Origin of the sequence: Shewanella algidipiscicola, assembly GCF_900380485.1 — a bacterium.
Lineage (GTDB): Bacteria > Pseudomonadota > Gammaproteobacteria > Enterobacterales > Shewanellaceae > Shewanella > Shewanella algidipiscicola.
The window spans coordinates 1,038,086-1,268,771 of sequence record NZ_OXJV01000001.1; the positions used below are offsets into that span (position 1 = coordinate 1,038,086).

The following is a 230,686-nucleotide window of genomic DNA, read 5'->3' on the forward strand; positions in this document are numbered from 1 at the left end:
AGCAAAATAAAATGCACGCAAACTAATTGCGCACAACTATTGTGCCAAAATAGAGATTATTCTTATCGAAAAAAGCGGTTAACAGGCACGCCTAGTCAACACCAACCGAGTCGCCACACCGCTTTGTCTTTTAATTCACGCCAATTTATGGAGTATTGCTTGTGACTTATCACCGCCTCGATAATACACAGGGTAATATTGCGCTGTTCATCTAACTCGACTTCCACAATGGTAAAGTGCTTTTCACGGTTAATGGGGACCACTTTGGTCCATTTACTATGCAGTAATTTTTTAGGATTAACGTTATTCATGCTGAGTATACGCATGGGTGCGACGTTTAGTTCAATAGGTATGCTGATCATTAGGATCTTTTGCTGTTTAATGGTTACAGCAAAGAGTTTAGGGCCGACAATATCGCCTATCACCACTATGGTGCTTACCGCGAATTTAGACGTTATGAAGTAGACCTTAACAAGCGTTTTAGTTGCAACTTATACCACTGCGTAACCTACTACTTACCAATACGCACCTTACTATTGAACAACAAAAACTCAAAAACTTTGATCTCACGCATTAACATTTACTAGACAGTCTATTTCATTAGTCCTATTGTAAAAAATAGAGCATATACTCTAATCATTTCACGATATAGCTGGAGTCACAATGGTTGAAATAATTGATGTAAACGGAACCCAAGTGCATGTCCAAGGCCAGGGCGAACAGACCATCGTCATGCTTCACGGTTGGCCTGACACCTATAGGCTCTGGGATCCCCAAGTAAAAGTGCTGCAATCGAACTATCGCTGTGTCAGATTCAGTCTACCTGGCTATGAAAACAGCCAATCACGCACCTTATATACGTTAGAGCAGATTGTTAACCTTATTGATGCGGTTATCACAGCCGTCAGTCCCAATCAAAAAGTGGTGCTCATGCTCCATGATTGGGGATGCTTTTTTGGTTACCAGTTTTATATGCGCCATCAAGAAAAAGTAGAAAAGATCATTGGCGTAGACATTGGCGATGCTGGCTCTGCGGAGCACCAATTAAGCACTAAGGTGAAAGCCTTTATGTTTGCTTACCAGATGTGGTTAGCGACCGCTTGGAAAATCGGTGGTGGCTTGGGTGATACCATGACGCGCAAAATGGCCACATGGCTGCATGCTCCTGGCGATCAACAACTGATCAGCGCTTCGATGACCTACTCCTATTACTGGAAGTGGAGCCGCACCTTAACAGGTAAACCTTTAGGCCATTTACCCTTAGAGATTAAATGCCCACTGCTGTTTTTATACGGCAAAAACAAGCCAGGCATGTTCCATTCTGAACCTTGGGCGAAAAAAATGGCTGCCAGAGAAGGTAACCAAGTTATCGACTTCGATACGCGCCATTGGATCATGACTGAAGCCCCTGAAAAATTTAACCAAGCTATTATTGAGTGGTTAGCCAAATAACACTCTCGTGCTCAGTGCAAGCCCAAGCATTGAGCACATTTATCCTTACTTATTAGCCACTTAGAACCAGGTCACTACAACTTAATATACCCACTCTCTAGCTATAGGGCTTTAAAAAGACGTTTTCTCCCCCGTTATATTAGCTAATTGACCCATTTTATTCAGTCTCTCCAACATATGCTTTTGACTCTATTTCAAGCTAAAATAAATGTGCCCAGCGATAGATATTGGCTCAACGATATCATCAAACCTGAGAATATTTTATTTGATAAGTCTCTGTGCCTAAGCCATTACCAAACTGGTGCAATAGAGTTTGCCGTGAACCACTAACATAGACCACGATCTTAGCGTTTTGACGATGTGATAGCTAAATTGTGACGTGATGGGAATCGATGTTGTGCAGAAAACATAGTGGTTTGGCTTTGTTCTCTAGCATGGAGAAAGCTGATCGGTTAATGAATCTAGCTAATATTATTTAGCGTGGCCTAGCAACAAAAAACCACCGATTAAGGTGGTTTTTGTTATCAATAAAGCTTATACCAGTTTCATCTCTTGGATGATTTCATGGGCAATTTCTGGCGTGGTGCTGACAGGCTTTTCATGCAGATCGGCCTTGAGTTGCCCTTTTCTATGCTTGAGCGCTGCATCAAGTTTCTTGGCCGCAGTCGCTATAGCCGGATACATCACTTCACCACTACCTGAAGCTGAGATTCGGCTACCTTCATAATTTGTTCTAAGTTCGGCTTGATACTCGCCATGTTCTTTGGAAATAATGACATCGAGTGAAATTAACGTCGGAAAATGTGTCGCGATTTTGGAAAACTTTTGATTCACATGTTCTTTGATCGAATCGGTAATATCAACGTGGTGACCTGAAAGATTTATTTTCATAGGTTTTCCTTTTAAAAATGACTTCAATAATGAACTTGGGGCAGCTAGCTGAAAAACAAGTCGCTGATGCGTTTTTTTTCAATTTGACCTCAATTAATCATGGGTCAACAACCAGTAGATCTCCATTCATTGCCCTGCTTCATATGTAACGCCGTTACCGTTTAAAAGCAAGCCTGTTTGCTTAGATATTGATAATAAAGCAGCTATATCACTCATAAACGGATAAAACTAAACAAAAATTAATCTGCCCCTTTGCGCTCAACTATATTCACGTTATACACATCAGGCTCCAAACCTAGTTGCCTTCATTGAATTTTGAACCTGTTAGGCTAAAGTTTCAGCATCAAGCTATCACTATCGCAACTTTATGCAGCCCATAAAAATGGGGGCTATCCACCTGGGAACAGCTTGGCGAATCCCCCCCTAAAACATCATCACGCTGATCTGATTTATCAACGCGCTAACGCGAGCTCAGCTATTGCAGCAAACTCACATCATCAGCAAAACCACTAGTCGGCATTGGCTGTGCTTTTAAAGGAGAAACGACTTGCTCCACTAATTGCGCTTTTAAATAGCTAATGGCTTTTTCAAGCTGGGCATCATGGCCATTGAATGTCGCGAGCGGTAAATTATCGACCTCAATATCTGGACTAATACCTCGGCCTTCCACAATCCAGCGACCATCCATGGCATACTGTGGATACTCAGCAACACGCGCCATACCTTTATCGGTAAGCGCGTTGCGACCCGACAACCATACACCTGCGCCGGCGGTTTGTTTACCAATCAATGGTGCAATGCCTAACGCCTTAACTCCCGCAGAGAAGGTCTCCCCATCTGAATAGGTCAGTTGATCAGTCAATACCACAATGTGGCCACGGAAAGCTTGTTGCATATTGCTATTGGGAGTGCCTTGGGTGGGCTGCCAGAACATCCAAGCACGGCGCAGCAGTTTTTCGATGATCCAGCTGTCGATGTTACCGCCACGATTACGACGCACATCGATAATTAATCCCTGTTTGTCGATGTTGGCGTAAAATTCACGTGCAAAACTGGCGATATCACCGGCGCCCATGGCGTAGAGATGCAAGTAGCCGATATCACCTTGGCTGTTATCACTCACCTTCTGGCTATTATGATTCACCCAATCTAAATAGCGTAATTTGGCATTGGTCCGATTATCAATGGGCTCAACCACGGTTTTAATGCTGTTTTTATTACGCTTTAACGTCAGTAAAACCTGCTTATTGACCTGATTACGTAAAGCCTTGGCGACATCGGCTACCGTGTTAACGGATTTACCATTAATGGCGCTGATGATATCACCAACTGCGGCGTCAACCTCTATACGGCCTAAAGGCGAAGCATGGCTAGGTAACTCGGCATCATTTTGATAAATATGGCTAATACGAACCCCATGCTTAGTTTGCTCCAAACGTGCCCCCAAATTAGCCGCCTTGGGCTGCTTAGCGTCAGCGGGGAGATCGCCACCATAAACTTGCGAATGTAACGAGTCTAATTCGCCCATCATCTGCTTAAAGAGATCGTTAAGTTCATGGCGGTCAGTGAGTCTTGCCAACAATGGTTGATATTTAACTTTCGTTGCTTGCCAATCGAGACCGCGCATGTTTTTGTCAAAAAAGGAATCTCGGTGCATGAGCCACGCATCTTCAAACATCTGCTGCCATTCTAGCGGCGGCGAAATCGCCAGTTGCCACTGATCGGTACGTACTTTAGCGCGGCTAATATCTGTTGGCAGCTTCTCGGCGGTATCGAGGATCAGCATCTCTTGCCCAGCGTTACTGTGCCGACGGATAAACAGCTTACTGTCATCGGCTGATAAACTATAGCTGGCGACATCATCGCCAAAGGTCTCAACTTTAGGCTTAATAGGATCAAATTTAATCCACTTTAGCGAAGGAGCCGAGTCAGGTGTAACCGAGTGAGACAGCACATATAACCCCTTATCGGTCACCTGCAGCTGACTATAATTGCCAGATTCAACCGGAACTTGCCATAAACGTTGAGCCAATCCTTGCCAATCGACACGCGTTTTTATGTCATCGTCTTGCTCTTCATCAGGCTGAGGTGTCAGCTCAGTGGGTTTACTAAAGGGGAACTGCGCATCAGCGCTTAGCGCCACGGCAAACAGTTGGCTGCGATTATCGAACATAGGGCCCATGTTACGGTCGCCCCACGGCGAGGTAGGAGTCGCTTTAAATGCACGATTAGATATGAAGTATAACCACTGACCGTCGTCACTAAAGGCGGGGGAGAAGGATTCATATTTATCGCTAGTCAGAGCCTGTGCTTTCTCTTTTTTTAATGAATACAGCACGATTTGCGGCCGTAATTGACCTTGTTCATCTTTGGTGATGGCCATAAAGCGACTGTCATTTGACCATACCACATCACGATATGGCCCCAATCCTTGGCCTTGAGTGATGATCTTATTGTTACTGCCCTTTTCTATGTCGAGTAGCCACAGATTGCCATCGTAGTCATCGTGGGCGATATAGCGCCCATCGGGTGATAAATGCAGCCCCATGCGTAAAGTATGGCCGTTGGTAGTCAATTGCTTCGCTTGTCGGCTGCCATCGGCAGCAAAGCGCCAAATCTCCTGCTCTCCAGAGGCATCGCTAATACCGTACACCCATCGGCCATCAGGGCTCATGACCCCGTGTCGCACGCGATGATCACCCGGTAACGCCAACTCGACTAAGCGCGAACCATCCGTGCCCGCTATCGCCACATGGCTTCGCGCAGTGACCACCACTTTGTCGCCTGCAGGCGATAACTGGGTATCGGTGGCAAACTTCATCGGCTGCGTAACCCAATGTTCACGTCGCTGTGGAAAATCAGATGTCAGCCGTATATCGAGGGTTTGCGTCTGGTTAGTGGCAATATCATACAATTGAATGTCCGCCCCTTGTTGGAACACAATACGGCCATTATCCATACGGGCACCGCGCACTTGCCAGTCACTAAACTGTGTGTGCTGACGTTCGTCATCGCCGTTTAGGGCCATCGACCAGATATTATCGTTACCACTGGCATCACTAACAAAATACAGCCGATCTTGCCACAACATGGGTTGACGCACCGAGCCTTTATGAGTCCCTGTTAGCTTTACTGCTTCATCTTGGCTACCTAAGGTATAGCGCCACAGCTCACCTTTGGCGCCGCCACGATACACCTTGGCATTATCGCCTGTGGTTTGCAGACCAAAACGGGTGAAATACAGCGTAGCTCCAGTATCATCGATAACCCCTTCAATCGCATCGGCTAACGGCAAATCTTTAGTGGTTAAGCTGACAGGATCGACACTTTTAAGGACCCAGTAATTAGCCGGACCAAACGCATTGTCGGTGGCGTAAAGCACCTGGCCATCGGCGGTCCAGCCCTGCACTCGCACTCGGCTATTCTCAAAACTAACCCGCTTGGCTACACCGCCCTGAATAGGAATAATGTACACCTCACTGGCGCCATCATAATTGGCAACATAAGCAACCCATTGGCCATCTTTAGAGATAGCGGCGCCCAGTTCTTCTGCTGGCAAGCTGGTAAGCCGGCGAGCTTGAGGATCGTTTAAGTGCTGAGTCCACAAATCGCCTTCGGCGGTAAATACCAAGGTATTATCTTTTAAGGCTGGGGCGCGATAGTAGCCCTGATTAACCAAGTTCGAGGCTGCATCGGAGGCAGCGATAAGCGGGGTCGTGTGTAAGGTGCCTAATGCAAGCACGCAAGAGGCAAAGAGATGACTTAATTTCATATTCGGCTCATTTATTTGTTTTATCTCGTTTTTATTAGGGTAACAAGGTAACAAACTTTACCGAGCCAGGCAGTAATTTATCAGCAAATAATTATTAGCAAATGTGTCCAATTAAGTTAACCACAGCCCCTGCGGGCTGTGGACATTATGCCTGTCGATAACCCACCAGCATTCAGCCTAAGGTTGGCTATGAGCGTCGATTTGTTGGCTTAAGTGGCGCCACTTTTGATGTAACGGGTGCGTCTTATCGGCTAATTGTGGGCGTTGCTGGTTAATGCGCTGCAACAATACCATCGCTTCAGACCATTGCTCGGTGCTCACAAGCTGTTGTAAGTGATTAAGCGTTTGTTTATCGGATATCACGGCTTTGGCTTGCACCTTTAATGTGGCAGGCGGTTGGGCCTCTCGTGTCTCCGCAGCACTGGCTGCTACGGCGCTAGGCTCGCTATCCTTTACGTTGCTAGCGTCAGCCTTGCTATCGAGAATCGTAGGGGAAGAACTAACACTCTTGCCTTGCAATATCGGCGCACCTTCAGTGCTCACCAGAGCTTTATGGCGTTGGGTAGTTTCGTTTGAGTCATTCACAGTAGAAGCAGGCTCAGTGCTAACCTGACTCGTGGCAGTCATTTTACTGGCCTCTACCAAGTTGGCACTAGCATCACTCGCTGTTGACTCGCCAACATTTGAATCAGCAGCTGTAGATCCTACAATTTCAGGCTCACCATTTTCAGGGGCAGCCATTGGCGCGCTCATCACCCGAGGCGCGCGCGCGGCTTGGCTCTCTAGCGCTTGTGGCGCAATAAACGATGGCTCCATCAACAAGGGGTCTTGGCTGTTCGGGTTAAGCAGCAATATACTCACGACTAAAAGCACAGACGCCGCCGAGGAGAGCGGCCAGCGATATTGGCGCCAGAAACTCACCTGCTTAGGCGCATGAATTTTGGATGCTTGCGCCATGGCTAAAATGTGGCTGTCTAACGCCTCGCTAGGTTGCTCGGTTGCCTGTGAGCGGTACAGCAGTTGCAACGCCTTATCTACGCTGTCATCTTGGCTATTTTGTGTCATTGTGTTGTTCCTGCCATTTACCTTCGACGCACTGTTTTAGCGACTGAGTCGCATAGCGCAGCCGACTTTTTATCGCCTCTAGTCCTGCGCCCGCGACCTCGGCAATCACCACAGCGGTGAACCCCATCTCCATATTGAGCAAAAACGCCTCTTTTTGAACGTGAGGCAGCAATGCAATACACTCTTTTAAGATAGTGGCTTTTTGCCCCTGCGCTGTCAGTTGCTCGGGAGCGTACTGCATACAAGGCTGCCCATCGTTTATCGCTTCCTCCTCAATAGCCGCATCACTAAAAAGCTCAACAGGTTTGAGCGCCCGCACATGATCAATTAACAAATTATGGGCAATACGATACAGCCAAGTGGTAAATTTGGCGCGGCGCTCATAACCCGCAGCGGCTTTAATCACCCGTGCCCATGTTTCTTGATACAGATCTTCAGCCAGCTGTTTGTCACCGATTTGCCTTATAAAATACCGATATAACCCGCCTTTATATTTTTGATAGAGTAGTTCAAAGGCACGCGGATCCCCATTAGCAAACTCTTGCATCAACCTGTGGTCCACTTCTGCGGCCATGACAGCTTCAGACACCTTGTCCAATATCTGCTCCCTAATCGTTTATCTGGCTAAATATTGTTTTAAAGTCTGCACTGCGTGCAGCTTTTTGTCTAGATTCAGAGACTCAGATACAAGCGCCTATTGATATTCACGTCGCTGGACACCAAAAGGGTTAACGAATCATAAAAGTGTTGCAATAAATCATACAAAACTAATGGATAAACAGTATAAAAAATACCGCCAAGGTTAACCTTGGCGGCATTAATCGATAAGTTAGTCACTCATATTTGCCATCAGGGTAATAGGCACACGGCACCTTGATAGCGACAAACGTAATTATAGAGCCGCTAATTTTTCCTGTAGCTTGGCATCTTTGGCTTGCACAGCTTCTGCCGACTTAGCACGTTCTTGTTTTACTGCCTGCGCTAACTCGTCATCACCCACGGCCAACATTTGCGCCGCTAAATAACCGGCGTTTTTCGCGCCTGCGCTGCCAATCGCAACAGTTGCAACAGGCACGCCACCAGGCATCATCACGGTTGATAATAGGGCGTCATGGCCTTGAAGCGGGCCGCAGTCGACGGGGACGCCAATCACAGGGCGAGTGGTGATACCAGCGACAGCGCCGGCAAGATGGGCAGCAAGGCCGGCGGCACAGATAAAGACTTTACAACCACGGGCTTCGGCGTCGGTCACATAAGCGTGAGTCGCTGCTGGCGTGCGATGCGCAGAGGTTACTTTAGCTTCAAAGCGAATACCGAAAGTCTTGAGGACATCTAAGGTGGCTTGCATGGTGGGCAAATCTGAATCAGACCCCATTAATACGGCAACAAATGGCTTAGTCATGTTTTATCCTTTTTTGTAGGGTAGAGCTATTATTTTGGGCGCATTATAGTCATTTTTACCCTCTGATAACAGGGGCAGCATAACGATAAATTAGCCAAATATTGTTTAACTCGATGCATGATTAACAAAGGGATGAATTGCACCACTTTCAACATGACTTTTGATTGCAAACCAATGATATGTGGCTCCTATATTAAAACATCCCACTGTACTCGCGGTTTGATAGATAAGAAAAAGCCCCGATATTCTCGAGGCTAATAGCTGATTTCATATTATTAGGCTAACCAAAGAACAGGCGCCACAACCAGGAGGAGTCAAGATCTTCTTGGCAGCTACGATATTGGGCTGCATAACGTTTAGCCCGGCCATCAACCTTATCGGCCACCTTGACTAACCAGGCTTTGTGCCGATAGGTTTTACGCTTATAGCCGCCCCACCCCTCATGGTAATTGAGGTATTGATTACGCGCATCCCATTTAGACACGCCATTAATTTTATGGGTTTTGTAGATAAACCACCCCATAAAATCCATCGCATCATCAAAATCACTACGACTAGACCAACTATTGCCTGTTTCTCTGACATAGTCGTCCCAAGTCATGGTTTTAGCCTGGGCGTAGCCGTAAGCATCACTGGCTCGGCCGATAGGAATAAAGCCTAAAAAGTACTCCATTGGCGGCGCAGCATTGTGTTTAAACGAACTTTCTTGGTACATCATTGCCAATGGTACATGCACGGGTACGCCCCACTTTTCACGGGTGTTAACTGCCGCTTTATACCAATCTCGATGCTCTTGATAAATCGCACACAAATTTTCGGGATCTCTTGGGGGAGAGGTGACGCATCCACTAAGCAATAACACCAGCAGGCCGCTGAGCAAAGGGGCAAGAAACTTCATCATGGGGAATACCAAAACTATCATTTAATCAGCGCTATAGTTTCACATTGTTGTTAAATTGAATCAATGTAAATAAGCTGAAGTTGGGATAAGAACAAGTGAATATGCCGACCTTAACCCGCGGGTAAAAATGCACATTGGTGGGCATCTTCTGACCATACTATCGGCTGCCAATAGTCGCTGTCTAAGCCACGATAGACTTTATCTTGATTAAAACGCGCCCCTAAATGATAACGACGATTCGGTTTAACATCTATGGTCAATGTCTTAGTTCCTCTTGCAGCCAACTTCACTTTTAACTGCGGCGAATCGATAAGCTCCGCCACAGTGAACTCATTAACGCCCGGTGCTAGCTGATAATTGGGTTTTGAAATAACAGCCTGGCCATTAAGGTGAGTCACCACAACCCGGTAGAGCTCATCTTCTCTATCTGGCACTAGGTAACCGGAAACCGTGCCACACTGCGCACTATTATCTGGCCCAGAGGCACAGGCAGATAATAGCAGTACTAGGGGAAATAATAGTGCGCTTTTTCTCATCAGACAGCCTCTAACTTAGGCTCGGCAAAATAGTCGCTTACATACTGATCGAAACTCACAGTAGATTGCGCCTCTAATTGCGCTTGAGCCTGCAGCGAGTCGCTCGCCGCTTGTCGATAAGCTTGCTCAACATCTGCAGCCAATGGGTAGTCCATCAACTCTTGATAATAGGTTTGCGCCAAATCTTTCACCCAATAACTGTGATCTCGCTGCGTCGATAACAACTCAGTTAAAATTTGGCCAGACAAGGTTTTTGATGGATCATCAACAGCCGCAAGCCAATGGGCTAATGTGGTGTGATAATCGCCTTGCTCACCCCCATCAAGTAATTTGGCTACACTGCTTAACTCATCAAACAATTGGTGTAACCAGCTTTGCATCGCAATCGGCTGGCCATGACGGCTTAACATTAAGCCTGGTTTACGCCCTTCAAGGATCACTGCATTTAGATTTTGGCTGATCTCCGCCTCTTCTGCTGGCGTCGATTTTGGCGAAGGGCTGAGTAAACAATGCAATAAGAACAGATCTAAGAAACGGATCTGCTGTGCATCAATCCCCACAGATGAGAACGGATTAACATCAAGAGCTCTGACTTCGATATACTCAACGCCAGCGCGCGCTAAGGCTTCTGACGGTTTTTCACCCTCTTGAGTCACTCGTTTAGCCCGTATGGGTGAGTAAAACTCGTTTTCAATTTGCAGCACATTGGCATTAAGCTGGCGATATTCACCATCAACCTTAACCCCTATTTCTTCAAATTTCGCCGAGGGCATCTTAATCGCTGCTTGAATACCGGTTAAATATTCAGCCAGTGAGTTATAGCTTATATTTAACCGCTCTTGTTCTTTATTGGTATAGCCCAAATCGCTCATGCGCAGTGATGTCGCATACGGTAAATACAAGGTGCCTTTACCCAACTGTTTAAACGGATGAGCCGTGGGTTGATCTTTAATAAAAGAGCTACATAAGGCCGGGGATGCACCAAACAGATAAGGCAACACCCACACTTGACGGCGGTAATTACGGATCAGGCCAAAATAGGACTCTGAAATAAACTCATCGCGGCTAAGCTGTTTATCTGACGCCTCATAGAGACGGTCCCACAAGGCTTGCGACACCGAAAAGTTAAAGTGTACCCCAGAAATAATTTGCATCAGAGCGCCATATCGATAGGTTAACCCTTTACGATATAAACGCTTGAGTTGCCCCACGTTTGAACTGCCATAATCGGCAATGGGAATATCGGCAACATCACCCACATAACAAGGCATACTCACGGGCCACAACTGTTGTTGGCCTATATTGCGTACAGTAAAGGCATGTGTCTGCGTTAAGTCGGTCAGTAGGTCGTCGATATTTTGATGCACTGGAGTAATAAATTCTAACAATGACTCACTGTAATCTGTGGTGATACGAGAGTTAGTTAGCGCGGCACCTAAGCTCTCTGGATGTTTGTCCGTTGCTAGATCTCCCGAAGGCTCAATGCGCAGTGCTTCTCGCTCAATACCACGTACCATACCTGTTAGCGCATCTCGTCCCTGCTCATCGTTAAGCAGGCCAATAACTTCAGTGAAAGAGTTCAATATCTGTGTCTCTTATTGCTTCAACATGATCATTTGCAGGCTAGACCTACAAAACGCGTGATAAATTTCACTCGCCAAAAAACAGTACCCGAACGAGCTTAGTGGCAAGTCAAAAAAATAAAGCGGTGAGCTAAATCAAGCATCACCGCATCGTTAATATTGGGGTAAAAATATCAAATTACAATGCTAAAGCACGCACTGGATAACCCAAGGCTTTAATGTCGGCTTCAATATTGGCTTTATCACCCACAATCAATACTATCATTTCAGCTAGCTGAAGTTTAGCGCTCGCCAAGTTATTTAGCTCCTCTTTAGGAATATTTCTAATAATATCAGCCTGAGTCTGAGTAAAATTAGGGTCGAGGTTAAAGCGCTGGATCCGGCGCATAAAGCCCGCTTTCTGGTAAGGCGTCTCATAATCGAGCGCTTGACTTTGCGAGACAGAGTTACGCATAAAGGCCAGCTCTTGATCTGTCATGCCACTGGCTTGATAGCGGTTAATCTCCTTGGCAAACTCAACTAGAGCCTGAGCGGTAACATCGCTACGAACGCTGGCCGTGGCTTGGAATAGCCCCTGCTCACTGCCGCCAGAGAAGTAACTTCTCGCACCATAGGTGTAGCCTTTATCTTCGCGTAAGTTAAGGTTAATACGACTGTTAAAGGCACCGCCTAAGGGATAGTTCATCAAGTAAGATTTAAAATACTCGCCTGTGGCATCAAACGGCATTGCTCGCTGCCCAATCTTAATCACCGACTGCGCCGCTCCCGGCTTGTCGACAATATAGACAGTCCCCGCCTCAAGTGCCGGCATTGCCGCTAAGGCAGGTAATGCACTCGACTCACCTTGCCAGCTCGATAATCCTTGTAACTTGCTGAGCAGTTGTGGCTGCATTAAATTGCTCACCGCCACGATTTGCGCGTTACCGGCGCGGTACTGCTGCTGGTAAAATCCTTTTACATCATCAAGGGTGAGCGCTGATACACTGGCAATGGTGCCTTCGCTGCTGATCCCAAGAGGGGTGTTATCGCCAAAGAGCAAGGCATCAAAACCACTGTTAGCGATATAGTTAGGATCTGACTGCATATGTTGCAGACTTTGCAAATGTTGCTGCTTAACACGCTCGAAATCGGCACTATTAAAACCCGGTTTAAAGAGCTTTTCTTGTACTATGGCCAAGGTTTCGTCAATATGTGACGTCAGCGCCGACACCTTAACGTAGCTTTGATAGGTGCTAGCCCCAAAGCTGACCGTACTGCCTAGCATCTCTAACGCCTGCGCCAGCTCTTCAGTGCTACGTAATTGGCTCGACTCATTAAGCACTGATGCGGTTAAGTTGGCTAATCCGGCTTGCTTAACATCCACCAAACGGTGTCCGCCATTTAAGTAGATCATCAACTCAATGGTGGGGGTTTCGGTGCTGGTGGTGGCCATCACGTCAATGCCATTACTGAGTGTGTCGGTCCATAGCACTGGCACGGTGATCATCGGCGCAGCTTGAGGTGTTGGCATAATGCTGCGATCAAACGACGGCGCAACGGCTTCAACAATCTCAAGACCGGTTACCGCCTGCTCTGCAACCTGCGGCGCTGGCGCAACATAGTTATCTTCATGGGCAATTAGCTGGGTTTGCCCTTCAGGCACGACACTCATCACTACCATAGGCTTGTTTTTAATGTAGGTGTTAAACACCCGCATCACATCCTCTTTAGTGACGTTGGCGTAGCGGGTTAAATCGTACGCTATCATATCGGGATTGCCGAAAAAGGTTTGATTTAACGCCAGAGTTGACACTTTGCCTTTAACACTCTGTAAACCAAAAATAGTATTGGCTTCAAATTGCACTTTGGCTTTTTGTAGATCGTCATCGGTCACGCCACGTTGCTCAAATTCGGCAATCGACTCAAGTACCCGCGCTTCAATGTCGCTCAGTTCGCCACCACGTGCAGGGTTAGCTAAGGCGTAAATAGAAAACTGACATGCCAGCTCCTGACAAGGATGACTGACACCAGCTTGTACCGCATAGCCGTCTTTAACGAGGTTTTTATAGACTAACGAGGTTGGGCCACCACCAATAATATTAGACAGCAGATCGAGCGCTGCCTCGTCTTGATGACTGGCGTAAACCGTAGGAAACGCCATTCTTAATAGGGGTAAGTGCACCCTATCTTCCATCGAGATATAACGCGTCTTATCTAGTGTCACCAGCGGCTTAGGTGCAGCGGTCACTTCTGGACCACGCGGGATCTCGCCAAAATATTTATTCACCCACGCCAATGTTTGCGCTTCGTCGAAATCACCACCTATGGTCAAGGTGGCATTATTGGGGCCGTACCAGCGCTGGAAGAAATGTTTAACATCGGTCACATCTGCGCGGTTTAAATCTTCAGGCCAACCGATAACGGGCCATGAATAGGGGTGCCCTGCAGGATACAGCGCTTGGTTAAAACGCTCGCCCATACGTCCATAGGGTTGGTTATCGATACGCTGGGCGCGCTCGTTTTTGACCGTCTCGCGTTGTACTTCAAATTTCTCTTCGGTTAAGGCGGGCAAAAAGTATCCCATGCGATCGGACTCAAGCCACAACATTTTTTCTAATTGGTTGCTAGGCACTGTCTCAAAATAGTTAGTACGATCGGTATTAGTCGTGCCATTTAACGTACCACCCGCTTCGGTAACCGCTTTAAAATGTTGCTCGTCGGCAACGTTCTCTGAGCCTTGAAACATCATATGTTCAAATAGGTGAGCAAAACCTGAGCGCCCAGGCAGTTCGCGAGATGAGCCAACGTGATACGTCACATCGACATGCACCAAAGGATCTGATTTATCTTGATGTAATATGACGGTCAAGCCATTGGCCAGCTGATATTTTTTGTAGGGAATACCCACACCTGACTCTGTGGTGGTGACCGTTTCAACTAACGAAACCCCTTGCGGCAAACTGGTCGATACATTCGACGCAGAGCAAGCGGTCAACGCTGCCGAAATCGCGGCAGCTAATATCCATTTCTTCATTAATTTTTTACTCCTGTGTTAACTCGTAGGCCTGCGCCTTACAACCAATGTAGCGTTAACGCTGCAACCAGCAGATAACGTATCCCTTTTCCAATAAAAATCATGATACTCGACTTCACTACTGGCAGCTTCAACCAGCCTGCCAATAGGCATAGTAGATCGCCAATGAGTGGCATCCAAGCCAGTAATAGACTCCAATAGCCATAACGCTTCAGTAAACCAATACTGTGCCGGTATCGTCCTTGCGCCATCGCTTCGGGCGTCGTAGCAAAGCGCCCCAATGTGCCCAAATAATAACTGGTAATGGAGCCTAATCCATTACCTAACGTCGCCACGATTACCAAAGGTAACCACTTCTCAGGCGTGTTATCGATTAACGCCACCAATAAAACTTCCGAACCGCCAGGTAACAAGGTGGCAGCAATAAATGCCGCACTAAACATCAACCATAACTCGGTCATATTGGCTTACCTAATGAAAAAAAGTAATTTTTTATGTACAACATCCTGTGTCTGGTCATGTTACGCCAAAGTTAAAACTTAAAAGTATTAAAACATTCTTTTTAATGACAATAAGTTATAACAAAATCAATTTTGTAAGCAAGCCCAAGGGGCTATAGAATGACGCCTAATAAAATAATATGTTGAGCAGCCTCGATGACTTGCGCAAAACAAGCGCTCTTCCCGACTCAACGGTTCCATCCTCAACACAACATTAAATTGGAAATTATCCCATGTGGCAAACGATTAAACAGATCCCCTTTTGGCAAAAGGTGCTGGCTGGTTTTATTTTAGGGATCACCTTTGGCTTAGTATTAGGTGAGCAAGCGACACAATTAAAGCCTTTAGGTGACCTGTTCATTGCAGCCATTAAGATGTTGGTCGCGCCTCTGGTGTTCTGCGCCATTGTGGTCAGTATCACGTCGTTAGGGAGCGGTGTCAGCCTTAAACGTCTGAGCTTTAAAACCCTATTGATGTTTATGTTTACCGGCACTATCGCCTCATTGATCGGTTTAACCATTGGCAGTTTAATTGATATGGGTGGCACGCTCGAGCTGGCGACAACAGAGGTGCGTGAGCGTAATGTGCCTGGTTTTGCTCAGGTGCTGCTTGATATGGTGCCCGTCAATCCGTTCGCTTCCCTTGCCGAAGGTAAGGTGCTTCAAATTATCGTGTTTGCAGCCCTTATTGGTATCGCCATCAATAAGGTTGGGGAAAAAGCAGAGCCATTAAAGCGCACTATAGAAGCAGGCGCCGAGGTAATGTTTCAACTCACCCGTATGGTACTGCAGCTGACTCCTATTGGCGTATTTGGCCTAATGGCTTGGGTTGTGGGCGAATATGGGCTATCAATGCTACTGCCGTTAGGTAAGTTTATTGCTGCTATCTACCTTGCTGCCGTCATTCACATTCTATTTATTTACGGCGGATTAATAAAATTTGCCGCTAAGTTAAGCCCAATACAATTTTTCCGTAAAGCGATGCCTGCCCAACTAGTAGCCTTTACTACCGCATCAAGCTTTGGCACATTACCCGCCAGTACCCGCGCGACAGAGTCCATGGGCGTATCAAAAAAATATGGCGCCTTTGTGCTACCGCTTGGCGCGACCATGAATATGGATGGCTGTGGTGGTATCTATCCTGCTATTGCTGCCATATTTATCGCGCAGATCTACGGTATTCCGCTGGATATGACCGATTACATGTTGATTGCCGTTACGGCCACTGTTGCCTCTGTTGGCACCGCTGGCGTACCGGGTAGCGCCATGGTGATGCTGTCGGTCACTCTTGGGGTTGTGGGGCTGCCACTTGAAGGTATCGCCTTTATTGCCGCCATTGACCGCGTTATCGATATGATCCGCACCGCAACCAATGTCACAGGTGACATGATGACGGCTGTCGTGGTGGGTAAATCGGAAGGTCAGCTCGACGAAGCGCAGTTTTATAGCAACGAAGAGCCCACTGTTAGCACGGCGAGTTAAGGGCAATCGCCCGTTAACCTCAAGCTACCCCATAAAAAACCGCAGATGCGGTTTTTTTTATGCCTTGGCATTAGCTATACCTAAACTGATTTTAGCCTTAATGAGGTAAATACTCTTTCACAGGCTAACTTAAACGAATATATCAAGGGAGCGCCCGTTGGCGTAGGCTTATTCTGCGTAATTATTACACATGAGCACATCCTCTACTCCTCGCTATGTTAACGCTTAACAATGGCTATTTTGCCGCGCTACTGATATTTATCAAACCTGAGTCTCTTGAATGCACTAATGGAAAATATTCACATAATGATGTGGATAGCGCGCAAAGCGTATTATACTTGAGCAATATTTACGCTTACTTTTAGGATATTTATGGCTCGTCTGTTTTTACTTCCTATTGTGTTATGCCTATTTTGGACCCTGTTTTTACATTTAACTGGCGTGCCGTTAAAACAGGGCAAAAAAGGCTTTATCTATATCATCGCGATCAGTATGACGGTGATCTTATCTTTGGGCTTTATACTCTGGCTCACCGCCGATCAGAATCTGAGATATTAATTTGCCTAAGGCGCTAGTGCTCATCGCAAGTTCTGGTAAGATAGCGGCCCTTTTGACGCCGTGAAGGCAATACTCTGGAAATGCTATGTCTGATAAGTTTTTCTTTAAAGGCCGTAAAACGCCTAAGCCAAAACATGAAAGTTATGGTTATAACACTAAGCGAGTCGCTAAACCTGGCAGTGAAGCGTTTCCGCTAGCACTTATCGTCAATAGTGAAGCTAGGTATGCAGAAGTGAAGGCATTAGTCGATGAACATCAACTAGTCGCCAACATCGACATCAAGTCTGAAGTCGCTGAAGATATTAGCGCCTTGATGGGGATTTTAAATAAACCCAAAACCGCCACTGTGGAGAAAAAACCACAGCGCAACGATCCCTGCATCTGCGGCAGCGGGCAAAAATACAAAAAATGTTGTGGTAAGCAATAAGTGGTTTAGCTGTGATAGCCTGTTAGTATCATTGCTACATCAGCAAAATTGATCCGAGATAATGCTAAGGTAAGCCTCAAGTTCTGCTTCGGTTGTCGGTAACGAATCAAGCTCGAACGTTAAGGGGCTACCACCGTTTAACATGAAAACTGAACCCTCGCCGTGATCATAGTGAAACCATTTGCCATTCACACACAGATCCGTATAGCCGTTAGCTTGTAATTCCATCATAGTCATCCTCATTCAGTTCAAACAATCACAATACTTGTGACGCACATCACCATCATCAGACTACGGATCAGATAGAGAGTTGTTGATCTGCATCAACTGATTAAGCATTAGCTTGACTAAGCAATCACTAACATTGGCGATATCAATGACAAAACAATCATTTGGCAGATATAAAAAAACGGCCTACTGAACTCAGTAGGCCGCATTATCTTTATCACTGCCTGCGCTTACCCTATCAGCCAAGCACGGCCAGTAACACACCAGCCGCGACCGCCGAGCCAAGCACTCCCGCCACATTTGGTCCCATCGCATGCATCAATAAGAAGTTTTGTTGGTTCGCTTCAAGACCCACTTTATTGACCACTCGCGCTGCCATAGGTACCGCCGAGACACCAGCCGCGCCAATCAGAGGGTTAATTTTCCCGCCGGATAATTTATTCATTAACTTTGCCATCAATACCCCTGTCGCGGTACCGATGGCAAATGCGACGGCGCCGAGTACCAATATGCCCAAGGTTTCTAGCTGCAAAAATTTATCGGCAGAGAGCTTAGAGCCAACGGCTAACCCTAAAAAGATGGTGACAATATTGATAAGTTCATTTTGAGCGGTATTAGATAGCCTATCGACCACACCAGACTCGCGCATCAAGTTACCTAAGCAAAACATGCCCACAAGTGGCGTTGCCGCAGGTAAAAACAAGATAGTTAACCCCAGCACCATCAGCGGAAAAAAGATCTTCTCTTTCTTGCTGACCTCACGTAGTTGCTCCATCTTGATTTGACGTTCAGACTCGGTTGTGAGTAACTTCATGATCGGCGGCTGAATAATGGGCACCAACGCCATATAAGAGTATGCCGCAACCGCAATAGCCCCAAGCAGATCTGGCGCTAACTTAGATGCTAAGAAGATTGCAGTTGGGCCATCGGCTCCGCCAATAATGGCAATCGCCGCTGCATCTTGCATGCTAAATTCAAAACCAGGCACTAAATTAAGGCCAATGGCGCCAATTAAGGTGGCAAAAATCCCAAACTGCGCCGCGGCGCCAAGCAGTAGCATCCTAGGATTAGCAATCAAGGCTCCAAAATCGGTTAGCGCCCCTACCCCCATAAAGATAAGTAAGGGAAATACCCCTGTTTCAATACCTACATGGTAGGCAAAATAAAGTAAGCCCCCCTCGTCGGTAAAACCACCATTAGGAATATTAGCCAACACGGCGCCAAAACCGATAGGTAACAACAACAAGGGCTCAAACCTACGAGCGATAGCCAAATACAGCAATAGCCCACCCACGGCCATCATCAGTAATTGCCCAGCACTAAAGTTGGCAATGCCTGATTCGGCCCAAAAAGCCAGAAATCCTTCCATGTGAACTCCTATGCTATGGCAAGCAATTGATTGCCAACGGCAACAGAGTCACCTTCTTTTACCCAAACCTGACAGATCACGCCGTCGAATTCGGCGCGGATCTCAGTCTCCATCTTCATGGCTTCGAGAATGATCACCACATCGCCCGCCTTGACGGCATCCCCCAAGGCTACATTCACCTTAAAGATATTCCCCGACAATGGTGCACTCATTGCAGCCTTCGCTGCATCGGCATCGACGCTTGGGCTGATTGTTGGTGCCGTAAAGGGCACCACATTCTCATTAGGCACTATCTGGCTAATATCACCACCAGGGGCCACTTCAACTACAAAACTTTGACCCTGAACATTTACCGTATAGGTCTCTGCTCCACGCTTATCACTCACCTCTGGCGATGTAATAGCCGCTTCACTTGCCACTTGCCCGTTAGGCGCTTGAGGCGTTGGCTCAAATGCGTCAGGGTTATTACGATTATTAAGGAACTTAAGGCCAATTTGTGGGAACAAGGCGTAAGTGAGTACGTCATCATCTAGCTCTGTTGCCAATGCCATCCCTTCGGCCTCAGCCTTAGTCGATAACTCGCTGCGCAGCTTATCTAGCTCTGGCGCCAGTAAGTCGGCTGGGCGACATGTGATGGCCTCTGCGCCAGCAAGTACACGTTGTTGCAGCGCTTGGTTAACGGGCGCGGGAGTTGCCCCGTATTCGCCCTTAAGCACCCCTTCGGTTTCTTTGGTCAACGATTTATAGCGCTGCCCAGTCAATACATTGATCACCGCTTGGCTACCCACAATTTGTGATGTGGGCGTGACCAAGGGCAAATAGCCGAGATCTTGGCGAACTTTCGGGATCTCCTCGAGCACTAAGTCTAATTTGTCGGCGGCGCCTTGTTCGCGCAATTGGTTTTCCATATTGGTTAACATACCACCTGGCACCTGAGCACGTAGAATGCGTGAGTCAATCCCCTTGAGCTCACCTTCAAATGCGGCGTATTTTTTTCTTACCTCGCGGAAATAGGCGGCAATCTCTTCGAGCAACGCCATATCATATCCCGTTGCCCTATCGGTGCCCTCAACCATAGCGACCAAGGTTTCTGTCGCACTGTGACCATACGTTTGGCTCATCGATGAGATAGCGGTATCGAGCACATCGATGCCTGCTTCAATCGCCTTTTGGTAGGTGGCAGTACTAAGACCTGTTGTGGCGTGACAATGCAGTGACACAATTAAGTTGGTTTGAGCTTTTAGCTGACTGATGAGATCATAAGCCTCATATGGTTTAAGCAGACCCGCCATATCTTTAATGCACAGCGAGTGACACCCCATATCCTCAAGGCGTTTAGCCATATCGACCCAGGTCGACAAAGTATGGACAGGGCTTGTGGTGTAAGAGATGGTGCCTTGGGCATGACCACCCACCTCGACCACAGACTTAATTGCCGTTTCAAGATTGCGCACATCGTTCATGGCATCAAACACCCGAAACACATCGACACCATTGTCATGGGCACGTTCGACAAAACGCTGCACCAGATCGTCGGCATAATGCCGATAGCCCAACAAGTTTTGTCCGCGCAGTAACATCTGCTGCGGCGTATTTGGCATCGCTTTTTTTAATGCTCTAATGCGCTCCCAAGGATCTTCCCCTAAGTAGCGAATACAGGCATCAAATGTGGCACCGCCCCAAGATTCCAGCGACCAAAAGCCAATTTTATCTAGCAGTGGCGCAATAGGCAGCATATCTTCGAGTCGAAGACGAGTGGCAAGGATAGATTGATGTGCATCCCGTAAGGCAACATCGGTTAATGCAAGTGGCTTGCTCATAAAAACTCCCTACTATTTATTATGCGTTGGCGCGATATTGATGAATCGCCGCGGTGATTGCAGCAACCAATTTAGGCTCGATAGCCTGCGAAGATTCTGGGATATCGCAATCAGTACTGGCAGTAGTTGATTGCTCTGGTCCAAATTTCCATGCCACTAGGCTTATCGCTAAAATAAGCATCGACAGGAACACAAACACCAGTCCCATTCCCAACACCATAATCATCAATGCATCATTCATTTGTTGAGCAATAGAATTCATATTGTCCTCTTCGAATAACCTTAAATCTCTGTGGATGCAGAAAAAACACTAGCGACTTACTACTTATTCAATTTTTAAGCAAAAAAAATCACCTCAAAGCGCGAGGTGGTTATTTAGCATCAGCCAATCAAAATGTTTCAAACACAGAAGAACCATAACCAATCTATAACAAAAATACGAACGACATGTAAATTGGTCATACCAAAATTATTAAAACTATCTGACTCAAGCCGATAATTCCATAAATAAAAGGCGATAAATATGAAGATATGACAAAAAAGCGAACTAAAATAGCAATCAATTAAAAAAGTCGTGTCATTCAGATAAAAATAGACATCATCAACATAAGCCGATTAACCGATTATGCAAAGTTATTCAATCAATAGTGGCAAGACATAGAGGCTCATATCTGCACGGCATGTTAAAGAGCGTCAGTTCGAGGTGACAAGCAACATCGGCAAATGGCATTAACTAACGCCGTTTAACTATCACTACGACTAAGCTATCGATACGGCTATCGAGTTAAACCGACTATGCAGACTCACTGAGATAAAACGATTGAGTGGTGACGATTGTGCAGTCCTCATGCAGCGTAAGGAAGTGTAATGCTATAGAGGCGGCACTATCGAGCCTGAGGACAACCTGAGTAAATAACTTAGGTAAGTCACTTGAGCAAATAACTTAAGTAAATCACTTGAGCAAATAACTTAGGTAAATCACTTGAGCAAATAACTTAGGTAAATCACTTGAGCAAATAACTTAGGTAAATCACTTGAGCAAATAACTTACCCAAATAACTTAGGTAAGTAACTTGGGTAAGTAAAGTATACGGTGAAAAACAGGCATAAAAAAACCCGTAACAAGTACGGGTTTTAATAATGGCGGAGAAGGAGGGATTCGAACCCTCGATGGGATTTAAAGCCCATACTCCCTTAGCAGGGGAGCGCCTTCGGCCACTCGGCCACCTCTCCGCATAAAATGGTGCGCGTGGGAGGATTCGAACCTCCGACCGCCTGGTTCGTAGCCAGGTACTCTATCCAGCTGAGCTACACGCGCAAAACTTTACGTAAAACATAAAAAAGACGGAATTGACCGTCAAATTTATTTGAATATGGTGCGCGTGGGAGGATTCGAACCTCCGACCGCCTGGTTCGTAGCCAGGTACTCTATCCAGCTGAGCTACACGCGCAAAAATAACACATAATCCCAATAAACTATAGATGGTGCGCGTGGGAGGATTCGAACCTCCGACCGCCTGGTTCGTAGCCAGGTACTCTATCCAGCTGAGCTACACGCGCATCTTATCTCTATAACTTATTTTACTGTAATGGTGCGCGTGGGAGGATTCGAACCTCCGACCGCCTGGTTCGTAGCCAGGTACTCTATCCAGCTGAGCTACACGCGCATCGTTTTTTTTACAGTTAAGAAATGGCGGAGAAGGAGGGATTCGAACCCTCGATGGGATTTAAAGCCCATACTCCCTTAGCAGGGGAGCGCCTTCGGCCACTCGGCCACCTCTCCGTTTTCTTGGCGCACATATTACTGTTTGCCGAAAATAAGTCAAACCATTTCTATGAAACTAAATTTGTTTGGACTGTTTTTAAGCAGTTCATAGCCTTAATAGGTAATAGCTGTCCGCAATATCGCCATTACGCTTAAAAAGCTAGCGGCTTAAAACAAAAAAGTCAGCAATATGCTGACTCTTATCGTTGTCGACTTTATTAAGCGTTTTGCTTAAAAGTTACCGCCGTCAGAAGAGTTACCTGATTTTTCAGACTGAATACGCTGATAGATCTCTTCACGGTGAACAGATACTTCTTTCGGTGCATTAACACCGATACGAACTTGATTACCCTTTACGCCCAAAACGGTGACAGTAACTTCATCACCAATCATCAGTGTTTCACCAACACGACGAGTCAATATCAGCATGTTTTTGCTCCTTTGGTTCTAATTCTGCTTATACGGCACTAATCCGTTATAACCTTTATTATACGGTCAGCTTAGTACAAATTAATAGTGTTCTGTCAAAAAACCCCTGCTAATTGCACCTTTATTGATTTAAATTTTCCTGACTAGGTTATTTGTATGCTTTCCCTAGCGTAGGATTGCTTTTTTTACTACCGTTTTGTAGAAAAATATCGGCATAGACAACGCCGCATATCTAAAAGCTCAAAGACAAGATCAACTCGCAGTGCAACCCTCTTTCCACTTACCCCGTCATCACGGCCTAATACCCTTGCTATCTTGCCATGGTGCAATAGGCAGCCCTCTGTCGTTTTTCTCCTACAATTGCTGGCCGATGCTCATCAACGCCAAACACTTGCCCAAGCACTTGTCAGAGTCCAACAATCATTAATATCAGGTCAAGTGTTCAATTTTTCAACCCTAAACATAATCAACAATGACAAAACCAACTTAAGCACACCTCATTACTATCTCATTAGCCACGCATTGGAGGTAAGCCACCTCCATGCTGGCGCCGAAGAGATAAAAAAAGCGCTCAATGAGCGCTTTTTAATTTAAGAGGGTTGTTCACCACTGGAGTTTAGCTTAGACGTTCGGTTAACCAAGGCAATACCGACGCCAAGGCGCTGTCGAGCTTAGCAGGTTCACTACCACCGGCTTGAGCCATATCAGGGCGACCACCGCCTTTACCGCCAACCTGAGAGGCGATCATACCGACCAGTTCGCCAGCCTTCACTTTTGCCGTTAAGTCTTTGGTGACACCCACGATCAGATTAACTTTCTCGTCACCAGCAATACCAAGCACCACGATGCCCGATTGTAACTTCTGCTTAAGTTCATCTTGCAAACCACGTAGCGCACCCGCATCGACACCATCAAGCTTTTTAACCAGCACCTTGATGCCGCCGATCTCGATGGCTTCTCCAGCGAGATCGGCACTGGTTGCGGCCGCTAACTTGTCTTTAAGTTGTGACAACTCTTTTTCAAGCTGCTTGGTTTTATCAAGTTGCGCCTTAAGCTTGGCCACCACGGAAGCACTGTCGCTCTTAAGCAAGCTAGCAGCCAGCTCAAGCTGAGACTGTTGCTCACGCACATATGCCATTGCCGCCGCCCCCGTTACCGCTTCAATACGGCGAATACCTGCTGCGATACCAGCTTCAGAGGTGATCTTAAACAGACCAATATCGCCCGTGCGGCCAACGTGGGTACCACCACAAAGTTCGATAGAAAAATCGCCCATGGTCACAACACGTACCTGTGAGTCATATTTTTCACCAAACAAGGCCATCGCACCTTGTGCTTTAGCTTGCTCAATATCCATCACCTCAGCTTTCAGCTCGTGGTTACGACGGATTTGGGTATTCACTAAGTCTTCTACCGCTTGCAATTCTGCCGGCTTTACCGCTTCGAAATGAGAAAAATCAAAACGTAGGCGCTCAGGATCAACCAGCGATCCCTTTTGGCTCACATGACTGCCTAGTACTTGGCGCAGCGCAGCATGTAACAGATGCGTGACAGAGTGGTTTAGCTCGGTGCGATGTCTTAATTTTTTATCGACCTCTGCCAATAACACTTGGCCAACACGGATAGTACCAGCTCGCAGTTTACCGACATGACCAACCGCTTGGCCATACTTTTGCGTGTCGCTCACACTAAACTCAGCGCCATCGCCACTCAGTAAGCCTTTGTCACCACATTGTCCGCCAGACTCCCCATAAAACGGAGTACTTTCCAGCACAATCACCGCATCCTCACCTGCTGACAGTTCAGTTACAGCTTGACCATCACGATACAGGGCAACCACTTTGGCTTCGCCATTAAGCTCGCTATAACCACAGAAGTGGGTATGTTGATCAATTTTAAGCCCTTCATTGTAATTGGCATCGAACTGCCCTGCCGCTTGGGCGCGACGACGCTGCTCTGCCATCGCCGCCTCGAAACCAGCCTCATCTACGGTAATATCACGTTCGCGGCACACATCGGCAGTCAAATCGACAGGGAAGCCATAAGTATCATAGAGTTTAAATGCCGTTTCGCCGTCAAGTACCTTGCCGTCGAGCCCATTAAGCGCATTATCTAAAATGCCTAAACCACGCTCAAGGGTACGGGCAAACTGCTCTTCTTCCGCTTGAAGCGACTTTTCTACAATGGCTTGTGTCTCTTTAAGGCCTTTCGCTGCATCGCCCATCACATCAATCAGTGCCGGAACTAACTTGTAGAAAAATGATTCGGTAGCACCTAGCTTATTGCCGTGGCGCACGGCACGGCGAATAATGCGGCGCAATACATAACCACGACCTTCGTTCGATGGCATCACACCATCGGCAATCAGGAAAGCACAAGAGCGAATATGATCGGCAATAACCTTTAGCGAGTTATTGTTAAGGTCGCTAACATTCAGAATTTCAGCGGCCTTTTTAATCAGAGTTTGAAAAATATCGATTTCATAGTTGGAATGTACGCCTTGCATAATGGCGGCAATACGCTCAATGCCCATACCGGTATCTACCGAAGGCTTAGGCAGTGGTTCCATGGTACCGTCAGCTTGACGGTTGTACTGCATAAATACGATGTTCCAAATTTCAATGAAGCGGTCACCGTCTTCTTCTGGCGTACCAGGACGGCCACCCCAGATATGCTCGCCATGATCATAGAAAATTTCAGAACAAGGGCCACAAGGGCCGGTATCGCCCATTTGCCAGAAGTTATCTGAAGCGTAAGCAGCGCCTTTGTTATCACCGATACGAATAATGTTTTCAGCCGCAACACCAATCTTTTTGTTCCAGATCTCGAAGGCTTCATCATCGGTTTCATAAATCGTGACGCATAGACGCTCTTTGGGCAGCTTTAACTCTTCAGTGAGAAAGGTCCAAGCGAAAGTGATTGCTTCTTGCTTAAAGTAATCGCCGAAGCTGAAGTTACCCAGCATTTCAAAGAAAGTATGGTGACGCGCGGTATAACCTACGTTATCCAAATCATTGTGCTTGCCACCAGCGCGTACGCAGCGTTGCGAGGTTGTCGCTCTGGTGTAATCGCGCTTGTCTTCACCAAGAAAGACATCTTTAAACTGGTTCATACCTGCGTTGGTGAACAACAAGGTCGGATCATTGCCAGGTACCAGTGAACTGCTGTCCACTACCTGGTGACTATTTCTGCGGAAGAACTCCAAGAAAGCACTTCTCAGCGCTGCAGTGGTTTGATACATGAAATCATCCTGAATTAGGTTACATTCGCGGTGAAAATTGAAACTTCACCGACACTCATAGTTAGCCCGACATTATAAGCAGTCTATTGTTGAACAACCAGAGGTTTAACCTAGGATTGTAAAAGAAACCGAAAAATAGCACCAAAAGTAAATGAGGCTCTAATCAGCTGAGTAAGCCCATCACTCTCTCATCTGACGGAAGCTAAATCCCCCATGGGTAGGCATTGAAATCGATAGACAATAGGCGCCATAATCTAGCTACGCCTATGGCATGTTAGATGCTTAGATTTGCAGGTACTTTCCTACGAGTTTGAATAAGAGTATAGCCACCGCTTACCACAATAAGTAAGCTCCCAAGTAAAGTGACCAAATCTGGAGACTCGCCAAATATCAAGATACCAAGGACTAAAGCAAATAATAAACGCGAATAGCGAAACGGAGAAACCACAGACACATCACCAGTACGCATAGCGATAGTTAACGCATTATAGGCCACCACACCAAAGACGATTGCCCCTGTGATCTGAGCGGCTAACATCAAATTAAGTTGAACGGATTCACCTTGATACGCCATCATCACCAAGCCTGTTGGAATTAGCACAAAAAAACCATATACCCCTAGTTGAGTGTTAGAAAGCACAGGTGGCGCGGCGCGTGTCGCCAAATCACGGCCAGCAAAGCCTAAGGTAGCCACAACCGCAAATATCGAGTTAACCTCAAAGCCGGCGAAACCAGGACGAATAATCATCAAGACGCCGGCAAAACCGACCACCACGGCCAGCCACCTCTTAACACCAATATTTTCACCGAATAATAAAGCGGCACCAACCATGGCTATCAATGGTGTGGCCTGCAGAATGGCCGATGCACTCGACAACGGTGTTAACGTGATCGCTAAAGCGAAACAGAATCGACCAATAACTTCACAAACGGCGCGTAGTAATAATGGTGCAGAGAGTATGGCAGGATGAAAAACTTGCCCGCCCTTACGCCAAGTTAAAAATATAAACACAAGCATTCCACCTAGACCAAATAATGCTAAAATTTGGCCAATTGATGCCGTCTCTGCCGCCGCTTTAATAAGCATATCTTCAACAGAAAACGCCGCCATCGAAGCAACCATAAAAAAACTGCCCTTGGTATTATTCAAAAAAACCACCACGATTTATGTAGTATTTAGTCAAAGTGCTTGTGGTCAATAGCGATGATTTGCTACTAGCACAGCGAAGAGTTACCGATAACATCTTGTCGAATCGGAACGCTCATAAGTGATCAATCTAATATTTAGCGTCAACGTTTATTTTTGTTTCACCTAGGGTATAAAGTAGATTAGATAACAAGCTAGAAGCACCAAAACGATAGTGCTTACAGTTCTCGCTCCACCCCTCTCCAATAATATTATCAGCCATATCTAAATATAGTTTGGCTTCTTCTGCAGTCTGAACGCCGCCAGAGGCCTTAAATCCAACGCTATCTTCAACGCCCATCTGTTTGATGACTGATAACATAATTTCAGCGGCTTCTGGCGTCGCATTGACGGACACTTTCCCCGTAGATGTTTTGATCATATCAGCCCCCGCTTTAATGGATATTTCTGAGGCTCTTTTAATTAGCGCAGGCGTTTTTAGCTCACCAGACTCAATAATCACCTTGAAGAAAATGTCACTACCGCAAGCAGCTTTACATTGCTCAATAAGCTCAAAACAAACATCCTCATCTCCCGATATTAACGCGCGATATGGAAACACAACATCGACATCATCGGCGCCATAGGCAACTGCAGCTTTTGTTTCAGCAACGGCTATTTCAACATCATCATTTCCATGAGGAAAGTTAGTCACAGTGACCACACGAATGTTTGGCGTATCTTGTGATCTCAGTTGCTTTTTGGCGATAGGAATGAAGCGCGGATAGATGCATATGCCAGCGGTATTACCGACAAGGGTTTTAGCCAATTTACACAACTCAATAATTTTATCCTCGGTATCACTGTCGCTTAAGGTTGTTAAGTCCATCAAATGCAGTGCACGCTGTGCGGCTGTTTTTAAATTACTCATTGGTATTTCCAATACGTAGTAAAAATATATCCCCGAGGCTTTACACACCTTGGACACAGATAAAGGAACGGCATTATAGAAGTGAGAGGGATTCGAAAGTAGATACAGAAATGACGCCTATAGCTATATCAGATATTGAGCGTCAGCACTTGCGGGTTATAACTTGAATGCGTTATTTTAAAGTTGTTGATTCATTCGCCAGCATACATTCACTGATTATTTGTCCTAATGTCATTATTGCTTGCACTGTTTTGTCATTCAGTTCAAAGGACGCGTTCAATCTCATGCAATGATTGTAGTGTTCGGTCACACTAAACATTTTTCCCGGCGCAATGCTGATATTTTGTTTTATAGCAGCATGAAACACATCCACGGCATCTATGCTAGGCGGAAGTTCTACCCAGATAAAATACCCCCCCCGCTGACTCGTGATATTAACTCCTGAAGGTAAATACTTAGTCAGTAAACACTCCATCTCTCTTTTGCGTTCGTGAAGTTTTTTTCTGAGCTGCTTTAAATGGGTTTCGTAATTACACTTACTTAAATAATCAGTTAGCGCTAATTGAATTGGCGCACTGGTTGCGAGCGTGCTCATTAATTGCAACTTTTGCATCTGCAACGCACGCTTACCAGCTGCTACCCAACCTATTCTGAACCCCGATACCAAAGATTTTGAAAAAGAGGAACAAAGCATTACGTTTCCGCTGTGATCAAACTGTTTTACCGGCATAACTGGGGCGCCTTCTTGATACAGCTCTGCATAAACATCATCTTCAATCAAGGCCACGTTATAACGATTAAGCAGATCATTTAACGCCTGCTTCTTCTCTAATGTCAGTGTAAAACCCAGTGGATTCTGATGATTACTCATCAACCAACATGCCTTTACATTATGAGATTGAAATGCCTTTTCCAAAGCATCGAGATCTATTCCTGTTATTGTATCCGTTCTTACCGACAATGCCTTTAACCCCAATCGTTCTAATGATTGCAGCGCACCATAAAACGTGGGAGATTCAACCACCACCCAATCACCCGGTTTAGTGCACACTTGCAAGCTGAGGTTTAATGCTTCGAGTGCTCCGGCAGTAATCACAATCTCCTCAGGCGATATGTTAATTCCTTTTGTCGCATAGCGTTTAGCAAGGATCGTTCGTAACTCTTCATTACCAGGCGGTAAATTATCGAATGTACTAGAGATAGGTAGATTTCGAGCGGCTGACATTAGCGAACGATTTACTTGTTGACGTGGATACAAACTCGGATCTGGATACGCGAAACCAAAATTAACCATGTGCGGATTACGACCAGCTTGCAGTACTTCAAACACAAAGTCGTTAATATCAACTTTTTCAGTTAACGATACTGCAACTTGCTGATGAGATTCGGCTGCTTTTAACTCAGGCGTCACTCTATAGCCTGAACGCGCTTGAGAAACCACGTACCCTTGAGACTCTAACACTTGATAAGCATGCAACACCGTCATCAAACTTAGACCACTATGTTCAGACTGCTTTCTCAGCGACGGTAATTTATCTCCCGCACGCCAGACGCCAGAGTTTATCTGTCGTTTGAGTTGATAAACCAGATCTTCATACTTTGCCAATTTGAATTCACCATCACGATTAACACCAATCGCACTATAACACCTAAACAAACTATCTGTTATACATTTAGATTTGATTTCTGTGTCTACTGACCTCCTGACCCGTCAATTAATATGGCAAGCCTCAAAAATGAATAAGGCCCGCACATATGTTCGAGTTCGACGCTTTCTTATTAGCACGGATACAATTTGCATTTACTGTATCTTTCCACATTATTTTTCCCGCCATAACCATTGGGCTGGCGAGCTACTTGGCGGTTTTGGAGGGTTTAAGTCTCAAAACACGCAACCCTGACTACAAAATTCTCTACCTTTTCTGGTCAAAAATTTTTGCGGTTAACTTTGGCATGGGTGTTGTTTCAGGCTTAGTCATGGCCTATCAATTTGGAACCAATTGGAGTGGCTTCTCTGATTTTGCCGGTAGCATTACCGGGCCGCTACTCACTTATGAAGTGTTAACCGCTTTTTTCTTAGAAGCGGGTTTTCTTGGTGTTATGCTCTTTGGCTGGCAGCGAGTAGGCGATAAGCTACACTTTTTTGCCACCTGTATGGTGGCACTTGGAACCATATTATCCACTTTTTGGATCCTCGCCTCTAACAGTTGGATGCAAACTCCAACGGGTTACGAGATCATCAATGGACAAGTGGTCCCCACCGACTGGTTTGCAGTCATCTTTAACCCATCATTTCCTTACAGATTACTTCATATGGGCGTCGCAGCGTTTATCAGTACCGCAGTATTTGTCGGTGCTTGTGCCGCCTGGCACCTGCTCAAGGGCAACAAAACTGGCCCTGTTAAGAAAATGTTTTCGATGTCAATGTGGATGTTAGCTCTGATTGCACCTATCCAAGCCTATATAGGAGACATACATGGTCTCAATACACTCGAACATCAACCTGCAAAAATTGCAGCGATAGAAGGACACTGGGATAACGCTGACGGTGGCCCAAGTCCATTGATTCTGTTTGGGTTCCCGAATATGGAGACAGAGCGTACTGACTACGCAATTGCCATCCCTGTCCTTGGCAGCTTAATACTCAAACACAGTTTGGTAGACCCCATTCCAGCACTAAAAGACTTTCCAAAGGATGAGAGACCTAACTCACTAGTCGTGTTTTGGTCTTTTAGAATCATGGTCGCACTGGGAATACTCATGATTGTACAAGGTTTCTACAGTCTTTGGCTGCGTAAAAAACAGCGCCTTTATGATACCAGCTGGTATCATAAGCTCTCTCTTTTCATGGGGCCATCCGGATTAATTGCCATACTCGCAGGTTGGTTTACCACCGAAGTCGGTCGCCAGCCTTGGGTTGTATACGGGCTGATGAAAACCAAAGATGCGGTATCGGCTCATAGTGACTTACAAATGAGTATTAGCCTTCTATGTTTCTTCATTGTTTACAGCCTCGTCTTTGGCTTTGGCTACTTTTACATGATGCGCCAAATGAAACAGGGGCCTCTGCCAGCTGATGCGCACGATACTAACTCCCATGAAATTTCAACAATTTCTGGTCGACTTTAAATTTACGGCATGACTTGAGGTAATCATTATGGAATTGGATCTTTCGATTGTTTGGTTTGGTATCATCATCTTTGCTACCTTGATGTACATCTTCATGGATGGTTTTGATTTGGGCATAGGAATTGTGATGCCTTTTGTTAAAAGTAATGCACAAAAAGATGTCATGGTTAATAGTGTTGCCCCCGTTTGGGATGGCAATGAAACATGGATAGTACTGGGCGGCGCGGCGCTATTTGGCGCCTTTCCGCTCGCCTACTCGATCATTCTTGAAGCACTAACCATTCCATTGACACTGATGCTAGTCGCATTAATTTTTCGCGGCGTTGCCTTTGAATTTCGATTTAAAGCACTACCTAGTCACCTTAAATTCTGGGATCGCGCCTTTATGCTAGGCTCAATTATTACCACCTATTGTCAAGGTGTCGTTGTGGGGGCTGTCGTTCAGGGATTTACTGTAGAAGGCCGTGTATTTACAGGTGGGCAATTGGACTGGCTCACTCCCTTCCCACTATTTTGTGGCTTTGGTCTGTTGACAGCATATGCATTACTGGGTAGCACTTGGTTGCTCACAAAAACCGAAGGCGAGCTGCAACAGACTATATTTACTTTCGTGCCTAAAATTCTTTGCTTACTTATTATTGCAATACTCGTTGTGAGCGTTTGGACACCGCTTACTAGTGTATCCATTGCCGAACGTTGGTTTACGCTACCTAATCTGTTCTTATTAGCTCCAGTGCCCTTACTAACGGCTGTTTTGTGCTGGAAAACATTTGATTCGGTCAAAAAGCAAAAAGAAACATCACCTTTTTTAATGGCATTAATGATTGTTTTTCTTGGCTTTGCCGGTCTTGGGATCAGCCTATGGCCCAACATCATTCCTCCGAACATCTCAATATGGCAAGCTGCAGCCCCCAAAGAGAGCCTCAGTTTCATGCTGTATGGTGCGCTGATCATTATTCCTGTGATCCTTGCCTATACATTTTGGAGTTATTACGTCTTTGCCGGAAAAGTAAAAGAAGGCGAAGCGTACCACTAATTAATCATTACGGAGGTTAAAATGAAACTCAATAGAACACTCCAACAATGGCTATGGCTTCTGAGCATCTGGGTAATAAGTGTGCTTGCCTTAGGCATGATATCTATGGGATTCAAATTATTGATGACTGCAGCGGGATTTAAATCTTAACAACTCCAATTAAACGCAATAAATACCCTATTTATTGCGGTTCAAAGACGGACTAATACAAGATATTGATGGGTATAACATGTTATACCCATCATACATTTACAAAACTGTAGAACTACTTTTAGCTCAAAAATAGCCCGAATATTAATGCAATGGCTCGGGATGAAAAAACATCAATAGCGATAAATTAATACTCGCAATATAGAATAAAACTATACGGCCACTGTTAATAGGGTACTTAAGAGATATGACACTTAGCTTTTTTCTCACAAGGACAGGGGAGTGAGAAGGTAAGATCACTTTTCAAGCAAGTTTAATCGTTGAGGAATCAAAGCTTAAAATGGGAGATAGCAGATCCATACCTGAACAATATCAGGCAGAAAATAAGTCAGGTTTACTAGGGCCTGTTGATCTTTGTTGGTTGAATTTCGTTCTAGACAAAAACGTTTTAATCGAGGCGAGTGGATTGCAGCCTAGTCATCTAAGCAAAATTCACTTAACAAAGAGTAAAACGTTTTTAGCCGAACCCTTCGGGCAGCGTTTGTTGGGTATTTTTACTGCGTTCTCAGCTTTTTATGTAGAATAACTACACTACAAAGCTTCTGCCTTGTATAAATACCCAGCAATTCGCTGCAAAAACAACCTTGAAAGATCAACAGGCCCTAATATAAATGACCTTATTCTAAAGCATAAAAAACCTGCTCAGACGTAAATCCTTGCCCGTATAAATAACGGCAACGTCTGGCCCTATCTTTTGCATCAGATATTACTGTTTCACCAAACTTTTTATTGGCTTTTGATTTTGCTAGCTCAAACCAATCACAATCACTATTGTTTAGTGCCCTTTTAATCACCTCTTTCGATAGCCCTTTTTGCGCCATCGATTGACGAATACGATTTTGGCCATGGCCCTTGCTAACATGAGAACGCAGCAACAAGGCGGCAAAGCGATCATCATCTAAAAAACCATTGTCGATGCAACGATCGAGCACAGGCTCAATTTCGCTTAACTCAAAGCCTTTTTGTAGCAGTTTAGTTTTGATTTGATGGCGTGAATAGTCGCGGCGAGCAAGAAGCCCAACCGCGATATGCATAGCAGAAGCTGTCATAACAAGTTAATACTTAAAACACTTCACCTGTTTCTAAGTCGATATTTTCATCACTAACGGCAGGCTCAGCAGCCACTTTTGAGCCACCAAGCAGCATGGCACGCAGTGCGGTATCAATCTCTTTGGCAATTTCTGGGTTTTCTGTTAGGTATTTGCCTGCGTTTGCACGGCCTTGACCAATCTTGTCACCTTTGTAGCTATACCAAGCACCGGCTTTCTCAATCAATTTATGCGCCACACCTAGGTCTACTAATTCACCTGTGCGGTTGATGCCTTCGCCATAAAGGATTTGGAATTCAGCTTGCTTAAACGGCGCAGCAATTTTGTTTTTAACCACTTTAACGCGAGTTTCGTTACCAATAACTTCATCACGATCTTTAATCGCACCAGTACGGCGAATATCAAGACGAACCGAGGCATAAAACTTCAGTGCGTTACCACCTGTTGTGGTTTCTGGGTTACCAAACATCACTCCAATTTTCATACGGATTTGGTTAATGAAGATAAGTAGCGTGTTAGATTGCTTAAGGTTACCGGCAAGCTTACGCATTGCTTGGCTCATCATACGCGCCGCTAAGCCCATGTGTGAGTCACCGATTTCACCTTCAATTTCAGCCTTAGGGGTTAACGCTGCCACCGAGTCGACAATGATCACATCAACCGCGCCGCTGCGAGTCAAGGCGTCACAAATCTCTAACGCTTGCTCACCCGTATCAGGTTGTGAACATAATAGGTTATCAATATCAACACCTAGCTTTTGCGCATAAATCGGGTCAAGTGCGTGCTCGGCATCGATAAAGGCACACACTTTGCCATCACGCTGCGCTGCCGCAATCACTTCTAAGGTCAATGTGGTTTTACCTGATGACTCAGGGCCATAAATTTCAACGATACGGCCGAGGGGTAAACCACCTGCACCGAGTGCAACATCTAATGATAGAGAGCCTGTAGAGATAGTCTCAACATCCATAGAGCGGTTTTCACCTAACTTCATGATGGATCCTTTACCAAATTGTTTTTCAATTTGACCTAGAACCGCGTTAAGGGCTTTCTCTTTATTTGCATCTATCTTCATGGTGCTTTCCTCTCTATCACAGACGTAGCGCTGTGGTAAATCCGTTAGGATAAAGCATAGCGCTTACAACGAGCTGTGCTTTATGTGTCTCAATATGCTCACTAGTATACTGTACAATCATACAGTATCAAGTGCTGTTGATGATTATTTTTTACTAAATTTAAAACAGCCACTTACCCTAAGGTTGAGCTCAGTTGAGTTTAAATAATACAATTTTGGCAGGATAAATACGCCCGTTAAAGTGAAATTATTGCTAATATTGGCGCCAATAATACGCTAGCAACCCAAGGGTTGTTATGCTGAGCTTTTTTTGCAGGATACCTTGGTTACTTCATGAACGCAGTTGATATTCAAAACCTCGAGAAACACACCCCAATGATGCGTCAATATCTGACGCTAAAAGCCGAAGCACCAGATATGTTACTGTTTTATCGTATGGGTGACTTTTATGAGTTGTTCTATGATGATGCCAAGTTAGCCTCTGAGCTGCTGGGGATCTCATTAACCGCTCGTGGCAAGAGTGGCGGCGACCCTATCCCTATGGCGGGTATCCCTTATCATGCGGTCGAAGGCTACCTCGCAAAATTGGTGCAATTACGTGTGTCGGTGGCCATCTGTGAACAAGTGGGCGACCCAGCGACCTCTAAAGGCCCTGTTGAGCGTAAAGTGGTACGTATCGTCACACCAGGCACCTTAACCGATGAAGCCTTATTACAAGAGCGGCAAGATAATTTATTAGCAGCGGTATATCATGGCAAAGTCGGCTTCGGTTATGCCACGCTAGATGTCTCCTCTGGACGTTTTGTTGTCACTGAACTTCCCAGCAGAGAAGCGTTAGAAGCTGAATTACAGCGCACTAACCCTGCCGAACTGTTACACAGTGAAGATTTTAGTGAGATGGGCATTATTGCCAGTTTTAATGGCAAACGTCGGCGCCCAGAATGGGAGTTTGACTACGATACTAGCTATCAATTATTGCTGGCACAATTTGGCACCAAAGATCTTTATGGCTTTGGGTTAGGTGACGTCAGGCTCTCGCTTCAAGCCGCGGGTTGTCTGATGCAGTATGTTAAAGACACTCAACGCACCGCCTTACCCCATATCAACTCGATTGTTCGTTTTAATCAGTGTGACAGTATTATTCTCGATGCGGCCACACGCCGTAATCTCGAGTTAACTAAAAACCTGCAAGGTGGTTTTGATAACACTTTAGCCGCCATCCTCGACAATACGGCAACCCCTATGGGAAGTCGTATGTTGCAGCGCTGGATCCACGAACCACTACGCAATCATTACACCATCCGAGCCCGCCATGATGCGGTCGAAGAACTACTCAGCTCAGGCGACGTTGAAACTTTACACGATCAATTAAAAGCTTTGGGAGACGTTGAGCGTATCACCGCCCGTTTAGCCCTGCGCAGTGCTCGTCCTCGCGACTTTGCGCGCTTACGTCAATCGTTATCTTTGTTGCCTGCAATCAAACAACTGTTAGCTAATTGCCACAGTGAGCATCTGAGCAAGCTTGCGATAATGCTGGGTGAATTTCCCGAAGAGCACGCATTACTGAGCCGTGCTATTGTCGATAATCCCCCCATGCTGATCCGTGACGGTGGTGTATTAAAATCAGGCTACCATCAAGAGCTCGACGAGTGGCGTGCGCTTAGCCAAGGTGCCACCGATTATCTAGCGGATCTAGAAGCCAGAGAGAAGCAAGCAACAGGGGCATCGACCCTCAAGGTAGGCTATAACCGCGTACATGGTTATTACATTGAGATTAGCCGCAGAGAATCTGACTTAGTACCACTCAGTTATCAACGCCGCCAGACATTAAAAAATACCGAGCGCTACATTATCGCCGAACTCAAAGAACATGAGGAAAAAGTGCTCTCGAGCCAAGGCAAGGCCTTGGCGCTCGAAAAGCAACTCTGGGACGAGTTGTTCGACTTACTCATGCCTAAACTGCATGAGCTACAACAGTTTGCTAGGGCTGCTGCCGAGTTAGATGTGATCAACAATTTTGCTGAGCGCGCCGATCTACTCAATTACCATCGCCCCGAACTGACCGCACATAACGGGATTGATATTGACGCTGGACGCCATCCGGTTGTCGAACAGGTTAGCCAAACACCCTTTATTGCCAATCCGGTTAACTTAAGCCCGCTGCGGCGCATGTTAATCGTAACAGGCCCCAATATGGGCGGTAAGTCTACCTACATGCGTCAAGTCGCGTTGATCACCCTAATGGCTCATATCGGGAGCTTTGTGCCAGCACAGCGCGCAGCCATTGGGCCGGTAGATCGTATTTTTACTCGCATTGGCGCCGCCGATGACCTGGCTTCGGGTCGCTCAACCTTTATGGTCGAGATGACAGAAACCGCCAACATTTTGCACAATGCAACGCCAGAAAGTTTAGTCTTAATGGATGAAATAGGCCGCGGCACCTCGACTTATGATGGTTTATCTTTGGCATGGTCTGCCGCTGAACACCTGGCCAATAATCTCAAGGCGATGACGCTATTTGCGACCCATTACTTTGAATTAACTCAGTTGCCAGAATTACTGGAAAATGTGGCGAATGTCCACCTCGATGCCATTGAGCATGGTGACACCATTGCCTTTATGCATGCCGTGCAGGAAGGGGCAGCGAGCAAGAGTTATGGGCTACAGGTCGCGGCATTAGCGGGAGTACCGAGTAAAGTGGTTCAAGCGGCTAAACACAAATTACATCACTTAGAGAGCCGCGATCGAGATAACGGATTGCCAAGTGATACACAACAAGTCATGAGCTTTAGTGCGCCAGCAGAATCGGCAGCACTTACACACTTAGACAGTATCGACCCCGATCAACTCTCGCCTAAACAAGCACTGGATTTGCTATATCAACTGAAGCAATTACGTTAACGAACAAGCAAAAAAGCGCACCATTATTGGTGCGCTTTTTTATATGTCACAATGTCCATCATAACGCCTATCAGGCTTAACTGTTTCTCTACATTTCATCGCACTTATAAGTAAATTATAAGTTAATACTGAAATGCTAGGCTCTGCAGTTATCCTCAATACTCTATAATATTGCGACCTTATGGACGAAAAATAGCTTCAACAGATAATCCTTGTGCGCCAAGTAAGTCCTTGAGTCGCTTCAATGCTTCCACTTGGATCTGGCGAACTCGCTCTCGAGTCAAGCCTATCTCTTTGCCCACATTTTCTAGGGTTGAAGGTTCATATCCTAATAAACCAAAACGACGCGCTAATACTTCACGTTGCTTACTGTTGAGCTCGTCCAACCAACGTACGACCGATTTAGACATATCTTCATCTTGTACTTTATAGTCAGGCCCAACACTGTCATCATCGGCTAATACATCGAGCAGCGCTTTATCGCTGTCACCGCCTAACGGGGTATCTACCGAGGTAATGCGCTCATTCAACTTTAACATACGACTCACATCACCACTGGGAAGATCTAGCTTCTCTGCAATCTCTTCGGCGGTCGGCTCATGATCCAACTTGTGCGCCAGCTCTCGGGCGGTGCGTAAATAAACATTAAGTTCTTTGACCACATGTATGGGCAAACGAATTGTGCGAGTTTGATTCATAATGGCACGTTCTATCGTTTGTCTTATCCACCAAGTAGCATAGGTAGAGAAGCGAAAACCACGTTCTGGGTCAAATTTCTCTACCGCACGGATCAAGCCTAAATTACCCTCTTCGATAAGATCGAGTAAGGCTAAACCGCGGTTATTGTAACGACGAGCAATTTTTACGACGAGTCTAAGATTACTCTCAATCATACGGTTACGAGATTTAGCACAGCCCTTAAGGGACTTACGTGAAAAATAAACCTCTTCCTCCGCACTCAATAGGGGGGAAAATCCAATTTCACTTAGATACAGCTGTGTGGCATCTAAATTTTTTTGCAAATCATCTTGTACTTGCTGTTCCAGTTCGGCTTCTTTTACGCTCTCTTTGTTATTTAACAGTGAAACATCAGACTCGTTCTTAGACAAGTCAACTAAGGTCTCCGCTATCGCGGTAGTTTTTTTACGACCCATAATAGTTCTCCCAAATTTTACTCACTGAATTTACTGCACGTTTTTATCCTCCAATTGCCAAAATGGCGCCTAAAAAAATTATGTTTTAGGCAAATATTTAAGTGGGTCGACTGATTTACCATGGTAGCGGATCTCAAAATGTAACATGACCCGATTGGTACCCGTTTTCCCCATACTCGCAACAGTTTGTCCTGCTGTTACGAATTGCTTTTCCTTAACTAAGATTTTATCCGCATGAGCATAAGCACTTAAATAATCATCACTGTGCTTAATAATCACTAGATTACCGTAGCCTCGAAGTGCATTTCCTGCATATACGACACGTCCATCTGCCGCAGCTTGAATGCGATCACCACGCGTTCCGGCTATCTTAATTCCTTTATTTCCTTGCTCTTTGGCAGAGAATTTACCAATCAACGCTCCTTTTACGGGCCAATGCCAACGGTGCACTTTCTGTGGCAAGGTCGACTTTGACTTGTGGATAACATTGTTAACAGATTGTTGACTAGTTGATACAGGGTACGCAGAATTTGAGGTCTGATCAAGTGATTTTTTTGCGACGCTGACTTTCGTGACACCGTTCGCAGAAGAAGTTGCAACTGGCTGTTTAGTAACAGCTTTAATTGGTTTTTTTGCGGGTTTAGGCGTGTTAGTGTTCCAATTTTGAGCTTTAACTCTAGTTGTAACAGGTTTTGTCAGCTTAAGATTTAACACCTGGCCAGGGTAGATGGTATATGGCTTTTTAAGCCCATTGCGCCTAGCGATATCGACAAAATCTTTATTAGCGGCCCATGAGATTGAGTACAAGGTATCGCCTTTTTTAACTCGATAACGCTCAGAGGTCAGACCACCTTTTTGATACTGTTTTTTAACAGGCGGATTAACAGTCACAACAGGTGCAGGTCTATCTGCTTGAAAGCTACAAGCCGTTAACTGCAGCAATAACATAAGCAATAACAGGTATCGTATCACCCCAGCGCTCACAGAAAGTCTGCCGCGACACATGCAGGTGAAACCGACTGTGCCAGACACGATATGCCTAAGGCTAAGCATATGATATCTGTACTATCATTAGGCCAGGTCACCATTAACCAGCGGCACAAACTTGACCATTTCGATCATTTCAGACCGATAGTCATCGCCATAACGGGTTACACGCAGCAGCTGTTGTGTTTCTTGCCCTACAGGAATAATCAACACGCCTTGTGAACCTAGTTGAGCCAATAAGTCTTGCGGGATACTGGCCGCTGCCGCAGTGACCATGATGGCATCGAATGGACCTTTATTAGCCCAACCTTTCCAACCATCACCGTACTTAAACGACACATTGTGTAAATCGAGGCGTTTTAAGCGTTGCCGCGCCTGAATTTGCAGACTTTTTATCCGCTCTACGGTACATAATTCATCTACCAATTGAGCAAGTATCGCCGCCTGATAACCCGAGCCCGTACCGATTTCTAACACCTTTTTGGGCTTGGATTCAAGCAACAGCTCGGTCATCTTGGCAACAATATAGGGTTGCGAAATGGTTTGACCTTGCCCAATAGGCAAGGCTGTATTTTCATACGCTTTATGGCCCAAGGCTGCATCAAGAAACAGCTCTCTGGGCGTTTTTGCCACGACAGACAATACGGCTTGATTGCCGATCCCAGCACCTCGTAGAGCGCTTGCCAAATTCAATGCCGATGCGGTGGCTACACCATTCATAGTTGCTCAATCCATTGTTTCAGTTTTGGAATTTGTTCATGTGCGGTCAGATCCACTGTCAAAGGTGTGACAGATACGTAACCTTTAGCGACGGCATCAAAATCGGTACCTTCACTGGCATCTTGCTCTTGCCCCGGGGGACCCAGCCAAAATATCTCTCGTCCTGCAGGATCTAAGGTTCTCACCATCCCCTCAGCTCTGTGTCTGGCACCAAGGCGGGTCACTTTAATCCCCTTAACGTGTTCAAGCGGTAAGTCAGGCACATTCACATTTAAAATTTGATCTTGGGCGATCGGCGCCTTAATCAAGCCAGCCACGATTTTACACGCCACCGCTGCAGCCGTGTCATAGTGATTGAGCTCGCGCCCCACCAAAGAGATGGCAATGGCTGGTAATCCCAAAAAACGTCCTTCCATCGCAGCGGCAACGGTGCCAGAATAAAGGGTGTCATCGCCCATGTTTGCACCAGCGTTGATCCCCGAGACCACAATATCAGGCTCTTGTTCGTACAACTCGCGAATCGCCAGATGCACACAATCGGTGGGCGTACCGCTAACTGAGATATACCCATTATCTAACTTATTAATTCGCAATGGATTAGTCAAGGTTAAGGAGTTACTCGCGCCGGAACAATTACGATCGGGCCCAACAGTCATCACATCATATTGTGCAGATAACGCCTGAGATAAGGCGGCGATACCTGGCGCGGTAACACCATCATCATTACTCACCAATATCTTAATCATCTTGGGCTACACCTTCTGCACGAGCAGCTCGTCTGGCATTAAACTCTCGCTCATTAACGTCTTGGTAATCGACCAACTCCCTGAGCAGTGATGTGGCAAAGCAGCCTGCTGGCAAAATAAACTTAATCACTAGCACATCTTCGTCAGTTTCATAACTCAAATGTTGTGGCTCAAGCAGCAAGGTGCGGCGCTCTTGATTGAGTCCCGCTTGTTCGAGTCCATGACAATCTTCAGCAAACTGCTCTGAAATGGAGGTTTCAAATGCTAAGGCTTCAGCTTGTGACAACGGTTGACCACGCCCCCATAATGGTGCCGATAATTGAATGTCTTTTTGGGCTAAACGTTCAAGCAACGCCTCGTCCCATGGGTTGGCTACAAAATAACTTTTACTGCCAGCCAACATCACACAGTCGCCCTCAAGCACTTGGGTACCATACTTTGCCAAACGAGCAGAAACCACTTCGTTATAGAGATTAGAGCGCACAGCCGATAAATACATGCTGCGTTTGTTTCGATCTTTCACATTACGGCCAGCCAACATCTGTCGGCCAAAAATGAGATTCTTACCATCATGACCAAACCGTTGTTCGCCAAAATAGTTAGGGACGCCAGTTTGCTTAACTAATTCAATCCGTTTAATGACATCAGCAATATCTGATACTGCACGTAAGGTTAAGGTGAAACGATTCCCCACCAGCGCACCAGTGCGTAGCTTTTTACTGTGGCGACTGCTACTTAATATGGTCAATTGCTCACTATTGAGTTCATCCCACTTTGGCGTTTCTTTACCCGGAATACGGACCCCAAACCATTGCTCGGTGATCGCATGTTTATCTTTTTGTCCGGCGAAGGTGACTTCTTTCGGATGGACCTTCGCAAAACTAGATAACATTTTGGCCACATCGGCGGTATTTAACCCCTCTTTACGCACATGCAGCATGTGATGTTCGCCTTCTCCGGTAGGCAGAAAGGGTAAAATCTCCTCAACAATAAAATCACGATTGTGGGTGCGAAGATCGGCGCTCGCTAGCGGTTGGCCATGTAAATAATGCAATGAACTCATAAAATTCTCTTGTTAACTATTGCTCGTCATCAGCACTACGGCTTCCACCGCGATACCTTCTTTTCGACCAGTAAACCCTAGCTTCTCTGTGGTAGTGGCTTTCACATTTATCGCGTCGATATCACTGTCTAAATCGGCGGCTAAACAGGCGCGGATCGCTTCAATATGAGGCAGCATCTTAGGGGCCTGTGCGATCACTGTGACATCGAGGTTGCCGAGGCGATAGCCTTTATCGATGGCAAGTTGGTAACAATGGCGCAGTAATACCCGACTGTCGGCACCTTTGAACTCGGCATCGGTATCAGGAAAATGCTTACCAATATCGCCTAACGCCATCGCGCCCAAAATGGCATCGCTAATCGCATGTAACACCACATCCCCATCGGAATGCGCCACTAGGCCCGTACCGTAAGGAACTTCCACTCCCCCTAAAATCAACGGCAGCTCACCACCAAATTTATGGACATCGAAACCATGACCAATGCGAATATTCATCATACTTATCTGTCATCCCCGCGTTACAGCTCATCTTACTGCTGTTAACGCTTATTGTTTGTGATTGAAAGCCGTCAATGAATCACGACTGTTGAGAAACAGTGCCGCTAAGCGTAAATCATCAGGGTGAGTCACCTTGATATTGTCAGCGCGGCCAACCACCAATTGCGGCGCCGCACCTGCCCACTCCATCGCTGATGCCTCATCTGTGATATTCACCCCTTGTGCTAACGCGTTACTGAGGTTGGCCTTAAGCGAGGTGGCGGGAAACAGTTGCGGAGTGAGCGCATGCCACAAGTTGTTGCGGCAGATAGTGGTATCAATATTGCCTTCATTATTGCTACGTTTCATGGTGTCGCGCACTGGCATGGCCAAAATAGCCCCTTGAGGCGCACTATCTGCTTGCTGCTCGACAGCGCTGATTAACTTATCAATATCACTTGGGTGTAAACAAGGCCGCGCCGCATCATGCACTAACGCCCAGCTGTGTTGCCCGACATGCGATAAGCCCGCCAGAACCGAATCTGCTCGCTCCTTGCCCCCTTGTACCACTTTTAATTTAGGGTGATGCGCCTGAGGCAAGGATTCAAAAAAAGTATCATCTGGGTTCAGCGCCACTATCACTTGGGCGATCCTAGGATGTTGCAACAATACATCTAAGGTATGAGCAATAATAGGTTGATGTTCTAACATCAAGTATTGCTTAGGAATATCGGCACCCATGCGGCTGCCTATGCCAGCAGCGGGAACAATTGCAACTAGGTGTTCAATAATTGGTGTCATTAATCAAAGCTCATGTCACGGGTGATCCGATTTCACCTAGCCCTTAAAGGTACTTCGTAAAATACGGTTAGCGATGAATATCTGCATTACGTTGGGGCTCGCCCACAACACGGAAGAAAGTTTCGCCTTTTTTAACCATGCCAAGTTCGTTTCGCGCACGCTCTTCAAGCGCTTCAGTCCCACGGCGAAGATCGTTAATCTCCTCTTTGAGAACTTGGTTACGCTCGATCAATTTGGCATTACTTTGTCGCTGCAGCGCGATCTGCTCTTGCAGCTGAAATGATTCCGGCAGGCTATTTTGCCCAAACCAGAGTCGATACTGAAGTAGACCAAATAAAACGGTCATGACAATGAGAAGACGCTTCATCCTTAATGGCTATATCACTATTAGAAATTCTGCACTGATATTACAACAAAAAAGGCCACCAAGTGGTGACCTTTTAATAATTTATTGGTTAAAGTGGCGTTTATGCTTGCCCTTTAATCTCTAGGCGACCTTTATAAGGTGCTTTTTCACCCAGCTGCTCTTCGATGCGTAGCAATTGGTTGTACTTAGCAACACGGTCACTACGACACAGTGAACCCGTCTTGATTTGGCCCGCCGCCGTCGCCACAGCCAGATCGGCAATGGTTGCATCTTCCGTTTCACCACTACGATGAGAGATAACAACAGTGTAGCCAGCCGCTTTCGCCATGCGGATAGCCGCAAGGGTCTCAGTTAGAGAGCCAATCTGGTTAAACTTAATCAAGATTGAGTTAGCAATATTGTTGTCGATACCGCGTTGTAAAATCTTGGTATTAGTCACAAACAGATCGTCACCCACAAGTTGGATCTTGTCGCCAAGGATTTGTGTTTGGTACGCCCAACCATCCCAATCTGACTCATCAAGGCCATCTTCGATAGACACAATCGGATATTGCTCGGTCAAGGATTTTAAGAAATCAGAGAAACCGTTCGAGTCAAACTTTTTTCCTTCACCGGCAAGATCATATTGACCATCTTTGTAAAACTCAGATGCCGCGCAGTCAAGCGCTAGGGTAACGTCTTCACCTAAGGTATAACCGGCTTTTTCAACTGCAACCTTAATAACCGCTAACGCTTCGGCGTTAGATGCTAAGTTAGGAGCAAACCCACCTTCATCACCAACAGCGGTGCTTAGCCCTTTATCTTGCAGCACTTTCTTCAAATTATGGAAGATCTCCGCGCCCATACGCAGCGCTTCACGGAAGCTTTTAGCACCAACAGGTTGAACCATAAACTCTTGGATATCAACGTTATTATCGGCGTGCTCGCCACCATTAAGAATGTTCATCATAGGCACTGGCATAGAATACTGGCCTGGAGTACCGTTTAGCTCGGCAATATGTGCGTAAAGTGGGATGCCTTTAAAAGCAGCGGCAGCTTTAGCCGCAGCAAGAGAAACTGCCAGAATCGCGTTAGCGCCAAGTTTGTCTTTGTTTTCTGTACCATCAAGATCGATCATCAGTTGATCAAGCTCGGCTTGAGCTGCAGCATCTTTACCCAACAATGCATCGCGAATTGGACCATTGATGTTCGCGACGGCCGTTAACACACCTTTACCCATGTAACGACTCTTGTCGCCATCGCGTAGCTCTAGTGCTTCGCGGCTACCCGTTGAGGCTCCAGACGGCGCAGCCGCCATACCAACAAATCCACCATCTAGATGCACTTCAGCTTCAACCGTTGGGTTGCCGCGTGAATCCATGATCTCGCGACCGATGACATTGATAATTTTAGCCATAATTTCCTCGACTTAAGTTTAAGATTAAAATGAAAAGTTAATACAAAACTAAAAAATTCTTGTCGTTAAATCTACATCATCTGGAACAAAAAAGCCGCTTCCGATAACCGGAAGCGGCTGTTCACTATAGCTTAGCCTAAATCGCGTTTTTGGTAGGCGATAGCTGCACCAATGAAGCCTTCAAACAATGGCTGACCATCGCGAGGCGTAGATGTAAATTCAGGGTGGAACTGACCCGCCACAAACCAAGGGTGATTTGGCAATTCAATCATCTCAACCAACTGACGATCGGATGATAGTCCACTGAATACTAAACCGGCTTTTTCTAAACGCTCTCTATAAGTGTTGTTCACTTCATAGCGATGACGATGACGCTCAACACAGGTCAAGCCTTTGTAAGCTTCGGCTGCTTTCGTGCCTTCAATTAAGTGACATAGCTGAGCGCCAAGGCGCATGGTGCCGCCCAAATCAGACTCTTCATGGCGTTGCTCAACGTTGCCTTCTTCGTCAATCCATTCAGTAATAAGTCCAACGACTGGATGAGGAGTCTCTTTGTTAAACTCGGTAGAATGTGCGCCTTCAAGTCCCGCAACATGGCGAGCAAATTCGATTAATGCCACTTGCATACCTAGACAGATACCAAAGTAAGGCAGGTTGTTTTCACGGGCATATTGCGCCGCCAAAATCTTACCTTCAACACCACGCTCACCAAAACCACCTGGAACCAAAATACCATCAAGGCCTTCGAGAACTTCAATACCTTTGGCTTCTACCGTTTGAGAGTCAATATACTTGATGTTGACCGACACACGCTTAAATAGGCCGGCATGCTTAAGTGCTTCGTTAACAGATTTATAAGCATCGGGCAGTTCGATATATTTACCAACCATACCAATGGTGACTTCACCGGTTGGATTGGCTTCTTGGTAAATCACCTTTTCCCACTCGCTTAAGTCCGCTTCTTTGCAGTCGATACCAAAGCGCTTGGTAACCAAGTCGTCAAGGCCTTGTGCCTTCAACAACGCTGGGATCTTATAGATGCTATCCACATCTTTCAGTGAGATAACCGCGCGCTCTTCTACATTACAAAATAGCGAGATTTTGGCTTTTTCGTTAGCTGGTATCGCACGGTCGCCACGGCACACCAATACATCAGGTGCGATACCGATAGAACGTAATTCTTTTACCGAATGCTGCGTCGGTTTGGTTTTCACTTCACCCGCCGCGCCTAAGAAAGGCACTAAGGTCAAATGCATAAATAGGGTACGATCGCGTCCTAGCTCAACACCTAACTGGCGAATAGACTCAAGGAAAGGTAATGATTCGATATCACCTACCGTGCCGCCAATCTCAACGATTGCCACATCATGACCTTCGCCACCTTCAAGTACCTTCTCTTTAATCGCATTGGTAATATGCGGAATAACCTGAATGGTTGCACCAAGGTAATCACCACGGCGCTCTTTACGCAATACTTCTTCGTAAATTCGACCAGTGGTAAAGTTGTTACGACGGTTCATTTTTGTGCGGATAAAACGCTCATAATGACCTAAGTCGAGGTCAGTTTCAGCGCCATCTTCAGTCACGAAAACTTCACCGTGCTGAGTCGGGCTCATGGTACCGGGATCCAAGTTGATATAAGGATCCAGCTTCATAATGGTTACATTAAGGCCCCGAGCCTCTAAAATTGCTGCCAATGATGCTGCTGCAATGCCTTTACCTAGTGATGAAACCACGCCACCAGTAACGAAGATATACCTTGTAGTCATGCTGAACCTGAGAAAATGAGTTGGAAATATGTGCTTGTATGAAAGCACTAGGACGGGGCAATATTATACCAAAGCCCAGCTGATTCGACAAACAACAAAGCGATATATTTTACTCTTTTGCCGTTTCGGCCCGCTTTACTTGATCCCAATAAGCGTCTAATTCTGCTAAGGAGTGCGCCTTCATCGGCTTTTCGGCGGCGTTAGCTAAGGCTTCAACACCCCGAAAGCGTCGCTCGAATTTGCCATTGGCAAGGCGCAGCGCTTGCTCGGGATCCACGCCTAAATGGCGAGACAAATTAACCACCGCAAATAGCAGATCGCCCATCTCTTCACTAATCCTTTGCGGTTGCTGCTCTGGTGCGCTAACTTCCTCGAGCACCTCTGCTATCTCTTCGTGAATTTTCGCCACCACAGGGGCCAATTCATCCCAGTCGAACCCGACACTGGCCACCCGTTTTTGCACCTTTGCCGCGCGACTTAATGCAGGTAGATTTAATGGAATATCATCGAGCACCGAATGCAATGACCGCCCAGCACGCTCGCTGGCCTTTATGCTTTCCCAGCTTTGTTTCACTTCTGCTGTCGATGTTAAGGGCAATTCACCAAACACATGGGGATGGCGCTCAGTTAATTTGCGGCAGATTTTGTCTACCACCACACCAAAATCAAATAACCCTTGCTCTTTTGCTAATTGACAATAAAAAATCACTTGAAACAGCAGGTCGCCAAGCTCCCCTGGTAATTCATCGAACGCCGCACGTTCAATGGTATCGGCCACTTCATAGGCCTCCTCGAGGGTAAATGGCACTATGGTGTGATAGGTTTGTGCTTTATCCCATGGGCAACCGGTTTGTGGGTCGCGCAGTTGACTCATGATCTCGAGTAAACGGTTAATATCGTTATTGACCTTCATCGAACAACCTCATAATAAAAGGCGACTCTCGCCGCCTTTATCTCTTATCTGTTTGTGGGCGACACGATTAGGTGCGCCGCGCTTCCATCACCCCATCGACTTGCGATAGCTTAGCCATCACCCGAGAGAGTCCCTCTAAATTGTATAACTCGAGCTCAAGCTCAATGATGACAGTTTGATTTTTAACATCCAAAGATGAGCTCATCGCCAGTACCGTCGATTTTTCGGCGGCCAGCACTGAGGTCAGATCTCGCAGCAAGCCATTTCTATCGTTAGCAAACACTTTTAAGCGCAGCTTATAGCCACCGGAGTAGTTTTTACCCCACACCACATCCACGCTGCGCTCGGGGTGTACCCGCATCAGCTCTTTCACTTGCTCGCAATCGGCGCGGTGCACGGAGATCCCGCGGCCTTTAGTAATAAAGCCAAAAATATCATCACCGGGGACAGGCTGACAGCATTTAGCGATATGGCTCATCAAGTTCCCTACGCCATTAACCTCGACCTGACCTCTACTTTTATGGTCTGTACGAGATTGATTTTTCTTGAGTAAGTCCTCAACGGCTTCCTCTTCTGACAGCTCATTGATGCGCATCCGACTCTGCACATGGTTGACCACCTGATTAAGACGCACATCGCCGCCACCAATGCCCGCCAGCAGATCGTCCATGCTAACCATGTTAAAACGCTCGACCGCCGTTTTGGCATCTTTAAGGGTAAGATTGCTGCGCGCTAATTCGGCTTCGAGCATCTCCCGCCCAGCGACAATGTTTTTATCTCTATCTTGCTGCTTAAACCAATGCTGAATTTTCGACCGCGCTCGCGAGGTGCGAATATAGCCTAAATTAGGGTTAAGCCAGTCACGCTTAGGGTTGGGGGTTTTCGAGGTGATGATCTCAATACGCTCACCGGTTTCAACTTGATAAGTAAACGGCACGATACGGCCATCGACCTTGGCCCCAATACACTTATGGCCGACGTGGGAATGAATATAATAGGCAAAATCCAGTACGGTAGAGCCCATGGGTAAGTCAATCACTTCGCCATTAGGGGTAAACACATACACTCTGTCTTCGAAGACCTGACTGCGCACCTCGTCGACCAAGTTGCCACTTTCGGCCACATCTTCTTGCCATTGCAAAATCTTGCGCAGCCAGTTGATTTTCTCTTCGTAACCGCTTTGCTTACCTGTGGTGCCCTCTTTGTATTTCCAATGTGCGGCCACCCCCAGCTCGGCATCTTCGTGCATCTGCTCGGTACGGATTTGGATCTCGACCGTCTTTCCCTCGGGGCCAACCACTATGGTATGGATTGACTGATATCCATTCGATTTAGGGTTGGCGACATAATCGTCAAACTCTTTAGGAATATGATGCCAAAGGGTATGCACCACCCCTAGGGCACCGTAGCAATCTTGCAGGCGGTCGGTAACGATACGTACCGCGCGCACGTCAAATAACTCATCGAAAGTCAGATCTTTACCGCGCATCTTCTTCCAGATGCTGTAAATATGTTTGGGTCTGCCATACACCTTGGCGCGAATTTGGTCTTGATCGAGACGTTGCTGTAACTGCTTCACAAAATTGTCGATGTAGCTTTCGCGATCGAGCCGCTTACCATCGAGCTGTTTAGCAATTTCTTTATAGGTTTCGGGGTGCAGGTAACGAAATGAGATATCTTCGAGTTCCCACTTCAATTGGCCAATCCCTAAGCGGTTAGCCAGCGGCGCATAGATATCGGCAATCTCTCGCGCCAATAAGACCCGCGTCTCCTCGTCAGCACTTTTCACTTCTCGCAGTAGGCAGATCCGCTCGGCCAGCTTGATCACCACCGCGCGCACATCTTCCACCATGGCCAGTAACATTCGGCGGATGTTATCGATTTGCGGCTCGGCATTGCGGCTCTGCTCGTTCACCTTGAGCGCGCCAATGGCATTCATGGTCACCACACTTTTTACCAATACCGCTAATTTTTCACCAAACAGTTCAGGCAACTGCTCGGCGCTTATCAGGCCGGCGTCATACACCACAAAAATCACCGCAGCTTGCAGGGTTTCGATATCCATATTGAGCGGAGCTAGGATCTCAATCATCTCGCGGCCGCGCTGATTGAGTAAATGGCGTTGAGCCCCTTCTTTAACGACCAGTCCTTCAATTTTTTTCATCAAATCGAGCAGAATAGCGGCTTCTTGCTCGTTATCGATGTAGCGATTAACCCACTCAGTTAATTGAAAATCTTTGTCATTAAAATGTGCTTCTCTAATAGATACCATCTAATGATTGTCCTTTATTGCTGATATTGGCGGCGCGCGCTCACCACAGGATAGCTCGCGGTGAAATATCATTCTATTACCTAAAAACCAAAGCCACTATCTTGAGGATTACGCCCACATTGTCAATCGACTCGCGTCGTTATTTACACTCAAGGCGTATTTAACCCCTTAATCTCGCTCAAATAGTGCCATCGCCTCAATATGATGTGTTTGCGGAAACATATCGATTAGCCCCAGCTTTTGCAGTCGATAACCCTGTTTAAGCAGTTGTTGACTGTCTCGGGCCAAGCTGACCGGATTACAAGAGACATACAGCACCGCCTTAGGTTTCATCTGCTTAAGCCATTGTAAGCTCTCGAACGCGCCAGCCCGGGCAGGATCGAGCAGCAGTTTATCAATCTGCCCCAGCCAAGGTTGTTCAGACAGATCGGCGCTCAAATCGGCATGGTAAAACTCAACGCCACTAACGCCGTTGGCAACCGCATTGTCTTTGGCCGTTGCCACCATAGCAGGCACACCTTCAACCCCCACCACTTGCGCGCCCGCCTTGGCCAGTGCAATGGTGAAATTGCCTACACCACAAAAAAGATCCAGCACTCGCTCAGTAGGCTTAATATCAAGCCACTCAATGGCCTGTTTTACCATATTGCGATTCACATCGGCATTAACCTGAATAAAGTTCCCCGGTGCAAAGCCCAATTGACTGCCGTCATCCAAACGGTAATACGGCAGGCTAGTATCACCATCTAGGTTGTCGATGTGGCCATGTTCATCGAGCAACACCAGGCGCACGCAGTGCTCAACACCAAAGGCACGCAGGCGAGCGATATCGGCATCGCTTAGCGCTTGGGTAATACGTAGCACCACCATATTGGCCGACTCCACCGCCACTAACTCAACATGGCCCAAACTGCGCTTGGCCTCTAGCGTATTTAAGCACAAGGTTAACGGAGCGATGAGTTGCGATAATGCTGGCGCCAACACAGGGCATTGATCGATAGCGACCACCTGATTACTCGCTAAAGCGCGAAAACCTAAACTCAGGGTTTTACTGTCGCGTTGATACTGAGTGGCAAGCCTTGCCTTGCGCCTATACCCCCACGCTTCACCCACCAGTGGTTCAGCCAACTGCAGCGCCTGTGCTTGACCCATTTTATCGAGCAAATTAACTAAGGCTTGCTGCTTATTCTCGCGCTGCATTGGCAGCGCTAAGTGTTGCAGGTCGCAGCCACCGCACTGGCCATAGAATGCACAGCCACTGGCGACTCTATGGTTAGATGCCACATCGATGCGTAGCAACTTTGCTTTAGCAAAACGTTTCTTTTGCTCAATTAATTGCGCCGTGACCGTCTCTCCTGGCAAGGCGCCGGGCACAAATACTATCTTGCCTTGCGCCTCAGAGACACCAGCCCCAAGATGATCAAGCTGAGTGATATTAAATTGCTGCTTCGCCGACATTTGCTTAGCTTTATTGGGTTTAGCTTTAAAAAATTGCGCCATTTAGGCCTCTAAAACGATAAAAATAGGAGTAAACACTGCCCAAAGTTAGGCAGTTTAATGTAACCTATACGCTACAACATTATAAATTAGCCAACACCATGAATAGTGCCGACAATATGACTAAATACAGCTTAAGAGCCTGGGTTCTTGTGCTGGCGTTAGCCCCCACTATTTTGGTTGGTATTTTACTTGGCAGTTACTTTACCATAAATCGCTTCTATGAGCTGGAACAAAGCTTAATTGAACGTGGCAGCAATATCATTGAACCCTTGGCGATCGCCGCCGAAATAGGTCTAGAAACCAAAAATTTTGAAACCACCAAACGCCTCATTACTTCGGTACAGCTCAATAAGTCAAACTTGGTGCAATTTATCGCCATTTTCGACACTAACAACCGGGTGGTCGTGACCTCGCATCATTACAAAAGTCACGAGTTTATGCGTTACAACCAACCCATAGACTCATTAAACGGCATTGAAATTGAGCAGTTTGGCGATAGCCTTATTTTACGCAGCCCTATTCTTTCTAGCCAACGTGAACTTATCGTCAGTCCGTTTGACAATAACGCTAATGCCGCTCAAGTTAACTCGGGCAAACTGGGTTATATCGCAGTCTTACTCAATAAAGAAAATGCCCTATTAGAGCAACACCGCGCCGCGGTGGCGGCTTTTATCATGGTGCTAATTGGGGTACAACTCAACCTGCTATTTACCTTTAGATTAGTCAAAAATGTGACTCAGCCGATCACCGATATGGTGCGCGTAGTCGCCAAAATACGGGAAGGAAAACTCGATACGCGTGTAGACGGCAATCTTATCGGTGAACTCGACCTACTCAAACGTGGCATTAATGCCATGGCCAGCTCGCTGTCGGATTACCATGAAGAGATGCAACAAAACATCGACCAAGCCACCTCAGATCTGCGCGAAACCTTAGAGCAAATTGAAATTCAAAACGTCGAGCTCGACTTAGCCAAAAAACGCGCCTTAGAGGCTAGCCGAATTAAATCAGAATTCTTAGCCAACATGTCACATGAGCTGCGCACCCCGCTCAATGGCGTTATCGGCTTTGCTAAGCAACTGCTAAAAACCCCGCTACACACCAGCCAGCAAGACTATATTAAAACCATCGAAAAAAGTGCCAGCAACCTGCTTAATATCATTAACGATATTCTCGATTTTTCTAAACTCGAAGCCGGTAAAATGGTGTTAGAAAACATGCCATTCGCCTTGCGTGAAGTGGTCGATGATACCGTCTCTATGTTGGCTAACAGCGCCAAAGAGAAAGAGTTAGAGCTGGTGGTCGATATCGAGCCCGCTATCAATGATAACGTCTCTGGCGATGCCTTAAGGGTAGGGCAAGTGCTCACTAACCTAGTAGGTAATGCGATTAAATTTACCGATGAAGGTAGCGTACACCTTAAGATGCGCCTTACTGGCACCGAGCCCGATAAGATCATTATTCGCTGCGAAGTCACCGACACAGGCATAGGTATCGACAAGCATCATCAACATCAGCTATTTCAAGCATTTGGTCAGGCAGACTCATCCATATCACGTCGCTTTGGCGGCACAGGTTTAGGGCTCATCATCACCAAACGGGTGATCAATCAGATGGGCGGCCAAATTGGCTGCAACTCCACACCAGATAAAGGCTCGACATTCTGGTTTACCTTGCCGCTAAAACTGAGTCAATACCCCATCAGCCAGCCATTAGATACCGGCAAGCTCAAACAGAAATCTGTCTTGCTGTTTGAACCCAGAAAACTGTCTCGTCATGTACATCAGGGGTTATTGCAGCACTGGCAAATGCTGGTGACGCCTATCACCACCTTGCAACAACTCGATGAGTTAATGAATAACACAAAACAGCGGTTTGATTACGCCATTATCAGCTGTAACGAGCTGGCTAAAAGCCCCTTACTGCTCGATACCCTGACGCGGATTAGACACATTAGCGATTATTCACTCTATGTGTGTAACAGCAACAACAGCGCCACCAATATTGATGTGATCCAGTCGGCTGTCGATAAAATTGTGCATGCGCCAATTGGCGAGCGCGAATTGGCTAACACTCTTATCCATCCTTACCGTGCGCCACCAGAGTCACAACCAAAGCCATTACAGGTTGTGCCAGCATTAAATCGCGAGCCACTTAGCGTACTGGCGGTCGATGATAATCCAGCCAACCTTAAATTAATCGACACCTTGCTGCGCGAGCTAGTCACCCACGTGGCCGTCGCCAACAACGGTAAGGCCGCTGTGGAGATTGCAAAATCGCGCCACTTCGATTTAATCTTTATGGACATACAGATGCCTGGTATCGATGGCTTTAGTGCCACTAAACAGATCCGTGAGCATTCGTTAAATCGCAACACTCCTATTATTGCCGTCACCGCCCATGCCATCGCCGAGGAGCGTGAACGTATTAATCAAAGCGGCATGAACGGCTATCTGCCCAAGCCCATCGACGAGGCGGCGCTCAAAGAGGTCATTAACAGTTGGAAGGTGCGCCCTAAGTTTACTCACTTTGAACAGCAAACACTCAATTGGGAACTGTGTTTAACTCAGGCGAATCAAAAAGCGAACTTGGCACTGGAGATGTTACAGATGTTGTTAGACTCGCTGCCAGAAACCCGTAATCAACTGACCTTGGCACTTGATACCCTCAATGCCAAAGCCATGCTAGCCCATGTGCATAAACTGCATGGCGCCAGCTGCTACTGCGGCGTACCCACGACCCAGCGCTTATGTAAAGAAATAGAGTCATCACTTAAAAATGGCGCCAGTGTCGAAGAGGTAGAACCTGAAATACTAGAGTTACTTGATGAGCTTTCTAAGGTAGAATCAGCCACTAACCAAGTAATATCCCAGTTATCTATGGATGTGATCGATGAGTAATAAACCAGGGTTCTTCAAACGATTAAAAGCGTTAGAGCTTGAACAAAAAAAATTGTTTGCTATCGCGCTGTGTCAGCGCATGTACCCCAACTACCAACTGTTTAGTGAAGTGTGTGAGTTTGGTGATCCACAGGTTTTAGACACAGCGCTAAATCTGTTATGGCAGTCAATGTATGACAAAAAATTGAAACTCAACATCGACATCTATCTCGAACGACTCGATCTCAACACCCCCGAGCCAAGTGACTTTGACGTTTATGGAGTCTATCCAGCCATGGACGCCGCAGTCGCATTAACCTCACTATTGAGCGCACTGCAAAGTAAGGTGGAAGACGATATTATCAACATCAGCAAACTCTCCTCTAGCACAGTAGCCAATTATATTGAAGCCACAATCGAAGATGAAATGGATGAAGCCACTTTAGATGAGTTTATTTTTAACCATCCCGTAATGGTCGAAGAAAAAGAGCTGCAGGCCTCATTATTGGATATCATTGAGCAAAATCCGAAGATCAGCGCTGACTTTGTCAAAGGCCTTCGTAAAGAAATTATCGAAGCTGGTGTATCTAATATTGGCATTTCAGTCGCGTAACTGCACATGAAGAAGCTCATCTACCAAGGTTATCTGTTAACCAACAACGATGGCTTAACCGATTCTTGGACACTCAGCATAGGGGAGCAACGCCGTAGCGGCTCCCTGTTTGAACTGCGGCGTCAGATACACTTCTATCAAGAGCTGGGCGTGCTGCCACCAGTCAACGCACCCACCGCGAATACCGAGCGAAACACGCAACCTAGCTCGCCAAAGGTTAATACTCGCCAAACAGGTACTCGCCGCCCCAATAAGCGCAGTTAGCTGAATGACGCAATGACGCTAAGTGGTTTAGTGACTTTAGTGGCTTAGCCTAATATCGCCCCATTAATGCCATCACATAGAGTCAAGCGGCTTTACGTTAAGCCACATTAGACCTTAGCTCAATAGCCGCCCCCAGATAATCATGCTAGGGTCGGCTAGTCTCTGGCGTTTGTGTTGGGCTTAATCATTATGATGCAGGGCAACGAATATTAGGGCACTGATACTGAGGCACTGATACTGAGCCACTGATACTGAGCCACAGTGGATGGATAATATCAGATGACTATGTCATCAATACTGAGCGTCATCAATACTGAGCCACGATTCATCACCAACACATAAAAACAGCCTGAGAGGGAAAGCCCCTTAGTTTAACCACCAGCACAATTTATGGATAAATTTGTCGTATGCTACCTATCTTGTCACCTCTGTTTATCGTCTTCGGCATCATGCTATCAGGCTTCGTAGTACAAAAAGCACGTATTTTGCCACAAGAGACAGATAACGTACTCAATCAGTACGTCTATTACATCGCCTTTCCGGCTATCATGCTGATTGTATTAGCCGAAACCCCAATTGAACAGATCACCGACTGGGGCTTTATTGCCGGTTACAGCTTAGCGATGACCATTATCTACCTGTTGACTATGGGGATATCGCTGTGGCGCGACAAGAAGCGCGATCTCGCGGCGATTAGGGCGCTTAACACCACCTTTGGTAACACGTCGTTTATCGGTATCCCATTAATGATGATGTTATACCCCAACAACCAGTTAGCACTGGCTGCAGCAGCCATTGCTAGCCTACTCTCGGTGACCGTCTTTGCTATCGTATTAGCCCAACTCGCGCTGTATCAAGGTCAAACCGACAGCGCCCTAAAGACAGTGGCTTTGGCATTACTGCAAAATCCTATCATTATCGGCAGCTTAATAGGCGTGGCCATTTCGGCGGCCCAGATTAGCCTTTATAGCCCTATCAGCGGCATCATTCGCCAATTTGGTATGACATCCAGCCCCTGTGCCCTGTTCGCCATTGGCATGGTGTTATGCAAAGCCAACCAACAGCAGGGCCGCAATGCCCCTCGAAAGCTTTCTACCGGCGCCGAACTCACCCTGCTCAACCTATTAAAACTGGTGTTACAACCCCTGTTTGCCTACCTACTGTGTAAAGCCTTTGGCGTTAACGGCCCGCTGCTTAAGATGGCAGTGCTGCTAGCGGCACTGCCCACCGCAGCCAGCGTTTACCTGTTGGCGCACCGCTTTCAAACTAACGCCACCGTCAGCGCGCAAAATATCAGCTTAGGGATAGTACTGAGCTTTGCGGTACTGCCACTACTTGACCATTTGCTGTAGCGCTGCCATACCCTTAAATTCAACAAAATGTGCGAACAAAAAGCACACAGGTATTTACTGTATAAAAAATCAGTATATACTGTGCATTAATACAGTACTTTGTAAAAGGATGTCATTATGCTTTGCCAGCTCAGCATCAATAACTTTGCCATTGTTCGTTTTTTAGAGCTCGACTTCAAAGCCGGCATGACCAGTATCACAGGTGAAACCGGTGCCGGAAAATCTATCGCTATCGACGCCCTAGGCCTGTGTCTGGGTAATCGCGCCGAAGCCAGTACCGTTAGGCCTGGTGCAGATAAAGCCGAGGTCAGCGCCCGCTTTTCTCTGCTCGATATTCCCTTGGCAAAGCGCTGGCTCGAAGATAACGACCTTGATCTTGATGATGAATGCATACTCAGACGCACCATCAACAGTGATGGCCGCTCACGCGCCTACATTAATGGCAATCCAGTACCGCTTAGTCAACTTCGCGCACTTGGACAATTACTGATCGGCATCCACGGACAACACGCCCATCACGCCATGTTAAAGAGCGAACATCAACTAACACTGCTCGACAGCTATGCTAACCACCGCATGCTGCTCGACAGCGTCAGTGCTAGCTATCAACGCTACAAACTGATTGAAAAAGAGCTTAAACAGCTACAACAATCGCAACATGAGCGCATCGCCCGTAAGCAGCTGCTGCAATATCAAGTAGAAGAGCTTAATGAATTTAATTTAGGCGAGCACGAATTTGACGAGATAGAAACCGAGCATAAAAAACTCGCTAACGGCACCGCTTTAGTGCAAGCCTGCCAGCACACCCTCTTCCTATTGCAAGACAACGAGCAAGGTGCGGTAGAATCGGTACTCAACTTAGCCATAGATCAAGCTCAAGAGCTTGAGGGCTATGACTCAGCTCTTAATAGCATTGGCAATATGCTCAACGATGCCTTAATCCAAGTGCAAGAAAGCAGCAGTGAGCTGCAACGCTACCTCGATGGATTAGAACTCGACCCCGACCATTTTGCTTACCTTGAGCAGCGCCTCTCTAAAATTATGCAGTTGGCACGCAAGCATCACGTAAGCGCCAAAGATCTTTATCAGCACCATCAAGCCTTAAATCAAGAGCTAATCAGCTTAGACTCAGACGAAGAGAAGCTTGACGAGATAGCTGAGCAGCTCCAAAGCTGCAAACAAGGCTTCATTGCCCATGCAAAAAAACTCAGCCAAAGCCGTAGCCGTTATGCCAAAGAGCTAGACAAACAGGTGACCCAATCGATTCATGAGCTCAGCATGCCTAAGGGTAAATTTGTTATCGATATTCACTTTAACGAAGAACTCATGTCGCCCAACGGTTGTGACACTATCGAGTTTCAAGTGACCACCAACCCAGGGCAACCGCTGCAACCTATCTCGAAAGTCGCATCAGGCGGGGAACTGTCGCGTATAGGCCTTGGCATTCAGGTGATCACGGCAAAGAAGGTCGCCACACCAACGCTTATCTTCGATGAAGTGGATGTGGGGATATCGGGGCCAACGGCTGCCGTGGTGGGGAAAATGCTACGCTCACTGGGTGAGTCGACTCAAGTGCTATGTGTAACCCACCTGCCTCAAGTCGCCGGTAATGGTCATCAGCACATGTTTGTTAATAAGCAGAGTAAAGCCGGACAAACCGAGACCTCTATGGTGCCGCTGGATAAAACCCAGCGCATTGAGGAGCTCGCCCGCTTACTTGGCGGCGATACCATAACCAGTAACACCCTAGCCAACGCCAAAGAACTACTCAGAGGTTAAAAACTGACAATACCTAAAGCGAAGGAAATACCTTCGCTTTTTGATATCGCTGATTCACTATTTAATCCCACTCATCTCATTGTACTTAATGAGCAAATTGTGCTCTCCATAACTCAACAAGAAAAACAAAACCATACATATAAGTCACGGCTAGACCGAAGTCTTTAACAGCATTTAATTGATTCACAGCGACACCAAGCTTTCAAAATAACCAGTTCATACAAACCCTTGCGCTTGCAAGAAATGGGCGTATAATCCCTCGGAATTTTTCAAAACAGAGTGCAGCAATGAACCAGGCAGTTAAGCACAACTTGACTCATTATCGTCGAGGATCGGCGTTGGTTTTATGTTTCTGTTTTTCGATTTCAAAAAAAGCCTCCTTGTATAAGGGGGCTTTTTTTTGTCTGCCTTTTGCGTAAGGTCAGGCAAGTTTAAACGGTTATCTGCCAGCCGCGCCGTTCAATGGCAATCTTAAATGTAAGCAACAGATAAAGTTTAAAACCATTTGTATCAGTTATCTATTTATAGGGAAGAGAAGCCATGGCGAACTCGTTGTTTCAAAAACACATCATCTCCATTCCGGAATTAAACCGCAGTGAACTTGAACTTATCGTTGAAACTGCAGGAAAGCTCAAAGCAGAGCCAAACCCAGAACTACTGAAAAATAAAGTCGTGGCATGCTGTTTCTTTGAACCATCGACACGTACTCGCCTCTCTTTCGAAACTGCTGTACAGCGCCTTGGTGGCACCGTAATTGGTTTTGATAACAGTGGCAATACATCACTGGCTAAAAAAGGGGAAACCCTCGTCGATTCGGTACAGGTGATCTCATCTTACGTCGATGCATTTGTGATGCGTCACCCGCAAGAGGGCGCCGCCCGTCTGGCGTCAGAATTTTCTCGTGGGGTACCGATAATTAACGGAGGTGACGGCTCAAATCAACACCCAAGCCAAACCTTGCTAGATCTCTATACAATCTTTGAAACTCAGGGTCGCTTAGATAACCTAAACATCGCCTTCGTTGGCGATCTAAAATATGGTCGCACGGTGCACTCACTGACTCAGGCACTCTCGAAGTTTAATAACATTAACTTCTTCTTCATCTCGCCCGAAATATTGGCAATGCCTGACTATATCTGCGAAGAGTTAGACCAAGCAGGCATCAACTATAGCCTGCATGCGACCATGGAAGAGGTGATCCCAGAGCTTGATGTGTTGTACATGACTCGTGTTCAAAAGGAGCGTTTGGACGAATCTGAATACGTGCATATGAAAGCCGCTTATATCTTAACTGCTGCAATGCTCGCTGACGCGCGCGACAACCTAAAGGTATTGCACCCATTACCGCGTATAGATGAAATTACCGTCGATGTCGATAAAACCAAGCACGCTTATTACTTTCAGCAAGCGCAAAACGGCGTTTACGCGCGTGAAGCATTGCTGGCACTAGTACTGAACGAACAACGTTAAGCAGGAGATAATCACCATGACCAAGGAAACCCAACAAGTTGAAGCGATAAAAAATGGTTCCGTTATCGACCATATTCCTGCCAATGTGGGGATTAAAGTGCTAAAGCTGTTCAAAATGCATAAAACCAATCAGCGTGTCACGATTGGTCTTAATCTGCCCTCTTCTGCTTTGGGCGCTAAAGATCTGATTAAAATTGAAAATGTTTTTATCAGCCCAGAACAGGCGAATCAATTGGCCCTGTACGCCCCTAACGCTACGGTTAATCAGATTGAAAATTATGAGGTCGTTAAAAAGCTGACATTGTCGTTACCTGAGCGGATCAACGCCATTTTTAAGTGCCCAAATAGCAACTGCATCACCCATAATGAACCGGTAGACAGCAGCTTTAAGGTCATCGCAAAGAAAGACGATGTGCAACTAAAATGCAAATACTGCGAGAAAGTGTTCTCACGTGAAATAGTGACTGAGCGTCACTAAGCCACTCTTTATCTCGATAAGGTAAAGCCTGCTCAGTCATGAGCAGGCTTTAAAATGACACTCCACTAGCTAATGCAAGTTGAGCAAAGATTAGCAATCAGCGCTTCATATCAGGGTACTGAAACTCATGACATTGATTACAGTAAACTTGACTCTCTTTATGTTCTTGATGGCAGTAAGTACAAGGTAAGTCTGTACCATAATGCAGACTGTCATGGGGATTTGGCTCTATATCATGACCGGCATCGGATGGACGCTGTGTAAGTTCAGCCACATCATCTGGCGTACTATGACAGGTTTCACATGCACTGGCCTGAGGAATCGTTTTACGTTTTGCATCGCCGTGGCAAAAGCTACACTCAACCTTACCATTATCCCCCGTCATAACTTCTTTATGATAGTCTTTTATTTTCATGGCATTAGCCGCTGGGATTGACATCAGCATCAAGATGCACATTGTCGTCAGTATTCTTAACATCTTTATTCCTATTACTACGTTGATCTTTGTTACCCGATAACTGTTACCGCCCGGTGATTAATCGATGGCTGGTTTACAGGATGTATCAGGCCAATTGCGGCTTGCTCGCTAAAGTCAATGGGAGCGGTATTGACGATAGCCAGCAAGCGCAACATTTCCCCGATAAAAGTTATTCGTACTGCGCAATAAAGGCTTTTGAGACACGAATATCGGGCGTAAATGGACGGTCAATATCGACAAATGGCACTTGTTTACGGAAAGCATCATACATCGCTTTTGTCGCCTCACCTTGCTTGAGATGGTTGTTCGTCTGTTTACGTAAATCGATGGCTTGAGTCGAATGCATCAGTTCTAGGCCATACATCACGTTAATGTTGTCAACAATTTGAATTAAGTTGTCTGATGCAAGCTTTAAGTTGGTAAAGGTGTCTTCGATGTTACCCGCAATGGCAATACCATTAAACGATACCGGAATCGCCAAAGCTTGGTTACGTACCTGCATATCAACAAAGGTTTTTTGAATCGCACCAAACGCATGACCATTGTTACCCGGTGCACTTAAAAAGCGCGGTAAATGGGTAAAATGATTATCCGATAAATGAATCGTACGCATGGCGCTATTATGTGATACATGCGTCAGAGCAATACTTAACTGCTGCACCGCAAGTGCGACAGGGAGTGGTTCGAAGTTAGTGGTTGGGAATACGCCACCCTTTCCTTCAACCAAGTATTTAGCAACTTGAGAATGCTGTCCATAATCTTTACTAGCACCAAGAATAACACCTGGGTTGTCATCAGAATGGTTTATCTGAATATTGATTACCTCATCAAGATCGGCAAGCGCCTTATATGCGCTGGCAAAGGTGTACGCCGTAGTGCGGTAACTGAGTGGGTCTTGCAGTGGACGCTCGCTATTTTCGTCCCAGAGATAACTGCCAGATAAGCTATTTAATATATCCTGAGTTGCTCGCTGCAACTGCGGGAATGGGCGGATATCATTGGTTTGTGGTAAGAAGGGCGACACATTACCATTTAAGCCTTCTAGACTCAGGCCAAAAACCGTTGGTGATACATCGAGTAAATGCTTGGCATCCCGATAACCTGCCATTGCATAGGTGGCACCGATGGCATTATTCGATAAAATGGAAAGTGCATCTTTTCCTACCGGTTGTAACGGCTTAATCCCTGCTTTTTTCATGGCTTCGACACTACTCATGCGTTCACCTTTATAGATAACGTCCCACTCACCGATCATGGCCAGACCGACATGTGACGCAAGCAAAATATCGGCCTCACCGATCGTACCTTTCGACGGGATAATTGGCGTAATATCGTGATTTAAATACGCTTGATAAAGCTCAGCAACATAAGGCTGTACCCCTGTGTGCCCCGAGAGAATAGTATTTAAGCGCACCGCTAAAGCCACACGCGTTAACCGCACAGGCATGGGTTCGCCAACACCGGCACTATGCGCTCTAAGAGTACTATAATTAAATGATTCTGAAGCTTTTAATACTTCAGGGCTTAACTGACCATTCGCATCAAATAGTTTGTGATCTTTGTTTAAACCAACCCCTACGGTTAAGCCATAAACGGGTTTACCTAAACGCGCCGCCTCCATCAATAGTTCATGAGCCTTAACCAGTGCGGTAGCAGACTGAGCCGCTATTTTAACTTTAGCACCATCGGCAATCGCCCATGCTTGATCTTGAGTGAAGTGTTGTCCATCGAGCACGACCGTGTCTGCAGCCATGGCTTGGCCGGCTGTTAACGCTAATGCCAATGTTGAAATTGCAATATTTTTAGTTGCTTTCATGTTCATCCATTCCATCATTTTTAAAGGCTAGTTCAGGTGAACTAACCGAAGTTAATTGGGGTATTTCAACTGAACTAAGCCAAATGTAATGAGGCAGCTTGGTTATTCGCGCAGTGGCTACCAGCGTTACGTCCCGTGACCACTCCTTCAGCCACGGCGCACGCTCCTAGGCGACTTGCACCGTGAATACCTCCGGTTGCTTCGCCTGCCGCATAAAGCCCAGGGATAGGTTTATTACTGACTAAATGCAGCACTTCCGATGCTGTATTCACTTTTACGCCCCCCATGCAATAGTGCACTTTGGGCCACATCCTTACTGCATACCATGGGCCCTGCTCTAACTTCATCGCTTTTTGCATCGGGCGGTTAAACTCATTATCTTTACCTTGGGTGACGGCATCATTCCAGCGAGCCACTTGTGCTTTGAGCGCCGCGGCTGGGATCCCATAAAGTTCGGCTAACTCATCTAAATTATTGGCTTTTTGGATAACTTTGTATTTAAGGCCCCAATCCAGAGTCTGGGCATTTTTTGCCCCCTCAGCGTTGGTGAAGCCTATGGGGTAGACTGGCTGACCGTCAGCATCACGACGAGTCATAATGGCCTCGGCGCGTGCTTTACGATCGGCAAGCTCATTAAAGAAGCGCTCACCAGTTCGCACATCGACCACGATGCCACTGGGGTAGGTCGCGATAGTGTTAAACTGCGATGCCGTACCGAAACCTTTTTCGTCTGGCGATGCCCATGGACCGAGTTGAATTTGATCTAAATGTATGGGATTTGCACCGAGTAACATCATCTGCTTTAAGGCTTCAGATGTGGCGCCAGCGTGGTTAGTAGAATCCAGTTCACTGGTCAGTTTTGGCTGTTGCATCTGGCGATATTCGATGTCACGACCAAAGCCACCTGTGGCCATAATCACTCCTTTACGCGCACCAATGTTCACCATTTTACCTGTTCGTTCCTTCGGGAAATAATAACCTTCGCGAACTTCGACGCCGATCACACGCCCAGTATCATCTTTAATAAAACCTTCTAATTTGGCTTGGTTGCGCATGGCGATACCATGTTTTTTAGCCGCACTAATTAATGGTCGGATAATGCCGGCACCAGAGCTTTGTACTGTTTGCAACACCCGAGGAATAGAATGTCCACCGAAATGTTGTACAAATGGTTTCCATTGCACCCCGTAGTTGGTGAGCCATTCACAGGATTCGGCTGTCCCGTTACAGACGAGTTTAAGCATTTCGACATCATTCATGCCACGGCCCGCTTCCAACATGTCGGTAACCATGGTATCTACTGAATCTTCAATCCCCTCTTTCTTTTGTAAAGGAGAGCCCGCCACGGCCATTGCACCACCGTTAATAGTGGAGTTTCCGCCAAATACAGGCATTTTGTCGATGACCATCACACTGGCACCGGCCTCTTTAGCTTGTAATGCGGCAGACATGCCAGCAAAGCCGCTACCCACGACTATCACGTCGACTATCTCATCGAACTTAACTTTTTCTTGTGGCATACAAGCGGCATTGGCAGACAGTGGCATCGCAGCTCCTAAACTTGCGACAGCCATGGCAGCACCACCTTTTAACAGTTGACGCCGTTCAGGGCTTGCCAATTTTTTTTCGTTCATATTCAATGCTTCCCTATTACTATTTTTAATGATGTATCGAAGCGATTAAGGGTCGATAACATAAAGGGAAAACTGCAGTGACTATGCCAACTACCTAAAAAGAGGGGGGGATTAGGCAATCTATGAACGAGAGCACAGAACCACGAAATACAATGATTTATTATCACGAAACTTCGTGACTACCTCGACATATCAATGAAGAAACAATTCTATTACCAAGCTACTCAGTGCTTATGCAGCAGTTTATCGCTGGAAAATGCTCTGCAAAATTATTACGAATATGTCAAACAACACCTGCCTATCGATGGCATTTTTCTTAACATCTATCGGCCTGAACATGGTGACATTCAATTCTTGGCACATGCCAATGATTCACACGCCTCGGCGATAGATAAACAGGTAAAAATTTCACCCGAAATGGAGGAGTTACTACAGCAAAATGACCGCCCCATTATCCGTATCATTAATGATATTCATCTCGATAAAGTTACCCATTTTGTGGCTCCTCACCTCGTACCTGATATTCAATCGGTTATCCTGCTGCGTATGATGAGCAGCAACACTCATCTGGGAGTGGTCGGCTTTTACTCAAAAAAAATCGGTCAGTTTAAACCTCTACACGCAGATTTAATCGAACCGCACAAGGATACTTTTTCTTTAATTACCGCCTTTAACCTACGGGGTCGAAATTTACTCAGAGCCAATCGAGCACTCAGCCAGGAGAATGTGAATTTGAAACGCGCCATATTCTCGGCCGATGGCGTAGTGGGCAGCGAAGCTGGATTGAAGAAAGTCATGGAAAAGGTGGCCGCAATTGCGCCACTCAACACCAGCGTATTAATGCAGGGAGAAACCGGCTGCGGCAAAGAGGTGATAGCCAACGCAATTCACGCTAAGTCCAATAGAACGGGAAAACCCTTTATTAAGGTCAACTGCGGCGCCATTCCTGAGTCTTTAATCGATTCCGAGTTGTTTGGTTATGAAAAGGGGGCCTTCACCGGCGCAGAAACACGCAAAGCAGGCTATTTTGAGCAAGCCAATGGCGGCACGATTTTTTTAGATGAAATTGGCGAACTACCACTATCGGCGCAAGTCAGATTGCTGCGCGTATTGCAAAACAGCTCAATAACTCGCGTCGGCGGTTATGAAAGTATCGAGCTAAACATTCGTGTGATTGCCGCGACTCACAGAAACTTACAAGCCATGGTTCATGAGAAGACCTTTAGAGAAGATCTCTGGTATCGTTTAGCTGTATTCCCGATAGAAATCCCTGCGTTACGACAACGCAGATGCGATATTCCATTGTTAGTTCAACACTTTATTGAAAATTTAGCCGCCAAATTTAATCTAGAGAAGTTGCCTAGAGTCACACCGGAGCAGTTGAATGTGTTAAATCATTACAGTTGGCCGGGCAATGTACGTGAACTGATAAATGTGCTTGAACGAGCCATAATTCAACAGCCCCACGGCCCATTAAACTTTGATTTATTGCAAATGGGAACCGAGGATCAAGTGGTTAATCAAGTGGGCCAAACCATTATTATCGATCCTAGCCATGCTAGCGATAAGCTAGTGCCGCTGGACACCATGATAAGCAAATACATTGGTCATGCTATGCGTATCACTGGTGGTAAGTTATATGGCCCCGGTGGTGCAGCGGAGCTGTTAGATATCAACCCCAACACCCTCAAGAGTAAAATGAAGAAATTGGGATTATGCTAACCTTTTTCTCATTAAAAAAACCAAAAAGAAAAGCCTAAAACAACTTTCATAAAAGTGATTTTAGGCTTATGGAAAAGTGAGCACAAGGTCGATGAATACTGTAGTTATTCGGCCACCTCGGCTTTTTTAGTAATGAGCTAGGCTAGAAAAAATAACGAATACCAACCGAGTAGCTGTTATCTTGTAGTTTTTCAAAACTCTCATCGTCCATATCGCTGAAGTCGAGTTTGGCTTCGGCAAACATAATAGTGTCGTTGCTATAACGATAATGTAGACCAACTACAGCAAATTGACGGGTCCAGTCACCTTGGATAGTGGTTGAGGCATCGGTATCTAAATCTTGATAAGACAACAAAAAGCTAGGTACAAAGCCGTTTTCATACTGATAAGCAACTAAGAACTCGCCACCGGTTGAGTCATATAATTCGCCTGCGACCAACTCATTTTGCTTGCTCTTATGCGCATTGAAACCTAGGTATAACCCGTCAGCCTCACGATTAGGTGCATATTGATAAAATGAGCCATACTGCGCACCCACACCCACGATCTCATTAGTGTCATCAACAGTCTCACCGGCTAACTCACCTTCAAATTCACCGCGATTGATACCGGCTAAGACTTTGAATTTATCACTGAAGTGATAGGTCACACTCGCACCATAACTCGTGTCGAAATTGATGTGTGAGCCATCATTTATCGCCATACCGTCTCGGTCAAATAGCGATACATCGCCATTTTGTTTAGCCGCATACTGTAGTGCAACGCTTAAGTTACCAAACGAATTACGGTAAACGAATGCCGAGTCGGCACGGCCAGCGCCCGTTAACCCACCATCACCAAAGGTGTAAGCACCGACGGAATAACCTGTATAGACGTTGAGCACATCCGTAGTATAAGCCACATCATAGTAGGCGCCCCACTGTTTACCAAAGGTTAAACTTCCCCACTTATCATGTCTAAGACCGACATAACCTAAACGGTTAAATAAGAAATCTGAATCTTTCGAGGCGCCTAACTGGCCACCAGTATAATTGAGGGCATCATCACTTGTGACCATGTTAATCCCCCACTCAGTGTGAGCGAAACTGCGCCAACCATTTTTTTCTGTGCGATCGAATCGAAAGCCAACACGAGAAAAATTATCAACCACAGCAGTATCATTTGTATCATTGATGGCCGCAAAACCAAGCCAGCCCATCATATTAACGCTGTTAGTTTGATCATTGTATATCTCAACGGCCTGCGCCGATCCCATCATTAATATGGAGGGTATTAAAAGCGCTAACAGTTTCTTGTTCATATCATTTCCCCAATTTATTCTTGTGTTATAGCGTATTGGCTAATTCCAATAACACTTAACAGCAGCTAACGTGCCAAAGCGGGAAATGGGGGGATAAAGGCGCATAAGTTGAAGCAAGATCGACTAATTACGAAATATCGTTAAAGAACGTCTTGAAATATCGTGCTAAAGGTGAAATATCGTTAATGATGTTCATTAATATATAAGGAAATTCTTGCCAATTTAAGGAGTTAATTCCACTTCATAACCTTACGATGCTCTCGAAAAGGCCTGTAATAGGTGCAAAAATTAGCTTGACACACGCATCATTAAGGCCATTAAACGAGCGATTATTATCACTTAAAGCAACAGGGAGATAACACTCAAGTGGGGGGTATAACATCACAGTAGGATAAGGTACGAGTTAGGCAGGCGACTCAAACTAATGCCAAAGTGCCTGCAGATGAGTTTAAAGGCGCCCCCTAACCGGCAAAGTATACCACCCCTTGCAGGCACAAAAACGCAAAGACGCCCGCTAAGACATCATCGATCATGATGCCAAAACCACCATGCACCTTGGCATCGAGCCATTTGATCGGCCATGGCTTAAGGATGTCGAAAAAGCGAAACAGCACAAATCCCAGCAGCAACCATTCCCAGCCTGCGGGCGCAGCAGCTAGGGTGATTAACATACCGACAATTTCATCCCACACGATGGCGCCGTGATCATGTACACGCATATCTTTAGAGGCTTTATCACAAATATAAAACCCCACCAGCATCAATAACAGCGTCACACCAAGATACCAAGATAGCGAAAGGTAGCTCATCAGTAGGTAGAGCGGAATGGCCGCCAAACTACCATAGGTTCCCGGGGCTTTAGCCAGTAGACCCGAGCCAAAGCCCAACGCTAAAAAGTGGATAGGATTAGTAAGAGAGAGTCTGCGCAGCAGTGGATCGGTCGAGCGTAACTTCATGATGTAAAATGCTCAAAACTAAAATTGATTGGCTTAAATGTGGCGCCCTCTTTCATCAAACGCAGTTTGTTGCCTGTGGAGATCTGGCCGATTTTAGCAAAAGAGACCCCAGCATGAGCCAGTGATGTTTCTAGGGCGCCGCGCTGTGATTCCGGCACGGTAAAGAGTAATTCATAATCTTCCCCGCCCGTCAAGGCATAGCTAAGCGCTTGCTCATACTCAACCGACTCCCTCATGGCTGCCGACAGCGGTAGCTGATCGACATCGACAATCGCACCCACGTTAGAGTGTTTGAGGATGTGGCCAATATCGGACACCAAACCATCGGATAGATCGATGGCGCTCGAGGCGAGATTCCGCAGCGATTGCCCCGCCAAAACTCTTGGCGTTGGATAGTAATGCCGTTGAATTAAATACTGCGCGGCATCGCCACTCAGCGTTTGCTCGCCCCGTAAAATGGCTAAGCCTAACGCTGAATCACCTAAGGTGCCTGTCACATAGATCCAATCGCCATTGTTCGCCCCACTGCGGGTTAACGCTTTGCCTTTAGGGACTTGGCCATTGATGGTGATGGTGATGGATTTCGGTCCACGCGTGGTGTCGCCCCCCACCAGAGCAACGCCATAATACTCGGCAGCATCATTTAAGCCTTGGCTAAACGCATCGAGCCATGCTTCATCTATGTTAGGCAGGGTAATGGCCAAGGTCATCCATGCAGGCTCAGCGCCCATGGCGGCTAAATCAGATAGATTAACGGCCACCGATTTATAACCTAATGCCTTAGCGGGCATGTCGGCCAAGAAGTGGACATTTTCAACGAGGGTATCGCATGAGATAGCGATAGATTTATGTTCAGCGGGATTAACCAAGGCACAGTCATCGCCAACACTTAATGCTACGTCGCGGCGAGCTTGACCGCGCTCAGCAAAAAAACGCTCAATTACGTTAAACTCTTTCACAGTTTGACAACCATTATAAAGTTAATGTCATACCCCACATCCATGCAGGCGACACCTAGGGAATATTGTTTTTCAAGCTTAGTGATGGTTCAAACTCAATGCATTAAGAGCAAGACTTAAAATCATAAAGTCTAAATCATAAAGCTTGAGCCATAAGGCTTAAAAGCTAAACCAAAGGCTCATCAGGGCGTGCTGCATTGAAACAAATCACTATGGCAACAGGGCTTAGCGAGTATGGTGCTGTTTAAACCACTGGCAAAGCATGACTCGAGTCATAGCCACACCTTGCCAACATCACTCATCAAGGCGCAGAAACAAGCGTGAAAAATCAACAGAACCTAGCGATGATAACAAAAAAAACGGCATCCTAGGACACCGTTTCGACTATCACTTTCTACCGACTATCTTATCGAGAATGCCATTAACAAACTTATGGCCATCTTCGGCACCAAAGGCCTTAGCTAGCTCAATCGCTTCGTTAATCGCAACCTTGAAAGGCACGTCCTTGCGGAAAGTCAGCTCATACGTCGCAAGACGTAATACTGCTTTTTCGATAGGTGAAACCTCATCGAACGGACGCTCAATATGAGGGGTAATTAACTCATCTAACTGGGCGCACTTGATGGTGGTTCCCGATAGCAATTCACGAAAATAGCTAACATCGACACCATCGATTTTTTGCTCAGTGAGAAATTCATGCTCCACATCGGCAATATTATTTCCGCTTAGCTGCCATGAGTAGATAGCTTGTAACGCTAGACGGCGGGCTTTACGGCGCTCTGAAGGTTTCATTCTTGTTCCTAATCTTACAACTGCTGTTCTAGTTCTTGCAGAACATTGACCATTTCAAGCAAACTAAGAGCCGCTTCGCCGCCCTTATTACCCGCTTTAGTACCTGAGCGCTCAATGGCTTGCTCAATGGTATCTGTGGTCAACACACCAAATGAAACAGGAAGATCAAACTCAAGCGCTACCTGAGCCAAACCTTTGTTACATTCGCCTGCAACAAAATCAAAATGGGGAGTACCACCACGGATCACGGCGCCTAGCGCAATGATACCGTCAAATTTACCGCTTGCCGCCACACGACGAGCCGCAAGAGGCAACTCTACAGCGCCAGGCACACGTACAATCGTGATATTGTCATCTGCAACTTGACCAAAGCGCTTTAGCGTATCTAACGCGCCATTAAGCAAACTCTCAACAACAAAGCTGTTGAAGCGTGAGATCACGATGGCAACTTTGGCATTTTTCGATTCGATATTACCTTGAACTACGTTCATTTATCTTACCTAAATTAGCTTTAACAAACCCGGCACGGGAAAAAAGAGGCCGTATAATACCACAGCACACGACGTTGATCCCCATGCAATTTAAACCAAATGAGTTAATTTACTCACATGAGTATTAATCAGCAATATATTCAGTGACTTCTAACCCAAAGCCCGACAGCGAATGGTAACGCTTTGGCGAACTCAGCAGGCGCATTGTGGTGACGCCCACATCGGCCAATATTTGCGAGCCAATGCCCACTTGGCGTGAGGTGCCTTGCCATTGTGCTGGGGCTGCGGCTTCGCCTTTATCTTGAGCCTCAAATGCTTTGACCTTGGCCAAAATTTCACTGCTGTGCTCTTGATGACCCAGTAAGACTAATACGCCGTCTTCATCGGCAATACGCGCCATGGCTTTTTCGAGTGGCCAGCTGCGTTTTTCGTCGCGCTCAGAGTGAAGTAAGTCATTAAAGGTATTTTGCAGGTGTACCCGCACTAAGCTGTTTGGCTTAACGTCACCTTTAATAAGGGCATAGTTAAGTTGATTGTCTATGGTGTCACGGTAGGTGATCATCTCAAACTCACCAAAACGGGTTGGCAATTTGCACTTAGCCTCGCGCACCACTGTGGTCTCTTTGGTATTGCGATATTCGATTAAATCGGCAATGGTTCCTATTTTTAGGCCATGCTTTTCGGCAAAAACCTCAAGATCGGGACGACGCGCCATGGTGCCATCGTCATTAAGAATTTCAACGATAACAGCTGAAGGCTCTAAACCTGCAAGACGGGCAATATCACAGCCCGCTTCGGTGTGACCTGCGCGCACTAAAACGCCACCTTCTTGGGCCATCAGCGGGAAAATATGCCCTGGCTGCACAATATCGGTCGGCTTAGCATCTTTCGCCACAGCCGCTTTAACGGTCACGGCTCTATCTTGAGCAGAAATACCGGTTGTCACCCCTTCAGCAGCTTCAATCGACACGGTAAAGTTAGTCGAAAATTGCGCGTTATTGTTGGCGACCATCAAGGGTAAATTCAGCTGCTGACAGCGTGCTTTCGTCATGGTTTGGCAAATTAAGCCGCGTCCGAAAGTGGCCATAAAGTTGATCGCCTCAGGGGTGACAAGATCTGCCGCCATGATAAGATCGCCTTCGTTTTCTCTATCTTCGTCATCCATCAAGATAACCATTTTGCCTAAACGAATATCTTCGATAATCGCTTCTATGCTATGTAGTGCCATTGTTAGACCTTGAAATGTTCTTCTAGTAATAAATATTTAATCTGCTATTGGCGGGCATTACCAGCCTCTATCTTAAAAAGCCTGAGCGAGCTAACAGATCCATCGTCACTTCTGGGGCTTTGCTAACAGTTTCATCTGCATTATGCCCCGAATACATCATTAAACGCTCTAAATGACGTGCAATCAGATCCACCTCGATATTGACGCTATCGCCAGTTTTTAAGTTGATAAGGGTGGTTTCACCCGCGGTATGCGGCACTATGGTTAATCGAAAACGTTCGCCTTGCACCTCATTCACCGTCAGGCTAACGCCGTCGATAGTAATGGAGCCTTTATGGGCGATATAACGCGCTAAGCCTTGAGGTGGCGTTAACCAAAATTCGATCGCCTTACCACGGTATTGCCTGTCGTCGACGTAAGCGACCCCATCCACATGACCACTCACCATATGACCGCCTAAACGTGTGGTCGGTGTAACGGCTTTTTCTAAATTGACCGCTTGCCCCACTTGATAATGGGCAAAACCGGTTAGCGACACTGTCTCGGCTGAGATATCGGCAACATAACCGTCGCTTAAGCATTCCACCACGGTGAGACACACGCCATTGGTGGCAATGCTATCACCAAGTTTGACATCGCTTAAGTCCAACTTACCACTGGCCACGGTGAGACGAATATCGTCACCACGGCGCTCAATTTTCCTTAGATTTCCTACTGACTCAATGATCCCAGTAAACATCTTTACCTACTTGGTTGTTCTGCACTTGATTAGGAATGTGCACTTAAATTAAATGTAAAACGCGTATCGACACCGACCTTGCGCTCATCAGTTAACACTAACTTAGGCAGTTGCGCCATCTGAGTATAGTCGGGCAACAGGAGTAAATTACGCCCGTGGCCGCCAAGCAATTTAGGCGCTTGGTATAAGACCAACTCATCGGCCAGTTGCTGTGCCATAAAAGCTCCCGCTAAGGTGGCACCAGCTTCGACCATCACGCTATTGCACGTTTGGCCTAAATGCGCCAGCAATGCTGCGAGCGGCACGCGCCCTTCTTGGGCGTCAAGCTGTAAATGGCTCACATGTGGTGGCCATGAGGCCTGTACCGACGGGCTATAAGGCCTGCAAGACACCAATAAGATAGGTGATGGAATGGCCAGTAATGTTGCTTGGCTCCCTAGCCGAGCCTGACTATCGAGCACCACCCGCAATGGCTGCTTTAACAGCTCAGCAGGCAGTGAATCGGCTAGGCTACCGAGCTCTTGATGGCGCACATTCATGCTGGGATCATCTTGCAATACGCTATCGATGCCAGTTAGCACCGCACAATGACGCGCACGCATTCGCTGCACATCGCGGCGGGCATTGGCACCGGTTATCCACTTCGATGTGCCATTGGACAACGCCGTTTTACCGTCTAAACTGGCGGCCAACTTGATGCTCACCCAAGGTAATCCAGTCGCCATACGCTTCATAAAGCCTTGATTCAGCGCGGCCGCCTCATCACGCAGCAGATCGATATCGACCTCTATGCCTGCTTGCTGCAGCATCTTAATCCCCCGGCCAGACACCTGCGGATTAGGATCGGTTACCGCCACCACTACTCGCGCCACTTGCGCATCGATTAATGCCTGTGCACACGGCGGGGTACGACCATAGTGGCTACACGGCTCTAGAGTAACATAGGCGGTTGCTCCTTGGGCTTGCTCGCCAGCCATACGCAGTGCATGCACTTCGGCATGGGGGCCGCCCGCGGCAATATGATAACCTTGGCCGACTACCTTGCCTGCCAAGCTGATAACACAGCCCACGCTAGGGTTGGGTCGAGTGGTATAGCGCCCTTGACGCGCTAACTTAATGGCTTTTGCCATCATTTCAATATCGAATTTTGACCACACCATGTGCCATATCCATGCAATCTAATGATTAATAATCGGTTTATTTGGGCGACTTAGGACTCTGCAGTTTCGCAATGGCGTCACCAAACTCGGACACATCTTCAAAGGCGCGATACACAGAAGCGAAACGGATATAGGCGACTTTGTCGAGGTTGACCAAGTGGTCCATCATCAAGTTACCTATCATCTCAGAGGTGACTTCACGCTCGCCAGTGGCGCGCAGTGTCGACTTAATCTTGCTTAGTGCCTGCTCAATTTCATCCATAGATACCGGACGTTTCTCGACTGCGCGTAACATGCCGCCGCGCAGCTTTTCTTCATCGAATGGCTGGCGACTACCGTCTTGCTTAACCACTCGTGGCATGACTAACTCGGCGCCTTCAAAAGTGGTGAATCTTTCATGGCACTCAAGGCATTCACGGCGACGGCGAACCTGGTGGCCATCGGCAACCAAGCGAGAATCGATCACCTTAGTATCGGTTGCGCTGCAAAACGGACAATACATTGAGCCTCCAGCATAAAAGCACTTAAACAGATCGGTTGGCATACATAAAAAGCCAACTGAGAGATACAAAAATGGCCGCTATAATAGCGGCCATCGAAGTTTACCTGATTTAACCCTTAAGGTTAACCGTAAACGGGGAACTTAGCGCACAAATCAAGTACCTGGTTTTTCACCTGCTCGATAGTAGCTTCGTTGTTGATGTCATCGAGCACATCACACATCCAGTTCGTTAACTCAACCGCTTGCGCTTCTTTGAAGCCACGACGAGTGATCGCTGGCGAGCCAATACGCAGACCCGAGGTCACAAAAGGTGAGCGAGGATCGTTAGGCACTGAGTTTTTGTTCACTGTGATGTTGGCACGACCAAGTGCAGCATCAGCGTCTTTACCTGTGATATCTTTAGCAATCAAATCAAGTAGGAATAGGTGGTTATCGGTACCGCCAGACACTACATCATAACCGCGCTGAATAAAGGTGTTTGCCATCGCTTTCGCGTTAACAACCACTTGCTCTTGGTACGTTTTAAACTCAGGCTCTAATGCTTCTTTGAACGCCACCGCTTTAGCCGCGATAACGTGCATCAATGGGCCACCTTGGCCACCAGGGAATACCGCAGAGTTTAGCTTCTTGTAAATATCTTCATCATCACAAGCCGACAAGATCAAGCCGCCACGTGGGCCAGCCAGAGTCTTATGGGTTGTGGTGGTCACCACGTGTGCATGTGGCAGTGGATTAGGATAGATACCCGCAGCCACTAGACCTGCAACGTGCGCCATATCGACAAACAGGTAAGCACCAACTTTGTTTGCGATTTCGCGGAACTTGCCCCAATCGATAATGCCAGAGTAAGCACTGAAACCGGCGATGATCATCTTAGGTTGATGCTCAACGGCAAGGCGCTCAACTTCGGCGTAATCAATCTTGCCTGTGGTTTCGTCGATACCGTACTGCACGGCATTGTATAATTTACCCGAGAAGCTCACGTGAGAGCCATGGGTCAAGTGACCACCATGGGCAAGGCTCATGCCCAAAACAGTATCGCCGCCTTGAAGTAGTGCCATAAATACCGCTGAGTTAGCTTGTGAGCCAGAGTGAGGCTGAACATTGGCGTAAGTGGCGCCAAATAGCTCTTTGGCGCGAGAAATTGCCAAGTCTTCGGCGATATCCACATACTCACAACCACCATAGTAACGCTTACCTGGGTAGCCTTCGGCATACTTGTTAGTCAGCTGAGAACCTTGCGCTTCTAGAACACGAGGGCTGGTGTAGTTTTCAGAGGCGATTAGCTCGATGTGCTCCTCTTGACGACGAGTTTCATCTTGGATCGCTTGAAACAGTTGTGGATCGAAGTCCGCAATATTCATCTCTTTTTTCAGCATTGGTCACTCCAGCTGTTAAAGTCTTATTTAAGTAGGGTTGCGCGGTATTCTACAGTGCAATTGATCACAATCCCAGCATTAGCAACATGAAATTAGCCGTAATTAAGCCTTAGAAATATTCATCCAAGCCCCCCAGTCGTCCCAATGCCGTAAGTGAGTCGTTGTTTGGCAAGCGGATTCTTTTTAAAAGCATAAAAGTGCTTATTTACAGAGTCTTGAGAAAAAACACTGTTTTCGTTTTAGGATAAACCTTGGGTGGCATAAACCGAAAAATCAGCCCAAAAGCAATTGATGCACACGCCGCCGGCGCCCATCTTCTAAAATACGATTTAAGTTCATACTCGATTGCAGTAGAATTGGCGCCATTGTTTTGTCGGAGAGTAAATTTGTTATGGCACAATTTGTTTATAGCATGCTACGAGTGGGCAAAATTGTCCCACCTAAAAAGCAGATCCTAAAAGATATTTCCTTAAGCTTTTTTCCTGGCGCCAAGATTGGTGTATTGGGTCTTAACGGCTCGGGTAAATCGACCCTACTGCGCATTATGGCCGGCCTAGATACCGACATTGAGGGTGAAGCCCGCCCCATGCAGGACCTTAAAATCGGTTACCTGCCCCAAGAGCCTAAGCTGGATGAACAGCAAACCGTACGTGAAGCGATTGAAGAAGCGGTCAGCGAGGCGAAAAATGCTCTTACCCGCTTAGATGAAGTCTATGCGTTGTACGCCGAGCCCGATGCCGACTTTGATGCGTTAGCCAAAGAACAAGGCCGCCTCGAAGCCATTATTCAAGCGCAAGATGCCCACAACCTCGACAACATCTTAGAGCGCGCCGCAGATGCGCTGCGTCTACCTGATTGGGACACTAAAATTGAAGTCTTATCGGGGGGTGAGCGTCGCCGTGTGGCCTTGTGTCGTTTACTGCTCGAAAAACCCGATATGCTGCTACTCGATGAGCCGACCAACCATTTGGATGCCGAGTCGGTCGCTTGGCTAGAGCGCTTCTTACAAGATTACACCGGCACCGTTGTGGCTATTACCCACGATAGATACTTCCTCGACAACGCCGCAGGTTGGATTTTAGAACTTGACCGTGGCGAAGGGATCCCTTGGGAAGGCAACTACTCTTCTTGGCTTGAGCAAAAAGATGCCCGCCTTAAACAAGAGTCGGCCACCGAAAACGCCCGCCAAAAAACCATTGCCAAAGAACTTGAATGGGTTCGCCAAGGGGCTAAAGGCCGGCAATCTAAGGGCAAGGCCCGTATGGCGCGTTTTGAAGAGCTTAATACTAACGATTACCAAAAGCGAAATGAGACGAACGAACTCTTTATTCCACCTGGGCCTCGCTTGGGTGACAAGGTGATTGAAGTCAACAACCTGACCAAGTCTTATGGCGATCGCGTCCTTATCGACAATTTAAGCTTCTCTGTGCCCAAAGGCGCTATCGTGGGCATTATCGGTGCCAACGGCGCGGGTAAATCGACCCTGTTTAAGATGCTTACCGGCGCCGAGCAGCCTGATAGTGGCAGCATCGAAATTGGTGAGTCGGTGAAGATTGCCTCGGTGGATCAGTTCCGTGATTCGATGAATGATAAAAATACCGTTTGGCAAGAGATCTCCGGCGGCCAAGATATCATGCGGATCAACAACACCGAAATCCCAAGTCGCGCCTATGTGGGTCGCTTTAACTTCCGTGGTGGCGATCAGCAAAAAATTATCGGCACGCTCTCGGGTGGTGAGCGTAACCGAGTTCATTTAGCCAAACTGTTGCAAGCGGGCGGTAACGTACTATTACTCGATGAACCCACCAACGATTTAGACGTAGAAACCTTACGCGCCTTGGAAGAAGCCCTGCTTGAATTCCCTGGTTGCGCCATGGTTATCTCCCATGACCGTTGGTTCCTCGACAGAATCGCTACCCATATTTTAGATTATCGCGACGAAGGTCAAGTCAACTTCTACGAAGGTAACTACACCGAGTACACCACGTGGTTAAAAGAGACCTTAGGCACTGAGGCCATCGAGCCTCATCGCCTAAAATACAAGCGCATCAGCTGATCTCATTTACGTTCGAAATCGCCAGCCCCATGCTAGCGAGCTCAGGTAAATAGGATAACGGCTTAAAGCCACCAAACGGAGACCCTAGGGTCTCCGTTTTCTATTAGCATCAACTTAGGCATATTTAAGGAGCTTATTTTAAATGACGTGTGTTTGAGACTGACATTATAACGCAGAAGTTTAAGGCTTATGTTTAAGGCAGGGATGAACAGACTTAAACGAGGTGAGTTTCATCAGATCTCTGGCTATCCTACAGCTCCTATTGCCCAGAGCTACCCCAACAAATACACACACAGCAATGCAAAATAGTGCTAACATCTCTGGCAACAACTCACAGCCACAAACCGAGAATTCGCGCGCTCAATACGTCCAAACCCCCGCGAGCGCCGACAGAATAAAAGAGAGAGACCTTTGAAGCCCCTGCAATCTATCCATTTGTTTTGGCTGTTATTACTCAGCCACAGTTCGCTTGCCACTCCACTGGCGCCCCAAGACAATACGCCTATCTATGATGGCCCCTATGTGTTTATCGAACCAGGGGCTGCCCAGCCGCAAACGGCGTACTGGATCTGCCACAATCAATTAGCTCAAACCCCGATTAAGCAAGCTAAGCTAAGCCGCCCCAGTGATTGCGCCCAATTGCCTGAGCCCACATTAAATTCCCATGCGACAGCGCTGTTACCCGATACTTATGAAGGGGTAAACAAAGTGATTGCCCTGAGCGATGTTCACGGTCAATACGATGTACTGATTAACTTGCTGCGTCGTCATAAGGTTATCGATAGTCAACTACACTGGGCCGCAGGAGATGCGCACTTGGTGATGACCGGCGATATGTTTGACCGTGGCCATCAGGTCAATGAAGTCTTGTGGTTTATGTATCAACTCGACCAGCAAGCCCAAGCCGCCGGTGGCCAACTGCATCTGTTAATGGGCAATCACGAACAGATGGTGATGCGCGGCGACCTCCGCTATGTGCATCCGCGCTATCAAACCGCCGGCGAACAACTGGGACGCAGTTATGATGCACTCTATGCTAATGACACAGTACTGGGCCAATGGCTTAGGAGTAAGCACACCATAGTCAAAATTAATGACACGCTATTTTTACACGGTGGCATAAGCCAAGAGTGGATCGATCGTAAATTAACCTTAAGCCGTGCCAATGCCTTGTATCGACAACATATCGATAAGTCTAAGCCCGAACTGAAGCAAGATGATTTACTTAACTTTTTATTTTTCGGCAATGGTCCCACTTGGTACCGTGGCTACTTTAAAGCTAACTTCACTCAACAGGAACTAGACAACATCTTGGCCTACTTTAACGTAAAGCGGATTGTGGTGGGCCATACCTCACAATCACAAGTGTTAGGCCTGTTTGATAACCAAGTGATCGCGGTCGATAGTAGCATCAAGCTAGGTGAGTCGGGTGAACTGCTGATTATCGAGGATAATCAATTAATCCGTGGCCACTATGATGGCGCGCGCTCAATATTGTAACTGTGCCTTACTTCTAGCGAGCCGCAGTGAGTAAAACGGTTAGTTGGTATGATAAAAGAGTGGTGTATCTGTCGTTAGGCATTACAGATACATACGCCATACCGCTGTCAATGACGGCGGTATGGCTGGCCAAACTAGACTGAAAAACCTTCCCCTAACCTCAAGCTTTAGTCCCTTGTTGCTGAGCCTCGATAGCCTGCTGTAACTGCGCCTCGACAAAACCTGGTGAAGTCGTGTGACCCGATATTAAGCGGTACATCGCAGGGATCACCAACAGGGTGATAAAGGTGGCGAAAGCCATACCGAAAAACACCACAGTCCCCACCGCAATGCGGCTCTCCGCCCCAGCACCAGTTGACATAATTAAAGGAACAGCACCAATTAAGGTGGTAAATGCGGTCATTAAGATCGGCCGTAAGCGCCGGGCTGAAGCATCGATAATCGCCTGCTCAATATCGCTACCACGATCCCGAAGTTGGTTGGCAAACTCTACGATCAAGATACCGTTTTTGGTCACCATACCGATCAACATGATCATGCCAATTTGGCTATAAATATTCAGTCCTTGGCCCGTAAGGTATAACCCGAGGAAACCACCAAACACCCCCATAGGCACAGTAAACATCACCACCAGTGGATTGATAAAGCTCTCAAATTGCGCCGCCAATACTAAATAAGCCACCAGCAAGGCTAATGCGAACACCACCATCACACTGCTTTGATTCTCTTTAAAATCTTTCGACTCGCCAGTATAACTCACCGAAATGTCACTGGGTAAATGTTCAATCGCCTTGGCATCGAGAAAGTCTAACGCCTCACCTAAGGTATGGCCCTCAGCTAAACTGGCTTTTAGGGTTATGGACTTCAGCTTATTGTTATGGCTCAGTTTATGAGCCGAAGCCACCTCGTCAATAAGCGTTATCGCATCCAGCGAGATCAACTCCCCTGTCGCAGTGCGCATATAGATTTGGCTTAAATCCGCCATGCTGTTAAAGCTGTCTTCATCTCCTCGCAGATAGACATCATATTCTTCACCGCGATCGATAAAAGTAGTTTCGCTGCGCCCACCTAACATCACCTCTAAGGTTTGCGACACTTCGGCGACGCTGACGCCCAATTGTGCGGCGCGCACTTTATCAACAGTCACCAACAACTCTGGCGTTGTTTGCGCATAATCTAAGTCAACACCTTCGAGCATTGGAGACAATTGAGCCTCCTGTTGCATAATACTGGCCCACTTAAACAACTCATCATAATCGGCACCGCCAAGCACAAATTGTACGGGCTCACTGGATTGCCCTCGAAACCCGGGCAAGAGCGGGTACACCATCACATCGGGGATCCCTTTTAATGCTTTAGCGACCACAGCCAATGCTTGCTGCGCATTAACGCTGCGATCTTGCCAGTCTTCCAACTGTATGATCACAAAGCCTGTGTTATCGCCGGCACGGCCACCAAAGGCGGGGGCTTGGATACTAAATGACTTAACTATCCCCTCGCCTAACAGCGGCATTAAACGTTGTTCGACAATATCGACATTGGCAGTCATGCGGTTATAACTGGTGCCTTCAGCCCCTTTAATAAAAGCAAAAATAACGCCGCGATCTTCTTGCGGTGCCAATTGTGCAGGTACCTGCTGCAGCAAGAGACCACTGCCGATAATACACGCTAAGATCACCAGCGGAGCCCCAGCACGCCATTGGACGGCTTGCGCCACACCGCGGCGATAATGCAACTCTAATCGGCTAAAGATCCTGTCCATCAAACGGTTAAAAGCATTAGGTTTAACATTGGCCTTGAGCATTTTACTGCCAAGCACTGGGGTTAATGTGAGTGCCACGATAGACGAGAAGATCACCGACATGGCCAACATGACAGAAAACTCGGTAAATAAGCGCCCGACCATGCCATCCATAAAAGAGATCGGCAAAAACACCATGACTAATACCGCCGTTGTCGCCACCACAGCAAAGCCCACTTCTTGGGCACCTTTGTAAGCGGCCAGCAGTGGCGGTTCGCCTTTTTCGATATGATGGAAGATATTTTCCACCACTACGATGGCATCATCCACCACTAAGCCAATAGAGAGAATAAGTGCCATCAAAGTCAATAAGTTAATTGAAAAGCCGAAATAGTGCGCCGCAATAAAGGAGGAGATAAGGGAAACTGGCACGGTGACGGCAGGAATGAGTGTGGCCCGAGCCTGACCGATAAAGATATACAGCACCAGTATCACCAGCGCCCCCGTAATGTACAAGGTGTTATATACCTCGTTGATGGAGCGATCGATAAAGATGGTCGAGTCATAATCGACCACCAATTGGGTCCCTTCAGGTAAAAACTTTTGCAGCTTATCGACCTCAAGGTGCACTTTTTTAGCGACATCGAGAGGGTTGGCATCTGACTGCGCCACTATGCCTAAACTAAGGTTAGGTACGCCGTCACTCTTAAAGGTGGAGTTTTCATTTTCGGCGCCAATAAACACCGAAGCCACATCTTTAAGGTAAATTGGAGTACCATCGCTTGCCGTACGCACTAACAGGTAGTCAAAATCTTCTGGCTGATGATACAGACGAGCGGTACGAACCGTCATGACGGTGACATCATTGCGCACCTCGCCCCCAGGGCTTTCAATATTTTCATTACGCAGCGCGGTAATAATATCGCTGGTGGTGACGTTACGCCCAGCCATCTGCTCAGGATTAAGCTGCACATACATTACTTTGTATAATCCACCAGAAAGAGTGATGGAGCTGACGCCACTGATCAGGCTAAACCTGTCTTCGAGCACCCGCTGCGCGTAATCGGTCAGCTGAGTACGATCCATGGTCGATGAGCTTAAATTAATGTAAACCGAAGGCTCACCCGAGCCATTATCTTTAGATACAATAGGGTCATTTGCTTCTTCAGGCAGGCGGCGCTGAGCACGGGCCACCGCATCACGTACATCACTGACCCCTTCGGTCAGATCCCAATCAAGATCGAAGGTCACGGTAATACGGGACATGCCATTACGCGTGGTGGAGGTGATCTCATCGATACCACTGATCCCAGTAAGTTCATCTTCGAGCACTGTGGTTATCTGGCTTTCCATAATGGTCGCAGAGGCACCTTCATAGGTGGTCATCACAGTCACCACAGGGCTTTCAACGTCGGGCATCTCCCGCACAGCCAACTTAGAAAAAGAGACCATACCGAACACGCATAATAGCAGGCTCAAAACGATGGCAACCACCGGGCGTTTAACCGAGACATCAGACAATAGCATTAGCCTCGCCCTCCTTGAGTTGCAGGCGTAACCCCCACATCATCACCGCTGGCCAAGGTCTCTTGAGTGCTTAAATGGGCTGAGGCAACCTCCTCAATTTTCAGGCCATCACGCATATTGACTAGCCCCTGCACCACTATCTTATCGCCGCTATTAACGCCTTCACTTATCAGCACTTTATCGTCAATACGTGCACCTAAGGTAACTTGTGTTCGACGCGCAACATTGTCACTGTCGATAATGTAAACAAAACGCTTAGTACCTGAATACTCTAGTGCTTGCACTGGCACGATTGGCTGTTTAATGGGTGCGAAACCAATATTGGCAGACATCAACATACCCGGTTTTAACTTCTGCTGCGGGTTATCGAAATTGACTCGCACCTTAAGGTTTAGGGTCTCTGGGTTGATACGCGGATCGATTGCCACTACGTGGCCCACAAAGCGTTCATCTGGCCAAGCTCGACTCGTTGCGGTGACCGACATGCCGAGTTGTAAACGTGACAGATAGAGTTCGGGGACTTGAATATCCAGTCGCATTGAAGCCAAATCATCTAAGCTGAGCAGCTCGCTCCCCACACTGACCATCTTACCAACACTAAAATCCACCAGCCCGGCCGTCCCCGAAAAAGGTGCGCTGATCAGGTGAAGCTCCAGCTCGGCTTGCGCCACTTGCAAGCGTGCCAAGGCGATATCGACACTGGCTTTTTGGGCATCGATTTCGGTTTGAGTGATAGCGTTATTACCAATAAGCTTTTGGAACTCTGTTAGCTTGCGTTGTTCATCTTGCCAATAGGCTTGCGCCTGAGCCACATTGGCTTTAGCTCGGGTGTGTTCGAGCACCACTAAGGTCTGACCCGCGACTATTGCTTGGTTAGCATCCACATTAATACGAGTGATTTTTCCCGCTACTTCGGCGGCTATCTGCACCGAGCGATTAGCCTCAAGCTTGCCAACTAGTGACAGATGCTGGCTCAACTCCTGCTGGGCAACGACTGATGTCACCACAGGAATGACTCGCATTTTTTTAGCCACTTGCTCACTCCCCTCTGTCGCTTGCGAGTCTAGGCTTGGGCTGAGTATAAATGGGATCAATAAAGCGGCTGATAAACTTAAAATAATAATCGTGCTGGTAGTTAAACGCGGTTTTTTCATTATTGATTATTCGTCGATTAAAAAGTCCATTAGAAAGTGGCTGTCATTTTAAAGGCAAATCATCGTTTATAGGGTAAATCAGTGTAAATGCACGCAAATCAGCACCAAAAAAGCAGCATCAGCAGATCAAATGAGCAACCAAATAGCACAACCAGAAACAAAAGTGGCGCACAATAAAAACAAATGGGTAAATTTCACACAGAAATAACTTGATCCAGCTCACGCTATTGCCATGGTTAAGATATCAAGCGTTGACTCCCCTAGATGACAAATAACAGATAAGACTTGGCTATTTCGAGCGCCAACGCATTCTGCTAGGCTTAGTGAATCCCATACAAGAATAAGACTTTCATAGGATAAGCCGTGACGGTATATTGGCTCGACCCTTCGATGCGCCAACAGGCGTTTATTTTTTACAAGCGTTATATGCCTCATGCCCGACTGCGAAAAAAAGAGCGCCTTGCGGTCAAATATTTCAACGATAATCCTCAACAACCAATAATTGCCGCGGTAAGGTTAAGAGCTATAGGGCCATATCAGTTATTGACCGGCATGTTGGTTCATCCAGACCATCGCAACCAAGGCCTAGCTCATCACCTAATGCGCTCACTGTCGCCTGAGCTCAATACCTGCGCCCATTTTTTATTTGCACTCCCCGAGCTAGAGCCTTTTTATCGCCAACATCAATTTAGCACCGAAGGCGTGTTCCCCGTAGAAATAGCGCAATTACATCGACGTTACCTTAATCAAGGGAAATCCCTCACGCCGATGTACTTTAACAACCAGCCAGATGATTAACTCACCAAATAATTCTCTCTTAATGATGCAATAGACGGATAATTCATCACTGAACAAGAGCCAGTAGCTACAACTAAAGTACTACCTATCGGTGTGCAATCATTAAAGGGAATACAGGGTTATCACTATGGTGGTGCAATCCTTGTGCTATAGTGGCGCAATCATGCTCAATTTCGGAACACTCCTTGAAAAAACTCGCCGTATTTGTCGATGTACAAAATATCTATTACACCTGTAAAGAAGCTTATGGCCGCCAATTTAACTACCGAAAACTCTGGCAACATTTAAGTTATGAAGGCGATATTGTCATCGCTAATGCCTATGCCATCCATCGTGGTGACGATGGCCAGCTGAAATTCCAAGATGCGCTCAAACACATAGGCTTCGATGTGAAACTTAAGCCCTTTATTCAGCGCAGTGATGGCAGTGCTAAAGGCGACTGGGACGTGGGTATTACCATTGATATCATGGAGTCAGCTGATGAGGTTGATAGCATTATTTTGCTTTCAGGTGATGGTGATTTTGCCCTTTTGCTACAACACATCAGCCAAAAATACCGACTGGAAACCCAAGTTTATGGCGTCCCCAAACTGACCGCGAAAGGGCTTATTGATGTGGCGGCACAATTTCATAATATTGATGCAGCCTTGCTGCTTTAAAACTCCGTCTTTTCTATTCGCTGATATCGACGCTAAAGAGAATCATAGATAACACCGCCATTCTACAAATAACCAAACGGGTTATTGACATTGCGCATTAGGGCAGTAGAGTTGTACCGTTTCGACACAAAAAATAGCCAAACCAGTTAGTTCACCTACATTTAGATAACAAATAACTCTTTGAAAGACAAGCGGATAAATTACTTTTTATTAATTTACATTGTTTGCCGTATTTATCGTCATACTCGCCCCCCAGTTGGTCTAGCACTGGCCATTACTTGATCTAAATCACACTTTTAGCCAGGTGAGCTTGTTAGGTTAGGGACAGTCAAACCAGAACGTTTAAATATCAAATTTACATACCTAGGTAACGTTTAAATACGAACCCATAATAAGGAGATTTTAATGGCTGCTAAATTTTTTATCCCATCAGTAAACGCGTTAGGGCAAGGTGCCGTTGACGATGCTATCGGAGATATCAAAACATTAGGCTTTCAACGGGCGCTGATCGTAACCGACAAGCCGCTCATGGATATTGGACTTGTCGGACAAGTAACTGAAAAACTTGGAAGCGCAGGTATCACCTCTACCGTATTTGACGGAGTGCAGCCTAATCCGACACTAGGCAATGTCGAAGCGGGTCTCGCGCTACTTACCGCCAATAAATGTGACTTTGTCATCTCGTTAGGCGGTGGTTCATCTCATGATTGCGCTAAAGGGATCGCCTTAGTGGCAACCAATGGTGGCAGCATTAAAGATTATGAAGGCTTAGACATGTCAACTAAGCCACAATTGCCCTTGGTAGCCATTAACACCACTGCCGGCACCGCCAGTGAAATGACCCGTTTCTGTATTATTACCGATGAAGCGCGCCACATTAAGATGGCCATTGTTGATAAGCACACTACCCCAATCTTATCGGTAAACGATCCAGAGTTAATGCTGCTTAAGCCTGCTGGCCTCACAGCAGCGACAGGGATGGATGCCCTGACTCACGCCGTAGAAGCTTACGTATCAACAGCTGCTAACCCCATTACCGATGCCTGCGCAATCAAGGCTATCGAACTCATTAAGGGTAACTTGGTAGAAGCCGTTGAAAATGGTAAAAGCATCGATGCTCGTGAACAGATGGCTTACGCTCAATTTTTAGCCGGCATGGCATTTAATAATGCAAGCCTAGGTTATGTACACGCAATGGCGCATCAACTAGGGGGCTTCTATGACCTTCCCCATGGTGTGTGTAATGCACTCCTACTGCCTCATGTACAAGCTTATAACGCACAAGTGGCTGCGCCTCGCCTAAAAGATGTAGCTAAAGCTATGGGGGTTAATGTTAATTCGATGAATGATGAACAAGGCGCCCAAGCAGCAATTGATGCGATTAAGGCGCTTTCAGTTGCGGTGAAGATCCCTGAAAATCTCAGCAAGCTCGGTGTTAAAGCAGAAGACATTCCAACCCTTGCCGATAATGCGCTTAAAGATGCTTGTGGTTTTACTAACCCTAAACAAGCGACCCACGCCGAGATTTGTCAGATTTTTGAGCGAGCACTTTAATACTGGCGATGCAAGCCAACGAGGGAACAAGCACCAGAAGAGTGGTGTAGCAAACTAGTTCTTTAGTTTTATTTACGCTAATATCCTTATTAGCTGGCTTTTTCCCTGCAACGATTTTACTTGCTATAAGCGCGCCTCAGTCGACGACTTGGCGCGCTTTTCTATTACCGCGATGTACAAGGTAAGATCAATACAGATAAGGGCAAACAGATAGACACGTCCCCCTAATTTAAGGTCAGCAGCAATTATCGCGATTTAAATCCAAAATAAAACGATTCAATCTGTCAACTTAATGCAATGATTGCTATGGCTATAGCCAAGATGCGGCTTAGATCATCAAGGGAGTCGCAAAAATAAAGCGTGCAAAGTCTGCAAAGACTGTTATTATGCACTCGCTCTGTTGTTCAAGAGTTATTAAAAAAGTAAAAGTAAAAGTAAAACCCTAAGCCAAATCCTCACCCTTTTTGTACTCAGCGTTTCCCTTAGCTTCTCGTCATAATTTAATAATTCAGCTACTCAGCACATCGCNCTATCGCGATACTTTTTAATGAATTTAAATAAGGGACACACAATGTCTAATACAACTACTGGTACTGTAAAATGGTTTAACGAAGATAAAGGTTTTGGCTTTATCTCTCAAGAAAATGGCGGCGCTGACGTGTTCGTTCATTTCCGTGCTATCGCTTCTGACGGTTTCAAGACCCTAGAAGAAGGCCAAAAAGTTTCTTTCGAAGTTGAGCAAGGTCAAAAAGGCCTTCAAGCGGCTAACGTAGTTCCTGCATAAGCAGCTACATTACCCCGCTTAACTGCGAACAAAAGGCGACCTTAGGTCGCCTTTTTTGTATCTGCTTTTCGTGCTGATGCTGATCTCTTATCCCTAAAGATGATAAATAACGTTCCAACAATGTATGCGATTACTATACATACCGATTAAATATAAATGCCTCAAGATACACCTTATGTTGCTCTGTTAGCATGATGTTTTACCGCTCCCGTCACTGTCTTTGAGTTATCAAACACCACTTCACCGTTTTCTGCAGCCCCATATTTGATACAACTCGATTAGCTGTAGCTTTATTAAGCAGTGGTGATGTAAAACACGTAAGACTATAAGAAATGAGACATTGCACAGGTTATGCGTGCTGTAGTCGTGTTACAAAAGATCGACAGTAAGTTATAACCCCAAGTGCTCAATCAGTTTTTTCCATGTATTGAGTCTAATAAACATTGACCGAAAAGAAACGCGATGCCTATGATGGCATTGATATCCATAATTCAGGTAGGTAATTTATGACAGCAATCTCTCATGTTTACAACTACACAGTTCGATGCCCACACATTAAAGATCCTGCTCATCCCACCACATGGCAAAACCATATCGAATTTAACGAATCATGCGAAATAGGCCTCAACCGCATCACTAAATGGCACGATCGCTCCGGTCATCGTATCTTTGAACAAGAAGGGTTTATTGTCAGAGAGGCTGACGGTGAAAGCTCTTATTTTTCGATGAGCAGTGGTCGCCTTAAAGGTAACGGCCATATTTTAGTCACCTTTAAGATCTATATGGATGATTTCACTAAAGATACTTCCGTACAAGAAATCATGGCGCACCTGATCAAAGACTATCAGCAGAGATTATCTAAACTGGACTAACATCAAGGATAGTTCCCTGCTCCCCTATACTACCTCCACCTGCGGAGGTAGTCTATTTTGGCCTATAATACCTATTTCCAACGTGTCCTCCCTCACAGCCTGTCAATTGGATAATCAGCCCATACCTTAATCCACATCCTAGGTTATAAGCTTTCAAGGTTACGATTCGGCAAACATAGCTTTACTGAGTTAGATAAAGGGCTAGAATGGCCGTACTACCTATCGAGATAAGCTCACATGAAAGCCATTATTATCCTAGCGGCGTTGATTAACATCAGCGGCTGCGCCGAATTAAAAAATACAGGCCGCACCATCGGGGATACAACCCGCGATGTCACCACTGAAATCGGCCATACCACTCGTGATGTCACTCGGGCAATTGGTCACGCCTCTCGTGATGCGGTCATTTCGGTTAAAGAAGATCTGAGCAAAGAGGACTAACAAACCTTGGTCACATGCCCGTTAGTAACATCAATCAAATAAGGCGCTTACGATATAAGCGCCAGCTGGTGACACATTAGGCCGCATTGGCGCGCATACCATGAGCCTTAGGCTGACCATGCTCATCGACATTGACAAAAATCAGCTTATCGATGCTTACCACAGGTAATAAGGAGACCTTATTACGCACCTCACAGCGCACCGTGATAGATGTCATCCCCGCACTGATCAACTCCAAACCAAATTCAATGACATCCCCCTGCCTAGCGGGCGTCATGAAGTTAATTTCTGAAATAATCTTGGTCACTATACTTTGGCTGCGCATCTGGCAGGCAGCAAAAATTGCCGCTTCTTCATCTATCCAACTGAGTAATTGGCCACCAAATAGCGTATTTGCTGGATTGAGGTGCTCTGGCTTAACAAAACGTCGGCTGTAGTATTTCATTTATGCTCTCCCATTTTACAAATGACCCACCCTCTTCAGGTAAATCGTTACTCTCATCCAATATCTTTCTTTTATCCTTACTCAACAATCAGGCCAACATATAAATATATTTATAATCAATTGGTTAAAAATATCTCAGTGTTAATGACAGCACCGTTTTGGTGCTAGGTGCACCAAACTCAATCATAACCTCCCACCAAAAAAGCACTTGGCATTCATATAACTGCAATCCGACTGACCCATTTCTGTCATCTCGATAACAGACAATCACCGCGCGTTATCTCAACTGATAACTAATTTTAATCAACATACGGATGATGAAGCGATGATGATAAAAAGAGTAGCGGCGTTGATCTCGTGTAGCCTAGTAACCATGGCCGCCAACAGCGCCGTGCTACCAAGCGTTCAGTCAAACAGTCCCTGGTTTACCGATAGTGCCCAACGAGTTATGGATAAGGCCAACCTAACCACCAAGACCCAAGCTAAGAATGTGATTTTATTTGTCGGCGATGGTATGGGAATTTCAACCCTGACTGCGGCGCGTATCTACCAAGGTCAACAGATCACAGGTAACCAAGGCGGTGAAGAGAACGCCTTAAGCTTCGAGCGGTTCAACCACACGGCATTAGTCAAAACCTATAACACGAACCAACAAACTCCCGATAGTGCTGGCACCATGACCGCTATCGCGACAGGCGTAAAATCTAAAGCTGGCGTACTATCGGTTTCCGATACTAGCTTGCGTGGCAATTGCCTATCATCAAAGGGGAACGAATTAGTGACTTTGGTCGATCTTGCCAATGCCAAAGGCTTATCGACCGGTGTCGTCAGTACTGCGCGCATCACTCATGCCACGCCAGCCGCCACCTACGCCCATAGCCCAGAACGAAATTGGGAAGCCGACAGTAACCTTTCAAACGAAGCCATCGCCAATGATTGTAAAGATATTGCTTATCAGATGGTCATGCGGGACAAAGACCATGCCTTGTCTGTCGCCCTAGGCGGGGGCCGCCGCGCCTTTATCCCCAATACCGTTACCGACGGTGAAAACAAAAACGGTAGCCGCAAAGATGGCCTAGATCTGACCCAAGCGTGGCTCGATAATTTCGATAACGCCGCTTACGTGTGGAATAAAGATGATTTCGATGCCATCGATGTTGCCAACACAGATCACCTGCTAGGGCTATTCAATTCATCACATATGGAATATGAACTCGATCGAGCTAACGATGTGGCTGGTGAGCCCTCTCTCACAGAGATGACAGCCAAATCCATTGAATTACTTAATAAAAATGATAACGGTTACTTGTTGATTGTCGAATCGGGTCGTATCGATCATGCTCACCATGCCGGTAATGCTAAGCGCGCCTTGATGGATGCAGTGGAACTGTCCAATGCGGTCCAAGCCGCCTATGACAACACCAACCCAGAAGAGACCCTCATTTTGGTCACTGCCGACCACAGCCATGTATTCACCATCGCAGGCTACCCTAAACGCGGCAACCCTATCTTGGGGCTAGTACATGATGTAGATGGCAATTTATCAACCGCCTTAGACGGCAAGCCCTACACCACACTGGGGTACACCAACGGCCCTGGCGCCGTTATTGGTCAACGTGATGATTTAACTTCCGTTGATACCCAGCAAAACGACTTTATGCAGCAAGCACTCATTCCTATGGGCAGCGAAACTCACGCCGGTGAAGATATTAGCCTACACGCCACGGGGCCGGGGGCTAACTTGGTTAAAGGCGTAATGGAGCAAAATGTCATTTTCCATATTATCAACCAAGCCCAATCGCTTGGCGGTACTAAGTATTAATTTAGGAGCTATAACCATGAACAACACATTACTGGTACTGTCTATCGCCGCCATTTTGGGACTAACCGCCTGTGGTAGCGATGGTGACAATGGCATAAACGGCACCGATGGTTCGGCTGGTACAAATGGTCAAAACGGTAAAGATTGGAGCGCAGCGAACCAATGGTATATCGATGGCCAAACTAGAGTCACCCAAGCCGCTGACTATACGCCTAATACTGATGCTGGTGCCGCCAAGAACATCATCTTATTCGTGGGTGATGGTATGGGGGTATCGACTGTCACCGCCGCGCGCATTTTAGAAGGCCAACTAAATGGTGCCACTGGGGAGGAGAACTCACTCTCTTTTGAAACCCTACCCCACCTTGGCTTAGCTAAAACCTATAACGTCGATGGCCAAACTCCCGACTCGGCAGGCACAATGACGGCGATGATCACTGGCGTGAAAACCGATGTAGGGGTTATTTCTCAAGCCGAAGGTGTCACGCGCGGTAACTGCGCATCGACATCAGGACAAAATCTCATGACGGCACTGGAATTAGCCTCGATAGCGGGACTGTCTACGGGCGTAGTGTCAACGGCGCGTATTACTCATGCGACCCCCGCCGCAACCTATGCCCACGTGCCCGAGCGAGATTGGGAAGCAGACAGCAACCTACCCGCCGAAGCTGTCGCCAATGGTTGTAAAGACATTGCCGCGCAGCTATTAGATTTTAACCAAGGCAAAGGGGTCAATGTCGTCATGGGCGGCGGACGGCGTGCGTTTATCCCCAACACTGTGGTCGATGCCACAGGCAAAGCGGGTAAACGCAACGATGGCCGAGACTTAACCGCCGAGTGGTTAAGTCTCTACCCTAACGCTAAATATGTCAGCGATCGAGACGGTTTCATTAACTTAGATCCCGCCAGTACCGACCACCTGCTTGGGCTGTTTAACTCATCTCACATGGAATATGACTATGATCGAGTCGAAACCAGCGTACGAGGCGAGCCGTCATTGGCGGAGATGACCGCAAAAAGCATCGATATTCTCAGCAAAAATAATCAAGGCTTTGTATTAATCGTTGAAGCTGGCCGTATCGACCATGCACACCATGCAGGTAATGCTGCACGGGCGCTACACGACACCATTGCCTTGTCAGAGGCCGTTCGTGTCGCCATGGAAAAAACGTCGGCAAACGATACCTTGTTGATGGTAACGGCTGATCATAGCCACGTATTTACCATTGCCGGTTACCCTACCCGCGGCAACCCTATTTTAGGCTTAGTAAAAAGTAACGATGCCAACGGTTTGCCATCGGCAACTAATGCCACCGATGCCAACGGAATGCCTTACACCACTGTCGGTTACGCCAACGGTTTAGGCTTCGCATCGCTAGCAACCGGAGGTGATGAGCGTTACAACACCGCCGCGCTGGCCGGGCGAGTCGATCTGAATTACACCGATCCCCAAAGCGCGGGCTTTCATCAAGAGGCGTTAGTACCGCTAAGCAGTGAAACCCACGCAGGTGAAGATGTGGCAATATTTGCTCGCGGTCCTGGTGCAAGCCTAATTGAGGGAACCGTAGAGCAAAATCATCTCTTTCACGTGATGAATTACGCTGGCGACTTAGTCAATAAGGCTAATGCCGCCGTGCAGTAAGCAGCTGCAAGCACTGCAGCCTATGAGTGAAGAGCAACAAGAGTGATCTTGTGTTATGTCCTAGGCTGCGGTTTATTAATTACAACTCACTGATTGCATATAATAAGACTAAGGAGTCTTCGATGTATTGCCACCCTCAACCGCTCATGAAGCCGATAAGCAGTGCAATAACTATGTCTCTACTGTGCGTGTTCCTGCTTATGTGCAATAGCACTTACGCCACTCAAGTAATAGCATCATCAAAGATAGGGGCGAATATCGCAACTGACATGGATGAGCCATGTGATACCGCGATCAGCGGCAGTCAATTTCAAGCAAGCTATCAGATCACTACTACAGATCATCATACCAATACGCAGCAGCACACAGGGTTAATTCTGACTCGTTTTAACGACAACATCCTCTACCAACATAACCAAGTCAGCTTTGAAGCCTGGCATAAAAATGGGGAATATGTGCGTTATTTCCCCGCCGAAAAACGCTCGATTAGCTATCGCCGTGGCGATCTGCTCGCACTGAACATCGCCAGTGATATCGACAGACAATTTCACCTTATCGCCCCCCATACCCTAGCGCAGCTCTCCCTCGTGGACAGTAGCCAAGGCCAATGCTACGCACAGCAGCAATATCGCAATGCTCATAACAAGAATGAGGCCGAGCCATTCGTCAGCATTGACTGGTTACCACAGCTATCACTGCCTAAGTCGTTGACAATCGATACTGGAGATCAGCGCATAAGCTATCAATTGACGACACTAAAAGCGATTAATGGTGATAGTTTTAATCGACTTATCGCTGACTATCAAGATCTTGACTTTGCCGATGTGGGTGACAGCGAGTCCGATCCCTTTATCGCTAAAATGATCACTCAAGGATTTATTCAGCACGGCAGCTCTGGGTTTTATTCGGCAGATGGCGAAAAACTTCAGCCGACAAGCGGCGGCCACCATCATTAGCGTGGGCAAATAGCCTTTATAGCGTTAGCCACAAGCCAGCCCATGGGTGGCTTGTGGCTAACGACCCTAGTTTAAAGCAGGGCTTTAAGTGCCTTAATAAAGGTATCGATATCATTGCGGCTAATATCAGCATGGGTCACTAAGCGCATCACCGAACCAGGGCTTAGTAATATCCCTTGTTTTTTTAATATCTTAGCAATAGCGGTAATGTCGAGTTTATCGCTGACTTTAGCAAACACCATATTCGTCTGCACCTCGGCGACATTCACCTCAAACTCTGCCACGCCCTGAAGCTGCTCGGCAAGATAATGGGCATTGTCATGATCTATCGCTAAACGCTCGACTTGCTCGTTAAGTGCCAGCTCTGCGGCAGCGGCCAATATCCCAGCTTGACGCATGCCACCACCGAGCATTTTACGCCAACGCCGCGCCTTGTTAATTAAACGCTCATCACCCAACAACAGCGAGCCCACTGGCGCACATAAGCCTTTTGACAAGCAGATAGACACTGAATCAAAATACTGGGTAAGTTCACTTATCGCTACGCCTTGGGCCACTGCCGCATTGGCAATCCGAGCACCATCGAGATGGATTTTAAGACGATGGTTGAATGCTAGCGCTTGGGCATCTGCCAGATATTGTGCCGACAACACCTTGCCACCAATGGTGTTTTCTAAGCTAAGCAGGCGGGTTTTAGCAAAATGAATATCGTCGGGTTTGATGGCCGCTTCAATGTCGCTCAGCAATATAGAGCCATCGGCCTGATTGGCTAATGGCTGCGGTTGCACACTGCCAAGTACTGCGGCGCCACCCCCTTCAAATTTATAGTTGTGCGCCTGTTGCCCACAAATGTATTCGTCACCCCGTTCACAATGCGACATCAGCGCCAGCAAATTGGCTTGAGTGCCCGACGAGGTAAACAGGGCGCCATCGAAACCAAAGCGTTCTGCCGCCATCGCTTCTAATCGGTTAACCGTGGGATCGTCTCCATAGACATCATCGCCAACCTCGGCGCTGGCCATCGCTTTACGCATCGCCACAGTTGGTTGAGTTACCGTATCACTGCGAAAATCTATCATTATTCCCCTATCCTATCGCTACACAATACACAGTGCAGGCATCTTACTCCTCGGCTTAAATCCTCGCCAGCATAGGAGAGGATTTTTTATTGAAACAGAACCTTATTGGAAAAACGTCATAAAACCATCTTTTAATTAAAAACCAGAGCCTGTAAAGATCCTGTATAGTGGGTGGTTACACAAAGCGCTTTAATTTGTTAGCCCTAAAATGGGACCGATATCTTTAGCAACACCTAACCGCGATGAAGATCCATGATCCATGGCATAAAAATCCCTAAGTGAAAAACAAATGTAAACCGAGTAAGATACCGCGCTAAATCAATAACAACATCTAACGAGCCCACAGTTAAAGATTAATAAAACTAATCAAAATCCATAAAAAATATCGTTGTCAATTTGCCTTGTCATCAGGCAAAATCCGGCTCCATTTGATCAACGAGAGCAACAAATGCAACAAGCTGAATTTATCACCATACTTTGGTTTATTGGCATCATCGCCGAAGCCATGACCGGTGCACTCTGTGCTGGGCGCAAACAAATGGATCTGTTTGGCGTGGTGATCATCGGCTGTGCAACCGCCATTGGCGGCGGGACACTCAGAGATATGCTACTGGGTAACTACCCATTAATCTGGGTCGAAAATGTGCACTACTTGGTCGCTATCGCCTTTGCCTCGCTACTCACAGTGATCATTGCACCTGTGATGCGCTATTTATCCAAATTATTTTTAACCATAGATGCTCTCGGCTTAGCCGTGTTTTCAATCATTGGCGCGCAGAAAACCTTAATGCTGGGTTTTAGCCCAGTAATGGCAGTTGTGATGGGCGTAGTCACTGGGGTATTTGGCAGCGTGATCAGAGATATTTTATGTAACCAAGTACCATTGGTGTTCCAAAAAGAGCTCTATGCCTTAGTGGCCTTGCTCACGGCGAGTCTGTATATCGTCCTAGAGCATTATGCGGTAGCCAGTTGGCTTAATTTAGCCCTATCACTGACTTTTGGTTTTGGCTTTAGAATGCTAGCCATTCGCTATCACTGGAGCATGCCAAAATTTAACTACCAATATCATCAAGATAATGAAGTGGGCTAAGTTTAAAAAAAGCCTCGATACCCGCAGTACAATATAAGGGCTCGAGGCTTTAACTTATCGCTATTTCGCTTACCTATGTTTAGTTTACTGATATAAAGTAAGCAGGTTAGCCATGATGAACCTATCTAAGCTGTAAACTTACTGGCGAATACCTTCAACCACTAAATCTAAAGTAACATGACTAGAGGCTGGCCCTAAGTCCATCTTAATATTGTAATCTTTTAGCGCGAGTTCAGTTTTGCCAACAAAGCCAACACGATAACCACCCCAAGGGTCTTTACCTTCACCCACCAAATGGGCGTCGATAGCCACATCTTTAGTCACACCGTTAAGATTCAACTGCCCCTTAAGTACAAACTCGCCATCACCTTGTGGCTCCACAGAGGTCGATGTAAAGGTAGCTTTAGGGAACTTAGCCACATTTAAAAAATCACTACTACGCAGATGCTTATCGCGCTCAGCATGATTAGAGTCGATACTGGCAGTATTGATAGTGACGTTGACCTTAGAGGCGCCAATATCGCTGTTATCGAAACTAAAATCACCTGAAAAGTCATTAAAACGCCCCACCACAAAGCTGTAACCTAGGTGGCTCACACTAAACTGCACTGAGGCATGGGCGCCTTGCGTGTCGATAATATAATCGGCGGCATTTACTTGGGCCGACATCATAAGTGCACCTGCAATAACGCTGCTTAGCATACCCTGTTTCATTTTATCTCCTTAAATGTAGTCATTCTGATTAATGTAGAGTCTTTATCTATTAGATGATGTTTAATCGCCCCTAGGGCGTGAACAATAACCAAGCCAATAAGGCTGTAGGCCAAATATTGATGCACCACGCCAGCTATATCGGCTTGGTCTGCAAATAACTCCCCCATACTGGGCAGTTGCCATAGCTCAAATACCCATATGCCACGCCCATCAGCGGTAGAGATCAAATAACCACTGACAAAGATCCCCATTAATAAGAGATACAACAGGCCATGCACCCAGGCGCCCAATCGCTTTTCCCACCGCTGGTGTTGAGCCAATGGCTGAGGTTTAGGGTTACCCCAGCGCCACAATAAGCGAACAATAGTGGCAAGCAGCAACAGGATCCCTATGCTCTTATGTAGTGCTGGGGCCGTTTGGTACCAACTACTGTAATAAGTGAGCCCCACCATCCAGTAACCCAACCCAAACAGACCAATCACAGCTACAGCCGATAGCCAATGCAACACCATGCTGACGACACCATAACGACTCTGCGTATTCCTAATCATGGATTAATCCTGTCTATTGATTCTGTTTTTGATATTACTTTCGATTTAGAAAGAGTAATAGCGCGTAATTTAGCCAATAACGTTCTATTTTTTAGAATTAGCAGATAATCCCCAGATAAATCGGCTCAAACGAGGCAAACTTTTGCCGAAAACAATTGCGATTAAAGTCACTCTCGCTACTGGTAACGCCCAAAATCAGTATTAAAAAGCAGCGTTTTTGATAAAAAAAAACCACTTCGAACACTAACTGACCATGCGATTAAATTTATCTAAAAAAGCACTTGCAGTAAAAATATCATCGCTATATTATACGCGCACTCCAAACGAGACGGGTTACAAACACCTGGTTTGAAGTAGTTAACTAACACTTAGTTTAGTTGCCCGAATAGCTCAGTCGGTAGAGCAGAGGATTGAAAATCCTCGTGTCCCTGGTTCGATTCCGGGTTCGGGCACCACTATTTAGATGTAACAGTTAAGCCGGCATAGCTCAGTTGGTAGAGCAACTGACTTGTAATCAGTAGGTCCCGAGTTCGACTCTTGGTGCCGGCACCATAAAAATAAAAAAACCACTCTTTGAGTGGTTTTTTTATGCCTAAAATTTACCATCACCTTATCAACAAGCGGTATTGATTAAGCCAAGCTTACCATGTACGTCATTATCTCTGGCCCTTACTTAGGCGAAAGACAAACGTCATGGTTCCAAGCCCAAGCCATCATCTGTCACGCAATACCAACCTGTTCTTGAATGGCTTTAAATAAGCAAAAGATAGCGCCTTGTTATCAATAAAAATAGCGCATAAAAAAAGGAGCCTGCGCTCCTTTTGATAATCATGTTATTCGATCACTGGCTCACTTCCAGCTTTTTATCTTATGGCCTTTCAAGGCATAAAACAGAATAAACAGATAACAAGGTAACATCACCATATAGCCGCCTTGCAATCCCAAAGAGGTGGCTGAGCTGGTTATCCCCCAGAATAAGGGACCAAACGCACCACCGGCAATCCCCATCACCAGTAACGCAGAGCCTGTACTGGTCAACTTACCCATACCCGACAACGCCAAAGGCCACACCGCAGGCCACACTATAGCGTTAGCTAAACCTAAAAAGGCGATCATCAACAAGGTGTCGGGCAGCATGACTCCACCTAGAGGCACCAATAGGGTGTTGGCTATCACGTAGGACTCATTACTCCCCAATAAAATGCCCAATGTCAGCAAGATACCTAATACCGCCGAGAGGGTTAAGGCCGTGGGTTGAGAGATAAAGCGCGGAATAGTTAATATACCTAAGATATAACCTAACACCATGCAGATCATGGTATATGAAGTCATGACACCATATTTTTCGATCCCTAAGCTTAAGGCAAAAATACCTATGGTATCGCCAGCAATGACCTCAACCGCGACATAGAAAAATAGCGCAACCACACCTAAAGCAAGATTAGGGTGCGATAACGCTTCGCGAGTGTGCCCTTTACCGCTTAAGGTTTCATCATCTTCCTTAGCCAGCTCAGGTAATGGCGACTTCTTTACTAAAATGGCTAAAAAGCCGATAAATAACGCCATTCCCATATAGGGATACACTAGGCTATTAGCCATTTCATCAATTTGCACTTGGGTAAGCTCTATGCCGACGCGATCACTAAAGCTGTCTAAAATGAGTGCGGTAAACACCATAGGGGCAATCACACCCGCGCCTTTATTTAAAATCCCCATTACACTAACGCGCGCTGCTGCCGATTCTTCTGGACCAATTCTTACCACATAGGGGTTTACCGCTGTTTGCAGTAAAGTTTGCCCTGTCCCCATCACTAACTGAGCCAATAAAAACAGCGCAAATATTTGTGTTTTAGCCGCGGGAATAAAGAGTAAGCCCGCCAACATCATGATCCCCATACCTAAAGCCATACCACTCTTATAGCCTACTTTGCGGATCACCCATGCCGAGGGTAAGGCAGTAAATGTCACTGCAATATAAAAAGAGAAGAGGATTAACGACGCTTGTAGGGGGGAGAGTTGTAGGATCTGTTTGAGGTAAGGCATCAGCGACCCATTTAACCACGTCGCAAAACCCAAGATAAAAAACAGTCCTGCGACAATCGCCATCGGGATCACGCTGCTGCGCTTATTTTCGCTATTTAATGTCATTTCCATAAGCCAAGTTTCTTATAGTAATTAATATATTGGTATGGGGTTAACCTATACCGGCTCAGTATTGATAATGGTACTCATGACAATGGCGACGCTTATTCAACTAGACTCTTTGCCACCTTGTTTCACTGATGTTAAAACATAAAGCCAAAAAAGACAACGCTGTCATTTTGGGTTTTTATTAAATAAAACGCTAACCTCAAGATTTAACTGGTTAAAGACAATCAAACCATACAGTAGTAAAAATTAGACCTTAATAAATATGTCACGCTTATACATCCAAAAAAGCAACAACCACTGTACCAACAACAAGGCTAGCGTGGCGGCTAATATCTGCGCATTAATGGGTAAAGCATCAACAAGCCCACCAAAGAGACTGCGGGCTATATAGTCCCATTTCACCAAACTAGAAGCTAAATAGATGATGATGGCGTTACAGCCGATGACCACGAAAACATAAACCAACTTATACCATTTCAGCACATCCACCAGCGCATAAAATACGCCAAGTAACAATAAACTCCAGCCCGTTGTGACCAGTACAAATGAACTGGTCCACAGATCTTTATTTACCGGCAAAAAGCCATCACACCACCAGCCTAAAGTTAATACGCTAACGCCAATCAGCAGCAACAGCGCCACTTTAGCCCACTCTCCTTTGGGGTGCGTTTTAACAATAAAGTGCCCGGTAAACACCCCAGCAAGGGCGTTAATCACCGCGGGTAAAGTGGATAGTATCCCTTCGGGATCCGTTGCTCGTCCTTGGTAGGTGATCCCGGGGAGAAAATGGCTATCGACATAGGCATTAATCGAGCCCGCCATCGATAAATCACCTGCCCCGCTACCCGGTACTGGCAGCAGTAATTGCATCGCCCCGTAGCCAATCAGCAACCCCAACGCCACGATAATTTGAGTACGCAAACTGGTATGCCACACTAAGATGGCGGCAAAAAACCAGGCAAAGGCAATGCGGCCAAGTACACTGGCATAGCGCACATCGTCTAAAGCTGCCGGCACCCCGACACCCCAACCATGGTTATAAAGCACACCCAAAAATAACAGTAATAACAAACGTTTTACTGCGTGACGATACACAGGCCAGCGAGCAGACCAAGGCAAAACATCAAGCCGCTTGGGCGATAATCCAAGCGCAACGCCCGAGAGGAAAATAAACAGCGGGAAAATCAAATCATAAAAGGTAAACCCGTGCCATTGGCTGTGCTGCATCTGAGCATCGGCAATGCGCCAACCTTGCCAGCTGGTCAAAGCGAAGAGGCCGGCAAACAGGGCTTCACCGCCTAAGATCCAAAACATGTCGAAGCCACGTAAGGCATCGAGTGACATTAATCTCGGCTTAACCATCTTGGCCTGCTCGGCTTGCATCGGCATACTTCCTATGATGTTTATAAAGATGATGTAGTTGAGCTATCACTAAATAGCGCAAGGCCCTAAAAGTCATGCTTTTAGGGCCTGTTATTGATTCAAATGCGTTAACCTTGATACACCAAGTGCCCTGCAATATAGGTTTGTTGCACCTTATGCTGGTCTAACAGTACCAGATCGGCCTTGGCGCCAATACTCAGCTGCCCCCGCTGCGCCTGATGTCCAATAAACTGCGCCGGATAGAGAGCCGCCATGCGCAGCGCTTCATCGAGTGATAATCCGAGTAAGTTGACGCTATTATTCACCGCTCCCATCATATCAAGTACACAGCCCGCCAGTTCACCTGTCACCGCATTTAAACGCGAACCTTGGCGAACCACCTGCGTGCCAAATAGTTCGAAACTGGCATCTTGCGCCATACCGACAGGCGGCATGGCGTCGGTCACTAGCATCACCTTACCTTTAGGTTTCGCGTAAATAGCCACTTTAGCGGCAGCGCTATGTACATGGTGACCATCGACAATCAACCCGCACCAGGCGTCACGACTCTCGATGGCGGCGCCGACCATACCTGGCTCCCGCGACCCCATTGGTGACATGGCATTAAATAGGTGAGTAAAGCCGGTGGCTCCGGCCGCCAAGGCTGCTACTACCGTGTCATAATCGGCGTTAGAATGGCCTAAGCAGACCTTAACTCCTTGTGCGACTAATGCCTCAATCACTTCGGTGGAGACATTTTCAGGCGCGAGCGTCACGACTTTGGTGCCTAAATCGTTGCGGCTAAAGATGGCTAATTCCGCATCAGAAATACGCCTAATATGCGATTGCGGATGTACCCCTTTTTTGGGCACCGACAAGTGCGGGCCCTCAAAATGCACCCCTAGTACACCATGGCAGCCTTGAGCTATCGATTGGGCAACAGCATCGGCAGCCCGCTGCATCATCTCTACCTTATCGGTGATCAGGGTGGGTAAAAATCCTGTGGTGCCAAACTGCGCGTGAGCCCGGCCTATGGTGTTAATACATTCAACACTAGGATCGGCATTAAACAGTGCTCCACCGCCGCCGTTCACCTGTATATCGATAAACCCAGGCACTAAGGTGCCTGTCAGTTTAATGGGCTCAACGCCCGATACCGTATCAAATGCGCGGATATGACCATCTTCTAGCGTGATGGGCAGCTGATGATGAAACTGTTCACCATCAAAGAGTCGATCTGCTATTAAGGTTTGTTGCATAACTAATATCCCCTGAAGGCGTTAACGCTGGCGGCGTGCAATAGTTAACGTGTGATAGATTGTACAGCCACCTGCTGACGGGCATAGTAAGCGGCACCAAATTCTGGCGGCGCGATCACCGGCGCTATGTTGGCCACAACATCGCTATCCAACCAAGGGGCTAACGGTTCGGCTAAGCCACCAATCATTGAAAAACGCGGCGGATTAAGCTCAAACAATTTATGGGCTAGCTGACTCAAATAAGCGGCGCCTTCGACCACAATCGATTTGGCAACCTCATCATTGTCATTGTCATTGGCACAGGTTAACACCGTCCGTGCCAGCGTGGCATAGCAGCTGGAGGATTGTCCGGCTAAATGCGCCACGATCCCCATGGCATCGTGCACCTTAAAATGTGTCAGCAAACGCTCAGTTAGCGCCGTGGGCGGCGCGAATCCATCGAGGTGTAACAGCACTTGTTCGGCCGCTTTCAGCCCTAACCAAGCACCGCTGCCCTTATCACCTAACATAAAGCCATGGCCACCTAGGCAACAAGATTGCTCACCGACATGGGCATAGCCACACGACCCCGTACCTGTGATGATAACCGCACCATCGCCTCCATTATGGGCGCCAATGCAGGCGGCGTGTAGATCGGTTGTGACATACATCTGCGCAAAGGGATGCTGCCAGTTTACTACTTGCTGGTATAGGTGCGGCACATTAACCCCAGCCAGTCCTAATCCGGCAATGAGCTGACGGCTATCGCTTAAGGCTAATCCTGCATCGGTTAACGCCAGCGCGGTCGATTGTTGAATCGACTCAAAGGTTTGCGATAAACCATGAAGTGGATTAGCGCGCCCTGCAACGCCGCTGCCTAAAATACGATTGTCTGCAGCATAGATGGTCGCACGGCATTTACTTCCCCCACCATCTATACCTATGTATAAGGGCGTATCCTTCGTCTGATTCAATCCCATTACGGACCTCTTTTACCGTGTTAATATCCAAAATTACCGTTAATCGAAACCATAACTTTGGGTCGCTACTGCAAGTTAATACAATGTTACAACAACGATGACAGCGTTGTCATTTGTTTTATTGCTATCGATACACAACTAACATGCCACCTAGCATCGAATCGATAATTGCTCTTGATAATGCAAGCTTCGCATCGAAAACTGAAGTAACTGCCCATAAAAAAGGCTCAGTCATGCCAATGCTTGTTGATGGAAATCATGAAAAAGAGTGACCCTGATAGTAGGTTGTCACTCTCAAATTCCAGCTGATTAATTGACCCTGAGCATGCGCCCTTTACGCTGCCCATCCGCCGCCACGCCTCTGACCTCGACTTTGCCCTCAACCTCGACTTGTTGAGTATAAGGTTGCCACTGACCTCCATTAAGTCGGTATTCGGCCTGCAAACCAGGATAGAAGTGGTTAATCTGCAACATGCCACCTTCAATACGTGCCCCTAGGGTCGGTACTCGATAGGCAATATTGGCCATATCAAGTTTTTGCAACTCTTTATGACCAAGCGTGTTGGCAAAAACCTGCCATTGAGCCTGCTGCTTGGCGCGCATATCATCAGTAAAGAAGTCGCTATCTTGATGATAGACAACCCCTTGGTGCTGATACGGCACTTCCCAGTCGGCTTGATGCCAAGCACGCTCGGCCAGTGCTAATAAACGTGGAAAAATCATATATTCGGCAACATCGTCACTGCGAATAGTCTCGCTCCATATTTGCCCTTGAAGGCCACGAAATGTCACCCCGCGGGCTAAGGGACCGCTGAGGCGTTGCCCTTGCTCATTAAGTTTAATGGTGTCGTCCGCGGTAAAGGGTTGGCCTTCGATATTGGTCCACTGCTCAGCATTAGCGGGTAGGTTATCGGGCATAAAGCTAAAAATCTTGCGCTCGTTGGTATTACGACTTGCCCAGTAATAGCCATGCTCTTTCGGATCGGCCTCATAAGGAAAATCAAAATAGAGCACCTCAGGATTACTCAGCACAGTATCCCATTGTAAATTAGCTTGTTTGTGTGCACGCTTAAAACCGTCATAGGAGATCACATCCCAAATATTGCTCTGGATATTAGCCGGCATCCGCTCTGGGCGAGTGTGACTCATGCCATCGCTCCACCCCGCGGCCTCTATGCCTTTTTCAGCCAGAATATTGGCGACGCGCTCGATAAAATAGGCGCCATAATCTTGCTCACTGGCCACGCCTTTATCGTTATTGTGTAAAAACGCTTGGCATACTGGCGACTCAATCCAAGCGCCTGCCGTTTCATCGGCGCCAATATGGTAGACGGTCAATGGCTGGCCTGCCTGCTGGTGTAGCAGGGCTATCTCATCGACCACTTTGCCGACAAAATCGAATGAAGATTCCAGACACACGTTAAGCGTATTATCGTCATAATATTGGATTGAGGCGTATTGTGTGGTGTCCTGGGGATCGATTAAACGATATTGATTCGCCGCCGCAATATCACCCTTTGCCAACAACTTACGATAGCGCGCCTCCATCGACTTAATGGCAGCGCGCGAATGTCCTGGCATATCCATCGAGGGGATCACTTGGATTTGGCGCGCGTTAGCATATTTAAGGATATCGATATAATCGGCTTTAGTGTAATAACCATTAACAGCGCTCGCGGCGTCGGGGCCACTGCCCAGCTGCGGTAACAGACAGCGATTTTCCTGCAAATCGTGGCAACGTTTGCTGCCAATGTCGGTTAATTCGGGCAGGCCATCAATCTCTAATCGCCAGCCTTCGTCATCGGCCATATGCAGGTGCAGCTTGTTAAGCTTATAGGCTGCCATCTGATCGAGCAGATCTAAGATAAACTGCTTGCTGTGAAAGTTACGCGCCACATCGACATGCATGCCTCTATAGGCATATCTTGGCTCATCTTCAATCTGCATGGTATTTACGCTAAGCGTATTCACATCGATAAGGCTAGTGAGCGAAGCGATACCATAGGCGTATCCGGCATCATCGCCAGCGCGGATCGTAATGTTATCAGGTGTGATGGAGAGTTGATAACCGCCTGCCATAAGTGGTTTCGTTAAGGGGCGTAACGTCAACGATATCCCCTGCTTTTGCTCGGTAACACCAAGGCGCTCAAGGCGTGCCAATGCAGCATCAATTGCGCTACGCTTGACCTCTGTAGCTGATAACTTATAGCCAGAACTGAGTGACACCGCTGGTGCAGCACTGTCGATAATTTGCGATTTAGGTGTAGGAATTATGGTGTTAATAGCAAGTGTCGGCTCCGGCTGCACCTGGGCATTGGCCTCAAATAACACCTCAGCCTTGGCCCATTTAAGCGTATCGGTATCACTGCGCTTATATTGAGTTTGCTCACTGACAAATGCCACGGCGTAGGGGCGCGTCTCCATGCCAGTATCAGGATCGATACCCAAGCGAGTGCTGGCAATCACCTCAGGCTCAAGTCCAGGCGCCACAACATAGTAATTAGGCATGGCATCCGTTTCAGATAATTGCCATAACTCCCCGATAAAATCCACAGTGTATGTTTGCCCGGCCTCAAAACCGGCAAACTGCTCGGTGGGGGTAATTTTATGTAGATCACCTTTGACATGGGTAATAACAAACTCAGGTAATAACTCGGGCGATTGCTCTGGTGATAACACCGCCTTAACGGGCCGCAGTTGGCTGTAATAAATCGCCCAATCGCGCGCTTTAAAATCAATTGCCGATGTAAAAGTGATTTGCGCGGCAAAACAGCGTCCATCGACACCACTACTGGTGCATTGCTGTGGATAGTTCGTCAGCGTTGCGTAAGTAACCCCCAAGGTGTTGGCAAAGTCATGCAACTGCTGTTGAGATATCGTGCCGTTTTGAGATACAGGCGTAATGGCAACTGCTGCATTGGTCGTTGCTGCGGGCTGAGATACCGCCTCGAGTGGCTTTTCGCTACACGCTGCACCGAATAAGGTGAGCATCACAGCGATTGCAACAAGTTTATTATTCATGGGCTTCCTCTATTATCTTATCCACAAAGCGTGATACCGAATTTGCGGGCTTTAGCGATACGCAATGGCATATATTCAACTTATGATTAACACAGTGTTTTGCATGCCAATGACGCCGAATAATGGTCTCACGACAGCGACTTGAAATGCCGTTCGCCACTATGATGCTTCGCTATTAGTCACTCAAAATCGCCATAAAAAATGCTAGGTGCAGTAACTGTAATTCACAGAATAAAGCACCTAGCTATCTCTAGCATCTGGGGAGAGACTATAGGAAACATCAAACACAATTACGCTTGATTGACCCAAGCGGCAACTGCCAAACACATGCATGTAAGAGACCTCTTCCTACATCATGCAAGCCTTACAAACAGAGATGCCACACAAGCAAATGACAACGCTGTCATCTGTAAACTTACACAACAAAAAACAGAATATCTACATTTTTTTGACAAAAGAGGCTTTTTTTAACTTAACTATGGCTATGTCAATCCAGATTGACACAACCTAGCGATGAACTCATCATCTGTATCGATGAGCAGAGCCCCTTACTCTCACAACATGAAGGCATAAGACTCTTTACCGATAATGGTGAACAGACCGACTATCTTATTGCTCGAACCAACGCCTTAATGGATATTGCAGCACTACATCAACAAACACAGGCTATATGCCAATATCTGGCAGATAAAAATCTGCTTAGCCCTCAACAACTCACCATTAAGGGAGGCGAAGACGTACAACACATCAACATTAGTGGCGTATATGTTATCGATGATGAAAACCTTAATGCTATCAGTGATGACGATTTTTTAGCTCTTAAAAACAAAGGATTGCTGCCCCTTATCTACGCTCACAGAGCTTCGTTAAACCAATTAGCAAGACTAATTGCTGAGCAGAATAAATACGACAGCCAACCATAACTCATCACGCGATGCTCTAGTGGGGAGAAATCGTTATTAACACTTGATGATAAAACGCAAAGTCATATCGCCAAGCGCTTCATTTAAATCGATTGGCAGCCGCTTCAAATAAATCATATGACAGTGTTATATCGAGCGTATAATGCTGTCTCTATTGATACTTCACTCTGCAAGCACGCTACACCACAAAGTCAGTTGTTATCATCTGACCTTGTCGTGATGACACAACAAATAATGGTATGTGAGCAGGCCCTATCCCCGTGCAAGATATCGACTAACCTAGCCATCATTAGCGGTAAGTCGCGCGACTTCCTACCAAGCCACTTTTGCGCTCACCGTGATGATAACGACACTCTAAATGCCCATGTATTAGCTTTTCAAGCTGACCTATCAAGCCTAATAGCAAGAGTGTTAGCCTTGCCATGCTGCCAATAAAAAGCCCAGCAGATGCTGGGCTTATGACGATAGATCATCAGGACCAAGGTTAGAATCTAAGTGCTACCCCCAGCTTGTATCGAGCTTCACCTTCGAAACTCCATACTGGATAATCGGCCTTAAATTCAGGGATAACTTCGGCATCTAGCGGCGCAACACCCGTTTGAATGCTATCTTCTTCGGTTAAGTTGACCGCTTCAAAGGTAATGTCCATCCAATCAGTAATACTGTAATTCATGCTTAAGTCGAGTGAACCATAGTCTTCATGTTGACGGTTGCCATAAAATCCTGGCAATTCACGCATCATGTACTCACTACGCCAGTTGTAAGCTAGGCGAGCATTGAAGCTCTCCATTTCATAGTAACCGACTAAGTTAACTGTGTGCTCAGACGAATCAGAGAATACACCCACTCGATCTGGGTAATTCTCCGCTGGTGACCCCGCATCGGCAAAGGTGTAGTTAACCGAGTAGCCGAAACCGTTGTCATATGAGTCTTGAAGTTGTAATTCAATCCCTTCGATACGACCACCATCGGCATTGTACTTTTCACTGACGGTCCAGCAATCGTAAACCCCAACGCCGCATGCACTATCACCTTGGGCGATAAGGTCGTTATCATCAATACCAATCTGCTGGTTTAACTTTTGACGAGTGGTGATAAATGAGCTGACATCTTTAATAAAGTAAGTGATAGATGCTAAGCCTTCGCCGCCAAAATACCACTCTAAGCTAAGATCTGCCTGCGTGGCTTTAAACGGGTCTAATGAAACTGAGCCACGGTTTAACTTTTCATTACCCGGCGTTCCATCGTTCAGGCCTGGGAGCGTTGATGTAGCAAAAAGCTCAGAGTAGTTAGGACGCGATATCACTTGTGCCGCTGAGGTGCGTAAAATTAGATCTGGGGTTAAATCAAATGCGATATTCACACTTGGCAACACATCGTTATAGCTAGACTTATCAGTACTCATCTCATCGGCAAATTGACCTGAATCACTCAATGCATAGTAATCAGATTCGACATCGGTAGAGATAAAGCGCAAACCGAAGTTACCGCGAATACCATCGGCTTCAAAATTCGCCATCGCGTACGCCGCTAAGTTTTTCTCGTTCAAGGTTCCGTAACCCGACTTATCGCGAGTAAAGCCATCAACAGCGGCATATGCATCATTGATCATCGCATCAAAATTGGGCTTAGGTAGCGTAAAACCAGCACCTGAAGACATGGTGCCTGAATAATAAGCCGAGGCGTCTTTTTCGGCGATATCGCCCACAATAGCGGCATCAGTTTCTTGAGTCACATCATGGTCGGCGTAGCGCACACCGGTTTTAATTGAAGTAATAGCCCCAAAGTCAACAGGGAAGGTTAAATCGACTTGCGCATAAGTCTCTTCATCTGTATTAGGTTGTTTTTTCAATGCCCAACCAGCCGTTGCCAGTTTTCCATTAAAGTCACTGGCATCGAAATCTTTATTTGCAATATCGATAAGAATCTTTTCGCCAGTAGCATCATAGTGGCCAGCAAAGTCACCGGGTTGACCAATTGAATTACCATAATTAGACGTTAGACTCGTGCCACCATCTGAGCTGGTATTACCAACACGCCCTTCTAGAGTGAAATTATCCGCTTCATACTTAAAGTCAAAGTCATAGGTGTCTGACGACATCTCAGCTTGACGAGCCCAAGTTTGTGCCCATGCAAACCCGCCTTCACCTGTATGAGTAATATCAGTACAAACACCGGCGGCATTGGTTTGATTACAGGTACTTACACCTTGTTGAGTTGGAAACAAGAAAATAGAAGTATTAGCGTTATCCGCCTTTAAATCCATACTGGTTACCGTGAGGCCAAACTCTAATTTATCTGTAGGACGATACTGCGCTGCAACGTTATATGCCGTGCGCTCTCTGTCTTGTTGGAATGTCGTGGGGACAATCTCACCCCAGCCCAATAAAGTCTCGATACCATTGCGTTGATATTCAGTTTGAGAGCCTGCTGCCGACACTAGAATACCGAAGTTTTCGTTGTCATTTTTCCAACTGTATAGCCCTGAAAGCGCCGGATCAGTCTCTTCAGAGATAGTCCCGTAATCACCTTTAGCACTTAGGAATACAGTGTTGGCATCTAAATCTAACGGCTTACGGGTCTTAACGATGACAGTGCCGCCGATACCACCTTCGGTGATGTCAGCCTGTGAAGACTTATACACTTCAATACCACTCACCATCTCTGGTGGCAGTAGTGAATAGTTAAAACTACGGTCGATAGCCTGTTGATCAAACCAGCCAGTTGAGGCAACTGAGTGACCATTGAGCAGCGTTCGGGTAAGTTGTGATGAAGCACCACGAATCGACACCTGCTGCCCTTGACCAAATTGACGATTAACTGTCACACCTGGGATGCGGGCTAAAGACTCACCCACATCGCCATCGGGAAATTTACCAATATCTTCAGCGGTAACAGCGTCGACAACTGCATCAGAAAAGCGCTTAGCGTTAATAGACGCTTTCATCGATGCACGTAAACCACGCACTTCAATTTTTTCAATATTATCGGTATTAACGGTTTCTACCTCAGCTTCCGCTGCGATGGCTGAAACTGACATTGCACCGCTCATCAGTAGTGCAATATTTGTAGCTAGTATACTTTTCTTAAAAGTAGATGGTCGCATCTCGTATCCCTTCCATAACTTTATTATCGTTTTAGTTTCATGCCCATTCCTTTAACAGGAATGACAACGCTGTCATGTGAGTACAAAGATTACACAACAATTAACACTTGTGCCACAACAAAATAACCAAATGAGATAAAATATCGTCTAGTCCATCACAAATCCTAAAAAAGATAATTTAGAACATTAAATATAAGACACTGATAAAATTAACTTAAAATAACCTTTCTATTTAATATCCATTAAGAAGAATCGTTCGAATAAAATACTAAAATAGATTTGATGATTGCTTAATCAGATAAAAATTAGCAATATTGTCGGTAGGGGAAGTGAGATCTGCTGTGTCGTCATACAGTACATCGTTTGGAAAAATTAAATTCTGTAGACTGCAATAAGCAGCTATCACAATGAGTGTCCACTAGATGAAAGTAACCATAAATGATGTCGCCAAGTACGCTGGAGTCTCAATAAAAACGGTATCCAGAGTCACCAACAAGGAGCCGTCGGTCCGGCAGGCCACCATTGATAAGGTAAATCAAGCCATTATGGCGCTTAACTACCAACCCAATGTGGCCGCGCGTAACCTAGCAGGGACCAAATCGTATGTCATCGCTTTTGTGTATGACAACCCAAATGCCTACTATGTCATTGATATGCAAAATGGTATTTTATCAGCATGCAAACAAAGGGGGTACGAGCTACTGATCCATCCTTGTGACGCAACGTCCGAAAATATCTGCCAAGAACTAACAGATATGGTGCGCCACGCACGCCTATCGGGCTTAGTACTCACTCCGCCTCTGTCAGAAGATCCCAAAGTGCTCGCGGCACTGGATAACATTAACGCTAATTATGTGCGTATTATTGCCGGTGAAGCAGCAGATCAATATGGCGGCTTAACCGTACTTGTTAACGACAGACAGGGGGCTGTATCGATAACCCAACATTTAATCGATCTTGGCCATAAACAGATCGCCTTTCTTAGCGGCGATCAGCAGCACGAATCGACAAAAGAGCGCTTAGCTGGCTTTAAGCAAGCAATGCACAACAACCAGTTACCCGTTAATGAAACTTATATCATTAACGGTCAATATTCGTTTGAGTTTGGAGTTGATGGCGCAAAAACACTATTAAGTAACTCTGAAAGACCGACTGCTATTGTCGCCTGTAATGATGAAATTGCCGCAGGAGCCTTATTTGCAGCTCGTTTAGAAGGTGTATCAATTCCCGCCGAACTGTCCATTGTCGGCTTTGAAGACAGTCCTTTTTCGCGGCAAACTTGGCCTAAACTCACCACTGTGCATCAGCCAAACGATAAGATAGCCCAAACCGCTACCGAGTTACTCATTGCACAGCAAAACAAACAAGAAGACACCCCAACCGAGCATATGTTTATGCCAGAGCCCGTGATCAGAGATTCCTCTGCTAGCCCACTGTTACCCTAAGAGTACACTTAGTAATGGGCGCCTCGCGTGCAATAAAAAGCCGTTGTTTAGTAACAACGGCTTTTTATTAGCTTGATGACTCGCGGCAACCAATAACAAGATGTCCCAGTGACTAAGGTCTGTCACTAGTTGCAGTCACGATAATTACACCGCCTCTTCGTTTTCTTCACCAGTTCGAATACGGATAACACGCTCGACTTCGGTAACAAATATCTTACCATCGCCAATTTTTCCCGTTCTAGCGGTATCGACTATCACTTCGATAGCCTGCTCTAATTGCTCGTCCTGGATAACAAGTTCAATTTTTACCTTAGGTAAAAAATCGACCATATATTCGGCACCGCGATACAATTCGGTGTGACCTTTCTGACGTCCAAAACCTTTGACTTCAGAAACTGTCATGCCTGTAATGCCAATTTCAGCCAGAGATTCTCGTACGTCATCTAACTTAAATGGCTTAATTATGGCTTCAACTTTCTTCATCAAACGCTCCCTTTAACTTAATTTGGCAATAACAACATATTGTTATTAGCTTACCATGCTATATGGTTACGCAGAAGTTGAATATCTACAACACCAAACAGAAGTAAAATCCGCAGCGAAGAACAATATCAACCAACATCCTACAACAAATGGGCGGCCCCCCCACCAACAACTATACTTTAGTTTTGCTGCCACTTTTTAAGTCAGCCAGTATAACCGACCCATTTAGTAACACCCCATGAATGTGATCACAGGATACGATCACTATGTACGCACAGGGATGAAGTATGAAAAAATATCATGGATTTAACCTCATCGAATTAATGGTGACTTTAGTTGTCGCCACCATCTTAATCGGAATCGCCGCCCCAAGCTTAAGTAACCTTTATGATGCACAGCGGGCAAATAGCGCTATCAGAGAAATTCAACAAACATTACAATTTGGCCGAAATGCGGCGATAAGTTATGGATTGCGCGTCACCATTTGCCCACTAAAAGATAACCAATGCGATGACAATTGGCAGAACGGACTAACCGTGTTTACCGATTCAGGCGTGCTCAATCAGCTTGATAATAGTGACCAATCACTATTAACCACAGGTCCATTTAATTCCAACGATAGCGTAACTTATAATCGGGATGCGATTCGTTTTTTACCCGACGGGCTCGCTTCAGGAACGAATGGAACACTCATCTATTGCCCGAGATCTGCCGATAATCCAAATGCACGAGCTGTTATAGTCAATCAAGCTGGTCGGGTTCGGTTTTCAAATAAAACAGATCTCAACTGCATTAAGTAATGCCGCTCTCACAACGTCACACATTGTGTGATAACCTTTTTAATGCCAATTTATTGGCATTAAAAAGAATAAGTTATATATACTGAAATTGAAAAAGTTCTCGCTTATACTTAACCCGTTAACAACGAGGGCACTATCAATGCGACATCCGCTACAAGGGTTCACCCTAGTCGAACTCATGGTCACTATTGTGATAGCTGGCATATTACTCACCATTGGCGCTCCCTCTTTGATATCTGTTTATGAAGGTGTTCGTGCCAATAATAATATTGAAAAAATTCATAATATCATGGCATTTGCACGAAACCAGGCAATTAGTTACGGCACAAGGGTCAACGTCTGCCCATTTGCAAGTGCAACCTCTTGTGGTGCGACGACAGATTGGAGCGGTGGTATTAGGGTATTTATTACCGATGCAGATAACCAAGATCATGAATTAAGGGCTATAGATAACTTTAATAGCAATGACGAAATTAAAGGGTCTGCCAAATCCTTAACCTTTGCCCCCGACGGGCTAGCATCAGGTGGTAGCATTACTTATTGTCCTGCAGGCAAAGCGAGCAACTCGAAAAGTATAACAATTAGCACGAGTGGGAAAGTCTCTTACGGTGCAGATGGCATATCTTGCTAAGCCCCATCAAAAATTAAGTTTTCCTTCCTATGGTTAATATGAAAAAAGCCCTACAACGCAGGGCTTTTAACTATCTTAATAACAGCTCAAACTTTACAAAATAGTTCAAATAATTATCTTAATGTCTGCTTATCTTTAGTTTTAGCTTCTTTACTACTAAACTCTTGACTCAAAGGCACGCATTCTTCTACTTCTTTAATAAAGTATTTCTTCCCCTTTGTATCAGTCAGCTGTTTCCCTGGTAAACTAGCGGCTCTTAAGCGAGCATCTTTTTCATCCCAGCGATAAAAAACCACTTGCTCGCCCTTCTTAGAGCTACTGATATAGCACTTATAATCCTGCTTCGCAGCCATAGCTGGTGAAGTCACGCTATATAAAACTAGGCAAGATAAAGCCGCTATAAGTTTCGTCATTTCCAACACTCCTTAGAGGGCCCTTTAACACCCGCTGATGTCATGGTGATAGTTTTACAGGTCGAGTCTCTGCTAGCTTGGCTGCCTTGCGCCGTAGCTGTAATGGTAAAATTGCTGGTACCGACAGAGGCCACGCTATAGTGACCATGCTCTGTCACGAAGGGATTAGCAAGACCAAGTTTAGCCATGTCAGTCGCATAAGCACGATTATCCAAATAATACTGCTCTTGCAGGTTAGCCACTCTCATCACTGCTGCAACCCCTTCAGAGCGCCCACTTTTAGTGATGTAGTCGATGTAAGATGGATAGGCAATCGAAGCCAAAATTCCAACGATTGCCACAGTTATCATCAACTCAATCAGAGTAAAACCGTTCACTTTTTGCATTACTAATTATTCTCATCGTGATGATAATAAAGCTTATTGGTGTTTAAACAAGCATCAAGGTTAATTGTTCCAGTACAATTAAACCCATTAGCATCACAAATACCTTTACCAATGATCAACATAATCTGGCTTTCGCAATCAGTGCCTGGCTCGGGATCAGGTTTAGGAGGGCAGGCATCAGTACATCCACTATCATCATCGTCATCATCCTCATCGTCCTTGGGCGGGGTAATGATCTTGGGCGGCTGAGGAATACAATTATCACATACGTCAATAACATATTCTTCAGAATAACGAGCCCCCTTATGTAAATCTAATGTATACAATCTTCCAACAGAAGAAACTGTACACACATCTTGATCAACCGCTGGCTGGGTAGGAGTAAAGGACGTAAAATATACCTTTCCTTTAATAATAACGGAAGGTGATAAGCTTTTTTCCCCCGCTACAGGAAAGTCATAATACCAACCTTTTTTAGTACCAAATTCGATATTTTCAGCCTCCGTAGTCGGTGACGCAGATGTTACATTATAGAGGTTTGAAAACGTAATCGCTTCAGGTACAGCCGAACCACCGGAACCAAACTGTTGAGTAATAACATTCCTATCTTGTAAGACAAAAAACATATCATTCGTTGATGTACTTAACGGAACAGCCCTATTACCAGTACCTAATGTCACAGCATCATATGGTACATTTTGATAAGCAACAGTCGTTGTTGTGCCAGATTCATCTGTCACTGTTACGTTTGATGTGTTCGTAAAATAGGTTTGGGCAACTGTTGGCTCATAAAAGAAACGACGATCGTTACTTAATGTCCCCCCCAAATCAGCGAACTTAAACCCACTCCAAGTACTCTTATCATCAGAAGGCATGTCCATTCGCCAAACTTTACCACCTAAATCTGATGCATATAATCTATCTGTATACCCATCACTATTGCTATCCAGCGTCGCTATAGAACCAACAATTGAATCTTCTATACCACTTAATATAGTACTACCGCTCGCTCCAAATTTATGTACCAACGACCCTGTTTCTGCGTCCACAATAAAAACAGCGCGGCCATCAGAGTTTTTACCAGTACCAGAATCATACCCATGATTATATCCCCCCCCAAAAATCACCACTGGCTTATCCGACCCAGGAACTTTCGTCACAACAGGAGTGGACCAAGTTTGACCTAAATCGGTGAATCCATCGGTACTATTAGACACTTTCCACAATAATTTGGGTTTGACAGAAGGATCTGTCACATCAAACGCAAAATATGTTTCACCACCTCTTCGCATACCAATAAATAACCACGCTTTAGCTATTGCACCACTAGAGTTTCTCTCTAAATACGCGACAGGTGATCCATCCATTCCATACACACTATGCCCTAGAGAATAGTTATTTCCCCTTAGCGTAGTCACATTGGACAATAGCTGATAAGGCATGAAGGCCCAATTTTCAGAAACAGAAGTGCCAGTATCTTTAAAGGCGTGAAGCATCCCATGATTCGTCCCAAAAAATATAACCACATTGGAACCATCGCCACCATAATCTATCGCAAGCGGTTGCGAATGTAGCGGATCGCCCACTATATCTCCCCTAACGCCAGCAAAATCTTCGGATGTAAATTCCCCATCATCAGCTTTATCAACATTGTTACCTTTAATCCACTCAAACGCTTTACTTAAGTCAGCAGTCGAATCTGGCAATGACATGTATGTCGCTAAGGAGCTCGTTCCTCCGGCATATGATGCCGCGTTAGCCACAGATAAAGCAGTAATAACAGAGTCACCAGAACCGATATCACTATATAAGTTACGTTCGTCGGGAGAAATAGTTCTAGCGGCTCCGCCAAGAATAACATCATTACCATCAGGTGTTCCTGCACAATCACTCCAAAAACTACAAGCAGTTTCGGAAATACCTCCAGAGCTATCAATCGCTAACTTACCTTTTGCATCCACAAGAGATCCACTTGAATTCACCTTTAGTTTCTTGAGATTACCGGCCCATTTTGGACTTTGAGAAGGGCGAAAGAGTGCATAATATGCAGAGTCTAATGTTCTTGTCGGATCAGCGTTACTAAAAGCCACACCAGGAGCGGAAAAGCGCTGACCTGTCTTGGTTATTTCATCAACTATATTACTAATTTTTTCTTGTAACTGTGCGGTATCATTAGCAGCAAAGTACTTACCACCACCGCGTCTAGCAGTTTCAATCAATAATGGCTCAGCTTCAGATCCCTCTGCTAAACTAAAGCCAATAGAATGAGTAATAACTCTTTGAAAATTATCTACATTAGGCAGGATATCATTGTTATACATATATCCTGCTAATGCAGGTAAATAGCTAGACCTATTCCTAACGGTGTCATATTCATATGGTGTATCATTTAATGCTTTTATAAAGTCATCCGCACTAGTGTCAACCGTTGGCGCACCATCTGTAATATAAATCACGTACGCAATTTTCGCACACTCAGTCAATGGAGATTTATAACCACCATTAGCTTCAATGCTTGAGTCATAGGGCGGTCTGTTAGCTCGGTACCAATTCGAATAGTTACGATCAGAATGACCAAAAGTAATACTTCCACCACTAAAGTATCTATAAGCTTCAAATAAGGTTTCACACAAAGGAGTATTTGTTTCAGCGGGAATATTCTCTACAGTACTAATTAATGCATCCTTTTCTGCACTGGTCCTTTGCTTAATGCCCGCAACAATGCGCCCACCATCTCTATCACCTTCTTCAGGAAAATTTAAGTTAAAAAGAGCCAAACCAAAATCGACAGACGGGATCGAACTAATTACGCCGGTAATTGCACTTTGCGCCATTTCTAATCGAGTAGGGGGCGTTTCATCAGGTGGTAGTAAGCCGCCTTTATACAGAGTGTACCAACGTAGATAATTATCGGTATAAAGAGTCACTAATTCTCCGGCGCCAAAGCCTATCGCTTTTGCGATATTTTGCGCATCAGAATCTGTAGCACCATAGGGGATGTAATCTTTGCCAGGTTTGACGCTATCTTGGGGATAACCGGGGTCATACCCAGTTAAAGTTTTATTATTATCAGCAGTGCCCGCTTCGATATCTTCACCACAATCGACTGGATTGTTTTTTTCCGCACCGCTATTTTCTTTAATCTGCTGCCATGTGCCTTTACCATTACCAGTAAACTTAAACTCTCTAATGTAGCCAGTAAAACGGCCATATTTATCCAATGCCGTTTTTGCCGCAGCACAACCATTGATTAATTCATTAAATCGCCGAGATTCAGAAGGACTATCTGGTACTGGTAATGAAGACTCATCCATACCCGTCCCAACCGTAAAATAGATCATTCTACCTTGATACGAATTGGAGCTCCCAACAGCAGGGTAAGTTACGCCTGGATCATAACCCTTTTGTGCGCCCTCAACCTCTGCATCCATACTGCCAGAGTTATCAAATATGATTAAGACTTTACTACGATTTTGAGTTAACTCTGGATTTAAATACAAATCAGTATCGTCAGCCAGTGATTGCGCAGGTATTGTCAATGCAGCGACAAAGATTGCACATAATATTTGATTAAACTTCATATTCCACTCCCTTTGAGCACTTGCTGCTCAATACCTGTAACCACAGTAAGCTGACCTAACTTATCCCGCCCAAAACTTACCTGACTAGATATTTCGATACGTCGACATTCAAATAAATCGGTACCACTTGCATCATCAATACGCTGACAAGACACATTCTTAGGGTCTACTTTTAGACCTCCAGCACCATCATCTACTAGAGGAAGGGGGGTTAATACTTGTGTTCCGCCAGAATAGTTATTGCCGTTGTCGATAGCTGACATGCTTGCAAAAAATGCTGGAGTCTTATCTAACAAAACGGCCGCGATACCACCATCCGCCAACGCTTTAGCCTCTATTCGCTCAGTTCCTGCACCAGCCATCCTGAGAGATTGAGTTGAATTAACAGCCAAAGCAACTCCTATCACCGTCATTATGATAAGCACAATAAGAGAGAAAAATAGCACCACCCCTTTCTGTTTTTGCATATTCATACTTACTCTAACTCCGAATTAAAACAGGATTTTCTAAAACCACAGTTGTAGACATAACTTTTCGCCTAAAATGATCTTTTGGAGCCTGAATCGTTTTATCACCCAATAAATATTGGGTTTCGTTAGTGTAACTCCGATCTTCCTCTACAGCCCTAACAAGCAAAAAAACTTTAAGTGCTACAATCCTCTGAAATGATTGATTATCCCACATGGTTGTATCAACGCTTGCTGGAGGCACATAGCGATTTGGGATACCATTTCCATTGTCATCAACCCCATACAGAATTCGCATATTTTCAATCCCTTCAACAAGCTGCTCTTCATTTTTCATTCCGCTTGTAACAGAAAGAGTTTTTCTTCTCAGTACCGGAGTAGAGCCATCATTTTTGATGAAATAGATATGATGTACGTATTCCCAAAGTCGACTGTTATCTAATACAGGCGTAGTTTGATTACCCGTAAAAAAAATTGCTTGACTAGACGTTGTAGCAACATAATGAGTCGACGCATCATTAGCCGTCAAAGTACTTGGCCCACTAAGCCTCTTTATTTGAAGTACATCAGTGTTATTTTTTACACCTGTTAAACAACTAAAACTTGCACCACTGCTCCCCGCTTCATATCCCCATAAACGCCGGAAATGAGATGCTGTGCTATTTGGTAAAGATGCATTATTAACACCTCCACCAACACAATCATTAGGCACTGCAGCAGAATTGATTGTAGTATTTATACCAACGATAAAGTCTGTCCCCGTCATATCTCCCATAAACCCAAGTTGTGAAAGATCGCGTTCCATAATCGCCAAGGCAATACGACCATTTTCTTGTAGTTGGTTAAATTGACTGGTAGTAGTGACATTTGTGGAAGACATGCTAAACATAGTGAATATGCCAGCAGTTAAAAATAAGCTAATGACCAAAGCGACCATCAACTCCACAAGTGATAGACCAGACTGTAAATAATAACGACCTGACGTGTTTTTCATCTATATGATCACTGTTTGAATAGAATAGATACGACGGTTTTCAGTGCTAGCAGCGCACTTTGGTGATGTGTCGATAATGGGTGAGTCGGCATCAATTTGTGTTTCTCTTATGCCTCGCCATGCCATCACAACGGTCACCGTATTATCAGTAACGCTAATGCACCCCGTTGGCGTATCTAAGCCACCGACATTTTTTCCACCTACGGTTTCTGCAGTCCCTACAAAAGAAGCACGCCACTCATATAAGTCCCATGCGACTAGCTCAACAGGGTTACATACCGCACTGCCCTTGCACTCTTTACCCGCTGCAGATGGCGCACCTGAATAGACACCTGAATAACGAGCTATTTCATCGCGATTAAGCTTCATGCGGTTAATGATATCGTTAGCGTAATAGGACGCTTGGGTCTGTTGGAATGATTCAAAGCTGCCTCGTTTGGCAACTACATGAAGATTAAAAATACCCACCAAGCCAATAACTAAAATGACTAGCGATACCATCACTTCGATAAGGGAAAATCCTTCCCCATTGTTTCTCACGGTGTCAACTCTCCGATGCTCGCCATTATTTTGACAGCCATTTCAGTAGTTTAGTCTACAATATCTGAACGTCAGTTTGCTCACAAACTATACTGGTTAATGATAGATTAGTCGAATGTTACTCGCTAGTAATGTGCCAATCTGAATTGAATAGAAACGATTATTTGAGCGCATTCTAAGTACAAAAAAAGGAGGCTAAGCCTCCTTTTCTAATCAAAACAGCGAATTAATTACCTAAGTTCTGCTGGTACGGCAAATACGGTGTCTTCTTTGCGCCCTTCCACTTCGGTGATAACGCTTGGCGCTAGCTGCGCGATAGCATCAATTACTTGCTTTACTAACACTTCAGGGGCCGAAGCTCCAGCAGTCACAGCCACTTTCTCCACACCATTAAACCAAGCGGCATCGATATCATCAGCATTATCGACTAAATATGCTTGAGTGCCTTTTTTTATCGCCAACTCTTTTAATCGATTTGAGTTTGAGCTGTTTTTAGAGCCCACCACGATAAACAAGTCGACATCATCGGCCACATTACGCACCGCATCTTGACGATTTTGAGTGGCATAACAGATATCATCTTTGCGTGGTCCCTGAATCGACGGAAAACGCTTTTGTAAGGCGGCTATCACATCGGCAGTATCATCCATAGAGAGCGTTGTTTGGGTAACAAAGCATAAGTTTTCAGGATCTTTTACGACTAATGCTTCCACATCCGCTGGAGACTCAACCAATAAGACCCCACCTTCAGGGTTATCATACTGCCCCATGGTACCTTCAACTTCAGGATGTCCAGCATGGCCGATAAGGATACATTCAATCCCTTTGCGGCTTGCGCGAGTTACTTGCAAATGCACCTTAGTCACCAATGGACAAGTGGCATCAAATACCCGTAGACCACGTTGTTTCGCTTCGGCGCGAACGGCTTGCGAAACACCATGAGCACTGAAGATAACTATGCTGTCATCGGGAACCTGATTAAGTTCATCAACAAATACGGCGCCTCTATCTTTTAAGTTTTGCACCACGTAACGGTTATGCACGACTTCATGACGTACATAAATTGGCGGTGAAAACAGCTCAAGCGCGCGCTCAACAATGCTGATGGCGCGATCGACGCCAGCACAAAAACCACGAGGGTTGGCCAGTTTGATTTGCAAGCTTTGCGGAGGGTTGGTCATCGCCATAATTAAAGTACCTGAATCACTTCTAACTCAAAGGTAACGGCACGGCCTGCCAACGGATGATTAAGATCAACCGTTACCGAGTCGCCTAACACGTCACGCACAATTCCTGGGATTTCGCTACCACCAGGACCAGCAAAACTGACTATCACGCCAGCTTCTAAATTCATATCGGCAGGGAATTTTGTTCTGTCCATATGGTGAATGGCATCAGGATTGGACTCACCAAACGCGTCGGCCGCCTGCAATGTAAAGCTGTGCTTATCGCCTTGAGCTAAATTGATTAGTTCAGCTTCAAAAGCTGGGCTTAACGTCTCATCACCAATGTTTAATTTAGCCGGTTTACCCGATGCTTTGGTACTATCGGCAGTCGAGCCATCTTCAAGTACTATATTCATGTGGCACAATAACGAACGAGATACAGACACTTAATTACCCCTTTGCGGCGCTTTCGCCGTTTGGTTTACGCTCGGTAATAAACGAATCAATAATGATAAGCCCTGCACCGACACAGATAGCAGAGTCGGCAATATTAAAGGCAGGAAAATGACTCGTATTCCAATAAAAATCAAGGAAATCGACAACAAATCCATGTTGTAATCGGTCGATTAAATTACCTAATGCACCACCAATAACCAAGGTGTAGGCCAAGTTTAATCGCCACAGACCGCGGTGCTGCTTGCGCAGCCACACAGTCAACAGTGTACTAAAACCAACGGCCACTAGGGTAAATAACCAACGCTGCCAACCACCTGCATCACTCAAAAAGCTAAAGGCTGCGCCATAATTTCGCACATAGGTGAAATTAAAAAATGGCAGCAACTTGATTGACTCATACAGGTCAAAATTGGCTAACACCCATTGTTTGGAAAGTTGGTCGGCGATAAACACCAACACAACTATCCAATACCAACGTAAGCCACTCTCTGTCCAGCTTGATGGCATAACGATTCCTTTACGCGAACTGACGAACTTCGCCGTCACCTTCGATGTTAGTCACGCAACGCGTACACAAGGTTGGATGCTCAGCCACTTGGCCAACATCTTCTCTGTGGTGCCAGCAACGCTCACACTTCTGAGCTGTTGACTTGTGCAAGCCCAACTTCAGGCCGGTCAATTCAGTCACTATGGCATCGGCAGGCGCCTGAGCTAAATCCACCACTGTGGTCTTAGAGGTGAGTAACACAAAGCGCAGCTCGTCACCCAATGTGTTTAATGCGCTTGCAAGAGTCTCGTCGGCATAAAGAGTAATTTCAGCCTCTAGCGAGCCACCCACTTGTTTTTCACGGCGCGCATTTTCAATCACTTTGTTGACTTCATCACGCACGCTCAGCAGTTGCTGCCAATAGGCATCACTCAAGTCAGACTCAAGCGTCACCGATTGCAAACCTTCAAACCAAGTTTCGGTAAAGACAAACTCACCACGCTCACCCGGTAGTAAGTGCCAAATCTCATCTGCGGTAAAGCTTAAGATTGGTGCAATCCAACGCACCATGGCTTCTGAAATCAGATACAAAGCTGACTGACAGCTACGACGAGCATGGCTACTGTCTTTAGCTGTGTATTGTCTGTCTTTGATTATATCAAGATAGAAACTGCCCAGCTCAACCGAACAGAACTGCATCAGTTTTTGCGTCACTAAGTGGAAGTTATATTGATCGTACGCTTCAAGCAGTTCTTGTTGCAGTGCTGCGGCGCGGCGCACAACCCAACGATCTAACGCCACCATGTCTTCGACGGCGACCATATCGGTTGCTGGCTCGAAACCTGTAAGGTTAGCTAGCAAGAAACGAGCGGTATTACGAATACGACGATAGGCATCGGCGCTACGCTTTAAGATCTCATCAGAAACCGTCATTTCACCGCTGTAATCGGTGGCGGCGACCCACAGGCGAAGAATGTCAGCACCCAATTTATTGGTGACATGCTGCGGGGCAATCACGTTACCCACAGACTTAGACATCTTGCGGCCTTGACCATCAACGGTAAAACCGTGAGTCAATACTTGCTTGTAGGGGGCTTTACCGTTCATGGCGGTTGAGATCATCAGCGATGACATAAACCAACCACGATGCTGATCGCTGCCCTCTAAATACAGGTCAATAGGATGACCATGAAATTCTGGGCGAGCAGCAACAACCGAGGAGAAGGTCGAACCAGAGTCATACCACACATCTAAGGTGTCAGTTACCTTACGGTATTGTTCCGCTTCATCACCAAGCAGTTCTGCGGCATCAAGATCCCACCAAGCTTGAATACCTTGTTGCTCGATGCGGTGCGCCACGCGCTCCATCAATGCCACGCTGTCTGGATGTAACTCTTCAGTTTCACGGTGTACAAACAAGGTAATCGGTACGCCCCAAGTACGCTGGCGTGAAATACACCAGTCAGGACGGTTCTCGACCATTTTTTCGATGCGGCTTTGGCCCCAATCTGGGATCCACTGCGTCTGTTTAATTTCGCTCAATGCTTGCGTACGTAACCCTTTTTGATCCATTGAGATGAACCACTGCGGCGTAGCACGGAAGATAATTGGCGTTTTATGACGCCAGCAATGCGGATAGCTGTGATTAATCGCCACATGATTCATTAAGGCGCCCTTCTCTTCGAGCAGCGCAATCACACTCTTGTTGGCTTTAAATACATGTTGACCGGCAAAGATCTCTGTATCGGCTTTATAAACCCCGTTATCACCAACAGGATTCGCGACTTCTAAACCGTACTTTTGACCAACGACGAAATCGTCCTGACCATGACCAGGCGCGGTATGCACCACACCAGTACCAGAATCAACAGTTACGTGTTCGCCTAAAATAACCGGCACATCAAAGTCGTAGAAGGGATGGTTAAAACGTAATAGCTCTAGTTCAGCGCCAGCGACTTTCGCCAGCACAGTATGGCTTTGTGCGCCATAGCGCTCCACACACGACTCGACCAGTTCATCGGCTAACACTAAGGCTTGAGTATGACCATCTTTAGTGATTTCAACCAAGGTATATTCAATGTTAGCCGCAACAGATAAGGCGCGGTTAGCTGGCAATGTCCACGGTGTGGTAGTCCAGATAACCATTGAAATAGTATGCTGATAATCGCTTAAACCAAATTTAGCTAATAGCGCAGGTTTATCCACCACTGAGAACGCCACATCGATAGCTGGCGACATCTTGTCTTCATATTCCACTTCCGCTTCAGCCAAAGCAGAACCACAATCGGTACACCAATGGACTGGCTTAACGCCTTTGTGTAAATGGCCACTTTCAATCACTTTAGATAGCGAACGAACGATGTTGGCTTCGGTGCTAAAATCCATGGTTAGGTAGGGATTTTGCCAATCAGCAAACACACCTAAGCGGATAAAATCTTCACGCTGACCATCGACTTGTTTGGCGGCATATTCACGACATTGCTGACGAAACTCTGCAGCTGAAACCTTATGACCTGGCTTGCCGACTTTCTGCTCAACCTTAAGTTCAATCGGTAGACCATGACAATCCCAACCAGGAATATAAGGGGCATCGAAACCCGACATGGTTTTAGACTTGATAATAATGTCTTTAAGGATTTTGTTAACAGAGTGACCAATATGAATGTCACCGTTTGCATATGGAGGACCATCATGCAAAATGAAAGGCTTAGCCCCAGTGCGACTTTCACGAATCTTTTGGTATAGACCTTTTTCGGTCCAAGATTTCAACATCTCTGGCTCACGATTAGCCAAGTTACCACGCATCGGAAATTCTGTTTCCGGTAAATTCAGAGTAGATTTATAGTCGCTCATTTGATCCTATACCGTTTATTTAGCTAAAAGAGCTCAGCCTGCATCAAAGCCAAGCAGAGCCAGTGCTCTGTCAGCATCATTTTTAATTTGTCGCTTCAGCGCATCTAACGATTTAAATGGCTGTTCATCGCGAATTTTTGCCACCAATTCAACTTCAACGGTTTTTCCGTAAAGATCACCTTGAAAATCAAATAAGTGGACTTCTAACTGACAATGCTGTCCATTGACTGTCGGTCTAAAACCAACGTTGGCGACACCTTCATAGATATCGCTTCCGGCCCAAAACAACTTAACAGCAAATACGCCCCGCACCGGAGACACTTTACGCTTTAAGGCTATGTTGGCCGTCGGAAAACCGATAGTACGACCAATTTTTTCACCATGAGCAACTCGGCCACACAAGGTAAAAGGATGCCCTAGTAGACGCCTAGCTTGCTCTAAATTGCCCTGCGCCAATTGCTTTCTAATTTCGGTGGAGCTGACACGCTTGTCTCCGAGCACAAAACTTGCCGTATTGACCACTGCGAAACCAAACTTTTCACCCGCACGCTTAAGCATGTCGAAATTACCGCTGCGATGTTGACCAAAACAAAAATCGTCGCCAACAACTAAGTATCTTACCCCAAGCTGTTTAACTAATAATTGTTCGACAAATGCTTCGGCAGGCATCGAGGCAAACTTACGGTTAAAGTTAACACACAGTAGGCGGTCAATCCCTAACTCTTCTAGCAACACAATTTTATCACGCAGCAGACTCAAGCGCGCAGGCGCACTGTCACCTTGAAACAGCTCTTGAGGCTGAGGTTCAAACGTCATTAACGTTGCTGGTACACCATGTTGCTGCGCTTTTTTGACTAGCGCAGTAATGACTTCAGCATGGCCGCGATGGACACCATCGAAATTGCCAATGGTCAGCACACAGCCATGGTGTCTAGGTAAAATATTATGTATACCGCGGATCAGTTCCATTACATTCAATAACTAGCAAGCATAAGTTGGCGGATTATATACCAGCTAAGCGCGATAATCAGCACTCAAAAGCCTGCTTTCATTCTCCAGGGACGAATTCCTAACAATACCATAGTCAATAAGTAGACCACAGCACCGAGCCCAATAAGGCCTGATAACGTCATAACTCTTTCGCCGAAAGACATAGCAAGCCACTGTTCTATAATGGGTAGTTGAAATAATAAAACCATCACCATCAAGCTGGCTGCAACCAAAGTTTTAATAAAAAAGAGTAATGTCTGCTTACTAACTTGATACACACCGGCACGATGCAAACCACGATATAATAAGCCTGCATTCAATAACGCCGACATAGACGTGGCAATCGCTAAACCAACATAGCCAAAGGGAATAGCGAAAATCAGGTTAAATCCCATATTACTGACCATAGCGATAATGCCATAGCGCACTGGTGTTTTGGTATCTTGACGAGAGTAGTAACCAGGTGCCAATACTTTTATCAACATAAAACTCAGTAGCCCCGCCCCGTAAGCCATCAAACTGTATGAGGCCATATTGACATCATCAAGGCTAAAGGCCCCGCGCATAAACAACACCATCAACATGGGTTTCGCTAGCACAATTAAGCCACACATCGCTGGCAGTCCAAGCAATAAAATGGCTTTCACCCCCCAATCCATCGTCTGCGAAAACCCTTGGTCTTGCGCATTTACATGTCGCTTAGATAACGCGGGTAAAATTACCGTCGCGATGGCAATACCAAATAATCCAAGCGGAAACTCTAATAAACGATCAGAATAATAGAGCCAACTGATAGAGCCTGTGACTAAGAAGCTGGCAATAAAGGTATCGAGCAGCAAGTTAATTTGCGACACCGATACTCCAAATAACGCTGGGATCATCAAGGTTCTAATTTTCACCACGCCAGGGTGATGCCACCCCCAAGATGGCTTAACTAATGCTTTCTCACGTAACAAAAAGGGGATTTGAAACAAAAACTGGATCACACCACCGAAAAAGACGCCCCAAGCGAGGCCGATTTCAGGTTTTTCCAGTGTCGGCGCGAGATAGATGGCAGCCGCAATAATGGCGACATTTAGAAAGACGGGAGTAAAAGCCGATATCGCAAAGCGACCTCTCGTATTAAGAATGGAGCCTGCCAACGCCGTAAACGTAATAAACCATAAATAGGGAAAAGTAATCTTTAGCATGAGTGAAGCTAGCTCGAATTTTTCACCATTAGGCTCGTCATTTAGCCAAGCTAAAAACCAGCCGCCGCCGAACAATGCGGTTAATACTGGCGAAGCTATCACTCCCAAAAGAGTAACTACCGACACTAAAATACCAAGTGTCCCCGCCACCTTAGACAGCAGTTCACGCACCTCTTCAGCATTGTGTTTTTCTTGATATTCGGTTAGTACGGGGACGAAAGCTTGTGCAAAAGCTCCCTCGGCAAAAAGACGCCTTAAAAAATTAGGGATCTTATTGGCGAAAAAGAACACATCGGCACTGCTACCCGCTCCCATTAAATTGGCGATAACCACATCACGTACAAGCCCTAAAACACGAGAAATCAATGTCATGGCACTGACAATCATGCCAGACTTAAATAGTTTCTTGCTCAAAACGCCCCCTGACCAGAGCACAGACAACAGCAAAATAAACTGAAAAGTCTATTTTGCCCCTGTCCCAATGCAGCTTTTGCTGCTAGAATTACGCACCATATTACACGAGTTAGGTTGAAGAACGCCAAGTATGCTCTGATTAATTTATCTTTAAGATAAAGATCCGATCATGGTCATTGACAAAGTGACTAAAAAAAGGCATATTCCTCGACCTTTAAAAATATCTAACCCTTTTAGGAGTTGCACCTTGGCTAATAGCAAGTCTGCAAAGAAGCGCGCGCTTCAATCTGAAAAACGTCGTCAGCATAATGCTAGCCGTCGTTCAATGTTACGTTCATACGTTAAGAAAGTTATCGCTGCTATCAACGCTGGCGATCACAAAGCGGCGACTGAAGCATTTAATGTTGCACAACCAATCGTTGACCGTATGGCGACTAAAGGCCTTATTCACAAGAATAAAGCTGCTCGTCAAAAGTCTCGCTTGAACACCAGAATCAAAGCACTAGCTGCTTAAATTCTGTTAGCGACATAAAAAAACCGGCTTTAGCCGGTTTTTTTGTAACTTAAATTTATCAAGACCCTGTTTTTATTTATAAACAAAAGACCATAAAAAACTGACAATGCTTTCGCTATGCCAGTTTTGCCTGCAGTGCTAGCCGTTTAAGATCAATGGCAGTAGATAGTATTGAGCAGCTTAATGATCTCAGACACTTCTTGACTCTTTAGCGAGTAGAATACGGTTTGAGCTTCTTTACGCGTTTCAACTAAATTATCCTTACGAAGCCACGCTAAATGTTGTGACAACGCTGATTGACTTAGGCCTAGCTTCTTATTCATCTCACCTACACACATTTCACCTTCGCTCAGAAGATAACATAAGATAAATAACCTACGTTCATTGGCCAACGCCTTGAGCAGAACAACAGCATTGTCAGCTCGTTGTTGCATCAATTCTATATTCATTACGAGCAATTTCTCCTAAAACAAACCCCGGCACTAATATAGCGTTGACTTAAAGATATAGTCGGGACATAAAGCACACTTTTTGGTAGATTGTTTTGAAAAATGGGACATACGTAATAAAAACAAAGGAAACTCATGAAACGCTCTGCCCTTACCCTCCTCTCCAGCGCCCTTTTTGCTGGACTCATTGGTTGTCAACAAACACCCGCAAAAGATGCTCATCAAGAGGTGAGCCAACAACTGCAACAACAAGCATTACAGTCAACATTGGCCTTTGATATTGTCGAATCATTAACCGTTGAAGTGGGCCCACGCTTACCCGGCAGTAAACAAGATTTAATGGCGGTCAAATGGGCGGAAGACAAACTCAACTCATTAGGATTTGATAAGGTCTATAAAGAACCGGTAAAAGTGCCCGTATGGCAACGTGGTGAAGCTCGCGCTCGCGTGGTCTCCCCCTATCCCCAACCTATAGTGATCACCGCCCTTGGCGGCAGTGTAGCGACTCCAGCGGCTGGGATAAGCGCTCCGATTGTTCAATTTGCAGATCTTGCTGCACTCGAACAAGCCGACAGGCAGCAAGTCGAAGGCAAAATTGTCTTTATCGATCATCGCACTCCTCGTTTTAAAACCGGCAAAGGCTACGGTCAAACCGTTGGCGGCCGCTCTAAAGGCGCTGTCGCTGCAGCCAAAAAAGGCGCTGTAGCGATAGTGATTCGCTCTATTGGCACCGATCATGACCGCATGGCGCACACTGGAATGATGCGTTATCAAGAAGGGGTAACGAAAATCCCAGCGGCGGCCATGTCGGCGCCAGATGCAGATTTATTAGGATTGATGCTAAAACGCGATCCCCATGTCGTGCTGCAATTGCACATGTCACCGACAAATTTAGGTTATGCCACCTCCTACAATGTGATTGCTGAAGTCACTGGCAGCAGCAAGCGCGATGAGGTTGTACTGATTGGTGCCCATTTAGATTCATGGGATGAAGGGACTGGTGCTATCGATGATGGTGCAGGCGTAGCGATTGTCGCCACTGCCGGGCACTTAATTTCACAGCTACCGACCAAGCCAGCGCGTACGGTTAGAGTCGTACTGTATGCAGCAGAAGAGATTGGCTTAATCGGCGGAAAAACCTATGCAAGAGAACATCAACAAGAGTTAGCTAAACACTACATTGCTGCTGAATCAGACTTTGGTGCTGGACGCATCTATCAAATTGATTTTAATGTGGCCGCCGATGCGTTTCACTCTGTACAACACCTGACCCAATCTATGCAAGCCAATGGTGTCGCTGCTGGCAATAATAACGCCTCAGGGGGACCAGATGTTTCTATGCTACCTGGCTACGGCGTCCCAGTTGCTTCATTACGCCAAGATGGCAGCGACTATTTCGATTATCACCACACGCCTAATGATACCCTAGATAAAATCGATCCTAAGGCATTAGCGCAAAATGTGGCAGCCTATGCTCAATTTGCCTATTTGATGGCGCAATCAGATATCCCCTTAAGACCTGTAGATACGTCAAAATAAGTCAAGGACAACACCACAGACAAAAAATCCAATATCATCGCTGATATTGGATTTTTTTTTACTGTTAAAGGCGGCTTAACCGCTCACTTAACTTTTAACCGCTCAACATTGGCCTGTTGGCTGCCTTTTATGCACTTCATTACTGCGCTTCACGTAAAAAGGTCGGCTCATGCAATGTCGATTCGGCTTCGCAGTAGTAATAACCTGCACTATCGAATTTAATCAACCCTTGATAATCTTTGACATCATTATCTAATAGATAACGCGCCATCATACCGCGGGCTTTTTTGGCATAAAAACTAATGACTTTATACTGGCCATTTTTATGATCTTTAAAAATAGGGGTGATCAGTTGCCCATGTAATTGCTTAGGTTTTACCGATTTAAAATATTCATTAGACGCTAAATTGACAATCAGTTCATCACCCTGCTCTGCGAGCGCCTTATTGACCTGCTCGGTAATAATATCGCCCCAAAATTGATACAAATTACTGCCACGAGAATTGGCTAAGCGGGTGCCCATTTCGAGACGATAAGGCTGCATTAAATCTAATGGACGCAGCAAGCCATACAAACCAGATAATATTCTTAAACGTGCCTGAGCTCGCTGCAAACTCGTCTGCGATAAACTATCGGCATCTAAGCCAGTATAGACATCACCACGAAACGCGAACAGCGCTTGTTTGGCATTATCAAGATTGAAATCGGCAGTCCAAGAAGCAAAGCGCGCCGCATTGAGTCCCGCGATTTTATCGCTGACCTTCATCAGGGAAGCTATATCTGCCGGCGTTAATTGTCGACAAGTCTCAATCAATATTTCACTGTGTTGCAGCAAGACTGGCAGGGTATATTCCTGGGTTTTAGCAGGATTGTCATAATCTAACGTTTTGGCTGGCGACACTAAAATCAGCATTAGATGTCCTATAAAAGGTGAGGATTCAATAGCTCCTATGATACTGATGCCACCATAAAAAAACCACGCTTAAACGGCGTGGTTTTTTAGATAGTGCTGATTCAATTATTAAATTGAACCCACTGAATACAATTACACTTCAGGTACTGCACTCGATTTCTTTTCATCATTGCAGAGTATTGTGGCACTCGGCTTACCTTTCCAGATCCCGTCGTCTAAACCATTGATTTCAGGAAAGTCAGAGGCATGAAATGTAGGCGTTTCACCAGCCTTAATTTGACGCTCATAGTCTTTGATCACCGCAAATGCTACCTTAGATAACATTACAATCGCCGCAATGTTGACTAACGCCATCATTCCCATAGAAAGATCGGCAAAGTTCCACACCAACTGTAATGAAGCCACTGAGCCAGCCATCACCATGGCAAGTACTACAGCACGAAACACATAAAGCACTTTTTTACTTTTGGTTAAGAACATCACATTGCTTTCAGCGTAACTATAGTTGGCAATAATCGATGAGAAACAAAATAAGATGATGGCAAACGCGACAAAATACGCCGCCCAATTGCCCACTTCATTCGTTAACGCCAACTGTAACAAGCCAATGCCTTTTTGATCGCCAGGATTATCTAGCACACCAGATAACAAGATAATCGCTGCAGAGGCGCTACAGATAACGATGGTATCGACAAATACCCCCATCATCTGAACAAAACCTTGGGAGGCTGGATGATTAGGATTAGGACTTGCAGAGGCTGCAATATTAGCCGCACTCCCCATACCAGCTTCATTCGAGAACAGCCCACGAGCAATACCCGCCATCATGGCGCCCATTGCACCACCAGCCGCTTCTTCCCATCCAAAAGCGCTTTTAACAATGAACTCTAGTGCCGCTGGTACCTGCTCGATATTCATCACCAATACGACTAATGCAATGGCTAAATAAGCCACAGCCATCACAGGTACAATAAGCTCAGAGGCTTTAGCAACCTTCTTAAGCCCACCCGTAATGATGTAGGCAGCGGCAAGCACAATGATTAGACCAACAAGGGTTTTGTCATATCCAAAGGCATTGTTTAACGCATCAGTCATTGTATTGGCTTGCGCTGCATTAAATGCAAAGCCAAAGGCGATGATCAGTAACACTGAGAACACAGTCCCCATCCATCGCTTACCTAAGCCTCGCTCCATATAATAAGCAGGCCCACCACGGTATTGACCATCACAGTCTTTGACCTTGTAAACTTGCGCTAAAGTAGATTCAATAAAGGCGGTGGCCATCCCTAATAATGCAATAAGCCACATCCAAAAAATGGCACCCGCACCGCCAACCGTAATGGCGACGGCAACGCCTGCCATATTACCAGTACCGACTCGTGCCGCCATCGAGGTGCAAAACACCTGAAATGACGAGATGCCGTTAATTTTCTCGCGACCTTGTATAACCAGTTTGGCGCCATGACCAAACATGCGAAATTGAATGAAACCTAAACGCAAAGTAAACAATACCCCAGCAGCCACCAGCACGTATATTAATACACTGCCCCAGAGCACACCGTTTATCGCATTTATCGTCGTTTCAACTAAATTTAATAAAGATTCAAACATAGTACTTGATAATCCCCAGAACGAATTCAAACGGCCAGCAGGCTCGCTTTCAGCGTCAGTGTATTTAATTTCCTTCCCAATTTGATCGAACAATCTCAGTAGGATTTTCTTTTCGAATTGTCCTTTCACGATGCCTAAACATCATGCCTACCGGATTCAACGCGCCAAAATAGCATAACCTCAAAAAATCACCATGTGATCCAGATCACAATTACCCACCTATGCGACAGACTGATCACGCAATATCACAAAAATAAATCACACTGATAACCTAGGCAACAATAGAGCTACAGCCAAACAATTTACATACTCACTAAATTATAACTTTTTAAAAATAAGATATCGGACACGTTTTTGTAATAAAATTACAAATATAGTGACCCACATAAGATTTGATTAACTTTTAATGCTTACCATCAATGGGGTTCCTTATGTCACAACAAGAGATCAGTGCACTTAAGAAATTTGTTAGAGCAACCAACTTTCTTGCCACATCGCAAATTTACTTAAAGCAAAACGTACTTCACAAGCGTCCTTTGGAGCATAGCGATATTAAACCTAGACTGCTTGGGCACTGGGGCACATGTCCTGGTATTAACTTCGTTTACGCTAACGTTAACCGCCTCATTGCCAAGCATAACCGCTCTTTCGTCTATTTAGTTGGTCCAGGTCATGGATTCCCGGCAGTACAAGCTAACCTTTTCATGGAAGGCTCTCTAAGCCATTACTACCCAGAAACCATTCCATACAATGAAGCGGGTATTGAAGATATCTGTAAGAAATTTTCAGCAGCGTATGGATACCCATCACACGCTAACCCAGAAGCGCCAGGACAAATTCTAGAAGGCGGTGAACTTGGGTACTCACTCTCTGTTGCGTGGGGCGCGGTACTTGATAATCCTGATCTCATTGCAGCGTGCCTCATTGGTGATGGTGAGTCTGAAACGGGTCCATTAGCTGCGTCTTGGTATGCCAACCGCTTAGTTTCACCAAAAAATAACGGCGCTGTTTTACCGATTGTGCATATTAATGGCTACAAAATCTCAGGTCCTACCCGTATGGGCCGCATGAGCCATGAAGAGCTAGATCTTGAATTTAGAGGGTTAGGTTACCACCCCATTATCGTTGATGATCAGCTTGAAGAAGATGTATACGCTCAAATGATTGCGGCAATGGATATGTCTTATGCAATGATCAACGATATTCAAACGCGTGCCCGCTCCGGCGAAGATGTGGTTAAGCCACGCTGGCCAGTTATCCTTATGCGTACCGCAAAAGGCTGGACAGGTACTGCTGAATTTGGCGGTAAGAAATTGGAAGGTAACTGTGAGTCACACCAAGTTATCGTTAACAAGTGCGCCACAGACAAAGGTCACCTTGATGCATTAGAAGCTTGGTTAGCCAGCTATAAATTTGATGAGCTATACAGCATCAATGAAAAGGGTGAACTAATTTTTGATGAAGAGATCCAATCTTTACTTCCTCCAAAAGAGCTTACTTGCGGACGTCAAAAGTTAAGTTATGGTGGTGAAGTGGTTCGCGCATTAGCCCAACCTGATCTAGAAAAACTCGCCTATGGTGCAGAAACCCCTCGTGGTCAACGTGGTCTATCCATGTATAAAATGGGGGAATGGATGCGTGATGCGATGAAACTCAACCGAGATCAACGTAACTTACGTATTTTCTGCCCAGACGAAACTTATTCAAATCAACTTCAGGCCGTATTTGAAGAAACCGATCGTGCTTGGCAGTGGCCGATTGAGAGCTGGGATCAAGATATGTCTCGCGATGGTCGCGTCATTGAGCTACTGTCTGAAAACCTCCTGTTTGGTATGCTTCACGGCTACACTGTAACGGGTCGTCACGCCATGTTCCCCACATATGAGGCATTCTCGCAAGTGGTATCGTCTATGGCAGACCAATACTGTAAATACGTATACGCTAGCCAAGGTGTACATTTCCGTAAGCCTGTGCCTGCATGTAACGTGGTATTGTCTTCTCTGCTTGAACGTCAAGACCATAACGGTTACTCACACCAAAACCCCTCATTCTTGGGAGCGATGTTAGAGAAACATCCTAAGATTATCTCAGCGTATCTTCCTGCTGATGGTAACAGCACACTAGTCTATACCGAGCGCGCATATCAAGATCGCGACAAGCTCAACATCTTAGTGGCAGGTAAGAAAGAGTTACCACAATGGCTAACGCTTGCTGAAGCTCGTCAGCAAGCCAAAGATGGGGTAATGGTGTGGGACTTTGCCTCAGATGAAAACCCTGATGTTGTCCTTGTTGGTTGTGGTGACTACGTCACTCAAGAAGCAATGGCTTCACTCGTGCTCATTAGGGAGCTCCTACCAAAAGTGCGTATCCGTTTTGTCAGTGTAACTGAGCTCACTAGTAGCGGTCTAGGTAGCCTAGAGTTCCAAAGCAAGCCATGGTTGATGGATGAAGTATTCACTGCCGATAAAGGTGTGGTATTTAACTATCACGGCTATCCAAATACGATTAAGAAATTGGTTTTTGATTACAAAGGCAGCCGTAGATTCCGCATCAAGGGCTACGAAGAGGAAGGTTCGACTACCACTCCATTCGATATGGGAGTACGTAACGGAACTTCTCGCTACCACCTTGTCATCGACATGGCATACAAGCTATTTCAACAAGGCGTTATCGACGAAACTCAGCACGTGGGTATCACAACAGATATGTTACAACGTTTAGTCGACCACCGTAATTACATCAAGGCTAATGGCGTTGACCCAAGTAACATTGAAAATTGGGTTTGGACCCGTTAATCCACTTTTTATAGCTTAAAGTTAACATAGCAAAGGCGCGCCATCTGGAGCGCCTTTTCGCTACATAAAACCAACTAAAACACAAAAACCTACTCATAATAATAGCAAAATCTTCATTAACGACAGATAATATTAAGGCTAGCGATAAAAGCAAAGGATCCCCCTCATTAAGTGCTAGCGTGTTTTTAATGTAATAAAGACACTCTCGGGGCTAGATAAATAATCCAAGGATATTGAAATGATGAACAATACATTGAAAGCAATTCTGCTGACCTCAATGCTTCCATTTGCAGCCAATGCAGCACAAGAACTCAGTCCATGGTATGTCGGTGGTGGATTGGGCGTAAATAACTACGAACCTAACTGCGATCAAAAAACCATGAGAACTTGTGGCGAAGATGACCCTTATGCTTGGGACGTTTTCGGTGGTTATCTATTCAACGATTATTTCGGTGTTGAGCTAGGTTACCGTGATTTAGGCCGTGCAGAATGGGTCGATTATGCAAATAAGCTTAATGATGTCGGCGCAACGGGCATGACCTTAGGTTTAGTTGGATTCTGGCCACTAGCCGATCGCTGGAGCCTTTCCGCTGAAGCTGGTGCTATGAACTACGTACTCTCAAACAACAAGCAGTGGGGCAGCGAGTATTATAGCGACAGCGGTGTCGCTCCATATGTAGGTGCGGGTATTGGTTATAACTTCACTGAAAACTTCAAGCTTCAGGCTAAATATCGTCGTTATGAGAACCTAGATGAAGATAAATGGAACACCCTAGAGATGGAGAGCAACTACTGGGGCCTTGAACTAAGTTATCGTTTCGGCCATAGCGTACCTGCACCAGTAGTTGCCGCAGTTGCTCCGCTACTTGATTCTGATAACGATGGGGTCACCGATGATATGGATAAATGCCCAGATACTGCGGCTAACCATAAAGTCGATGCTAGTGGTTGTACTATCTATAAGGAAGTCACTGAGCAGCATGATTTAGGCGTGATCTTATTTGATAATAACTCCTCAGTAGTCAAAAAGGAGTCTTATGAAAAAATTCAAAAGCTCGCAGACTATCTAAATCAGCATTCACGTTCAACTGTTATGATCTCTGGGCACGCCTCAGATGTAGGCGCTCCGGATTACAACATGGCATTGTCTGAACGTCGTGCATCTGCCGTGGCTGATATTTTGGTCAATCAGTATGGTATTAGTCGTGCACGCGTAACCTCAAAAGGTTACGGTATCACTCAGCCAGTAATTCCTGGTCGCTCTGCTGAAGCAAACAAAGCAAACCGCCGTATCGAGGCGCATGTGACAGGTGTGCGTACCGAACCTGTAATGCGATAAAAAATGAATCGATGTGCCAGTCACATCACACCATTTAAGTATAAAAATCGCTGCTTCGGCAGCGATTTTATTTATTTCCACAGTTCACAACGTATACTGATTAGCAATAAGATAAACTGATTGATACACAATAATGCAGCTAGTGAGTCGCTCGCACTGATATTTAGCAACTTTTCTGTAATTTTTTTTCATTCACGGTTGGAAATATCGGCAAAATCGCGTCTAATAGCGGTTAGTAAACAACACAACTTAAGCTGCTTCTTAAGAAGGATGTAATTTTCATGGCTAATACACTAGAGCAATTCAAATCGTTCACTACCATTGTTGCCGATACTGGCGATATCGAAGCGATCAAGCGTTATCAACCACAAGATGCCACGACTAACCCGTCTCTAATTCTCAAAGCAGCACAAATTCCCGAATATCAACACCTAATCGATGATGCGATTGGCTGGGCTAAGGCTCAGAGTAATGATCTTGAACAACAAGTTGCTGACGCTAGCGACAAACTGGCCGTCAATATTGGTGTTGAGATCCTTAAAATCGTTCCAGGACGTATCTCAACCGAAGTTGACGCTAGATTATCATTTGATAAAGCGGGTTCGATCGATAAAGCACACAAGCTGATCAAGCTTTATGAAGCTGCAGGAATTGATAAATCACGCATTTTAATAAAGCTAGCCTCAACTTGGGAAGGCATTTGTGCCGCAAAAGAGCTTGAACAACAGGGGATCAACTGTAACCTCACGTTACTGTTTTGCTTTGCACAAGCACGAGCCTGTGCCGAAGCAGGCGTTTATCTTATCTCTCCTTTCGTCGGCCGCATCCTCGATTGGTACAAAAAAGACACAGGCAAAGACTACGCTGCTAGCGAAGACCCGGGGGTTGTATCTGTCACTAAGATCTACAATTACTATAAGCAACATGGATTTAAAACCGTGGTTATGGGTGCCAGCTTCCGTAACACTGGTGAAATAATGGAGTTAGCAGGCTGCGATCGCTTAACCATTGGCCCAGCACTACTAGAAGAGATGGCCAATAGTAATGCGCCTGTGCTACAAAAGTTAACGCCAACAACAGATATCATTGCACCAGGCAAGCCAATGACCGAAGCCGAATTTCGCTGGGAATTTAACCAAGATCCAATGGCCGTTGAAAAGCTGGCCGAAGGCATTCGTAACTTCGCCGTTGATCAAGGCAAGCTTGAGCAGATGTTGAAGACACAACTACGAGCATAAGAAGGCGGTGCATCTCATGACAGAGTTAACCCAACGCGCAACTTGGTCTGCTATCGCAGCACATACGGCGCAGCTACCTCATATGCGTACGCTGTTTGATACCGATCCTCTGCGATTTGATAAAATGTCATTGTCTTGCTGTGGCTTACTGCTTGATTACTCAAAGAATAGAGCCAATGAGGACACGCTTTCACTGTTATTCTCTCTCGCAGATGAGATCAATTTAACGGCGAAGATCAAAGCCATGTTCAGCGGTGAGATCATCAATAATACCGAGCAGCGTGCAGTATTACATACAGCGCTGCGCGCCCATGCAGATCAACAAGTATTAGTCGATGGCCACAATATTATTGATGAGGTAAAGCAAACACAGACCAAAATGGCCCAATTTGTCGATGCCGTCACCTCTGGGAAATGGCGCGGTTATACCGGTAAAACGATTACCGATATCGTGGCCATCGGCATTGGTGGCTCATTTTTAGGCCCCAAAATAGTGACTCAAGCACTTCGTCCTTATTGGAATAAGTCACTTAACTGCCACTTTGTCGCCAACGTAGATGCCACCTCTTTGTGTGAAAAATTACGCCTTGTTAATCCTGAAACCACCCTATTTGTCATGTCATCTAAGTCATTTGGCACGCAAGAGACGCTCACTAATACATTAAGCGCCAAACAGTGGTTTCTCGACTATGGCGCCACTCAGGCCGATGTAGCAAAACACTTTGTAGCAGTGACCTCTAACGTAACTAAAGCCACAGAATTTGGCATGGACGCTGATAATATCTTTCCAATGTGGGATTGGGTTGGTGGACGTTATTCTTTATGGTCAGCGATTGGTCTGCCTATCGCGCTATTGATTGGCATGGATAACTTTTATGCGTTACTTGAGGGCGCTAAAGAGATGGATGACCATTTCTTAACCGCACCATTAGAACAAAACATGCCGGTTATCATGGGACTGTTGTCGCTGTTGTATAACAACTTCCATAATGCCCAGTCGCATGTAGTGTTAACCTATGACCATTATTTACGTGGTCTACCAGCCTATTTCCAGCAGTTAGATATGGAAAGTAACGGTAAGTCAGTCACCTTGGAGGGTACAGAGGTTTCTTACTCTACAGGCCCTATCATTTGGGGCGGCGAAGGGACAAATGGGCAGCACGCATATCATCAACTCATTCACCAAGGGACGCCCCTGATCCCGGCAGATTTTATTTTACCGCTACAAAGTCATAATCCACTGGGTGAGCATCATGTGCAGCTTGCATCAAACTGTTTCGGTCAAACTCAGGCCATGATGCAAGGTCGAACCTATGATGAAGCCTTAGCAGAGCTGAACAACAGTGGGTTAAGTGAGCAGCAAAAATCATTAATTGCAAAGCATAAGGTGATGCCAGGTAATAAGCCCAGCAACACTATTTTAATGGATAAACTCACGCCGACCACTTTAGGTGCTCTCATCGCCCTTTATGAACACAGAACCTTCGTCCAAGGGGCTGTATGGGGCATCAACTCCTTCGATCAATGGGGAGTTGAACTAGGTAAAACCCTCGGCAATGACATTCTGAGCAGATTACAGGCCGAAAATGATACAACAGAGCTAGACGCCTCGAGTAACGCACTAATAAATCTATTTCGCGCTAAACACTAATAAGCAGCGCATAAAGACTTAATACCGCGATAAAAAAGCCAGTTTAAACTGGCTTTTTTATTATGGTAAACCAACTACATTATAGCTTTATCATCCACCCTAACTTCTCCTACCGCTTAGCTTCTTGCTCACCAAATCATAAAACATTCATCTTTCGTTAACAAAGGCGAAACATTTAGCTTGCACCATAAAATGGAAATGTGGTATTAAATTGATGAGAAAAACTACAACAACAGGAGGTTGCCATGAATCGTTTGGATTATGGTAGTGCGCTAGATGATACCGTCATTGAAAGACCTAACAGTCGTTCGCGAAGCTCCAATAAGAAGCGAAAATGGCGTGAAATTGAGGCTATCAAGGAGAAACATCGTTTGCTTAAAGAACTCCAGGATATTGACAGTAGTTTCGACTACGATTTTGATAACCTTCTGATGTAAAACTGATAAAGTCTGTAAATAAAAAATAGCGCCTTAAGCGCTATTTTTTATTTACAGACTAAAATCTTAATCATCAACCTTAGCGAGATATTCACGTAAATCTTCAAACAAGACATTATCGTCATCATTAAACAATGGATCAGAAATAAGCCGCTCTTGGCATTGAGCCCCCACACTCAACCAGTCTTCATCTGTCATTCCAGCTTGCCATTTAGGAAATAAATGCTGCTCTTCATAAATCATATGCCTAGTTTGCAGGTCGATATACTCCTTGAGCACCTCACTCATCTGCTCTAATTGAACGGGAATATCGCTTAAAATTAGATTTAATGTCGCCATCAATGTCGATGAACTCTCAACCAATCTTTCATGCTCGTCTGCTAGACGCTTTTCATTTAATTCACTAGGGTATTTTTGGATATAAAAATCATCAATCAGATCCTCTAAAGGATGATGACTATGCTCGGTATAACTTTGCATATATTCAACGATATCTCTTATCAGATTAAAGTTAACCGTCTCGGCATTTTCTAACCTATGCTGTTTTTTCTGCAATAATGTTAACAGTATCGCAATATGCTTATGGTCATTATGAAGCCTTGCTAACATCGTCACCTCCATACTAATTAAACGCCTCTAGTTACTATAGTAAATTGTTTGCTTTTCACTCACACTAATATGTAACTCAACACGACAATGTGACTCAGATCAATTAAAGCCAATTTAAAATAAACACTTACGATTAACTACTAACAGACACTTTGCTAAGACATTGGATAAACACCCACTTTCGTACAGCGAAGGCGTAACGGACTCAACAACTTTATATCTGCATTTGACATAATAAGAGTCAAAACAAGTCAATAAATAGTGATTGAGTGAGGCCGGTAAACACGGTAGAGTCCTTGATCTCATTATGTGAGTCACTTCCATAAGCAAGATATCCACACGCATATTATTGGCATTAGGCACAGCGCTACGGGAAGGCCTTTATGCAAACGTGGTTAATTGACAAACTGGTTAACATGGTAGGAAATAAATGCAAAATGAACATTGGGTTGGTGCCCATGTGAGTGCAGCGGGCGGCATCGCCAATGCGCCACTCAATGCCAAGAAAATTGGCGCCAATGCATTTGCGTTGTTCACTAAAAACCAACGTCGTTGGCAATCAGCACCTTTATGCCCTAAGCAAATAGTAGCCTTTAAACAACACTGCTACGATGCCCAAATCAATGTCGATGCTATCTTACCTCACGACAGTTACTTGATAAATCTCGGTCATCCGGATCAGGCTCAACTCGAGCGTTCACGCGACGCCTTTGTCGATGAATTACAACGTTGTCAGCAGATGGGACTCACCTTGTTAAATTTTCACCCCGGTAGTCATCTAAAACAGATCAGTATCGATCAATGTCTCAGCCGCATTAGCGAGTCGATCAACTTAGCTTTAGACTGCACCCAAGGTGTCACCGCTGTCATAGAAAATACTGCAGGCCAAGGCTCAAATTTAGGCCACAGCTTCGAACAATTAGCGCAAATCATTGACAAAGTAGAAGATAAATCGCGGGTTGGTATCTGTATCGACACTTGCCACATGTTTGCCGCAGGATACGACTTGAGCAGCAGAGAAGCCTGCGAGACAAGCTTCGACGCGTTCGATGAGATTGTCGGTTATCAATACCTCAAGGCCATGCATCTTAATGACAGTAAGACCCCTCTAAATAGCCGCGTTGATCGCCACCATTCTCTTGGCGCTGGGCACATAGGCCATGAGGCATTTAGTTTCATTATGCAACTGCCGGCCACAAAGCGTATTCCATTAATCTTAGAGACCATAGAGCCTGCCATTTGGCCTGATGAGATTAACTGGCTACGCCGTCAAGCCAAACTTGCCGTTTAAATTAAGCTGTAAAGCTAATAGCTTACCCAACATAAAATAACGAAAAGGACGAATGCAGTAGCAATCGTCCTTTTTTATTGGGTAAAGCTCCCCCCCGTATTTACCCAACAACTCATAACAAATGAGCTAAAGCCTCAGCGAGATCAACGTGACAGCGTTGCAAAAAGGTGCGCTTTAAGGGCGGTGAAATCCGCAGGCAGATTGACCGACAATATCGGCTTATCTTTTACTGTCTCTAATGCTGGCGGCAAACCGACCTCAATAGACAAGCATGCCTCGACCACCTCTTTAAATTTAGCCGGATGCGCTGTGCCAAGGAAAATCCCTTGCTCACTAGGCTTCATGGTCATCGATAGGGCCTGCGCCGCAATCGCGGCATGGGGCTCAGAAAGATAACCACCTTGATACAATTGCGATAATGCCGCCTCAGTATCCGTCTCTGATAATGCCACGCCGCTAATGTCACTTAAACTCCAGCCCATGGCTTCAACAATCGCCTCAACCCTAGGCCAATTACTTGGCTCAGATACATCCATGGCATTAGACATGGTGGCGACGGTGGCCTGAGGCGCCCAATCTCCTAAGGTCAAATAACGCGGGACGGTATCATTGCTGTTGGTGGCGGCCACAAAGCGTTTCACAGGTAATCCCATCGCTTTGGCAAATAGCCCTGCGGTAAGATTGCCAAAATTACCACTCGGTACGGCAATCACTGGATCGCTGTTATGAACGCGTTTAAACTGGGCAACGGCTTCGAAGTAATAACAAATTTGCGCCAGTAAGCGGCTAATATTAATCGAGTTGGCCGAATTAAGATGTAATCCGTCGCGAATATCACTGTCTTCAAATGCAGCTTTGACTAAATCCTGACAAGCATCAAAATCTGACGCCACTGCAACGGTGTGAATGTTATCCCCTAGGGTGGTAAACATTTTCTCTTGCAGCAGACTTATCTTACCTTTGGGGTACAGCACCACCACTTCAATGTTATCCAAGCCGTAAAAGGCATCAGCAACGGCTGCGCCTGTATCACCGGACGTGGCCGTTAATATGGTGATTTTATCTTCGGTGGCTAAGCTATTAAGGCACTGAGCCATAAAGCGTGCACCGAAGTCTTTAAAGGCTAATGTGGGACCATGAAATAGCTCTAAACAGTAGCGATTGTCATCGGCTTTCACTAAAGGAAGCTCAAAATTAAACGCATTGTCGACCAGTTTATCGACCATCTCCTGACCGAGTTCTTGTGCTAGCCAAGCCCCTAAGATCTGTTTAGAACGTTCGACAAACGGCATGGCTAACAGCTCATCCATATTGTCTAAGACAGGAATTAATGTCGGAAAGAACAGCCCTCGATCACGGCCGAGACCCAGCTTAACCGCCTGAGTAAAAGTCACTTTCTGCGACGGGTGTTTTAAGTTATATAGTTCCATCTGTAGTGCGCCTTAATCTGATAATAATATTCAATCGACCCGACGAGTACCTTGGGTATCAATTTGACAGATATGAGAAAACCCCACACCTTGTTTTACATAGTGGCTATCAAGCCATGCTTGCGCCGCCTGCGCGGTAGCAAGGTCGTCAGTAACCGAAAATAGAGTTGGACCGCTGCCAGAGATGCCTGTGGTTAACATGCCTAGCTCAGCAAGTGCTGCTCGGGCTTGTTCATAACCTGGAATTTCGCTGGCACGATAAGGCTCGGCTAACACATCTTTTAATACCGCAATGGCAAGGCTTGCATCTTGCTTATAACTGGCGTGGACAAACGCACTAAGATAACGGCCAAAATCGATAGCCACAGATTTGTCATACACTTCTGGCAATAACGCCCGCATTTTAGCGGTCGATAAGGAGATCCCAGGGTATGCCACCACCCAATACCACTGTTTAAATACGGGTAACCCTTCACATACCGAATGCGGCACATCCAGCATCAATTGCATGCCACCTAGGTAACATGGCGCGACATTATCATAATGCACCGAGCCGCTAATTTTGCCCTCAAACTCCCCCATCAAACGCAGCAAGGCTTGCTCATCAAAAGGGCGATCGAAATATTCATTTAAAGCATAAAGAGCTGCTACCACAGATGATGCACTGGAGCCAAGGCCACTGCCCACGGGAAGATTCTTCTCCAGCGTCATAGCAATGCCCGCCTGACTATCTAATTGCGCTAAAAAAAACTCAGCGCATTGATAGACAATATTGTCAGCCGCATCGGCAGGCAATTTATCGGCCCAATGGCCCGCCAGCGATAGCGATATTCCTGTTAAGGCTGGTTCAATACTGACGCAATCGCCAAGCAATGTGCCATCGATGGGCGCTAACGCCGCACCGAGTAAATCAAAGCCCACCCCCACATTGCCCATCGACGCGGGTGCATAAACCGTTAAACTCATGCGCCCATCTCCCGTGTCCAGTTAAGGGTTCTGAGAAGATCCGCAAAGGCCCCTGCAGCAGTCACATCGGTGCCAGCACCATAGCCGCGCAGCACAAACGGGATTGGCTGATAGTAACGGCTGTAAAAGGCCAGCGCATTTTCGCCCCCTTTCACACTATAGAGTGGATCGTTTGCATCGACTTCCGCTATCTTAACTCGGCAACCTTGCTCATCAATTTGCCCAACATAACGCAGGACTTTACCTTGCGCCTTAGCCTCGTCTACTCGCTTGGCAATTTCACTATCGAGAGACCCCAAGTTGTGCATAAAGGTCGAAACATCGCCCGATGCATCAAAATGCGCTGGCAATACTGACTCAACCACAATATCACTTAACTCAATTTCCATTCCCACTTCTCGAGCTAAAATCAACACCTTGCGAGCAACGTCCATGCCACTCAAGTCATCTCTCGGATCGGGCTCTGTAAAGCACTTGTCACGAGCAATTTTGGTGGCCTCAGATAGCGTCATGCCGTCATCAAGCATACCAAATATAAAGGATAACGAGCCAGATAATATGCCATTGAATTTTTGCAATTTATCGCCAGCAAATAACAATTTTTTAAGGTTATCAATCACAGGTAAGCCAGCACCTACCGTCGTTTCATACAAAAATTGACGACGCTGTTTTAAAGCTGTTTGCCTTAACGCGCGGTAGTAATCTAAGTCTCGTGTGTTGGCTTTCTTGTTAGGTGTAACCACATGCAAGCCGGCATTCATGACATCGAGGTAACGATCGGCTACTAACTCACTAGAGGTGCAATCAACCAATACGGGATTAAGTAATTGCTGCTCAGTCGCCCATGCTAGCATCTGATTTAAATCATAATCTTGCTGGCTGTCACTTAAGCGCCCTTGCCAATGATTAAGCTCAACACCTTGGGCATCGAGCAACATCTGGCGAGAATTAGCAATACCACAAACTCTGACGGTAATATGCTGCGCTTTAAGCATCTCTGATTGTTGTTTTATCTGCTCGAGTAACCCAGCCCCGACATTGCCACAACCGACTAAAAATACATCCAGATAATGCTGTACATCAAAGAAGCGCTGATGACAGGCGGCAATCGCATGTTTAGTCTTACATAGCTCAATCACCGCTGAAATAGAGCGCTCAGATGAACCTTGAGCAATGGCAACGATATTGACGTTCGCCTGTGCTAACGCTTGGAAAAACTTACCCGCAACGCCCTTATGAGTGCGCATACCATCACCAATTAACGACACTATCGCCAAGTGATGACGCATCTCTATCTCTTCAAGAATGTCACTTTTCAGTTCAAGTTCAAATTCTTGCTCTAACGCCATACGCACTTTGTCCGCATCTTGTGTCGCGACACAGAAGCTAATACTGTATTCAGATGAGCTTTGGGTGATCAATGAGACCGAAACGCCCGAACGAGAGATAGCCCCTAAAGTGCGACTAGCCATGCCAACCATGCCCTTCATGCCAGGGCCTGCGATGTCAAACATGGTCTGTTCATCGAGGTTAGAGATAGCCTTAACATTAAGGCCTGTCTTATCGACTTGGTTAGACACCAATGTCCCAGGTGCATCTGGATTAAAGCTATTACGGATATAACAAGGGATATGATATTGGGCAATAGGAGAGATGGTTTTAGGATGTAGCACTTTGGCACCAAAGTAAGACAACTCCATCGCTTCTTGATAGCTCAATTGAGTTAATAGTTTAGCGTCGGCCACCACGCGAGGATCTGTGTTATACACTCCATCTACGTCGGTCCATATTTCACAGCAACTAGCATCGATACAGGCAGATAATACCGCCGCCGAATAGTCTGAACCATTGCGCCCAAGGGTAACTATGCGTCCATGCTTATCACCAGCGGTAAAGCCAGGCATGACCCACACGCGATGAGCATCAAGCGAAAGCGCGGCAAATCGTTGTTTACTGGCATTAATATCGACTAAAGATTCAAGCACTTCACCTGTCGCTAAAAATAAGTGTTGTGGCACAAGTTGACTAGCCGATATCTCTCGGGCCAACATTAACTGTTCCATTAAGGCCGCAGATAACTTTTCGCCACCCACGACGATTTCAGCGCGAACATAATCTGGGCATTCGCCAAGTAGCATGATCCCTTGCAATTTGTCATGCCAAAGCGACAATTGCTTATCCAATACTCGCTGAAGATCACTAGACTGCTGTGAAGACAGTTTCTCTTGGCTCGCCTGCTGATATAGCAGATCAAAAACCAATTTAACCTTATTCAGTACCAGTAAAAAATCACCACCGCTAACCGCCAAGTCGACCATTTCAAGCAGCCCATTGGTCACGGTTGCTGGGGCTGAAAGCACAACGGCAATACCTTCTTGCTCTGCACTGCTAGCGACAATGTCTGCCACGCCATTAAAACGCTGCCAATTAGCCAGCGAGGTACCACCAAATTTCATCACTTTCATATCATCTCCTTGTACCACGCTACCCCAGAAACAAAAAAGCCCGCTCCTTGGAGGGAGCGGGCTTTTTCAATACTTATATTTTACGTATGTTCAGCCGGCCCCCACGATGGTTGTCGTGGTGGTTGTAATAATGGTGGTTACTACGAAATTTAGGCTAAACATTATAATTATCTGTTCACAATTCATTGTGTATTAAGTGGTAACTAGAATTGCTTTTTTTGCATGCAGCTGTCAACCCCCTACAGGCAACTTTCTCAAAAATAGCGAACTCACATCACTTTGACTATGAACATATAAAGCAGATCAATTCAAACATCAACAATTGCGAACATTCGCCATTTAGGACGATACAAATCTAAGCTGTACAAACAGATATCCTAGATTAATTCCTTTATTAACAGGTAATAACAGTAAAAGAAAACAGTCAAAATAAAGTTAACAATACAAAATAGACCTTTGTGTGACGTTTAAGACTAAAGTCGACATAACATCATAACTCCCCCTCATTTACTGCAATCAAGGCGAGCGCATAATTTATTGGAAATAGTGAGAAAAAATTCAACAAGAACCTAGCACATCATCACAACTTCCAAGGGACAGCGACCCGAGCTAACAACCCGACTCACAATTTATAAATTTTTCATTCAAGAAGCGGTACTAGATCATCGCCAAGTATTAAAAAGCAAGTTAAAATGCCCCCACATTCTGAATTGGAGGCGATATGATAATCACCCAACACAAAGCTGTTAGCATCCATTACCGCTTAACAAACCAACAAGGTGAGTTAATTGAAAGTTCATTTGAAGGTGAACCAATGCTTTACCTTCATGGCGCCGAGAATATGATCCCAGGCTTAGAAGCGGCATTAGAAGGCAAAACGGTTGGTGATAAGCTCGATGTTACTGTTGAAGCTGAACAAGCTTACGGCCCTTATCATGATGGCCTGCGTCAAGACGTACCATTGTCAGCCTTTGGTGACATTGAAGATATCGTACCGGGTATGCGCTTCATTGCCGAAACTGAAATGGGTCAACGTCCAGTACAAGTTACAGAAGTAAAAGATGATGTTGTTGTTGTTGATGGCAACCACCCATTAGCCGGTCAATCACTTAACTTTACCGTTGAGGTGCTTGCCGTTCGCGACGCGACCGAAGAAGAGATTGCCCATGGCCACATTCATGCTGGCGGCAGTTGTAGTAGTCATGAACATAGCCACGAAGGCGGTTGTTGCGGTGGTGAAAACCATGAGGGTGGATGCTGCAATGATGACAGCGAAAAAGAAGCCAAAGAAGGCTGTGATGGCAATGGTGGATGTGGTTGTCGCCACTAATCACTTATTGTAATTGAAGGTTTAATGCTCAAGTTGTCATTGCCTAATGGCGTACAACTCGAGTTGTAATATGAAAAGCTGGCAGCCTTTTTTAGGGCTTTGCCAGCTTTTTTATTTTAGACTGGACTAACAGTGATGACACATTTGCTCATCCAACATCAGTAATAGTTAATTCACTATTACTGATGTTGGATGCTGATAAACGAAAAGGATATCGAATGATAAATTGTATTAGTCCCGACTAGATCTGACATATCAACTTGATTAGTTGAGAGTTACCCACCAGCTACCTCATCTTAGGCGGTTCGACTATCTTACTGCGCTACGAAACCGTTGCACTAATGCTAGGCGTGTTGATCTTTTTCTTAGGGGCGAAGCTCTATAACATGCGTTAACAAAATCGCCGTCATCATCCGGCCGCAAACGAAAACGCGGTGTATTGCCTTTTGCCCTATATAACTTAATGCCTTTTATCTTATTACTCAGCGCTACCTATTTATTTCGTTTTACACCGTCATCAGCAATAAATATCATTGCCATTGCACTTGTCAGTTACGCAACTTATATCTTAATTCAACGAGCGAATTATCGAAAACATCGAGTCTCACAATCTTAAACGCCCCCCACTTTTAACATAACCACCTTATGCCTTATAAAAAGTCTGGTTATTAGCTTATATTTGGGGTCTCGCAGGTAGAGACCCTAGTTAGTTGACTACAATAGCTATTTATAAGCGATGGGAAGGTTATGATTTAACCAAGCCGTTACAAAACAGATTGTTCAAAGAAGCACTTCTACAAGATTAAAGCTTTAACCTTCTCTCGTTGCGCCTCTGTCATATGTTTAAGGTAGTTAGAGCAGCGTGTAATGGTCGCAATACTTATCTCAAATTCGGCAGCCATCTGGCGCTGGCTCATTTCCCCCTGCAACAATGCTTGAAACACTTTTAAACGACCCGCAACGGCACTTCGTTCCTCTTCGGTAAGCAATAAATCGAATAATGCGTCTAACGCACCTTGCTCTTGATGAATCATCACCTTATTTAACACTAGATCCCAATTGGCGCGCACAGCAACCTCTGTTGTAATCGTTGACCATTACGAAAGTGTAACAACAAAACCATACCAAAGGCTATAAAAGTCAGTCTAAAACATGATAATCACCGTGATATTTAGGCTTTCATCCATGAAACACATTTGGCAACAAACTTTGAAGTAACTTTAATAAAAAATCATTGGTATCTGACAGTTAATTGCGCTTAGAATAATCGCATCAAGTCACATAAACATCATAATTCGTGAGAACCATCCTATGAAAAAACAGATTAAGCTCGGCCTACTCGCACTAACTGGTGGCGTAATGCTAGCCTCAGCTGCACACGCTAATAATTTTAAAGAAGTTGATGATGCAATCGAATATCGTCAATCGGCATTTGGCTTGATCGCACACAACTTTGGCGATATGGGCGCTATGTTAAAGGGGGAAAAACCATTTGATGCAGAGGTATTCGCGATGCGCGCGCAAAATGTTGCAGCACTAAGCCAACTTCCAGCAGAAGGTTTTGTTGCCGGTTCTGATAAAGGTAATACTGAAGCATTGGCTAAGATTTGGAGCGATAAAGCTGATTTTGATAGCAAAATGAGTGAGTTTCAAGATAACGCAGCTAAGCTTGCCGTTGCTGCACAGAGCGATGATAACAATGCCTTAAAAGCGGCATTTATGGCTACTGGCAAGAGCTGTAAAGGCTGCCACGACGTCTACAAGAAAGATTAAGCGTTAGAAGCTGAGTTTGCCAAGCAACAAAGACAAGCAGCTCAATTAAACTCCAGTATAAGCATATAAAAAAGTTAGCGGTATCAGCCGCTAACTTTTGTATCATTGGGTTAGTTTATGGCTACAGCATCACTGTTAACGGTAAAATCAAATAATTGACCACTAGCCCCATCAATATTCCAACCAAGATCAATGCGACAAAATTAGAGCGGAACCTTAATTCAGCAACCATATCTTTAGTCACGTATTTATAACCTGTGATCATTGCCCCCACCAATTTATCGCCTTTAAAACCATGTACAATAACCGCTAAAATATGCATAGCCGCCAACGCTAACAGCACATTAAAGTTCATCTTATGTAACCAAGTTAACGCGCTACTAAGATCACTACTCACATAACGATAAAGAGGCCCTTCGGTAAACACTTCATCGGTAGCAAACAAACCACTGCCTAATTGCACCAACAATATCACCATCATGGTCACCACCATATAGCCCCCCAATGGGTTATGCCCAAGTGTGGCTTTAGTCGGTTGCTTTAAATAGCCTATAACTTGTTTAGGCGGTTTAACGAAATGGCTAAAGCGCGCGGTATCACTACCTATAAAGCCCCATAACAGGCGAAATATAATCAATACCATTAAGGAGTAAGCAAATATCTGATGCCATTGCATCTCTCCGGCATCGGCGCTCCACCACAGTGCACCGAGTAGCCCTATCGTGCCCCAATGAAAGATTCGCGTGGGCAGATCCCACACCTTTAATTTGATTTTATTATCGACACTAGAAAGTTTAGAAGACATCTAATTTCCCTTACAACAGAAGATGCTGATGATGATATTTGAAGCGACTCACAGAGGCAAATATAAATGAATACCGGAAGTTATCCCGTCAAATATGACGCCTTAACATTAGAAATACAAGCTATTCCTAATGTTTATTTAGCCATTTTGTCGATGCCATCAAATAAAGCGCTAAACATAAAAACACCGCCACCAAACATGATCTAGATCACGTTATTAATGGACGAAATTGGTAGTCTGAACTCAAGGAAGCAAAGATAAGGTTGGACATATGATAAAGATTACTAGCAAAGATTTCGACGTAACTGCACCTATCCGTGAACGTATTGAAAGCAGATTGGAGAAACTCAGTAGACACGATATTCAGTTAATTAATCCACATGTCATCATAGAACAAGAAAAACAAGGATTTAAAATAGAAGCATCGGTCGGTATTCCCAGTAATCAATTATTTGCCCAAGCAACAGACAAAGATCTTTATGCCGCAATCAATGCCATGGGACAAAAGCTTGAAAAGCAACTTAACCGTTTAAACCACAAACCTGAAGGAGCGCGTCGCGCAGTACCCGTCATCAATAATGATGTTGTTGATGATGACTTAGAAGATGAATACGAAGAAACATTTGATAAGGAGTATATCGCGTAGAAAGAGTTTTCTTTAGACTGTAGACAATAACTTTAGCCTCAATAAATATCGAGGAGTACAGCTAGCAAACTAGCCACATTGTCTACAGTTGCTATATTCGATTTTCGATAGATGCTTAATGATTAAGGTGAACTTACCTTTAGTGCTATATCGATTGGGCTGTGGCAACCAACACCTGCCTCAACAGGTTATTAACTTAACTTGAGGAACCCGGCTAACAAACTAGCGATGTTGTCACCCCTTGTTATACTTGGAGGTAGAGCGATATTGAAAAATGACAATACAGATAAATCTGAAATACACATAGGAGAACGCCGACACTTGAATTCGATTTTGCAGCACGATACAAAAACGACGACTATCCTAGCCTTATGGTAACTATATGTGCCAACAAGGGTCAGCTAACGAGCTAAACAGTAATGGTCGTCTCTCTTTGGTAAGGCCGCCGGTTTCACAACGACAGTGAATGTAAATGGCGCACTAACAACGTAAGGAGAGAGTAGAGTTTGAGTGAAAGGCAAATACGTTTTTTAACGGCGACAGATAAAGCCACGCAACATTGATTTAATCAACGTTTGGAACATCGCTAATGTAATAGCATCGTCGCCGGGTTGTCAGCAGGATCCACATCAATTCAATACCAAATTGAATTTGAGTAAACCAAGGATCCTTAGCAAATTAAAGGAGGGCCTACCGATTTTGATAATGCAATCTAAGCTCCAACTAAGCGCACCTGATGGTGCGCTTTTTCATACTCTGGCTAAAATAATAAATGGACAGACAGCATAACTTTTCATTGACACTCACTACATAGCGATCTAATTTGATGGCTATGAAAATGAATAACACCACTTTTTTTACTTTCTTTTTTATTCCATCCTTATAGGGAGGCGGGATTTCGGTATAAAAACGAAAGTGAAAATTCCAAAGCCTCCCCTAAGGGAGGCTTTTTTGTTTTAAAACCTAACCAGATACTCGTTCATATACAGAGGACAGCATGACCAAAGAACATTCCTTAAATCACACTCGGGAACAGATCAGTGCACTCGACAATGAACTGCTGGCACTCCTCGCCAAGCGCCGCGACTTAAGTTTAGATGTCGCCCGCAGTAAAGAGGTTGATATTCGCCCCATCCGCGACACGCAAAGAGAAAAGGAGTTACTAACCCGATTGGTTAAACAGGGGCGCGAACAAGGGTTAGATGCCCACTATGTGCTGTCGCTATATCAAAGCATTATTGAAGACTCAGTACTCAATCAACAAGCTTACTTGCAGGGACGCGCTAATCCTGCATTACAAAAACAGCAGTACACCATTGCTTATTTAGGGGCTCGCGGATCCTATTCATACTTAGCCGCCACTCGCTATTGCGAGCGCCGCCAAGTCACTATGCAAGATTTAGGCTGTAAAAGCTTTGATGAAATTGTACAAGCGGTAGAATCTGGTCATGCCGATTATGGCTTTCTGCCTATAGAGAACACCTCGTCGGGATCGATAAATGAAGTCTATGACGTGCTACAGCACACGAGTTTATCCATTGTGGGTGAAACCACCATCGAAGTCGGCCATTGCTTACTCGCTCATCCTGGTGCGCGACTCAGCCAAATTAAGACTGTCTATGCCCACCCACAACCCATAAGCCAATGTAGTCGCTTTTTAAGCCATCACCCTGAATTAAAATTGGAATATTGCTCTAGCAGCGCCGAAGCGATGGAGCAGGTATTTGCAAGCAATGAGATGACAGTTGCCGCCATTGGCAGCGCCGAGGGGGGGGCACTCTATCAGTTAGAGGCCGTAGAAAAAGAGCTCGCCAATCAAAAAATTAATCAAAGTCGTTTTATTGTCGTCGCGCGTAAGGCGATTGCAGTTCCAGAACAACTCCCGGCCAAATGTACCCTGATCATGGCTACAGGACAGAAACCCGGTGCCTTAGTAGAAGCCTTATTGGTACTTAAAGCCCACAACCTCAACATGAGTAAACTGGAGTCTCGCCCAATCCCGGGAACACCGTGGGAAGAGATGTTTTACTTAGACCTTGATGCCAACTTATCGAATGAATCAATGCAAAAAGCGCTAAAGGAACTGGAACGCATCACTCGCTTTATCAAAGTATTAGGTTGTTATCCCTGTGAAACCGTTAACCCAACACAGTTGAGTAACAGCCAGCTTATGATAGAGCCCACTACCAGCAGAACGGCTGAATTGAACGATGGCAACAATGATAATGATAGCAGCATACAAACGTCTCATCGACGCTGGAGCCTGACTCAAAAACCTCAACTGACCCAGATCACTCACGGGCAGCTGGCCATAGGAAATGGCCAATTTGGTGCTATCGCACAGCTTAAGTTAACCACTGATAGTCAAGACATTGCTCAACAAGCAAAACAACTAAAAGAAGCGGGTTTTCAAGCGGTGCTGCTCACGGGAATACAGCATGTTCAACATGTCAGTCCGCTATTAGATGAAGTAAAACGTGCATTACATCAATTCGATTTAAGCTGCGTGTTCGAAATAGAATATGAAACAGAATTAAAACAGGCTGTTGGACATGCCGATATCTTACTGATCAGCGGTAAACAGATGCACCACAAACCGCTACTCCAACAAATCGGCTCACTACATATACCTGTCATTTTAGAGCGCAACACCATGGCCAGTGTAGATGAGCTTCTCGCTAGTGCTGAAACCATTTTATCCTGCGGTAATCAGCAGGTGATCTTGTGTGAATCTGGTATCAGAACCTTTAATGACGCCGTTAAACCCGCTTTAGATTTAGCAGCCTTAGTACAAATAAAAGCCATGAGTCACCTGCCAATAATCATCAATACCAGCTATGCCTATGAACCGCTTAACGAGACTGGGATCGTAATCGCAGCCAAACAGTTGCGAGCTGATGGAGTAATCTTGCCGTTCATGCCAGAGATGGGCAATGTCGATGAGCAAATCAGCCTTCACCGTCAATGCTTAAGTGAGCTATACCATAAGCATCGACTTGTTTAGCTGATGAGCCTCATCGACACAGACAAAAAAGAAGTCATTCATCAGCACAAAAAAAGAGGACCTTTGGTCCTCTTTGCATAATAAGTAACAACACATTAAAAAACGATAAACCTAAACAGGCTGCCCATCTACTAACGCCATCCAGCCTTTTATAATGCGATGACAAAACCAGCATAATGAGAGCATACTCAGTACGACCGCTAACCAAGTTTGCGGCACGATATAAGCTAAAATAAGCATAGATAATAGGGTCAACATCGACCAGCGTTGCCAACGTATATGCGAATAGAGTAGTTTGCTCATCTTGCTACTTTTTTGTGCACAATTAATGGCTAAGCCTAGTAGTGGTGGCAATAAAAATAATGGGAACGCCAGCATTAAGCCATATAAAAGATGGCCAAGACTATGATCATCAATACCAGCGTGTTGAGGTGGCGTCGTTATCATAAGCTGGTCACTCCAAAACGGCCAAAATGGGATAAACAGACTCCAATATGTGAGCCTCGATTAATTAACCATACTTTGTCACCAGCTTTTACGCAAATCTGTAGAGTATCAAAGTCTGCCAAATCTCATCCTCACGCGCCCTCTCTGCTAACCAAGGGGCTGCATGCAAATAAGCACTACTCGTTCAAACTCAAGGTTACATCTGACTTAAGCCGTGTCGAACACGCTAAAATATAGCCCTGCTCAATTTCTGCCGGAGATAATGTCATAGAACTACTAGAAACGGTTTCCCCTTTAATCACCTTGCACTTACAGGCGCCGCATACGCCAGAGCGACACGCGGCAATAATGGGTAACCCTTCGGCTTCGATGCCTTCAAGTACAGACTGCTCAGCAAACAAGGGGGTCTTCACCCCGTCAATCTGCAGCATAAATTGGGCCGAGGCTGCAGATTGCTGTGAAGGCACCACAGGTGCATCGCCAAAACTTTCTTGATGATAACGACTCATGTCAAAACCCGCTTGCTCAAGCATAACCTTCACAGCTCGCATGTAGGGAGCCGGCCCACAGACAAATATGGTTCTCTCTTTATAATCACTCGCCGCCGATGCTAACGAGTCTAACGAGAGCCGCCCTTGATAACTGTTCACATCGCTAATCTCCCCCTCTTCTAGCCAATAACTTAAAGAGAAATGCTCATGACGTTGCGATAACTGCTGCAATGCTTGATTAAAAATCAGATCCTTGGATGATTTAGCGCTATGAAGAAAGGCTATGTCACTACCTATCTGTGTATCGGTTAACCAGCGAGACATTGAATACATAGGAGTGATGCCGCTACCCGCACTTAAAAATAGGTATTTCTTGGCTTCGATATCAACCAAGTTAAACACCCCATCGGGTCCGCTTGCAGTAACGCTATGCCCAGGCTGCAGATGATCGATTAAATAGTTTGATGCGACTCCCGCCTCAATCCGCTTTACGGTTACAACGATAGAGTAAGGACGAGAAGGTGACGAAGATATGGTATAGCTTCGTGCAACCACATTACCATTAATGTTAAGCAACAAGGTGATAAATTGCCCCGGCTTAAAGTGAAACTTGACACTCTGCTCGCCCTGAAAACGAAAACTGGTGACATCATGCGTTTCTTGCCAGCGCTCTACGCATTTTAAACGTACCTCGCCATGCTGCCAGGTTGCTGAATGATATTGTTGGCTATTCATAGGGTGGGTTATCCAGAAAATAGAACGCCTATGACCATAGCCATAGGCGTGTGGACGAGTTAAGCGACGCTTAGGATATCTTTTAAATCCGCTTCGACAGTCGTGGTAGTACGTAAACCAAACTTGTCTTCCAAAATCTTAACCAAATTATCAGTCAAGAATGCTGGCGCCGTCGGGCCTGTGCGAATATTCTTAACCCCAAGCGATAACAGGGTCAATAAGATCACAATCGCCTTTTGCTCAAACCATGACAGTACTAAGCTCAGTGGCAGTTCATTGATCTCACACTCGAACACTTCCGACAGCGCAATCGCCAGCTGAATCGCCGAATAAGCATCGTTACATTGACCGATATCCAATAAACGCGGAATACCATTAATATCGCCAAATGCGAGCTTATTAAACTTATACTTACCACAACCTAAGGTCATGATAATCGAGTCTTTTGGCGCAGCAGTTGCGATATCTGTAAAATAGCTACGTTCAGACTTATCGCCATCACAACCACCAACGAGGAAAAAGTGTTTGATTGAACCATTTTTCACATTTTCAACTACGGCAGGGGCAGCAGCCATTAGCGCATTTCGAGCAAAACCTATGGTGATATGATGGGGGATCTCATCATAGATAAAGCCTTCAAGCGATAACGCCTTATCGATCACAGCCGAAAAATCATCTCCTTCGATATGTGTAACACCAGGCCAGCCAACAATGCTGCGAGTGTAAATACGGTCGGAGTAGTCGCCTACATTTGGATCGATAATACAGTTAGAGGTCATCACTACCGCACCAGGGAAGTTAGCGAACTCTTTCTGTTGATTTTGCCACGCACTGCCGTAGTTACCGACGAGGTGGGGATACTTTTTAAATGCGGGATAAGCCAGTGCAGGCAGCATCTCGCCATGGGTAAAGACATTAATGCCCGTCCCCTGTGTTTGCTCTAAAATCAGCTCTAAATCCTTCATATCGTGGCCTGAGACCAAAATCGCTTTGCCTTTCACCGCAACGGTATTGACCTGCGTCGGCTCAGGATGACCAAAGGACTCTGTTTCACCAGTATCTAGCATCGCCATTACGCGATAGTTCAGTTGGCCAATCTCCATTGCGGTGGCAAACAGCTTGTCGGCATCTTCTGAATCTGAGCCAAGAAATGCCATTATTTCATGGAAATTAGCAGCAACGTCGCTATCGGTTTGCTCAAGCACACGAGCATGCTCCATATAGGCCGCAGCGCCTTTTAGGCCATAAAGACAAAGTAAACGTAGGCCCATAATATCTTCATCAACACTCTCTTTGCCGCGATTAGGTGCCGCTTGAGTTGCTTGAACAAGCATTTCAGGTTTCGATGTAGCCAATACTAAAGACGCAGCAGGGATCAGGGTACCAACCGCTTTACCTGACTCGGCGCACTCAGTTTCATAGGCGGTTTTTAACCGGTTACGGTAACGGTCGGCTTGATTGACATAATCAATTAACCGCTCGTCATCAAAGTTAACATTTGTCAGTGTGGCAAAAAATGCTTTAGGGACAAAGGCATCGACTTCACTATCAATAATATCGAACTCTCTTGCTTTAACCGCATAGGCAGAAACACCTTGCAACAAGTAGATCAAGAGATCTTGTAGATCTGAGGTATCAGACAACTTGCCACACATGCCTTGAGAATAACTACAGCCATTCCCCGCTGGGGTTCTAATCGTTTGCTCACACTGAATACAAAACATTACCGTTACTCCTATTTTTAACATGCTTTAAATTTACATGTTTTAATGGAGTCTACTGCGACTTTGTCATCAGCTAAAGCGGTTTATTGCAGCAATGTGGCAAACTATGAGGCAGATCAAATTAGCAAAAGCGCAACTAATATCGTTTTTTAGCCTACATATAATAACCAGATATCAATAAACACTTGATAAACTTTAAATTACATAAAAAAACCTGAACTAGATGGTATTAATCTAAGCTCAGGTTTTAAGTTAAATTCGGTATCGACAATTGCGCAATCTGGCGATAGCTAGCCTGCCTTCATATCATTGACCGACTGCAACATGGCACGACTCTCGCGCTGAAATTGCGGCGCAAAATCACCGAACCAGTTGGCCACCTCTTCAAATTGCTCGATAAATCCTTGGCGATCACCAGACTTTAATAGCTCAAGCGCCTGAGTGTAATTCTCCAAATAATCGCCAATTGCCGTCAAACTTTCACGCTGGGCATAAATAATATCGGCATAAAGTTCAGGGCTTTGGGCAAAAAGACGCCCAACCATCGCCAGTTCTAAGCGATAAATGGGCGAGCTAAACTGCAACAGAGTATCGATATCAGCTTCCTCCCGATAAAGATTAAGCCCGTAGACAAACGAGGAGAAATGACGCATCGCTTGCACAAGTTGCATCGCCTTATCGTGTTTTTGCGCATCGGCTTCAACGAGTCTAGCGCCCCAAATCAGTATCTGCTCCATTAACCATTGATACTTATCTTGATCTCGTCCATGACACACCACCACAACTTGCTTGGCCAAGCTACCGACATCTGGGCCAAACATGGGATGCAGACCAACCACAGGGCCTTTATGAGCCGTTAGCATTGCATCTAAAGGTTTTGCCTTAACCGACGTTAAATCGGCCAAAATACAGGACTCGGGTAACTGACTCAATTTACTGGTGATCAACTCACAAGTGATACTAATGGGAACAGTAACAATAACTAATCCTGCCCCAGCAAAAATTGCATCCGCATTTGGCCAGTCATCTTTGTCGAGTGATTTCACGTGATAACCAGACAAATGCAACATTTGACTAAACAGCTCACCCAGCTTACCTTTCCCACCCACAATAACCACGTGGCCTAGATCGGTTTTGACTTGTTTAAAGCCCACATCCTTCTCGTTAAGATACGACTCACGCATCAGGCGACGCAAAATATCTTCGATAAGCTGCGGAGAAACGTTCATTTTACTGGCTTCTTCGCGGCGTTTAGCAAGCATCGATGCTTCACGTTCAGGTGCATAAATCGGCACACCTGCAGCATGTTTTACCGCCCCCACCTGCCCCACAAGATCCAGTCGTTTGCGCAACAGATGCAGTAGTTGTTGATCGACATTATCAATATGTCCGCGTAACTTTTCGAGATCTTCGGTGGTCTTTTCATTCATTTTTGAATTATCCATCAAGCATTTACAGCCTTGAGCATATCAAATCTTGTCGGTAAAACCGATGCTAATTGCGCCGCACCATGACGTAATAGCTGTTCAGTATCTTGCCAGTTTATACATGCATCCGTCACCGATACACCGTAAGCCAGTTCACCTAAGGGTTTATCGCAAGTTTGATTACCTTCATTGAGATGGCTTTCCAGCATCACCCCAATAATCGAGCGATTACCTTGCTCAATTTGATCAAAGACATTTTGGCAAACCACAGGTTGTTTATTGTGATCTTTTGATGAATTACCGTGGCTACAATCTACCACTAATCGTGCATTTAGCTTGGCGACATGCAGTTGACGCTCACACTCTGCAACGCTTTGAGCATCGTAATTTGGTGTTTTGCCGCCCCTTAGAATCACATGCCCATCAGGGTTACCCGCCGTTTGCAATAATGCCACTTGTCCAGCCTGATTTATTCCCATAAATCGATGACTACTGGCAGCAGATTCAAGTGCATTAATGGCGACGCCTAACTTACCATCGGTACCATTTTTAAATCCGACAGGCATAGACAATCCGGATGCCATCTCGCGGTGAGTTTGCGACTCAGTCGTGCGCGCCCCTATCGCCGACCAGGTAACGAGTTCAGAGATATATTGTGGGCTGATAGGGTCAAGAGCTTCAGTGGCAACTGGCAAGCCTAATTCGGCTAACCAGATCATTAATTCACGGGCCATACGCAGCCCTTTTTCAACATCAAAAGACTCATCCATATCTGGATCATTTATCATGCCTTTCCAGCCCACAGTCGTGCGCGGTTTTTCAAAGTACACTCGCATCAAAATATAAAACTCATCTTGTAGTTCATCGTGAAGGGTTTTAAGTTTAAGTGCGTACTCTTTGGCAGACTTTATATCATGGATAGAACAGGGTCCACTGACAACCAATACTCGATTATCACGTTTGTGCACAATATCAGACACAGTTTTACGAGCATTAAGGACATAGTGATAAGCTTGCTTTGACAAAGGGAGTTGCTGCTTTAACTCATGGGGTGTCACTAACACCTGTTCAGAACTGATATGAACGTTATTAATTGTGTCTTGTTGCATACTTGTCACCAACCTCTATTGATATTGCCACTAAAATGATCTTGATTCAGATAACGCTTGTTGAACTGCGACTGACACACCTGCTATAAACCAAACTGCAACAGCGTAACAGTTCACCATTACATTGTGAGTTCAACTATGCCTGTGCTTTTACCCTGAATCAAGTAAAAAGTGTTTATCGATAACAATTCAATACTTTTTTGTCATGCTTTACGTTTTCAACATAGAGATTCAATTAAAGGTTATCGATTAAAGGTTATCGTGTGAGGTTAACCCGTCTTCAAGATAAGGGGATGCCCCCATGAGAGGTGTTTTTACTGCCCTGTAGGATATACTTTTTCCACTGACTTCTCCCCCCCTAAAACACAAAAACCCGCCATAAGGCGGGGTTTTGTGCGAACACTGCATCTTGTTTACTTGAAGCCTTTGCTTACTTAGCAAGCTTCTCACGGATACGTGCAGATTTACCTGAACGATCACGTAGGTAGTAAAGCTTAGCACGACGAACACGGCCGCGACGCTTAACTTCGATGCTAGAGATGATTGGGCTGTGAGTCTGGAACGCACGCTCAACACCTTCACCATTAGAGATCTTGCGAACTGTGAATGCTGAATGTAGACCACGGTTACGCTTTGCGATTACAACGCCTTCAAACGCCTGTAGACGCTCTTTACCGCCTTCAACAACACGTACTTTAACAACTACAGTGTCACCTGCACCAAATTGTGGTACGTCTTGCTTCATTTGCTCTTCGTTGAGCATTTTAATGATGTTATTCATGAATAAACTCCATCCTAGTAATAACTGACTATTTGTTACTCACCCTTTTGGGTAGCATCGACAAATTGGGCTAATAGCTTGGTTTGTTCGTCAGTCAGAGCTAGATTTTCAAATAATTCTGGTCGTCGTAACAACGTTCTTCCGAGACTTTGTTGCAAACGCCAGCGTCTAATATGTTCGTGGTTACCACTTAGCAATACGGCTGGTACATCGATACCATCTAAGCTTTCAGGCCGAGTGTAGTGGGGACAATCCAGTAACCCATCAGAGAAGGAGTCCTGCTCTGCCGAAGCTTGTTTTCCAAGAACCCCTGGAACCAAGCGCGATACTGAATCAATCAGAGTCATCGCTGGTAGTTCGCCGCCCGAAAGCACGTAATCACCAATCGACCACTCTTCATCCACTTCCGTTTGAATAATGCGTTCATCAATACCTTCGTAGCGACCACACACTAAAATCAAACGCTCTGATTTAGCTAACTCTTCGACGCCTTGCTGAGTAAGCTTGCGTCCTTGAGGAGAAAGATAAATCACCTTTGCCTTATCCCCCGCAGCGGCTTTCGCTGCGTGAATGGCATCGCGTAAGGGTTGCACCATCATCAACATACCGGGTCCGCCGCCATAAGGCCGGTCGTCCACTGTGCGATGTTTATCATGGGTGAAATCGCGAGGATTCCACGTTTGCAACTCCAGCAAGCCGTTGCTAACGGCCCGACCCGTTACCCCAAAGTCTGTTACGGCACGAAACATCTCTGGAAACAGGGTTACTACCCCTAACCACATCTGTTGTCCCTCGACTTAGAAGTCCGGATCCCAATCCACTAAAATTTGTTTCTCTGCTAAATTCACCTCAAGGATGAATTGCTCGGTCACAAAAGGAATCATACGTTCCGTTTTGCCGAAGCCATCTTTAGCGTTAGCTTTTACAAGGAGTACGTCGTTTGATCCTGTTTCCACGATCTGGTCGACTTTACCCATGTTATAGCCTTTGGTATTCACTACATTACAGCCAATTAGGTCACGCCAATAGAACTCGTCTTCTGGCAACGCTTTCATCAACTCTGCAGGAATGGCAATCTCACAGTTAGTGAGCATTTGCGCTCGGTCTCTCGAATTAACCCCTTCAAGCTCGGCGATTAACGCCTTACCTTGAAAACGCCACTGTTCGACCTTAACCTCGCGCCATTCACCTTGTTCTTTAATCAGCCAAGGTGAATAGTTAAAAATGTCTTCGACAGAATCGGTATAGCTAGTGATCTTCAACCAACCTTTAATGCCGTGACATGAGCCTAATTTGCCCAGTACGACAGGTTCTTGGTGACTACTCATTAATCTATACCTTAACGCTATTAAGCAGCAGCTTTGCTAGCGTCTTTAATCAATTTTGCTACACGATCAGTAGTAGCAGCACCGTTAGAAACCCAGTGCTTAACACGCTCTAGGTCTAAACGTAGTGTTTCTTCTTGGCCACGGGCCAATGGGTTGAAGAAACCAACACGTTCGATGAAACGACCGTCACGAGCGTTGCGGCTATCGGCAACTACGATGTTATAAAATGGACGCTTTTTTGCGCCGCCACGAGCTAAACGAATGGTAACCATGCGTCTTTTATCCTCTAATGGTTTGCTTGTTTATAAAGCAAAAATAAAAACTGGAACCCCGTGTTCGCGAAGAGTCCCAGATAGAAAGCCGCCCGATTCTACCTGAATCGGCGACGAATGCAACGTTTTTAACGCTTAATAACACGCCTACGAAAGGCGCTTATTTCGCAATAAATTATGTTAAATCTTTATCTATTAATGACCTAGTTAACGGCCTGGCATTTTCATACCCGGCGGTAGCATTCCACTCATGCCACGCATCATTTTTTTCATGCCACCTTTACCCGACATTTTTTTCATCATTTTTTGCATCTGGGTGAACTGTTTCAGTAAGCGGTTAACATCTTGAATTTGCGTTCCAGAGCCAAGGGCGATACGGCGTTTACGCGAACCTTTAATAATATCGGGGCGCTTACGCTCACCAGGTGTCATAGAGTTAATAATCGCTTCCATTTGACCTGTCATCTTACCATCTTGTACTTGCGCGAGCGCTTCAGGTGGAAGTTGACCAACACCGGGCAGCTTCTCAATCATGTTCATCATGCCGCCCATGTTTTTCATCTGCTGTAGCTGTTCACGAAAATCTTCTAAATCGAAACTTCCGCCCTGCTTCACTTTGGAAGCCAGTTTCATCGCTTTTTCTTTATCGACGCCACGCTCAACTTCTTCAATCAGCGACAGGACATCGCCCATCCCTAAAATACGTGACGCTACGCGATCGGGGTGGAATGGCTCTAGGGCATCGGTCTTCTCGCCGACACCCAAAAACTTAATCGGTTTCCCTGTAATATGGCGAATCGATAAGGCCGCACCACCACGTGCATCACCATCGACTTTGGTAAGGATCACACCACTTAATGGTAACGCCTCGTTAAATGCTTTAGCCGTATTGGCGGCATCTTGACCCGTCATCGCATCGACAACAAACAGGGTTTCAATCGGGTTAACGGCCGCATGTAACGCTTTGATCTCGTCCATCATGCTTTCATCAACATGCAGACGACCCGCAGTATCGACAATCACGACATCGATAAACTTGAGCTTAGCGTGTGCCATTGCCGCGTTTACGATATCAATCGGTTTTTGACTGACATCCGACGGGAAAAACTCAACCTCAACTTCTGCCGCTAGGGTTTCAAGCTGTTTGATTGCCGCAGGACGATATACGTCAGCACTGACTACAAGTACCGATTTTTTTTCGCGCTCACGCAAAAACTTAGACAGTTTAGCCACACTGGTGGTTTTACCCGCCCCTTGAAGGCCTGCCATCATGATCACTGCGGGTGGCTGAGCCGATAGATTTAGCGCTTCGTTGGCTTCGCCCATGGCGTTTTCCAACTCGCTTTGTACTATCTTAATAAAGGCTTGGCCAGGGCTTAAGCTTTTCGAGACCTCTTGGCCTACCGCTCGCTCTTTAACACTGTTAACAAAGGCACGCACTACAGGCAAAGCAACATCGGCTTCAAGTAGCGCCATGCGCACTTCGCGTAACGTTTCTTTTATATTGTCTTCAGTTAAGCGACCACGACCACTGATGTTCTTCAGGGTACGTGATAATCTGTCCGTTAAGTTCTCAAACATTATCGCGTTCTTTACCGTTTAGAATGTACATGATTGGCCAGTATTATAACCATGCATAGAGATTATGCTACCGCACTGTTCAAGTAATAGATGCCGATCTTTTGCCTTACCACAAAATAAAATCGCAAAACTTAGGAGTAACGCTCAGAAAGGACTAATTTTTGTGTGTAAAGCCCCTGCCCATTTATGCATCGATCGTGTTATTCTAATGATATTACTTGGTAACATACAGCCCAGCCTAAGTGGGTTGATATCGCACAGAAAGCTAACATAACGATAGGTTAATTTTCGATGGTCATTTTTTCGGCTTCAGCCATATTTTTCTATAGTATCGCCCTTATCTTGGTGGTTAGTCGTCTGTTTCATGCCCAAGGGCCTAACCGTCGAGCGGTGGCAGGGTTTGCAGGCATTGCAGTGGTATTGCATGCCGCCGCGCTTTATCAAGCCATCTTTACTGGCGATGGTCAAAACTTTAGCCTAACCAACGTTATCTCTTTGGTTAATTGGATTATTGCATTCACCTTTACCATTTTAATGTTTAGGCTCAAGGTGATTGTGGTGGTACCGGTTGTCTATGCCTGCTCGGTCATTTCGGTCGCTTTACTCTGGTTACTGCCACCTGAATTTATCATCCATTTTGAACTCTACCCTGAAGTATTAGCCCACGTAGTATTGTCGCTCATGGCCTACAGCGCATTGATGATTGCTGCGCTATATGCAATACAGCTCGCCATGATCCAAAACAAGCTCAAAAAGAAGCAATTGATGTTGAGTCCTGCGATCCCTCCTTTGATGACAGTGGAAAAACAACTTTATCACCTAGTGATTATTGGCGTGATGCTGCTGAGTTTGTCATTAGCCACTGGCTTTATTTTCCTTGATGACATGTTTGCCGAAGGTAAAGGTCATAAGGCGATTTTATCGATCATGGCTTGGTTTACCTATATCGCCATGCTTGCTCAACAATATTGGGTTGGCTGTAAAATCCGTACTGCAGTGGCTTACACGCTTAGTGGTGCAATACTGCTTTCACTGGCTTACTTTGGCGCCAGAATCGTTAAAGAGCTCATTTTACAATAACCGCAGTAATCGCGTTTACCTGAGGCTACGCATGACAAAGCGTACCTTGGGTTAGCTTGACTCTTCAGGCAAATCGCTGTATTTACTACTCCTCAACGCTTTTTTCTTAATTATCGCCATAGTGGGGCCACTGATTGGACGCAATATCCACCAGCGTACTTTTTATTATTCTATTCGTACTCATCATTATCTCAGCCTATTTTTCAGGGTCTGAGACCGCCATGATGTCACTTAATCGCTACCGACTCCGTCATTTAGCCAACAATGGTCATAAAGGTGCACTGCGGGCAATTAAACTACTCGATAGGCCCGACCGACTCATCGGTCTTATTCTGATAGGGAATAACTTAGTTAACATTCTCGCTTCGGCAATTGCCACCATTGTGGGCATTCGCCTGTTTGGTGATATTGGCGTTGCGATTGCGACGGGAGCATTAACCTTAGTGGTGCTAGTATTTGCCGAAGTCACCCCCAAGACGGTTGCTGCGCTTCATCCAGAGCGTATCGCTTTCCCCTCGAGCGTCTTATTAAAAATGCTATTGGTGGTGCTATGGCCACTGGTCAAAGTGGTCAATTTAATTACCTCCACCATCTTGCATATTATGGGCATACGATCGGTTAAAGAAGATGATGCCTTAAGCCAAGAAGAGTTACGCACTGTGGTACACGAGGCGGGAGCCTTGATCCCTAGACGACATCAAGAGATGCTGCTTTCGATTATGGATCTTGAAAAAGTCACCGTCGAAGACATTATGATCCCACGCTCTGAGTTGTATGCCATCAACATCAATGATGACTTTAAGAGCATTAACCGCCAAGTGATCCAGAGCCCACATACTCGCGTGTTACTGTATCGCGATACTATCGATGATGCCGTTGGTTTTGTCCATTTACGGGATGCCTTGCGATTGCAATCAAAGGGGCAATTTAGTAAATCATCATTGTTACGTGCGGTTAAAGAGCTCTATTTTGTTCCTGAGGGAACCCCGCTCAACGTACAATTAGCTAACTTTCAGCGCAACAAAGAACGCATAGGGCTGGTCGTTGACGAATACGGCGATATCCAGGGCCTAGTGACCTTAGAAGATATTCTCGAAGAGATTGTAGGCGACTTCACCACTTCCATGGTCACCACCCCCAGCGAAGATATCAATAAGCAACCCGATGGCAGCTATCTTATCGACGCCACCATCAATATTCGTGATTTGAATAAAGAGATGGGATGGCACTTTCCCATCGATGGCCCCAAAACCCTTAACGGCTTGATTATCGAATATCTTGAAGATATTCCTGAGCCAAATACCTCGATGCGTATATTTGGGTATCCAATTGAAATTGTTGAAGTTGGCGAGAACATGATTAAGACTGTGCGCGTGATGCCACAGCATTATAAGTTGCCTAAAGTCGGTAAAAACTAACCCTTGATTAAACGATAAGACAAAGGCGCTCAATGAGCGCCTTTGTTATTGAAGAAATGACGCTGACCCATTATGCAGTAGGCACACCTTTTTCGAGTTCGCGACGTTTAGCCACTGCCAGAGGAGTTATCTCCTGATTCAAATCTTGTTCAAACCCCATCATAAAATAGAGCTCTGCCATCAAAAAAAACGGCCCAATCAACAACTGATTTAAATCGTCAATAAAAGCAGGTTTTGCCTTCTCATACTTGTGGCCAATCAACTGAAACACCCAACCAATGACAAACACACTCAAAGCTATGATCCAAACCGCCTCTATCTGAGCTACATAATATGAGCTAAATAATACAGGTATGATGAATAAGGTTAATCCAAGCGCCAACCTCACGTGCAATTTAAAGTAATAAATAAGCACGCCAACAGCACAAAGCCCGGCCACATTAAGTACCAGAGTCGGTTCAGTTAATTTTAAAAACGTAATAGGAATGGTGTTGAGCATCACAAATGCTGACCAAATAATCAGTGGCACGCCGATAAAATGGGTCTTAATATTGGTTGGATTTAGATGAACACTTTTATAAGTGGATAACTGTTCTACCGCAGATTTCATCAACACACTCCATGTAATGGGATCGCATCATCTTGAAAGTAAGCATTATCATCAACCATAAGCTATATAATTACTTGAGTGCGACGAGCTAATTTAGCTAACTCATTATGCTATAGGCATATTCAAAGTAACCTAACGCATTTTAAGTAAAGTTACTAGGTTAACATTAACCCCTTAAAAATTAACAACAGAGAAACACCATGGTTTCCGTTGTGAGTAGAAATAGCAAAACCAAGCTATCCAATGTAGCTCAGAATATTTACCCACACCTATTTGCATTCTATTAAACAAGAAAATTAAGGTTTTACCACTGATAAATAAAAACAAATTCACCAATAACTGACCGTAAAACAGCTTAAAGTTAGTCATACATACCAAAACAACCTGTTTGTTTACCCTCGTAAAACTTTTCCTTAACAAGGTGATATACTTAATTTATTTCAATAGCTTGCAAAGTAACAATTAGGAAAACTCGTAGAGTAAGCGCGTTTTTCATACAGCACATTCCATAATCCTCCCTATTTATAGGGCAAGATTGCCAGTGTTGCAGCGTAAAAGGTGAACATAACACTTTATTTATAGTTCTAATTTTTGCCATCATAGATGACACTATCGCCCCATTTACATGGCATAAATTATTTTGAATGTGAGTGGATAATATTCTAGAAAATTAATGACTTAACCGTTAAGATTGTTACAACAGGTAAGCTTAATAATGTAGATGTGCTCTCTACACATACCACCTTTGAGGAGAAAGAGAAGATTTATGCTAAATGCGCTAAATGATAAAGCTGACATAGCTAACTCAGATCTACTAACCATGCTAAGGATGGGAGTTGAGCAATCTGTTAATGCAGTAATAATTACCGATGCCGATTTAGGTAAATCTGGCACCAAAATTCTTTATGCTAATCCCGCTTTCTGTAAAATGACTGGCTACCAGGCTAATGAGTTGAGGGGGCTGTCTCCGCGTATATTACAAGGGCCACTAACCTGTCCAAATGTCATTAACCAACTACGCCACTGTTTGAAAAACAATCAAAACTTTCACGGTTCTGCCGTAAATTATAAAAAAGATGGATCAACATATTATGTTGAGTGGAACATATCTCCAGTGTTCGATGACACAGGGGAAGTCAGTCATTTTATCTCAATTCAACAAGATGTTAGCCATAAAATCGTCTCAGATAATACCGAGCAAATACTAATGGAAGCGCTTAATACCACACCAGACTCTGTGATGATCACCGACACCAATGGCATCATAAATTATGTAAATCAGGGATTTGTCTCGCAAACAGGTTACTCATACAGTGACATTCTTGGCCAACGACCATCAATGTTAAAATCCGGAGAACATCAACAGGAGTTCTATCAAGAGCTTTGGGACACCTTACTAAAGGGCAATACCTTTAGGGCAACTTTTTTAAATAAACGCAAAAATGCCAGCCAATATTATTCAGACCAAAGCATCACGCCTATCAAAGACAATATTGGCAACACGACACATTATATTAGCGTTAGTAAAGATCTTTCTGAGCGCGTTAGAGATGAACAAGCATTTAGAGAAATATCTAAACTGGATGCACTAACAGGGGTATTGATCCGCAGTGCTGGCGAGCTCGAAATCGAAAAATACTTTATGAAATCGCTTCACGGCACCCCTTTTTCATTATCGATGATTGATATCGACCATTTTAAAAGCATTAACGATCAATGGGGCCATCCTACTGGCGACAAAATACTACAAATAGTCGCAGAAACCATTAAGTCCTGCCTGCGGTTAACCGACCATGTCATTCGATGGGGAGGTGAAGAGTTTCTGTTACTGTTTGATAATTGCGACCTCAATGCCGCTAATGGTTTGGTTGAACGATGCCGTATTGCCGTAGCCAATATCGACTATCCCAAAATTAAAGGCGTGACTATATCTGCGGGAGTGGCACAGTTACACGCTAAAGAAGATGTCGCTTCTCTCATTGCGCGTGCCGATAGAGCGCTTTATCAATCTAAAGCAGAGGGACGAAACAAAGTTTCATTGCAGCGATAAAGTATTATTGACTTAATTAACAGGCCTGCTAAATGACAGCAGTTCAAGGCGTTAACGACTCGCTAAACTATACCACTTACACATAAACACTACTTGTTGATCATGAATCAGCAACTTGCGCTTAAGACTCAATAATCACGGTTGCCGTAGCGTAGTGCTTTTCGTCGGCGATGGATAGATGAGCATGCGCGCCTCCAAGCGCCGTTAATCTATCGGCTGCGCCACCACTAAAACTGATTAGAGGAGCACCGTTGTCATTGTTAGCTATCTCGATATGCTGAAACGACACCCCGCGACCAATCCCTGTGCCTAACGCTTTCGCCGCAGCCTCTTTGGCGGCAAAACGCTTAGCCAAATAGCGACCAGGCTGAGTCGCGCTAATGAATATCGCTAACTCTGCATGGGTTAACACTCGCTTCGCTAGGCGACACTTTACTAGCGCCTCTGTGTCGCCGCCAGCGGGTACACTTTGTTCGATACGTTCAATTTCAACGATATCTGTGCCTAAACCGACGATCATCCCCACCCCAATAAGTCTGTCTTACCATCCAACTCACCACTGACAATGGGGGACTTATCCGTCACCAGTCCCCATCATTTTATCTATCTAAAAGGCCTTAGTTACTGACCGTTACGTCCTTCAACCATTAACTGTTTCATATCACGCACCGCCTTGTCTAAGCCATCAATGGCCGCACGGGCGATAATGGCATGGCCAATATTGAGTTCATACAATTCAGGGATCGCCGCTATCGGCTTAACATTATGATAATGCAGACCATGACCCGCATTGACCACTAAACCTTGACCATGAGCATAAGCCGCCATCTCAGTGATGCGAGTCAGCTCTTTTGCTTGCTCAATATCCGTTTCAGCATCGGCATAACAGCCAGTATGCAGTTCGATTACCGGCGCGCCAACGGCAACGGTAGCATCAATTTGCGTTTTATCCGCATCAATAAACAACGACACCTTGATACCTTCTGTTGTTAAACGCTCAACTGCCGCGCGAACTTTATCCATCTGTCCCGCCACATCAAGGCCACCTTCTGTGGTCAATTCTTCACGTTTTTCAGGCACCAGACAAACATAGGTGGGTTTAACTTCACAGGCGATGTCGAGCATTTCAGCGGTCACTGCCATTTCGAAATTCATGCGGGTTTTAATGGTTTTAGCCAACAAATAAATGTCACGATCGCAGATATGACGACGATCTTCACGCAGGTGCACTGTGATCCCCTCAGCGCCTGCATGCTCGGCGACGGCGGCGGCGTGTACAGGATCTGGGTAGCTGGTGCCACGAGCCTGACGTAGTGTAGCAATGTGATCGATATTAACGCCCAAATGAATACGGCCCATGAAGTGTCCTTAACCTTTACAGATAGAGAGTGTTGCATGATTGATTGGCGCTTATTGTACTAAGCTACAAGGGAAAAACCAGTTGAAACTCATAAGATGCACTGCAAATTACTTGCTATAAGAGGATTTTTTAACGCCTTTATTAAATAAAGCGCGTGACTTAAGCGGCTTATCGCCCAGCACAGCCGATAATAGTTGGCGCATTAGCAGCTTCGCCTGCTTAAAGTCATCTTGATGCAGTTGCCCCGTCTCAAGGGCCAATAACATCTCACCACGATAATGATTCGATTTAGGCCCCAAGGCGCTAGCAAAGCCCTCTTCTGACATCAGGCGATAATAAAAGTCGGCTTCGATAGGTGCATGATCTACATCCAGATTTAACGAAGGCATCACCCCCAACTCTTTGAGTAACTCCACCTCAAAATAGCGCAACTGTGCCTGACTAAATCCCGCCGCCATGGCCATCAAAGTTTTATGGTAAACAAAAAAGAGTTGCTCCGCACCATGCGCTATCCCTAAACAACGCACCAATAGCTCATTGAGATAGAACCCTGCAAACATCACATCGCCACTTAATGGTACAGCAGGGCTGGCAGCTTCGACTTGATAAAGATTCTTTAGGCTACTGCGGCCCGATAACTCAAATAGCAAAGGTTGGAACGGTTGTAAAATGCTTTTTATCGAGGAGCGACCACTGCCAAGACGAGCGACGCAGTCAATGCGACCTTGACCATCAACTAATAAATTGACCAGTACACTCGACTCTTTATAGGCACGAGTATGAAGTACATATCCTCGCTGCATCTGCCCTGCTCTATTATTGATATTTAATGACAATAAAGGCCGAGATACTCAACCGCAAGCTTAAGTTGCCATCGACTATCTCGGCCTTTGATTCAGTTTAAGATTGGTGACTTAATCTTCGCCATAACCTAATGAACGCAGCGCTCGCTCATCATCGGCCCAACCCGACTTCACTTTCACCCATACCTCAAGGAAGACTTTATTATCAAATAACACTTCCATATCTAAGCGGGCTTGGGTGGCAATAGTACGAATTCGCTCACCCTTATTACCTATAACCATGCGCTTTTGGGTTTCACGTTCGACGAGGATCAGGGCATTAATTTGGTAGACGCCATTCTCCATCATCTTAAATTGCTCAATCTCCACCGTGGCATCATATGGCAACTCGTCGCCTAAGAAGCGCATCAGTTTTTCACGGACAATTTCCGAGGCCATAAACTTTTGCGATCTGTCGGTGACGTAATCTTCAGGGAAGAAATGCGGTGATTGCGGCACAGACTCTATCGCCATATCCATGATACGCTGCACATTGGTGCCTTGAGTGGCAGAGATAGGTAAGATCTCATCAAACTCAAATTTAGCAGCTAGCATTTGCAAATGTGGAAATAGTGCTTCTTTATCTTTGATATTATCGACTTTATTGATGGCCAACACGGTTTTACGGCCATCATCACGGCTTTGTAACTTCTTCAGCACCATCTCATCATCGGCGGTCCAGTTTAAACCGTCAACCACAAATACCACCAGACAAACCTCGGCCAATGAGCTCGATGCCGCACGATTCATTAAACGGTTAATGGCACGCTTCTCTTCGATATGCAAACCTGGAGTGTCAATAAACACCACTTGTCGAGGGCCTTCAGTATGAATACCCATAATACGATGGCGGGTGGTTTGCGGCTTTTTAGAGGTGATCGAAATCTTCTGCCCTAATAGCTTATTCAATAAGGTCGATTTACCCACATTAGGGCGACCGACAATGGCTACCATGCCGCAGTATGTCACATCATATTGACTGCCACTGGCGCCACTGTTCATACGAGACAGTAACTCGTCTAAACTGGGTTCATTATTGCCTTGTGGCTTTTCGGTATTACTCATCGCTTGATACGCTCCAAAACTTCTGCTGCGGCAATTTGTTCCGCTTTTCTACGGGAGTTGGCCACGCCAACGACCGCTTCATCTAATTGCTCCACCTTACATTCAACTGTAAAGGTTTGCGCATGGGCCTCTCCGCTAATATTGACAACCTTGTATAAGGGGAGAGGTTTTTTAAAGCCCTGCAGGTGTTCCTGCAGCAGGGTTTTGGGATCTTTTTGATTAATGGGTTCAATCACCGCTAGGCGGCTCTTATACCAGTTTAGTACGAGTGCGCGGCAGGTCTCGAGATCGGCATCGAGATAGATTGCACCGATAATAGCTTCGACCACATCGGCTAAAATCGATTCACGACGAAAGCCACCACTTTTTAGCTCACCAGGACCTAATTTTAGGTAGTCACCTAACTTAAACTCTTTTGCCACTTCGGCCAGCATCTTACCGCACACCAAGGTGGCGCGCATCCGGCTTAAATCGCCTTCGGTCGCCTTAGGAAACTGATGATATAAGGCGTCTGAGATAACAATAGACAATATGGAGTCGCCCAAAAATTCCAGACGCTCATTATGCTTGCTCGCCGCGCTTCGGTGAGTCAATGCCTGCTCTAACAAGGCTATATTGTTGAATTCATAACCTAATGTTCTGCACAAACGAGGCAAATTTTTAATCGGCTCCATGTTAAACGATTCCACCTACACGGTTAAAACGCACCCCGGTTGGGATCCATGTGGGTAAGAAGTCCGCTGGGGTACGCTCAAATTCAAAACTTATCCAAATAGCGACCGCTTTGCCGACTAAATTCGCCTCAGGAACAAAGCCCCAGAAGCGTGAATCGGTACTGTTGTCACGGTTATCGCCCATCACAAAATATTGGCCTTCAGGCACCACAAATTCACCCACTGCAAGGTTATTTTCGCGGTAGTAAAAAGAAGTCGGTTCGCCACGACCTGGGTTGATCAAAATGTCATGGGTGACATCACCCAGCTGTTCTTTGTAGCGTAATAACGGGATATTATCTTGATTAAATTCCCCTTGATTTACCCCAACACGCGCCACTTTTTCCAGCTTAGGGCAGTCGGTTCCCCCCTCAGGGCAGCTTTTTTGAATATAAAGCTCTTTATTACGATACACCACGCGATCGCCTGGCAAGCCGATAACACGTTTTATGTAATCGATTTTAGGGTTTTCAGGATATTTAAATACAGCAACATCACCACGTTCTGGTTTACCGGTGTCAACCAGCTGGCTGCGCCATACCGGATCTTTTAATCCATAGCTGAATTTTTCAACCAGAATAAAATCGCCCACCAGCAAGGTTGGCATCATAGATCCAGACGGAATTTGGAATGGCTCATAAATAAACGAGCGTAAAATCAATACAAAAGCGATTACTGGAAAAATGGAACGCGAGGTTTCGACTATTGCCGATTCACGGACAATTTTTTCAGCGCTTTCTTCACTGATATCGGCTTGGGTCGCTTGCGCCATCGCCAACTTTTGTTGACGCTTAGGCGCTAATACTAAACTGTCAAACAGCCAGATTAAACCGCTGCTGAGCGTCACCAAAACTAAAATAAGGGAAAAATAAGCCGCCATAGCTAACTAAACTCCTGCCAAATGAGAATCTGCGCATCTGACAAGTTTGCCATACGCTGTACATAGCTCATTTATACTGTAACAACGAAAGCGCCGCAAACCGCGGCGCCCATTATCTATCACTATTAACATTTATTAACGTAAACAGTGATTACTCATTTAGCTTGAGTACCGCGAGGAAGGCTTCTTGTGGCACTTCAACGTTACCCACTTGCTTCATGCGTTTCTTACCCTCTTTCTGCTTATTAAGCAGCTTCTTCTTACGTGATACGTCGCCGCCATAACACTTAGCGGTAACGTCTTTACGCAGCGCCTTAACTGAAGAACGGGCAATAATTTGGCTACCAATCGCCGCCTGAATGGCAATATCAAACATCTGACGCGGAATAAGCTCTTTCATCTTATTCACTAATGCCAACCCTTGATAACGTACGTTCGACTTATGCAAAATCATGGCTAAGGCATCGACGCGATCGCCATTAATCAAGACATCAAGGCGTACCATATCTGCAGCTTCGAAACGCTTAAAATTATATTCCAGCGAGGCATAACCGCGACTGGTCGACTTAAGGCGATCAAAGAAATCCATAACCACTTCAGCCATCGGCATATCATAGGTAATAGCCACTTGGTTACCGTGATAAACCATATTGGTTTGCATGCCACGCTTTTCAACACACAAGGTAATGACGTTACCTAAGTATTCTTTAGGTACTAAAATATTAGTTTCAACAATCGGCTCGCGTATCTCTTCGATGTTGTTCATCGGCGGTAGATCCGATGGATTATCGACGTAAACAGTTTCCCCTTTGGTGGTGACCACTTCATACACCACTGTGGGTGCCGTGGTGATCAAATCCAAATTGTATTCGCGCTCAAGACGCTCCTGGACAATCTCCATATGCAACAGACCAAGGTAACCAATACGGAAACCAAAGCCTAATGCCGATGATGTCTCAGGTTCGAAGAATAACGAGGCATCGTTGAGGCTTAATTTATTAAGCGCATCACGGAAACTCTCATAATCGTCGGTAGAAATAGGGAACACCCCCGCATAAACCTGAGGCTTTACCTTCTTGAAACCAGGCAATGGTGCCAAGGCACCATTTTTAGCTAGCGTTAAAGTATCACCGACTGGCGCGCCATGGATCTCTTTAATACCGGCAATCACAAAGCCCACTTCACCGGTATTAAGCTCACCCGTGTCAGTTTGCTTAGGCGTAAAAATACCTACTCTGTCGGCGGTATGGGTCTGTCCAGTTGACATCACCTTAAACTTATCGCCTTTTTTAAGCTTGCCGTGCTTGATACGTACTAGCGACACAACGCCTAAGTAGCTATCAAACCATGAGTCGATAATCAGTGCTTGCAAAGGCGCATCTGGATCGCCTACTGGTGGTGGAATTTTAGCGACAATGGTTTCTAATACATCACTAATACCTATGCCCGTTTTTGCAGAGCAGCGAACGGCGTCAGTGGCTTCGATACCGACAATATCTTCAATTTCTTCGGCAACACGCTCAGGATCGGCTTGTGGAAGGTCAATCTTGTTCAGCACTGGGACCACATCTAAGTCCATCTCCAGTGCGGTATAACAGTTAGCCAAGGTCTGCGCTTCAACCCCTTGACCCGCATCGACAACCAGCAAAGCCCCCTCACAAGCAGCCAGAGAACGCGAGACTTCATAGGAGAAGTCCACATGGCCGGGCGTATCAATAAAGTTAAGCTGATAGGTTTCACCGTCTTTCGCCTTATAGTCGAGCGTCACGCTCTGGGCTTTAATGGTGATACCGCGCTCGCGCTCAAGATCCATCGAATCTAAAACTTGCGCTGCCATCTCGCGGTCAGACAGGCCACCGCATTCTTGAATAAGACGGTCAGAAAGGGTTGATTTGCCGTGGTCAATATGGGCAATAATCGAAAAGTTTCTAATATGCTTCATTATGCGAAATGACTAAACTCTAAAGTTGAAAATTATCTAAAAGTGCCGAATTGTACCCGATTGCTGGCTTAATACCAATTGGAATCATACAGAGAAAGTAAATATCAACGTTGGCAGCGAGCTAATTTGTTCACACTATGCGTTGTCCAATTCGTGCAATGATCACAGGTTGACTAACCTGCTCTAACTGCTTGGCCCAACGACGCCCCACCATCCAAGCTACCACGCCACCCAATACCCCGAAACCTATCACAACCGCTTCGGTAGCAGCAATATCAAGTATGGGCATAAAAAAACGGCCCAAGCTTGCGCCAACAAATAAGCCTAACAAAGGCAGCAAATAAACAATAGCCGCAGCTTTTAGTAACACACTTTCGGGCAAACCAAGTTTTATTAACTCGCCAGGTTGGTAAGACTCTTTCGCTGGTACAGAAAAGCGCTGCACCTTAGGCGAAAAAGCTTTAGATACCGCGGATGTACCACAAGACTCACTGCTCTCGCAGTGATTACAGGCATTTTTTACCTTAACTTCTACCGTTATCCAACCGTCATGATTGTTACGAATAACGGTCGCGACTTCTTCCATCATAATGCCATCACTCGATTGTAATACTCTTAGCAATACGTGAAAGAGTTTCAACGGGTGCTTTACCAACCGCCACTACTTCAGCATTGCCGACTCGTTCAGTAGCCAAAGACAGGCCGTTTCGAGTCATTAACTCATCAGGCAGCACGGTTTCAGGCGCTCTAGCTACATAAACAGAAATATGAGTTAAACCATCACTGAGCGCAATGTACTCTACCGCCTCGTGACTGCCTATCAGGCGATGACTATCTTTAAGAATCATAGTAAAACCTGAAGGTAACCAACTGAATTGCCAGTTATTACCCGGCTCTCTTTTTGGCTGTGGCATCACTGGTGGCCATTGTTGTTTATAAGCTTCGTGTAAAATGGTGGGCGCCTCTTCTAATACGATGAGCTCAACGACTAATATCTGTTCGAGTAATTGTTTATCAAGATTGAGCATGTCATAGCGCAGCGGCAAGTAGGTATCCATATCCAACCAAACTTGATAGCTATAACGATTATCATCGTTAGCTATGATGCGCACCAATTGACTCGGACGCCCGGCTAAGCGGCTTCTTCCGCCCAGCACAAACTGATACCCCTGCTCGAGTAAGCTGATGTTATTGGCAAACGCTGGGGGTAATACGCCTTGAATACGATCGGCTTCTACACTGTAAGCGGGTTGATCATGTTCAATAAAGGTGACAGTGTTGCCCACACGCACCGCATTTTTAGGCGGGCCGTTTAAATGTTCAAGAAAAGCAACTTCTTGCTCTTCCACTTGGCCATGGATGTACACGAGAGGACGAATATGATCCGACTGCAAATGGATCAGCGACATTTTAAATTCTTGAGTCCGCAGCGCTTGGCTCATATTTTCTAACCAAGCTTTTGCGGACATATCTTCCCGTGCACTGACGGGAAGAGAGAGGACTAACAAGGCCAACCAAATAAGACGCAAGCTAACTCCTTAACATCATACTTATCATCATGCGCATTATAGCGGCCGCCGATAAGTAGAATAGCTTTTTAGTGATTAACCGGGATCGGTGAGATATCACTATTGTCGTCTATATTCACACTATTATTCAATCTCTGTTGCAACATATGATCTTGAATATAGGTATTAATACGGTGACGTTGCTCCATTACTTGCTCATTAGTGAAACTTTGGTTTTTTTGCACTGGCCCAGTTTGAAGGCTCACAGGTGATGCACTACCGACCAAGGGGCGAGTATTTAGCACGGGCAATGGCGATGAGTCTAACTCCGATGTTTGGTTATAATTTTGCACTCCCACAACAGCGACTAGTGCGACGCTAGCAGCAATGGCATACTGACCAAACGGTTTAAACATGGGGATAATGCCTGCCGACTTCCTTGCTGGAGCAGTTTGTGCTGGTTCCACACGTTTTGGTGCGATGATCGTGGGTTCCGCTTCAATAGCGGCGGCAATATTGGCACTCAGATCGAGATCGACCATCTTTGGCAACTCGCCACGCATCGCATCACCAATCATGTGATAATCACGCCACTGACCATGTGAATCCGTATCGGCCGCTAATTCAGCCAATACCTGCTCTTCGACTTCACCGTCGACGGCAGCGGATACCCATTCCTGACCTAATTTATCCATTTAACACCCATTTAAATTTAGTTTACTGAGATAACAATTTAACGTTCCAGCAATGGCTGCAACTGTTTGTCGATGGCCTCACGCGCTCGAAAGATACGCGATCTTACCGTGCCAACGGGACACTCCATCACATTGGCTATCTCTTCATAACTCATTCCATCGAGCTCACGCAGAGAGATAGCTATCTTCAATTCTTGTGGCAAGGTATCCAAGGTATCAAACACGACTTTCTGAATCTCTTCAGACAACATCAACCGCTCTGGAGAGGCGAACTCTTTAAGCGCATCACTGCCATCGTAATATTCAGCATCTTCGGCATCGACATCATTAGCCGGTGCGCGTCGCCCTTGGGCCACTAAATGATTTTTCGCAGTATTGACTGCAATACGGTACAACCAAGTATAAAACGCACTCTCGCCCCGAAAGTTTGGCAGCGCTCGGTAGGCTTTAATAAATGCCTCTTGAGCCACATCTGCCACATCGGCCTGATTTCGAACATATCGAGCTATCAGATTGATGACCTTACTCTGGTATTTTTGTACCAGGAGGTTAAAAGCGTTTTTATCTCCCTGCTGTACCCGTTCAACTAATTGTTGATCACTTATTTGTCCACTCATCCGAGCCGACTACTCCTAAATCTAAAATGCTGATTTCTCAGTCGCTCGAATCATATTCACCTATGTAGACTAGCGCTTACTGAAAAAGTTCTAAAAAAGATTGCCAAATATGAATTTATTTTCTACGGCTAACCCATATCCATAATTTCTATCTTGGTTTAACATAGCAATACTCACATGACTTACCATGATACCCGATGAAACAAGTAGTTGAACACCAATCTGACGTTTTGGTTATCGGTAGCGGTGCTGCAGGGTTAACTTTAGCATTGCATCTGGCTGAAAAAACGAAAGTTATCTTACTTTCCAAGGGGCCGCTTAACGAAGGCTCTACCTATTATGCCCAAGGTGGGATCGCTTCTGTGTTCGATGAAGAGGATACCATTGAATCCCATGTTGCCGATACACTCGTGGCAGGAGCGGGGTTATGCGATGAGCAAGTGGTCACCTTCACTGCTAAAAATGCGAAAAGCGCGATGGAATGGCTGATTCAATGCGGTGTCGCCTTTGATAAAGAGGAGCGTACCGATGGCAGTGATAATAGCAATGCACCATATCACTTGACCCGCGAAGGCGGCCATAGCCATCGTCGTATCCTACATGCCGCCGATGCCACGGGTAAAGAGGTACAAGTTACGCTTCAAGAAAACGTAATGAACCACCCAAATATCCAAGTATTAGAACGCTATAACGCCATCGACTTAATCACCACTCGCAAGCTTAAACGCCCGGGTAATCGGGTACTCGGTGCCTATGTATGGAACCGAGATGAAGAACATGTCGAAACGGTCAAGGCCCGCTTTGTCGCACTAGCTACAGGTGGATCATCTAAAGTCTACCAATACACATCGAATCCCGATATTGCCTCGGGAGACGGTATCGCCATGGCTTGGCGTTCGGGCTGTCGCGTAGCCAATATGGAGTTTAACCAATTTCATCCCACGTGTTTGTACCATGCCGATGCGCGTAACTTTTTACTCACCGAAGCATTACGAGGCGAAGGGGCTTATCTTCGACGCCCTGATGGCTCACGCTTTATGCCCGATTTCGATGAACGCGCAGAGTTGGCCCCAAGGGATATCGTGGCGCGCGCCATCGATTACGAGATGAAACGCTTGGGCGCAGATTGCGTTTATCTGGATATCACTCATAAGCCAGCCGACTTTGTCATAAAACACTTTCCCACCATCTATAAGCGCTGTTTAGAATGGGGCATCGACATCACCAAAGACCCCATTCCTGTGGTCCCCGCAGCGCATTACACCTGTGGTGGCGTGATGACAGATTTACACGGCCAGACCGACCTAAACGGCTTATATGCCGTAGGTGAAGTAGCCTACACAGGATTGCACGGAGCCAATCGTCTCGCCAGTAACTCGCTATTAGAATGTTTGGTTTTTGCCCGAGCGGCGGCTGAAGATATTAGCAGTCAGCTTAACAAAATCCCGATGCCGATGAACCTTCCGCACTGGGATGAAAGCCAAGTATCTAACTCTGATGAAGAGGTAGTGATTGCGCATAACTGGCATGAACTAAGACTATTTATGTGGGATTATGTGGGAATTGTTCGCTCAGATAAACGACTCGAACGCGCGCTAAGACGCTGCACTATGCTCCAGCAAGAGATACAGGAGTATTACAGTAACTTTAGAGTAAGCAACAATCTTCTTGAGCTGCGCAATTTAGTGCAAGTAGCTGAACTCATTATTCGCTGCGCGATGGAACGTAAAGAGAGTCGCGGCTTACATTATAATCTCGACCACCCTGAAAAATCGGATAATCCACAGCCCACGATTTTATTGCCCAACAAAATCGCTTAGTCCCTTATCATATTAGCCAAAGCGTAATAACAGACGACACAAGTAACGATAACTTGTGTCGTCCAACATATCTCGCCACACCATCACTAGGTGTTTATCGCCATCCTTGTGCATCTCAAACAGTACCATCAGCGGAGTTATCCAGCGCCGTTTTAACGTATAGATAGCAGCGTTGTTGCCAATACCAGCGTTACCTGACTCATCGAGCCAAAAGGAAAAAGACCAACGCTGAAGGCGAATCCATAACCCAATAAACACAGCAACCACCAAAGCGATAGCACTCCATTTAATGGCAATAAACCAGATAACATCGACAGGTGGCCACGCCAGAAATGAAGTGAAGCATACGGCCGCAACAACGACCAACGCGAATCGCTGGTCGAAGGAGGAGGATAAATTAAAATTATGGCGCTGGCCGGCCACGAACTTGAATGACCATTTGAGCAAGCTCGGGATCTGGGCACACTTCGTGACCCATAAACCACGCAAATAGCTCAGGATCTTCGCATTCTAACAAACGCACAAAGCTGGCTTTATCTTGGTTTGATAGTATTGCATATTGGCTTTCGACAAAGGGTTGAAACAACACATCTAGCTCTAACATGCCGCGTCGGCATGCCCACCTAACTCTGGCAATGTTCATTGGTTCTGACACGCAACTACTCCCTTAATTATGATTGCTGTTAGTGTATCAGCTCACCGTAATACTGGCACCCTTTAAAGCAGTTCAACTTGGCTGTCTTTACCGGCGAAAAGGTCGCTAAAATCGGTCGCCAACAAGCGTTTAACCGCCGGATGCTGGATCATCCTCTCAGCAAACATTACATGGTAGACCTCTTTAATATCAAGAGTTTCCCCCAAAAAACTGATCCCATGGGCTAAGATATCTTGTTTATAGATCGAGGGGGCGACAAAAATCCCTTGTTTAAAATAGCCAAACGCTTTCATCATGGCGGCATCATCAAATTCGCCCAAGATGGTGACATTGAGGTTGTTTTCATCAAACCAATGATGCAACTGTTGCCCAAGCGAGGTACGTTTACCTGGGATCAGTAATTTAGCTTGCTCTAAACAGGCGGGAAAAGGCTTACTATAACGCTCAGATGAAAAGAAACCTATGCCACATTCACCCAATTTTTTCGACAAGATCTCAGGGTATTTTAACGATTCACCCGCACAATCGGACAAGATCATGTCTAACTTATGCTCACGTAATCGCTCCATTAAGCTTTCATGTGTAGATTCAAAACAAGCCAAACGCATCGACCCATCGGAGGGCACCACAGACAGCAATACTCGACTAGCTAACGCTTTTGATAAAGCATCGGCTATGCCAACTTCAAATAAAATATTGTCTTCTTTTTGATAGTTGAGTCGATCGAGCATTTCGTAACTGAGGCTGAACATCTTATCGGCATAACGAAACACTAATTCACCGAGCTCAGTCGGCTCAAGTGAGCGTCCGACACGCTTAAATAAACAGCCCTTTAGACGCTCCTCCAACACACGGATCTGCCCTGTTACCGTTTGCGGTGTTAAACAAAGAGCCTGTGCAGCTTTCGCAACTGAGCCTTTCTTGTGTACCATCCAAAAATAATAGAGGTGATTATAATTAAGGTGTGTCGTCAGCACGTGGTTAACCTCAGTCTTCGCTTTCACACGCTCCCGAGTAACCAGGCATACGATAAATGCGAGACGATATCAAAATTGATAAAACATGGGTTTATATCATACCGCACACCTCGTTGGATACCGATCAAAGCCGGTAACCAAACGAGTGCGTAACAATATTACTGATAAGGAAATTGGTAGGTTAAAGACTCACTCAACTTACCTAAGACGCTGGCAATCCATCAAGCTAAACACCACCCCCGTCAGTTCAGCCTCATTATTAATATTCCCGGCAACGAAAGCTTCTTTTAGGCCACTAACCAAGACTTCACGATCGGGAATACGACTCTCACAATAGGTACGATTTGCTTGTTGGAAACGTTTGCCACTGCGGTATTTAAGCGCCCGAGACTCGTAATCATTTGATTCGAGGCGCTGGCCCATGCTATTTGGCTTATACATTAAAGCACCTTCGACGACGCCCTCAAGGTAATGCTGGCAAGCTGGACTCTCGACATCCTGATTGCAAGCAGGGATCTGCGATGCCGAAACGCCAGCCACCATGGCAAATGATAATCCTAACCCTAATATAGTCAGTCGCTTTTTCATAAGTTCTCTCCTTTCTCAGGTAGTACTTTTGATAACCAGAAGTAACCAATTACTGCCGATAAAATCGATCCCGTTAATATGCCAAGACGCGCCACATCACCGTACACTTGACCATCGCCAACAAAGGCTAGAGAGGAGATAAACATCGACATGGTGAAACCAATACCGCACATAACTGCCACTGGAGCAATATGACGCCAGCCCATTCCCTCAGGTAATACCGCCAACTTAAGTTTTACTGCCGCATAGCTAAAAAGTAGCACGCCTAAAGGCTTACCTAACAACAAGCCCAATGCGATACCGACAGGAACAGGCGATAACAGATCGCTTAGGCTCATGCCTGACAAGTCAACCCCAGCATTCGCGAAGGCAAAGATAGGCAAGATCATAAAGGTACTCCAAGGATGAAGATTATGTTCTAACTTTTCCGACGGAGAACTACCGTCTTTGGCTCTTAGTGGAATACAGAAGGCAATAATGACCCCGGCCAGCGTGGCATGCACACCCGACTTAAGCACCGCTATCCACAACACCAGTCCGACAATACCATAGGGCAGTATTTTAGTGACTCCTTTACGATTTAGTGCCACCAACCCGATTATGGCTATAGCGGCGATCAACAAACTGATCGTAGACAGATCTGAGCTATAGAACATGGCAATAATCACCACGACACCCAAATCATCAATAATGGCTAACGCCAATAAAAACACCTTTAACGCTACTGGTACTCGACTACCGAGCAACGCCATGACCCCAAGTGCAAACGCAATGTCAGTCGCAGCCGGAATCGCCCAACCTGATTGCGTAATAGGGTCACTAAAATTAAATACTAAATAGATAGCAGCTGGGAATAACATGCCGCCAATCGCCGCAAATGTTGGTAATGCCGCCTGCTCTTTGCTTGATAGTGCCCCTTCGAGTAACTCGCGTTTAACCTCAAGGCCAATAAGCATAAAAAATAACGCCATCAGGCCGTCATTAATCCAATGGGTGAGGGATTTATTAATATCTAGGTTACCCACCCGAACTTGCATTTCTGTATGTAAAAAACCTTGGTACATTTCTGATAACGGCGAATTTGCCATTAACATTGCCAGCAATACAGCTGCAATTAGCAAGATACCACCAGCAGATTCTTGGCTTAGAAAATTTCTTATAGCCTTTTCCATATATAAACTCCATAAACACACAATCCTTTGAGTCTAGCGGAAGATGTGAATTCTGAATAATCGTTTGCATCTGCATAAAACATCGGAAATACCGAGCATTTATATGTATCAGAGGTTATGCCTAGAATCAATATTTTCTGATCAAACTCTGAACATACATAAAAAAAAGCCAATAATTAACAAAATCATCCTAAAAATGGTTTTTTGTCTTGTTTCTGCGCACTCATAACGAAAAAAGCGCAAGACATAATGAACTATGTCTTGCGCTTTACCTCAGTATTTCCGCTGTTAATTGGAAAATATTAAACTGAAAATGGGTATTTTATTGGCTCATGATGCTGGTAACCCTGCACTTCAAAGTCATCCATAGTGACCCAAGTTTCCAAATCGTGAAGTGATTTGATATCAGGATTAATAATCAGTTGGGGTGATGCCAACGGCTCACGCTTAAGTTGCACCGTTTGCATGAGTTCAAGCTGATCTTCATAAATGTGTGCATTAACGATTTTATGATAAGCCACCCCAGCTTTGTGACCCGTGATCTGTGCGACTAGGGCTAATAAGGTAAATACCTGCACCTGATTAAAGTTAAGCCCAAGGGGGACATCGCAAGAGCGCTGAAAGCTATTTAAATACAGGGTGTCACCTAATAATGAGAAATTATGCGTATGCATACAAGGACGCAAGCACCCCATGTGAAACTCACCCGGATTATAAAAACTTAAAATTTCACCTCTATCATCTATGCCGCGACTTAAATTATCGATAATTTTTTTAAACTGATCGACACTACCACCATCGGGTTTACGCCACGCTCGCCCCTGCACACCGTAAACACGGCCCATATCATCGACACCTTTACGATAGGGGTTATTAAGCCAGGCGCTATTTTCATTTGCGTTAGCATCCCAAGTTTTAGCTCCAAGTTTTCTAAAGTCTGCAGCGTTATCGTAACCACGCAGATAACCAATGAGCTCAGCTATTGCCCCTTTCCAAAAACTTTTACGCGTGGTAATTAACGGAAATTCATTAGCATCGACACGATAGGTTAAATCGGCATTTATCACGGTTAAACAACGTTTTCCGGTACGTTCATTTTCAACCCAAATCCCTTCATCGATGATACGGTTACATAGCTGTAAATACTGTTTCATGGTTCCCTACTCTAAAGACAACTGTTGATTATCACTAACCAACAAACTCAAATAATAATTAATTTCTCGACCGTGACTACAGGGCTAACTTCAATCCAATCACCATGAGTAGCAAAGCAAATATCTTTTTTAACCTTGGCGTTGGCAAGATACTCGCCGCTTTAGCACCAAAGGGAGCTGTCAGCATAGAGGTAGAGACGATACCGATTAAAGCCGGAAGGTAAACGTAACCCAAAGTATAATCGGCCAACCCAGGCTCTCCCCAACCTGCAATGACATAACTGACACTACCAAACAGCGCTATGGTTAACCCTGTTACCGACGAAAACCCAATCGCCTGACGGATCTGTAACCCACACCAACATAAAAATGGTACTAATAGCGCGCCCCCGCCAATGCCCATTAAGGCAGCAATAATGGCAACTAATAACGATACACTAAACAGCACGGCGCGATGGGGCAATGGCCGAGTCACCGCCGGGGCTTTATACGGAAACATCATCTGAATTGCCATAAAGATGACAAAGATAGCAAATGCCTGCTTTAACGTATCGGCGGCAAACAAGGTGGCAATAAAGCCTGCCAATAACGCCCCAAGTATAAAGCCTGGTAGCATGATTTTTAATAATGACCAAGGCACATTACCATGACTATGATGAGCGCGAGCGGAAGAGAAAGAAGTTAAGATAATTGCGGCGAGCGAGGTTGCTATCGCCACATGAGTCAAATGCTCAGGCACAATACCGGCTTGAGGCAGTAAATAGAGCAAGACTGGCACGGCAATGATCCCACCGCCAATGCCCAATAATCCTGCCATAAAACCGATAAATGCACCGAGGGCCACACAACTAAAAAATATGGTTAACATCTTATCTCTATTGCTTAGCCCATCGAAGAGCAATAGCTTAAATCAAAAACGACTAGATTGAAATCTGCTCGTTGGCACCTAACCAGCGCAATTTGACGGTATTAAACAAATTCAGCTAATTGCCTACGAGTAAGAAACTCAGTGACGAGCTGCCTTACTTCGACGCCGTTCGACTGCGATAAGGCCTGCACTAGCAATTCACTTAAGTCCTTATAAGAAACTCGTCTTATAAGATAATTTATCTTGGCTAAACTGCCTTGATTCATACTTAGCTGATTAAACCCCATCGCCACTAACAAAATAACACCGATAGGTTCACCAGCTAATTCACCGCAGACACTAACAGGTAGCTGATAGTGATCGCACTCTTGTCGCGCTCGCTTTAACGCTCTAAGAATACCTGGATGATAACAATCATAGAGTGAACTCACCCTCGGATTATTACGATCAACGGCCAACAAGTATTGAGTTAAGTCGTTGGAGCCGACCGAAATGAAATCGACTCGCTTAGCCACCTCTTCAAGCTGAAACAGTAGTGCCGGCACCTCAAGCATTATGCCAATTTTTGGCTTAACTAATGCGGGATGAATATCTTGTTTCACCTCTAAATAGGCCTGATCCAGATAACCAATAGCCTGATCGATTTCATCGAGGCAACACACCATAGGCAGCAAAATATGCAGCTGCTCACTGGATCCTGCCGCATTAAGCATCGCCCTTAGCTGCACTAAAAACAGTTCTGGATGATCTAGCGTCAAACGTATACCGCGCCAACCTAAAAACGGATTATCTTCGATAATGGGAAAGTAAGACAAGGGCTTATCACCGCCCACATCTAAAGTACGCATTACCACTGGTTTATCGACTGCAGCTTCAAGAACCTGCCGATAGACCTCAGTTTGTTCCATTTCACTGGGAAAACGGCTCTGTAACATAAACGGAATTTCGGTACGATACAGGCCGATACCATCGGCACCCTCGGCGATCTCCGACGCCAAACTACTGAGTAATCCTGCATTAAGGTAGAGATGGACTCGCGTATGATCTAACGTAATGGCGGGTAAAGCTAACTCTTGTGCATAACGGTCTTGCAGGGCTTTTTCAGCGGCAATATGGCTGCGATACTCTTCGATTAAAGTGAGCGTGGGCGAGACTATCACTTGCCCTCTACTTCCATTGAGGATCGTCAGTTTACCGTCTATTCCGGCATTTAAAATACCTTCCACACCGATCACGGCTGGCACACCAAATGCGCGTGCTAAAATGGCCGCATGGGAATTCACTCCACCTAACTCAGTAACAATACCGACGAGCTTGTGTTCGGGAAACTCGGCCAACATAGTGACAGTGGCCTCTTTAGTCACCAAAATCACCGGCACATCGAGTTCGATGTGCATCTTTTGCGGTTCAATCAACTCCCTTAATACCCGCTGACCTAAGTCACGAATATCACTGGCACGCTCTTGCAGGTAGGGATCTTGCATCTGTAAAAATTGGTCGATATAACGTAAAGAGACTCGACTCACCGCAGACACGGCACTCCAGCCAGCTTGGATTTCTCGGCTATACTCCCCACCTAAACTGCTATCATCCAATAACAGTAACAAGGCACTGAAGATTGACTGCACCTCTTTCTCATTCTCGCCGTCAAAGCGCTGAGATTGCACGCTCAAAGCGTTACGGCAGGTGATGAGAGCGTTATCGAGTAAGGCGAGCTCTGCGGTGATATCATTAGCCAGCGTATCACTCTGCTCTAAAGCAATATCGCCACCAATAACCATGGCATTAGCAATGACCACACCATCGGCTGCCGATAACCCAGCATAAACACTCTTATCTGGCGCTGACTTCACTTCAGCCTTCTTGCGCTGCTCCCTAACGGTCATTGCTAATTGCGCAGCAAGAGTCATTAAAAAGGCTTCCTCCGCCTCGCTAAATTGTCGTGCATCGGCCTGCTGCACCACCAACACACCTAAGATCAATTTTTGATAAATAATAGGCACGGCAAGAAAGGCTCGGAAGTCTTCTTCATCCACTTCACAAAACAGCTTAAAACGAGGGTGTAACTGCGCATCGGCAAGATTGACAGGCTCTTCACGCTCGGCAACTAGCCCGACGAGCCCTTCTGTCAGGCGCATTTTAACTTGCCCGATAGCACGAGGATCTAGGCCGTCAGTCGCTGAGAGCACTAATTGATTATCTTCGAGAATGTAAATAGAGCAACACTGGGTTGCCATGGCGGCCTTAGTTTGGCGCACCAATAAGGATAAAGCAGAGGAGAGATCGTCGGCAGCAGCGACAGCCTGAGTTATGTCTCTAAGCGTTTTTAACACGGGCTATCTCTCCTTGGCTAATTTCTATCTGCGGCGACCTCTTCTTCTGCCACTATGGGAAGGCTCTTGCGCCTGAAACGGTAGGGCCGTTGGAGCAAATTCTTTCATGACTTTTCGATATACATCTCGCTTAAACGACACAACTTGTCTCACGGGATACCAGTAACTCACCCAACGCCAATCATCAAATTCAGGATGACCGCTCGCCGCCAAGTCAATGGCTGACTCTTGGCTCTTTAATTGTAGCAAAAACCACTTTTGCTTCTGGCCGATACACAAGGGTTTACTGTCTTGCCTAATTAACCTTTTCGGTAATCTATAACGCAACCAGGAACGAGTCGAAGTTAAAATTTGCACATGCTCAGCTTTTAACCCAACCTCTTCATACAACTCCCGATACATGGCTTGCTCGGCACTTTCGCCTTCATCAACGCCACCTTGCGGAAATTGCCAGGAATGCTGACCAAATCTTCTAGCCCACATAACCTGCCCAAAGCGATTACAGATAATGATGCCTACATTTGCACGAAAGCCGTCACTATCAATCACATGGACTCCAAATATCAAATTTTAATGGATCGATTGTTTCACAAAGTGAGATCCTAGGCAATTGCCTAATAACAGATATTATCTGGATAAAAAACCCAAATATTTATTTTTATCAACAGAAGCCAAATAAAGCTCGCAAGGATATCCACAAAATCTGTGGATATCTCTGTTTGAAACTCAGTTAAAAATGTTATTACAACCCAATAAGTCAAAAACAGAAGGCTTCAACCAACAGAAGCTAAATCACATAAATAACTGATAAGGCTGAAGTTAAAAACATTAAGTATATTTAACCCAAAATAAAACTGCATAACGGTACGATTTTTAACCAAACAGTAGATTTAATCTAAATCACTTCTAGCCTGTTCAAGGTTATGCACAGGCAAAAGTATTAAGCTGTCAAATATGGCTAAAGTAAGCGGCCTACTCGGCTTGACAAGGGAAATTTATTAGCGATTAAAATTATAAAACCAGAGTTATCCAATATTTCTGTGGATAACCATGTTGGAAACGTTGGGAAAGAACTTAGCAAGCTAATTACGAACCACTTGAACTGGAAAACATGCCACAATAAAGCATTTACAATTATACACTTACACTAAGCTTGCTCTCTTTTTATATCATAACTGCGAGTGCGAGCAGTTTTTGACCGCGTTGGCTAAATGACATAACTACAGTAAAATCGAGCCATGACAAACACACCACGCCCCCCATTATCACTTAACGAACTGATGCAACGCGCCCAAGACATGGCCGGTTTAAGCCTAGGCCAACTGGCAGAGTTACATCATATTCGTGTACCGACTGATCTCAAGCGAGACAAAGGTTGGATTGGCCAACTTATCGAACATGAACTAGGCGCAATTGCAGGCTCTAAGCCTGAGCAAGACTTCCTGCACCTAGGCGTCGAACTTAAAACGATTCCGGTAGATGAAACGGGTAAGCCCATGGAGACTACTTACGTTACCGTGGCACCACTGGTCAATATTCAGGGACTTAGTTGGCAACAAAGCTTAGTGTTTCACAAGTTGCAACGAGTCTTGTGGATCCCAGTAGAGGGAATACGAAGCAAACCTGTTAGTGACAGACAAATCGGTATGCCTATCCTGTGGACACCGTCAGAGCAAGAGTTTGCTCAGATCCGCCAGGATTGGGAGGAGATAATGGAATTAATTGCGCTAGGTAAAGTCGAACAGATCACGGCTCGTCACGGCGAAGTGTTACAACTGCGTCCCAAAGGAGCCAATAGTCGCTCCTTGACCCAAAGCATTGCTGCCGACGGTAATATTAAGCTAACCAATCCAAGAGGATTTTATTTAAAAATCCCCTTCACCCAGCAGATACTCAATAACTATTTAGCTGGGAATTGATTTGAGCGGAAATTGATGTTGTTTCAAGATCGGTGTCCATAAAACGACGCTGTGCCTCTACTACTAACTAAATAGTGCCTAGTACCAGCACCGATAATGACGACTATCCAATACAGTTAAACCCATTCACTCAATGGCAAACGCAGCCAGCAATGAATAATGCAGTGACGATTTATTTCCGTGATCAACCCATTGACGATTAAATACCGTGACCGTCAAGTTCAGTGACCATAAAATGCCGTGATGATGAAACAGCGATGAAGCATCACTCAAATCATGGCACTTCCTCACGCCGATTACTCCACACTGTATCCGCTAAAATTCAGCCAAAATCTTCCACCACAGCGCACTCATAACAGCCATCCGCTTGCCAGCCTTAATCATATTTGTCTCATCGCTATGACCCCATAACGGTGAATTATTACAGCAAAGTATGACAGAGCTAAATCTACTAATAGCCATCATCACAACAACTTATGCTAATTTAGCTAGCTACGATGGAGCACAATTGAGTACATATATTCGCCAATTGTGAATGCGATATCCACAATGCTTAGCCTAGACAGCAGCTTTTTGAGTACAACTCAACTTCATTTGACTTAGATCACAAATATCACTGGAAATTGTAGGTCGGTTTTCTATACACTAGCGCATTCTGAGATATTAGTAGTATTAAGGTTTATTCTTTACCGTGAGAGCGCGCAGACAAGCAAAGAAGCTGATTTTTGCCATTTTCGCTTGGACAATCGCTATGGCGGCCTTTGTCTTTTTTCGCTATGCCCAAACCCCAGAGTTACCGCAATGGGCTGTGGGTAGTGCCGATCTAGCGACGCTTGCTATTTATATGGGGATTATTTTTGGCAGCTTGCACTGGATGTCAAACATCATCGCTGAATTTAGCGCCATTAACCGCTTACCTTATCTATTTTCAGTTATTTTTAAAGGGCTATTTTTACTGCTAGGTGCAACAACGCTGGCCTACATTACCCAATATTTGAATATGTGGGCCATCGAGAATCATATGACCACTCTGCGTCAAATGCTCACCGCCCACATCTTGTATAGCCCATCCTTTCAAGCATTGATCATCTACTTGGTCGCCGTACGCTTTGGCTTAGCCTTTATCGAACAGATGGCCCTATTAGTCGGCCCCAAAGTACTGCTTAATATCGGCTTAGGAAAATACCATAGACCACGATATGAACAACGACTGTTTTTATATCTCGATATGGTCGCCTCCACTACCCATGCCGAGTCGCTAGGCGATTATCGTTTTAGCCGCCTCATTCAAGATTGCTTTAGCTTATTATCGGATACAGTTGTCAACAATGATGCCGAAATTTATCGCTATATGGGGGATGCGGTGCTGATCTATTGGCCACTTGAGGAAGGTATCGTTCACGATCGCAGTTTTAATATCTATTATGAGTTCAGCCAGCAGCTCAATTGGCAACGTCAATATTTCGAAGAGCAATATGGCTTTGTGCCTAAATTTAAAGCCGCCGCCCATTGCGGCCAAGTTGTAGCGGCTGTGGTTGGAGTGCAAAAACAGGAGATAAGCTTCTTCAGTGATGTACTCAATACCCTCGCCAGACTGCAAGACCAATGTAACCCTCTAGGGCAACGTATGTTGATCTCAGGAGCACTGCATTCTCAATTGGATATCTGCGAAAGCGGTTATGAATTTAATCATTTAGGCCCGATAAAGCTGAAGGGAAAACAACACTCTATTGAAGTGTTTGGCGTCTCCCCTCGAGGCTCAAATAGCTAGTTTAAGGGTGTTGTGGAGCCAGTAAGTTTTCAATTGCCTTGCCTAAGGTTCTAAAGGTCATAATACGGCTCGAGGTTTGACGCCACACTAAACCAATATCACGATAAGGCGCTTCACCAGGTGGTGTCATGGCGAGTAAATCGGTATCTTTTAAAATACCCGCATCGATTGCCATTTGGGGCAAAAATGTCGTACCTAATTTACTGTCCACCATCTGCACGAGTGTATGTAAACTGGTTGCCGCAAACGGGTTTATCTTGTCACTATCTCCCAAGCGGCACGCACTAATCGCATGCCCTGTAATACAGTGCTCCGATTGCAGTAAGAAAATACTCTCATCGGGTAACGCCTTATAATCTATGGGCTGGGTAAGATCTGATGATAACTCGCGATGCATCACCAGCTTAAAGGGATCGATCCCAACCTTCATGCTGTGGTAACCACTGGTATCCGCTGGCAATGCCAATAACAATAAATCTAACTCTCCCTTACCCAATGCATCGAGTAAACGCTCGGTGGTATCTTCTTTTAAAAATAGGGTTAAATTTGGGTAACTGGCCTGACAGTGCTTAACAACTCGACTGAGTAAAAATGGCGCAATGGTTGGAATACAACCCAGACGGATTTCTCCGGTCATTGGCTCACCTTGATGCTTAACCAGCTCGACTAAATCGTCTACATCGGTGAGTAATTTGCGCGAGCGTAATACCACCTCTTCACCTATGGCGGTGAAGATAAACGATTTATGATCGCGCTCAATCAACTGATGCCCCAATTGCTCTTCTAAATTTTGGATCCCGCTAGAGAGCGTCGACTGGCTAACATGGCACAATTTAGCCGCACGATTAAAGTTCTGCTCTTGGTGCAAATTCACCAGATAATAGAGGTTTTTAAGACTCGGCAAATGTTTCATAAAATCGATTACCAACCTATTTTTATATTCAAATACTCAATCTAAGTCTAATCTAACATAACCGCTCACAAGATGGCTGCAGTATTTCCCCCAAACTGTGAGCATCGCCGCTATCGACAATTTTTTAGCATAAAAAAAGCCCCCGATGATGACTCATCGAGGGCTTTTTCATCGGCTAAGGTTAGCCTTTAGCTTGTAAATACTGTTTTAGCTGGGCTAAATCATCACTGGCATTATCGACAATCACTTGTAACCAAGCGTTGTGACTTGCGGGCCACTCAGGAGACTCACCATGTTGCAGCAACTGAGCAAACTCTTGAATACGCTTTAGACCGACAGAGCCAGCAGCACCTTTAAATTTATGAGCCTCTGAACACAAGGTGTCTTTATCTTGCGCTGCGCTGGCATTAACTAAGTTGCCGACATACTCAGGCATAAGCTGCTCAAATAAGACGACACTTTTTAGCAAGGTACTGGCACCAATTGCGCTGCAGTATTGCTCTAGAGTGTTAAGATCCAAAATTGATTCTAACTCAGCTGTCGCCATATTAAGACACCTCTCAAATTTAATGCTTATTTTCTAATACTGTTCATTCACTTCATAATACCGCCAATTATGACCTGTGCAACTAACTTGAGCACGAGACGTGAAAAAAGCATCACAATTAACAACTAGGCAACACCACATTAAAGCTATTGCATAATAATTACTGTTAACGCGTAAATTATGCAAATAAGCGATAGCGAATAGCGCTGAAAAAATACACTTTAGCGATTAATAGCACCGCAAAAGCCGTAACCACTTAATCGAGATTCAACAAATTGTAGCCAAGGCAGATGCGTTATCACTCGACGAATTGAAATCCTATTTAGAATAAACATGCTGCTTGGGACAAATAATGACCTTGGCCGCCATTTTTGGCTAAGTTATCAACAATAGCAACCAACCCATCCCAGCGAAAACCGCACCAATCTGGTGCCAATAACATAGGTTTTTTAGCGTAAGCCGTCACCCGATGAAACACGACATCCTTTGGAGTAAAACGGATTAACTCTGCAGCACTATAAGCATATTCAGCCTGAGACAGCAGCGGTAATCGCCCCGCTCTCCAAGCCTTGGCCATAGTGCTGCCCTCGACAATATGCAATGGATGCAACTTTAACCCATCAACGCCAACGCTAAGCACCGCCTTATGGGTCGCGATATAATCTTCATGGGTTTCACCCGGTAATCCTAGAATCAGGTGAGTGCATACCTTAAGCCCCGCAAGCCTTGCGCGGTGCACCGTATCTTGATATTCATCAAAACCATGGCCACGATTAATCCGCTTTAAAGTTGCCGGATTAGCGCTCTGTAACCCCAACTCTAACCACACCTCAAGCCCTTGGCGTTGATATTGAGCCAACAGTTCAATCACCTCATCGGGTACACAATCAGGTCGAGTCCCGACGCATAGGCCGACAATATCACTCTCTTTTATCGCTTCATCATACTTTTGCTTAAGTACCTTATATTCATCATAAGTACTGGTATAGGCTTGAAAATAAGCGATAAACTTTGACGATTTCCCCTGAGCACGGGCACGCCCCTGAGCCAATTGTTCGCCGATAGTCTCTATCGTCCCATGTTCGTGGTTAAAGGAAGCAACATTGCAGAAGGTGCAGCCGCCACGTCCAAGTGAACCATCGCGGTTGGGGCAGGTAAATTTGGCATCTATGGTTAACTTTTTTAACCGCTGGCCAAACTGTTGCCGGCACTGCACTCCAAAGGTATTTACGTAGCTATCTAGTCCCACAGGGTTGTCTCTATCAATAAATGGCGCGATATTTTAGCTAATCTCAATCCAATAAACCTTGGTCTATCTCAAACAAGCTTCACTTCCCCCCCTTCACCTCAATCACAAACAAGCGCCATATCACAGGCTAACCCAGTGATAGTGTCACCCTTGTTATTATGTTAAAAAATTCACTGTATCTGCAATAAAAATCACTTTTCCAAAAATAATATCAACCCGACAGATTGTTAAATCCAAGTAAAACAAAATAAGCGTCAATATCAAAATTCTTTTTATTCATAATGTTATAGGATTAAATTTACAGTTAACGTTAACGTAAAGTAGCAACTCCATGTCTATAAATCACATTTAACTCGCCAACTTTTATGCATAAATTTGGATTGACCTTTTATCAGGCTAAAGTTAATTTGGTTGGTTCGGGTGTATAGCAATCGTAACTTCCCCGACGTGTTTTAGTTAGTAGTATTAGGGAGTTTTTATATGAGCTTGTATCACCCCAGTTTTGAACGGGATAACTGTGGCTTTGGCTTAATCGCCCAGATGGATGGCGAAGCCAGCCATAGAATAGTACGAACTGCGATCCACGGTCTCGACCGTATGAAGCATCGCGGTGGTATTGCTGCAGACGGCCGTACAGGCGATGGCTGTGGTTTGCTTATGCAACTTCCCATTAAATTTTTCGAAGCCATAGCCGCTGAAAATGACTGGCACCTTAGCCGTAAATTCGCGGTAGGTATGCTGTTTTTAAGCCAAGATGAACAACTAGCAGCACAAACTAAACACTTACTCGAACGTGAATTAGAAAAAGAAACCTTAAGTGTTGCTGGTTGGCGTGAAGTCCCGGTTGATGCCGACGTACTGGGGCCGATTGGCCAAGCGAGCCAACCACAGATCTGGCAAGTATTAATTAACGCCCCTATCGGCTGGCGTGAAAAAGATTTAGAACGACGCCTGTATATGGCGCGTCGCCGTCTTGAACAGCAGATGAGCGACTGCAAAGATTTTTATGTTGCCAGCCTTTCAGGCCAAGTCATCGTCTACAAAGGGTTAATGATGCCTGCAGATCTGCCAGCCTTCTACCCAGATCTGGCCGACATCCGCCTGCAAAGCTCTATTTGCCTATTTCATCAACGCTTTTCAACCAATACCTCACCCAAGTGGCCATTGGCACAACCGTTTCGTTATTTAGCCCACAACGGCGAAATCAATACCATTACTGGTAACCGCCAATGGGCACGAGCGCGCGCTTATAAGTTCAATGCGCCTTTGCTGCCCGATCTGCAGCAAGCGGCGCCCTTTGTCAACGAGACAGGCTCAGACTCCTCCTCACTGGATAATATGCTCGAAATGCTATTAGCTGGCGGCATGGATCTGTACCGCGCCATGCGCTTACTGATCCCACCCGCTTGGCAGAGTAATCCAGAGATGGATGATGAGCTCAAGGCGTTTTACGACTTTAACTCCATGCATATGGAGCCTTGGGATGGCCCAGCAGGCATCGTCATGACCAATGGGCGTCACGCGGCTTGCGCCGTCGACCGTAATGGTCTGCGCCCCTCGCGTTATGTGATCACCAAAGATCGTATTTTAACCCTCGCCTCTGAGATTGGTATTTGGGATTACGCCCCCGACGAAGTGGTCGAAAAAGGCCGCGTAGGCCCGGGTGAACTATTGGTGCTCGACACTCTTAACGGTCAGCTCTACTCCTCATTTGAAATCGATAACGATCTCAAGCGTCGCCATCCCTACAAAGAGTGGATGGCCAAAAACAGCCAAACCTTGATCCCTGCCGAGCAGATGCCAGTTGAAGCTCAAGGGGTTTGCGAGTTTTCAGCCGACACTTTAGTGCAATACCAAAAGCAATTTGGTTATTCACGCGAAGAGCTCGAACAGGTAATTTGGGTGCTCGCCGATAAAGGCGAAGAGGCCACAGGCTCCATGGGTGATGACACCCCAATGGCGGTGTTATCGAAGCAATCACGCACCCTGTATGACTATTTTAGGCAAAAGTTTGCTCAGGTCACCAATCCCCCTATCGATCCACTGCGCGAAAAACATGTGATGTCGCTTGCCACCTGTATTGGCCGCGAACAAAACCTGTTTAACGAAACCACAGGCCATGCCTATCGAGTGATGTTTAACTCACCTATTTTGCTCTTTAGTGATTTCAATCAGCTATTAGCCTTAGACTCGAGTAACTATCGCGCCAAGACCATTGACCTTAATTATGATCTGTCTGAGGGGCTAGAAGCCGCCATCATTCGCATCTGCGATGAAGCTGAGCGCTTAGCCCGCACCGGCACCACGCTGCTCATTTTATCAGACCGAGCCACCGACAAGCGCAAGCAAGTGATCCCAGCCGCCATGGCGGTGGGCGCAGTACAAAAGGTATTAGTCGACAAAAGCTTACGCTGCGACACAAACATCATTGTTGAAACCGCATCGGCGCGCGATCCACATCACTTTGCGGTATTGCTTGGCTTTGGGGCCACCGCCATCTATCCCTATTTGGCCTACGAGAGCACCTCAGCTCTGGCCGCAACACGCGGGATCAGCGAAACCCAGCGCTTAATGCTCAACTTCCGCCAAGGCATAGACAAAGGCCTGCGCAAGATCATGTCTAAGATGGGCATCAGCACAGTAGGCTCTTATCGCTGCAGTCAGCAGTTTGAAGCCATAGGCTTATCATCGAGCGTGGTCGACTTGTGCTTCAATGGCGTGATTAGCCGTATCGAAGGGGCCAACTTTGACCTGCTAGAGCAAGATCAACAGAAGCTGCAAAAACGGGCATTCCAGCCACACCAACCGCTGCCTCAAGGTGGGCTGCTTAAGTATGTTGAAGGCGGCGAATACCACTGCTTCAACCCTGATGTGGTCAATACCCTGCAAGCCTGCTTACGCGATAAGGATTACCAAGGTTATAAACGCTTTACCCAACTGGTGGATGACAGACCCGTGGCGACCCTGCGTGACCTGTTGAAAGTGACCGCCAGCCAAAGCCCGGTCAATATCGATACCGTCGAAGCCGCACAAACCCTCTACCCACGCTTTGACAGCGCCGCCATGAGCATCGGGGCGCTTAGCCCTGAAGCCCATGAGGCGCTAGCTGTCGCCATGAACCGTCTTGGTGGGCGCTCAAATTCTGGCGAAGGCGGCGAAGATCCACGCCGCTTTAACTCGGAGCGCAACTCAGCCATTAAGCAAATTGCCTCGGGGCGTTTTGGCGTGACCGCGCACTACTTAGTTAACGCCGAAGTGCTACAGATTAAGGTGGCTCAAGGCGCTAAGCCCGGTGAAGGTGGACAGCTACCGGGTGATAAGGTCAGCGTCGAAATTGCTGCGCTGCGTAATGCCCGCCCAGGTGTCACTCTGATTTCGCCGCCGCCACATCATGATATCTACTCGATTGAAGATTTGGCGCAGCTGATATTTGACCTAAAACAGATCAACCCTAAGGCGATGATCTCGGTCAAACTGGTATCAGAACCCGGCGTGGGCACCATTGCCACCGGCGTTGCTAAAGCCTACGCCGATATGATCACCATCTCAGGCTACGATGGCGGTACCGGCGCCAGCCCTATCACTTCGGTGAAATATGCTGGTAGCCCATGGGAGCTAGGGCTTGCCGAAGTGCATCAGTCGCTGGTAGCTAATGGCTTACGCCATAAAATTCGTCTCCAGGTCGATGGCGGGCTCAAAACCGGCACAGATGTGATTAAAGCGGCACTGCTCGGAGCTGAAACCTTTGGTTTTGGTACCGTACCCATGATAGCGCTAGGGTGTAAATACCTGCGTATCTGCCACCTAAACAACTGCGCGACCGGTGTTGCCACGCAAAATAAACAACTGCGAGATAACCACTATCACGGCTTGCCAGAGCGGGTGATGACCTACTTTGAGTTTATGGCCCAAGAAATTCGTGAATGGATGGCCGCCTTAGGCGTCACCGAATTTGAACAACTTGTCGGCCGTAGCGAGTGGCTCAGTGCCCTTGAAGGCACAACGCCTAAGCAGCAACAGTTAGATCTGTCGGCCATTTTACATAAACCCGTCGTGCCCACAGGTTGTGCACTCACGTGGCAGGAGACCAACCCCACGGCGGATAAAGGCGAACTCAACCAAGCGATTGTGGCAGCCGCTAAAACGGCGGTTGAGCAAGGCGAACCTTTTGAAGGCCGCTTTGAGATCAACAACACCGACCGCTCTGTAGGCGCCGCACTTTCAGGCCATATTGCCACGACCGTTGGCCTTAAAGGGGCCAAGGCCCCCATCAAGCTCAACTTTAGCGGCAGTGCAGGCCAAAGCTTTGGGGTATGGAACGCCCCCGGGCTGTCGCTCAATCTGTGTGGCGATGCTAACGACTATGTTGGTAAAGGTATGTCTGGTGGCAAGATCACCATCTATCCGGCTATTGGCAGCATGTTCCAAAGCGAAAAGAGCGTCATTATCGGTAACACCTGCCTCTACGGTGCTAGCGGCGGTAAGCTGTTTGCAGCTGGCCAAGCGGGTGAACGTTTTGGCGTACGTAACTCTGGCGCGATTGCCGTCGTCGAGGGCGTTGGCGATAACGGCTGTGAATACATGACCGGCGGCATCGTCTTGGTGCTGGGTAAGACAGGGGTTAACTTTGGCGCAGGGATGACCGGCGGATTTGCCTACGTGTTTGATCGCTTCGGCCACTTCAACCGCCGCGTGAATACCGACATGGTCGACACCCATAAGGTCGACTCGGCCATTCAACAGCAACATCTTAAAGGCCTGATAGAGGAACATTTGGCCGAAACCGGCAGTGAACACGCTAAGATGTTATTAAATGATTTTGAAAACTGGATCGATTGCTTCGTATTGGTTAAGCCGAAAAATATTGCGCTTAATGATCTGTTACGACTCGAGCAATCGGATACAGCACTTTCAGTAGTAGCGGGGTAACTTCAAATGAGCAATGACTTTCAATTTATTGAAGTAGGCCGTAAAGATCCGACAAAACACCAAGCGGCAAAGCGCGCGACCCAGTTTATCGAGATCTATCAGCCGTTCGCACAGCCACAAGTCGTCGAGCAAGCCGACCGCTGTCTCGACTGTGGTAATCCCTACTGCGAGTGGAAGTGCCCACTGCACAACTATATTCCTAACTGGTTAAAACTGGCGCAGCAGGGACGCATTTTAGAAGCGGCAGAATTAGTCCATGAAACTAACACCCTGCCCGAGATCTGTGGTCGAGTCTGCCCACAAGACAGGCTATGTGAAGGTGCTTGCACCCTCAACGATGAGTTTGGCGCTGTCACCATAGGTAACGTTGAAAAATACATCACCGATACCGCCATCGCCCAAGGCTGGCGCCCAGACATGAGTAAGGTGACCGCCCGCCCTGAGCGCGTGGCGATTATTGGCGCAGGCCCAGCAGGGCTTGGGTGTGCTGATATTCTTGCCCGTAACGGCGTACAAGCTGTGGTGTATGACAAGAACCCGCAAATTGGTGGCCTGCTCACCTATGGTATTCCCGCCTTTAAACTGGACAAAGCGGTCATGGTGACCCGTCGCTCGGTGCTTGAGGGGATGGGGATCGAGTTTAAACTTGGCATCACGGTCGGTGAAGATATCAGCTTCGATAGCCTGCTCGACCAGTACGACGCCGTATTCCTTGGCATGGGAACGTATACGGCGATGCAAGCAGGGCTGGAGAATGAAGATGCCCAAGGCGTCTACCAAGCCCTGCCCTATCTTATCGGTAACACTCACCACATCATGGGGACAGAGTCGAGCGAATCGCCATATTTGAGCCTTGCAGGACAAAAAGTGGTGGTGCTCGGTGGCGGTGATACCGCCATGGATTGCGTGCGCACTGCCATACGCCAAGGCGCCAGTGAGGTCACTTGTGTCTATCGCCGTGACGAAGAAAACATGCCAGGTTCACGCCGCGAGGTGCAAAACGCCCGCGAAGAGGGCATTAACTTCCTGTTCAACCGTCAACCTACCGCCATTAAGACCGAAAACGGGGTGGTGTGCGCCATCGAGTGCGTCGAGACGCAACTTGGTGAGCCCGACGATTCAGGCCGTCGCCGTCCACAGCCTATTGAAGGCAGCGAAAAACTGATTGAGGCCGATGCCATTATCATCGCCTTTGGTTTTCAGCCTAGCCCAGCAAGCTGGCTGGCTGATCACGGTGTAGAACTGGATCAGTGGGGATTGGTGGTCGCGCCGAAGGTAGCCGACAACCCCTTTCAAACCAGCAACCCGAAAGTGTTTGCCGGTGGCGATATGGTGCGCGGCTCTGATCTGGTCGTCACCGCGATTGCCGAAGGTCGCGATGCTGCCATGGGGATATTAAACAGCTTCGAAGCCTAGCCGTTAGGCTGACTGCAAAGGGTTACTTGTGATTGGCACTTTAACTTTGAGTGAAGTTAAAGTGCTTTTTTTTGCCTCGTAAAACGAGGCTGATTTTGAAGGTCGCACCTTCATGGCTACCTATCACCTGCGGTGAGAGTTAACTAAGCGTTAACCTTCGCATTAGCTAATTGCCTGCCGCAGGTGCAGTGCATGGCAGCACCAATGTCGTGATCACAGGGATGTGAAGGAACAACCTCATGTGCAAACACTTCTGCGACACTGTGAGTGAAGCGTAGCTTCGAGCCCACGAACGAGAGACAGGGTGGGCTTGGCGACAGCCATATACTCGTGAACGAGAGACAAGGATGTCGAACTGGCTTTTAGATAGGGATATCGTTGTGAGCCATGCTTGTGGGCTCTACGATGGCATCCCTGCTGGCAAAGGCCGCAGCCGCGTTTACACTTGGTATCGAACGTTTCTTCGATTAAGCAGCATTTGGTGTGAGCTGCTAGTTCAAAAGCTAACTTGGTTATGCCCCAAAGTGTGCAGGCCTTGGAATGAAGGTTTGGCATTTTTTTAAGTTTACTTGAGCAGCGTTATGCTGAATTTTCATTTATTGATGTGCTATGAAAACGCACCTTAATGGCAATTAATAGCCTGCCGCAGGCTTTATGTGCAAGCGCTCTTTTGGCTCGGTGAGTGAAGCATAGCTTCGTGCTTATGAACGAGAGACAGGGATTGTCGAACTGGCTTTTAGATAGGGATATCGTTGTGCGCCATCCCTATACGCTCCACGGCGGCATCTGACCTCCATGGATGGAGGGAATGCCAAAAAATGTAAGGAACATTTTTGGCCATGCCGCCAAGGGCCAAAACCGCGCTTACACCTATCTCTAACGCTTCTTCGATTGGACTTCATTTGATACGACTAGTGAGTTAAAGGCTAAGAAGCTTTTGCTCCAAAGTGTGCTGGTCTTGGAATGAAGAACGATGACATTTGTTTGAGTAGCGGCTGGCTGTATTTTCATTTATTGAAAGTGTTTGAAGGTCGAACCTTCACTGTTATTAATCGCCTATCCGCCGGGGAATGTGCAAGCGCTCTTTTGGCTCGGTGAGTGAAGCATAGCTTCGTGCTTACGAACGAGAGGCATGGATGCCGAACTGGCTTTTAGGCATGGACGTTGTTCAAGCACGTCCGTGTGGGCTCTGCGAAATCATCCATGATTTCGAAGGCCAAAACCGCGCTTACACTTGGTATCGAACGTTTCATCGATTTGACTGCATTTGGTGTGAGTGGCGAGTAGAAAGCTAACTCAGTTTTGCCCCAAAGTGAGTTTCGCAGTTCAAAAGGTAAATAGGGCTAGTGAAGTTTTGGCTATAGAAAAGCTAATCTGAACGGGCCACGTTCAATCTAAAAGTTATGCTTGTCCTATCATTTTTTAGCCCACTCCACTTAATGCAGATCGTTCGCCGATTTAAGCTGAACAGTGGCGATGCAGTAGAAGGTAGAAGAAGCAATGAAGGGGTCTCGGTTTATTCGTGCAAAGACTAATTCTTCTGCAATTTTTGATATGTATTAGTCTGTTCTTTTTTTATGAATGAAGTAAAGTAGCTAATATTTATCAACAAATCTAGGGATTCAAATGGATATACTAACGGCTGCGATTTTGTCAGGACTCATTTATGATGGCGTTAAGTCTGGGGCAGCCTTAGGTGTAGAAATGCTTAAATCAAAACTGCAAGGATGGATTATTGATGAAGACCAGATAAACATGATGGCAGAGCGGCTGAAGGAAGCGGGCATCAATGAAGATTTGGCTCCTCATGCAATTGAGAGAAAAATTACTGAATCTCAACCTTTACTAGATCTTTTGCAACAGATTCGAGCACCGGGTGACGAAACATGCGTAAGCCAAGCCTCAACTGTCGGCCACAACATCCATAGTAGTGGGAGCGGGAATATCTCGGTGGGTAATATCTCTGTCGGTTGTGTTGGAACAAAAAATGGTGATAACTAAAAAATATGCCCAGTCACTCAATAACACAAAAAACAGACATAGGACATAACATTACCGCAGAAGTAGGTGCGTCTGTATCTATCGGTGATTTGGTTATCACTAGCCTTTCTTCAAGCGACTTGGTCAGGTTTTCAAAACAATTACTTCGGTCAATAACTTGTCGTGATTGGAATACAGCGGAAACATACCTAACTAGTGTGAAATCTGTCGGTTCGCTTGATGATGAATGTAGTACTTTGCTTGCATTACTCGAGTATAAGCTAAACCTATGCCAAGGGAATGCCACTCTTATTAACCAGGAGCTTTTTCTTGATTTGCTCCGCAGTCCTCGCTCTGGTTTGGTAATAAAAGATATTGTTGAATCAATATATATTCAGCATTTGTCACTATCGTCTGAAGAGGATGCAATTCACAGGTATAGAAGCTCCCTTCATAAAGGTAGCTATTCAGAAGAGGTATTTTACGAAAGGCTTGCGAATCAAGAGGAACTGGCTCAACGCTTAGAAAGCGGGACATCTGACCTCTATGAGCACGAACTGTGCTCATTGGTTAGGTGTTCAATACGGACTGGAGAATTTCAGTTAGCCGTAGAAGTCGCTGAGAGCTTGCATAACAACTTTTCAAACATTAATAGCAAAATCATACTATCTCTTGCTAAGGCCTACAATCTACATAAGGAGGTGGATGGTCTGCACAACTGGCTGATGAGTAGCCCATTGATGATTGAGCTGGAAGGTCAGATAAATGATTGCCTCGAGCTGGCCAAAAGCTCTAGTGATCACCGAGTGGTGCAAGTTGCAACTATTTTACTTGCTGTTTCATGGTTCCAGAGAACTGATTTGATTAAAATTTGCATGGCTAATATAGGGGAAGCAGAAAAAGTCATTCCTTTGGCTGGAAAGTTTTTAACAGCTCAATCGGATGGGATTAATAGCTGTGTATCAGCCAAGGAAATATTGCGCAAAGATGAGCTAACTATTAGTGAAGATGAATATGTCATAGTTTCGTCTGAGTTTTTCAATGGAACAGTCACAGACCGTGAAGTAAGGAGGTGGTTAGAAAAAGGAGGAAATGTTTCAGCATTAGACTCCCAAGCTAAAACTCTTATGTTCATTATTCTAAATTCAATAGCTTGTGCCCCTGAAGACATCAAACAAAAGTTGAAACTGTCAGGTCTACTTGATGGCTATTTAAAATCTAGCCTTGGCTATATTCATGAATATAGCATACAAGCTATTTACCATTTATGTACACAGCTGATGAGAGTTGAGCTGCCTCTATATGTGGTTCAGTTACTCGAACCTCTTTTACCCATAAATCCATGGGCTTCCCCTGTTTTAAATGTTTATGCTGAGGCTCTATTAGGCTCTGATCAACTTGAAAAATTAGATGCTTTGATTGAGCGTATGGAAGGTGTCGAAGAAAGCTTTAGGTTGCAGGCTGTAAAAATTGAGAGGGTACTACAGGAAAACAATTTTAGGGCGGCAATAGAGCTTACTGAGCGAGCTTTAACTAAGTACCCTGAGTCTTGTTATTACTGGTCTGTGTTGCTTAGAAACCTTGATTTAGCTAACTCCACCACATCTGAAATAGAGATGGCAGTATCAAAAATTCCCAAGAAGATATTAGCGAACTTCTCTGAAGATGGACTTAGGTTGCTCCACTTTATTGCTAAAGGTGATTTGAACTTGGCTGAATCATTCATCCTTGAGTGGTTTATTGATGATCCTGTTGGTATGGCTATACACGTTACCAACTTTCATTTCAATCACATTCACCACGACCAGATAGCGGATGATAGAAGCTACTCCTCAGAAAGGTGCTCTTTGGCGGTCGTTTATAGCTTAGGTAAACGTCAATACACTAAATTACTAGTGGATAATTGTGGCTCAAGTGAATATTTATTGGATTCAAATTGTACCTTAGCCGAGATGTTTGTTGATGCAGATATTGGTGAGGAAGTTAAACTGGGCATCAATCGCTATAAGATCGTTGAGAAACTTCAACCAATAGTTGCTGCGTTTAGAGTATCACTCGATATTAGGCAAGACATAAATACAGGCAATGATTGCTTTCATCAGTTTTCTGTCGAAAGTGGCAATGTAGAAGAAATGTTGGAGCAAATTGAGTCTATATCCAGCGGTGAACGCCTTACAGAAGCTGAGATCGACGGCAAAACGATCCCGCTTCTTATGAGATTAGCTCACACTCACAGAAAAGACCTTGTACGAGGTGCATTGACTTATCTTTGTGACAAAGATAGTAATCGGAATTTTAGCCTTTTTTCCGATGGTGAAGCCATCGAGCATTCAGTGGTTCTAGATGTGCTCTCGTTAGTGTATTTGTCTCTTTCTGGTTTTTGTTACGGCTTAATTAAAACTGGATTAAAAATGTATGTCACGAAAGAGACAATGGAGATTGTTTCTGAGTGGATAAGGCAAACTGGTAGAGCTGATTTTTTGTCTATAGGAAAAGTTGGCGATAGTTTTATAAGAACAACAGCTGAAGACGTTGCAAAAGATAAAACGTTCAAAAATTTAGATATTTTACTGAACAATTGTGAGTTAATTATTCCTGCAAGTATAGATATGCCTGAAACTCTATCTAAATTTCGGGATATGCTCGATGTTTCTCATTACAGCTCACTTAAAGCATCAATATCTCACTCAATTCCGTTTCTCTGTCTCGACTCAATGGTTTGTACATTTTACCGTAGTCTTGAAGTGAAGTTAGCTAATGCCTATCAATTCATGGTAGATATAAATCTAGCTACTTCATCAGACTATAGTCGTCATGTTGAGTGCCACGTTCAGTGTGGTTTAGTTGTTCCCCTAATGCATCAAGATGTGATTGATCTATGTCATCATAAAGAGAGTGGGCAGTATTGGGCTGCTGAAGTCCTTAAATTATATCCTAACAGTTATCCGTCACCAGGTGTTGCACTTCAGGTATTGTCCGAGTGCTGCCTTAAATCGATTTGTTCAGCATATTTGGGAGCTAAAGGTGAGTTTCATTTATTAGAATGGCGATATACTGAGCGTGTTGTAAATGCTTGCTGTAGTTCCGCTATTGTGTGCTTAGAAGGAAAGTCAGCAGAACAGCGCTTTGCATTGTTTATATCTGTAGTGTTAGATGCCCTAAAACCTATGAATGCAATCTCTCGGTGTGCTCTGCTATTTTTTAGATTGTTTGCCAGAGGACATTTTCTAGATAGCAATCAAATCTCTATTGAATTGGACGTTTTATATGCAGCCAACCAAGCTTCTGGAAGAGAACTCTAGCAATATAAATGGATAAGGTTTAAGCAGAATTAAAAATGTAGTCGCATTAAGAGTCTGGTTACTTGCCTAGAGGCCGACTACTGTAAACTTCTAGACCTTTCAGATCTCAACGTTAGATATTGTAATGCGAATAGTAAGGTTTAGAACGGAAACTCTAACAATCTTTTGTCCAAAAACAATTTTGCTTTTAACTATTTTGTAGATACCAATTACGGCTAAATCGAAGAAATAGATAAGCCGGTGTAGGTATGGCGGTGGGGGTTGGTGGCATGGATGCCACCGTCGAGCGTATAGGGATATACTTGCAGCGCCCCACCGAAATACCTGCACGAAAGGCCTGCTGCAGGCAATTGGTTGCCATAAAGGTTAACGCTACCATCAGCGATGTAAAAACCTATTCCGGCAAATGCTACAAGCCAAACAATGCTAACACCTTCATTCGAAGGTCAAGATACTTTTGTCCAAAACCTAGTTAGCTTTTTAACTAGCTACTCGCACGAAATGAAGCAAAATCGAAGAGACAGAATAACCCAGTGTAGATGCGGCTGCGGACGTTGATGGCAGGGATGCCATCGTCGAGCCTCCACGGATGGATTCACGGCGTGTAGCAGCAGTATCTGCACACTCCCTGCCGGACAGGCGATTGATAACATTGAAGATATAAATTTAAAAGACACTCTACCAACACTAACTCAGCCAAATGCAAAATCCAAAAATGCCAACACCGTCATTCGAAGGTCAAGATACTTTTGTCCAAAAACGAGTTAGAGCGACCGTCTGCTTATCGCTCCTTTCAGACATTAATCAAGAGATGCTTCAATGTTAGATAAGGTCACATTCAAAATCTAAAAGTATCAGTTCGTGTATGAGCTACTACACATAAAAAAAAGCCAGAAGATCACGCTTCTGGCTTTTATCAATAACTGGATAATTTACTCAGCTGGGCTATAAACCACTTCGCTTTGTGCTTTTAAAAGGCTTATCACTGCACGGTAATCGCTTTCAGCATACTGTGAATTAAGGCGCTGCTTAATGGCATTGGCCAAGTTATCATCGACAGTCTCAGCAGTATTCACTTTATCGAGCACAATCACTGCATAGCCATTGGCCAAGGCGGCGGTATCAACCACAGGCTCAGCATTTGGCTGTGCCATTTCAAACGCTTTAGTAGTAATAGCATTATCAATGCGTTGATCGAAACGGGTCAGTTGCACTTGAGTGGTTAGCTCAGCTGTGCTCTCACCCGCTTTAATCGCCGCCATCAGTGTTTGAGCCTGCTCACGAGCAATGTCGTTTGCCTTGTCTTGTTTGAGGCGCTCAACAATACTGGCTTTAACTTGCTCTAGGGCTAGCGTTCCTGCTGGCGTATGGGACTTCACTCGCACAACCATCACATGATTTGGACCTAATTCGATAACGTCGCTGTTCATGCCGTCGAGCAATACCGTTTCAGAGAAGGCCGCTTTGATCACTTCAGGCGCGTTAAGCGGCTCTGGGGCATTGTCACGTGAAAACTCTGGGCTAGTTTTAACTGCTACACCCACTTCTTGAGCCGCTTCAGACAAGGTGTCAGGTACTTCATAGCTCACATCGGCTAAGCGTTGCTGCAGACCGTAAAACTGATCCACTGCTTTCTTTTCCATTAACTGGGCGACAATCTGCTGTTTAACATCATCAAATGATGCCGTTGATCCCGCTTGAACATCCAGCAGTTTAATTATGTGAAAACCAAAACTGGTTTTAACCACATCTGAATACTGACCTTCATCTAGCGCGAATAAGGCGCTGTCGAAGGCTGGATCCATGACACCTTGTTCAAACCAATCAAGTTTACCTCCTTGCTCTGCACTAAAGGTATCATCTGACTCAGTTTGGGCTAAGGTGGCAAAATCCTCACCAGCTTCTAACTTAGCATAGATAGCATCGGCTTTAGCTTTAGCCGCCGTATCATCATCACCAAAATTAACTAAAATATGCCCTGCAAGACGTTTTTCAGGCTGCAGGTATTGCACCTTATGTTCGTCGTAATAGGTTTTAGCCTCTTCGTCGGTGACACTATGTCCACTGGCCATATCTGCAGCATTAAGCTCGATATAATCGAGTGATACAGTTTCTGGTCGCACAAATTGATGCTGGTTGGCCTGATAGTAGCTATCTACTTCCTCATCAGGCACGCTTACTTGTTCAAGTAGCGGTGTTGCATCAACAACGTGATAACGGATATCACGGGTTTGCGCCTGAATAGTGGCTAAGTAATTAACTTCACCTGGTAATACAAATTCAGAACCCACCAATGAAGCCACTAACTGGCGACGAGTCATATCGACACGCATCATGTCGCGGAAACTGTTTACTTGGTAACCCAGCTGACGAATAAGTGCCAGATAGCGGTCATTATCGAACTGGCCGTCAGTTTGAAAGGCTGGCTCGTTAATAATCGCGTTTTTGATCTGCTCATCAGAGACGGTCAAGCCTAAATCTGCTGCCGCCTGATCGATAAGCTTATCGGCAACCAAACGCTCTAATACACTTTGTTTTACGCTTGCTAAGTAAGTTTCATTACTGGCAAGTGCATCATACATTTCACCCAGTTGCTGCTCTAATCGAGCACGCTCGCTTTGATAGGCTTGTTCCAACGCTGAGTTACTGATCTCTTCGCCGTTTACGGTGGCGGCTACAGGCTCAGATGATGATCCTAAATAGCTGCTCACGCCAGTAAATGCAAAGGATAGTATTACAAGTACGAGAATGCTTTTTGCAATCACGCCCTGTGAGCCTTCGCGAATCTTTTCTAACATCAGATTTCTCGCTCGTTACTAAAAATAAAAAGGCGCATCACTTGATAGGATGCGCCTTCTATGTAAATTGTCAGACCTAGTTATACATTACGTAAGTTAGGCCAACGGCATGATAATGACGATTACATTATCAAAACACTTACTCGGTAAAAAGCACTGTTTAAACAGTGCTTATCGGCGTGTAAGGTTTACAAAGGCCACCTTGACTAAGTTTATCTTAGTTTACAGCGTCTTTAAGTGCTTTACCTGCTTTGAACGCAGGAATGTTTGCCGCTGCAATCTTGATCTCTTTACCCGTCTGTGGGTTACGACCAGTACGCTCTGCACGTTGACGAACTTCAAAAGTACCAAAACCAACTAGAGAAATTTTATCGCCATCTTTAAGGCCGTCTGTCACAGCAGAAATAAAAGAATCTAGAGCACGGCCTGCTGCCGCTTTAGAAATATCAGCACCAGATGCGATTTTCTCGATTAGTTCAGATTTGTTCATGTCATCCCCTTGAATTTAATTTTGTGCGCCGCAACCAAATCCTTGTCTAGAGCGGTCTGCGGTGGCTTTTATAACAAGCTTGATCCTAAAGTTCAAGCCAAATAGGAAAACCTAAGAAATAAAATTGGAATAAGCTAAAAACCAGTAGCGCCAAGGCCTGTAGCTAAAAAGCTATCCACCGACCTAGGCTACCACAGGTTAGGATTTTAGAAAGCCCCTTTTTGCATTTTTTTTAATGCAAATAAGCATTTTCTTGCGTTAGCCCAAATTTTTAACAACTTCAAACCCTTCGATTGGTCGTTCTAACGCCAAAGCCAAGACTTCATCGACCCAACGTACCGGCCTGATGTCTAGATCGGCAATCACATTGGCAGGAATTTCTTCTAAATCGCGCTCATTCTCTTTCGGAATAAGCACTAATTTTGTCCCGCCGCGATGGGCTGCAAGCAACTTCTCTTTTAAACCACCAATAGGTAAAACTTCACCACGTAAGGTGATTTCACCTGTCATCGCCACATCGGCCCGTACAGGGTTACCCGTTAAGCTAGACACTAATGCCGTACACATAGCGGCACCAGCAGATGGACCATCTTTAGGTGTCGCACCTTCTGGTACGTGTACATGAATGTCGCGCTTTTCGTAAAAATCAGGGTTAATGCCCAGTTGTTCCGCGCGGGCACGAACCACAGTCATTGCCGCCTGAATCGACTCTTGCATCACATCACCAAGTGAACCAGTGTAAGTTAACTTACCTTTACCTGGTACCGATGTGGCTTCAATAGTGAGCAGATCACCACCCACTTCGGTCCATGCAAGGCCTGTTACTTGGCCAATTTGATTATTTGACTCAGCTTTACCGTAATCAAAGCGCTGTACGCCTAAAAATGATTTCAAATTATCTTGATTTACATCGATATGCTTAACGGATTTATCCAGCAAAATTTGCTTAACCACCTTGCGACAAATCTTAGATAACTCGCGCTCTAACGAACGCACACCAGCTTCGCGGGTATAGTAACGAATGATGCCGATAATGGCGCTGTCTGCTACCGTCACTTCACTGGCTTTCAGGCCGTTACGTTCAATTTGCTTAGGTAACAAATGCTGTTTAGCAATGTTTAGCTTTTCATCTTCAGTGTAACCAGAAAGACGAATCACCTCCATACGGTCAAGCAGTGGACCTGGGATATTCATTGAATTAGAGGTGGCCACAAACATCACATCGGATAGATCGTAATCCACTTCTAAATAGTGATCGCTAAAGGTCGCATTTTGCTCAGGATCGAGTACTTCAAGCAAGGCTGACGCTGGGTCACCACGCATATCTGAACTCATTTTATCGATCTCATCGAGCAAGAACAGCGGATTCTTAACGCCGACTTTCGACATTTTTTGAATCACCTTACCTGGCATCGAGCCAATGTAGGTACGACGATGCCCACGGATCTCCGCCTCATCACGAACGCCACCTAACGCGACACGCACATATTTACGGCCAGTCGCTTTAGCGATGGATTGGCCAAGCGAGGTTTTACCGACCCCTGGTGGTCCAACTAAACATAAAATTGGCCCTTTAAGTTGCTTAACACGGCTCTGCACCGCGAGATACTCTAAAATGCGCTCTTTGACCTTTTCCAAACCAAAATGGTCGGTATCGAGTACATCTTGTGCTTTGGCTAAGTCACGCTTAATTTTAGAGCGTTGTTTCCAAGGCACAGAGATCATCCAGTCGACATAGCTGCGCACGACAGTGGCTTCAGCCGACATTGGCGACATCATCTTCAGCTTATTCAGTTCAGCAACGGCTTTCTCTTTTGCCTCGCTAGGCATGCCAGCTTCGTCAATTTTTTTCGCTAAGGTTTCAAATTCATCATGGGACTCATCGATATCGCCAAGTTCCTTTTGAATCGCCTTCATCTGCTCATTGAGGTAATACTCACGCTGACTCTTTTCCATCTGTTTTTTAACGCGAGAACGGATACGCTTCTCGACTTGTAACAGATCGATTTCAGACTCCATCATGGCCATCAGATATTCGAGTCGCTCAGAAACATTGACCATCTCGAGAATGGTTTGCTTGTCTTCCAGCTTTAATGGCATATGAGCGGCCATGGTATCGGCGAGGCGCGCGGCTTCATCAATACCTGACAGTGAGGTCAACACCTCTGGTGGGATTTTTTTGTTGAGCTTGATATAACCTTCAAATTGACCGAGAGCAGAACGAACCAGAACCTCTTCTTCTTTGTCGGCAATTTGCTCAGACTTTAAATACTCTGCAGTGGCAATAAAGTATTCTGTTTCTTGCGTATACTTTTCAATGCGCGCACGTTGGCCACCTTCTACCAGTACTTTTACCGTACCGTCAGGTAACTTAAGCAATTGTAGGATTGATGCAACAGTACCCACCTCGAAGATATCGTCACTAGTTGGCTCATCTAGTTCAGCATCGCGTTGTGCGACTAAAATAATCTGCTTATCTTGCTCCATCGCCGCCTCTAAGCAACGAATTGATTTTTCCCGACCAACAAAAAGGGGAATAACCATATGAGGATACACCACCACGTCTCTCAGCGGCAGTACAGGGAGTTCGATTCGCGCTTCACGCTCTAAGGTCATAGCTCGATTCCGGTTGCTAACAATATTAATGAGTATATTGGGGTTGATTAATGGGTTTCAATGGCAAACATAAAAAAAGGAGCCCGTCGGACTCCTTAATCATAATTTAGTGCTCTGTTAGGCCAATTATTGTTCGGCAACAGCAGCTTGAGATTCGGTGTTCTCATAAATCAAGATGGGGTCTGATTCGCCGTTTACCACAGATTCATCGATAACCACTTTCACCACATTATCGAGTGATGGTAAATCGTACATGATATCGAGTAACAGGCCTTCTACGATTGAACGTAAACCACGAGCCCCCGTTTTACGGGTCTTCGCTTTTAGCGCAATCGCTTTTAACGCATCTTCTCTAAACTCAAGTTCAACACCTTCCATTTCGAAAAGCGCAGCAAACTGCTTAGTTAATGCGTTTTTAGGCTCAGACAGTATCTGTACTAACGCAGCATCATCGAGTTCTGTTAATGTGGCGAGCACTGGTAAACGCCCGATAAACTCTGGGATCAGACCGTATTTAACGAGATCTTCCGGCTCAACCTGCATCAACATATCTGAGATAGTGGCCTTGTCTGATTCACCTTTAACTTCAGCACCAAAGCCAATGCCGGTACCGACTTGTGAACGCTGCTCAACCACTTTCTCTAAGCCCGCAAATGCACCACCACAGATAAATAAGATCTTTGAAGTATCAACCTGCAAAAACTCTTGCTGAGGGTGCTTACGGCCACCTTGTGGAGGTACAGCGGCAACCGTACCTTCAATCAGCTTAAGCAAAGCTTGCTGCACGCCTTCACCCGACACATCTCGAGTGATCGATGGGTTATCTGACTTACGGCTGATCTTATCAATCTCATCGATATAGACGATACCACGCTGAGCTTTTTCTACATCGTAGTCGCACTTTTGCAAAAGTTTTTGGATGATGTTCTCTACATCTTCACCCACATAACCAGCTTCGGTCAGTGTCGTGGCATCTGCCATGGTGAACGGAACATTTAAGAACCTTGCTAGGGTTTCGGCCAATAAAGTTTTACCGCTACCCGTTGGGCCAATCAGCAAAATATTACTCTTACCGAGCTCGACACCATCTTTAGGAGAAGCATTCTTTAAGCGCTTATAATGGTTGTATACTGCAACCGACAAGACTTTTTTCGCTTTTTCCTGACCGATAACATAATCATCGAGATGCGCTCTGAGATCATGGGGTGTAGGCAGCTTATCTTGTTCAGGCTTAGGTGATATCTCTCTGATCTCTTCGCGGATGATGTCATTACAAAGCTCAACACACTCATCACATACATACACTGAAGGACCAGCAATGAGCTTACGAACCTCATGCTGACTCTTTCCACAAAAAGAGCAGTACAGTAGTTTCCCACTATCACCGTTGCTTTTGTTGTCGCCCATTACTTTACCTCTTTTGCAGTGTCTGGCACTGCATAATTAATCTTACAACCTTTACTGATCATAGCTCAGCAACGGACAATTATCAGCTTCGCTTGTCTAACACAGAGTCAACCAGACCATAGGCTTCAGCCTCTTTGGCGCTCATAAAGTTATCACGATCGGTATCACGTTCGATAACTTCCAAAGGTTGACCTGTGTGATCGGCCAGCATTTGGTTTAATTTATTTTTAATCCCCAAGATCTCTTGCGCATGAATCGCGATATCAGACGCTTGTCCTTGGAAACCACCTAGTGGCTGATGGATCATTACCCGCGAGTTAGGTAAGCAATGACGCTTACCTTCTGCACCACCGGCTAACAAAAATGCGCCCATGCTGGCAGCCTGACCGATACATACCGTGCTGACATTCGGTTTAATGAACTGCATAGTATCATAAATTGCCATACCTGCAGTGACCGAACCACCAGGAGAATTAATATAAAGATAAATATCTTTGTCAGGGCTTTCCGACTCTAAAAACAGTAGTTGTGCAACAATGAGGTTAGCCATGTGCTCTTCAACTTGTCCAACGAGAAAGATCACGCGCTCTTTTAAGAGACGAGAATAGATATCATATGAGCGTTCACCTTTGGCAGTTTGTTCTACGACCATTGGGACAAGTGCATTCAGTACTGATTCTGGTGCATTTAGCATTATTAACTTCCCTAAATAAAAATGGCTCGCATGAGGAGCCTCATACGAGCCATTATAAATGGCTAATAGCCATTTAAGTCAAGCATAGGTTACGCGCGACCGGTAGCCTTGTTCATAAATTCTTCGAAATTGACTTCTTTTTCGGTCACTTTCGCAGATTTTAACAATGCTTCAACGGCTTGCTCTTCTAATGCAACGTTACGCATGTTCTGCATCATCTCTGGATTGTTGTTGTAATACTCAACAACTTCACTTGGATCTTCATATGCAGAAGCCATAGATGCGATAAGCGCTTGTACGCGATCGTCTTCAGCTTTTAGCTCGTTAGCTTTAATCACTTCACCTAGCAGTAGACCTACTTTTACGCGGCGCTCAGCTTGTTCAGTGAATAGATCGGCTGGTAGCTCAGGCATGTTAGCCGCTTGCTGACCAAAACGTTGCATCGCTTGTTGACGCAGGACGTTGACTTCACCGTCGATCAAGGCTTTTGGCAGTTCGATATCATTTTGCTCAAGCAGCCCATTAAGTACTTGCTCTTTAACATTCGCTTTTAGCGCTTGTTCAAGTTCACGGCTCATGTTCTTGCTGATCTCAGCCTTAAGTGCTTCTAAGCCACCTTCAGCAACACCAAACAACTTAGCAAACTCATCGTTGACTTCTGGTAGGTTAGCCGCTTGAACTTCTTTAAGGGTGATTGCAAACTTAGCAACTTTACCTTTTAGGTTTTCAGCATGGTAATCTTCAGGGAAAGTCACTTCAATGTCGAACTCTTCACCGGCTTTGTGACCAACAACACCTGATTCAAAACCAGGGATCATACGGTTACTACCTAGTTGTAGCTCGAAATCTTCAGCTTTACCGCCTTCGAACTCTTCACCGTCGATTGAACCAACAAAGTCGATTTTCGCTTTGTCGCCATCGACAGCTGCACGATCAACCACTTCAAACGTAGCGTGTTGCTTACGTAGAGTTTCGATCATTGCGTCAACATCAGCATCAGTCACTTCAGCTTTAGGCTGTTCAACTTCAATCGCATCTAGACCTTTTAGTTCTACTTCTGGGTAGATCTCAAAAGTCGCTACAAACTGGAAGTTTTCACCGTCAGTTTCGCCAGGAACGAAAGTAGGTGCACCTGCTGGGTTTAACTTTTCAGCGATGATAGCTTCAACAAAGTTACGCTGCATCACTTCACCAGTGATATCTTGACGAATCGCATTGCCGTAACGCTTATTGATCACGCTTACAGGTACTTTACCAGGACGAAAACCAGGAATACGCGCACGCTTGGCTTCATTCTTCAAACTATCAGAGACGGCTTTCTCGATCTGTTCAGCAGGAACAGAAATTGTTAGGCGGCGTTCTAAACCTTGTGTTGTTTCTACAGAAACTTGCATTGTTTTACCTCGAAATATGTCAAACGTCTTTTTGTAATAGCCGAATATTCAACTATTAAGGTATTCGTTTCTTGATCTAAAAAAACGACTAAAATGGCTTGGTAACTGAGTTTCGCAGTCGTCGCATATAGTTGAAATTTATCAAGACGCGACATTATAGCCACGGTTTTCTGCATAGTCGAGCCTCAAAGCTCGAATTACAGGCGTAAAAAAAGCGACTCAAGGTCGCTTTTTTTATTTTTCTTCTATGAAAGAAGTGGGGTGACTGATGGGGCTCGAACCCACGACAACCGGAATCACAATCCGGGGCTCTACCAACTGAGCTACAATCACCACTGTTTGGTACGCCCGGCAGGATTCGAACCTGCGGCCATCCGCTTAGAAGGCGGATGCTCTATCCAACTGAGCTACGGGCGCTTCGTTATGAACTAGGTTCATATCCTAACTGGGCAAATAACGTTTACACGCTACTTAAAAATTTGGTCGGTGATAGAGGATTCGAACCTCTGACCCTCTGGTCCCAAACCAGATGCGCTACCGGGCTGCGCTAATCACCGAAAGTATTACTTTGTTCGCTGTTTGACTAAGTCTCCCTGAGAACGGAGCGCATCTTATCCCCTCAGTTTAATACCGTCAACGATTATTTTTAAAAGCCTATTCACTTGCTTATTTTAACGACTATACGCCAATAATTTCATCTAATAGGCTAGGGCCTGTTATATGGAAGATAGTAATATTAAAATCGCTCTAAAAGTAAGCCAAAACGTTACTGCTTAATAGCTGATCATTATCTGAAGGACTATTTTAGCCATATTTTGTGCTACTGCTACATCTAAACAACTTTTAGCTCAACAGCCCACATCCAATACGCACTATACGCAAATTAGTCATCACTGGATTATTCGTATTTTAAAACGGTCTGTTATACAGCTAAATCAATGACACCGACCTATGCCCCTGTTAAAATGTCGCCGTTTTTATTATCGCGCCATATTAAGGAAATCCACCCCTCATGACAGCCCAAATAATCGATGGCAAAGCGATCGCCCAATCCATTCGAACTCAGTTAGCTATAAAAGTAACCGCCCGTAAAGAGGCTGGACAACGTGTTCCTGGCTTAGCCGTGATTCTTGTGGGAGCCGATCCGGCATCACAAGTCTATGTGGGCAGCAAAAGACGCGCCTGTGAGGAAGTAGGCTTCCTCTCGCAGTCATTTGACCTCCCCTCTGACACCTCTGAAGCTGATTTGCTTGCCTTGATTGATCAGTGTAATGAAGATACTGCAATCGATGGTATTTTAGTGCAATTGCCGCTGCCAGAGCACATTGAAGAGTCAAAAGTCATTGAACGTATCCGCCCCGATAAAGATGTCGATGGTTTCCATCCTTATAACGTCGGCCGTTTAGCCCAGCGCATCCCAGTGCTGCGCTCTTGTACACCAATGGGCATTATGACGTTAATCAAGTCAACTGGTGTCGATACTTATGGTTTAGATGCTGTGGTCGTTGGTGCATCTAACATAGTTGGCAGACCCATGACCTTAGAGTTGCTTCTTGCCGGCTGTACAACCACGACTTGCCATCGATTTACCCGCAATCTTGAAAGTAAGATCCGCGCTGCCGATTTAGTGATCGTTGCCGTAGGCAAAGCCAACTTTATTCCTGGTGAATGGATCAAACCCGGCGCTATAGTGATAGACGTGGGGATTAATCGTTTAGACGACGGTAAACTCGTTGGCGATATACAATTTGATGTTGCAGCCCAGCACGCCAGTTATATTACGCCAGTACCGGGTGGTGTTGGCCCAATGACCATTGCTAGCCTGTTAGAAAATACCTTGTACGCGGCAGAAAACTATCACGATTAATTAAGGTTAGCTGTTCGAGAAAGATAAAAAAATGCCTGCACTCAATAGTGCAGGCATTTTTATTGGTACGTCTTAGCAGCAAGCGCTATTTTTTACGCCACGTAGTGCCTTCTGGACCATCTTCTAAGATAACACCAAGGGCATTTAGGCCATCACGAGCCACATCAGCTGCAGCCCAATCTTTTTCTGTACGGGCGCGATTTCGCTCGGCAATTAACGCTTCAATTTGAGCAACTTCATCGTCACTCCCCTCACCTTTGAAAAAGGCATCGACATCTTGATCTAAAATACCCAGCACGTCGGCAAGCTGCTTCATACTAACACCAAGCGCTGAGGCCGCTGCCATGTCATCAACCTTAAGACGGTTGATCTCACGCACCATGTCAAACAACACTGAATAGGCTTCAGGCGTATTGAAATCGTCATCCATTGCCGCCTTAAATTTAGCAACAAACTCCTGTGCAGGTGAAGCATCGACCGTTAAATCTAACCCCTTTAACGCGGTATAAAGGCGCTCTAACGCGGCTTTAGCCTGTTTAAGATTGTCTTCAGAATAATTAAGCTGGCTACGATAATGACCCGATAAAAGGAAATAGCGCACCGTCGACGGGTCGTAATGTTCAAGCACATCACGAATGGTAAAGAAGTTGTTTAATGACTTGGACATCTTCTCTTTATCGACCATCACCATCCCTGTATGCATCCAGTAATTCACATAGGGCGTGTCGTGGGCACAGCAAGACTGGGCAATCTCATTTTCATGATGTGGGAACTGCAAGTCAGATCCACCGCCATGAATATCAAAGTGCTCGCCTAAATGCTTGCTGTTCATCGCAGAGCACTCAATATGCCAACCTGGACGACCCGGTCCCCATGGCGAATCCCACGTAGGTTCACCGGGTTTTGACATCTTCCATAAGACGAAATCCATAGGGTCGCGTTTATTCTCATCAACTTCAACGCGAGCACCGGCTTGCAGCTGATCTAAATTCTGACCTGACAAGCGCCCATATTCTGGAAATGAGGAAACACTAAAGAGGACATCGCCATCGTCTGCAATGTAAGCGTGATCACGCTCAATCAGACGCTCAACCATCTCGATAATTTCGGGAATATGTAACGTGGCACGCGGCTCAAAATCAGGGCGTTTCATATTAAGCGCATCAAAATCGCGGTACATCTCGCCAATTAAACGTTCGGTTAACGACTCGCAGCTTTCATTATTCTCTGCAGCACGTTTAATTATTTTGTCATCGACATCGGTAATATTACGCTGAAAGTTAACCTCATAACCGCTATAACGCAGATAGCGCACTATCATGTCAAAGCTAACAAATGTACGTCCATGACCAATATGACACAAATCATAGATGGTCACCCCGCAGACATACATGCCGACTTTACCTGGCTGTAATGGCTTAAATTCCTCTTTTTGGCGGGTAAGACTGTTGTATAGCTTCAACATTGAGATTCTCTATAATAAGTAATTGACAACAAAAGTGACTTCAGTCTATCACCTGAAAACCAGCGCTTCCAGCTTGATAGCGCTAATTTGCAGCGTTTTTTGTCCGCCAACACATTATCGACATTTTGCTGATTAAAAGCTCAGCAACTTGGTATTGTTCAAGGGGAAAAGTCAACGGAATGGCTTTATGCTACTGGTGGAATAGGCTAGAATCTTGCGTTATCTATCCCGTTACACACGATGAGAATGAATCAAATGATCATAATGCAAACCAATCACGGCGAAATCAAAATTGAATTAGATGCTGAAAAAGCCCCTGTTACCGCGGCTAATTTCACTCAATATGTTAAAGATGGTTTTTATGACGGTACCGTCTTTCACCGTGTTATCGACGGTTTTATGGTGCAAGGCGGTGGTTTCACCGAAGATATGACGCAAAAACGCGTGAATGAATCTATCGAGAATGAAGCCAATAATGGATTATCAAACACCGTTGGCACCATTGCAATGGCAAGAACATCAGATCCCCATTCAGCAACCGCTCAATTCTTCATTAATATCAACGATAACACCTTCCTCGATTTTAAAGCTGAATCGGCTCAAGGCTGGGGTTACTGCGTATTTGGTAAAGTGGTTGAAGGTATGGACGTGGTCAACAAGATAAAAGCCGTAGCCACTGGCAACCGCGGTATGCACCAAGATGTGCCACTGGAAACGGTTGTAATTGAAAAAGTGACGATTGCTGAATAATCAGCCTCTCTTAAGCCACTTTTATCACACCACCTGAGTATCACTTGTTGAATCACACTCTTTTCGTGGGCGATCTGCACCTGAGTGCCGATCGCCCCGACATCCTAGCGGCTTTTTATGCCTTCCTCGAGCTACACGCTAATCACTGTGATGCCTTATACATTCTTGGCGATCTATTTGAGGTGTGGGTAGGCGATGATCTGGCCGAGCCATTTGCCCTTGAACTGGCTGCGACACTCAAGCGGTTTGCAGCGCATACCCCTATCTATTTTATCCACGGCAACCGAGACTTTTTACTCGGTAAAGAGTACGCAGCCTTAGCCGGCATGATCCTGTTACCTGAAGTGCATTGCATCGATTTGTATGGGCAAACCGCAGTATTGCTACATGGCGATAGTCTGTGCACCTTAGACAAGGCCTATCAACGATTTCGTTGGTTTAGAAATCAATCGTGGGTTAAATTTATTTATGGTTTGCTCCCCCAAAAACGCCGTGTCGATATCGCCAGCGGACTGCGAAATAAGAGTCAACAGAGTAATCAGCAAAAAAGCGACACGATTATGGACGTTGAAAACCATGCGGTGACTGAGTTAATGGATAAAACAGGCGCCAGCTTGATGATCCACGGCCACACCCATAGGCCCAATGTTCACTCGCTCGCTGGAAACCGGCAACGTATTGTGGTCGGCGACTGGTACGATCAAGGTAGCGTATTAACGGTAACTCCCACCGAAGCCACATTAAGCTGCTTACCACTAAAATGAAGGGCAGCTTATCGCTGCCGACTAACTAAGCCTGTTATAACCATTCTGAATACCACATCACTCAACTAAGCAGTTAAACTGGGCAACCTGAATGAAATTTAAATTCATTATCTGGTGCACAAATTAACTGCGCTTCTATTTGTGCAAAATGAGCGACTCGCTGACTAATATCCTCCGCTGCAATAGCCTGAGCTAAAGTTAGATAGTCTTGATAATGGCGCGCTTCTGAGCGCAGCAATGAAATATAAAATTTTTGTAAGCCGTCGTCGAGATAAGGTGCTAATTTTGCGAAACGCTCACATGAGCGGGCCTCGATAAAGGCGCCCACTATCAGCTTATCAATAAGTGTGGCTGGCTCATGAGTACGTACCTGTTGCATCATCCCTTTGGCGTAGCGTCCAGCCGTTAAGTTTTGATAAGGGATATTTCGCGCCTGCATGATCTCAAGTACCTGCTCAAAATGATGAAACTCCTCTTTAATCAGCCTGACCATTTTCGCAATCAGATCGGCACTATAATCGACACCAGACTTAGGTGTTAGCTCGCCTAAAAGCTCATTTTTTTTTACATCTCTTGCTAAAAATTCAGTAATAGAACGTTGCTTGTTATAGACAAACTCCTCATAAGGCTTAGCCCAACTAAGCAATAACTCTCCACTGGCTTTATCGATCGCATACTTACGAATTAAAAACATCGCCGTCTGCGCCGCCTTAAGCTCACAATTACAATGATCAATTAATAAGGCAGGCAGTTGTTTAGGCTCTGTTGCCCGTACAATCCACTCATCAGGGGTCTCACATTGTAAAAAATCTTGAATTGGCGCTAGTAAGGCTTGCATTAATGGACTCTAAATAGATGGTTTTACACAGGCGCGCATTTTAACAAAAAATCGCGCCGATAGGCATATTCTCATCACTAAGATGTCAACGTCACCTTGACTAGTCAGAGTTTATGTCCAATAAATTAACTATACTGTCACGGTGACGTGACGGTTTTTGAAGCCTAGGGTCTATGGGTTGCAGACCAGAAGGCATAACAGGTTCGTCTGTAGTTTGGCGAGCGTAAGATTAAAGCTAAACAAGGATAACTATAATGATATTGAATCACTTAATGGGGTTATACACTCATCCTAAGGAAGAGTGGCACACTATTGAACAAAACCACGAAGCGGTAAAAAGTAGTCTTAGTCATGTGTTATTAATTGCACTTATACCCGCCATTTGCACCTATTTTGCCTCCACCTCTATTGGATGGGACTTGGGGGTATCGGATCCTCTATTTCTCACCAAGACCAGCGCGTTAATGATGTCTATCAGTATGTATTTTGGGCTTATTGTTGGAGTCTTTGCATTAGCTTACTTAGCATTTTGGATGGCTAAAACGTTCGATGCTACGCCAAGTTTTACTCAAGCTCTAGAGCTGGCTGCTTACACCGCTACGCCACTATTTATGGTAGGATTGGCCGCCCTATACCCATCACTTTGGTTTATGATGGTGGTCGGCTTGGCAGGACTTAGCTATTCGGTATATTTACTCTACACTGGCGTGCCTATCATCATGAATATCCCCGAAGAGAAAGGCTTTATTTACGCAAGTTCTGTGGTCACTGCTGGCTTAGTGCTCTTGGTGGCATTAATGGCCTCTAGCATCATTTTATGGAGCCTAGGGCTTGGCCCCATATATCAATAACATCTTTTGCTGATGGCTTGAAACACAAAAACTTGCACCATAATGAAAAGTTACATACACCATTGGCTATTAGACTAACTCAATATGCTGGTCGCGCAACGGAACATTGTTTTAAAAACAGAAAGATTGTAAACAAAAAAAGTAAAACAAAAAGGCCTTAGGATATCCTAAGGCCTTTTGCTAAATGCTCGCGGTTATATACCAGCGTATTTGGCACGATTAATTTGATGAGTCTCTTAATGCAACCGTCAGGTTAAACACTAGGTTGTCAGGGGTTGAATCCTTACTGTCGGCGCAGAAATACCCTTCGCGCTCAAACTGATATGCTTTCTCTGCAGGGGCATTAACCAAACCCGCTTCAACCAAGCCATGCTTAACCACGAGTGAATTAGGGTTTAATACCTCATCCACAGTAGCGGCCGCAGCTGGATTAGGCTGACTAAATAACTTGTCGTACAGACGCAATTCGGCTTTCACTGCAGTAGTGGCTTCAACCCAATGGATCACACCTTTAACTTTACGGCCATCCGCAGGGTTTTTACCCAATGTGTCCTTGTCATAAGTACAGTAGATGGTCGTTACATTACCATCTGCGTCTTTATCACAACGTTCAGCTTTAATCACATAAGCATTACGTAAACGCACCTCTTTACCTTGCACCAAACGTTTGTACTTTTTGTTCGCCTCTTCACGGAAATCATCGGCATCGATGTAAATTTCACGGCCAAAGGCAAGCTCACGTTGACCCATCGACTCAATTGTTGGGTGCGCTGGTGCACTTAAACGCTCAATGTGATCTGCTGGATAGTTTTCAATAACCAGCTTCACCGGATTAATCACGGCCATGGCTCGTGGTGCATGTTCGTTTAATTCTTCACGAATACACGCATCAAGCATGCCTACTTCGACCATATTATCTTGTTTAGTCACACCGATACGGCGACAAAACTCACGGATAGAGGATGGGGTATAGCCACGGCGGCGAAGACCTGCAATGGTTGGCATACGCGGATCATCCCAACCCGAAACCAGTTCACGCACCACTAAGTCGTTGAGCTTACGCTTAGACATCAGGGTGTATTCAAGGTTTAAGCGTGAGAATTCATATTGACGCGTACGGTTCGGCGCCTGAAAATCATTTAAATTATCTAATACCCAATCATACAAGCGACGATTGTCTTGGAACTCTAAGGTACACAAAGAGTGAGTAATATTTTCAATCGCATCCGAAATACAATGGGTAAAGTCGTACATCGGGTAGATGCACCACTTATCGCCAGTCTGATGATGATGAGCAAAACGAATACGGTAAATAATAGGATCGCGCATGCACATAAAGGGGGATGCCATATCGACCTTAGCCCGTAGCGAACATTCCCCCTCTTTAAACTCACCCTTGCGCATCTTTTCAAACAGCTCAAGGTTTTCTGCAACCGAGGTATCGCGGTAAGGACTGTTCTTACCTGGCTCTTTTAAGGTGCCACGATATTCACGTGTTTGTTCACCATTAAGAAAACAGACATAGGCCAAACCTTTGTTGATTAATTCAACCGCATACTGATGTAATTTATCAAAGTAATTAGATGAATAACGAACATCACCATCCCACTGAAATCCTAACCACTGCACGTCGGCCTGAATAGAGTTAACGTAATCGATATCCTCTTTCTCAGGATTGGTATCATCAAAACGTAAGTTACATAGCCCTTTATAATCTTGCGCTAAACCGAAATTTAAACAGATCGATTTGGCATGACCAATATGAAGGTAGCCATTTGGCTCTGGTGGGAAACGAGTGTGCACCTGTGTGTGCTTACCGCTTGCTAAATCTTCATCTATGATATTACGAATGAAGTTACTTGGACGAACTTCAGTGCCCGCATGACTCATGGAAATCCTCTTTGCCAACAGTGCTATGACCAATCGAGATTGTAGTCGATCGGTATCGATTAGGGAAAACCTGCATATTCCTACAGATCAGGCTGAGTTACAACGGCTGAAAGGTAAAAAGCCCTATCATTTATCGCAAAAACAAAAAAGCAGCGACCATTCGCTGCTTTTTGAGTCAGAGTGATCTCTATTCGGTCACTATGTTAACCACGGGGATCACTGTTTGTGCTCTTTTACCTTTATGCTTCAACCACAGATAAAAGCCGATTAGTGCCACCGCAAAGAAACCTATCCACAGGCTAGATTGCAATGGATGCTGAGCAAATGTCGCCGCCTGATAAAACACGGTAGCAGTACCATAGGCTAAAGCAAAAGTCCAAGTCCCGGCAAAGGCCGCCCAACGTGAACCAAACTCACCGACTAACGCTCCCATTGCGGCAACACACGGGGTATATAACAAAATAAACAACAGATAAGCAAATGCGGCAGTCGTGCCCGCAAAGCCAGCTTTCAAGGCACTAAAGGTTGAGGTATCAACCACTAACTCATCTGCTGCCGACTCTTGGTTTGAAATGTCTCCCACCGACATTGACAAGGGATCTTCAGGTGCAATACCAAACAGGTTTTCAGGTATGGTGGCTAATGCCTCACTAATACTCTCAGATAATGGCGTTAACTCGCCATCATCATGACTCGCCGTCGAGTAAAGGCTATTTAAGGTTCCTACAACGGCTTCTTTAGCAAAGATACCAGTGATGATCCCAACAGTGGCAGGCCAATTATCTTGCTCGATGCCCATGGGCGCAAACAGTGGAGTCACCTTTTGGCTAGCCACACTTAACACCGACTCGGAGCTATCTTCATGACCGAAAGAGCCATCAATGCCAATCGCATTGACAAAGTTAAGTAAAGTCACCACGATGACGATGGTCTTACCCGCGCCTTTGATAAAGCTCTTGGTGCGTTTACCTGTTCGAGTCATCACCGTCTTGAATTTAGGCGTCTCGTAATTAGGCAGTTCCATTACCACAGCACTACTTGAACCAGGAAGTAGCGTAGAGCGTAGCAATAAGCCGGTCCCCACCGCTGCGATAATACCTATGATATAGAGCAAGAAAACTAAGTTTTGCCCTGATTCGGTAAAAAATGCGGCAGCAAACAAGGCATACACAGGCAGACGAGCACCACACGACATGAAAGGTGCCATCATGCCCGTCACGATGCGTTCACGCTCACTGCCCAAAGTACGTGTCGCCATAATGGCAGGGACTGAACAGCCAAAGCCTACAATCATAGGCACAAACGCTTTACCCGGCAGGCCGATACGACGCATTAGCCCGTCAACCACAAAAGCGGCGCGCGCCATATAACCAGATCCTTCCAATATTGATAGCGCTAAAAATAGGGCCGCTATCACTGGGATGAAGGTCGCGACCGTCTGAATACCTTGACCAAGCCCACCTGCCAAAATCGTCACAAGCCAATCAGGAAAACTGAGACTGCTCATCAAAGCACCAAAATGGTCAACAAACAGAGCACCGGCAACAATATCGAAAAAATCAATAAAAGCACTGCCCACGTTAATACTGAACATGAACATCAAGTACATCACAAACAGAAAAACAGGCACCCCAGCCACAGGATGTAAGGCTATCTTATCTAAACGATCACTTAAGGTGGGTGCATTGCTGCTAATTACTGATTGATCAAACACCTGCTGCACAAAATCAAAGCGCGTCGCCGCGATCATAATTTCGATATCTTTACCTTGCGCAGCTAATGCTTCGGAACACTGAGAAACTTCAGTCAACATTTGGCCATTTTTACACTGGCCACAACCTAAACCATTGGCTAGCATCGCCAACGCTCGACCGCGGCTAAGCTGAGGATCGCGGCTATGTAGCGCCTCAATACCACGTTCAATTTCATTATCGTATGGTAATACCAAGGGCGCCTCAGAAACTTTGCCCTCGAGTAAATTAACAACTTGGCTTTTAACCTGCTCAATATCGCCCGCCTCACGAGAGCATACTGCAATCACAGGGCAACCCAGTTGCTGACTCATTTCGGCAACATTGATATCGATACCCTGGGCCTTAGCAACATCTATTTTATTAACCACCACCACCATAGGGATACCCAGCTCACGCAGCTGGACGGTTAAATAAAGGTGGCGCTCAATATTCGTGGCATCGACCAAATTAATAATGGCATCCATATTGGTGTCGGCTAAATATTGTTGAGCAACTTGCTCATCGAGTGAGCAGTCACAACTGCTGCCCGCTGGGAGAAGGTCGTAAATACCTGGCAAATCAGTTAATAAAACCTCCGCCCCATGGAGGGTAAATTGCCCCGTTTTCTTTTCAACTGTAACGCCAGACCAATTACCAACCTGTTGATTAGCCCCCGTTAACGCATTAAATAACGTCGATTTACCCGCATTAGGGTTACCGACAGTGACACAATGAAATTGGTTAGCCATGGGTAACATCCACCTCTATAACATCTGCTAAATCTTTACGCATACATAATTTGCTACCGCGAATAGCCAACTCTACACCTGTGCCTAATGGCGCTCGTCTGAGCATAGTGAAAGCAGTGTTGGGGGTGATCCCCATGGATAATAGCTTACGCTTAACAACGGAAGGCAGATTAATCTGGCCCACTTCGGCGATAACAGCACACTCGCCGGGCTTTAATTCGCTTAATTTCATATCGTATATCTACCTTTTCAGGCCTCGAAAGAGCTTAATTAGCACCGATTTTAACGGAGCATGGCTTAAAAAAACTTTATCTAGATCAATGTTTGAGATCGTAAACGATAATAGTTTTCAATTGTATTTTGTATTATGTGATAGAACTCTCAACGAGTAAAACCCTTTATGCGATTGATAATGATTTTCATTAAGAACTTATTTTACCCGCCGCATAGGACAAAGTTGTGACCGGCGTCACAATTAAGTATTGCTCCCTAACATAAGCCATCAAAAAAACCAGTAAATAACCATTTATTTACACACTTGTCACATTTAAGTCCTATTATTTACCTTTGGTAATTTAGTCAAAAATGAAACATAACAACTAAAACAACTTATGTGCTTGGGACGAATAATGATGAATATGGACGCAACAGGGATAAAGCCCCTAATCCAAGGAAGTTTTATCGCTATCTTGGTGCTATTAAGCATCAATGTAATGGCTACCCCGCCGGATGAACAATCGGCTCTGGAGATAGAGCAGATACTCGATAAGAAATTTGCTGAAGGTCAGTACTCAGCCAAAGGCGCAGATAGCTGTTTAACTTGTCACCGTAAAAGCCAAACTGTGATGGCACTATTCGACGGTGTCCATGGTAGCACCGCCCTTAAAGGCTCCCCCATGGCCGATCTTCAATGTGAAGCCTGTCATGGTCCACTGGGAAAGCATAACAAAGGCGGTAAAGAGCCGATGATCACCTTCGGTGCCAACTCTCCTGTACCGCCAGCAAAACAAAATAGTGTTTGTATGAGCTGCCATAATGATGATCAACGCATGGCTTGGAATGGGAATCACCATGATACCGCCGACGTGGCCTGCGCCGACTGCCATAAAGTCCACACTGCGCATGACCCAATATCCACTCGAGCCCAAGAAGTGGCCGTGTGCACCAGCTGCCACGCCCAGCAAAAAGCGGATATGCACAAACGCAGTGCTCACCCAATGCAATGGCAACAAATGGTTTGCAGTGATTGCCATAACCCTCACGGTAGCCTCAGTGATGCCAGCCTCAAACAGATGAGTGTTAACGACAACTGCTACGCCTGCCATGCAGAGAAACGCGGTCCTAAGTTGTGGGAGCATGCCCCCGTCACAGATAATTGTGCCAGTTGCCACAACCCGCACGGCAGCGTTAATGAAACTATGCTAATCGCTAAACCACCACAATTATGCCAGCAATGCCATGCATCAGACGGCCATACATCTAACGCGGTGTTTGGCAACACGACTAATGCCTTTAATGCAGGCCAAAGTTGTATGAATTGTCACAGCCAAGTACACGGTTCCAACCATCCATCAGGCAAGCTGCTGCAGCGTTAACAGGGAGTATTAGCAATGACACATCACACTAGAGTTCCCTTACGCCTCAGCACGCTGGTATTGGCAATCCTCAGCACTACCGTGCTTGGCGAAGGGTATGGCTTAGCATCGGCCAATCGTGACAACCTTAAAACTGAGGCTTGGCAGTGCAAGCGTTGTGTCAGCAATACAGGCACTCACGGTACTATCGGCGTAGGCGTTGCTCATAACGATGGCGAAGACAGCCATTTTGGCAATACCAGCGGTACCGATAAAGATGGCGTGGTAGCAAGCCTAGAGGGAGATATACATCATAGGGCAGCATCGGGTTACCAAACCCACTTTACTGCCGACAAACTGGGTTACGATAATGGATTCGCTCAGCTCACCACTGGTAAACCTGGTCAATACAACATATCGGCCGCCTACCGCGCTATCGCCCACTATGATACCAATCAGGCTTTAACCCCCTACCACATTCAAGCCGATGCGTGGCAGCTGCCTCAGCAATGGCAAACTGGCGCAACTACCGCGCAGATGACCGACCTACAAAGCAGCATACAACCAACGTCATTACAGGTAGAGCGGGATCGCTACAACTTAGATGCCAGCTATATCGGCAGCTTCTATCGCGCCGAACTGGGCTATCAGTATGAGCAGCGCCAAGGACATCGCCGTGCCAGTGGCAACCTACTCACTAACAGTACCATGCTGACAGAACGTATCGATGATGCCACCGATAATGTGACCGCTAAAATTTACCTTAACGGAACAAACTGGTTAGCAGGAATAGAGACGCAGCTCAGCCATTACAAGAACGATCAACAAGCCCTGCGTTGGCAATCGGCTTTTACTCCCACCTTTGGCGCCGCATACTCTGGCCAAAATGCGGTATCACCCGACAATAAAGCCTACCGTATTGCAGGCAATACCCAGTTATCCAGTGGGACTCAGCACGTATTGATGCATATAGGTTTTACCCGTATGACCCAAGATCAGTCCTACTTACCCGCCACCATTAATGGCCCCTCTCCTGTGCTGCCAACGGATAACTTAGCGGGCCAAGTTGATATTACCGAAATGAAACTCAACTATTCAGGCCGGGTCTCTCGAGCATTGTCGCTGCGGGCCAGTTATGACTACCGTGACAGGGACAACAAAACTCAAGTTGATCGCTATCCACAGATCATCACCGACAGCTACCTCAGTGGTTACGCACACAATCTCGAATATGATCGCACCGCACAGCAGGCCAAACTTGCGGCTAAATATCGACTGAATCGCGCCGCGTATATCGATATAGGCTACGACTATGATCACAATAATTACAGTGATTTAGACAGACAAAGCCTGCAAGAGTCGACGCTATTTGCCAAAATACATTATCGCATTTCTACCCAATGGCAAGTCTGGCTCAAAGCCAGCGGTAGCGATAGAACCGGTAGCGAATACTCACCAGTCAGCACCACAGTAAGCCCTAGCAACCCGTTGTTAAGAAAAAGCTATTTGGCAGACCGTGAGCGCCAACGTTACGGACTATACGGCAGCTACGCCACTGGTGCCTTCTCAGCCAGCGCCAACGCACATTGGATGCAAGATGATTACACTGACACCCTTATTGGGCTCACAAAAGTCGATACTCAAGGCTATGATCTGTCGGCACAATACGCCGTCAACGACAATATCAACCTCAACGCCTTTGTTAATCAAGATTGGCGCGATAGCGACCAAGCTGGCAGTAGCAATTTTGGCGCGCCTAACTGGTATGCCACTTCGGCGGCAAAATCAACTCTGATCGGCGCTGGATTAGATTACGCTAACCTACTAGATAACAAGCTTAAATTAGGAATCGATTACACTTATGCCGATGGGCAAAACGATACCGAGGTGATCCAAGGTCTGCGTTCCCCCTATGACAGTTACTATTCAACTAGACACACGCTCAATACCTTTGCTAACTACCAAATTAGCGACAAATTTGGACTGCGTTTCGATTGGATTTTTGAACAATACCAAGATGCTGACTGGGCAAATGAAGGGCTAGCGCCAAACAGCATTCCGAATGTGTTGAGCTTTGGCGATTTAAGCCACGATTACAATGCCCACTATTTTGGGCTGACATTAAGTTATCAACTCTAACTGATGCCAACGACCAAATTTCCAAGGAAGAGATGATGAAAAAAATGACCCACCTTAACCGTTACGCTGCCACGCTAGCAGTGGCT

The 230,686-nt window shown here is 45.6% G+C and carries 188 protein-coding genes, 11 tRNA genes and 1 other annotated feature (1 of these 200 only partly in view); of the genes, 63 read left to right on the forward strand and 136 right to left on the reverse strand.

Translation table 11 applies throughout. From position 1 onward, the window contains the following. Positions 1 to 95 precede the first annotated feature (95 nt). Positions 96 to 311 (reverse strand): TIGR02450 family Trp-rich protein, encoded by a 216-nt coding sequence (locus DN599_RS04680; RefSeq protein ID WP_110456792.1) that lies wholly within the window; start codon positions 309 to 311, stop codon positions 96 to 98. Between the two features lie 352 nt (positions 312 to 663). On the opposite strand from DN599_RS04680, the gene DN599_RS04685 reads away from it, so the two are divergent. Next, positions 664 to 1,452, forward strand: coding sequence for an alpha/beta fold hydrolase (locus tag DN599_RS04685; RefSeq protein WP_110456459.1), 789 nt, complete (start codon positions 664 to 666; stop codon positions 1,450 to 1,452). 534 nt (positions 1,453 to 1,986) lie between these two features. Here DN599_RS04685 and hpf (DN599_RS04690) read toward each other — a convergent pair. The 10 genes from hpf (DN599_RS04690) to DN599_RS04735 form a co-directional block, all read right to left on the reverse strand. Continuing rightward, on the reverse strand, positions 1,987 to 2,343 hold the full coding sequence (hpf, locus tag DN599_RS04690) for a ribosome hibernation-promoting factor, HPF/YfiA family (protein ID WP_110456460.1): 357 nt from the start codon (positions 2,341 to 2,343) through the stop codon (positions 1,987 to 1,989). A 475-nt stretch (positions 2,344 to 2,818) separates the two neighbouring features. Continuing rightward, positions 2,819 to 6,115 (reverse strand): S41 family peptidase, encoded by a 3,297-nt coding sequence (locus DN599_RS04695; RefSeq protein ID WP_110456461.1) that lies wholly within the window; start codon positions 6,113 to 6,115, stop codon positions 2,819 to 2,821. 177 nt (positions 6,116 to 6,292) lie between these two features. Next, entirely contained in the window at positions 6,293 to 7,180 is an 888-nt protein-coding gene (locus tag DN599_RS04700) for a hypothetical protein (protein WP_110456462.1), read from the reverse strand. Continuing rightward, on the reverse strand, positions 7,167 to 7,754 hold the full coding sequence (locus DN599_RS04705; protein ID WP_110456793.1) for a sigma-70 family RNA polymerase sigma factor: 588 nt from the start codon (positions 7,752 to 7,754) through the stop codon (positions 7,167 to 7,169). The genes DN599_RS04700 and DN599_RS04705 overlap by 14 nt, the downstream gene beginning before the upstream one ends. A 318-nt stretch (positions 7,755 to 8,072) precedes the next feature. Continuing rightward, positions 8,073 to 8,582 carry a 5-(carboxyamino)imidazole ribonucleotide mutase gene (purE, locus tag DN599_RS04710; protein WP_110456463.1) on the reverse strand — a complete coding sequence of 170 codons (510 nt, stop codon included), beginning with the start codon at positions 8,580 to 8,582 and terminating at the stop codon, positions 8,073 to 8,075. Positions 8,583 to 8,862: 280 nt separating this feature from the next. Beyond that, positions 8,863 to 9,480 carry a transglycosylase SLT domain-containing protein gene (locus DN599_RS04715; protein WP_110456794.1) on the reverse strand — a complete coding sequence of 206 codons (618 nt, stop codon included), beginning with the start codon at positions 9,478 to 9,480 and terminating at the stop codon, positions 8,863 to 8,865. A 113-nt stretch (positions 9,481 to 9,593) separates the two neighbouring features. After that, the gene (locus DN599_RS04720; RefSeq protein ID WP_110456464.1) at positions 9,594 to 10,019 is read right to left on the reverse strand and encodes a hypothetical protein; all 426 of its coding nucleotides are present in this window, start codon (positions 10,017 to 10,019) and stop codon (positions 9,594 to 9,596) included. Beyond that, positions 10,019 to 11,602 (reverse strand): glutamate--cysteine ligase, encoded by a 1,584-nt coding sequence (gene gshA / locus DN599_RS04725; protein WP_110456465.1) that lies wholly within the window; start codon positions 11,600 to 11,602, stop codon positions 10,019 to 10,021. Before gshA ends, DN599_RS04720 begins: the two co-directional genes overlap by 1 nt. A 178-nt stretch (positions 11,603 to 11,780) precedes the next feature. Further along, positions 11,781 to 14,615, reverse strand: coding sequence for a M16 family metallopeptidase (locus tag DN599_RS04730; RefSeq protein WP_110456466.1), 2,835 nt, complete (start codon positions 14,613 to 14,615; stop codon positions 11,781 to 11,783). 38 nt (positions 14,616 to 14,653) lie between these two features. Further along, positions 14,654 to 15,076, reverse strand: coding sequence for a YqaA family protein (locus DN599_RS04735; protein WP_110456467.1), 423 nt, complete (start codon positions 15,074 to 15,076; stop codon positions 14,654 to 14,656). A gap of 272 nt (positions 15,077 to 15,348) precedes the next feature. Between DN599_RS04735 and DN599_RS04740 the strand changes: the two genes are divergently transcribed. The 3 genes from DN599_RS04740 (at position 15,349) to DN599_RS04750 (ending at position 17,581) form a co-directional block, all read left to right on the forward strand. Next, the gene (locus DN599_RS04740; RefSeq protein ID WP_110456468.1) at positions 15,349 to 16,596 is read left to right on the forward strand and encodes a dicarboxylate/amino acid:cation symporter; all 1,248 of its coding nucleotides are present in this window, start codon (positions 15,349 to 15,351) and stop codon (positions 16,594 to 16,596) included. Between the two features lie 372 nt (positions 16,597 to 16,968). Beyond that, the gene (locus tag DN599_RS04745; RefSeq protein WP_110456469.1) at positions 16,969 to 17,154 is read left to right on the forward strand and encodes a hypothetical protein; all 186 of its coding nucleotides are present in this window, start codon (positions 16,969 to 16,971) and stop codon (positions 17,152 to 17,154) included. A gap of 85 nt (positions 17,155 to 17,239) precedes the next feature. After that, complete coding sequence (locus tag DN599_RS04750; RefSeq protein WP_110456470.1) at positions 17,240 to 17,581, forward strand: PBPRA1643 family SWIM/SEC-C metal-binding motif protein; 342 nt, start codon at positions 17,240 to 17,242, stop codon at positions 17,579 to 17,581. Positions 17,582 to 18,047: 466 nt separating this feature from the next. Here DN599_RS04750 and DN599_RS04760 read toward each other — a convergent pair whose 3' ends face one another. The 14 genes from DN599_RS04760 to DN599_RS04830 form a co-directional block, all read right to left on the reverse strand. Beyond that, complete coding sequence (locus DN599_RS04760) at positions 18,048 to 19,178, reverse strand: sodium ion-translocating decarboxylase subunit beta (protein ID WP_110456471.1); 1,131 nt, start codon at positions 19,176 to 19,178, stop codon at positions 18,048 to 18,050. Between the two features lie 8 nt (positions 19,179 to 19,186). After that, positions 19,187 to 20,998: a sodium-extruding oxaloacetate decarboxylase subunit alpha gene (gene oadA / locus DN599_RS04765; RefSeq protein ID WP_110456472.1), complete on the reverse strand. Its 1,812-nt coding sequence runs from the start codon at positions 20,996 to 20,998 to the stop codon at positions 19,187 to 19,189. Positions 20,999 to 21,017: 19 nt separating this feature from the next. After that, positions 21,018 to 21,260: an OadG family protein gene (locus DN599_RS04770; protein ID WP_110456473.1), complete on the reverse strand. Its 243-nt coding sequence runs from the start codon at positions 21,258 to 21,260 to the stop codon at positions 21,018 to 21,020. 879 nt (positions 21,261 to 22,139) lie between these two features. After that, a tRNA-Ser gene (locus tag DN599_RS04775) sits at positions 22,140 to 22,231 on the reverse strand. Positions 22,232 to 22,239: 8 nt separating this feature from the next. Further along, positions 22,240 to 22,316 (reverse strand) — tRNA-Arg (locus DN599_RS04780). A gap of 56 nt (positions 22,317 to 22,372) precedes the next feature. Then, positions 22,373 to 22,449, reverse strand: a tRNA-Arg gene (locus DN599_RS04785). Positions 22,450 to 22,481: 32 nt separating this feature from the next. Continuing rightward, a tRNA-Arg gene (locus DN599_RS04790) sits at positions 22,482 to 22,558 on the reverse strand. Between the two features lie 30 nt (positions 22,559 to 22,588). Beyond that, positions 22,589 to 22,665: transfer RNA gene (locus tag DN599_RS04795), tRNA-Arg, on the reverse strand. 24 nt (positions 22,666 to 22,689) lie between these two features. Beyond that, positions 22,690 to 22,781: transfer RNA gene (locus DN599_RS04800), tRNA-Ser, on the reverse strand. Positions 22,782 to 22,994: 213 nt separating this feature from the next. Further along, on the reverse strand, positions 22,995 to 23,192 hold the full coding sequence (gene csrA, locus DN599_RS04805; RefSeq protein WP_110456474.1) for a carbon storage regulator CsrA: 198 nt from the start codon (positions 23,190 to 23,192) through the stop codon (positions 22,995 to 22,997). A gap of 616 nt (positions 23,193 to 23,808) precedes the next feature. Then, positions 23,809 to 26,433 carry an alanine--tRNA ligase gene (gene alaS, locus DN599_RS04815; protein WP_110456476.1) on the reverse strand — a complete coding sequence of 875 codons (2,625 nt, stop codon included), beginning with the start codon at positions 26,431 to 26,433 and terminating at the stop codon, positions 23,809 to 23,811. 274 nt (positions 26,434 to 26,707) lie between these two features. Further along, a complete protein-coding gene (locus DN599_RS04820; protein ID WP_338054420.1) occupies positions 26,708 to 27,583 on the reverse strand; it encodes a DMT family transporter in 876 nt (291 codons plus the stop codon). A gap of 127 nt (positions 27,584 to 27,710) precedes the next feature. Then, a complete protein-coding gene (gene deoC / locus DN599_RS04825; protein WP_110456477.1) occupies positions 27,711 to 28,490 on the reverse strand; it encodes a deoxyribose-phosphate aldolase in 780 nt (259 codons plus the stop codon). 172 nt (positions 28,491 to 28,662) lie between these two features. Then, on the reverse strand, positions 28,663 to 30,096 hold the full coding sequence (locus DN599_RS04830) for an aminotransferase-like domain-containing protein (RefSeq protein WP_110456797.1): 1,434 nt from the start codon (positions 30,094 to 30,096) through the stop codon (positions 28,663 to 28,665). A 149-nt stretch (positions 30,097 to 30,245) separates the two neighbouring features. Between DN599_RS04830 and DN599_RS04835 the strand changes: the two genes are divergently transcribed. The 3 genes from DN599_RS04835 to DN599_RS04845 are packed head-to-tail and all read left to right on the forward strand — an operon-like array spanning position 30,246 to position 32,805. Then, positions 30,246 to 31,619 (forward strand): cytochrome ubiquinol oxidase subunit I, encoded by a 1,374-nt coding sequence (locus DN599_RS04835; protein WP_110456478.1) that lies wholly within the window; start codon positions 30,246 to 30,248, stop codon positions 31,617 to 31,619. Between the two features lie 28 nt (positions 31,620 to 31,647). Beyond that, a complete protein-coding gene (cydB, locus tag DN599_RS04840; protein ID WP_110456479.1) occupies positions 31,648 to 32,655 on the forward strand; it encodes a cytochrome d ubiquinol oxidase subunit II in 1,008 nt (335 codons plus the stop codon). A 21-nt stretch (positions 32,656 to 32,676) separates the two neighbouring features. Further along, positions 32,677 to 32,805, forward strand: coding sequence for a DUF2474 domain-containing protein (locus DN599_RS04845; protein ID WP_110456480.1), 129 nt, complete (start codon positions 32,677 to 32,679; stop codon positions 32,803 to 32,805). Positions 32,806 to 33,482: 677 nt separating this feature from the next. On the opposite strand, the gene DN599_RS04855 is transcribed toward DN599_RS04845, so the two are convergent. Together DN599_RS04855 and recA are read right to left on the reverse strand one after the other, a co-directional pair. Further along, the gene (locus DN599_RS04855; protein WP_420820845.1) at positions 33,483 to 33,914 is read right to left on the reverse strand and encodes a regulatory protein RecX; all 432 of its coding nucleotides are present in this window, start codon (positions 33,912 to 33,914) and stop codon (positions 33,483 to 33,485) included. A 13-nt stretch (positions 33,915 to 33,927) separates the two neighbouring features. Beyond that, a complete protein-coding gene (gene recA / locus DN599_RS04860; RefSeq protein WP_110456481.1) occupies positions 33,928 to 34,989 on the reverse strand; it encodes a recombinase RecA in 1,062 nt (353 codons plus the stop codon). Positions 34,990 to 35,322: 333 nt separating this feature from the next. Between recA and mutS the strand changes: the two genes are divergently transcribed. Continuing rightward, positions 35,323 to 37,890 (forward strand): DNA mismatch repair protein MutS, encoded by a 2,568-nt coding sequence (gene mutS, locus DN599_RS04865; RefSeq protein ID WP_110456482.1) that lies wholly within the window; start codon positions 35,323 to 35,325, stop codon positions 37,888 to 37,890. A 179-nt stretch (positions 37,891 to 38,069) separates the two neighbouring features. On the opposite strand, the gene rpoS is transcribed toward mutS, so the two are convergent. From rpoS to rlmD, 13 genes are all read right to left on the reverse strand, one after another. After that, a complete protein-coding gene (rpoS, locus tag DN599_RS04870) occupies positions 38,070 to 39,044 on the reverse strand; it encodes an RNA polymerase sigma factor RpoS (protein WP_110456483.1) in 975 nt (324 codons plus the stop codon). Positions 39,045 to 39,122: 78 nt separating this feature from the next. Continuing rightward, positions 39,123 to 39,992, reverse strand: coding sequence for a peptidoglycan DD-metalloendopeptidase family protein (locus tag DN599_RS04875; RefSeq protein WP_239473221.1), 870 nt, complete (start codon positions 39,990 to 39,992; stop codon positions 39,123 to 39,125). 123 nt (positions 39,993 to 40,115) lie between these two features. After that, complete coding sequence (locus DN599_RS04880; protein ID WP_110456485.1) at positions 40,116 to 40,751, reverse strand: protein-L-isoaspartate(D-aspartate) O-methyltransferase; 636 nt, start codon at positions 40,749 to 40,751, stop codon at positions 40,116 to 40,118. Next, the gene (surE, locus tag DN599_RS04885; RefSeq protein ID WP_110456486.1) at positions 40,748 to 41,497 is read right to left on the reverse strand and encodes a 5'/3'-nucleotidase SurE; all 750 of its coding nucleotides are present in this window, start codon (positions 41,495 to 41,497) and stop codon (positions 40,748 to 40,750) included. The genes DN599_RS04880 and surE overlap by 4 nt, the downstream gene beginning before the upstream one ends. Next, positions 41,490 to 42,560, reverse strand: coding sequence for a tRNA pseudouridine(13) synthase TruD (truD, locus tag DN599_RS04890; protein ID WP_110456487.1), 1,071 nt, complete (start codon positions 42,558 to 42,560; stop codon positions 41,490 to 41,492). The genes surE and truD overlap by 8 nt, the downstream gene beginning before the upstream one ends. Before the next feature lie 12 nt (positions 42,561 to 42,572). Then, positions 42,573 to 43,055 (reverse strand): 2-C-methyl-D-erythritol 2,4-cyclodiphosphate synthase, encoded by a 483-nt coding sequence (gene ispF / locus DN599_RS04895; RefSeq protein ID WP_110456488.1) that lies wholly within the window; start codon positions 43,053 to 43,055, stop codon positions 42,573 to 42,575. Between the two features lie 51 nt (positions 43,056 to 43,106). Then, the gene (gene ispD / locus DN599_RS04900) at positions 43,107 to 43,838 is read right to left on the reverse strand and encodes a 2-C-methyl-D-erythritol 4-phosphate cytidylyltransferase (protein WP_110456489.1); all 732 of its coding nucleotides are present in this window, start codon (positions 43,836 to 43,838) and stop codon (positions 43,107 to 43,109) included. A gap of 67 nt (positions 43,839 to 43,905) precedes the next feature. Continuing rightward, positions 43,906 to 44,205 carry a cell division protein FtsB gene (ftsB, locus tag DN599_RS04905; RefSeq protein ID WP_110456490.1) on the reverse strand — a complete coding sequence of 100 codons (300 nt, stop codon included), beginning with the start codon at positions 44,203 to 44,205 and terminating at the stop codon, positions 43,906 to 43,908. Between the two features lie 100 nt (positions 44,206 to 44,305). Further along, positions 44,306 to 45,601, reverse strand: coding sequence for a phosphopyruvate hydratase (eno, locus tag DN599_RS04910; RefSeq protein WP_110456491.1), 1,296 nt, complete (start codon positions 45,599 to 45,601; stop codon positions 44,306 to 44,308). Between the two features lie 131 nt (positions 45,602 to 45,732). Further along, a complete protein-coding gene (locus DN599_RS04915; protein ID WP_110456492.1) occupies positions 45,733 to 47,370 on the reverse strand; it encodes a CTP synthase in 1,638 nt (545 codons plus the stop codon). Between the two features lie 109 nt (positions 47,371 to 47,479). Next, a complete protein-coding gene (gene mazG, locus DN599_RS04920; protein WP_110456493.1) occupies positions 47,480 to 48,283 on the reverse strand; it encodes a nucleoside triphosphate pyrophosphohydrolase in 804 nt (267 codons plus the stop codon). 67 nt (positions 48,284 to 48,350) lie between these two features. After that, positions 48,351 to 50,555 (reverse strand): GTP diphosphokinase, encoded by a 2,205-nt coding sequence (gene relA, locus DN599_RS04925; RefSeq protein WP_110456494.1) that lies wholly within the window; start codon positions 50,553 to 50,555, stop codon positions 48,351 to 48,353. A 168-nt stretch (positions 50,556 to 50,723) separates the two neighbouring features. After that, on the reverse strand, positions 50,724 to 52,055 hold the full coding sequence (gene rlmD / locus DN599_RS04930; RefSeq protein ID WP_110456495.1) for a 23S rRNA (uracil(1939)-C(5))-methyltransferase RlmD: 1,332 nt from the start codon (positions 52,053 to 52,055) through the stop codon (positions 50,724 to 50,726). A 98-nt stretch (positions 52,056 to 52,153) separates the two neighbouring features. Between rlmD and barA the strand changes: the two genes are divergently transcribed. The 7 genes from barA (at position 52,154) to pyrI (ending at position 60,890) form a co-directional block, all read left to right on the forward strand. After that, positions 52,154 to 54,955: a two-component sensor histidine kinase BarA gene (barA, locus tag DN599_RS04935; protein ID WP_110456496.1), complete on the forward strand. Its 2,802-nt coding sequence runs from the start codon at positions 52,154 to 52,156 to the stop codon at positions 54,953 to 54,955. Continuing rightward, entirely contained in the window at positions 54,948 to 55,547 is a 600-nt protein-coding gene (locus tag DN599_RS04940; RefSeq protein ID WP_110456497.1) for a YjaG family protein, read from the forward strand. The genes barA and DN599_RS04940 overlap by 8 nt, the downstream gene beginning before the upstream one ends. Positions 55,548 to 55,553: 6 nt before the next feature. Beyond that, the gene (locus DN599_RS04945; protein ID WP_110456498.1) at positions 55,554 to 55,811 is read left to right on the forward strand and encodes a DUF3319 domain-containing protein; all 258 of its coding nucleotides are present in this window, start codon (positions 55,554 to 55,556) and stop codon (positions 55,809 to 55,811) included. Positions 55,812 to 56,218: 407 nt separating this feature from the next. Next, a complete protein-coding gene (locus tag DN599_RS04950) occupies positions 56,219 to 57,163 on the forward strand; it encodes an AEC family transporter (RefSeq protein ID WP_110456499.1) in 945 nt (314 codons plus the stop codon). 117 nt (positions 57,164 to 57,280) lie between these two features. Then, the gene (recN, locus tag DN599_RS04955; protein WP_110456500.1) at positions 57,281 to 58,942 is read left to right on the forward strand and encodes a DNA repair protein RecN; all 1,662 of its coding nucleotides are present in this window, start codon (positions 57,281 to 57,283) and stop codon (positions 58,940 to 58,942) included. Positions 58,943 to 59,482: 540 nt separating this feature from the next. Beyond that, on the forward strand, positions 59,483 to 60,412 hold the full coding sequence (gene pyrB, locus DN599_RS04960) for an aspartate carbamoyltransferase (RefSeq protein WP_110456501.1): 930 nt from the start codon (positions 59,483 to 59,485) through the stop codon (positions 60,410 to 60,412). Positions 60,413 to 60,428: 16 nt separating this feature from the next. Then, entirely contained in the window at positions 60,429 to 60,890 is a 462-nt protein-coding gene (gene pyrI / locus DN599_RS04965) for an aspartate carbamoyltransferase regulatory subunit (RefSeq protein WP_110456502.1), read from the forward strand. Between the two features lie 97 nt (positions 60,891 to 60,987). Here the strand turns inward: pyrI and DN599_RS04970 are convergent, their stop codons facing one another. The 3 genes from DN599_RS04970 to DN599_RS04980 all read right to left on the reverse strand — a co-directional run bounded on the left by DN599_RS04970 (position 60,988) and on the right by DN599_RS04980 (position 64,818). Continuing rightward, complete coding sequence (locus DN599_RS04970; protein WP_110456503.1) at positions 60,988 to 61,368, reverse strand: cytochrome c3 family protein; 381 nt, start codon at positions 61,366 to 61,368, stop codon at positions 60,988 to 60,990. 169 nt (positions 61,369 to 61,537) lie between these two features. Continuing rightward, on the reverse strand, positions 61,538 to 63,190 hold the full coding sequence (locus tag DN599_RS04975) for an HAL/PAL/TAL family ammonia-lyase (protein ID WP_110456504.1): 1,653 nt from the start codon (positions 63,188 to 63,190) through the stop codon (positions 61,538 to 61,540). A gap of 68 nt (positions 63,191 to 63,258) precedes the next feature. Further along, a complete protein-coding gene (locus DN599_RS04980) occupies positions 63,259 to 64,818 on the reverse strand; it encodes a flavocytochrome c (protein WP_110456505.1) in 1,560 nt (519 codons plus the stop codon). 195 nt (positions 64,819 to 65,013) lie between these two features. On the opposite strand from DN599_RS04980, the gene DN599_RS04985 reads away from it, so the two are divergent. After that, the gene (locus DN599_RS04985) at positions 65,014 to 66,540 is read left to right on the forward strand and encodes a sigma-54-dependent Fis family transcriptional regulator (protein ID WP_110456506.1); all 1,527 of its coding nucleotides are present in this window, start codon (positions 65,014 to 65,016) and stop codon (positions 66,538 to 66,540) included. Between the two features lie 142 nt (positions 66,541 to 66,682). On the opposite strand, the gene DN599_RS04990 is transcribed toward DN599_RS04985, so the two are convergent. From DN599_RS04990 to glyA, 10 genes are all read right to left on the reverse strand, one after another. Then, complete coding sequence (locus DN599_RS04990; RefSeq protein ID WP_110456507.1) at positions 66,683 to 67,840, reverse strand: porin; 1,158 nt, start codon at positions 67,838 to 67,840, stop codon at positions 66,683 to 66,685. A 461-nt stretch (positions 67,841 to 68,301) separates the two neighbouring features. After that, positions 68,302 to 68,796: a phosphatidylglycerophosphatase A family protein gene (locus tag DN599_RS04995; RefSeq protein WP_110456508.1), complete on the reverse strand. Its 495-nt coding sequence runs from the start codon at positions 68,794 to 68,796 to the stop codon at positions 68,302 to 68,304. Further along, on the reverse strand, positions 68,793 to 69,755 hold the full coding sequence (gene thiL / locus DN599_RS05000) for a thiamine-phosphate kinase (RefSeq protein ID WP_110456509.1): 963 nt from the start codon (positions 69,753 to 69,755) through the stop codon (positions 68,793 to 68,795). The genes DN599_RS04995 and thiL overlap by 4 nt, the downstream gene beginning before the upstream one ends. A gap of 387 nt (positions 69,756 to 70,142) precedes the next feature. Further along, complete coding sequence (nusB, locus tag DN599_RS05005; protein WP_110456510.1) at positions 70,143 to 70,547, reverse strand: transcription antitermination factor NusB; 405 nt, start codon at positions 70,545 to 70,547, stop codon at positions 70,143 to 70,145. A gap of 14 nt (positions 70,548 to 70,561) precedes the next feature. Then, entirely contained in the window at positions 70,562 to 71,038 is a 477-nt protein-coding gene (gene ribH, locus DN599_RS05010; protein ID WP_110456511.1) for a 6,7-dimethyl-8-ribityllumazine synthase, read from the reverse strand. Positions 71,039 to 71,162: 124 nt separating this feature from the next. Next, positions 71,163 to 72,266 (reverse strand): bifunctional 3,4-dihydroxy-2-butanone-4-phosphate synthase/GTP cyclohydrolase II, encoded by a 1,104-nt coding sequence (gene ribBA, locus DN599_RS05015; RefSeq protein WP_110456512.1) that lies wholly within the window; start codon positions 72,264 to 72,266, stop codon positions 71,163 to 71,165. Between the two features lie 67 nt (positions 72,267 to 72,333). Continuing rightward, positions 72,334 to 73,005, reverse strand: a complete 672-nt coding sequence (locus DN599_RS05020) for a riboflavin synthase (RefSeq protein ID WP_110456513.1) — start codon at positions 73,003 to 73,005, stop codon at positions 72,334 to 72,336. 29 nt (positions 73,006 to 73,034) lie between these two features. Next, on the reverse strand, positions 73,035 to 74,165 hold the full coding sequence (gene ribD, locus DN599_RS05025) for a bifunctional diaminohydroxyphosphoribosylaminopyrimidine deaminase/5-amino-6-(5-phosphoribosylamino)uracil reductase RibD (protein ID WP_110456514.1): 1,131 nt from the start codon (positions 74,163 to 74,165) through the stop codon (positions 73,035 to 73,037). 37 nt (positions 74,166 to 74,202) lie between these two features. Next, positions 74,203 to 74,667, reverse strand: coding sequence for a transcriptional regulator NrdR (gene nrdR, locus DN599_RS05030; RefSeq protein WP_110456799.1), 465 nt, complete (start codon positions 74,665 to 74,667; stop codon positions 74,203 to 74,205). Positions 74,668 to 74,789: 122 nt separating this feature from the next. Beyond that, entirely contained in the window at positions 74,790 to 76,046 is a 1,257-nt protein-coding gene (gene glyA, locus DN599_RS05035; RefSeq protein WP_110456515.1) for a serine hydroxymethyltransferase, read from the reverse strand. Between the two features lie 391 nt (positions 76,047 to 76,437). Here glyA and ettA point away from each other — a divergent pair, with 391 nt between their 5' ends. Continuing rightward, positions 76,438 to 78,102 carry an energy-dependent translational throttle protein EttA gene (gene ettA / locus DN599_RS05040; RefSeq protein ID WP_110456516.1) on the forward strand — a complete coding sequence of 555 codons (1,665 nt, stop codon included), beginning with the start codon at positions 76,438 to 76,440 and terminating at the stop codon, positions 78,100 to 78,102. Positions 78,103 to 78,546: 444 nt separating this feature from the next. After that, the gene (locus DN599_RS05045; RefSeq protein WP_239473239.1) at positions 78,547 to 79,602 is read left to right on the forward strand and encodes a metallophosphoesterase; all 1,056 of its coding nucleotides are present in this window, start codon (positions 78,547 to 78,549) and stop codon (positions 79,600 to 79,602) included. Positions 79,603 to 79,762: 160 nt separating this feature from the next. Here DN599_RS05045 and DN599_RS05050 read toward each other — a convergent pair whose 3' ends face one another. Both DN599_RS05050 and DN599_RS05055 read right to left on the reverse strand, forming a co-directional pair. Next, on the reverse strand, positions 79,763 to 82,870 hold the full coding sequence (locus DN599_RS05050; RefSeq protein ID WP_110456518.1) for a multidrug efflux RND transporter permease subunit: 3,108 nt from the start codon (positions 82,868 to 82,870) through the stop codon (positions 79,763 to 79,765). Next, positions 82,870 to 84,024: an efflux RND transporter periplasmic adaptor subunit gene (locus tag DN599_RS05055; protein WP_110456519.1), complete on the reverse strand. Its 1,155-nt coding sequence runs from the start codon at positions 84,022 to 84,024 to the stop codon at positions 82,870 to 82,872. Before DN599_RS05055 ends, DN599_RS05050 begins: the two co-directional genes overlap by 1 nt. A gap of 363 nt (positions 84,025 to 84,387) precedes the next feature. Here DN599_RS05055 and DN599_RS05060 point away from each other — a divergent pair, with 363 nt between their 5' ends. The 6 genes from DN599_RS05060 (at position 84,388) to DN599_RS05085 (ending at position 89,132) form a co-directional block, all read left to right on the forward strand. Further along, a complete protein-coding gene (locus DN599_RS05060) occupies positions 84,388 to 84,822 on the forward strand; it encodes a GNAT family N-acetyltransferase (RefSeq protein WP_162599149.1) in 435 nt (144 codons plus the stop codon). A gap of 185 nt (positions 84,823 to 85,007) precedes the next feature. Beyond that, positions 85,008 to 85,481, forward strand: coding sequence for a LabA-like NYN domain-containing protein (locus DN599_RS05065; protein WP_110456521.1), 474 nt, complete (start codon positions 85,008 to 85,010; stop codon positions 85,479 to 85,481). 405 nt (positions 85,482 to 85,886) lie between these two features. Beyond that, a complete protein-coding gene (gene yiaY / locus DN599_RS05070; protein WP_110456522.1) occupies positions 85,887 to 87,035 on the forward strand; it encodes an L-threonine dehydrogenase in 1,149 nt (382 codons plus the stop codon). 571 nt (positions 87,036 to 87,606) lie between these two features. Continuing rightward, on the forward strand, positions 87,607 to 87,819 hold the full coding sequence (gene cspE / locus DN599_RS05075; protein ID WP_110456523.1) for a transcription antiterminator/RNA stability regulator CspE: 213 nt from the start codon (positions 87,607 to 87,609) through the stop codon (positions 87,817 to 87,819). A 506-nt stretch (positions 87,820 to 88,325) separates the two neighbouring features. Then, positions 88,326 to 88,691 (forward strand): cytoplasmic protein, encoded by a 366-nt coding sequence (locus DN599_RS05080; protein WP_110456524.1) that lies wholly within the window; start codon positions 88,326 to 88,328, stop codon positions 88,689 to 88,691. A 237-nt stretch (positions 88,692 to 88,928) separates the two neighbouring features. Next, a complete protein-coding gene (locus DN599_RS05085) occupies positions 88,929 to 89,132 on the forward strand; it encodes a hypothetical protein (RefSeq protein WP_110456525.1) in 204 nt (67 codons plus the stop codon). 76 nt (positions 89,133 to 89,208) lie between these two features. Here DN599_RS05085 and DN599_RS05090 read toward each other — a convergent pair whose 3' ends face one another. Further along, the gene (locus DN599_RS05090) at positions 89,209 to 89,577 is read right to left on the reverse strand and encodes an acyl-CoA thioesterase (RefSeq protein ID WP_110456526.1); all 369 of its coding nucleotides are present in this window, start codon (positions 89,575 to 89,577) and stop codon (positions 89,209 to 89,211) included. A 325-nt stretch (positions 89,578 to 89,902) separates the two neighbouring features. Between DN599_RS05090 and DN599_RS05095 the strand changes: the two genes are divergently transcribed. The 3 genes from DN599_RS05095 to DN599_RS05105 all read left to right on the forward strand — a co-directional run bounded on the left by DN599_RS05095 (position 89,903) and on the right by DN599_RS05105 (position 93,997). Continuing rightward, complete coding sequence (locus tag DN599_RS05095; RefSeq protein WP_110456527.1) at positions 89,903 to 91,399, forward strand: alkaline phosphatase; 1,497 nt, start codon at positions 89,903 to 89,905, stop codon at positions 91,397 to 91,399. A gap of 16 nt (positions 91,400 to 91,415) precedes the next feature. Beyond that, positions 91,416 to 93,041: an alkaline phosphatase gene (locus tag DN599_RS05100; protein WP_110456528.1), complete on the forward strand. Its 1,626-nt coding sequence runs from the start codon at positions 91,416 to 91,418 to the stop codon at positions 93,039 to 93,041. Between the two features lie 269 nt (positions 93,042 to 93,310). After that, entirely contained in the window at positions 93,311 to 93,997 is a 687-nt protein-coding gene (locus DN599_RS05105; RefSeq protein ID WP_110456529.1) for a hypothetical protein, read from the forward strand. Between the two features lie 71 nt (positions 93,998 to 94,068). Here DN599_RS05105 and ltaE read toward each other — a convergent pair whose 3' ends face one another. Beyond that, entirely contained in the window at positions 94,069 to 95,076 is a 1,008-nt protein-coding gene (gene ltaE, locus DN599_RS05110) for a low-specificity L-threonine aldolase (RefSeq protein WP_110456530.1), read from the reverse strand. Between the two features lie 448 nt (positions 95,077 to 95,524). Between ltaE and DN599_RS05115 the strand changes: the two genes are divergently transcribed. Further along, entirely contained in the window at positions 95,525 to 96,166 is a 642-nt protein-coding gene (locus tag DN599_RS05115; RefSeq protein ID WP_110456531.1) for a trimeric intracellular cation channel family protein, read from the forward strand. A gap of 138 nt (positions 96,167 to 96,304) precedes the next feature. Here DN599_RS05115 and DN599_RS05120 read toward each other — a convergent pair whose 3' ends face one another. Both DN599_RS05120 and DN599_RS05125 read right to left on the reverse strand, forming a co-directional pair. After that, a complete protein-coding gene (locus DN599_RS05120; RefSeq protein WP_110456532.1) occupies positions 96,305 to 96,880 on the reverse strand; it encodes a YceI family protein in 576 nt (191 codons plus the stop codon). Then, on the reverse strand, positions 96,877 to 97,431 hold the full coding sequence (locus DN599_RS05125) for a cytochrome b (RefSeq protein WP_110456533.1): 555 nt from the start codon (positions 97,429 to 97,431) through the stop codon (positions 96,877 to 96,879). Before DN599_RS05125 ends, DN599_RS05120 begins: the two co-directional genes overlap by 4 nt. Before the next feature lie 379 nt (positions 97,432 to 97,810). Between DN599_RS05125 and DN599_RS05130 the strand changes: the two genes are divergently transcribed. Together DN599_RS05130 and DN599_RS05135 are read left to right on the forward strand one after the other, a co-directional pair. Next, a tRNA-Phe gene (locus tag DN599_RS05130) sits at positions 97,811 to 97,886 on the forward strand. A gap of 21 nt (positions 97,887 to 97,907) precedes the next feature. Continuing rightward, a tRNA-Thr gene (locus tag DN599_RS05135) sits at positions 97,908 to 97,983 on the forward strand. 297 nt (positions 97,984 to 98,280) lie between these two features. Here DN599_RS05135 and nagP read toward each other — a convergent pair. From nagP to DN599_RS05160, 5 genes are all read right to left on the reverse strand, one after another. Next, entirely contained in the window at positions 98,281 to 99,585 is a 1,305-nt protein-coding gene (nagP, locus tag DN599_RS05140) for an N-acetylglucosamine MFS transporter NagP (RefSeq protein WP_420820846.1), read from the reverse strand. A gap of 243 nt (positions 99,586 to 99,828) precedes the next feature. Continuing rightward, positions 99,829 to 100,965 (reverse strand): transmembrane glucosamine N-acetyltransferase NagX, encoded by a 1,137-nt coding sequence (gene nagX / locus DN599_RS05145; protein ID WP_110456534.1) that lies wholly within the window; start codon positions 100,963 to 100,965, stop codon positions 99,829 to 99,831. A gap of 107 nt (positions 100,966 to 101,072) precedes the next feature. Next, a complete protein-coding gene (nagA, locus tag DN599_RS05150) occupies positions 101,073 to 102,203 on the reverse strand; it encodes an N-acetylglucosamine-6-phosphate deacetylase (protein WP_110456535.1) in 1,131 nt (376 codons plus the stop codon). Between the two features lie 44 nt (positions 102,204 to 102,247). Next, positions 102,248 to 103,162, reverse strand: coding sequence for an N-acetylglucosamine kinase (gene nagK / locus DN599_RS05155; RefSeq protein WP_110456536.1), 915 nt, complete (start codon positions 103,160 to 103,162; stop codon positions 102,248 to 102,250). A gap of 309 nt (positions 103,163 to 103,471) precedes the next feature. Beyond that, positions 103,472 to 106,183, reverse strand: a complete 2,712-nt coding sequence (locus DN599_RS05160; RefSeq protein ID WP_110456537.1) for a family 20 glycosylhydrolase — start codon at positions 106,181 to 106,183, stop codon at positions 103,472 to 103,474. 497 nt (positions 106,184 to 106,680) lie between these two features. Between DN599_RS05160 and DN599_RS05165 the strand changes: the two genes are divergently transcribed. Beyond that, entirely contained in the window at positions 106,681 to 107,106 is a 426-nt protein-coding gene (locus DN599_RS05165; protein WP_110456538.1) for a SapC family protein, read from the forward strand. Positions 107,107 to 107,590: 484 nt separating this feature from the next. On the opposite strand, the gene DN599_RS05170 is transcribed toward DN599_RS05165, so the two are convergent. Then, complete coding sequence (locus tag DN599_RS05170) at positions 107,591 to 110,212, reverse strand: TonB-dependent receptor (protein WP_110456539.1); 2,622 nt, start codon at positions 110,210 to 110,212, stop codon at positions 107,591 to 107,593. A 422-nt stretch (positions 110,213 to 110,634) separates the two neighbouring features. On the opposite strand from DN599_RS05170, the gene DN599_RS05175 reads away from it, so the two are divergent. Next, positions 110,635 to 111,657 (forward strand): LacI family DNA-binding transcriptional regulator, encoded by a 1,023-nt coding sequence (locus DN599_RS05175; RefSeq protein ID WP_110456540.1) that lies wholly within the window; start codon positions 110,635 to 110,637, stop codon positions 111,655 to 111,657. Positions 111,658 to 111,801: 144 nt separating this feature from the next. Here DN599_RS05175 and DN599_RS05180 read toward each other — a convergent pair whose 3' ends face one another. Then, positions 111,802 to 112,140: a P-II family nitrogen regulator gene (locus DN599_RS05180; RefSeq protein ID WP_110456541.1), complete on the reverse strand. Its 339-nt coding sequence runs from the start codon at positions 112,138 to 112,140 to the stop codon at positions 111,802 to 111,804. Positions 112,141 to 112,427: 287 nt separating this feature from the next. Between DN599_RS05180 and DN599_RS05185 the strand changes: the two genes are divergently transcribed. Together DN599_RS05185 and DN599_RS05190 are read left to right on the forward strand one after the other, a co-directional pair. After that, positions 112,428 to 112,940, forward strand: coding sequence for a GspH/FimT family pseudopilin (locus DN599_RS05185; protein WP_110456542.1), 513 nt, complete (start codon positions 112,428 to 112,430; stop codon positions 112,938 to 112,940). A 139-nt stretch (positions 112,941 to 113,079) separates the two neighbouring features. Further along, positions 113,080 to 113,571, forward strand: a complete 492-nt coding sequence (locus tag DN599_RS05190) for a GspH/FimT family pseudopilin (protein WP_110456543.1) — start codon at positions 113,080 to 113,082, stop codon at positions 113,569 to 113,571. Between the two features lie 113 nt (positions 113,572 to 113,684). Here DN599_RS05190 and DN599_RS05195 read toward each other — a convergent pair whose 3' ends face one another. The 12 genes from DN599_RS05195 to murJ all read right to left on the reverse strand — a co-directional run bounded on the left by DN599_RS05195 (position 113,685) and on the right by murJ (position 127,508). After that, positions 113,685 to 113,984 (reverse strand): TapY2 family type IVa secretion system protein, encoded by a 300-nt coding sequence (locus DN599_RS05195; RefSeq protein ID WP_110456544.1) that lies wholly within the window; start codon positions 113,982 to 113,984, stop codon positions 113,685 to 113,687. After that, positions 113,981 to 114,370, reverse strand: a complete 390-nt coding sequence (locus DN599_RS05200) for a type IV pilin protein (protein ID WP_110456545.1) — start codon at positions 114,368 to 114,370, stop codon at positions 113,981 to 113,983. Before DN599_RS05200 ends, DN599_RS05195 begins: the two co-directional genes overlap by 4 nt. 2 nt (positions 114,371 to 114,372) lie before the next feature. After that, positions 114,373 to 117,951, reverse strand: coding sequence for a pilus assembly protein (locus tag DN599_RS05205; RefSeq protein WP_110456546.1), 3,579 nt, complete (start codon positions 117,949 to 117,951; stop codon positions 114,373 to 114,375). Next, positions 117,948 to 118,418: a pilus assembly PilX family protein gene (locus DN599_RS05210; protein ID WP_110456801.1), complete on the reverse strand. Its 471-nt coding sequence runs from the start codon at positions 118,416 to 118,418 to the stop codon at positions 117,948 to 117,950. The genes DN599_RS05205 and DN599_RS05210 overlap by 4 nt, the downstream gene beginning before the upstream one ends. A 13-nt stretch (positions 118,419 to 118,431) precedes the next feature. Then, positions 118,432 to 119,412, reverse strand: coding sequence for a PilW family protein (locus tag DN599_RS05215; protein ID WP_110456547.1), 981 nt, complete (start codon positions 119,410 to 119,412; stop codon positions 118,432 to 118,434). Next, positions 119,413 to 119,952: a type IV pilus modification protein PilV gene (gene pilV / locus DN599_RS05220; RefSeq protein WP_110456548.1), complete on the reverse strand. Its 540-nt coding sequence runs from the start codon at positions 119,950 to 119,952 to the stop codon at positions 119,413 to 119,415. It abuts the gene before it with no gap. Between the two features lie 230 nt (positions 119,953 to 120,182). After that, positions 120,183 to 121,112 carry a 4-hydroxy-3-methylbut-2-enyl diphosphate reductase gene (gene ispH / locus DN599_RS05225; RefSeq protein ID WP_204165105.1) on the reverse strand — a complete coding sequence of 310 codons (930 nt, stop codon included), beginning with the start codon at positions 121,110 to 121,112 and terminating at the stop codon, positions 120,183 to 120,185. 29 nt (positions 121,113 to 121,141) lie between these two features. Next, a complete protein-coding gene (gene fkpB, locus DN599_RS05230) occupies positions 121,142 to 121,564 on the reverse strand; it encodes an FKBP-type peptidyl-prolyl cis-trans isomerase (protein ID WP_110456550.1) in 423 nt (140 codons plus the stop codon). A 4-nt stretch (positions 121,565 to 121,568) separates the two neighbouring features. Continuing rightward, on the reverse strand, positions 121,569 to 122,081 hold the full coding sequence (lspA, locus tag DN599_RS05235) for a signal peptidase II (RefSeq protein ID WP_110456551.1): 513 nt from the start codon (positions 122,079 to 122,081) through the stop codon (positions 121,569 to 121,571). Between the two features lie 10 nt (positions 122,082 to 122,091). Continuing rightward, the gene (gene ileS / locus DN599_RS05240) at positions 122,092 to 124,914 is read right to left on the reverse strand and encodes an isoleucine--tRNA ligase (protein ID WP_110456552.1); all 2,823 of its coding nucleotides are present in this window, start codon (positions 124,912 to 124,914) and stop codon (positions 122,092 to 122,094) included. 33 nt (positions 124,915 to 124,947) lie between these two features. Continuing rightward, positions 124,948 to 125,883: a bifunctional riboflavin kinase/FAD synthetase gene (gene ribF / locus DN599_RS05245; protein ID WP_110456553.1), complete on the reverse strand. Its 936-nt coding sequence runs from the start codon at positions 125,881 to 125,883 to the stop codon at positions 124,948 to 124,950. A 65-nt stretch (positions 125,884 to 125,948) separates the two neighbouring features. Beyond that, positions 125,949 to 127,508, reverse strand: a complete 1,560-nt coding sequence (murJ, locus tag DN599_RS05250) for a murein biosynthesis integral membrane protein MurJ (protein ID WP_110456554.1) — start codon at positions 127,506 to 127,508, stop codon at positions 125,949 to 125,951. 247 nt (positions 127,509 to 127,755) lie between these two features. Here murJ and rpsT point away from each other — a divergent pair, with 247 nt between their 5' ends. Further along, the gene (gene rpsT / locus DN599_RS05255) at positions 127,756 to 128,022 is read left to right on the forward strand and encodes a 30S ribosomal protein S20 (RefSeq protein WP_110456555.1); all 267 of its coding nucleotides are present in this window, start codon (positions 127,756 to 127,758) and stop codon (positions 128,020 to 128,022) included. Positions 128,023 to 128,174: 152 nt separating this feature from the next. Here the strand turns inward: rpsT and DN599_RS05260 are convergent, their stop codons facing one another. Further along, positions 128,175 to 128,471: an ArsR/SmtB family transcription factor gene (locus tag DN599_RS05260; RefSeq protein WP_110456556.1), complete on the reverse strand. Its 297-nt coding sequence runs from the start codon at positions 128,469 to 128,471 to the stop codon at positions 128,175 to 128,177. A 135-nt stretch (positions 128,472 to 128,606) separates the two neighbouring features. Here DN599_RS05260 and DN599_RS05265 point away from each other — a divergent pair, with 135 nt between their 5' ends. Next, complete coding sequence (locus tag DN599_RS05265) at positions 128,607 to 130,010, forward strand: M20/M25/M40 family metallo-hydrolase (RefSeq protein WP_110456557.1); 1,404 nt, start codon at positions 128,607 to 128,609, stop codon at positions 130,008 to 130,010. A gap of 139 nt (positions 130,011 to 130,149) precedes the next feature. Here the strand turns inward: DN599_RS05265 and yaaA are convergent, their stop codons facing one another. Both yaaA and DN599_RS05275 read right to left on the reverse strand, forming a co-directional pair. After that, positions 130,150 to 130,923 (reverse strand): peroxide stress protein YaaA, encoded by a 774-nt coding sequence (yaaA, locus tag DN599_RS05270; protein ID WP_110456558.1) that lies wholly within the window; start codon positions 130,921 to 130,923, stop codon positions 130,150 to 130,152. 132 nt (positions 130,924 to 131,055) lie between these two features. Continuing rightward, positions 131,056 to 132,534 carry an alanine/glycine:cation symporter family protein gene (locus tag DN599_RS05275; RefSeq protein WP_110456559.1) on the reverse strand — a complete coding sequence of 493 codons (1,479 nt, stop codon included), beginning with the start codon at positions 132,532 to 132,534 and terminating at the stop codon, positions 131,056 to 131,058. Between the two features lie 419 nt (positions 132,535 to 132,953). Between DN599_RS05275 and DN599_RS05280 the strand changes: the two genes are divergently transcribed. The 5 genes from DN599_RS05280 to DN599_RS05300 all read left to right on the forward strand — a co-directional run bounded on the left by DN599_RS05280 (position 132,954) and on the right by DN599_RS05300 (position 139,994). Continuing rightward, positions 132,954 to 135,329, forward strand: coding sequence for a phosphoketolase family protein (locus tag DN599_RS05280; RefSeq protein ID WP_110456560.1), 2,376 nt, complete (start codon positions 132,954 to 132,956; stop codon positions 135,327 to 135,329). Positions 135,330 to 135,567: 238 nt separating this feature from the next. Then, entirely contained in the window at positions 135,568 to 136,668 is a 1,101-nt protein-coding gene (locus tag DN599_RS05285; protein ID WP_110456561.1) for an OmpA family protein, read from the forward strand. 281 nt (positions 136,669 to 136,949) lie between these two features. Further along, positions 136,950 to 137,906: a transaldolase gene (gene tal / locus DN599_RS05290; RefSeq protein WP_110456562.1), complete on the forward strand. Its 957-nt coding sequence runs from the start codon at positions 136,950 to 136,952 to the stop codon at positions 137,904 to 137,906. A 16-nt stretch (positions 137,907 to 137,922) separates the two neighbouring features. Next, complete coding sequence (pgi, locus tag DN599_RS05295) at positions 137,923 to 139,557, forward strand: glucose-6-phosphate isomerase (RefSeq protein WP_110456563.1); 1,635 nt, start codon at positions 137,923 to 137,925, stop codon at positions 139,555 to 139,557. A 245-nt stretch (positions 139,558 to 139,802) separates the two neighbouring features. Then, a complete protein-coding gene (locus DN599_RS05300) occupies positions 139,803 to 139,994 on the forward strand; it encodes a DUF3545 family protein (RefSeq protein ID WP_110456564.1) in 192 nt (63 codons plus the stop codon). A gap of 66 nt (positions 139,995 to 140,060) precedes the next feature. Here the strand turns inward: DN599_RS05300 and DN599_RS05305 are convergent, their stop codons facing one another. Continuing rightward, entirely contained in the window at positions 140,061 to 140,603 is a 543-nt protein-coding gene (locus DN599_RS05305) for a hemerythrin domain-containing protein (RefSeq protein WP_110456565.1), read from the reverse strand. Between the two features lie 430 nt (positions 140,604 to 141,033). On the opposite strand from DN599_RS05305, the gene nfo reads away from it, so the two are divergent. After that, on the forward strand, positions 141,034 to 141,894 hold the full coding sequence (gene nfo / locus DN599_RS05310) for a deoxyribonuclease IV (protein ID WP_110456566.1): 861 nt from the start codon (positions 141,034 to 141,036) through the stop codon (positions 141,892 to 141,894). Positions 141,895 to 142,037: 143 nt separating this feature from the next. Here nfo and thrC read toward each other — a convergent pair whose 3' ends face one another. From thrC to thrA, 3 genes are read right to left on the reverse strand one after another with little or no spacing between them, the layout of a single operon-like run. After that, complete coding sequence (gene thrC, locus DN599_RS05315; RefSeq protein WP_110456567.1) at positions 142,038 to 143,324, reverse strand: threonine synthase; 1,287 nt, start codon at positions 143,322 to 143,324, stop codon at positions 142,038 to 142,040. Positions 143,325 to 143,354: 30 nt separating this feature from the next. Further along, positions 143,355 to 144,290 (reverse strand): homoserine kinase, encoded by a 936-nt coding sequence (gene thrB / locus DN599_RS05320; protein WP_110456568.1) that lies wholly within the window; start codon positions 144,288 to 144,290, stop codon positions 143,355 to 143,357. Then, complete coding sequence (gene thrA, locus DN599_RS05325; protein WP_110456569.1) at positions 144,287 to 146,755, reverse strand: bifunctional aspartate kinase/homoserine dehydrogenase I; 2,469 nt, start codon at positions 146,753 to 146,755, stop codon at positions 144,287 to 144,289. The genes thrB and thrA overlap by 4 nt, the downstream gene beginning before the upstream one ends. Before the next feature lie 721 nt (positions 146,756 to 147,476). On the opposite strand from thrA, the gene slyD reads away from it, so the two are divergent. After that, entirely contained in the window at positions 147,477 to 148,085 is a 609-nt protein-coding gene (slyD, locus tag DN599_RS05335; protein ID WP_110456570.1) for a peptidylprolyl isomerase, read from the forward strand. Positions 148,086 to 148,879: 794 nt separating this feature from the next. Here the strand turns inward: slyD and trpR are convergent. Further along, complete coding sequence (gene trpR, locus DN599_RS05340; RefSeq protein WP_110456571.1) at positions 148,880 to 149,155, reverse strand: trp operon repressor; 276 nt, start codon at positions 149,153 to 149,155, stop codon at positions 148,880 to 148,882. Between the two features lie 253 nt (positions 149,156 to 149,408). Here trpR and DN599_RS05345 point away from each other — a divergent pair, with 253 nt between their 5' ends. Then, entirely contained in the window at positions 149,409 to 149,858 is a 450-nt protein-coding gene (locus DN599_RS05345) for a c-type cytochrome (RefSeq protein WP_373317382.1), read from the forward strand. Between the two features lie 121 nt (positions 149,859 to 149,979). Here DN599_RS05345 and DN599_RS05350 read toward each other — a convergent pair whose 3' ends face one another. Continuing rightward, the gene (locus tag DN599_RS05350; RefSeq protein WP_110456573.1) at positions 149,980 to 150,663 is read right to left on the reverse strand and encodes a cytochrome b/b6 domain-containing protein; all 684 of its coding nucleotides are present in this window, start codon (positions 150,661 to 150,663) and stop codon (positions 149,980 to 149,982) included. Between the two features lie 271 nt (positions 150,664 to 150,934). Between DN599_RS05350 and hpf (DN599_RS05355) the strand changes: the two genes are divergently transcribed. Both hpf (DN599_RS05355) and pheA read left to right on the forward strand, forming a co-directional pair. After that, a complete protein-coding gene (hpf, locus tag DN599_RS05355) occupies positions 150,935 to 151,309 on the forward strand; it encodes a ribosome hibernation-promoting factor, HPF/YfiA family (protein WP_110456574.1) in 375 nt (124 codons plus the stop codon). Positions 151,310 to 152,146: 837 nt separating this feature from the next. Continuing rightward, positions 152,147 to 152,265: a sequence feature (Phe leader region), on the forward strand. Positions 152,266 to 152,306: 41 nt separating this feature from the next. Continuing rightward, a complete protein-coding gene (pheA, locus tag DN599_RS05360) occupies positions 152,307 to 154,313 on the forward strand; it encodes a prephenate dehydratase (RefSeq protein ID WP_110456575.1) in 2,007 nt (668 codons plus the stop codon). Between the two features lie 111 nt (positions 154,314 to 154,424). Here pheA and DN599_RS05365 read toward each other — a convergent pair whose 3' ends face one another. The 10 genes from DN599_RS05365 to ffh form a co-directional block, all read right to left on the reverse strand. After that, positions 154,425 to 154,760: a hypothetical protein gene (locus tag DN599_RS05365; protein WP_110456576.1), complete on the reverse strand. Its 336-nt coding sequence runs from the start codon at positions 154,758 to 154,760 to the stop codon at positions 154,425 to 154,427. A gap of 176 nt (positions 154,761 to 154,936) precedes the next feature. Continuing rightward, positions 154,937 to 155,986, reverse strand: coding sequence for an FAD-binding oxidoreductase (locus tag DN599_RS05370; protein WP_110456577.1), 1,050 nt, complete (start codon positions 155,984 to 155,986; stop codon positions 154,937 to 154,939). Between the two features lie 59 nt (positions 155,987 to 156,045). Next, positions 156,046 to 157,710: a hydroxylamine reductase gene (gene hcp, locus DN599_RS05375; protein ID WP_110456578.1), complete on the reverse strand. Its 1,665-nt coding sequence runs from the start codon at positions 157,708 to 157,710 to the stop codon at positions 156,046 to 156,048. Between the two features lie 290 nt (positions 157,711 to 158,000). After that, the gene (tyrA, locus tag DN599_RS05380) at positions 158,001 to 159,140 is read right to left on the reverse strand and encodes a bifunctional chorismate mutase/prephenate dehydrogenase (RefSeq protein WP_110456803.1); all 1,140 of its coding nucleotides are present in this window, start codon (positions 159,138 to 159,140) and stop codon (positions 158,001 to 158,003) included. 14 nt (positions 159,141 to 159,154) lie between these two features. Beyond that, positions 159,155 to 160,246, reverse strand: coding sequence for a 3-deoxy-7-phosphoheptulonate synthase (locus tag DN599_RS05385; protein WP_110456579.1), 1,092 nt, complete (start codon positions 160,244 to 160,246; stop codon positions 159,155 to 159,157). 430 nt (positions 160,247 to 160,676) lie between these two features. Continuing rightward, a complete protein-coding gene (gene rplS, locus DN599_RS05390; protein ID WP_110456580.1) occupies positions 160,677 to 161,027 on the reverse strand; it encodes a 50S ribosomal protein L19 in 351 nt (116 codons plus the stop codon). Positions 161,028 to 161,062: 35 nt separating this feature from the next. Continuing rightward, positions 161,063 to 161,809: a tRNA (guanosine(37)-N1)-methyltransferase TrmD gene (gene trmD / locus DN599_RS05395; protein WP_110456581.1), complete on the reverse strand. Its 747-nt coding sequence runs from the start codon at positions 161,807 to 161,809 to the stop codon at positions 161,063 to 161,065. A gap of 15 nt (positions 161,810 to 161,824) precedes the next feature. Beyond that, positions 161,825 to 162,355: a ribosome maturation factor RimM gene (rimM, locus tag DN599_RS05400; RefSeq protein ID WP_110456582.1), complete on the reverse strand. Its 531-nt coding sequence runs from the start codon at positions 162,353 to 162,355 to the stop codon at positions 161,825 to 161,827. A gap of 20 nt (positions 162,356 to 162,375) precedes the next feature. Continuing rightward, positions 162,376 to 162,627, reverse strand: a complete 252-nt coding sequence (gene rpsP / locus DN599_RS05405; RefSeq protein WP_110456583.1) for a 30S ribosomal protein S16 — start codon at positions 162,625 to 162,627, stop codon at positions 162,376 to 162,378. Positions 162,628 to 162,834: 207 nt separating this feature from the next. Then, positions 162,835 to 164,208: a signal recognition particle protein gene (ffh, locus tag DN599_RS05410; RefSeq protein ID WP_110456584.1), complete on the reverse strand. Its 1,374-nt coding sequence runs from the start codon at positions 164,206 to 164,208 to the stop codon at positions 162,835 to 162,837. Between the two features lie 291 nt (positions 164,209 to 164,499). On the opposite strand from ffh, the gene DN599_RS05415 reads away from it, so the two are divergent. After that, positions 164,500 to 165,288: a cytochrome C assembly family protein gene (locus DN599_RS05415; RefSeq protein WP_110456585.1), complete on the forward strand. Its 789-nt coding sequence runs from the start codon at positions 164,500 to 164,502 to the stop codon at positions 165,286 to 165,288. A gap of 134 nt (positions 165,289 to 165,422) precedes the next feature. After that, positions 165,423 to 166,706 (forward strand): HlyC/CorC family transporter, encoded by a 1,284-nt coding sequence (locus tag DN599_RS05420; RefSeq protein WP_110456586.1) that lies wholly within the window; start codon positions 165,423 to 165,425, stop codon positions 166,704 to 166,706. Positions 166,707 to 166,776: 70 nt separating this feature from the next. Here DN599_RS05420 and DN599_RS05425 read toward each other — a convergent pair whose 3' ends face one another. Next, positions 166,777 to 167,316: an Mpo1 family 2-hydroxy fatty acid dioxygenase gene (locus DN599_RS05425; RefSeq protein WP_110456587.1), complete on the reverse strand. Its 540-nt coding sequence runs from the start codon at positions 167,314 to 167,316 to the stop codon at positions 166,777 to 166,779. Positions 167,317 to 168,082: 766 nt separating this feature from the next. Between DN599_RS05425 and DN599_RS05430 the strand changes: the two genes are divergently transcribed. Next, positions 168,083 to 169,366 (forward strand): sensor domain-containing diguanylate cyclase, encoded by a 1,284-nt coding sequence (locus DN599_RS05430; RefSeq protein ID WP_162599151.1) that lies wholly within the window; start codon positions 168,083 to 168,085, stop codon positions 169,364 to 169,366. 121 nt (positions 169,367 to 169,487) lie between these two features. Here DN599_RS05430 and acpS read toward each other — a convergent pair whose 3' ends face one another. The 11 genes from acpS to rpoE form a co-directional block, all read right to left on the reverse strand. Beyond that, entirely contained in the window at positions 169,488 to 169,886 is a 399-nt protein-coding gene (acpS, locus tag DN599_RS05435) for a holo-ACP synthase (protein WP_110456589.1), read from the reverse strand. Between the two features lie 101 nt (positions 169,887 to 169,987). Beyond that, positions 169,988 to 170,725, reverse strand: coding sequence for a pyridoxine 5'-phosphate synthase (pdxJ, locus tag DN599_RS05440; protein ID WP_110456590.1), 738 nt, complete (start codon positions 170,723 to 170,725; stop codon positions 169,988 to 169,990). A gap of 108 nt (positions 170,726 to 170,833) precedes the next feature. Next, on the reverse strand, positions 170,834 to 171,529 hold the full coding sequence (recO, locus tag DN599_RS05445; protein WP_110456591.1) for a DNA repair protein RecO: 696 nt from the start codon (positions 171,527 to 171,529) through the stop codon (positions 170,834 to 170,836). A 111-nt stretch (positions 171,530 to 171,640) separates the two neighbouring features. Beyond that, on the reverse strand, positions 171,641 to 172,633 hold the full coding sequence (gene era, locus DN599_RS05450; RefSeq protein WP_110456592.1) for a GTPase Era: 993 nt from the start codon (positions 172,631 to 172,633) through the stop codon (positions 171,641 to 171,643). Beyond that, entirely contained in the window at positions 172,630 to 173,307 is a 678-nt protein-coding gene (gene rnc, locus DN599_RS05455; RefSeq protein WP_110456593.1) for a ribonuclease III, read from the reverse strand. The genes era and rnc overlap by 4 nt, the downstream gene beginning before the upstream one ends. A gap of 1 nt (position 173,308) precedes the next feature. Continuing rightward, on the reverse strand, positions 173,309 to 174,226 hold the full coding sequence (lepB, locus tag DN599_RS05460; protein WP_110456594.1) for a signal peptidase I: 918 nt from the start codon (positions 174,224 to 174,226) through the stop codon (positions 173,309 to 173,311). 151 nt (positions 174,227 to 174,377) lie between these two features. Then, a complete protein-coding gene (lepA, locus tag DN599_RS05465) occupies positions 174,378 to 176,168 on the reverse strand; it encodes a translation elongation factor 4 (RefSeq protein WP_110456595.1) in 1,791 nt (596 codons plus the stop codon). A 130-nt stretch (positions 176,169 to 176,298) separates the two neighbouring features. Beyond that, positions 176,299 to 176,757 (reverse strand): SoxR reducing system RseC family protein, encoded by a 459-nt coding sequence (locus DN599_RS05470; RefSeq protein ID WP_110456596.1) that lies wholly within the window; start codon positions 176,755 to 176,757, stop codon positions 176,299 to 176,301. 7 nt (positions 176,758 to 176,764) lie between these two features. Beyond that, entirely contained in the window at positions 176,765 to 177,697 is a 933-nt protein-coding gene (locus DN599_RS05475; protein WP_110456597.1) for a MucB/RseB C-terminal domain-containing protein, read from the reverse strand. Positions 177,698 to 177,765: 68 nt separating this feature from the next. Next, on the reverse strand, positions 177,766 to 178,371 hold the full coding sequence (locus DN599_RS05480; protein WP_110456598.1) for a sigma-E factor negative regulatory protein: 606 nt from the start codon (positions 178,369 to 178,371) through the stop codon (positions 177,766 to 177,768). A 38-nt stretch (positions 178,372 to 178,409) separates the two neighbouring features. Beyond that, positions 178,410 to 178,988: an RNA polymerase sigma factor RpoE gene (gene rpoE, locus DN599_RS05485; protein WP_110456599.1), complete on the reverse strand. Its 579-nt coding sequence runs from the start codon at positions 178,986 to 178,988 to the stop codon at positions 178,410 to 178,412. 197 nt (positions 178,989 to 179,185) lie between these two features. Between rpoE and nadB the strand changes: the two genes are divergently transcribed. Beyond that, positions 179,186 to 180,808 carry an L-aspartate oxidase gene (gene nadB / locus DN599_RS05490; RefSeq protein ID WP_110456600.1) on the forward strand — a complete coding sequence of 541 codons (1,623 nt, stop codon included), beginning with the start codon at positions 179,186 to 179,188 and terminating at the stop codon, positions 180,806 to 180,808. A 12-nt stretch (positions 180,809 to 180,820) separates the two neighbouring features. On the opposite strand, the gene DN599_RS05495 is transcribed toward nadB, so the two are convergent. From DN599_RS05495 to rppH, 9 genes are all read right to left on the reverse strand, one after another. Beyond that, on the reverse strand, positions 180,821 to 181,174 hold the full coding sequence (locus DN599_RS05495; protein ID WP_162599152.1) for a protein YgfX: 354 nt from the start codon (positions 181,172 to 181,174) through the stop codon (positions 180,821 to 180,823). Between the two features lie 37 nt (positions 181,175 to 181,211). Then, complete coding sequence (locus tag DN599_RS05500) at positions 181,212 to 181,451, reverse strand: FAD assembly factor SdhE (RefSeq protein WP_110456602.1); 240 nt, start codon at positions 181,449 to 181,451, stop codon at positions 181,212 to 181,214. Positions 181,452 to 181,525: 74 nt separating this feature from the next. Then, entirely contained in the window at positions 181,526 to 182,467 is a 942-nt protein-coding gene (nhaR, locus tag DN599_RS05505; RefSeq protein WP_373317381.1) for a transcriptional activator NhaR, read from the reverse strand. A gap of 171 nt (positions 182,468 to 182,638) precedes the next feature. Continuing rightward, the gene (locus DN599_RS05510; RefSeq protein ID WP_420820847.1) at positions 182,639 to 183,028 is read right to left on the reverse strand and encodes a hypothetical protein; all 390 of its coding nucleotides are present in this window, start codon (positions 183,026 to 183,028) and stop codon (positions 182,639 to 182,641) included. After that, on the reverse strand, positions 183,025 to 184,200 hold the full coding sequence (gene nhaA / locus DN599_RS05515) for a Na+/H+ antiporter NhaA (RefSeq protein ID WP_110456604.1): 1,176 nt from the start codon (positions 184,198 to 184,200) through the stop codon (positions 183,025 to 183,027). The genes DN599_RS05510 and nhaA overlap by 4 nt, the downstream gene beginning before the upstream one ends. A 302-nt stretch (positions 184,201 to 184,502) precedes the next feature. Next, the gene (locus DN599_RS05520; RefSeq protein WP_110456605.1) at positions 184,503 to 185,354 is read right to left on the reverse strand and encodes a thymidylate synthase; all 852 of its coding nucleotides are present in this window, start codon (positions 185,352 to 185,354) and stop codon (positions 184,503 to 184,505) included. Positions 185,355 to 185,430: 76 nt separating this feature from the next. Next, positions 185,431 to 186,222 (reverse strand): sulfite exporter TauE/SafE family protein, encoded by a 792-nt coding sequence (locus DN599_RS05525; protein WP_110456606.1) that lies wholly within the window; start codon positions 186,220 to 186,222, stop codon positions 185,431 to 185,433. A 101-nt stretch (positions 186,223 to 186,323) separates the two neighbouring features. After that, complete coding sequence (gene ptsP, locus DN599_RS05530) at positions 186,324 to 188,555, reverse strand: phosphoenolpyruvate--protein phosphotransferase (protein ID WP_110456607.1); 2,232 nt, start codon at positions 188,553 to 188,555, stop codon at positions 186,324 to 186,326. A gap of 24 nt (positions 188,556 to 188,579) precedes the next feature. Next, positions 188,580 to 189,104, reverse strand: a complete 525-nt coding sequence (gene rppH / locus DN599_RS05535) for an RNA pyrophosphohydrolase (protein WP_110456608.1) — start codon at positions 189,102 to 189,104, stop codon at positions 188,580 to 188,582. A gap of 689 nt (positions 189,105 to 189,793) precedes the next feature. Here rppH and mutH point away from each other — a divergent pair. Further along, the gene (gene mutH / locus DN599_RS05540) at positions 189,794 to 190,474 is read left to right on the forward strand and encodes a DNA mismatch repair endonuclease MutH (protein WP_110456609.1); all 681 of its coding nucleotides are present in this window, start codon (positions 189,794 to 189,796) and stop codon (positions 190,472 to 190,474) included. Between the two features lie 126 nt (positions 190,475 to 190,600). Here mutH and DN599_RS18615 read toward each other — a convergent pair whose 3' ends face one another. Next, positions 190,601 to 190,765 (reverse strand): hypothetical protein, encoded by a 165-nt coding sequence (locus tag DN599_RS18615; RefSeq protein WP_162599153.1) that lies wholly within the window; start codon positions 190,763 to 190,765, stop codon positions 190,601 to 190,603. Between the two features lie 400 nt (positions 190,766 to 191,165). Between DN599_RS18615 and DN599_RS05545 the strand changes: the two genes are divergently transcribed. Continuing rightward, on the forward strand, positions 191,166 to 192,245 hold the full coding sequence (locus tag DN599_RS05545; RefSeq protein ID WP_110456610.1) for an adenylate/guanylate cyclase domain-containing protein: 1,080 nt from the start codon (positions 191,166 to 191,168) through the stop codon (positions 192,243 to 192,245). A gap of 1 nt (position 192,246) precedes the next feature. On the opposite strand, the gene oxyR is transcribed toward DN599_RS05545, so the two are convergent. From oxyR to mnmL, 3 genes are all read right to left on the reverse strand, one after another. Beyond that, on the reverse strand, positions 192,247 to 193,158 hold the full coding sequence (oxyR, locus tag DN599_RS05550) for a hydrogen peroxide-inducible genes transcriptional activator OxyR (RefSeq protein ID WP_110456611.1): 912 nt from the start codon (positions 193,156 to 193,158) through the stop codon (positions 192,247 to 192,249). A 181-nt stretch (positions 193,159 to 193,339) separates the two neighbouring features. Beyond that, positions 193,340 to 193,705, reverse strand: coding sequence for an Hpt domain-containing protein (locus DN599_RS05555; protein WP_110456612.1), 366 nt, complete (start codon positions 193,703 to 193,705; stop codon positions 193,340 to 193,342). A gap of 322 nt (positions 193,706 to 194,027) precedes the next feature. Then, positions 194,028 to 194,954: a tRNA modification radical SAM protein MnmL/YtqA gene (gene mnmL, locus DN599_RS05560; RefSeq protein WP_110456613.1), complete on the reverse strand. Its 927-nt coding sequence runs from the start codon at positions 194,952 to 194,954 to the stop codon at positions 194,028 to 194,030. 480 nt (positions 194,955 to 195,434) lie between these two features. Between mnmL and gltB the strand changes: the two genes are divergently transcribed. From gltB to gapS6b, 4 genes are all read left to right on the forward strand, one after another. Further along, a complete protein-coding gene (gene gltB / locus DN599_RS05565) occupies positions 195,435 to 199,883 on the forward strand; it encodes a glutamate synthase large subunit (protein WP_110456614.1) in 4,449 nt (1,482 codons plus the stop codon). Between the two features lie 6 nt (positions 199,884 to 199,889). Then, positions 199,890 to 201,299, forward strand: coding sequence for an FAD-dependent oxidoreductase (locus DN599_RS05570; RefSeq protein WP_110456615.1), 1,410 nt, complete (start codon positions 199,890 to 199,892; stop codon positions 201,297 to 201,299). A 1,626-nt stretch (positions 201,300 to 202,925) separates the two neighbouring features. Next, the gene (gene gapS6a, locus DN599_RS05575) at positions 202,926 to 203,300 is read left to right on the forward strand and encodes a GapS6a family protein (protein WP_110456616.1); all 375 of its coding nucleotides are present in this window, start codon (positions 202,926 to 202,928) and stop codon (positions 203,298 to 203,300) included. 5 nt (positions 203,301 to 203,305) lie between these two features. After that, complete coding sequence (gene gapS6b / locus DN599_RS05580) at positions 203,306 to 206,581, forward strand: GapS6b family protein (RefSeq protein ID WP_110456617.1); 3,276 nt, start codon at positions 203,306 to 203,308, stop codon at positions 206,579 to 206,581. A 932-nt stretch (positions 206,582 to 207,513) separates the two neighbouring features. Here gapS6b and DN599_RS05585 read toward each other — a convergent pair. The 9 genes from DN599_RS05585 to DN599_RS05630 all read right to left on the reverse strand — a co-directional run bounded on the left by DN599_RS05585 (position 207,514) and on the right by DN599_RS05630 (position 216,537). After that, a complete protein-coding gene (locus DN599_RS05585) occupies positions 207,514 to 209,379 on the reverse strand; it encodes a SurA N-terminal domain-containing protein (RefSeq protein WP_110456618.1) in 1,866 nt (621 codons plus the stop codon). A gap of 217 nt (positions 209,380 to 209,596) precedes the next feature. Beyond that, positions 209,597 to 209,869 (reverse strand): HU family DNA-binding protein, encoded by a 273-nt coding sequence (locus DN599_RS05590; RefSeq protein WP_011866302.1) that lies wholly within the window; start codon positions 209,867 to 209,869, stop codon positions 209,597 to 209,599. A gap of 258 nt (positions 209,870 to 210,127) precedes the next feature. Continuing rightward, entirely contained in the window at positions 210,128 to 212,485 is a 2,358-nt protein-coding gene (lon, locus tag DN599_RS05595) for an endopeptidase La (protein ID WP_110456619.1), read from the reverse strand. Between the two features lie 126 nt (positions 212,486 to 212,611). Further along, on the reverse strand, positions 212,612 to 213,892 hold the full coding sequence (gene clpX, locus DN599_RS05600; protein WP_110456620.1) for an ATP-dependent protease ATP-binding subunit ClpX: 1,281 nt from the start codon (positions 213,890 to 213,892) through the stop codon (positions 212,612 to 212,614). A gap of 82 nt (positions 213,893 to 213,974) precedes the next feature. Beyond that, on the reverse strand, positions 213,975 to 214,586 hold the full coding sequence (gene clpP / locus DN599_RS05605; protein ID WP_110456621.1) for an ATP-dependent Clp endopeptidase proteolytic subunit ClpP: 612 nt from the start codon (positions 214,584 to 214,586) through the stop codon (positions 213,975 to 213,977). An 89-nt stretch (positions 214,587 to 214,675) separates the two neighbouring features. Further along, a complete protein-coding gene (tig, locus tag DN599_RS05610) occupies positions 214,676 to 215,980 on the reverse strand; it encodes a trigger factor (protein ID WP_110456622.1) in 1,305 nt (434 codons plus the stop codon). Between the two features lie 257 nt (positions 215,981 to 216,237). Further along, positions 216,238 to 216,313 (reverse strand) — tRNA-His (locus DN599_RS05620). A gap of 7 nt (positions 216,314 to 216,320) precedes the next feature. Then, positions 216,321 to 216,397 (reverse strand) — tRNA-Arg (locus DN599_RS05625). 63 nt (positions 216,398 to 216,460) lie between these two features. Beyond that, positions 216,461 to 216,537: transfer RNA gene (locus DN599_RS05630), tRNA-Pro, on the reverse strand. Between the two features lie 455 nt (positions 216,538 to 216,992). Between DN599_RS05630 and folD the strand changes: the two genes are divergently transcribed. Continuing rightward, complete coding sequence (folD, locus tag DN599_RS05635; protein ID WP_110456624.1) at positions 216,993 to 217,847, forward strand: bifunctional methylenetetrahydrofolate dehydrogenase/methenyltetrahydrofolate cyclohydrolase FolD; 855 nt, start codon at positions 216,993 to 216,995, stop codon at positions 217,845 to 217,847. A gap of 85 nt (positions 217,848 to 217,932) precedes the next feature. Here the strand turns inward: folD and cysS are convergent, their stop codons facing one another. Continuing rightward, the gene (gene cysS / locus DN599_RS05640; protein ID WP_110456625.1) at positions 217,933 to 219,312 is read right to left on the reverse strand and encodes a cysteine--tRNA ligase; all 1,380 of its coding nucleotides are present in this window, start codon (positions 219,310 to 219,312) and stop codon (positions 217,933 to 217,935) included. Positions 219,313 to 219,567: 255 nt separating this feature from the next. Between cysS and DN599_RS05645 the strand changes: the two genes are divergently transcribed. Both DN599_RS05645 and DN599_RS05650 read left to right on the forward strand, forming a co-directional pair. After that, on the forward strand, positions 219,568 to 220,062 hold the full coding sequence (locus tag DN599_RS05645) for a peptidylprolyl isomerase (RefSeq protein WP_110456626.1): 495 nt from the start codon (positions 219,568 to 219,570) through the stop codon (positions 220,060 to 220,062). 47 nt (positions 220,063 to 220,109) lie between these two features. Then, positions 220,110 to 220,826, forward strand: a complete 717-nt coding sequence (locus tag DN599_RS05650) for a UDP-2,3-diacylglucosamine diphosphatase (protein WP_110456805.1) — start codon at positions 220,110 to 220,112, stop codon at positions 220,824 to 220,826. A 73-nt stretch (positions 220,827 to 220,899) separates the two neighbouring features. Here the strand turns inward: DN599_RS05650 and miaE are convergent, their stop codons facing one another. Continuing rightward, positions 220,900 to 221,664 (reverse strand): tRNA isopentenyl-2-thiomethyl-A-37 hydroxylase MiaE, encoded by a 765-nt coding sequence (gene miaE / locus DN599_RS05655; protein ID WP_110456627.1) that lies wholly within the window; start codon positions 221,662 to 221,664, stop codon positions 220,900 to 220,902. A 254-nt stretch (positions 221,665 to 221,918) separates the two neighbouring features. Between miaE and DN599_RS05660 the strand changes: the two genes are divergently transcribed. Next, positions 221,919 to 222,515, forward strand: coding sequence for a Yip1 family protein (locus DN599_RS05660; protein WP_110456628.1), 597 nt, complete (start codon positions 221,919 to 221,921; stop codon positions 222,513 to 222,515). 219 nt (positions 222,516 to 222,734) lie between these two features. On the opposite strand, the gene glnS is transcribed toward DN599_RS05660, so the two are convergent. The 3 genes from glnS to DN599_RS05680 all read right to left on the reverse strand — a co-directional run bounded on the left by glnS (position 222,735) and on the right by DN599_RS05680 (position 227,119). After that, on the reverse strand, positions 222,735 to 224,405 hold the full coding sequence (glnS, locus tag DN599_RS05665; RefSeq protein WP_110456629.1) for a glutamine--tRNA ligase: 1,671 nt from the start codon (positions 224,403 to 224,405) through the stop codon (positions 222,735 to 222,737). A gap of 187 nt (positions 224,406 to 224,592) precedes the next feature. Beyond that, entirely contained in the window at positions 224,593 to 226,887 is a 2,295-nt protein-coding gene (gene feoB, locus DN599_RS05675; RefSeq protein ID WP_110456806.1) for a Fe(2+) transporter permease subunit FeoB, read from the reverse strand. Beyond that, positions 226,880 to 227,119 (reverse strand): FeoA family protein, encoded by a 240-nt coding sequence (locus DN599_RS05680; RefSeq protein WP_110456631.1) that lies wholly within the window; start codon positions 227,117 to 227,119, stop codon positions 226,880 to 226,882. The genes feoB and DN599_RS05680 overlap by 8 nt, the downstream gene beginning before the upstream one ends. A 400-nt stretch (positions 227,120 to 227,519) precedes the next feature. On the opposite strand from DN599_RS05680, the gene DN599_RS05685 reads away from it, so the two are divergent. The 3 genes in view from DN599_RS05685 to DN599_RS05695 are tightly spaced (at most 32 nt apart) and all read left to right on the forward strand, a layout consistent with a single transcriptional unit that may run on beyond the window. Next, the gene (locus tag DN599_RS05685; RefSeq protein ID WP_110456807.1) at positions 227,520 to 228,482 is read left to right on the forward strand and encodes a DmsE family decaheme c-type cytochrome; all 963 of its coding nucleotides are present in this window, start codon (positions 227,520 to 227,522) and stop codon (positions 228,480 to 228,482) included. A gap of 15 nt (positions 228,483 to 228,497) precedes the next feature. After that, positions 228,498 to 230,600 (forward strand): MtrB/PioB family decaheme-associated outer membrane protein, encoded by a 2,103-nt coding sequence (locus DN599_RS05690; RefSeq protein ID WP_110456632.1) that lies wholly within the window; start codon positions 228,498 to 228,500, stop codon positions 230,598 to 230,600. A gap of 32 nt (positions 230,601 to 230,632) precedes the next feature. Continuing rightward, a protein-coding gene (locus DN599_RS05695; protein WP_420820848.1) for an OmcA/MtrC family decaheme c-type cytochrome crosses the window boundary here: on the forward strand, positions 230,633 to 230,686 show its beginning. 1,869 nt of this gene lie beyond the right edge of the window; 54 of the gene's 1,923 nt are visible here — the first part of the coding sequence; its start codon is at positions 230,633 to 230,635; its stop codon lies beyond the right edge, outside the window.

Excerpts from the sequence above, each read along its gene's own strand:
- DN599_RS04680 (WP_110456792.1), bottom strand. The coding sequence starts at position 311 with ATGAATAACGTTAATCCTAAAAAATTACTGCATAGTAAATGGACCAAA.
- DN599_RS04685 (WP_110456459.1), top strand. The coding sequence starts at position 664 with ATGGTTGAAATAATTGATGTAAACGGAACCCAAGTGCATGTCCAAGGC.
- hpf (WP_110456460.1), bottom strand. The coding sequence starts at position 2,343 with ATGAAAATAAATCTTTCAGGTCACCACGTTGATATTACCGATTCGATC.
- DN599_RS04695 (WP_110456461.1), bottom strand. The coding sequence starts at position 6,115 with ATGAAATTAAGTCATCTCTTTGCCTCTTGCGTGCTTGCATTAGGCACC.
- DN599_RS04700 (WP_110456462.1), bottom strand. The coding sequence starts at position 7,180 with ATGACACAAAATAGCCAAGATGACAGCGTAGATAAGGCGTTGCAACTG.
- DN599_RS04705 (WP_110456793.1), bottom strand. The coding sequence starts at position 7,754 with ATGGCCGCAGAAGTGGACCACAGGTTGATGCAAGAGTTTGCTAATGGG.
- purE (WP_110456463.1), bottom strand. The coding sequence starts at position 8,582 with ATGACTAAGCCATTTGTTGCCGTATTAATGGGGTCTGATTCAGATTTG.
- DN599_RS04715 (WP_110456794.1), bottom strand. The coding sequence starts at position 9,480 with ATGAAGTTTCTTGCCCCTTTGCTCAGCGGCCTGCTGGTGTTATTGCTT.
- DN599_RS04720 (WP_110456464.1), bottom strand. The coding sequence starts at position 10,019 with ATGAGAAAAAGCGCACTATTATTTCCCCTAGTACTGCTATTATCTGCC.
- DN599_RS04730 (WP_110456466.1), bottom strand. The coding sequence starts at position 14,615 with ATGAAGAAATGGATATTAGCTGCCGCGATTTCGGCAGCGTTGACCGCT.
- DN599_RS04735 (WP_110456467.1), bottom strand. The coding sequence starts at position 15,076 with ATGACCGAGTTATGGTTGATGTTTAGTGCGGCATTTATTGCTGCCACC.
- DN599_RS04740 (WP_110456468.1), top strand. The coding sequence starts at position 15,349 with ATGTGGCAAACGATTAAACAGATCCCCTTTTGGCAAAAGGTGCTGGCT.
- DN599_RS04745 (WP_110456469.1), top strand. The coding sequence starts at position 16,969 with ATGGCTCGTCTGTTTTTACTTCCTATTGTGTTATGCCTATTTTGGACC.
- DN599_RS04750 (WP_110456470.1), top strand. The coding sequence starts at position 17,240 with ATGTCTGATAAGTTTTTCTTTAAAGGCCGTAAAACGCCTAAGCCAAAA.
- DN599_RS04760 (WP_110456471.1), bottom strand. The coding sequence starts at position 19,178 with ATGGAAGGATTTCTGGCTTTTTGGGCCGAATCAGGCATTGCCAACTTT.
- oadA (WP_110456472.1), bottom strand. The coding sequence starts at position 20,998 with ATGAGCAAGCCACTTGCATTAACCGATGTTGCCTTACGGGATGCACAT.
- DN599_RS04770 (WP_110456473.1), bottom strand. The coding sequence starts at position 21,260 with ATGAATTCTATTGCTCAACAAATGAATGATGCATTGATGATTATGGTG.
- csrA (WP_110456474.1), bottom strand. The coding sequence starts at position 23,192 with ATGCTGATATTGACTCGTCGTGTTGGTGAAACACTGATGATTGGTGAT.
- alaS (WP_110456476.1), bottom strand. The coding sequence starts at position 26,433 with ATGTATCAAACCACTGCAGCGCTGAGAAGTGCTTTCTTGGAGTTCTTC.
- deoC (WP_110456477.1), bottom strand. The coding sequence starts at position 28,490 with ATGAGTAATTTAAAAACAGCCGCACAGCGTGCACTGCATTTGATGGAC.
- DN599_RS04835 (WP_110456478.1), top strand. The coding sequence starts at position 30,246 with ATGTTCGAGTTCGACGCTTTCTTATTAGCACGGATACAATTTGCATTT.
- cydB (WP_110456479.1), top strand. The coding sequence starts at position 31,648 with ATGGAATTGGATCTTTCGATTGTTTGGTTTGGTATCATCATCTTTGCT.
- DN599_RS04845 (WP_110456480.1), top strand. The coding sequence starts at position 32,677 with ATGAAACTCAATAGAACACTCCAACAATGGCTATGGCTTCTGAGCATC.
- DN599_RS04855 (WP_420820845.1), bottom strand. The coding sequence starts at position 33,914 with ATGACAGCTTCTGCTATGCATATCGCGGTTGGGCTTCTTGCTCGCCGC.
- recA (WP_110456481.1), bottom strand. The coding sequence starts at position 34,989 with ATGAAGATAGATGCAAATAAAGAGAAAGCCCTTAACGCGGTTCTAGGT.
- mutS (WP_110456482.1), top strand. The coding sequence starts at position 35,323 with ATGAACGCAGTTGATATTCAAAACCTCGAGAAACACACCCCAATGATG.
- rpoS (WP_110456483.1), bottom strand. The coding sequence starts at position 39,044 with ATGGGTCGTAAAAAAACTACCGCGATAGCGGAGACCTTAGTTGACTTG.
- DN599_RS04875 (WP_239473221.1), bottom strand. The coding sequence starts at position 39,992 with ATGTTATTGCTGCAGTTAACGGCTTGTAGCTTTCAAGCAGATAGACCT.
- DN599_RS04880 (WP_110456485.1), bottom strand. The coding sequence starts at position 40,751 with ATGAATGGTGTAGCCACCGCATCGGCATTGAATTTGGCAAGCGCTCTA.
- surE (WP_110456486.1), bottom strand. The coding sequence starts at position 41,497 with ATGATTAAGATATTGGTGAGTAATGATGATGGTGTTACCGCGCCAGGT.
- truD (WP_110456487.1), bottom strand. The coding sequence starts at position 42,560 with ATGAGTTCATTGCATTATTTACATGGCCAACCGCTAGCGAGCGCCGAT.
- ispF (WP_110456488.1), bottom strand. The coding sequence starts at position 43,055 with ATGAATATTCGCATTGGTCATGGTTTCGATGTCCATAAATTTGGTGGT.
- ispD (WP_110456489.1), bottom strand. The coding sequence starts at position 43,838 with ATGACACCAATTATTGAACACCTAGTTGCAATTGTTCCCGCTGCTGGC.
- ftsB (WP_110456490.1), bottom strand. The coding sequence starts at position 44,205 with ATGAAGCGTCTTCTCATTGTCATGACCGTTTTATTTGGTCTACTTCAG.
- eno (WP_110456491.1), bottom strand. The coding sequence starts at position 45,601 with ATGGCTAAAATTATCAATGTCATCGGTCGCGAGATCATGGATTCACGC.
- DN599_RS04915 (WP_110456492.1), bottom strand. The coding sequence starts at position 47,370 with ATGACTACAAGGTATATCTTCGTTACTGGTGGCGTGGTTTCATCACTA.
- mazG (WP_110456493.1), bottom strand. The coding sequence starts at position 48,283 with ATGAAGGTCAATAACGATATTAACCGTTTACTCGAGATCATGAGTCAA.
- relA (WP_110456494.1), bottom strand. The coding sequence starts at position 50,555 with ATGGTATCTATTAGAGAAGCACATTTTAATGACAAAGATTTTCAATTA.
- rlmD (WP_110456495.1), bottom strand. The coding sequence starts at position 52,055 with ATGGCGCAATTTTTTAAAGCTAAACCCAATAAAGCTAAGCAAATGTCG.
- barA (WP_110456496.1), top strand. The coding sequence starts at position 52,154 with ATGAATAGTGCCGACAATATGACTAAATACAGCTTAAGAGCCTGGGTT.
- DN599_RS04940 (WP_110456497.1), top strand. The coding sequence starts at position 54,948 with ATGAGTAATAAACCAGGGTTCTTCAAACGATTAAAAGCGTTAGAGCTT.
- DN599_RS04945 (WP_110456498.1), top strand. The coding sequence starts at position 55,554 with ATGAAGAAGCTCATCTACCAAGGTTATCTGTTAACCAACAACGATGGC.
- DN599_RS04950 (WP_110456499.1), top strand. The coding sequence starts at position 56,219 with ATGCTACCTATCTTGTCACCTCTGTTTATCGTCTTCGGCATCATGCTA.
- recN (WP_110456500.1), top strand. The coding sequence starts at position 57,281 with ATGCTTTGCCAGCTCAGCATCAATAACTTTGCCATTGTTCGTTTTTTA.
- pyrB (WP_110456501.1), top strand. The coding sequence starts at position 59,483 with ATGGCGAACTCGTTGTTTCAAAAACACATCATCTCCATTCCGGAATTA.
- pyrI (WP_110456502.1), top strand. The coding sequence starts at position 60,429 with ATGACCAAGGAAACCCAACAAGTTGAAGCGATAAAAAATGGTTCCGTT.
- DN599_RS04970 (WP_110456503.1), bottom strand. The coding sequence starts at position 61,368 with ATGTTAAGAATACTGACGACAATGTGCATCTTGATGCTGATGTCAATC.
- DN599_RS04975 (WP_110456504.1), bottom strand. The coding sequence starts at position 63,190 with ATGAACATGAAAGCAACTAAAAATATTGCAATTTCAACATTGGCATTA.
- DN599_RS04980 (WP_110456505.1), bottom strand. The coding sequence starts at position 64,818 with ATGAACGAAAAAAAATTGGCAAGCCCTGAACGGCGTCAACTGTTAAAA.
- DN599_RS04985 (WP_110456506.1), top strand. The coding sequence starts at position 65,014 with ATGAAGAAACAATTCTATTACCAAGCTACTCAGTGCTTATGCAGCAGT.
- DN599_RS04990 (WP_110456507.1), bottom strand. The coding sequence starts at position 67,840 with ATGAACAAGAAACTGTTAGCGCTTTTAATACCCTCCATATTAATGATG.
- DN599_RS04995 (WP_110456508.1), bottom strand. The coding sequence starts at position 68,796 with ATGAAGTTACGCTCGACCGATCCACTGCTGCGCAGACTCTCTCTTACT.
- nusB (WP_110456510.1), bottom strand. The coding sequence starts at position 70,547 with ATGAAACCTTCAGAGCGCCGTAAAGCCCGCCGTCTAGCGTTACAAGCT.
- ribH (WP_110456511.1), bottom strand. The coding sequence starts at position 71,038 with ATGAACGTAGTTCAAGGTAATATCGAATCGAAAAATGCCAAAGTTGCC.
- ribBA (WP_110456512.1), bottom strand. The coding sequence starts at position 72,266 with ATGGCACTACATAGCATAGAAGCGATTATCGAAGATATTCGTTTAGGC.
- DN599_RS05020 (WP_110456513.1), bottom strand. The coding sequence starts at position 73,005 with ATGTTTACTGGGATCATTGAGTCAGTAGGAAATCTAAGGAAAATTGAG.
- ribD (WP_110456514.1), bottom strand. The coding sequence starts at position 74,165 with ATGGTGTGGTCAAAATTCGATATTGAAATGATGGCAAAAGCCATTAAG.
- nrdR (WP_110456799.1), bottom strand. The coding sequence starts at position 74,667 with ATGTATTGTCCGTTTTGCAGCGCAACCGATACTAAGGTGATCGATTCT.
- glyA (WP_110456515.1), bottom strand. The coding sequence starts at position 76,046 with ATGCTGAAAAAAGAGATGAATATTGCGGACTTCGATCCACAACTGTTT.
- ettA (WP_110456516.1), top strand. The coding sequence starts at position 76,438 with ATGGCACAATTTGTTTATAGCATGCTACGAGTGGGCAAAATTGTCCCA.
- DN599_RS05050 (WP_110456518.1), bottom strand. The coding sequence starts at position 82,870 with ATGCTATTGTCTGATGTCTCGGTTAAACGCCCGGTGGTTGCCATCGTT.
- DN599_RS05055 (WP_110456519.1), bottom strand. The coding sequence starts at position 84,024 with ATGAAAAAACCGCGTTTAACTACCAGCACGATTATTATTTTAAGTTTA.
- yiaY (WP_110456522.1), top strand. The coding sequence starts at position 85,887 with ATGGCTGCTAAATTTTTTATCCCATCAGTAAACGCGTTAGGGCAAGGT.
- cspE (WP_110456523.1), top strand. The coding sequence starts at position 87,607 with ATGTCTAATACAACTACTGGTACTGTAAAATGGTTTAACGAAGATAAA.
- DN599_RS05080 (WP_110456524.1), top strand. The coding sequence starts at position 88,326 with ATGACAGCAATCTCTCATGTTTACAACTACACAGTTCGATGCCCACAC.
- DN599_RS05085 (WP_110456525.1), top strand. The coding sequence starts at position 88,929 with ATGAAAGCCATTATTATCCTAGCGGCGTTGATTAACATCAGCGGCTGC.
- DN599_RS05090 (WP_110456526.1), bottom strand. The coding sequence starts at position 89,577 with ATGAAATACTACAGCCGACGTTTTGTTAAGCCAGAGCACCTCAATCCA.
- DN599_RS05095 (WP_110456527.1), top strand. The coding sequence starts at position 89,903 with ATGATGATAAAAAGAGTAGCGGCGTTGATCTCGTGTAGCCTAGTAACC.
- DN599_RS05100 (WP_110456528.1), top strand. The coding sequence starts at position 91,416 with ATGAACAACACATTACTGGTACTGTCTATCGCCGCCATTTTGGGACTA.
- DN599_RS05105 (WP_110456529.1), top strand. The coding sequence starts at position 93,311 with ATGGATGAGCCATGTGATACCGCGATCAGCGGCAGTCAATTTCAAGCA.
- ltaE (WP_110456530.1), bottom strand. The coding sequence starts at position 95,076 with ATGATAGATTTTCGCAGTGATACGGTAACTCAACCAACTGTGGCGATG.
- DN599_RS05115 (WP_110456531.1), top strand. The coding sequence starts at position 95,525 with ATGCAACAAGCTGAATTTATCACCATACTTTGGTTTATTGGCATCATC.
- DN599_RS05120 (WP_110456532.1), bottom strand. The coding sequence starts at position 96,880 with ATGAAACAGGGTATGCTAAGCAGCGTTATTGCAGGTGCACTTATGATG.
- DN599_RS05125 (WP_110456533.1), bottom strand. The coding sequence starts at position 97,431 with ATGATTAGGAATACGCAGAGTCGTTATGGTGTCGTCAGCATGGTGTTG.
- nagP (WP_420820846.1), bottom strand. The coding sequence starts at position 99,585 with ATGGAAATGACATTAAATAGCGAAAATAAGCGCAGCAGCGTGATCCCG.
- nagX (WP_110456534.1), bottom strand. The coding sequence starts at position 100,965 with ATGCAAGCCGAGCAGGCCAAGATGGTTAAGCCGAGATTAATGTCACTC.
- nagA (WP_110456535.1), bottom strand. The coding sequence starts at position 102,203 with ATGCAACAAACCTTAATAGCAGATCGACTCTTTGATGGTGAACAGTTT.
- nagK (WP_110456536.1), bottom strand. The coding sequence starts at position 103,162 with ATGGGATTGAATCAGACGAAGGATACGCCCTTATACATAGGTATAGAT.
- DN599_RS05160 (WP_110456537.1), bottom strand. The coding sequence starts at position 106,183 with ATGAATAATAAACTTGTTGCAATCGCTGTGATGCTCACCTTATTCGGT.
- DN599_RS05170 (WP_110456539.1), bottom strand. The coding sequence starts at position 110,212 with ATGCGACCATCTACTTTTAAGAAAAGTATACTAGCTACAAATATTGCA.
- DN599_RS05175 (WP_110456540.1), top strand. The coding sequence starts at position 110,635 with ATGAAAGTAACCATAAATGATGTCGCCAAGTACGCTGGAGTCTCAATA.
- DN599_RS05180 (WP_110456541.1), bottom strand. The coding sequence starts at position 112,140 with ATGAAGAAAGTTGAAGCCATAATTAAGCCATTTAAGTTAGATGACGTA.
- DN599_RS05185 (WP_110456542.1), top strand. The coding sequence starts at position 112,428 with ATGAAAAAATATCATGGATTTAACCTCATCGAATTAATGGTGACTTTA.
- DN599_RS05190 (WP_110456543.1), top strand. The coding sequence starts at position 113,080 with ATGCGACATCCGCTACAAGGGTTCACCCTAGTCGAACTCATGGTCACT.
- DN599_RS05195 (WP_110456544.1), bottom strand. The coding sequence starts at position 113,984 with ATGACGAAACTTATAGCGGCTTTATCTTGCCTAGTTTTATATAGCGTG.
- DN599_RS05200 (WP_110456545.1), bottom strand. The coding sequence starts at position 114,370 with ATGCAAAAAGTGAACGGTTTTACTCTGATTGAGTTGATGATAACTGTG.
- DN599_RS05205 (WP_110456546.1), bottom strand. The coding sequence starts at position 117,951 with ATGAAGTTTAATCAAATATTATGTGCAATCTTTGTCGCTGCATTGACA.
- DN599_RS05210 (WP_110456801.1), bottom strand. The coding sequence starts at position 118,418 with ATGCAAAAACAGAAAGGGGTGGTGCTATTTTTCTCTCTTATTGTGCTT.
- DN599_RS05215 (WP_110456547.1), bottom strand. The coding sequence starts at position 119,412 with ATGAAAAACACGTCAGGTCGTTATTATTTACAGTCTGGTCTATCACTT.
- lspA (WP_110456551.1), bottom strand. The coding sequence starts at position 122,081 with ATGCCATCAAGCTGGACAGAGAGTGGCTTACGTTGGTATTGGATAGTT.
- ileS (WP_110456552.1), bottom strand. The coding sequence starts at position 124,914 with ATGAGCGACTATAAATCTACTCTGAATTTACCGGAAACAGAATTTCCG.
- ribF (WP_110456553.1), bottom strand. The coding sequence starts at position 125,883 with ATGGAACTGATCCGCGGTATACATAATATTTTACCTAGACACCATGGC.
- DN599_RS05260 (WP_110456556.1), bottom strand. The coding sequence starts at position 128,471 with ATGAATATAGAATTGATGCAACAACGAGCTGACAATGCTGTTGTTCTG.
- DN599_RS05265 (WP_110456557.1), top strand. The coding sequence starts at position 128,607 with ATGAAACGCTCTGCCCTTACCCTCCTCTCCAGCGCCCTTTTTGCTGGA.
- yaaA (WP_110456558.1), bottom strand. The coding sequence starts at position 130,923 with ATGCTGATTTTAGTGTCGCCAGCCAAAACGTTAGATTATGACAATCCT.
- DN599_RS05275 (WP_110456559.1), bottom strand. The coding sequence starts at position 132,534 with ATGTTTGAATCTTTATTAAATTTAGTTGAAACGACGATAAATGCGATA.
- DN599_RS05280 (WP_110456560.1), top strand. The coding sequence starts at position 132,954 with ATGGGGTTCCTTATGTCACAACAAGAGATCAGTGCACTTAAGAAATTT.
- DN599_RS05285 (WP_110456561.1), top strand. The coding sequence starts at position 135,568 with ATGATGAACAATACATTGAAAGCAATTCTGCTGACCTCAATGCTTCCA.
- tal (WP_110456562.1), top strand. The coding sequence starts at position 136,950 with ATGGCTAATACACTAGAGCAATTCAAATCGTTCACTACCATTGTTGCC.
- pgi (WP_110456563.1), top strand. The coding sequence starts at position 137,923 with ATGACAGAGTTAACCCAACGCGCAACTTGGTCTGCTATCGCAGCACAT.
- DN599_RS05300 (WP_110456564.1), top strand. The coding sequence starts at position 139,803 with ATGAATCGTTTGGATTATGGTAGTGCGCTAGATGATACCGTCATTGAA.
- DN599_RS05305 (WP_110456565.1), bottom strand. The coding sequence starts at position 140,603 with ATGTTAGCAAGGCTTCATAATGACCATAAGCATATTGCGATACTGTTA.
- nfo (WP_110456566.1), top strand. The coding sequence starts at position 141,034 with ATGCAAAATGAACATTGGGTTGGTGCCCATGTGAGTGCAGCGGGCGGC.
- thrC (WP_110456567.1), bottom strand. The coding sequence starts at position 143,324 with ATGGAACTATATAACTTAAAACACCCGTCGCAGAAAGTGACTTTTACT.
- thrB (WP_110456568.1), bottom strand. The coding sequence starts at position 144,290 with ATGAGTTTAACGGTTTATGCACCCGCGTCGATGGGCAATGTGGGGGTG.
- thrA (WP_110456569.1), bottom strand. The coding sequence starts at position 146,755 with ATGAAAGTGATGAAATTTGGTGGTACCTCGCTGGCTAATTGGCAGCGT.
- slyD (WP_110456570.1), top strand. The coding sequence starts at position 147,477 with ATGATAATCACCCAACACAAAGCTGTTAGCATCCATTACCGCTTAACA.
- DN599_RS05350 (WP_110456573.1), bottom strand. The coding sequence starts at position 150,663 with ATGTCTTCTAAACTTTCTAGTGTCGATAATAAAATCAAATTAAAGGTG.
- hpf (WP_110456574.1), top strand. The coding sequence starts at position 150,935 with ATGATAAAGATTACTAGCAAAGATTTCGACGTAACTGCACCTATCCGT.
- pheA (WP_110456575.1), top strand. The coding sequence starts at position 152,307 with ATGACCAAAGAACATTCCTTAAATCACACTCGGGAACAGATCAGTGCA.
- DN599_RS05365 (WP_110456576.1), bottom strand. The coding sequence starts at position 154,760 with ATGATAACGACGCCACCTCAACACGCTGGTATTGATGATCATAGTCTT.
- DN599_RS05370 (WP_110456577.1), bottom strand. The coding sequence starts at position 155,986 with ATGAATAGCCAACAATATCATTCAGCAACCTGGCAGCATGGCGAGGTA.
- hcp (WP_110456578.1), bottom strand. The coding sequence starts at position 157,710 with ATGTTTTGTATTCAGTGTGAGCAAACGATTAGAACCCCAGCGGGGAAT.
- tyrA (WP_110456803.1), bottom strand. The coding sequence starts at position 159,140 with ATGAATGAAAAGACCACCGAAGATCTCGAAAAGTTACGCGGACATATT.
- DN599_RS05385 (WP_110456579.1), bottom strand. The coding sequence starts at position 160,246 with ATGCAACAAGACACAATTAATAACGTTCATATCAGTTCTGAACAGGTG.
- rplS (WP_110456580.1), bottom strand. The coding sequence starts at position 161,027 with ATGAATAACATCATTAAAATGCTCAACGAAGAGCAAATGAAGCAAGAC.
- trmD (WP_110456581.1), bottom strand. The coding sequence starts at position 161,809 with ATGTGGTTAGGGGTAGTAACCCTGTTTCCAGAGATGTTTCGTGCCGTA.
- rimM (WP_110456582.1), bottom strand. The coding sequence starts at position 162,355 with ATGAGTAGTCACCAAGAACCTGTCGTACTGGGCAAATTAGGCTCATGT.
- rpsP (WP_110456583.1), bottom strand. The coding sequence starts at position 162,627 with ATGGTTACCATTCGTTTAGCTCGTGGCGGCGCAAAAAAGCGTCCATTT.
- ffh (WP_110456584.1), bottom strand. The coding sequence starts at position 164,208 with ATGTTTGAGAACTTAACGGACAGATTATCACGTACCCTGAAGAACATC.
- DN599_RS05415 (WP_110456585.1), top strand. The coding sequence starts at position 164,500 with ATGGTCATTTTTTCGGCTTCAGCCATATTTTTCTATAGTATCGCCCTT.
- DN599_RS05425 (WP_110456587.1), bottom strand. The coding sequence starts at position 167,316 with ATGAAATCTGCGGTAGAACAGTTATCCACTTATAAAAGTGTTCATCTA.
- DN599_RS05430 (WP_162599151.1), top strand. The coding sequence starts at position 168,083 with ATGCTAAATGCGCTAAATGATAAAGCTGACATAGCTAACTCAGATCTA.
- acpS (WP_110456589.1), bottom strand. The coding sequence starts at position 169,886 with ATGATCGTCGGTTTAGGCACAGATATCGTTGAAATTGAACGTATCGAA.
- pdxJ (WP_110456590.1), bottom strand. The coding sequence starts at position 170,725 with ATGGGCCGTATTCATTTGGGCGTTAATATCGATCACATTGCTACACTA.
- recO (WP_110456591.1), bottom strand. The coding sequence starts at position 171,529 with ATGCAGCGAGGATATGTACTTCATACTCGTGCCTATAAAGAGTCGAGT.
- era (WP_110456592.1), bottom strand. The coding sequence starts at position 172,633 with ATGAGTAATACCGAAAAGCCACAAGGCAATAATGAACCCAGTTTAGAC.
- rnc (WP_110456593.1), bottom strand. The coding sequence starts at position 173,307 with ATGGAGCCGATTAAAAATTTGCCTCGTTTGTGCAGAACATTAGGTTAT.
- lepB (WP_110456594.1), bottom strand. The coding sequence starts at position 174,226 with ATGGCGGCTTATTTTTCCCTTATTTTAGTTTTGGTGACGCTCAGCAGC.
- lepA (WP_110456595.1), bottom strand. The coding sequence starts at position 176,168 with ATGAAGCATATTAGAAACTTTTCGATTATTGCCCATATTGACCACGGC.
- DN599_RS05470 (WP_110456596.1), bottom strand. The coding sequence starts at position 176,757 with ATGATGGAAGAAGTCGCGACCGTTATTCGTAACAATCATGACGGTTGG.
- DN599_RS05480 (WP_110456598.1), bottom strand. The coding sequence starts at position 178,371 with ATGGATAAATTAGGTCAGGAATGGGTATCCGCTGCCGTCGACGGTGAA.
- rpoE (WP_110456599.1), bottom strand. The coding sequence starts at position 178,988 with ATGAGTGGACAAATAAGTGATCAACAATTAGTTGAACGGGTACAGCAG.
- nadB (WP_110456600.1), top strand. The coding sequence starts at position 179,186 with ATGAAACAAGTAGTTGAACACCAATCTGACGTTTTGGTTATCGGTAGC.
- DN599_RS05500 (WP_110456602.1), bottom strand. The coding sequence starts at position 181,451 with ATGAACATTGCCAGAGTTAGGTGGGCATGCCGACGCGGCATGTTAGAG.
- DN599_RS05510 (WP_420820847.1), bottom strand. The coding sequence starts at position 183,028 with ATGAAAAAGCGACTGACTATATTAGGGTTAGGATTATCATTTGCCATG.
- nhaA (WP_110456604.1), bottom strand. The coding sequence starts at position 184,200 with ATGGAAAAGGCTATAAGAAATTTTCTAAGCCAAGAATCTGCTGGTGGT.
- DN599_RS05520 (WP_110456605.1), bottom strand. The coding sequence starts at position 185,354 with ATGAAACAGTATTTACAGCTATGTAACCGTATCATCGATGAAGGGATT.
- DN599_RS05525 (WP_110456606.1), bottom strand. The coding sequence starts at position 186,222 with ATGTTAACCATATTTTTTAGTTGTGTGGCCCTCGGTGCATTTATCGGT.
- mutH (WP_110456609.1), top strand. The coding sequence starts at position 189,794 with ATGACAAACACACCACGCCCCCCATTATCACTTAACGAACTGATGCAA.
- oxyR (WP_110456611.1), bottom strand. The coding sequence starts at position 193,158 with ATGAAACATTTGCCGAGTCTTAAAAACCTCTATTATCTGGTGAATTTG.
- DN599_RS05555 (WP_110456612.1), bottom strand. The coding sequence starts at position 193,705 with ATGGCGACAGCTGAGTTAGAATCAATTTTGGATCTTAACACTCTAGAG.
- gltB (WP_110456614.1), top strand. The coding sequence starts at position 195,435 with ATGAGCTTGTATCACCCCAGTTTTGAACGGGATAACTGTGGCTTTGGC.
- DN599_RS05570 (WP_110456615.1), top strand. The coding sequence starts at position 199,890 with ATGAGCAATGACTTTCAATTTATTGAAGTAGGCCGTAAAGATCCGACA.
- gapS6a (WP_110456616.1), top strand. The coding sequence starts at position 202,926 with ATGGATATACTAACGGCTGCGATTTTGTCAGGACTCATTTATGATGGC.
- gapS6b (WP_110456617.1), top strand. The coding sequence starts at position 203,306 with ATGCCCAGTCACTCAATAACACAAAAAACAGACATAGGACATAACATT.
- DN599_RS05585 (WP_110456618.1), bottom strand. The coding sequence starts at position 209,379 with ATGTTAGAAAAGATTCGCGAAGGCTCACAGGGCGTGATTGCAAAAAGC.
- DN599_RS05590 (WP_011866302.1), bottom strand. The coding sequence starts at position 209,869 with ATGAACAAATCTGAACTAATCGAGAAAATCGCATCTGGTGCTGATATT.
- lon (WP_110456619.1), bottom strand. The coding sequence starts at position 212,485 with ATGACCTTAGAGCGTGAAGCGCGAATCGAACTCCCTGTACTGCCGCTG.
- clpX (WP_110456620.1), bottom strand. The coding sequence starts at position 213,892 with ATGGGCGACAACAAAAGCAACGGTGATAGTGGGAAACTACTGTACTGC.
- clpP (WP_110456621.1), bottom strand. The coding sequence starts at position 214,586 with ATGCTAAATGCACCAGAATCAGTACTGAATGCACTTGTCCCAATGGTC.
- tig (WP_110456622.1), bottom strand. The coding sequence starts at position 215,980 with ATGCAAGTTTCTGTAGAAACAACACAAGGTTTAGAACGCCGCCTAACA.
- folD (WP_110456624.1), top strand. The coding sequence starts at position 216,993 with ATGACAGCCCAAATAATCGATGGCAAAGCGATCGCCCAATCCATTCGA.
- cysS (WP_110456625.1), bottom strand. The coding sequence starts at position 219,312 with ATGTTGAAGCTATACAACAGTCTTACCCGCCAAAAAGAGGAATTTAAG.
- DN599_RS05645 (WP_110456626.1), top strand. The coding sequence starts at position 219,568 with ATGATCATAATGCAAACCAATCACGGCGAAATCAAAATTGAATTAGAT.
- miaE (WP_110456627.1), bottom strand. The coding sequence starts at position 221,664 with ATGCAAGCCTTACTAGCGCCAATTCAAGATTTTTTACAATGTGAGACC.
- DN599_RS05660 (WP_110456628.1), top strand. The coding sequence starts at position 221,919 with ATGATATTGAATCACTTAATGGGGTTATACACTCATCCTAAGGAAGAG.
- glnS (WP_110456629.1), bottom strand. The coding sequence starts at position 224,405 with ATGAGTCATGCGGGCACTGAAGTTCGTCCAAGTAACTTCATTCGTAAT.
- feoB (WP_110456806.1), bottom strand. The coding sequence starts at position 226,887 with ATGGCTAACCAATTTCATTGTGTCACTGTCGGTAACCCTAATGCGGGT.
- DN599_RS05680 (WP_110456631.1), bottom strand. The coding sequence starts at position 227,119 with ATGAAATTAAGCGAATTAAAGCCCGGCGAGTGTGCTGTTATCGCCGAA.
- DN599_RS05685 (WP_110456807.1), top strand. The coding sequence starts at position 227,520 with ATGAATATGGACGCAACAGGGATAAAGCCCCTAATCCAAGGAAGTTTT.
- DN599_RS05690 (WP_110456632.1), top strand. The coding sequence starts at position 228,498 with ATGACACATCACACTAGAGTTCCCTTACGCCTCAGCACGCTGGTATTG.